This is a genomic window from Escherichia sp. 93.0816, from assembly GCF_013368855.2.
Taxonomy (GTDB): Bacteria; Pseudomonadota; Gammaproteobacteria; order Enterobacterales; family Enterobacteriaceae; genus Escherichia; species Escherichia ruysiae.
The window spans coordinates 115,343-346,028 of record NZ_JABWNC020000002.1 but is presented as its reverse complement, the minus strand read 5'-3'; the positions used below and the strand labels follow the sequence as shown (position 1 = coordinate 346,028).

Annotated in this window: 210 protein-coding genes, 4 tRNA genes, 7 pseudogenes, 1 riboswitch and 1 other annotated feature (2 of these 223 cut by a window edge); of the genes and pseudogenes, 130 read left to right on the top strand and 91 right to left on the bottom strand. The window is 51.0% G+C overall.

The features are described from left to right. The 7 genes in view from rpoN to HEM79_RS04370 are tightly spaced (at most 47 nt apart) and all read right to left on the bottom strand, a layout consistent with a single transcriptional unit that may run on beyond the window. Positions 1-996: the 5' portion of an RNA polymerase factor sigma-54 gene (rpoN, locus tag HEM79_RS04400; RefSeq protein WP_021550129.1), read on the bottom strand. Its footprint begins 438 nt before the window's first position; only the first 996 of its 1,434 coding nucleotides appear in the window; the start codon lies at positions 994-996; its stop codon lies off the left edge, out of view. Between the two features lie 47 nt (positions 997-1,043). Beyond that, on the bottom strand, positions 1,044-1,769 hold the full coding sequence (gene lptB, locus HEM79_RS04395; RefSeq protein ID WP_000224099.1) for an LPS export ABC transporter ATP-binding protein: 726 nt from the start codon (positions 1,767-1,769) through the stop codon (positions 1,044-1,046). A gap of 6 nt (positions 1,770-1,775) precedes the next feature. Further along, on the bottom strand, positions 1,776-2,333 hold the full coding sequence (gene lptA, locus HEM79_RS04390) for a lipopolysaccharide ABC transporter substrate-binding protein LptA (RefSeq protein WP_000669785.1): 558 nt from the start codon (positions 2,331-2,333) through the stop codon (positions 1,776-1,778). Then, positions 2,302-2,877 (bottom strand): LPS export ABC transporter periplasmic protein LptC, encoded by a 576-nt coding sequence (lptC, locus tag HEM79_RS04385; protein WP_000030542.1) that lies wholly within the window; start codon positions 2,875-2,877, stop codon positions 2,302-2,304. Before lptC ends, lptA begins: the two co-directional genes overlap by 32 nt. Further along, positions 2,874-3,440, bottom strand: coding sequence for a 3-deoxy-manno-octulosonate-8-phosphatase KdsC (kdsC, locus tag HEM79_RS04380; protein ID WP_001030165.1), 567 nt, complete (start codon positions 3,438-3,440; stop codon positions 2,874-2,876). The genes lptC and kdsC overlap by 4 nt, the downstream gene beginning before the upstream one ends. Before the next feature lie 20 nt (positions 3,441-3,460). After that, positions 3,461-4,447 carry an arabinose-5-phosphate isomerase KdsD gene (kdsD, locus tag HEM79_RS04375; RefSeq protein ID WP_010346512.1) on the bottom strand — a complete coding sequence of 329 codons (987 nt, stop codon included), beginning with the start codon at positions 4,445-4,447 and terminating at the stop codon, positions 3,461-3,463. A gap of 13 nt (positions 4,448-4,460) precedes the next feature. Then, complete coding sequence (locus tag HEM79_RS04370; RefSeq protein ID WP_000922893.1) at positions 4,461-5,438, bottom strand: calcium/sodium antiporter; 978 nt, start codon at positions 5,436-5,438, stop codon at positions 4,461-4,463. 208 nt (positions 5,439-5,646) lie between these two features. Between HEM79_RS04370 and mlaF the strand changes: the two genes are divergently transcribed. The 7 genes from mlaF (at position 5,647) to murA (ending at position 10,477) form a co-directional block, all read left to right on the top strand. Then, a complete protein-coding gene (mlaF, locus tag HEM79_RS04365) occupies positions 5,647-6,456 on the top strand; it encodes a phospholipid ABC transporter ATP-binding protein MlaF (RefSeq protein WP_000438245.1) in 810 nt (269 codons plus the stop codon). A 7-nt stretch (positions 6,457-6,463) separates the two neighbouring features. Next, positions 6,464-7,246: a lipid asymmetry maintenance ABC transporter permease subunit MlaE gene (gene mlaE, locus HEM79_RS04360; protein ID WP_000925792.1), complete on the top strand. Its 783-nt coding sequence runs from the start codon at positions 6,464-6,466 to the stop codon at positions 7,244-7,246. Positions 7,247-7,250: 4 nt separating this feature from the next. Continuing rightward, a complete protein-coding gene (gene mlaD, locus HEM79_RS04355; RefSeq protein WP_016159478.1) occupies positions 7,251-7,802 on the top strand; it encodes an outer membrane lipid asymmetry maintenance protein MlaD in 552 nt (183 codons plus the stop codon). 18 nt (positions 7,803-7,820) lie between these two features. Continuing rightward, entirely contained in the window at positions 7,821-8,456 is a 636-nt protein-coding gene (gene mlaC / locus HEM79_RS04350) for a phospholipid-binding protein MlaC (protein ID WP_000476484.1), read from the top strand. After that, positions 8,456-8,749: a lipid asymmetry maintenance protein MlaB gene (mlaB, locus tag HEM79_RS04345; RefSeq protein ID WP_000004491.1), complete on the top strand. Its 294-nt coding sequence runs from the start codon at positions 8,456-8,458 to the stop codon at positions 8,747-8,749. The genes mlaC and mlaB overlap by 1 nt, the downstream gene beginning before the upstream one ends. 159 nt (positions 8,750-8,908) lie before the next feature. Continuing rightward, positions 8,909-9,163 (top strand): BolA family iron metabolism protein IbaG, encoded by a 255-nt coding sequence (gene ibaG / locus HEM79_RS04340; protein WP_010346509.1) that lies wholly within the window; start codon positions 8,909-8,911, stop codon positions 9,161-9,163. 54 nt (positions 9,164-9,217) lie between these two features. Next, positions 9,218-10,477, top strand: coding sequence for a UDP-N-acetylglucosamine 1-carboxyvinyltransferase (murA, locus tag HEM79_RS04335; protein ID WP_000357262.1), 1,260 nt, complete (start codon positions 9,218-9,220; stop codon positions 10,475-10,477). 47 nt (positions 10,478-10,524) lie between these two features. Here murA and sfsB read toward each other — a convergent pair whose 3' ends face one another. Then, entirely contained in the window at positions 10,525-10,803 is a 279-nt protein-coding gene (gene sfsB / locus HEM79_RS04330; RefSeq protein WP_000445413.1) for a DNA-binding transcriptional regulator SfsB, read from the bottom strand. 226 nt (positions 10,804-11,029) lie between these two features. Then, complete coding sequence (gene ispB / locus HEM79_RS04325; RefSeq protein WP_176242881.1) at positions 11,030-12,001, bottom strand: octaprenyl diphosphate synthase; 972 nt, start codon at positions 11,999-12,001, stop codon at positions 11,030-11,032. A 258-nt stretch (positions 12,002-12,259) separates the two neighbouring features. Here ispB and rplU point away from each other — a divergent pair, with 258 nt between their 5' ends. From rplU to cgtA, 4 genes are all read left to right on the top strand, one after another. Next, positions 12,260-12,571, top strand: coding sequence for a 50S ribosomal protein L21 (gene rplU, locus HEM79_RS04320; RefSeq protein WP_000271401.1), 312 nt, complete (start codon positions 12,260-12,262; stop codon positions 12,569-12,571). A 20-nt stretch (positions 12,572-12,591) separates the two neighbouring features. Continuing rightward, on the top strand, positions 12,592-12,849 hold the full coding sequence (rpmA, locus tag HEM79_RS04315) for a 50S ribosomal protein L27 (protein WP_000940596.1): 258 nt from the start codon (positions 12,592-12,594) through the stop codon (positions 12,847-12,849). 125 nt (positions 12,850-12,974) lie between these two features. Further along, positions 12,975-13,940, top strand: coding sequence for a DMT family transporter (locus HEM79_RS04310; protein ID WP_000813013.1), 966 nt, complete (start codon positions 12,975-12,977; stop codon positions 13,938-13,940). A 15-nt stretch (positions 13,941-13,955) separates the two neighbouring features. Continuing rightward, entirely contained in the window at positions 13,956-15,128 is a 1,173-nt protein-coding gene (cgtA, locus tag HEM79_RS04305; RefSeq protein WP_000673561.1) for an Obg family GTPase CgtA, read from the top strand. A gap of 184 nt (positions 15,129-15,312) precedes the next feature. Here the strand turns inward: cgtA and dacB are convergent, their stop codons facing one another. Continuing rightward, entirely contained in the window at positions 15,313-16,746 is a 1,434-nt protein-coding gene (gene dacB / locus HEM79_RS04300; protein WP_001212645.1) for a serine-type D-Ala-D-Ala carboxypeptidase, read from the bottom strand. Between the two features lie 246 nt (positions 16,747-16,992). Here dacB and greA point away from each other — a divergent pair, with 246 nt between their 5' ends. Further along, on the top strand, positions 16,993-17,469 hold the full coding sequence (gene greA, locus HEM79_RS04295) for a transcription elongation factor GreA (protein WP_001148001.1): 477 nt from the start codon (positions 16,993-16,995) through the stop codon (positions 17,467-17,469). Positions 17,470-17,624: 155 nt separating this feature from the next. Here greA and yhbY read toward each other — a convergent pair whose 3' ends face one another. After that, positions 17,625-17,918, bottom strand: coding sequence for a ribosome assembly RNA-binding protein YhbY (gene yhbY, locus HEM79_RS04290; RefSeq protein ID WP_001054420.1), 294 nt, complete (start codon positions 17,916-17,918; stop codon positions 17,625-17,627). Between the two features lie 126 nt (positions 17,919-18,044). Here yhbY and rlmE point away from each other — a divergent pair, with 126 nt between their 5' ends. The 8 genes and pseudogenes from rlmE to HEM79_RS23145 all read left to right on the top strand — a co-directional run bounded on the left by rlmE (position 18,045) and on the right by HEM79_RS23145 (position 24,036). Further along, positions 18,045-18,674 carry a 23S rRNA (uridine(2552)-2'-O)-methyltransferase RlmE gene (rlmE, locus tag HEM79_RS04285; protein WP_000145975.1) on the top strand — a complete coding sequence of 210 codons (630 nt, stop codon included), beginning with the start codon at positions 18,045-18,047 and terminating at the stop codon, positions 18,672-18,674. Positions 18,675-18,773: 99 nt separating this feature from the next. After that, positions 18,774-20,708, top strand: coding sequence for an ATP-dependent zinc metalloprotease FtsH (gene ftsH / locus HEM79_RS04280; RefSeq protein ID WP_001107477.1), 1,935 nt, complete (start codon positions 18,774-18,776; stop codon positions 20,706-20,708). Between the two features lie 89 nt (positions 20,709-20,797). Then, a complete protein-coding gene (gene folP, locus HEM79_RS04275) occupies positions 20,798-21,646 on the top strand; it encodes a dihydropteroate synthase (RefSeq protein ID WP_016159474.1) in 849 nt (282 codons plus the stop codon). Then, a complete protein-coding gene (gene glmM, locus HEM79_RS04270; RefSeq protein WP_000071137.1) occupies positions 21,639-22,976 on the top strand; it encodes a phosphoglucosamine mutase in 1,338 nt (445 codons plus the stop codon). Before folP ends, glmM begins: the two co-directional genes overlap by 8 nt. A gap of 227 nt (positions 22,977-23,203) precedes the next feature. Beyond that, positions 23,204-23,536 carry a preprotein translocase subunit SecG gene (gene secG, locus HEM79_RS04265; protein WP_001517162.1) on the top strand — a complete coding sequence of 111 codons (333 nt, stop codon included), beginning with the start codon at positions 23,204-23,206 and terminating at the stop codon, positions 23,534-23,536. Positions 23,537-23,548: 12 nt separating this feature from the next. Further along, positions 23,549-23,635: transfer RNA gene (locus HEM79_RS04260), tRNA-Leu, on the top strand. A gap of 207 nt (positions 23,636-23,842) precedes the next feature. Beyond that, positions 23,843-23,950, top strand: a pseudogene (locus tag HEM79_RS22890) (HNH endonuclease); the annotation flags it as partial. Further along, positions 23,947-24,036: a hypothetical protein gene (locus HEM79_RS23145; protein WP_434059449.1), complete on the top strand. Its 90-nt coding sequence runs from the start codon at positions 23,947-23,949 to the stop codon at positions 24,034-24,036. The pseudogene HEM79_RS22890 and the gene HEM79_RS23145, both read left to right, overlap by 4 nt. 338 nt (positions 24,037-24,374) lie before the next feature. Here HEM79_RS23145 and HEM79_RS23140 read toward each other — a convergent pair. From HEM79_RS23140 to nanC, 3 genes and pseudogenes are all read right to left on the bottom strand, one after another. After that, a pseudogene (locus HEM79_RS23140) lies at positions 24,375-24,719 on the bottom strand (sialate O-acetylesterase); the annotation flags it as partial. 296 nt (positions 24,720-25,015) lie between these two features. Next, positions 25,016-26,122: an N-acetylneuraminate epimerase gene (gene nanM / locus HEM79_RS04250; RefSeq protein WP_176242879.1), complete on the bottom strand. Its 1,107-nt coding sequence runs from the start codon at positions 26,120-26,122 to the stop codon at positions 25,016-25,018. 19 nt (positions 26,123-26,141) lie between these two features. Beyond that, positions 26,142-26,858: an N-acetylneuraminic acid outer membrane channel NanC gene (nanC, locus tag HEM79_RS04245; RefSeq protein ID WP_176242878.1), complete on the bottom strand. Its 717-nt coding sequence runs from the start codon at positions 26,856-26,858 to the stop codon at positions 26,142-26,144. 1,467 nt (positions 26,859-28,325) lie between these two features. On the opposite strand from nanC, the gene fimB reads away from it, so the two are divergent. From fimB to fimH, 9 genes are all read left to right on the top strand, one after another. Beyond that, positions 28,326-28,928, top strand: coding sequence for a type 1 fimbria switch DNA invertase FimB (gene fimB / locus HEM79_RS04240; protein ID WP_000790591.1), 603 nt, complete (start codon positions 28,326-28,328; stop codon positions 28,926-28,928). Positions 28,929-29,406: 478 nt separating this feature from the next. Further along, positions 29,407-30,003 carry a type 1 fimbria switch DNA invertase FimE gene (fimE, locus tag HEM79_RS04235; RefSeq protein ID WP_000044702.1) on the top strand — a complete coding sequence of 199 codons (597 nt, stop codon included), beginning with the start codon at positions 29,407-29,409 and terminating at the stop codon, positions 30,001-30,003. A 479-nt stretch (positions 30,004-30,482) separates the two neighbouring features. Continuing rightward, complete coding sequence (gene fimA / locus HEM79_RS04230; RefSeq protein ID WP_176241867.1) at positions 30,483-31,031, top strand: type 1 fimbrial major subunit FimA; 549 nt, start codon at positions 30,483-30,485, stop codon at positions 31,029-31,031. Between the two features lie 66 nt (positions 31,032-31,097). Continuing rightward, positions 31,098-31,637, top strand: coding sequence for a fimbrial protein (locus HEM79_RS04225; protein WP_176241866.1), 540 nt, complete (start codon positions 31,098-31,100; stop codon positions 31,635-31,637). 36 nt (positions 31,638-31,673) lie between these two features. Further along, positions 31,674-32,399, top strand: a complete 726-nt coding sequence (gene fimC / locus HEM79_RS04220) for a type 1 fimbria chaperone FimC (protein ID WP_176241865.1) — start codon at positions 31,674-31,676, stop codon at positions 32,397-32,399. Positions 32,400-32,465: 66 nt separating this feature from the next. Further along, on the top strand, positions 32,466-35,102 hold the full coding sequence (gene fimD / locus HEM79_RS04215; RefSeq protein WP_176241864.1) for a fimbrial usher FimD: 2,637 nt from the start codon (positions 32,466-32,468) through the stop codon (positions 35,100-35,102). A gap of 9 nt (positions 35,103-35,111) precedes the next feature. Next, the gene (locus HEM79_RS04210) at positions 35,112-35,642 is read left to right on the top strand and encodes a fimbrial protein (RefSeq protein WP_010353036.1); all 531 of its coding nucleotides are present in this window, start codon (positions 35,112-35,114) and stop codon (positions 35,640-35,642) included. 12 nt (positions 35,643-35,654) lie between these two features. Next, the gene (gene fimG / locus HEM79_RS04205; protein ID WP_176241863.1) at positions 35,655-36,158 is read left to right on the top strand and encodes a type 1 fimbria minor subunit FimG; all 504 of its coding nucleotides are present in this window, start codon (positions 35,655-35,657) and stop codon (positions 36,156-36,158) included. 19 nt (positions 36,159-36,177) lie between these two features. Then, positions 36,178-37,080 carry a type 1 fimbria D-mannose specific adhesin FimH gene (gene fimH, locus HEM79_RS04200; protein ID WP_176241862.1) on the top strand — a complete coding sequence of 301 codons (903 nt, stop codon included), beginning with the start codon at positions 36,178-36,180 and terminating at the stop codon, positions 37,078-37,080. Positions 37,081-37,308: 228 nt separating this feature from the next. On the opposite strand, the gene gntP is transcribed toward fimH, so the two are convergent. After that, the gene (gntP, locus tag HEM79_RS04195) at positions 37,309-38,652 is read right to left on the bottom strand and encodes a gluconate permease GntP (RefSeq protein WP_176241861.1); all 1,344 of its coding nucleotides are present in this window, start codon (positions 38,650-38,652) and stop codon (positions 37,309-37,311) included. Between the two features lie 339 nt (positions 38,653-38,991). Between gntP and uxuA the strand changes: the two genes are divergently transcribed. From uxuA to iraD, 4 genes are all read left to right on the top strand, one after another. Then, positions 38,992-40,176, top strand: a complete 1,185-nt coding sequence (gene uxuA, locus HEM79_RS04190) for a mannonate dehydratase (protein WP_176241860.1) — start codon at positions 38,992-38,994, stop codon at positions 40,174-40,176. A gap of 80 nt (positions 40,177-40,256) precedes the next feature. Beyond that, positions 40,257-41,717, top strand: a complete 1,461-nt coding sequence (locus HEM79_RS04185; protein WP_176241859.1) for a fructuronate reductase — start codon at positions 40,257-40,259, stop codon at positions 41,715-41,717. A 269-nt stretch (positions 41,718-41,986) separates the two neighbouring features. Beyond that, positions 41,987-42,760 carry a Uxu operon transcriptional regulator gene (gene uxuR / locus HEM79_RS04180; protein ID WP_176241858.1) on the top strand — a complete coding sequence of 258 codons (774 nt, stop codon included), beginning with the start codon at positions 41,987-41,989 and terminating at the stop codon, positions 42,758-42,760. A gap of 410 nt (positions 42,761-43,170) precedes the next feature. Then, positions 43,171-43,563 carry an anti-adapter protein IraD gene (iraD, locus tag HEM79_RS04175; protein WP_176241857.1) on the top strand — a complete coding sequence of 131 codons (393 nt, stop codon included), beginning with the start codon at positions 43,171-43,173 and terminating at the stop codon, positions 43,561-43,563. Positions 43,564-43,638: 75 nt separating this feature from the next. On the opposite strand, the gene iadA is transcribed toward iraD, so the two are convergent. Then, positions 43,639-44,811 carry a beta-aspartyl-peptidase gene (gene iadA, locus HEM79_RS04170; protein WP_176241856.1) on the bottom strand — a complete coding sequence of 391 codons (1,173 nt, stop codon included), beginning with the start codon at positions 44,809-44,811 and terminating at the stop codon, positions 43,639-43,641. Positions 44,812-44,823: 12 nt separating this feature from the next. Further along, positions 44,824-45,066 (bottom strand): annotated as a pseudogene (locus HEM79_RS04165) (hypothetical protein); the annotation flags it as partial. 133 nt (positions 45,067-45,199) lie between these two features. On the opposite strand from HEM79_RS04165, the gene kptA reads away from it, so the two are divergent. Further along, complete coding sequence (gene kptA / locus HEM79_RS04160; protein WP_016159461.1) at positions 45,200-45,766, top strand: RNA 2'-phosphotransferase; 567 nt, start codon at positions 45,200-45,202, stop codon at positions 45,764-45,766. 39 nt (positions 45,767-45,805) lie between these two features. Here the strand turns inward: kptA and HEM79_RS04155 are convergent, their stop codons facing one another. From HEM79_RS04155 to HEM79_RS04140, 4 genes and pseudogenes are all read right to left on the bottom strand, one after another. Further along, the gene (locus tag HEM79_RS04155; RefSeq protein ID WP_176241855.1) at positions 45,806-46,984 is read right to left on the bottom strand and encodes an MFS transporter; all 1,179 of its coding nucleotides are present in this window, start codon (positions 46,982-46,984) and stop codon (positions 45,806-45,808) included. A 66-nt stretch (positions 46,985-47,050) separates the two neighbouring features. Beyond that, positions 47,051-47,908, bottom strand: coding sequence for an SdiA-regulated domain-containing protein (locus tag HEM79_RS04150; protein ID WP_176241854.1), 858 nt, complete (start codon positions 47,906-47,908; stop codon positions 47,051-47,053). Positions 47,909-48,078: 170 nt separating this feature from the next. After that, positions 48,079-48,255: pseudogene (locus HEM79_RS04145) on the bottom strand (double-cubane-cluster-containing anaerobic reductase); the annotation flags it as partial. An 87-nt stretch (positions 48,256-48,342) separates the two neighbouring features. Further along, positions 48,343-49,623, bottom strand: a complete 1,281-nt coding sequence (locus HEM79_RS04140; RefSeq protein WP_032227046.1) for a DUF445 domain-containing protein — start codon at positions 49,621-49,623, stop codon at positions 48,343-48,345. A gap of 184 nt (positions 49,624-49,807) precedes the next feature. On the opposite strand from HEM79_RS04140, the gene HEM79_RS04135 reads away from it, so the two are divergent. Then, positions 49,808-50,773 (top strand): Rpn family recombination-promoting nuclease/putative transposase, encoded by a 966-nt coding sequence (locus tag HEM79_RS04135; protein ID WP_176241852.1) that lies wholly within the window; start codon positions 49,808-49,810, stop codon positions 50,771-50,773. Positions 50,774-51,018: 245 nt separating this feature from the next. Here the strand turns inward: HEM79_RS04135 and HEM79_RS04130 are convergent, their stop codons facing one another. Continuing rightward, on the bottom strand, positions 51,019-52,431 hold the full coding sequence (locus HEM79_RS04130) for an aminotransferase-like domain-containing protein (RefSeq protein ID WP_000199291.1): 1,413 nt from the start codon (positions 52,429-52,431) through the stop codon (positions 51,019-51,021). Between the two features lie 176 nt (positions 52,432-52,607). On the opposite strand from HEM79_RS04130, the gene HEM79_RS04125 reads away from it, so the two are divergent. From HEM79_RS04125 to HEM79_RS22575, 3 genes and pseudogenes are all read left to right on the top strand, one after another. Further along, positions 52,608-52,772: a DUF1127 domain-containing protein gene (locus tag HEM79_RS04125; protein ID WP_176241851.1), complete on the top strand. Its 165-nt coding sequence runs from the start codon at positions 52,608-52,610 to the stop codon at positions 52,770-52,772. Positions 52,773-52,868: 96 nt separating this feature from the next. After that, positions 52,869-53,522, top strand: a pseudogene (locus HEM79_RS22580) (DUF262 domain-containing protein); the annotation flags it as partial. A 276-nt stretch (positions 53,523-53,798) separates the two neighbouring features. Then, positions 53,799-54,962, top strand: a complete 1,164-nt coding sequence (locus HEM79_RS22575) for a GmrSD restriction endonuclease domain-containing protein (protein WP_286178528.1) — start codon at positions 53,799-53,801, stop codon at positions 54,960-54,962. A gap of 47 nt (positions 54,963-55,009) precedes the next feature. Here HEM79_RS22575 and symE read toward each other — a convergent pair whose 3' ends face one another. The 4 genes from symE to hsdR form a co-directional block, all read right to left on the bottom strand. After that, positions 55,010-55,351 (bottom strand): endoribonuclease SymE, encoded by a 342-nt coding sequence (symE, locus tag HEM79_RS04115; protein ID WP_176241849.1) that lies wholly within the window; start codon positions 55,349-55,351, stop codon positions 55,010-55,012. 227 nt (positions 55,352-55,578) lie between these two features. Beyond that, complete coding sequence (locus HEM79_RS04110; protein WP_176241848.1) at positions 55,579-56,931, bottom strand: restriction endonuclease subunit S; 1,353 nt, start codon at positions 56,929-56,931, stop codon at positions 55,579-55,581. Next, entirely contained in the window at positions 56,928-58,517 is a 1,590-nt protein-coding gene (gene hsdM, locus HEM79_RS04105) for a type I restriction-modification system methyltransferase (RefSeq protein ID WP_176241847.1), read from the bottom strand. Before hsdM ends, HEM79_RS04110 begins: the two co-directional genes overlap by 4 nt. A 76-nt stretch (positions 58,518-58,593) precedes the next feature. Then, on the bottom strand, positions 58,594-62,106 hold the full coding sequence (hsdR, locus tag HEM79_RS04100) for a type I restriction-modification system endonuclease (protein WP_176241846.1): 3,513 nt from the start codon (positions 62,104-62,106) through the stop codon (positions 58,594-58,596). A 262-nt stretch (positions 62,107-62,368) separates the two neighbouring features. Between hsdR and HEM79_RS04095 the strand changes: the two genes are divergently transcribed. Next, positions 62,369-63,103 (top strand): Fic family protein, encoded by a 735-nt coding sequence (locus HEM79_RS04095; RefSeq protein ID WP_176241845.1) that lies wholly within the window; start codon positions 62,369-62,371, stop codon positions 63,101-63,103. Positions 63,104-63,145: 42 nt separating this feature from the next. On the opposite strand, the gene yjiA is transcribed toward HEM79_RS04095, so the two are convergent. The 4 genes and pseudogenes from yjiA to HEM79_RS04075 form a co-directional block, all read right to left on the bottom strand. After that, positions 63,146-64,102, bottom strand: coding sequence for a GTPase (gene yjiA, locus HEM79_RS04090; protein ID WP_021578300.1), 957 nt, complete (start codon positions 64,100-64,102; stop codon positions 63,146-63,148). Between the two features lie 10 nt (positions 64,103-64,112). Next, positions 64,113-64,316: a YbdD/YjiX family protein gene (locus tag HEM79_RS04085; protein WP_000467859.1), complete on the bottom strand. Its 204-nt coding sequence runs from the start codon at positions 64,314-64,316 to the stop codon at positions 64,113-64,115. A 49-nt stretch (positions 64,317-64,365) separates the two neighbouring features. Beyond that, on the bottom strand, positions 64,366-66,516 hold the full coding sequence (gene btsT / locus HEM79_RS04080; protein WP_001309197.1) for a pyruvate/proton symporter BtsT: 2,151 nt from the start codon (positions 66,514-66,516) through the stop codon (positions 64,366-64,368). A 414-nt stretch (positions 66,517-66,930) separates the two neighbouring features. Next, positions 66,931-67,473, bottom strand: a pseudogene (locus HEM79_RS04075) (hypothetical protein). A 227-nt stretch (positions 67,474-67,700) separates the two neighbouring features. On the opposite strand from HEM79_RS04075, the gene tsr reads away from it, so the two are divergent. Continuing rightward, positions 67,701-69,362: a methyl-accepting chemotaxis protein gene (gene tsr, locus HEM79_RS04070; RefSeq protein WP_176241844.1), complete on the top strand. Its 1,662-nt coding sequence runs from the start codon at positions 67,701-67,703 to the stop codon at positions 69,360-69,362. A gap of 49 nt (positions 69,363-69,411) precedes the next feature. Here tsr and HEM79_RS04065 read toward each other — a convergent pair whose 3' ends face one another. Both HEM79_RS04065 and HEM79_RS04060 read right to left on the bottom strand, forming a co-directional pair. Continuing rightward, positions 69,412-70,773: an MFS transporter gene (locus tag HEM79_RS04065; protein WP_176241843.1), complete on the bottom strand. Its 1,362-nt coding sequence runs from the start codon at positions 70,771-70,773 to the stop codon at positions 69,412-69,414. Between the two features lie 218 nt (positions 70,774-70,991). Next, a complete protein-coding gene (locus HEM79_RS04060) occupies positions 70,992-71,906 on the bottom strand; it encodes a GntR family transcriptional regulator (RefSeq protein ID WP_000091592.1) in 915 nt (304 codons plus the stop codon). Positions 71,907-72,044: 138 nt separating this feature from the next. On the opposite strand from HEM79_RS04060, the gene HEM79_RS04055 reads away from it, so the two are divergent. Then, positions 72,045-73,067 carry a zinc-binding alcohol dehydrogenase family protein gene (locus tag HEM79_RS04055; protein ID WP_176241842.1) on the top strand — a complete coding sequence of 341 codons (1,023 nt, stop codon included), beginning with the start codon at positions 72,045-72,047 and terminating at the stop codon, positions 73,065-73,067. A 119-nt stretch (positions 73,068-73,186) separates the two neighbouring features. Here the strand turns inward: HEM79_RS04055 and opgB are convergent, their stop codons facing one another. The 6 genes from opgB to HEM79_RS04025 form a co-directional block, all read right to left on the bottom strand. After that, positions 73,187-75,478 carry a phosphatidylglycerol--membrane-oligosaccharide glycerophosphotransferase gene (gene opgB, locus HEM79_RS04050; RefSeq protein WP_176241841.1) on the bottom strand — a complete coding sequence of 764 codons (2,292 nt, stop codon included), beginning with the start codon at positions 75,476-75,478 and terminating at the stop codon, positions 73,187-73,189. Between the two features lie 254 nt (positions 75,479-75,732). Next, a complete protein-coding gene (gene yjjA / locus HEM79_RS04045; RefSeq protein WP_016231567.1) occupies positions 75,733-76,224 on the bottom strand; it encodes a DUF2501 domain-containing protein YjjA in 492 nt (163 codons plus the stop codon). Positions 76,225-76,272: 48 nt separating this feature from the next. Then, the gene (gene dnaC, locus HEM79_RS04040) at positions 76,273-77,010 is read right to left on the bottom strand and encodes a DNA replication protein DnaC (RefSeq protein ID WP_176241840.1); all 738 of its coding nucleotides are present in this window, start codon (positions 77,008-77,010) and stop codon (positions 76,273-76,275) included. Positions 77,011-77,012: 2 nt separating this feature from the next. Next, on the bottom strand, positions 77,013-77,552 hold the full coding sequence (gene dnaT, locus HEM79_RS04035; RefSeq protein ID WP_176241839.1) for a primosomal protein DnaT: 540 nt from the start codon (positions 77,550-77,552) through the stop codon (positions 77,013-77,015). Between the two features lie 106 nt (positions 77,553-77,658). Beyond that, entirely contained in the window at positions 77,659-78,132 is a 474-nt protein-coding gene (locus HEM79_RS04030) for a threonine/serine exporter (protein WP_000525340.1), read from the bottom strand. Further along, positions 78,123-78,893 (bottom strand): threonine/serine exporter family protein, encoded by a 771-nt coding sequence (locus HEM79_RS04025; protein ID WP_010351504.1) that lies wholly within the window; start codon positions 78,891-78,893, stop codon positions 78,123-78,125. Before HEM79_RS04025 ends, HEM79_RS04030 begins: the two co-directional genes overlap by 10 nt. Before the next feature lie 617 nt (positions 78,894-79,510). Here HEM79_RS04025 and HEM79_RS04020 point away from each other — a divergent pair. Both HEM79_RS04020 and bglJ read left to right on the top strand, forming a co-directional pair. After that, positions 79,511-80,236: a helix-turn-helix domain-containing protein gene (locus HEM79_RS04020; RefSeq protein WP_000936648.1), complete on the top strand. Its 726-nt coding sequence runs from the start codon at positions 79,511-79,513 to the stop codon at positions 80,234-80,236. Continuing rightward, a complete protein-coding gene (gene bglJ, locus HEM79_RS04015; RefSeq protein WP_024257318.1) occupies positions 80,194-80,871 on the top strand; it encodes a DNA-binding transcriptional activator BglJ in 678 nt (225 codons plus the stop codon). Before HEM79_RS04020 ends, bglJ begins: the two co-directional genes overlap by 43 nt. 37 nt (positions 80,872-80,908) lie before the next feature. Here bglJ and fhuF read toward each other — a convergent pair whose 3' ends face one another. Further along, positions 80,909-81,697 carry a siderophore-iron reductase FhuF gene (gene fhuF / locus HEM79_RS04010; protein WP_176241838.1) on the bottom strand — a complete coding sequence of 263 codons (789 nt, stop codon included), beginning with the start codon at positions 81,695-81,697 and terminating at the stop codon, positions 80,909-80,911. Positions 81,698-81,837: 140 nt separating this feature from the next. Here fhuF and HEM79_RS04005 point away from each other — a divergent pair, with 140 nt between their 5' ends. Beyond that, positions 81,838-82,074 carry a DUF1435 domain-containing protein gene (locus tag HEM79_RS04005; RefSeq protein WP_016159439.1) on the top strand — a complete coding sequence of 79 codons (237 nt, stop codon included), beginning with the start codon at positions 81,838-81,840 and terminating at the stop codon, positions 82,072-82,074. A gap of 38 nt (positions 82,075-82,112) precedes the next feature. On the opposite strand, the gene HEM79_RS04000 is transcribed toward HEM79_RS04005, so the two are convergent. The 4 genes from HEM79_RS04000 to rsmC form a co-directional block, all read right to left on the bottom strand. Continuing rightward, positions 82,113-82,199: transfer RNA gene (locus tag HEM79_RS04000), tRNA-Leu, on the bottom strand. Between the two features lie 33 nt (positions 82,200-82,232). Next, positions 82,233-82,319 (bottom strand) — tRNA-Leu (locus tag HEM79_RS03995). A 28-nt stretch (positions 82,320-82,347) separates the two neighbouring features. Further along, positions 82,348-82,434 (bottom strand) — tRNA-Leu (locus HEM79_RS03990). Between the two features lie 300 nt (positions 82,435-82,734). Beyond that, the gene (gene rsmC, locus HEM79_RS03985; protein WP_001272354.1) at positions 82,735-83,766 is read right to left on the bottom strand and encodes a 16S rRNA (guanine(1207)-N(2))-methyltransferase RsmC; all 1,032 of its coding nucleotides are present in this window, start codon (positions 83,764-83,766) and stop codon (positions 82,735-82,737) included. A 102-nt stretch (positions 83,767-83,868) separates the two neighbouring features. Between rsmC and holD the strand changes: the two genes are divergently transcribed. The 8 genes from holD (at position 83,869) to HEM79_RS03945 (ending at position 90,334) form a co-directional block, all read left to right on the top strand. Further along, positions 83,869-84,282, top strand: coding sequence for a DNA polymerase III subunit psi (gene holD, locus HEM79_RS03980; RefSeq protein ID WP_000204035.1), 414 nt, complete (start codon positions 83,869-83,871; stop codon positions 84,280-84,282). Further along, a complete protein-coding gene (gene rimI, locus HEM79_RS03975) occupies positions 84,251-84,697 on the top strand; it encodes a ribosomal protein S18-alanine N-acetyltransferase (RefSeq protein WP_001092448.1) in 447 nt (148 codons plus the stop codon). The genes holD and rimI overlap by 32 nt, the downstream gene beginning before the upstream one ends. Positions 84,698-84,711: 14 nt before the next feature. After that, positions 84,712-85,389 (top strand): pyrimidine 5'-nucleotidase, encoded by a 678-nt coding sequence (gene yjjG, locus HEM79_RS03970; RefSeq protein ID WP_000870712.1) that lies wholly within the window; start codon positions 84,712-84,714, stop codon positions 85,387-85,389. A 90-nt stretch (positions 85,390-85,479) separates the two neighbouring features. Next, a complete protein-coding gene (gene prfC / locus HEM79_RS03965; RefSeq protein ID WP_176241837.1) occupies positions 85,480-87,069 on the top strand; it encodes a peptide chain release factor 3 in 1,590 nt (529 codons plus the stop codon). A gap of 402 nt (positions 87,070-87,471) precedes the next feature. Next, positions 87,472-88,077, top strand: a complete 606-nt coding sequence (gene osmY, locus HEM79_RS03960; protein ID WP_010352664.1) for a molecular chaperone OsmY — start codon at positions 87,472-87,474, stop codon at positions 88,075-88,077. A gap of 115 nt (positions 88,078-88,192) precedes the next feature. Continuing rightward, on the top strand, positions 88,193-88,354 hold the full coding sequence (locus tag HEM79_RS03955) for a DUF1328 domain-containing protein (protein WP_000490275.1): 162 nt from the start codon (positions 88,193-88,195) through the stop codon (positions 88,352-88,354). Between the two features lie 121 nt (positions 88,355-88,475). Beyond that, the gene (locus HEM79_RS03950) at positions 88,476-89,549 is read left to right on the top strand and encodes a patatin-like phospholipase family protein (protein ID WP_176241836.1); all 1,074 of its coding nucleotides are present in this window, start codon (positions 88,476-88,478) and stop codon (positions 89,547-89,549) included. Beyond that, positions 89,546-90,334 (top strand): metal-dependent hydrolase, encoded by a 789-nt coding sequence (locus tag HEM79_RS03945; protein ID WP_176241835.1) that lies wholly within the window; start codon positions 89,546-89,548, stop codon positions 90,332-90,334. Before HEM79_RS03950 ends, HEM79_RS03945 begins: the two co-directional genes overlap by 4 nt. Before the next feature lie 120 nt (positions 90,335-90,454). On the opposite strand, the gene HEM79_RS03940 is transcribed toward HEM79_RS03945, so the two are convergent. Continuing rightward, positions 90,455-91,318: a YjjW family glycine radical enzyme activase gene (locus tag HEM79_RS03940; RefSeq protein WP_176241834.1), complete on the bottom strand. Its 864-nt coding sequence runs from the start codon at positions 91,316-91,318 to the stop codon at positions 90,455-90,457. Continuing rightward, positions 91,290-92,840, bottom strand: coding sequence for a YjjI family glycine radical enzyme (locus HEM79_RS03935; RefSeq protein ID WP_176241833.1), 1,551 nt, complete (start codon positions 92,838-92,840; stop codon positions 91,290-91,292). The genes HEM79_RS03940 and HEM79_RS03935 overlap by 29 nt, the downstream gene beginning before the upstream one ends. Before the next feature lie 257 nt (positions 92,841-93,097). On the opposite strand from HEM79_RS03935, the gene deoC reads away from it, so the two are divergent. The 4 genes from deoC to deoD all read left to right on the top strand — a co-directional run bounded on the left by deoC (position 93,098) and on the right by deoD (position 97,513). Continuing rightward, positions 93,098-93,877, top strand: coding sequence for a deoxyribose-phosphate aldolase (gene deoC / locus HEM79_RS03930; RefSeq protein WP_176241832.1), 780 nt, complete (start codon positions 93,098-93,100; stop codon positions 93,875-93,877). Positions 93,878-94,116: 239 nt separating this feature from the next. Continuing rightward, the gene (gene deoA, locus HEM79_RS03925; protein ID WP_000477829.1) at positions 94,117-95,439 is read left to right on the top strand and encodes a thymidine phosphorylase; all 1,323 of its coding nucleotides are present in this window, start codon (positions 94,117-94,119) and stop codon (positions 95,437-95,439) included. Between the two features lie 51 nt (positions 95,440-95,490). Further along, positions 95,491-96,714, top strand: a complete 1,224-nt coding sequence (gene deoB, locus HEM79_RS03920) for a phosphopentomutase (protein ID WP_000816471.1) — start codon at positions 95,491-95,493, stop codon at positions 96,712-96,714. 79 nt (positions 96,715-96,793) lie between these two features. Next, positions 96,794-97,513 (top strand): purine-nucleoside phosphorylase, encoded by a 720-nt coding sequence (gene deoD / locus HEM79_RS03915; RefSeq protein WP_000224882.1) that lies wholly within the window; start codon positions 96,794-96,796, stop codon positions 97,511-97,513. A gap of 160 nt (positions 97,514-97,673) precedes the next feature. Here the strand turns inward: deoD and HEM79_RS03910 are convergent, their stop codons facing one another. The 3 genes from HEM79_RS03910 to HEM79_RS03900 are packed head-to-tail and all read right to left on the bottom strand — an operon-like array spanning position 97,674 to position 99,657. Beyond that, entirely contained in the window at positions 97,674-97,937 is a 264-nt protein-coding gene (locus tag HEM79_RS03910; protein WP_176241831.1) for a helix-turn-helix domain-containing protein, read from the bottom strand. A 31-nt stretch (positions 97,938-97,968) separates the two neighbouring features. Continuing rightward, the gene (gene lplA / locus HEM79_RS03905; RefSeq protein WP_176241830.1) at positions 97,969-98,985 is read right to left on the bottom strand and encodes a lipoate--protein ligase LplA; all 1,017 of its coding nucleotides are present in this window, start codon (positions 98,983-98,985) and stop codon (positions 97,969-97,971) included. Positions 98,986-99,012: 27 nt separating this feature from the next. Next, a complete protein-coding gene (locus HEM79_RS03900; RefSeq protein WP_176241829.1) occupies positions 99,013-99,657 on the bottom strand; it encodes a YtjB family periplasmic protein in 645 nt (214 codons plus the stop codon). 105 nt (positions 99,658-99,762) lie between these two features. On the opposite strand from HEM79_RS03900, the gene serB reads away from it, so the two are divergent. The 3 genes from serB to nadR are packed head-to-tail and all read left to right on the top strand — an operon-like array spanning position 99,763 to position 103,415. Further along, the gene (gene serB, locus HEM79_RS03895) at positions 99,763-100,731 is read left to right on the top strand and encodes a phosphoserine phosphatase (protein WP_001132955.1); all 969 of its coding nucleotides are present in this window, start codon (positions 99,763-99,765) and stop codon (positions 100,729-100,731) included. A 48-nt stretch (positions 100,732-100,779) separates the two neighbouring features. Further along, a complete protein-coding gene (gene radA / locus HEM79_RS03890) occupies positions 100,780-102,162 on the top strand; it encodes a DNA repair protein RadA (protein WP_001029698.1) in 1,383 nt (460 codons plus the stop codon). A 20-nt stretch (positions 102,163-102,182) separates the two neighbouring features. Next, positions 102,183-103,415 (top strand): multifunctional transcriptional regulator/nicotinamide-nucleotide adenylyltransferase/ribosylnicotinamide kinase NadR, encoded by a 1,233-nt coding sequence (gene nadR / locus HEM79_RS03885; RefSeq protein WP_000093822.1) that lies wholly within the window; start codon positions 102,183-102,185, stop codon positions 103,413-103,415. A 119-nt stretch (positions 103,416-103,534) separates the two neighbouring features. Here nadR and ettA read toward each other — a convergent pair whose 3' ends face one another. Beyond that, on the bottom strand, positions 103,535-105,202 hold the full coding sequence (gene ettA / locus HEM79_RS03880; RefSeq protein ID WP_176241828.1) for an energy-dependent translational throttle protein EttA: 1,668 nt from the start codon (positions 105,200-105,202) through the stop codon (positions 103,535-103,537). A gap of 210 nt (positions 105,203-105,412) precedes the next feature. Between ettA and sltY the strand changes: the two genes are divergently transcribed. Both sltY and trpR read left to right on the top strand, forming a co-directional pair. Further along, positions 105,413-107,350: a murein transglycosylase gene (sltY, locus tag HEM79_RS03875; RefSeq protein WP_016159432.1), complete on the top strand. Its 1,938-nt coding sequence runs from the start codon at positions 105,413-105,415 to the stop codon at positions 107,348-107,350. Between the two features lie 89 nt (positions 107,351-107,439). Further along, positions 107,440-107,766, top strand: a complete 327-nt coding sequence (trpR, locus tag HEM79_RS03870) for a trp operon repressor (protein WP_000068670.1) — start codon at positions 107,440-107,442, stop codon at positions 107,764-107,766. 84 nt (positions 107,767-107,850) lie between these two features. Here trpR and yjjX read toward each other — a convergent pair whose 3' ends face one another. Next, positions 107,851-108,372, bottom strand: coding sequence for an inosine/xanthosine triphosphatase (gene yjjX, locus HEM79_RS03865; protein ID WP_176241827.1), 522 nt, complete (start codon positions 108,370-108,372; stop codon positions 107,851-107,853). Between the two features lie 51 nt (positions 108,373-108,423). Here yjjX and gpmB point away from each other — a divergent pair, with 51 nt between their 5' ends. Continuing rightward, on the top strand, positions 108,424-109,071 hold the full coding sequence (gene gpmB / locus HEM79_RS03860) for a 2,3-diphosphoglycerate-dependent phosphoglycerate mutase GpmB (RefSeq protein WP_000942335.1): 648 nt from the start codon (positions 108,424-108,426) through the stop codon (positions 109,069-109,071). Here gpmB and robA read toward each other — a convergent pair. Further along, complete coding sequence (gene robA, locus HEM79_RS03855; protein WP_000371672.1) at positions 109,068-109,937, bottom strand: MDR efflux pump AcrAB transcriptional activator RobA; 870 nt, start codon at positions 109,935-109,937, stop codon at positions 109,068-109,070. The genes gpmB and robA overlap by 4 nt on opposite strands. 211 nt (positions 109,938-110,148) lie before the next feature. On the opposite strand from robA, the gene creA reads away from it, so the two are divergent. From creA to creD, 4 genes are read left to right on the top strand one after another with little or no spacing between them, the layout of a single operon-like run. Further along, positions 110,149-110,622, top strand: a complete 474-nt coding sequence (creA, locus tag HEM79_RS03850) for a protein CreA (RefSeq protein ID WP_000875485.1) — start codon at positions 110,149-110,151, stop codon at positions 110,620-110,622. A gap of 12 nt (positions 110,623-110,634) precedes the next feature. Continuing rightward, positions 110,635-111,324: a two-component system response regulator CreB gene (gene creB / locus HEM79_RS03845; RefSeq protein ID WP_176241826.1), complete on the top strand. Its 690-nt coding sequence runs from the start codon at positions 110,635-110,637 to the stop codon at positions 111,322-111,324. Next, the gene (creC, locus tag HEM79_RS03840; protein ID WP_176241825.1) at positions 111,324-112,748 is read left to right on the top strand and encodes a two-component system sensor histidine kinase CreC; all 1,425 of its coding nucleotides are present in this window, start codon (positions 111,324-111,326) and stop codon (positions 112,746-112,748) included. The genes creB and creC overlap by 1 nt, the downstream gene beginning before the upstream one ends. Before the next feature lie 57 nt (positions 112,749-112,805). Then, entirely contained in the window at positions 112,806-114,158 is a 1,353-nt protein-coding gene (gene creD / locus HEM79_RS03835) for a cell envelope integrity protein CreD (protein WP_176241824.1), read from the top strand. A gap of 56 nt (positions 114,159-114,214) precedes the next feature. Here creD and arcA read toward each other — a convergent pair whose 3' ends face one another. Continuing rightward, complete coding sequence (arcA, locus tag HEM79_RS03830) at positions 114,215-114,931, bottom strand: two-component system response regulator ArcA (protein ID WP_001194358.1); 717 nt, start codon at positions 114,929-114,931, stop codon at positions 114,215-114,217. A 95-nt stretch (positions 114,932-115,026) separates the two neighbouring features. Between arcA and yjjY the strand changes: the two genes are divergently transcribed. The 7 genes from yjjY (at position 115,027) to HEM79_RS03795 (ending at position 121,833) form a co-directional block, all read left to right on the top strand. Further along, complete coding sequence (yjjY, locus tag HEM79_RS03825; RefSeq protein WP_001303782.1) at positions 115,027-115,167, top strand: YjjY family protein; 141 nt, start codon at positions 115,027-115,029, stop codon at positions 115,165-115,167. Between the two features lie 399 nt (positions 115,168-115,566). Then, positions 115,567-116,253, top strand: coding sequence for a tRNA/rRNA methyltransferase (locus HEM79_RS03820; protein ID WP_176241823.1), 687 nt, complete (start codon positions 115,567-115,569; stop codon positions 116,251-116,253). 213 nt (positions 116,254-116,466) lie between these two features. Continuing rightward, positions 116,467-116,532, top strand: a complete 66-nt coding sequence (thrL, locus tag HEM79_RS03815) for a thr operon leader peptide (RefSeq protein ID WP_001386572.1) — start codon at positions 116,467-116,469, stop codon at positions 116,530-116,532. Continuing rightward, positions 116,468-116,587, top strand: a sequence feature (Thr leader region). Its footprint overlaps the gene before it by 65 nt. Positions 116,588-116,612: 25 nt before the next feature. Then, positions 116,613-119,075, top strand: a complete 2,463-nt coding sequence (gene thrA / locus HEM79_RS03810) for a bifunctional aspartate kinase/homoserine dehydrogenase I (protein ID WP_176241822.1) — start codon at positions 116,613-116,615, stop codon at positions 119,073-119,075. Between the two features lies 1 nt (position 119,076). After that, a complete protein-coding gene (gene thrB / locus HEM79_RS03805; RefSeq protein WP_176241821.1) occupies positions 119,077-120,009 on the top strand; it encodes a homoserine kinase in 933 nt (310 codons plus the stop codon). Further along, positions 120,010-121,296, top strand: coding sequence for a threonine synthase (gene thrC / locus HEM79_RS03800; RefSeq protein WP_176241820.1), 1,287 nt, complete (start codon positions 120,010-120,012; stop codon positions 121,294-121,296). A 213-nt stretch (positions 121,297-121,509) separates the two neighbouring features. After that, positions 121,510-121,833 carry a DUF2502 domain-containing protein gene (locus HEM79_RS03795; RefSeq protein ID WP_176241819.1) on the top strand — a complete coding sequence of 108 codons (324 nt, stop codon included), beginning with the start codon at positions 121,510-121,512 and terminating at the stop codon, positions 121,831-121,833. Between the two features lie 163 nt (positions 121,834-121,996). On the opposite strand, the gene yaaA is transcribed toward HEM79_RS03795, so the two are convergent. Beyond that, the gene (yaaA, locus tag HEM79_RS03790) at positions 121,997-122,773 is read right to left on the bottom strand and encodes a peroxide stress protein YaaA (protein WP_016159424.1); all 777 of its coding nucleotides are present in this window, start codon (positions 122,771-122,773) and stop codon (positions 121,997-121,999) included. Positions 122,774-122,842: 69 nt separating this feature from the next. Beyond that, positions 122,843-124,273: an alanine/glycine:cation symporter family protein gene (locus tag HEM79_RS03785; RefSeq protein WP_176241818.1), complete on the bottom strand. Its 1,431-nt coding sequence runs from the start codon at positions 124,271-124,273 to the stop codon at positions 122,843-122,845. Between the two features lie 279 nt (positions 124,274-124,552). Here HEM79_RS03785 and tal point away from each other — a divergent pair, with 279 nt between their 5' ends. Together tal and mog are read left to right on the top strand one after the other, a co-directional pair. Beyond that, positions 124,553-125,506 carry a transaldolase gene (gene tal, locus HEM79_RS03780; RefSeq protein WP_000130187.1) on the top strand — a complete coding sequence of 318 codons (954 nt, stop codon included), beginning with the start codon at positions 124,553-124,555 and terminating at the stop codon, positions 125,504-125,506. A gap of 114 nt (positions 125,507-125,620) precedes the next feature. After that, entirely contained in the window at positions 125,621-126,208 is a 588-nt protein-coding gene (gene mog / locus HEM79_RS03775; protein WP_001094685.1) for a molybdopterin adenylyltransferase, read from the top strand. Positions 126,209-126,241: 33 nt separating this feature from the next. Here the strand turns inward: mog and satP are convergent, their stop codons facing one another. Continuing rightward, complete coding sequence (gene satP, locus HEM79_RS03770) at positions 126,242-126,808, bottom strand: acetate uptake transporter (protein ID WP_000528538.1); 567 nt, start codon at positions 126,806-126,808, stop codon at positions 126,242-126,244. 49 nt (positions 126,809-126,857) lie between these two features. Here satP and HEM79_RS03765 point away from each other — a divergent pair, with 49 nt between their 5' ends. The 5 genes from HEM79_RS03765 (at position 126,858) to HEM79_RS03745 (ending at position 132,396) form a co-directional block, all read left to right on the top strand. Further along, positions 126,858-128,600, top strand: a complete 1,743-nt coding sequence (locus tag HEM79_RS03765; RefSeq protein WP_172823320.1) for a recombinase family protein — start codon at positions 126,858-126,860, stop codon at positions 128,598-128,600. A gap of 258 nt (positions 128,601-128,858) precedes the next feature. Further along, the gene (locus HEM79_RS03760) at positions 128,859-129,527 is read left to right on the top strand and encodes a hypothetical protein (RefSeq protein ID WP_140159818.1); all 669 of its coding nucleotides are present in this window, start codon (positions 128,859-128,861) and stop codon (positions 129,525-129,527) included. 618 nt (positions 129,528-130,145) lie between these two features. Further along, complete coding sequence (locus HEM79_RS03755) at positions 130,146-130,901, top strand: OB-fold protein (protein WP_089558761.1); 756 nt, start codon at positions 130,146-130,148, stop codon at positions 130,899-130,901. A 72-nt stretch (positions 130,902-130,973) separates the two neighbouring features. Then, entirely contained in the window at positions 130,974-131,564 is a 591-nt protein-coding gene (locus HEM79_RS03750) for a hypothetical protein (protein ID WP_000323889.1), read from the top strand. 271 nt (positions 131,565-131,835) lie between these two features. Continuing rightward, positions 131,836-132,396 carry a recombinase family protein gene (locus HEM79_RS03745; protein ID WP_028132707.1) on the top strand — a complete coding sequence of 187 codons (561 nt, stop codon included), beginning with the start codon at positions 131,836-131,838 and terminating at the stop codon, positions 132,394-132,396. A 460-nt stretch (positions 132,397-132,856) separates the two neighbouring features. Here the strand turns inward: HEM79_RS03745 and HEM79_RS03740 are convergent, their stop codons facing one another. From HEM79_RS03740 to HEM79_RS03720, 5 genes are all read right to left on the bottom strand, one after another. Continuing rightward, on the bottom strand, positions 132,857-133,471 hold the full coding sequence (locus HEM79_RS03740; protein ID WP_059259244.1) for a hypothetical protein: 615 nt from the start codon (positions 133,469-133,471) through the stop codon (positions 132,857-132,859). A gap of 268 nt (positions 133,472-133,739) precedes the next feature. Further along, positions 133,740-133,976 (bottom strand): hypothetical protein, encoded by a 237-nt coding sequence (locus tag HEM79_RS03735; RefSeq protein ID WP_059259245.1) that lies wholly within the window; start codon positions 133,974-133,976, stop codon positions 133,740-133,742. A 307-nt stretch (positions 133,977-134,283) separates the two neighbouring features. After that, a complete protein-coding gene (locus HEM79_RS03730; protein ID WP_059259247.1) occupies positions 134,284-135,027 on the bottom strand; it encodes a YagK/YfjJ domain-containing protein in 744 nt (247 codons plus the stop codon). A 917-nt stretch (positions 135,028-135,944) separates the two neighbouring features. Then, positions 135,945-136,658: an acidic protein MsyB gene (gene msyB / locus HEM79_RS03725; protein ID WP_176241817.1), complete on the bottom strand. Its 714-nt coding sequence runs from the start codon at positions 136,656-136,658 to the stop codon at positions 135,945-135,947. 26 nt (positions 136,659-136,684) lie between these two features. Then, positions 136,685-137,089: a DUF2541 family protein gene (locus HEM79_RS03720; protein ID WP_176241816.1), complete on the bottom strand. Its 405-nt coding sequence runs from the start codon at positions 137,087-137,089 to the stop codon at positions 136,685-136,687. Between the two features lie 375 nt (positions 137,090-137,464). Here HEM79_RS03720 and dnaK point away from each other — a divergent pair, with 375 nt between their 5' ends. Together dnaK and dnaJ are read left to right on the top strand one after the other, a co-directional pair. Beyond that, positions 137,465-139,381 carry a molecular chaperone DnaK gene (dnaK, locus tag HEM79_RS03715; RefSeq protein ID WP_000516135.1) on the top strand — a complete coding sequence of 639 codons (1,917 nt, stop codon included), beginning with the start codon at positions 137,465-137,467 and terminating at the stop codon, positions 139,379-139,381. 88 nt (positions 139,382-139,469) lie between these two features. Next, positions 139,470-140,600, top strand: a complete 1,131-nt coding sequence (gene dnaJ, locus HEM79_RS03710; protein ID WP_001118464.1) for a molecular chaperone DnaJ — start codon at positions 139,470-139,472, stop codon at positions 140,598-140,600. 104 nt (positions 140,601-140,704) lie between these two features. Here the strand turns inward: dnaJ and mokC are convergent, their stop codons facing one another. Further along, on the bottom strand, positions 140,705-140,857 hold the full coding sequence (gene mokC / locus HEM79_RS03705) for a type I toxin-antitoxin system toxin MokC (protein ID WP_000809168.1): 153 nt from the start codon (positions 140,855-140,857) through the stop codon (positions 140,705-140,707). 583 nt (positions 140,858-141,440) lie between these two features. Here mokC and nhaA point away from each other — a divergent pair. Together nhaA and nhaR are read left to right on the top strand one after the other, a co-directional pair. Beyond that, positions 141,441-142,607, top strand: coding sequence for a Na+/H+ antiporter NhaA (gene nhaA / locus HEM79_RS03700; protein ID WP_176241815.1), 1,167 nt, complete (start codon positions 141,441-141,443; stop codon positions 142,605-142,607). Positions 142,608-142,666: 59 nt separating this feature from the next. Then, positions 142,667-143,572 carry a transcriptional activator NhaR gene (nhaR, locus tag HEM79_RS03695; RefSeq protein ID WP_000062880.1) on the top strand — a complete coding sequence of 302 codons (906 nt, stop codon included), beginning with the start codon at positions 142,667-142,669 and terminating at the stop codon, positions 143,570-143,572. A gap of 95 nt (positions 143,573-143,667) precedes the next feature. Here nhaR and rpsT read toward each other — a convergent pair whose 3' ends face one another. Next, complete coding sequence (rpsT, locus tag HEM79_RS03690) at positions 143,668-143,931, bottom strand: 30S ribosomal protein S20 (RefSeq protein ID WP_001274019.1); 264 nt, start codon at positions 143,929-143,931, stop codon at positions 143,668-143,670. Between the two features lie 102 nt (positions 143,932-144,033). On the opposite strand from rpsT, the pseudogene HEM79_RS03685 reads away from it, so the two are divergent. The 11 genes and pseudogenes from HEM79_RS03685 to caiF all read left to right on the top strand — a co-directional run bounded on the left by HEM79_RS03685 (position 144,034) and on the right by caiF (position 157,529). Then, positions 144,034-144,251 (top strand): annotated as a pseudogene (locus HEM79_RS03685) (DUF2575 domain-containing protein). Between the two features lie 7 nt (positions 144,252-144,258). Continuing rightward, the gene (ribF, locus tag HEM79_RS03680; RefSeq protein ID WP_016159418.1) at positions 144,259-145,200 is read left to right on the top strand and encodes a bifunctional riboflavin kinase/FAD synthetase; all 942 of its coding nucleotides are present in this window, start codon (positions 144,259-144,261) and stop codon (positions 145,198-145,200) included. Positions 145,201-145,242: 42 nt separating this feature from the next. Further along, on the top strand, positions 145,243-148,059 hold the full coding sequence (gene ileS, locus HEM79_RS03675; protein ID WP_176241814.1) for an isoleucine--tRNA ligase: 2,817 nt from the start codon (positions 145,243-145,245) through the stop codon (positions 148,057-148,059). Next, positions 148,059-148,553: a signal peptidase II gene (lspA, locus tag HEM79_RS03670; protein WP_000083378.1), complete on the top strand. Its 495-nt coding sequence runs from the start codon at positions 148,059-148,061 to the stop codon at positions 148,551-148,553. The genes ileS and lspA overlap by 1 nt, the downstream gene beginning before the upstream one ends. Positions 148,554-148,659: 106 nt before the next feature. After that, on the top strand, positions 148,660-149,109 hold the full coding sequence (fkpB, locus tag HEM79_RS03665) for an FKBP-type peptidyl-prolyl cis-trans isomerase (protein WP_000004655.1): 450 nt from the start codon (positions 148,660-148,662) through the stop codon (positions 149,107-149,109). A 1-nt stretch (position 149,110) separates the two neighbouring features. Continuing rightward, positions 149,111-150,061, top strand: a complete 951-nt coding sequence (ispH, locus tag HEM79_RS03660; RefSeq protein WP_001166391.1) for a 4-hydroxy-3-methylbut-2-enyl diphosphate reductase — start codon at positions 149,111-149,113, stop codon at positions 150,059-150,061. A gap of 65 nt (positions 150,062-150,126) precedes the next feature. Beyond that, complete coding sequence (gene rihC, locus HEM79_RS03655; protein ID WP_001239106.1) at positions 150,127-151,041, top strand: ribonucleoside hydrolase RihC; 915 nt, start codon at positions 150,127-150,129, stop codon at positions 151,039-151,041. Positions 151,042-151,207: 166 nt separating this feature from the next. Further along, a complete protein-coding gene (dapB, locus tag HEM79_RS03650) occupies positions 151,208-152,029 on the top strand; it encodes a 4-hydroxy-tetrahydrodipicolinate reductase (protein ID WP_176241813.1) in 822 nt (273 codons plus the stop codon). A 456-nt stretch (positions 152,030-152,485) separates the two neighbouring features. Then, positions 152,486-153,634 carry a glutamine-hydrolyzing carbamoyl-phosphate synthase small subunit gene (gene carA, locus HEM79_RS03645; RefSeq protein WP_010356347.1) on the top strand — a complete coding sequence of 383 codons (1,149 nt, stop codon included), beginning with the start codon at positions 152,486-152,488 and terminating at the stop codon, positions 153,632-153,634. A 17-nt stretch (positions 153,635-153,651) separates the two neighbouring features. Continuing rightward, on the top strand, positions 153,652-156,873 hold the full coding sequence (gene carB / locus HEM79_RS03640; protein WP_001126394.1) for a carbamoyl-phosphate synthase large subunit: 3,222 nt from the start codon (positions 153,652-153,654) through the stop codon (positions 156,871-156,873). A gap of 260 nt (positions 156,874-157,133) precedes the next feature. Beyond that, positions 157,134-157,529 (top strand): carnitine metabolism transcriptional regulator CaiF, encoded by a 396-nt coding sequence (gene caiF / locus HEM79_RS03635; protein ID WP_000333116.1) that lies wholly within the window; start codon positions 157,134-157,136, stop codon positions 157,527-157,529. Positions 157,530-157,647: 118 nt separating this feature from the next. Here the strand turns inward: caiF and caiE are convergent, their stop codons facing one another. From caiE to caiT, 6 genes are all read right to left on the bottom strand, one after another. Then, entirely contained in the window at positions 157,648-158,238 is a 591-nt protein-coding gene (caiE, locus tag HEM79_RS03630; RefSeq protein WP_176241812.1) for a carnitine operon protein CaiE, read from the bottom strand. Between the two features lie 5 nt (positions 158,239-158,243). Then, positions 158,244-159,029: a crotonobetainyl-CoA hydratase gene (gene caiD, locus HEM79_RS03625; RefSeq protein ID WP_176241811.1), complete on the bottom strand. Its 786-nt coding sequence runs from the start codon at positions 159,027-159,029 to the stop codon at positions 158,244-158,246. Between the two features lie 109 nt (positions 159,030-159,138). Then, on the bottom strand, positions 159,139-160,692 hold the full coding sequence (caiC, locus tag HEM79_RS03620) for a crotonobetaine/carnitine-CoA ligase (RefSeq protein ID WP_176241869.1): 1,554 nt from the start codon (positions 160,690-160,692) through the stop codon (positions 159,139-159,141). 71 nt (positions 160,693-160,763) lie between these two features. Continuing rightward, positions 160,764-161,981 carry an L-carnitine CoA-transferase gene (gene caiB / locus HEM79_RS03615; protein ID WP_176241810.1) on the bottom strand — a complete coding sequence of 406 codons (1,218 nt, stop codon included), beginning with the start codon at positions 161,979-161,981 and terminating at the stop codon, positions 160,764-160,766. A gap of 70 nt (positions 161,982-162,051) precedes the next feature. Next, the gene (gene caiA, locus HEM79_RS03610; protein ID WP_016159410.1) at positions 162,052-163,194 is read right to left on the bottom strand and encodes a crotonobetainyl-CoA dehydrogenase; all 1,143 of its coding nucleotides are present in this window, start codon (positions 163,192-163,194) and stop codon (positions 162,052-162,054) included. Positions 163,195-163,224: 30 nt separating this feature from the next. Next, positions 163,225-164,739 carry an L-carnitine/gamma-butyrobetaine antiporter gene (caiT, locus tag HEM79_RS03605; RefSeq protein WP_021550169.1) on the bottom strand — a complete coding sequence of 505 codons (1,515 nt, stop codon included), beginning with the start codon at positions 164,737-164,739 and terminating at the stop codon, positions 163,225-163,227. Between the two features lie 472 nt (positions 164,740-165,211). On the opposite strand from caiT, the gene HEM79_RS03600 reads away from it, so the two are divergent. The 9 genes from HEM79_RS03600 to HEM79_RS03560 all read left to right on the top strand — a co-directional run bounded on the left by HEM79_RS03600 (position 165,212) and on the right by HEM79_RS03560 (position 173,316). Beyond that, positions 165,212-165,982 carry an electron transfer flavoprotein FixA gene (locus HEM79_RS03600; RefSeq protein WP_176241809.1) on the top strand — a complete coding sequence of 257 codons (771 nt, stop codon included), beginning with the start codon at positions 165,212-165,214 and terminating at the stop codon, positions 165,980-165,982. A gap of 14 nt (positions 165,983-165,996) precedes the next feature. Next, entirely contained in the window at positions 165,997-166,938 is a 942-nt protein-coding gene (locus HEM79_RS03595; protein WP_176241808.1) for an electron transfer flavoprotein subunit alpha/FixB family protein, read from the top strand. A 50-nt stretch (positions 166,939-166,988) separates the two neighbouring features. After that, positions 166,989-168,275: an FAD-dependent oxidoreductase gene (locus HEM79_RS03590; RefSeq protein WP_176241807.1), complete on the top strand. Its 1,287-nt coding sequence runs from the start codon at positions 166,989-166,991 to the stop codon at positions 168,273-168,275. Continuing rightward, on the top strand, positions 168,272-168,559 hold the full coding sequence (gene fixX / locus HEM79_RS03585; protein WP_000203741.1) for a ferredoxin-like protein FixX: 288 nt from the start codon (positions 168,272-168,274) through the stop codon (positions 168,557-168,559). The genes HEM79_RS03590 and fixX overlap by 4 nt, the downstream gene beginning before the upstream one ends. A 58-nt stretch (positions 168,560-168,617) precedes the next feature. Further along, positions 168,618-169,949 carry an MFS transporter gene (locus HEM79_RS03580; RefSeq protein ID WP_176241806.1) on the top strand — a complete coding sequence of 444 codons (1,332 nt, stop codon included), beginning with the start codon at positions 168,618-168,620 and terminating at the stop codon, positions 169,947-169,949. Between the two features lie 110 nt (positions 169,950-170,059). Then, positions 170,060-170,590 carry a glutathione-regulated potassium-efflux system oxidoreductase KefF gene (gene kefF, locus HEM79_RS03575; protein ID WP_000600739.1) on the top strand — a complete coding sequence of 177 codons (531 nt, stop codon included), beginning with the start codon at positions 170,060-170,062 and terminating at the stop codon, positions 170,588-170,590. Further along, complete coding sequence (kefC, locus tag HEM79_RS03570) at positions 170,583-172,442, top strand: glutathione-regulated potassium-efflux system protein KefC (RefSeq protein WP_176241805.1); 1,860 nt, start codon at positions 170,583-170,585, stop codon at positions 172,440-172,442. The genes kefF and kefC overlap by 8 nt, the downstream gene beginning before the upstream one ends. 194 nt (positions 172,443-172,636) lie before the next feature. Further along, positions 172,637-173,116 carry a type 3 dihydrofolate reductase gene (gene folA / locus HEM79_RS03565; RefSeq protein ID WP_024191058.1) on the top strand — a complete coding sequence of 160 codons (480 nt, stop codon included), beginning with the start codon at positions 172,637-172,639 and terminating at the stop codon, positions 173,114-173,116. 62 nt (positions 173,117-173,178) lie between these two features. Then, positions 173,179-173,316 (top strand): type II toxin-antitoxin system CcdA family antitoxin, encoded by a 138-nt coding sequence (locus HEM79_RS03560; protein ID WP_075210438.1) that lies wholly within the window; start codon positions 173,179-173,181, stop codon positions 173,314-173,316. Between the two features lie 116 nt (positions 173,317-173,432). On the opposite strand, the gene HEM79_RS03555 is transcribed toward HEM79_RS03560, so the two are convergent. From HEM79_RS03555 to lptD, 8 genes are read right to left on the bottom strand one after another with little or no spacing between them, the layout of a single operon-like run. Next, complete coding sequence (locus HEM79_RS03555; protein ID WP_176241804.1) at positions 173,433-173,882, bottom strand: hypothetical protein; 450 nt, start codon at positions 173,880-173,882, stop codon at positions 173,433-173,435. A gap of 35 nt (positions 173,883-173,917) precedes the next feature. Next, complete coding sequence (locus tag HEM79_RS03550; protein ID WP_176241803.1) at positions 173,918-174,517, bottom strand: DUF4291 domain-containing protein; 600 nt, start codon at positions 174,515-174,517, stop codon at positions 173,918-173,920. A gap of 30 nt (positions 174,518-174,547) precedes the next feature. Continuing rightward, positions 174,548-175,396: a bis(5'-nucleosyl)-tetraphosphatase (symmetrical) ApaH gene (apaH, locus tag HEM79_RS03545; protein ID WP_021550177.1), complete on the bottom strand. Its 849-nt coding sequence runs from the start codon at positions 175,394-175,396 to the stop codon at positions 174,548-174,550. A gap of 6 nt (positions 175,397-175,402) precedes the next feature. Then, positions 175,403-175,780 (bottom strand): Co2+/Mg2+ efflux protein ApaG, encoded by a 378-nt coding sequence (gene apaG / locus HEM79_RS03540; RefSeq protein ID WP_000610905.1) that lies wholly within the window; start codon positions 175,778-175,780, stop codon positions 175,403-175,405. A gap of 2 nt (positions 175,781-175,782) precedes the next feature. Then, positions 175,783-176,604: a 16S rRNA (adenine(1518)-N(6)/adenine(1519)-N(6))-dimethyltransferase RsmA gene (gene rsmA, locus HEM79_RS03535; RefSeq protein WP_001042779.1), complete on the bottom strand. Its 822-nt coding sequence runs from the start codon at positions 176,602-176,604 to the stop codon at positions 175,783-175,785. After that, the gene (gene pdxA / locus HEM79_RS03530; RefSeq protein ID WP_176241802.1) at positions 176,601-177,590 is read right to left on the bottom strand and encodes a 4-hydroxythreonine-4-phosphate dehydrogenase PdxA; all 990 of its coding nucleotides are present in this window, start codon (positions 177,588-177,590) and stop codon (positions 176,601-176,603) included. The genes rsmA and pdxA overlap by 4 nt, the downstream gene beginning before the upstream one ends. Next, a complete protein-coding gene (surA, locus tag HEM79_RS03525; protein WP_176241801.1) occupies positions 177,590-178,876 on the bottom strand; it encodes a peptidylprolyl isomerase SurA in 1,287 nt (428 codons plus the stop codon). The genes pdxA and surA overlap by 1 nt, the downstream gene beginning before the upstream one ends. A 52-nt stretch (positions 178,877-178,928) precedes the next feature. Continuing rightward, complete coding sequence (gene lptD, locus HEM79_RS03520) at positions 178,929-181,286, bottom strand: LPS assembly protein LptD (RefSeq protein WP_000746179.1); 2,358 nt, start codon at positions 181,284-181,286, stop codon at positions 178,929-178,931. Positions 181,287-181,540: 254 nt separating this feature from the next. Here lptD and djlA point away from each other — a divergent pair, with 254 nt between their 5' ends. Then, on the top strand, positions 181,541-182,356 hold the full coding sequence (djlA, locus tag HEM79_RS03515; protein ID WP_001200584.1) for a co-chaperone DjlA: 816 nt from the start codon (positions 181,541-181,543) through the stop codon (positions 182,354-182,356). Between the two features lie 111 nt (positions 182,357-182,467). Here djlA and rluA read toward each other — a convergent pair whose 3' ends face one another. The 6 genes from rluA to araB form a co-directional block, all read right to left on the bottom strand. Next, positions 182,468-183,127, bottom strand: a complete 660-nt coding sequence (gene rluA / locus HEM79_RS03510) for a bifunctional tRNA pseudouridine(32) synthase/23S rRNA pseudouridine(746) synthase RluA (protein ID WP_176241800.1) — start codon at positions 183,125-183,127, stop codon at positions 182,468-182,470. Between the two features lie 11 nt (positions 183,128-183,138). Next, positions 183,139-186,045, bottom strand: a complete 2,907-nt coding sequence (rapA, locus tag HEM79_RS03505) for an RNA polymerase-associated protein RapA (RefSeq protein WP_176241799.1) — start codon at positions 186,043-186,045, stop codon at positions 183,139-183,141. A 164-nt stretch (positions 186,046-186,209) separates the two neighbouring features. Further along, positions 186,210-188,561 (bottom strand): DNA polymerase II, encoded by a 2,352-nt coding sequence (polB, locus tag HEM79_RS03500; RefSeq protein ID WP_176241798.1) that lies wholly within the window; start codon positions 188,559-188,561, stop codon positions 186,210-186,212. A gap of 74 nt (positions 188,562-188,635) precedes the next feature. Then, positions 188,636-189,331, bottom strand: coding sequence for an L-ribulose-5-phosphate 4-epimerase (araD, locus tag HEM79_RS03495; protein WP_176241797.1), 696 nt, complete (start codon positions 189,329-189,331; stop codon positions 188,636-188,638). A gap of 114 nt (positions 189,332-189,445) precedes the next feature. After that, the gene (gene araA, locus HEM79_RS03490) at positions 189,446-190,948 is read right to left on the bottom strand and encodes an L-arabinose isomerase (RefSeq protein WP_176241796.1); all 1,503 of its coding nucleotides are present in this window, start codon (positions 190,946-190,948) and stop codon (positions 189,446-189,448) included. Between the two features lie 10 nt (positions 190,949-190,958). Continuing rightward, on the bottom strand, positions 190,959-192,659 hold the full coding sequence (gene araB / locus HEM79_RS03485) for a ribulokinase (RefSeq protein WP_176241795.1): 1,701 nt from the start codon (positions 192,657-192,659) through the stop codon (positions 190,959-190,961). A gap of 338 nt (positions 192,660-192,997) precedes the next feature. Here araB and araC point away from each other — a divergent pair, with 338 nt between their 5' ends. Both araC and HEM79_RS03475 read left to right on the top strand, forming a co-directional pair. After that, on the top strand, positions 192,998-193,876 hold the full coding sequence (gene araC, locus HEM79_RS03480) for an arabinose operon transcriptional regulator AraC (RefSeq protein ID WP_016159393.1): 879 nt from the start codon (positions 192,998-193,000) through the stop codon (positions 193,874-193,876). A gap of 85 nt (positions 193,877-193,961) precedes the next feature. Then, positions 193,962-194,726, top strand: coding sequence for a DedA family protein (locus HEM79_RS03475; protein WP_176241794.1), 765 nt, complete (start codon positions 193,962-193,964; stop codon positions 194,724-194,726). An 81-nt stretch (positions 194,727-194,807) separates the two neighbouring features. Here HEM79_RS03475 and thiQ read toward each other — a convergent pair whose 3' ends face one another. From thiQ to leuL, 9 genes are all read right to left on the bottom strand, one after another. Beyond that, positions 194,808-195,506, bottom strand: coding sequence for a thiamine ABC transporter ATP-binding protein ThiQ (gene thiQ, locus HEM79_RS03470; protein ID WP_176241793.1), 699 nt, complete (start codon positions 195,504-195,506; stop codon positions 194,808-194,810). Next, entirely contained in the window at positions 195,490-197,100 is a 1,611-nt protein-coding gene (thiP, locus tag HEM79_RS03465) for a thiamine/thiamine pyrophosphate ABC transporter permease ThiP (protein WP_176241792.1), read from the bottom strand. Before thiP ends, thiQ begins: the two co-directional genes overlap by 17 nt. After that, a complete protein-coding gene (gene thiB / locus HEM79_RS03460; protein ID WP_176241791.1) occupies positions 197,076-198,059 on the bottom strand; it encodes a thiamine ABC transporter substrate binding subunit in 984 nt (327 codons plus the stop codon). Before thiB ends, thiP begins: the two co-directional genes overlap by 25 nt. Positions 198,060-198,089: 30 nt before the next feature. Continuing rightward, positions 198,090-198,189, bottom strand: a riboswitch (TPP riboswitch). A 33-nt stretch (positions 198,190-198,222) separates the two neighbouring features. Then, a complete protein-coding gene (gene sgrR / locus HEM79_RS03455; RefSeq protein ID WP_176241790.1) occupies positions 198,223-199,878 on the bottom strand; it encodes a DNA-binding transcriptional regulator SgrR in 1,656 nt (551 codons plus the stop codon). 327 nt (positions 199,879-200,205) lie between these two features. Continuing rightward, positions 200,206-200,811 carry a 3-isopropylmalate dehydratase small subunit gene (leuD, locus tag HEM79_RS03450; RefSeq protein WP_176241789.1) on the bottom strand — a complete coding sequence of 202 codons (606 nt, stop codon included), beginning with the start codon at positions 200,809-200,811 and terminating at the stop codon, positions 200,206-200,208. A gap of 10 nt (positions 200,812-200,821) precedes the next feature. Beyond that, positions 200,822-202,222: a 3-isopropylmalate dehydratase large subunit gene (gene leuC, locus HEM79_RS03445; protein ID WP_176241788.1), complete on the bottom strand. Its 1,401-nt coding sequence runs from the start codon at positions 202,220-202,222 to the stop codon at positions 200,822-200,824. A 2-nt stretch (positions 202,223-202,224) separates the two neighbouring features. After that, positions 202,225-203,316: a 3-isopropylmalate dehydrogenase gene (gene leuB, locus HEM79_RS03440; protein ID WP_021550189.1), complete on the bottom strand. Its 1,092-nt coding sequence runs from the start codon at positions 203,314-203,316 to the stop codon at positions 202,225-202,227. Continuing rightward, on the bottom strand, positions 203,316-204,887 hold the full coding sequence (gene leuA / locus HEM79_RS03435; protein ID WP_000082870.1) for a 2-isopropylmalate synthase: 1,572 nt from the start codon (positions 204,885-204,887) through the stop codon (positions 203,316-203,318). The genes leuB and leuA overlap by 1 nt, the downstream gene beginning before the upstream one ends. A 92-nt stretch (positions 204,888-204,979) precedes the next feature. Then, entirely contained in the window at positions 204,980-205,066 is an 87-nt protein-coding gene (leuL, locus tag HEM79_RS03430) for a leu operon leader peptide (protein WP_001300467.1), read from the bottom strand. A 658-nt stretch (positions 205,067-205,724) separates the two neighbouring features. Here leuL and leuO point away from each other — a divergent pair. The 23 genes from leuO to secA form a co-directional block, all read left to right on the top strand. Then, positions 205,725-206,669 carry a transcriptional regulator LeuO gene (leuO, locus tag HEM79_RS03425; protein ID WP_010345415.1) on the top strand — a complete coding sequence of 315 codons (945 nt, stop codon included), beginning with the start codon at positions 205,725-205,727 and terminating at the stop codon, positions 206,667-206,669. A gap of 317 nt (positions 206,670-206,986) precedes the next feature. Continuing rightward, the gene (gene ilvI, locus HEM79_RS03420; RefSeq protein WP_176241787.1) at positions 206,987-208,711 is read left to right on the top strand and encodes an acetolactate synthase 3 large subunit; all 1,725 of its coding nucleotides are present in this window, start codon (positions 206,987-206,989) and stop codon (positions 208,709-208,711) included. A gap of 2 nt (positions 208,712-208,713) precedes the next feature. Then, positions 208,714-209,205 (top strand): acetolactate synthase small subunit, encoded by a 492-nt coding sequence (ilvN, locus tag HEM79_RS03415; RefSeq protein ID WP_010355142.1) that lies wholly within the window; start codon positions 208,714-208,716, stop codon positions 209,203-209,205. An 11-nt stretch (positions 209,206-209,216) separates the two neighbouring features. Beyond that, positions 209,217-209,303: a hypothetical protein gene (locus tag HEM79_RS03410; protein WP_032147791.1), complete on the top strand. Its 87-nt coding sequence runs from the start codon at positions 209,217-209,219 to the stop codon at positions 209,301-209,303. 81 nt (positions 209,304-209,384) lie between these two features. Continuing rightward, a complete protein-coding gene (gene cra / locus HEM79_RS03405) occupies positions 209,385-210,389 on the top strand; it encodes a catabolite repressor/activator (RefSeq protein WP_176241786.1) in 1,005 nt (334 codons plus the stop codon). A 601-nt stretch (positions 210,390-210,990) separates the two neighbouring features. Then, complete coding sequence (gene mraZ, locus HEM79_RS03400; protein ID WP_000488288.1) at positions 210,991-211,449, top strand: division/cell wall cluster transcriptional repressor MraZ; 459 nt, start codon at positions 210,991-210,993, stop codon at positions 211,447-211,449. Between the two features lies 1 nt (position 211,450). Continuing rightward, on the top strand, positions 211,451-212,392 hold the full coding sequence (gene rsmH, locus HEM79_RS03395; RefSeq protein WP_000970479.1) for a 16S rRNA (cytosine(1402)-N(4))-methyltransferase RsmH: 942 nt from the start codon (positions 211,451-211,453) through the stop codon (positions 212,390-212,392). After that, the gene (ftsL, locus tag HEM79_RS03390) at positions 212,389-212,754 is read left to right on the top strand and encodes a cell division protein FtsL (RefSeq protein WP_000625658.1); all 366 of its coding nucleotides are present in this window, start codon (positions 212,389-212,391) and stop codon (positions 212,752-212,754) included. Before rsmH ends, ftsL begins: the two co-directional genes overlap by 4 nt. Positions 212,755-212,769: 15 nt before the next feature. Beyond that, on the top strand, positions 212,770-214,536 hold the full coding sequence (gene ftsI, locus HEM79_RS03385; RefSeq protein WP_000642204.1) for a peptidoglycan glycosyltransferase FtsI: 1,767 nt from the start codon (positions 212,770-212,772) through the stop codon (positions 214,534-214,536). Then, the gene (murE, locus tag HEM79_RS03380; protein WP_016159385.1) at positions 214,523-216,010 is read left to right on the top strand and encodes a UDP-N-acetylmuramoyl-L-alanyl-D-glutamate--2,6-diaminopimelate ligase; all 1,488 of its coding nucleotides are present in this window, start codon (positions 214,523-214,525) and stop codon (positions 216,008-216,010) included. The genes ftsI and murE overlap by 14 nt, the downstream gene beginning before the upstream one ends. Continuing rightward, positions 216,007-217,365, top strand: a complete 1,359-nt coding sequence (gene murF, locus HEM79_RS03375) for a UDP-N-acetylmuramoyl-tripeptide--D-alanyl-D-alanine ligase (protein ID WP_176241785.1) — start codon at positions 216,007-216,009, stop codon at positions 217,363-217,365. Before murE ends, murF begins: the two co-directional genes overlap by 4 nt. Beyond that, positions 217,359-218,441 carry a phospho-N-acetylmuramoyl-pentapeptide-transferase gene (gene mraY, locus HEM79_RS03370; RefSeq protein ID WP_000964122.1) on the top strand — a complete coding sequence of 361 codons (1,083 nt, stop codon included), beginning with the start codon at positions 217,359-217,361 and terminating at the stop codon, positions 218,439-218,441. Before murF ends, mraY begins: the two co-directional genes overlap by 7 nt. Positions 218,442-218,443: 2 nt before the next feature. After that, complete coding sequence (gene murD, locus HEM79_RS03365; RefSeq protein ID WP_000796425.1) at positions 218,444-219,760, top strand: UDP-N-acetylmuramoyl-L-alanine--D-glutamate ligase; 1,317 nt, start codon at positions 218,444-218,446, stop codon at positions 219,758-219,760. Further along, complete coding sequence (ftsW, locus tag HEM79_RS03360; RefSeq protein WP_010345404.1) at positions 219,760-221,004, top strand: cell division protein FtsW; 1,245 nt, start codon at positions 219,760-219,762, stop codon at positions 221,002-221,004. The genes murD and ftsW overlap by 1 nt, the downstream gene beginning before the upstream one ends. After that, a complete protein-coding gene (murG, locus tag HEM79_RS03355) occupies positions 221,001-222,068 on the top strand; it encodes an undecaprenyldiphospho-muramoylpentapeptide beta-N-acetylglucosaminyltransferase (RefSeq protein ID WP_021550195.1) in 1,068 nt (355 codons plus the stop codon). The genes ftsW and murG overlap by 4 nt, the downstream gene beginning before the upstream one ends. Positions 222,069-222,121: 53 nt before the next feature. Then, positions 222,122-223,597, top strand: a complete 1,476-nt coding sequence (gene murC, locus HEM79_RS03350) for a UDP-N-acetylmuramate--L-alanine ligase (protein WP_001096081.1) — start codon at positions 222,122-222,124, stop codon at positions 223,595-223,597. Next, positions 223,590-224,510, top strand: coding sequence for a D-alanine--D-alanine ligase (ddlB, locus tag HEM79_RS03345; protein ID WP_176241784.1), 921 nt, complete (start codon positions 223,590-223,592; stop codon positions 224,508-224,510). Before murC ends, ddlB begins: the two co-directional genes overlap by 8 nt. A gap of 1 nt (position 224,511) precedes the next feature. Continuing rightward, positions 224,512-225,342, top strand: coding sequence for a cell division protein FtsQ (ftsQ, locus tag HEM79_RS03340; RefSeq protein WP_000075731.1), 831 nt, complete (start codon positions 224,512-224,514; stop codon positions 225,340-225,342). Then, on the top strand, positions 225,339-226,601 hold the full coding sequence (gene ftsA / locus HEM79_RS03335) for a cell division protein FtsA (RefSeq protein ID WP_000588474.1): 1,263 nt from the start codon (positions 225,339-225,341) through the stop codon (positions 226,599-226,601). Before ftsQ ends, ftsA begins: the two co-directional genes overlap by 4 nt. Before the next feature lie 60 nt (positions 226,602-226,661). Beyond that, the gene (gene ftsZ / locus HEM79_RS03330; RefSeq protein WP_000462777.1) at positions 226,662-227,813 is read left to right on the top strand and encodes a cell division protein FtsZ; all 1,152 of its coding nucleotides are present in this window, start codon (positions 226,662-226,664) and stop codon (positions 227,811-227,813) included. Positions 227,814-227,913: 100 nt separating this feature from the next. Beyond that, positions 227,914-228,831, top strand: a complete 918-nt coding sequence (gene lpxC / locus HEM79_RS03325; RefSeq protein WP_000595482.1) for a UDP-3-O-acyl-N-acetylglucosamine deacetylase — start codon at positions 227,914-227,916, stop codon at positions 228,829-228,831. A 230-nt stretch (positions 228,832-229,061) separates the two neighbouring features. Next, complete coding sequence (gene secM, locus HEM79_RS03320) at positions 229,062-229,574, top strand: secA translation cis-regulator SecM (protein ID WP_000014328.1); 513 nt, start codon at positions 229,062-229,064, stop codon at positions 229,572-229,574. Between the two features lie 61 nt (positions 229,575-229,635). Next, a protein-coding gene (gene secA, locus HEM79_RS03315; RefSeq protein WP_000905811.1) for a preprotein translocase subunit SecA crosses the window boundary here: on the top strand, positions 229,636-230,686 show its start. It continues 1,655 nt past the right edge of the window; 1,051 of the gene's 2,706 nt are visible here — the first part of the coding sequence; it begins with the start codon at positions 229,636-229,638; its stop codon lies off the right edge, out of view.

The following is a 230,686-nucleotide window of genomic DNA, read 5'->3' as shown; positions in this document are numbered from 1 at the left end:
ACTCTTAATCAACCATTTGGCATCCTGCAGATTGCTGCGGATAAACTGGCTGTCGCCATCGTTACGTGTGTTATTACACATAGAGGCATAGTGCTGGTTGATTTGCAGACGCGGAATACTGTCGCTGTTGAGTTCCACCGTCCAGTGGTCGTTATGCTTACGCACCAACACATCTGGAATGACATATTCCGGCTCGCCGGTCTGGATCGACTGACCGGGGCGTGGATCGAGTGACTGGATCAGATTGACGGCTTCTTTCAGCACATCTTCTTTTAGACGAGTTACGCGCATTAGTGTGCGGAAGTCGTGATTCGCCAGTAGATCGAGATGATCGCTAATGATCAGTCGAGCTTCTTCCAGCCACGGCGTCGTTTTGTCGAATTGGGAGAGTTGGATCAGCAGGCAGTCGCGCAGATCTTTCGCCGCTACACCGACCGGGTCAAACCGTTGGATCCGCTTGAGGACCGCTTCAACTTCATCGATGTCGATCTCTTCATCGCCCATGCTTTCGAGAATATCTTCCAGTGGGACGGTGAGATAACCGGTATCATCAACGGCATCAACGATGGAGGTGGCGATAGCGCGGTCAGTGTCAGAAAACGGTGTCAGTTCGACCTGCCACATCAGATAATCCTGCAAGGTCTGCGTCGTTTCGCCTTGATAGACTGGCAGTTCGTCGTCAATGTAGTCACCGCTGGTGCCGGACGGCGTACCGGCAGTGTAGATGGTGTCCCAACTGGCATCGAGCGGCAGCTCTTCCGGCATCTCTTTTTGTTCGAGCGCGTCAGCGGTGTCCAGAGTTTCGCTGTCTGGCGTTTCGTGAGTGTCGATTTCATCATGAGTGTCGATTTGCTCAAGCAGTGGATTACTCTCCAGCGCCTGCTGCAGCTCCTGTTGAAGTTCCAGCGTGGACAGCTGCAACAGACGAATTGCCTGTTGTAGCTGAGGCGTCATCGCCAGTTGCTGACTAAGCCTGAGTTGCAAACCTTGCTTCATGTTCAGAATCGTACTCTCCTGCTAAAACGTCGCGAGCTTCTACCCTATCAGAGTCTGAAGTCTTCCCCAAGGTATACACGCTTAACATGTTCGTCTTGTAAGATTTCTGTAGGTGTGCCGTGGGCGATCAAATGCCCCTGACTGACGATATAAGCGCGTTCACAAACTGCCAGTGTTTCACGCACGTTATGATCAGTGATCAGCACACCCAGGCCGCTGTCGCGCAGGTGCTCAATGATGCGTTTGATGTCGATAACCGAGATCGGGTCAACCCCGGCAAACGGTTCATCAAGCAGAATAAATTTCGGATTCGCAGCCAGTGCGCGGGCAATTTCTACACGGCGACGTTCACCACCGGAGAGCGATTGCCCCATGCTGTCACGCAGGTGCTCAATGTGAAACTCTTCCATCAGCTCGTTCGCGCGGTCTTCACGTTGTTCAGCAGACAAGTCGTCACGAATTTGCAGTACCGCCATCAGGTTATCGTAAACGCTGAGGCGGCGGAAAATGGAGGCTTCCTGCGGCAGATAGCCGATACCACGGCGCGCGCGCGCGTGTAATGGCAGCAGACTGATATCGTCATCATCAATAATGATGTTGCCTGCATCGCGCGGCACAATGCCAACAACCATGTAGAAAGTGGTGGTCTTACCGGCACCGTTTGGCCCCAGCAGACCAACAATTTCCCCGGAGTTGACGGTCAGACTGACGTCTTCCACCACGCGGCGACCCTTGTAGGCTTTTGCAAGGTTCTTTGCTGTTAATGTTGCCATAACGAATTAATTACCTTTCTTCTGCGCCGGGGTCTGGCCTTTGTTGTTTTTATCCTGCAACTGCGACGGCACCAGAACGGTGGTTACGCGCTTACCTTTATCGCTGAAAGCCTGCATTTTCTGCTCTTTCACCAGATAAGTGATTTTATCGCCCTTTATATTGCTATCGACCTGCTGCAGATAAGCATTACCGGTCAGAACGACAAAATCTTTCGCCAGTTCGTAATGCATCTGGGAAGCGTGGCCTTCGACAGGTTTACCGTTGTCCTGCATTTGATAGAACGTCGCTGGCTTACCGTAGCCATCGATCACTTCTTTGCCCTGCTCGCCGCCCGGGCGGGTAACGACCACTTTATCGGCATTAATTTTGATGGTGCCCTGGGTAACAATGACGTTACCCGTGAAGGTGACCACGTTGCCTTGCATATCAAGAGATTGCTGATCCGACTCAATGTGAATCGGCTGGTCAGTGTCTCCGGTAACGGCAAATGCCGGAATACTGGCGGCCAGAAGTGAGCTGGCAAGCACAAGATTAAGGCTGAGTTTGTTTGTTTTGAATTTCATAGGATGTTCTAACCTTTTCAATCAGCTCGGCGTTCTTGCTGCGTAAGTTGCCGCGCATTTTCAGACCGCTGGAGTTAAATGTTGTTCCGTATAACGTGACGAGGTCTTCAGAGGTAACATCCTGCGTCACCAGATTGATCTGCGCGTTATCCGTCGTGATTCTGCGAAGTTGAGAGTCCGGCACGAGTGCGTTGACTTCAACGTGTCCATATAAATAGAGCATCCGATCATTGGTCAGCTTGGCTTTATCCGCTTTTACGGACCATGTCGGGATTTTATCCTTATCAAACGTAGTAAGTACCGGTTGCGTAAACCACGAAACGGCCTGATCGGAATAATATTCAACGTGTTGAGCAATCAATCGATAGCTTAGCGCCCCTTCTGGGTTATAGACGAGCGTGTCCGTATGCTCGCTTTTATAGGTGGGATCATTGTTGTTGACGACCACCTGGGCGGTATCGTCTTTCTCGGTCATGTTAATACCGATCATCACCAGAACCGCCAGTGATAGCACAATGATAACCCAACGTCTGGCTTTACTCATATCGATTGCCCTTTGGCTTCATCCAGTTTGCCCTGCGCCAGGAGTAATAAGTCGCAAACTTCACGCACTGCGCCACGACCGCCAGCAATGCGAGTCACGTAATCGGCGCGCGGAAGCAACAGCGGATGCGCATCGGCCACGGCTACGCTTAGGCCCACTTTTTCCATTACTGGCCAGTCGATGAGATCATCCCCAACGTAAGCCACGTTTTCCGGGGCGATCGCCAGTTTTTCCAGCAGATCGCTAAAGGCGATAAGTTTATTCGACTGCCCCTGATACAAGTGAGTAATCCCCAATGTGGCACAGCGATCTTCTACCAGTTTAGCCTTTCGCCCGGTAATGATGGCGACTTCAATATCAGAGGTGAGCGCACAACGAATGCCATAACCATCACGAACATTGAACGCTTTAAGTTCTTCGCCGTTGTTGCCCATATAAATCAGGCCATCTGACAGCACGCCATCGACGTCAAGGATCAGCAGACGAATATTTTCTGCTTTTGCCATAACGTCGGCACTGACAGGGCCGTAACAGGTCTCAAGTGACGCACCTGCTTTGTTCATTGTTGTTTATCCTTGAATCTTTACACTACGCCAGCACGCAGTAAATCATGCATATGTAACACACCGAGTAAATGGTCGCCATCGGCAACCATTACGGAGGTGATATGGCGGGACTGCATTAAGTTCAGTGCCTCAACGGCCAGAATGCCAGGGCGTACGCGAATTCCCCCCGGCGTCATCACATCGGCAATACTTAATTGACGGACATCTACGCCCATATCGAAGACACGGCGTAAATCACCGTCGGTAAAGATGCCTTCAATCATCATATTGTCATCGCAAATGACGGTCATACCAAGATTTTTGCGGGTAACTTCCAGTAATGCATCGCGCAGGCTGGCGGTTTTTTTAACATGCGGGATCTCATCACCCGTATGCATAATATCGTTTACGCGCAGCAGAAGTTTACGACCCAGTGCGCCGCCGGGATGTGAGAGCGCAAAATCTTCGGCGGTAAAGCCGCGCGCTTTTAACAGAGCGACGGCGAGCGCATCGCCCATAACCAGCGTGGCAGTGGTGCTGCTGGTCGGTGCCAGCCCCAACGGACAGGCTTCTTTCGCTACTTTAACACACAGATGCACGTCTGCGGCGCGCGCCATGCTGCTCTCCGGGCGACCGGTAATGCAGATTAACGGCACGTGAAGACGCTTAAGCACCGGAATCAATGCATTGATTTCGCTGGATTCACCAGAGTTAGAGATAGCAATTACCACATCCTGCGGGGTGACCATGCCTAAATCACCATGCGCGGCTTCGCCAGGATGGACGAAAAATGACGGAGTACCGGTGCTGGCAAAGGTCGCGGCCATTTTGCGTCCAATGTGTCCCGATTTGCCCATCCCCATAACCACGACTTTGCCTTTACACCAAAACATCTTTTCGCAAGCGAGCGCGAAATTCTGATTGATGTATTGATCAAGCTCCGCCAGGCATTCACGTTCAATCGCCAGGACTTCTTTACCTGCTTGCTGAAAGTCAAAACCCGGTTGCAACTCTACGTGCGACATAATGCGTTTCCAGTTATTCAACGAGTATTGGCGATAACCAGTACAACATCGCCAGCCATACGATAAATCCGCCTGTTAATAATACCCCTACGCCACGGCCCGGTTGCGGGGAGCGTCGCCAGCACAGCAACGCAAAAATAATGCTTACCAACAACATCACGCTGTAGTCACGGCTGTACGCCAGTGGGTTAACCTCCCCTGGCGTAATCAGCGCCGGCAGACCCAGTACGATGACGATATTAAAAATATTCGCGCCAATGATATTACCGATGGCGATGTCGTTTTCACCTTTGCGAACACCAGCTATCGCGGTTGCCAGTTCCGGCAGACTAGTGCCGATAGCGATTGCCGTCAGACCAATAGTTAATTCGCTGATGGCAAAGTAATTCGCCAGTACGGTGGCGTTATCAATCACCATCCGCGTAGCCACTGGCATGATGATCAGCGCAATGCCAAGCCATAAAAATGCGACGGGTAAACCGCCTTCACGCGGTAGCTCTGCAAGCTGCTCTCTGGTCAGGCTATCGGTTCCCTGACGTTCGGCCTGATGTGCAAGTTTAACAATGAACAGCAGCCATAGCACAGCCAGAAAAAGGAGAAAGATACCATCGCTACGACTAAGTTGTCCGTCATAGAGTACGGAACCGGCTACCACGCTGACGAATAACATTAATGGTAACTCGCGGCGCAGAACATCGGAATGGACGGTAAAAGGGCGCACCAGTGCGGTCAGACCGAGGATCAGCAAGATATTGATAATGTTTGAGCCAAGCGCCGTGCCGACGGCTAAATCGCGTTGTTCATGCAGCGACGCGGCAAGCGAAACAATAATTTCTGGAAGTGACGTGCCAATACTGACCACCGTCATGCCAATGATCAGCGGTGGGATGCCAAAAGTGCGGCAAAGAATGGAAGCGGCAAATACCAGACGATCGGCACTGTATACGACCAAAAGTAAACCAACAATTAACAGTGCCGTAGCTAAAAGCATCTAACGTCCTTTCTTCAGGTATACTCGCCGGTCGCTGAAGATTCTCAGAAAGCCGTAACGGATTCTTAATTTTGACTTTATGCGGCTAAAAAGTAAAACAAATGCCAGCTTTAGCTAACCACGGCGGGTAATATTCTGTAAATATGTTGGGTTCAAGGTTAAATTGAGCGCCATGCTTAGAAAATCAACGCAAGACGAAGGGTGAATTATGGAGCAGTCTGTGGCGAATTTAGTCGATATGCGCGATGTCAGTTTTACGCGTGGCAATCGCTGCATCTTCGATAATATTTCCCTGACCGTGCCGCGAGGGAAGATCACGGCAATCATGGGGCCATCGGGCATCGGTAAAACGACGCTACTCCGTCTGATTGGCGGGCAAATCGCACCAGATCACGGTGAGATCCTTTTTGATGGCGAGAATATTCCGGCGATGTCTCGCTCGCGCCTGTACACTGTGCGCAAACGGATGAGCATGTTGTTTCAGTCCGGGGCGTTGTTCACAGATATGAACGTATTTGACAACGTGGCCTATCCACTGCGCGAACATACCCAGCTCCCCGCGCCATTGTTGCATAGCACGGTGATGATGAAGCTGGAAGCTGTAGGGCTGCGTGGAGCGGCGAAACTTATGCCTTCTGAACTTTCCGGCGGGATGGCTCGTCGCGCTGCACTGGCGCGTGCGATTGCCCTGGAGCCGGATCTCATCATGTTTGATGAACCGTTTGTTGGGCAGGATCCGATCACTATGGGCGTACTGGTGAAGCTGATTTCTGAGCTGAACAGCGCGTTGGGCGTGACCTGCGTGGTAGTTTCTCATGATGTGCCGGAAGTCTTAAGTATTGCGGATCACGCCTGGATTCTGGCGGATAAAAAAATTGTCGCTCACGGTAGCGCCCAGGCGTTGCAGGCGAATCCTGATCCGCGCGTACGTCAGTTTCTGGACGGGATAGCTGACGGACCTGTTCCGTTCCGCTATCCTGCCGGCGATTATCACGCTGATCTTTTACCAGGGAGTTAAGCCACTCATGCTGTTAAATGCGCTGGCCTCGCTTGGACATAAAGGGATTAAAACCCTGAGAACGTTCGGGCGGGCCGGGTTAATGTTATTCAATGCGCTGGTAGGCAAACCGGAATTTCGTAAACATGCGCCGCTGCTGGTGCGTCAGCTCTATAATGTCGGCGTCCTGTCGATGCTGATTATTGTGGTTTCTGGCGTGTTCATCGGAATGGTGCTGGGTCTGCAAGGTTATCTGGTTCTGACCACCTATAGTGCGGAAACCAGTCTGGGTATGCTGGTGGCGTTATCGCTGCTGCGTGAACTGGGACCGGTGGTTGCTGCGTTACTGTTTGCCGGGCGTGCCGGTTCGGCGCTAACCGCAGAAATCGGCTTGATGCGCGCCACAGAGCAGCTCTCCAGCATGGAGATGATGGCGGTCGATCCGCTGCGTCGGGTTATTTCTCCGCGTTTCTGGGCTGGGGTTATTTCATTGCCATTGCTGACGATTATTTTCGTCGCCGTGGGGATCTGGGGCGGATCGCTGGTCGGCGTTAGCTGGAAAGGTATTGATAGCGGATTCTTCTGGTCGGCAATGCAAAACGCCGTCGACTGGCGTATGGATCTGGTCAACTGTCTGATTAAGAGCGTGGTGTTCGCCATTACGGTGACGTGGATTTCGTTGTTTAACGGTTACGACGCCATCCCGACTTCTGCCGGGATTAGCCGGGCAACCACTCGCACCGTTGTCCACTCGTCTCTGGCTGTTCTGGGGCTGGATTTTGTGCTGACCGCATTGATGTTTGGGAATTGAGTTCATGCAAACGAAAAAAAATGAAATTTGGGTGGGTATCTTTTTATTAGCAGCACTGCTGGCGGCGCTGTTTGTCTGCCTGAAGGCGGCAAACGTGACGTCCATACGTACTGAACCGACCTACACGCTTTATGCGACGTTCGATAACATTGGCGGCCTGAAAGCGCGCTCTCCGGTCAGCATTGGCGGCGTTGTCGTCGGTCGGGTGGCAGATATTACGCTGGATCCGAAAACCTATCTGCCGCGCGTGACGCTGGAAATTGAACAACGTTATAACCACATTCCTGACACAAGTTCGCTGAGTATTCGTACTTCCGGCCTGCTTGGAGAGCAGTATCTGGCGTTAAACGTCGGTTTTGAAGACCCCGAACTGGGTACTGCTATTCTGAAGGATGGCGATTCGATTCAGGACACCAAGTCTGCGATGGTGCTGGAAGATCTCATTGGTCAGTTCCTTTACGGTAGTAAAGGCGATGACAATAAGAATAGTGGCGATGCGCCAGCTGCTGCGCCAGGTAATAATGAAACCACTGAACCTGTGGGTACAACGAAATAATTTCAGGAGAACCGACGCATGTTTAAACGTTTAATGATGGTCGCTTTGCTGGTGATTGCACCGCTGAGTGCGGCAACTGCGGCAGACCAGACCAATCCGTATAAGTTGATGGACGAGGCGGCGCAGAAAACGTTCGATCGCCTGAAGAATGAGCAACCGCAAATCCGGGCCAACCCGGATTATTTGCGTACTATCGTCGATCAGGAACTGCTGCCGTATGTGCAGGTGAAATACGCTGGTGCACTGGTACTGGGTCAGTACTACAAGAGCGCGACCCCAGCCCAACGTGATGCATACTTTGCCGCTTTCCGTGAGTACCTGAAGCAGGCTTACGGTCAGGCGCTGGCGATGTATCACGGGCAGACTTACCAGATTGCGCCAGAACAGCCGCTGGGTGACAAAACCATTGTGCCTATTCGCGTTACTATTATTGACCCGAATGGTCGCCCGCCGGTACGTCTGGACTTCCAGTGGCGTAAAAACTCCCAGACTGGCAACTGGCAGGCTTACGACATGATTGCTGAAGGCGTCAGCATGATCACCACCAAACAAAACGAGTGGGGGACACTACTGCGTACCAAAGGTATCGACGGCCTGACCGCGCAACTGAAATCAATTTCTCAACAGAAAATCACTCTGGAAGAGAAAAAATAATGAGCGAGTCACTGAGCTGGGTGCAGACGGGCAACACTCTGGTATTAACCGGAGAGTTGGATCAAGACGTACTGCTACCGCTTTGGGAAGTGCGTGAAGAAGCGGTGAAGGGAATTACCTGCATCGATCTTAGCCGCGTGTCCCGCGTCGATACTGGTGGACTGGCGCTGCTGCTCCACCTTATCGATCTGGCGAAAAAGCAGGGCAACAGCGTGACGCTTCAGGGGGTAAACGATAAGGTGTATACCCTGGCAAAGTTGTATAATTTGCCGTCTGATGTCCTGCCTCGTTAAATTTTTTCAGGCTGGATAAGGCGTTAACCGCCTGTCCGGCAAATCCGCCTGCAAGTCGAGCCTTGTTTGATTTATCAGCAAGGCTTTTTGCTTATTTATGCCAGCGCAACTTTGCTCTAAGATGTTTTGCTGGTTTATTAACTGATGAATGAAGATCCCATGGAAAATAATGAAATTCAGAGCGTGCTGATGAACGCTCTCTCCCTCCAGGAAGTCCACGTTTCCGGCGATGGCAGCCACTTTCAGGTTATTGCCGTGGGTGAGATGTTTGACGGCATGAGCCGGGTTAAAAAACAGCAGACGGTTTATGGTCCGCTGATGGAATATATTGCGGATAACCGCATTCATGCTGTGTCGATCAAAGCGTATACCCCTACGGAGTGGGCGCGAGATCGCAAACTGAACGGCTTTTGAGCTATGGGCGATTTGCCGGTAGCGGATATGAATTGTTAACTGAGAACAAACTAAATGGATAAATTTCGTGTTCAGGGGCCAACAAAGCTCCAGGGCGAAGTCACAATTTCCGGCGCTAAAAATGCTGCTCTGCCTATCCTTTTTGCCGCACTACTGGCGGAAGAACCGGTAGAGATCCAGAATGTCCCGAAACTGAAAGACGTTGATACATCAATGAAGCTGCTAAGCCAGCTGGGTGCGAAAGTAGAACGTAATGGTTCTGTGCATATTGACGCCCGCGACGTTAATGTATTCTGCGCACCTTATGATTTGGTCAAAACCATGCGAGCCTCTATCTGGGCGCTGGGGCCGCTGGTGGCACGTTTCGGTCAGGGACAGGTTTCTCTACCTGGTGGTTGTACGATTGGTGCGCGTCCGGTTGATTTGCATATTTCCGGGCTTGAGCAATTAGGCGCGACGATCAAACTGGAAGAAGGTTACGTAAAAGCTTCCGTTGATGGGCGTCTGAAAGGCGCGCATATCGTGATGGATAAAGTCAGCGTCGGCGCAACCGTGACCATCATGTGTGCTGCAACCCTGGCGGAAGGCACCACGATTATTGAAAACGCAGCGCGTGAACCGGAAATTGTCGATACCGCGAACTTCCTGATTACGCTGGGCGCGAAAATTAGCGGTCAGGGCACCGATCGTATCGTCATCGAAGGTGTGGAACGTCTAGGCGGCGGTGTCTATCGCGTGCTGCCGGATCGCATCGAAACCGGCACGTTCCTGGTGGCAGCGGCAATCTCTCGCGGCAAAATTATCTGCCGTAACGCCCAGCCAGATACTCTTGACGCTGTGCTGGCGAAACTGCGTGACGCTGGAGCGGACATTGAAGTAGGTGAGGACTGGATTAGCCTGGATATGCATGGCAAACGTCCGAAGGCTGTTAATGTGCGTACCGCGCCGCATCCGGCGTTCCCAACCGATATGCAAGCTCAGTTCACGCTGTTGAACCTGGTGGCAGAAGGCACCGGATTCATTACCGAAACGGTCTTTGAAAACCGCTTTATGCACGTGCCAGAGCTGAGCCGTATGGGCGCGCAAGCCGAGATTGAAAGCAATACCGTTATTTGTCACGGTGTCGAAAAACTTTCCGGCGCACAGGTCATGGCAACCGATCTGCGTGCATCAGCAAGTCTGGTACTGGCTGGCTGTATTGCGGAAGGGACTACGGTTGTTGATCGTATTTATCACATCGATCGCGGCTACGAACGCATTGAAGACAAATTGCGTGCATTAGGTGCGAATATCGAGCGTGTGAAAGGCGAGTAATCGTCTGAAAGCTGGCAGCCCCGTTCGCGGGGCTACCGCCAGACCACTCATTTTTTCGGTTTAGTGTAGCTGCGCATTAACTGCGTTCTGTCGATAAACTCATGTGTCTGCGGATCATGGTAGCGTGATGGCCATATAACCCATGGGTCAGTACCCAGGGCTTTCGCAATAATCATCTCTCCCTTTGGCCACGGACGCGATAATGCATTTGCCAGCGTCGAGGAACTCAAACCATTTCTGCGAGATTCCGCAGCCATTGACGTTCCCTTCTTGCGCAAACCCGCAATGATGTCAGCGGGATGCCAGTCAATGAAATTACTCTCCATCTTTCCTCACTCCTTAAGTTAGTCGCTTTCATTCAGAACATGTGTTCTGTCGGGCATCACTATACTCCTGATGGCGAATTGCTCTAAAAAGTTCATGTAAATAGTGTGAAGATTCAGAATATATAAAGACAAAAACCTGATTATTCAGATGGTATTGCACTGAATAAGTGTTTTTATGGAACTTACTGGAGTTATCCCGCGCAATGCGCGGGATAAAGGGAAGGAATTAACGATCGCGTTGAACCGCGATGTGTGCAAGGCCGATTAACGCCTCTCGCCACGGGGTATCCGGGAGTATCTGTAACGCTTCGATGGCTTTGTCTGCCTCTTCCTCGGCACGCTGACGCGTCCATTCAAGAGATCCACACGCGTTCATTGCTTCCAGAACCGGTTCCAGAAGATGACGCCCATTGCCTTGCTCAATAGCTGAACGGATCATTTGCGCCTGCTCCGGTGTACCATTATGCATCGCATGTAGCAGCGGCAGCGTCGGTTTACCTTCGTTTAGATCGTCCCCGACGTTTTTACCTAACTGTTCACCATCGGCGCTGTAATCGAGTAAATCGTCGATGAGCTGAAAAGCGGTGCCGAGGTAACGACCATAATCCTGCAGGCCTTTTTCCTCTTCCGGCGTACATCCTGCCAGAATCCCGGAACACTGCGCAGCAGCCTCAAACAGACGTGCAGTTTTGCTGTAGATAACGCGCATGTAGTTTTCTTCGGTGATATCCGGGTCGTTAACGTTCATCAGTTGCAGAACTTCACCTTCTGCGATGACGTTTACGGCTTCTGACATCACTTCCAGCACTTTGAGCGAGCCGAGGCTGGTCATCATCTGGAACGCGCGGGTGTAAATAAAATCGCCTACCAGCACGCTGGCAGCATTGCCAAACGCGGCGTTAGCGGTAGCTTTACCACGGCGCATATCTGATTCATCCACAACGTCGTCGTGTAGCAGAGTCGCTGTGTGGATAAACTCGATCAGGGCGGCAATGGTGACATGCGCATTTCCCTCATAGCCAACAGCTCGTGCAGCCAGTACAGCAATCATCGGACGAATACGTTTACCGCCGCCGCTGATGATGTAATAGCCTAACTGATTGATCAGTTGGACGTCGGAATTAAGCTGCTCAAGGATTGCCGCATTAACACCCGCCATATCTTGCGCGGTTAACTCATTGATTTTTTCTAAATTCATCGCAAAAGCCGGGCTTTTCGCCCCGATTACCTTACTGTGAACAAAGGCAACTTAGGGTTTATGGTTAGGAATATAGGGTGATTGTACTGAAAAAATGGCACAGATAAACGTTACCGTACAAGTTGTGTTTTTTTTCTTCGTGTATTGACTGTAGCACTTGTCAAAGGCGTGCGTTTTGCGTAATATTCGCGCCCTATTGTGAATATTTATAGCGCACTCTGAATCATTGAAAAGGTGTGCGCGGAAGCGGAGTTTTATATGTACGCGGTTTTCCAAAGTGGTGGTAAACAACACCGAGTAAGCGAAGGTCAGACCGTTCGCCTGGAAAAGCTGGACATCGCAACTGGCGAAACTGTTGAGTTCGCAGAAGTTCTGATGATCGCAAACGGTGAAGAAGTCAAAATCGGCGTTCCTTTCGTTGATGGCGGCGTAATCAAAGCTGAAGTTGTTGCTCACGGTCGTGGCGAGAAAGTTAAAATCGTTAAGTTTCGTCGTCGTAAACACTATCGTAAGCAGCAGGGCCATCGTCAGTGGTTCACTGATGTGAAAATTACTGGCATCAGCGCCTAAGACCTGAGGAGAGATTTCAAATGGCACATAAAAAGGCTGGCGGCTCCACACGTAACGGTCGCGATTCAGAAGCTAAACGCCTGGGCGTTAAGCGTTTCGGTGGCGAATCCGTTCTGGCGGGTAGCATCATCGTTCGTCAACGTGGCACCAAATTCCACGCTGGCACTAACGTAGGTTGCGGTCGTGACCACACTCTGTTTGCTAAAGCAGACGGTAAAGTGAAATTCGAAGTTAAAGGCCCGAAAAACCGTAAATTTATCAGCATCGAAGCTGAATAAGTTTTTCGCGTCCCGGTAACGGATGAAAGCCCCGCAACACGTTGCGGGGCTTTTTACATTCGATAGCCGGTAAAATGCGCATCGTGCGGCGTTAATCCGCAAATGCGTTTTGCAGGGATTACGGTATGAAGCAGCAGGCAGGCATTGGCATTCTTTTGGCGCTCACCACAGCAATTTGCTGGGGGGCGTTGCCAATCGCAATGAAGCAGGTGCTGGAGGTGATGGAACCTCCGACAATTGTGTTTTACCGTTTCTTGATGGCGAGTATTGGCCTTGGTGCTATTCTTGCGGTGAAGAAGAAGCTGCCGCCATTACATGTGTTTCGTAGGCCACGCTGGCTGATATTACTGGCGGTGGCGACTGCCGGGCTGTTTGGGAATTTCATCCTGTTCAGCTCATCCTTGCAATATCTGAGTCCGACCGCCTCGCAGGTGATTGGGCAACTCTCGCCAGTTGGCATGATGGTTGCCAGCGTATTTATCCTGAAAGAGAAAATGCGCAGCACCCAGGTTGTGGGGGCATTGATGCTCCTGAGCGGCCTGGTGATGTTCTTTAACACCAGTCTGGTCGAGATATTTACAAAGCTCACCGATTACACCTGGGGAGTTATCTTTGGGGTCGGTGCGGCGACGGTTTGGGTGAGTTATGGCGTGGCGCAAAAGGTTTTATTGCGTCGGCTGGCCTCACCGCAGATCCTGTTTTTACTGTACACTTTATGTACAATTGCGCTCTTCCCTCTGGCAAAGCCTGGAGTGATAGCGCAGCTTAGCCACTGGCAGCTCGCATGTTTAATTTTTTGCGGACTGAATACGTTGGTAGGATATGGCGCCCTGGCGGAAGCGATGGCTCGCTGGCAGGCAGCGCAGGTGAGCGCGATCATCACGCTCACCCCACTGTTTACGCTGTTTTTTTCAGATCTTTTATCACTGGCCTGGCCCGATTTCTTCGCCAGACCGATGTTAAACCTTTTAGGTTATCTCGGTGCGTTTGTCGTGGTTGCGGGCGCGATGTATTCCGCCATTGGTCATCGTATTTGGGGCGGATTACGTAAGCATACAACGGTGGTATCGCAACCCCGCGCAGGCGAATGATTTACGGAGAATAAAATGAAGTTTGTTGATGAAGCATCGATTCTGGTCGTTGCAGGTGATGGCGGTAATGGTTGCGTGAGCTTCCGCCGCGAAAAATATATTCCGAAAGGCGGCCCGGATGGCGGCGACGGTGGTGACGGCGGTGACGTATGGATGGAAGCCGACGAGAACCTGAATACGCTTATCGATTATCGTTTTGAGAAATCTTTCCGCGCCGAGCGTGGTCAGAATGGCGCAAGCCGCGACTGTACCGGTAAGCGTGGTAAAGACGTGACGATTAAAGTGCCTGTAGGTACGCGTGTTATCGATCAGGGCACCGGCGAAACCATGGGCGATATGACCAAACACGGTCAGCGTCTGCTGGTTGCCAAGGGCGGCTGGCACGGTCTGGGCAATACCCGTTTCAAATCGTCCGTTAACCGTACACCACGGCAGAAAACTAACGGTACGCCGGGCGATAAGCGCGAGCTGCTGCTTGAACTAATGCTGCTGGCTGACGTCGGTATGCTGGGGATGCCAAATGCGGGTAAATCGACATTTATTCGTGCTGTCTCGGCGGCTAAACCGAAAGTAGCGGACTATCCGTTTACCACTCTGGTGCCAAGTCTGGGTGTGGTTCGAATGGACAACGAAAAGAGCTTCGTTGTTGCCGATATTCCAGGGCTGATTGAAGGCGCTGCGGAAGGCGCAGGTCTGGGGATTCGCTTCCTGAAGCACCTGGAACGTTGCCGCGTCCTGTTGCACCTTATCGATATCGATCCGATTGACGGCACCGATCCGGTTGAAAACGCGCGTATTATTATCAGCGAGCTGGAAAAATACAGTCAGGATCTGGCGGCGAAACCGCGTTGGTTAGTCTTCAACAAGATCGATCTGCTGGATAAAGCGGAAGCCGAAGAGAAAGCGAAAGCGATCGCTGAGGCGCTGGGCTGGGAAGATAAATATTATCTGATCTCTGCGGCAAGCGGACTGGGCGTTAAAGATCTCTGCTGGGATGTGATGACCTTTATCATTGAAAACCCGGTCGTGCAGGCCGAAGAAGCGAAACAGCCAGAGAAAGTCGAATTCATGTGGGATGATTATCACCGTCAGCAGCTTGAAGAAATTGCTGAAGAGGATGATGAAGACTGGGATGACGACTGGGACGAAGACGACGAAGAAGGCGTTGAGTTCATTTACAAGCGTTAATTACGGATGACAAACGCCAAATAGCCTGATGCGCTACGCTTATCAGGCCTACAAGAGAATTGCAATATATTGAATTTGCACAATTTTGTAGGCCGACTCAGGCGTTAATGCCGCATCCGGCATAAACAAAGCGCACTTTGTCAATAATCTGAAACCCCGACCATGCGCCGGGGTTTCTTTTTGACTAATTGTTCTGATAAATATCTTTATACAAGCGGCTTTCAAATCGCACTAACGGAATACGGCGATTACGCTGATCCGCCGGTTCTACCGCATAGCCAGAAAGATATTGTACGAACGCCATTCGTTGCCCACTCGCCGTGGTGATGAATCCTGCCAGGTTATACACCCCTTGCAACGACCCCGTTTTCGCTGAGACTTTGCCATCCACGCCTGCCTGATGCAGACCTGCACGGTACTGCAAAGAGCCGTCATAGCCCGCCAGCGGCAGCATAGAGATAAAGTTAAGCTCGTTGTCGTGTTGGGCGATATATTGCAGCACCTGCATCATGGTGGCAGGAGCAATCAGGTTATGGCGTGAAAGTCCCGAGCCGTCGGCAATAATCGTGTTGCCAATATCGACACCGGCTTGCTGGCGCAGGATCTGACGCACGGCGTCCGACCCGGCCCGCCATGTTCCAGGCACATTGAAGCGCGCATGGCCTATCATGCGGAAAACCGTATCGGCGATCATGTTGTCTGATTTTTTCAGCATAATCTTAAGCAGATCATGCAAAGGAGCCGATTGTTTACTGGCAACCACCGTTCCAGGTTCGTTAACCTGAGTCTGGCGCAGCAGTGTTCCGCTCCAGGTGATACCTGCCTGTTTTAACTCATCTTTCAGAATTGCACCGGCATAGCTGGCACCATCTTGCACCGCAAAGGCTAACGGGAGCGGCTCGGAACGTTGTGGCAGGCATCCAGTCAGCGTAAAGCGGTTCAGGTCGCCTGGCACGACATCCAGCTCACAGTATTGCGCTTCGGCAGAACCACGGGGGAGGGTGCGTACCTGGCTGAACATCGTAACGGGGTAATAAGATGCCACGCGTATAAAAGCCATATCACCGGGTTTTTGGGCGCTGTAGAGCGAGACGGAGAAGCAATTGCGGTCAACAATGGCAGCGGCGGGAGGGGCGCTAAAGCATTGTGTCATATCATTCCATGGCCAGCCGGGAGCTTTATCATGACTGGCAAAAATGGAGGTATCTATGAGTACATTGCCATCGATTTGTGTGACACCAGATTTTTTCAGAGTCGCGACCATATTGCGAATATCCTGACGTTTTAGCGTAGGATCGGCACCAAATCGCGCCACTAAATCGCCTTTAAGCACTCCGTTTTCCACATTGCCTTTGGTTTCAAGCGTAGTGGTAAAACGAAAATCGGGGCCGAGTTGAATCAACGCCGCCAGCGCAGTGATTACTTTTTGCGTACTGGCGGGCAGCGCCATCTGCTGACTGTGGTAATCAATCGTGGGGGCAGACGCGCCGACTCTTTGCACCATCAGGGCAAGGTTGGCACCAGCAGGAAGCTGAGTAATGTACTCATCAACATTTGCGGCCTGGACACTGAACGCTATACAGCTGGTCAATCCGATGATAAATCTGGAAAATCGCATAATCTCGCGCTAACAACCTGGAATCGAGCCGTCATACTACGGCGCAACGCCCTATAAAGTAAACGATGACCCTTCGGGAACTTCAGGGTAAAATGATCATCAAAATGTGAATTGTAGCTGACCTGGAACCTGTTTCCGGGTTGGTATTTTTTTGCTTCTGGCCTGGTGAGGAGTTATGCCGGGCTGACCGAACAGCCGGGGTGGGTGGAGACTCGCCCCATCAGGAATATTCAAGAGGTATAACAAATGCAAGCTATTCCGATGACCTTACGCGGCGCTGAGAAACTACGCGAAGAGCTGGATTTTCTGAAATCTGTGCGCCGTCCTGAAATCATTGCTGCTATCGCGGAAGCGCGTGAACATGGCGACCTGAAAGAGAATGCTGAATACCACGCAGCGCGTGAGCAGCAGGGTTTCTGCGAAGGCCGTATCAAAGACATCGAAGCCAAGCTGTCGAACGCGCAGGTGATTGATGTCACCAAAATGCCAAACAATGGTCGCGTTATTTTTGGTGCTACCGTAACGGTGTTGAATCTGGATTCTGATGAAGAACAGACTTATCGCATCGTAGGCGATGACGAAGCTGACTTTAAACAAAACCTGATTTCTGTAAACTCGCCTATCGCTCGTGGCCTGATCGGCAAAGAAGAAGATGATGTTGTGGTCATCAAAACGCCAGGCGGCGAAGTGGAATTTGAAGTAATTAAGGTAGAATACCTGTAAGAATTACCCAATACTCAAAATGTTGATGTATTGTAAAGAAAGGAAAAAGGCCGCTATGCGGCCTTTTATCAACGAACAGAGCGTGGCATTTTGCTCTCCTGCCTGCGGAAAATCCCTCGTTTTACACAGAAAATGTGTGTAACTTTAGGATAATCTTAGCGTGGCAGCGAGATTTTACGTTCTTTAGTTGGGCGATAAAGCACCAGCGTTTTACCGATGACCTGTACATTACAGGCGCCGGTTTCGCGCACGATAGCTTCCACGATCAAGGTTTTAGTTTCGCGATCTTCTGTGGCGATTTTCACCTTGATGAGTTCATGGTGCTCTAACGCTTGTTCAATCTCGGCCAGCACCCCTTCGGTCAAACCATTACTGCCAAGCAGAACAACTGGCTTGAGCGGATGTGCCAGACCTTTCAGGTGTTGTTTTTGTTTAGTACTCAGATTCATCGTATTTTTTTGCTTACGTTGGGATTGAAAACGGGTCATTCTACCGCCATCTCCCATATATCACCAAACAGGCGCGTAAAAATTTACGCAATTGGTTACGATGAGTCATCCCAATGGGAAAGTTAAATGACAGGTAAGAAGCGTTCTGCCAGCTCCAGCCGTTGGCTTCAGGAACACTTTAGCGATAAATATGTTCAACAGGCACAGAAAAAGGGGTTACGTTCCCGTGCCTGGTTTAAACTTGATGAAATACAGCAAAGTGACAAACTCTTTAAACCGGGAATGACGGTTGTCGACCTTGGTGCTGCCCCGGGTGGTTGGTCACAATATGTGGTCACCCAAATTGGCGGCAAAGGCCGCATCATCGCTTGCGATCTTTTACCTATGGATCCTATCGTTGGTGTGGACTTTCTTCAGGGCGATTTTCGTGATGAACTGGTGATGAAAGCACTGCTGGAACGCGTAGGCGACAGCAAAGTCCAGGTTGTCATGTCCGATATGGCACCAAACATGAGCGGAACACCGGCGGTGGATATCCCCCGTGCCATGTATCTGGTGGAACTGGCGCTAGAAATGTGTCGTGATGTGTTAGCGCCGGGTGGCAGTTTTGTAGTGAAGGTGTTCCAGGGCGAAGGTTTCGATGAGTATCTAAGGGAAATTCGCTCCCTGTTTACGAAGGTCAAAGTTCGTAAGCCGGACTCTTCTCGTGCACGTTCGCGGGAAGTGTATATTGTAGCGACCGGGCGTAAACCCTAACCGGGAGATTTCAGACGAAAGTTTGAAAGATGCTGGATATAGAGTATCCTGACGCTGTTTTTAACACAGTTGTAATAAGAGGTTAATCCCTTGAGTGACATGGCGAAAAACCTAATACTCTGGCTGGTCATTGCCGTTGTGCTGATGTCAGTATTCCAGAGCTTTGGGCCCAGCGAGTCTAATGGCCGTAAGGTGGATTACTCTACCTTCCTACAAGAGGTCAATAACGACCAGGTTCGTGAAGCGCGTATCAACGGACGTGAAATCAACGTTACCAAGAAAGATAGTAACCGTTATACCACTTACATTCCGGTTCAGGATCCGAAACTACTGGATAACCTGCTGACCAAGAACGTCAAGGTTGTCGGTGAACCGCCTGAAGAGCCAAGCCTGCTGGCTTCTATCTTCATTTCATGGTTCCCGATGCTGTTGCTGATTGGTGTCTGGATCTTCTTCATGCGTCAAATGCAGGGCGGCGGCGGTAAAGGCGCGATGTCGTTCGGTAAGAGCAAAGCGCGCATGTTGACGGAAGATCAGATCAAAACGACCTTTGCTGATGTTGCGGGTTGCGACGAAGCAAAAGAAGAAGTTGCCGAACTGGTTGAGTATCTGCGTGAGCCGAGCCGCTTCCAGAAACTGGGCGGTAAGATCCCGAAAGGCGTCCTGATGGTCGGTCCTCCGGGTACGGGTAAAACGCTGCTGGCGAAAGCTATTGCAGGTGAAGCGAAAGTTCCGTTCTTTACCATCTCCGGTTCTGACTTCGTAGAAATGTTCGTTGGTGTTGGTGCATCTCGTGTGCGTGACATGTTCGAACAGGCGAAGAAAGCGGCACCGTGCATCATCTTCATCGATGAAATCGACGCCGTAGGCCGCCAGCGTGGCGCTGGTCTGGGTGGTGGTCATGATGAACGTGAACAGACTCTGAACCAGATGCTGGTTGAGATGGACGGCTTCGAAGGTAACGAAGGTATCATCGTTATCGCGGCGACTAACCGTCCGGACGTTCTCGACCCGGCACTGCTGCGTCCTGGTCGTTTCGACCGTCAGGTTGTGGTTGGTCTGCCAGATGTGCGTGGGCGTGAGCAAATCCTGAAAGTGCATATGCGTCGCGTACCGTTGGCGCCAGATGTTGATGCGGCAATTATTGCTCGTGGCACACCAGGCTTCTCCGGTGCAGACCTGGCGAACCTGGTGAACGAAGCTGCACTGTTCGCCGCGCGTGGCAATAAACGTGTCGTTTCGATGGTTGAGTTCGAGAAAGCGAAAGACAAAATCATGATGGGTGCGGAACGTCGCTCCATGGTGATGACGGAAGCGCAGAAAGAATCGACTGCTTACCACGAAGCTGGTCATGCGATTATCGGTCGCCTGGTGCCGGAACACGATCCGGTGCACAAAGTAACGATTATCCCGCGCGGTCGCGCGCTGGGTGTGACCTTCTTCCTGCCTGAAGGCGACGCAATCAGCGCCAGCCGACAGAAACTGGAAAGCCAGATTAGTACCCTGTACGGCGGTCGTCTGGCAGAAGAGATCATCTACGGACCAGAACATGTTTCTACCGGTGCGTCGAACGATATTAAAGTTGCGACTAACCTGGCGCGTAACATGGTGACCCAGTGGGGCTTCTCTGAAAAACTCGGTCCGCTGCTGTATGCGGAAGAAGAAGGTGAAGTTTTCCTCGGTCGTAGCGTGGCGAAAGCAAAACATATGTCCGATGAAACCGCGCGTATCATCGACCAGGAAGTGAAGTCACTGATTGAACGTAACTACAATCGTGCGCGTCAATTGTTGAACGACAATCTGGATATCCTTCATGCGATGAAAGATGCACTCATGAAATATGAGACCATCGACGCACCGCAGATTGATGACTTGATGGCTCGTCGCGATGTACGCCCGCCTGCAGGTTGGGATGAGTCGGGAGCATCTAACAATTCTGACAATAATGGCACGCCAAAGGCGCCGCGTCCGGTTGATGAACCACGTACGCCAAATCCGGGTAACACCATGTCAGAGCAGTTAGGCGACAAGTAAGTTCCCGCATCAGATGACTGTATTTGTACCGAAAACCCCGGGGCGTGCTCCGGGGTTTTTTCTTATCAATTCATACCAGGGATAACACCATGAAACTCTTTGCCCAGGGCACTTCACTGGATCTTAGCCATCCTCACGTGATGGGGATCCTCAACGTCACGCCAGATTCTTTTTCTGATGGCGGTACGCATAACTCACTGATTGATGCAGTGAAACATGCGAATCTGATGATTAACGCTGGCGCGACGATTATCGACGTTGGTGGAGAGTCCACTCGTCCAGGTGCAGCGGAAGTGAGTGTTGAAGAAGAGTTGCAACGTGTTATTCCGGTGGTTGAGGCAATTGCGCAACGATTCGAAGTCTGGATCTCTGTGGATACCTCCAAACCGGAAGTTATCCGTGAATCGGCGAAAGTGGGCGCTCACATCATTAACGATATCCGCTCCCTTTCCGAACCTGGCGCTCTGGAAGCGGCTGCGGAAACTGGTTTACCCGTATGCCTGATGCATATGCAGGGAAATCCAAAGACCATGCAGGAAGCCCCGAAGTATGACGATGTCTTTGCCGAAGTTAATCGCTACTTTATTGAGCAAATAGCACGTTGTGAGCAGGCGGGTATCGCAAAAGAGAAATTGTTGCTCGACCCGGGATTCGGTTTCGGTAAAAATCTCCACCATAACTATTCATTATTGGCGCGTCTGGCTGAATTTCACCATTTCAACCTGCCGCTGTTGGTGGGTATGTCACGAAAATCGATGATTGGACAACTGCTGAACGTGGGGCCGTCCGAACGCCTGAGCGGTAGTCTGGCCTGTGCAGTTATTGCTGCGATGCAGGGCGCGCACATCATTCGTGTTCATGACGTCAAAGAAACCGTAGAAGCGATGCGAGTGGTGGAAGCCACTCTGTCTGCAAAGGAAAACAAACGCTATGAGTAATCGTAAATATTTCGGGACCGACGGGATTCGTGGTCGTGTTGGGGATGCGCCGATCACCCCTGATTTTGTGCTTAAACTGGGCTGGGCTGCGGGTAAAGTACTGGCGCGCCACGGCTCCCGTAAGATCATTATTGGTAAAGACACGCGTATTTCTGGCTATATGCTGGAGTCGGCGCTGGAAGCCGGCCTGGCGGCAGCGGGACTTTCCGCGCTTTTTACTGGCCCGATGCCAACACCGGCAGTGGCTTATCTGACGCGTACCTTCCGCGCAGAGGCCGGGATTGTGATTTCCGCATCGCATAACCCGTTCTACGATAACGGCATTAAATTCTTCTCTATCGATGGCACCAAACTACCGGATGCGGTAGAAGAGGCCATCGAAGCGGAAATGGAAAAAGAGATCAGCTGCGTTGATTCGGCAGAACTGGGTAAAGCCAGCCGTATCGTTGATGCTGCGGGTCGCTATATCGAATTTTGCAAAGCCACATTCCCGAACGAACTTAGCCTCAGTGAACTGAAGATTGTGGTGGATTGCGCCAATGGCGCGACTTATCACATCGCGCCGAACGTGCTACGCGAGCTGGGAGCGAACGTAATCGCCATCGGTTGTGAGCCGAACGGCGTAAACATCAATGCCGAAGTGGGGGCAACTGATGTTCGTGCGCTACAGGCACGCGTATTGGCTGAAAAAGCGGATCTCGGCATTGCGTTTGACGGCGACGGCGACCGCGTGATTATGGTTGACCATGAAGGCAATAAAGTCGATGGCGATCAGATCATGTATATCATCGCGCGTGAAGGCCTTCGTCAGGGTCAGCTGCGTGGTGGCGCGGTGGGTACATTGATGAGCAACATGGGGCTGGAACTGGCACTGAAACAGTTAGGCATTCCATTTGCACGTGCGAAAGTGGGCGACCGCTACGTACTGGAAAAAATGCAGGAAAAAGGCTGGCGCATAGGGGCAGAGAACTCCGGTCATGTGATCCTGCTGGATAAAACCACTACCGGTGACGGCATCGTTGCTGGTTTGCAGGTGCTGGCGGCGATGGCGCGTAACCATATGAGCCTGCACGACCTTTGCAGTGGCATGAAAATGTTCCCGCAGATTCTGGTTAACGTGCGTTATACCGCAGGCAGCGGCGATCCGCTGGAGCATGAGTCAGTTAAAGCCGTGACCGCCGAAGTTGAAGCGGCGCTGGGTAGCCGTGGGCGTGTGCTGTTGCGTAAATCCGGCACCGAGCCGTTAATTCGCGTGATGGTCGAAGGTGAAGACGAAGCGCAGGTCACCGAGTTTGCACACCGTATTGCTGATGCGGTAAAAGCGGTTTAATGCGATAACTAACTGGCTAAAAAGGCGGCGATTGTCGCCTTTGTTTTTCTTATGCACATCGATTTTGCTGTTTTTTTCCGCAGTTGATACAATGCAATAAAATTGCCCTTGCGAAGGTCATTCGCTTTGGTTAGTATTCACACCCGCTTCAGTGGGAAAGATTAAATTTTCTCGCTTTATTGGTTGAAGCATTGGTACGCGGCAACTCCGCAAGGAACAGGTTGATTATGTACGAAGCTCTTTTAGTAGTTTTCCTTATTGTAGCAATTGGCCTTGTTGGTCTGATCATGCTGCAGCAAGGTAAAGGCGCTGATATGGGAGCCTCCTTCGGAGCAGGCGCTTCCGCTACGCTGTTTGGTTCAAGTGGTTCTGGTAACTTCATGACCCGTATGACGGCTGTGCTGGCAACGTTGTTCTTCATCATCAGTCTGGTGTTGGGTAACATCAACAGCAACAAAACCAATAAAGGTAGCGAATGGGAAAATCTGAGTGCTCCGGCGAAAACCGAACAAACTCAGCCAGCTGCTCCGGCTAAGCCGACCAGCGATATCCCGAACTAAGATAGTATCTGTGCTGAGGTGGTGGAATTGGTAGACACGCTACCTTGAGGTGGTAGTGCCCTAACGGGCTTGTGGGTTCGAGTCCCATCCTCAGTACCAATATTCCAAAAGAAAGACGCTGAAAAGCGTCTTTTTTTGTATCTGTGACCCGTCCTGAATAGCGTTGAACAATGTTTTCTGCATCATTGTTTTCTACAAGCGTTGCATAGGTTGTGATTGCATAATTATTGTAGATACAGTTTAAGAAGGCGTGAGCCTCTTCACTCTCGAAACAAAGAAGATTACCAACAGAGTGCAGTTAATGGCTTGCTCCCTGTTTGCCCTAACTGTCATTCGATGCGGCACCGACGCAAACCACCGTTTACGCCGGAGGAGTTAAGAGCATTGATGGATGCGCATAACTCAAATTTGTGAGTGCTCACTCTTCACGCCAAAACCGCAAAATAACGTCAGCAAATTTGTCGGAAATAATCCCCCGACGGGCTGCTGAGCTAAAATGACTGCTTCGTAGCGCCGTTGTCCAGTTTTCTGGTGTTCGGTACGCTGAACCGTAATATCCCGTGCTTAAATCATCCGGATCTTCATCAGGCTCGTTCGTCAGCCCTCGTTCGTCTTGTTGCTGGAAGCCGACAAAAATAATATTGGCTAAGACATTCTTTTTATAATTGCCATAAAGAGTTTCGTACGCATGAGGATAATTTTCTTTCCAGTACCAGGTGGTATCGCCGCAGAACCACGGAGCAGCGGAAGTGTTAGTATTCAGAAGCTGAGAACGGTACTGCTGTAAATCTTTCCGAAAGGCTTCAACCATATTATTAAAATATTGAGGGTGTAACGCGTAGTCACTCGTCATTAAGTCAAATTCGCCCTGCATCCAGCATACGCCGAGGAATTTATTCAGCGGATTCTTCGCCAGTGCAGCTCGCGTTCTGTTGACTAAATCCTGATACAGCGGAGTATCCGTTCCCCAACGACATGCATCATGGCTGGCTCCGTGTTGTTCTGAATATGTCCCTTCGCAGCCTGCGGTAAAAGCCGATCCGCCACGGCAACAAGGAACGATAAGAACGCCAGCATTATCAGGAATGAAGGGCAGTAATTTCCGCGCAATATGCAGTGCCTGTCCAACTGTACCGTATTGTGTTTGATGATCCGTTGCCAGAGGATGGTGATAATCCCGCATATCCTGAACATCGTGTGGGCAGTGAGTCAGTGGAATAATGTCATTAAATTGACATGATGGGCCACCGGGATGCGTCTGTGTAAATCTTGCCAGTTGTTTTATTCTGGGGTGAGGCGCATCTTCACTGTCTGGTAAGGGAAGTCCTTCGCCATATGCCATGGCATTAGATTGACCGGCAACGGTAAGAACATAGTAATAATCGGGCGATGTTATCGTGTTCATATATATGCGTAATTGAAATGACAACGGGTGATGAGCCATTGATAGCAGGGCTCCTTTGCTGGAGCCCTGAAAAGTTAGTTTTGCACAGTAACTTTATTATCTTTCACAGAGAGCAACACTGAGTCCGCTACAGCTTTGCCACCCGTAGTTTCACCGCCTATAATCAATAAATTATTATTCCAGGGCAATGATACTCCGTAGGCCCGACCTTGCGACAGTTCGCCAGATTTCTCCCATTTCCCGTTATGCCAAAGATGAATATCGGCGCTATACGATTTTTTCAGACCTTCATGCGCATAGTTCTTACCGTTCTGGTAATTTTCCCGTGAACCTTTGAATCCAGCTCCTCCGGCAAATATAAGAGAGTCATTGCTAATACCTGCAAAACCGCCAGCTACGCCATCCGGTGAGGAGACGGGAGAAAGTTTATTCCATTTTATGCCATTGCCAGTGAAATCAAGCTCAAATACAGCATCAGTTCGCAGCCCTGGTTTTGCTTCGCCATTAATAAGCCAGGTTTTATCACCATTATTTACTACCGCCGCACCAGCCGTACCGTACCAGGGGGATTCGCCAGCGTAACTCCATTGCTGTGTAGAGGGATCAAAAGACAACAGGAACTTATTGAAGAAATAATCTTCTGCTTTTTTGTCAAAATAGTGGGCGTTGATTTTATCTATGGCCGCTGAATCTTTTCCAGCCTCCTTGAGATCTTCAAAATAGCCATTAAATATATTCTGGTTAACGCCGCCAGTAATATAGGCTTTGCCGTTGTGTACAAAGGTCACATGACCTGCCATGCCCATCGGCGCGTGCGACATTAATTTAACCCAGGTATTAGTTTTTGGATTATATTTGTGTACGTCGTTGAATACCTGAGTTAACCCCTCGCTGTTTTTACCAACACCGCCAAATACATACAAATTACCATCAATAAAGGCGGAGGTTGCTTGATCTCTCGCGCCAGCGGGGAATTCCGCCAGGGCTATCCATTTTTTATCTTTGGCTTGTGTATCCAGCTTGTACCATGCTGTACCTGCGCTACCTAAACCAATGTAGACAGTGTCGTTATCAATTGCTCCAGTACCACTTTTAAATGGCACAGGAGTTTCCGGCAATACCGACGCGTTTGCGGCAAATGACGCCATCATGATAGCAAGTGCCGTTATTGTTTTATTCATTGTGACTGTCTCCTGTCTACTACAGTTTAAATGACACACCAATGCGATAACTGTTTTCCGATAAATTATCTCTGCCGTTGTAAACACCCTGACGGTCAAGGTAGTCATATTCTATGTATGGCGTAATATCGGGCGTCATATGGTATTGTAGAATAAATGCATTTTCCGTCGCCCATTTCTTATGGTTTGCATAGCGATAATCGTTTTGTTTGCTGTACAGCGTCGTTTGCCATGCGAAGGTGAAATCACTATTAATATTGTAAGTGACATATCCATCCCAACGATGAACGTTATCACGAGACATATCGCCAGATAAGTCTTGTTGCCGGTAAGCTTTCCAGTCGTAACGATAGCGAATGCCAAAATTGAGATCTTTTGTCGCATCCCAGGATAGTTTTACGTAAGGTCCGTAGCGTGTACCATTGCTGCTAAAATGGGTTAACATTCCAGGGCGCACGGTCCATTGATCATCAAGTTTAATCGCGTAATTAACTTCAACCTGAACATCATTTAATGCGGCATTTTCCTTTTTATTATCATGAATGGTATTCCAGGTATTACTTTCCATGCTTGCCCACCATCCATTTTTCCATCCCTCACTGACTTTGAGTCGAGTTTCATAGGCATGGCTTCCACTACGATATCCACCACGCACATCCAGTGTTGCAGCCTGAGAAATTAATGGTGACGAAAAGCAGAGTAATAATACTCCAGAAAGTATTTTAGCCTTTTTCATAAATTTCACTCATTTGTAGAATACAGAAAGTAATACGAAGTCCGAATAAACAAATAGCATTTATGTTATGTGCTCTTTTTTGCCAGGCTTATAGCGTCATTGGCCACGGATAATTATTTTTTTGTATAAGGTCTCCTGTGAGAAATTGTTTTCCACATAATTTAAGATAAACAGAGATCTGGATTAAATACCTGAGTATTAAATCTATTCTGATGTTTAATTGATTTTAATGTTCGTAAGCTATTTCACTCACTAAATCTATCTTTAGCCAGTGTCATAAAATGGATTGTTTGTTGATCTCATTTTCATACTCCTTTCAGACTGAAGTGCTCTTTCATCACCCGATAAGGGAGGACGCCAGGGATGTTTGTATTAGATTGCGAGAGAGTCGTCTTATTTATCTCTTGTGTGTACCTTTATACCTGTTATACCAGATCAAAAATCACTCAATCCATACAACAAAACCAGATTTGCAATTTGCGTCACAAAATATGTCGATATTTTTCGAAGGTAAAGATGTTATGTAAGGCCAGATGGTCATTGTCGACTGCCTTCGTGAAACAGAAGTTATGTCATTAACTCATTGTTTAATATTTATTTTTAATGGATGTCTGCAGTGCCGGGTTTACAAGCTAACTCCGAAAGCATGGTGAAAATGAGAGTTTATCCGCTATCCGATTGGCGATAATTCTCACCATAAAATATGTTTTTGCGTTCTGAGACTAAGGGCAGCCTGGTATGTAGCAGAGGAGTTCCTGGCTCTGTCCTGGGCTGACTCGTTGATGTTCAGCACACTACAGGATGGGGGCAGTCAGTTATTTGCCGTATCGCCAGTAAAGAGCAGTGAGTAAGGAAAGATTAAGTTGAAGTAACACGCACACTTAATGCGAATGCAGATGAAAAAAGGTGCGAGCGGACTTCCCCCCATTTCTTTGGACAATATATGGCCTGGAAAGGGACGTAACAATCTCATAGTATGAGTTTACAAACCAAAGGATAATAATGGCTAGGGAACTAAGCATTAGCATGATAATAGCCACCTGAAAATTATGGAATTCCATTAAATAGCAATTTTGTGAAAAATGGAGTTGACTAATAATGTTATATGTGAGATGGCCTATTGAACGAATATTAAATTTTGCTGAATTTTTTATGTTGATTTACTTGTTACAGAACATATCACGTGATATATAGATAAGATTAGTTACATTGATGATGAGGGTTATTATTAGATTCGTCTCAGATTGAAAATATATAAAAGACATATCATGCAAGAGCATAGCGTTTGTATGGCAAAGTTATTATAAGTAGCTATCGCCATTCTATTTAAGTTCATTCAAAAGAGCTGGTCCACTTGCGTTAGCCATTAAGCAAACATTCGCTTTTATAAACATAATCAGGATTAAAATGTTGGATTATTGCTAACCCAGCACAGCTAGTGCGCGTCTGTAATTATAAGGGAAAACGATGAAGAATAAGGCTGATAACAAAAAAAGGAACTTCCTTACCCACAGTGAAATAGAGTCACTCCTTAAAGCAGCAAATACCGGGCCTCATGCTGCACGCAATTATTGTCTGACTTTGCTTTGTTTTATTCATGGCTTTCGGGCGAGTGAAATTTGCCGATTGAGAATTTCGGATATTGATCTTAAGGCAAAGTGCATATATATCCATCGATTAAAAAAAGGCTTTTCAACAACGCACCCGCTATTGAACAAAGAAGTTCAGGCTTTAAAAAACTGGTTGAGTACGCGTACTTCTTATCCACATGCTGAGAGCGAGTGGGTATTTTTATCACGCAAGGGGAATCCGCTTTCTCGTCAACAGTTTTACCATATTATCTCGACTTCAGGTGGTAATGCCGGGTTATCACTGGAGATTCATCCGCACATGTTACGCCATTCGTGTGGTTTTGCTTTGGCGAATATGGGAATAGATACACGACTTATCCAGGATTATCTTGGGCATCGTAATATTCGTCACACCGTCTGGTATACCGCCAGCAATGCAGGGCGTTTTTACGGCATCTGGGATAGACCCAGAGGTCGACAGCGCCACGCTGTTTTATAAAGATGGATGAGATGCCAGGGATGGTGTTAAAACCTACATTATTCTTACGATATATCAATAATAATTAACCATTTATTAATTGATGTTATTGTTAGTGTGATTCTTAATTATCATAATAAACATTAGCTTAACTATATCCATACAAAATACAATGGTTTATTTTATTCAAAATAAACAAACAAAAGCATTCATAAATTTACATATCACTTATATTTTTCTCTTTTTGCACTTTTTTTCTTTATTTTTTAAGCAACTGGAGGTTAATCCGGTGCAATCTATTGTTATATTGAATTAAATCAATGAAAATAGATGTTGTCACATCAGTGATATCTTATTTTTGTATGATATTTAATGTAATTGACTGATAACCACATAACTTAGTGTGTGATTATCTTTTTATCTATTGGGCTAATTTTGACCGTTTGAGGTTTCCTATAGGTATTCATTCAAATATATCTCAGTCAGGAGTAATACTATTGTGAGTAAACGTCGTTATCTTACCGGTAAAGAAGTTCAGGCAATGATGCAAGCGGTTTGCTATGGGGCAACGGGAGCCAGAGATTATTGTCTTATTCTGTTGGCATATCGGCATGGGATGCGTATTAGTGAACTACTTGATCTGCATTATCAGGATCTGGACCTTAATGAAGGTCGAATAAATATTCGCCGACTGAAGAACGGATTTTCTACCGTTCACCCGTTACGTTTTGATGAGCGTGAAGCCGTAGAACGCTGGACCCAGGAACGTGCTAACTGGAAAGGTGCTGACCAGACCGACGCCATATTTATTTCCCGTCGTGGAAGCCGACTTTCTCGTCAGCAGGCTTATCGCATCATTCGTGATGCCGGTATTGAAGCTGGAACCGTGACGCAGACTCATCCTCATATGTTAAGACATGCTTGCGGTTATGAACTGGCGGAGCGTGGTGCAGATACCCGTTTAATTCAGGATTATCTGGGGCATCGAAATATTCGCCATACTGTGCGTTATACCGCCAGTAATGCTGCACGTTTTGCCGGATTATGGGAAAGAAATAATCTTATAAACGAAAAATTAAAAAGAGAAGAGGTTTAATATAACTTGTTGATAATAAAATGAAAAAATAAAGAAATACAAGACAATTGGGGCCAAACTGTCCATATCATAAAAAAGTTTCGTATTTTTTCTCAAGCATAAAAATATCAAAAAATGACAAAAACCAACTAACTGTTTGATATGTAAACTATTTATCTTGTAAATTAATTTCACATAACCTCCACTTTACGTAAAGATAACGTTTCTGTGTCTCGAAGCAACTTCCTCATTCTTCTCTCCAAAAACCACCTCACTCAATATAAAAATCTATAAATTAAAGTAATATCAGAATATAAAGCCAACAAATAAACTGAAAAGGTTCGTGCGCGATGCTTTCCTCTATGAGTCAAAATGGCCCCAAATGTTTCATTTTTTGGGGGGAAACTGTGCAGTGTTGGCAGTCAAACTCGTTTTCAAAACAAAGTGTACAGAACGACTGCCCATGTCGATTTATACGTAGATTTAAAAAGGAAAGCAGTATGAAAATTAAAACTCTGGCAATCGTTGTTCTGTCGGCTCTGTCCCTCAGTTCCACTGCGGCTCTGGCCGCTACCACGACGGTAAATGGTGGGACAGTTCACTTTAAAGGGGAAGTTGTTAACGCCGCTTGTGCGGTTGATGCGGGCTCTGTTGATCAAACCGTTCAGTTAGGTCAGGTTCGTACCGCATCGCTGGCACAAGAGGGGGCAACCAGTTCTGCCGTCGGTTTTAACATTCAGCTGAATGACTGCGATACCACTGTTGCAGACAAAGCCGCTGTTGCCTTCCTTGGCACAGCAATTGATGGAAATCATACCAACGTACTGGCTTTGCAGAGTTCAGCTGCGGGCAGCGCAACAAATGTTGGTGTGCAGATCCTGGACAGAACGGGTACTGCGCTGGCGCTGGACGGTGCGACATTTAGCGCACAAACAACCCTGAACAACGGAACCAACATCATTCCGTTCCAGGCACGTTATTTTGCAACCGGTGCTGCAACCCCTGGTGCTGCTAATGCGGATGCGACCTTCAAGGTTCAGTATCAATAATCTACTCAAGTTTTAGGGAAGTCATTATGGGCAAGGATGCCCGCCCCCTGCGCGATAAGAATAACGATGAAAAGGACGAAATTAATTCTAGTAGCGTCGTTACTGCCGATGTTTGCACTGGCCGGAAATAAATGGAACACCACGTTGCCCGGTGGAAATATGCAGTTTCAGGGCGTCATTATTGCGGAAACTTGCCGGATTGAGGCCGGTGATAAACAAATGACGGTCAATATGGGGCAAATCAGTAGTAACCGGTTTCATGCGGTAGGGGAAGATAGCGCACCGGTGCCTTTTGTTATTCATTTACGGGAATGTAGCACGGTGGTGAGTGAACGTGTGGGCGTGGCGTTTCACGGTGTCGCGGATGGTAAAAATCCGAATGTGCTTTCCGTGGGTGAGGGGCCAGGAATTGCAACCAATATTGGTATTGCATTATTTGATGACGAAGGAAACCTCGTACCAATTAACCGACCACCAGCTAACTGGAAACGGCTTTACTCAGGTTCTACTTCGCTACATTTCATTGCCAAATATCGCGCAACCGGGCGTCGGGTGACTGGCGGCATGGCTAATGCCCAGGCCTGGTTCTCCTTAACCTATCAGTAATTGTTAAGCAGATATTGTGATAACAGGAACAGGACAGTGAGTAATAAAAACGTCAATGTAAGGAAATCGCAGGAAATAACATTCTGCTTACTGGCAGGTATCCTGATGATCGTAGCAATGATGGTTGCCGGACGCGCTGAAGCGGGAGTGGCCTTAGGTGCGACTCGCGTAATTTATCCGGCAGGGCAAAAACAAGTGCAACTTGCCGTGACAAATAATGATGAAAATAGCACCTATTTAATTCAATCATGGGTGGAAAATGCCGATGGTGTAAAGGATGGCCGTTTTATCGTGACACCACCTCTGTTTGCGATGAAGGGAAAAAAAGAGAATACCTTACGTATTCTTGATGCCACAAATAACCAATTGCCGCAGGATCGGGAAAGTTTATTCTGGATGAACGTTAAAGCGATTCCGTCAATGGATAAATCAAAAATGACCGAGAATACGCTACAGCTCGCGATTATCAGCCGCATAAAACTGTATTACCGCCCGGCTAAATTAGCGTTACCCCCCGATCAGGCCGCAGAAAAATTAAGATTCCGTCGTGGCGCAAATTCTCTGACGCTGATTAACCCGACACCCTATTACCTGACGGTAACGGAGCTTAATGCCGGAACACGGATTCTTGAAAATGCATTGGTGCCTCCAATGGGCGAAAGCACGGTTAAATTGCCTTCTGATGCCGGAAGCAACATTACTTACCGAACAATAAATGATTATGGCGCACTTACCCCCAAAATGAAGGGCGTAATGGAATAACGCAGGGGAATTTATTCGCCTGAATAAAAAGAATTGACTGCCGGGTGATTTTAAACCGGAGGAATAATGTCATATCTGAATTTAAGATTTTACCAGCGAGACACGCAATGCTTGCATATTCGTAAGCCTCGTCTGGCTGGTTTTTTTGTCCGGCTCTCTGTTGCCTGTGCTTTTGCCGCACAGGCACCTTTTTCATCTGCCGAACTCTATTTTAACCCGCGCTTTTTAGCGGATGATCCTCAGGCTGTTGCCGATTTATCGAGCTTTGAAAATGGACAAGAATTACCGCCGGGGACGTATCGTGTCGATATCTATATGAATAATGGCTATATGGCGACACGTGATGTCACGTTTAATACGGGGGATAGTGAACAAGGTATTGTCCCTTGTCTGACTCGCGCACAACTCGCCAGTATGGGGCTAAATACGGCTTCTGTTTCCGGTATGAATCTGCTGGCGGATGATGCCTGCGTGCCATTAACCTCGATGATCAATGACGCTACTGCGCATTTAGATGTTGGTCAGCAGCGGCTCAACATCACGATCCCTCAGGCATTTATGAATCAGCGCGCGCGTGGTTATATTCCACCAGAGTTGTGGGATTCAGGTATTAATGCCGGATTGCTCAATTATAACTTCAGCGGAAATAGTGTGCAGAATCGGGTTGGGGGTAACAGCCATTATGCATATTTAAATCTACAGAGTGGATTAAATATTGGTGCGTGGCGTTTACGCGACAATACCACCTGGAGTTATAACAGTAGCGGAAATTCATCAGGTAGCAAAAATAAATGGCAACATATTAATACCTGGCTTGAGCGCGACATCATTCCGTTACGTTCCCGACTGACGTTGGGTGATGGTTATACCCAGGGCGATATTTTCGATGGTATTAACTTTCGCGGCGCACAACTAGCCTCAGATGACAATATGTTACCCGATAGCCAAAGAGGATTTGCCCCGGTGATCCACGGTATTGCTCGTGGTACTGCACAGGTAACTATTAAACAGAATGGGTATGACATTTATAATAGTACGGTGCCACCGGGGCCTTTTACCATCAACGATATTTATGCCGCAGGTAATAGTGGTGACTTGCAGGTAACGATTAAAGAGGCTGACGGCAGCACGCAGATCTTTACCGTACCCTATTCGTCAGTCCCGCTTTTGCAACGTGAAGGGCATACACGTTATTCCATTACGGCAGGAGAGTACCGTAGTGGGAATGCGCAACAGGAAAAACCCCGCTTTTTCCAGAGTACATTACTCCACGGCCTCCCGGCTGGCTGGACAATATACGGTGGAACGCAACTGGCGGATCGTTATCGTGCGTTTAATTTCGGTATCGGGAAAAACATGGGGGCACTGGGTGCTCTGTCTGTGGATATGACGCAGGCTAATGCCACACTTCCCGATGAAAGTCAGCATGACGGACAATCGGTGCGTTTTCTCTATAACAAATCGCTCAATGAGTCAGGCACGAATATTCAGTTAGTGGGTTATCGCTATTCGACCAGCGGGTATTTTAATTTCGCTGATACAACATACAGCCGAATGAATGGCTACAACATTGAAACGCAGGATGGTGTTATTCAGGTTAAGCCGAAATTCACCGACTATTACAACCTCGCTTATAACAAACGCGGGAAATTACAACTCACCGTCACTCAACAAGTTGGGCGCACATCAACACTGTATTTGAGTGGTAGCCATCAGACTTATTGGGGAACGAGTAATGTCGATGAACAATTCCAGGCCGGATTAAATACCGCATTCGAGGATATCAACTGGACGCTCAGCTATAGCCTGACGAAAAACGCCTGGCAAAAAGGACGGGATCAGATGTTAGCTCTTAACGTCAATATTCCTTTTAGCCACTGGCTGCGTTCTGACAGTAAATCTCAGTGGCGCCATGTCAGTGCCAGCTACAGCATGTCACACGATCTCAACGGTCGGATGACCAATCTGGCTGGTGTATACGGTACGTTGCTGGAAGACAACAACCTCAGTTATAGCGTGCAAACCGGCTATGCCGGGGGAGGCGATGGAAATAGCGGAGGTACAGGCTACGCCACGCTGAATTATCGCGGTGGTTACGGCAATGCCAATATCGGTTACAGCCATAGCGATGATATTAAGCAGCTCTATTACGGCGTCAGCGGTGGGGTATTGGCTCATGCCAATGGCGTAACGCTGGGGCAGCCGTTAAACGATACGGTTGTGATTATTAAAGCGCCTGGAGCAAAAGATGCAAAAGTCGAAAACCAGACGGGTGTTCGTACCGACTGGCGCGGTTATGCCGTTCTGCCTTATGCCACTGAATATCGGGAAAATAGAGTGGCGCTGGATACCAATACCCTGGCTGATAACGTCGATTTAGATAACGCGGTCGCTAACGTTGTTCCCACCCGTGGGGCAATTGTGCGAGCAGAGTTTAAAGCGCGCGTAGGAATAAAACTGCTCATGACGCTAACCCGCAATAATAAGCCGCTGCCGTTTGGGGCGATGGTCACATCAGAGAGTAGCCAGAGTAGCGGCATTGTTGCGGATAATGGCCAGGTTTACCTCAGCGGGATGCCTTTAGCGGGAAAAGTTCAGGTGAAATGGGGTGAAGGGGAGAATGCTCGCTGTGTCGCCGATTACAAACTGCCACCAGAGAGTCAGCAGCAGTTATTAACTCAGTTATCAGCCGAATGTCGTTAAGGGGGCGTGATGAAAAGCAAACCTTTTTATCTTGTGTGCGCTTTTTTGTGGCTGGTTGCCAGTCACGCCAGGGCCGCAGATAGCACGATTACTATTCGCGGCTATGTCAGGGATAACGGCTGTAGTGTGGCAGCTGAATCAACCAATTTTACCGTTGATCTGATGGAAAACGCGGCGAAGCAATTTAGCAACATTGGGGCGACGACTCCGGTCGTTCCATTTCGTATTTTGCTGTCACCCTGTGGTAATGCCGTTTCTGCCGTAAAAGTTGGGTTTACCGGCGTTGCAGATAGCCACAATGCCAACCTGCTTGCACTTGATAATACGGTGTCAGCGGCCGCAGGGCTGGGAATACAGCTTCTGAATGAGCAACAAAATCAGATCCCCCTTAATGCCCCATCGTCCGCGATTGCGTGGACGACCCTGACGCCGGGTAAACCAAATACGCTGAATTTTTACGCCCGGCTAATGGCGACACAGGTGCCTGTCACTGCGGGGCGTATCAACGCTACTGCAACCTTTACTCTTGAATATCAGTAACTGGAGATGCTCATGAAATGGCGCAAACGTGGGTATTTATTGGCGGCAATGTTGGCGCTCGCAAGCGCGACGGTACGGGCAGCTGATGTCACTATCACCGTGAACGGTAAGGTCGTCGCCAAACCGTGCACGGTTTCCACCACCAATGCCACGGTTGATCTCGGCGATCTTTATTCTTTCAGCCTGATGTCTGCCGGAGCGGCATCGGCCTGGCATGATGTTGCGCTTGAGTTGACTAATTGTCCGGTGGGAACGTCCAGGGTCACCGCCAGCTTCAGCGGGGCAGCCGACAGTACGGGATATTATAAAAACCAGGGAACCGCGCAAAACATCCAGTTAGAGCTACAGGATGGCAGCGGTAACACATTGAACACCGGCGCAACCAAAACTGTTCAGGTGGATGATTTCTCACAATCAGCGCACTTCCCGTTACAGGTCAGAGCATTGACGGTAAATGGCGGAGCCACCCAGGGAACCATTCAGGCAGTGATTAGCATCACCTATACCTACAGCTGAACCCGAAGAGATGATTGTAATGAAACGAGTTATTACCTTGTTTGCTGTACTGCTGATGGGCTGGTCGGTAAATGCCTGGTCATTCGCCTGTAAAACCGCCAATGGCACCGCTATCCCTATTGGCGGTGGCAGCGCCAATGTCTATGTTAACCTTGCGCCCACCGTGAATGTGGGGCAAAACCTGGTCGTGGATCTTTCGACGCAGATTTTTTGCCATAACGATTACCCGGAAACGATTACAGACTATGTCACACTGCAACGAGGCTCGGCTTATGGCGGCGTGTTATCTAATTTTTCCGGAACCGTAAAATATAATGGCAGTAGCTATCCTTTCCCTACCACCAGCGAAACGCCGCGCGTTGTTTATAATTCGAGAACGGATAAGCCCTGGCCGGTGGCGCTTTATCTGACGCCTGTCAGCAGCGCGGGCGGGGTGGCGATTAAGGCTGGCTCATTAATTGCCGTGCTTATTTTGCGTCAGACCAACAACTATAACAGCGATGATTTCCAGTTCGTCTGGAATATTTACGCCAATAATGATGTAGTGGTGCCTACTGGCGGCTGTGATGTTTCCGCTCGTGATGTCACCGTGACTCTGCCGGATTATCCTGGTTCGGTGCCGATTCCTCTTACCGTTTATTGTGCGAAAAGCCAAAACCTGGGGTATTACCTTTCAGGCACAACCGCAGATGCGGGCAACTCGATTTTCACCAATACCGCGTCGTTTTCGCCAGCACAGGGCGTCGGCGTACAGTTGACGCGCAACGGTACGATTATTCCAGCGAATAGCACTGTATCGTTAGGAGCAGTAGGGACTTCGGCGGTAAGTCTGGGATTAACGGCAAATTACGCACGTACTGGAGGGCAGGTGACTGCAGGTAATGTGCAGTCGATTATTGGTGTGACTTTTGTTTATCAATAAAGAAATCACAGGGCTTGCTAATGCGCTACGCTACCTACAAAACCTGCACGTTAGCCCTTTGTAGGCCAGATAAGGCGCCAGTGTCGCATCTGGCATACACAAAGCGCACTTTGCTGGTCTGTTCCCCTCACCCTAACCCTCTCCCCGGAGGGGCGAGGGGACTGTCCGGGCACATTTTTAGACTTTGTCATCAGTCTGAGCCTGCCATTGGCAGGCTCTGGTGTTCTTTTACGCTACCATGCTAATAATCAACACAATAATCAGCCCAACCACGGAGTTGACCAGCTCTAGCAGACCCCAGGTTTTCAATGTGTCTTTTACTGACAGGTCAAAGTAACCTTTGAACAGCCAGAATGAGGCATCATTAATGTGGGTGAGGGTGTTGGAACCCGCAGCCGTCGCCAGCACCAGCAGCGCCGGATTCACGCCAACCAGCTGACCGGTTGCCGGATCAAGGATTGCAGCACTGATAATCCCGGCGGCGGTCATCGCCGAAACCACACCCTGACCGGTCGCCAGACGAATCAGTACGGTGATCAGCCACGCCATGATATACGGCGAAATATTACCATGCGACATCAACATGCCGATGGTGTCGCCAATGTCGGTGTCGATGATGGTCTGCTTCAGCACGCCACCCGCACCGATGATCAGAATCACCATTGCAATACTCTTCACCGCGCTTTCAAAAGCGTTCATCACCCACTGCATGTCATGACCACGCGCGGTGCCAAAGAGTACGAATGCAACCACCATCGCAATAAACATTGCAATCGGCGAGGAACCAATAAAGTTAACCACTTCCCACGCAGGCGTGTCTTTTACCAGCCAGATATTAGCGATGGTGGTGGAGATCATAATGATCGCCGGGATCAGCGGCACCAGAATCGAGATGCCGAAAGAAGGCAGATTGTTCATATCTACCGGTTGATCTGCTTTCAGAAATGACGGTGTCGGTCGCTCAAGATTACCGAGGAACTTTGGCAGGATCAGGCCAGCGCAAATTACGCTTGGGATCGTCACCAGCACGCCATAGATATAAACCATCCCCATATCCGCGCCATAAGCATTTACCAGCGCCACCGGACCCGGCTGCGGCGGGAACAGTGAATGTGCGGTGGTGGCAGCCGCTACTGCCGGAATAGCCAGTTTCAGGAACGGGATTTTAGCTTCGGCGGCAATCACGATCACCAGCGGTGCCAACATGATAAAGGCCACTTCATAGAACATCGCCAGACCGAAAATCAGGCCGATGATAATCACCGATAGCTGTACATAGCGCAGACCGAGACGTGCCAGCAGCGTATGCGCTATCTGGTGAGCAGCGCCGGAGTCGACCATCAATTTACCGATGACCGCACCGAATACCACGATGATAGCCAGTTCCCCCAGCGTGTTGCCGAAGCCCGCTTTCATGGTGTGCAGCAGCGACATCAAATCCATGCCCGCCAGCATCCCAACGGACAGCGCCGCCACTAGCAAAGCCACCATTGAATTGATTTTGAACTTCAAATTCAGTACCAGCATCAGGCCAATGCCGAATACCACCCAGAGAATGTTAAGCACATGCATAACGTTTTACCTTACCTGGTTGAACCGTTGTTATTTTGGGCGACATGTTATGTAAATTGGTCAACCATTGTTGCGATGAATGTCACATCCTCTGATCCATAACCATCGATTACCCTTTGCTGCAATTTGCAGCAACAACCGTGAGAGTGAAATTCTTGTGATGTGGTTAACCAATTTTAGAATCTGGGTTGACATGTCTTACCAAAAGGTAGAACTTATACGCCATCTCATCCGGTGCGACGCCACGGCTGTGGTCTGGTTGTTCATCCGGATACCTAAACAACTCCGGGGTTCCGCGTCTCTTCGCTGTGGAACCCACTATGTGAAAGAGGAAAAATCATGGAACAGACCTGGCGCTGGTACGGCCCAAACGATCCGGTTTCTTTAGCTGATGTCCGTCAGGCGGGCGCAACTGGCGTGGTTACCGCGCTGCACCATATCCCGAACGGCGAAGTATGGTCCGTAGAAGAGATCCTCAAACGCAAGGCTATCGTTGAAGACGCGGGCCTGGTGTGGTCTGTCGTGGAAAGCGTGCCAATTCACGAAGATATCAAAACCCACACTGGCAACTATGAGCAGTGGATCGCTAACTATCAGCAGACTCTGCGCAACCTGGCGCAGTGCGGCATTCGCACCGTGTGCTACAACTTCATGCCGGTGCTCGACTGGACCCGTACTGACCTCGAATACGTACTGCCGGACGGCTCTAAAGCCCTGCGTTTCGACCAGATCGAATTTGCTGCGTTTGAAATGCACATCCTGAAGCGCCCAGGCGCGGAAGCGGATTACACCGAAGAAGAAATTGCTCAGGCAGCAGAACGTTTCGCCAACATGAGCGACGAAGACAAAGCGCGTCTGACCCGTAACATCATTGCTGGTCTGCCGGGTGCGGAAGAAGGTTACACCCTCGACCAGTTCCGTAAGCACCTGGAACTGTACAAAGATATCGACAAAGCCAAACTGCGCGAAAACTTTGCGGTCTTCCTGAAAGCGATTATTCCGGTTGCCGAAGAAGTTGGCGTGCGTATGGCGGTTCACCCGGACGATCCGCCGCGCCCGATCCTCGGTCTGCCGCGTATCGTTTCCACCATTGAAGATATGCAGTGGATGGTTGACACCGTAAACAGCATGGCGAACGGTTTCACCATGTGCACCGGTTCTTACGGCGTGCGTGCTGACAACGATCTGGTTGATATGATCAAGCAGTTTGGTCCGCGCATTTACTTCACCCATCTGCGTTCCACCATGCGTGAAGATAACCCGAAAACCTTCCACGAAGCGGCGCACCTGAACGGTGACGTTGATATGTACGAAGTGGTGAAAGCGATCGTGGAAGAAGAACACCGTCGTAAAGCGGAAGGCAAAGAAGACCTGATCCCGATGCGTCCGGATCACGGTCATCAGATGCTGGACGACCTGAAGAAGAAAACCAACCCAGGTTATTCCGCCATTGGTCGTCTGAAAGGCCTGGCCGAAGTTCGCGGTGTCGAACTGGCGATCCAGCGCGCTTTCTTTAGCCGTTAATACCCACCGGCATGGCTGCGCGCCGTGCCGGTTCCTTCTTCCTTGCCGTCACTCTCTGAAGACGGATTCTGGAGTTTACGATGACTACTATTGTTGACAGCAATCTGCCGGTTGCCCGCCCGTCATGGGATCATTCTCGTCTGGAATCACGCATTGTGCATCTCGGTTGCGGGGCGTTTCACCGCGCGCACCAGGCGCTGTACACCCATCATCTGCTGGAAAGTACCGACAGCGACTGGGGTATCTGCGAAGTTAACCTGATGCCAGGTAACGACCGCGTGCTGATCGAAAACCTGAAAAAACAGCAACTGCTGTACACCGTAGCGGAAAAAGGCGCGGAAAGCACCGAGCTGAAAATTATCGGTTCGATGAAAGAAGCTCTGCATCCGGAAATCGACGGTTGCGAAGGTATTCTCAACGCAATGGCGCGTCCGCAAACAGCGATTGTCTCTCTGACGGTCACGGAAAAAGGTTACTGCGCCGATGCGGCAAGCGGTCAGTTGGATCTCAATAACCCGCTGATCAAGCACGACCTGGAAAATCCGACCGCGCCGAAGTCCGCGATTGGTTACATCGTTGAAGCTCTGCGTCTGCGTCGTGAAAAAGGGCTGAAAGCGTTTACCGTGATGTCCTGCGACAACGTGCGTGAAAACGGTCATGTGGCGAAAGTTGCCGTTCTGGGGCTGGCTCAGGCGCGTGACCCGCAGCTGGCGGCATGGATTGAAGAAAACGTCACCTTCCCATGCACCATGGTTGACCGCATCGTTCCGGCGGCTACTCCTGAAACCTTACAAGAAATTGCTGATCAGCTGGGCGTTTACGATCCGTGCGCCATTGCCTGCGAACCGTTCCGCCAGTGGGTCATTGAAGATAACTTCGTTAATGGTCGCCCGGACTGGGATAAAGTGGGCGCACAGTTCGTTGCGGACGTTGTACCGTTCGAAATGATGAAACTGCGTATGCTCAACGGCAGCCACTCTTTCCTGGCGTACCTCGGTTACCTCGGTGGCTATGAAACCATTGCCGATACCATGACTAATGCGGATTATCGCAAAGCCGCCTTTGCCCTGATGATGCAGGAACAAGCGCCAACGCTGTCGATGCCGGAAGGGACTGATCTGAACGCCTATGCGACACTGCTGATCGAGCGTTTCAGCAACCCGTCTCTGCGTCACCGTACCTGGCAGATTGCGATGGACGGTAGCCAGAAGTTACCGCAGCGTCTGCTGGATCCGGTGCGCCTGCACCTGAAAAACGGCGGTAGCTGGCGTCACCTGGCGCTCGGCGTGGCGGGCTGGATGCGCTACACCCAGGGTGTGGATGAGCAAGGCAACGCCATCGACGTAGTTGATCCGATGCTGGCTGAGTTCCAGAAGATCAACGCGCAATATCAGGGAGCAGAACGCGTAAAAGCCCTGTTGAGCCTGAGCGGTATTTTTGCCGATGATCTGCCGCAGAATGCCGACTTTGTTGGTGCGGTGACGGCGGCATATCAGCAACTGTGCGAGCGCGGCGCGCGCGAATGCGTGGCTGCACTGTAACTGACTGATTCCCCGACAGACTAACTGGTCAATCAAACTAATATTTGGTTGACCAGTTTTCGTTTTTTTGCCCACCTGTACGTGCCAACTTCCAGTGCTAATGGTATAGTTTGTCATTAACGATCAACGTAAGATCGCCCGATGCGCACGCTTATCGAGCCTGGGTATCAATCACAACTTATTGAATACGCACTCTTTGTTGGCCGGATAAGGCGTTCACGTCGCATTCGGCAATAATTTGATTAACCGCACCTAACGGACACAACACCATGAAATCTGCCACCTCTGCGCAAAGACCTTACCAGGAAGTCGGGGCGATGATCCGCGATCTGATCATCAAAACACCGTACAATCCTGGCGAACGACTGCCGCCGGAGCGTGAAATCGCAGAAATGCTCGAAGTCACGCGTACTGTGGTGCGTGAGGCGTTGATCATGCTGGAGATCAAAGGGCTGGTAGAAGTGCGGCGCGGCGCCGGTATTTATGTTCTTGATAGTTCAGGCAGCCAGAACACAGACAACGCAGATGTCAACGTCTGCAATGACGCCGGTCCTTTTGAGCTGCTACAGGCGCGTCAGTTACTGGAAAGTAACATCGCGGAATTTGCCGCTTTGCAGGCCACCCGCGAAGATATCGTCAAAATGCGCCAGGCATTGCAACTGGAAGAGCGTGAGCTGGCTTCCAGCGCGCCGGGCAGCAGCGAAAGCGGTGACATGCAGTTCCATCTCGCCATCGCGGAAGCGACCCATAACAGTATGCTGGTGGAGCTGTTCCGTCAGTCCTGGCAGTGGCGGGAAAACAATCCGATGTGGATCCAGTTGCACAGCCATCTGGATGACAGCTTGTATCGCAAAGAGTGGCTGGGCGATCACAAACAGATCCTCGCCGCGTTAATCAAAAAAGACGCCCGTGCGGCGAAGCTGGCAATGTGGCAGCATCTGGAAAATGTGAAACAGCGCCTGCTGGAGTTTTCCAATGTTGACGATATCTATTTTGACGGCTATCTCTTCGACTCCTGGCCGTTGGATAAAGTTGACGCCTGACCCTTTATTTCTGGTGCAAAGTTGAGCAGCTTTGCACCAGGCCTTTTAGCCACGTAATAACCGATATAATTAATAATAAACGATGAGTAATTTAATAATTACTTATTACATGTCTTTTATAAACATTATATATCTATTTAAATCTGAGTGATTATTCGGAATAATCAAAATATATTGGTTTGTTTCTGTCTGGTTTAGTGACTTTTATCAAATTATATCTTCTTAAATAAAAAGTAAGTGGATCTTCATTTCTGTTCAGGGTCTTATACTTTGCGGGCAAGAATCAAGCCTGTTATCAGGCACGGATGCGATGAGCAAAAAGGAATGACTATGGAAAATGAGCATCAACCCAGTGGTGTCAAGCCGTCAGGGCAAGATATCGATGCCGCTAAACGTCAGGAGTGCGCAAAATGATGCGCCAATTACTTCAGACCGTATTACCTGAAAACACAGGCAGCAATACATCATCGCTGCGTGATTCCGTATGTCGGGATCTCTTTCAACTTTTCAATTCTCCTCACTCACCGCTACCCGCATTACTTATTTCAGGTATGCCAGAGTGGCAAGGGGATAATCAGAGCGACAAACATCTCCAGAGCTGGTATTGCCGCCAGCTGCGTTCCGCTCTTTTATTTCATGAACCACGTATTGCTGCATTGCAGGTGAGTCTGAAAGAAGCATATTGCCACGATCTGACGATCAGCCTGGAGATGATGCTGTACCACGATAATGAACCGCTGACATTTGAGCTGGTCTGGCAGCATGGTGGTTGGTACAGTGCGACGGTGGGGAAAGTCAGCTAAATACCATCTTCTGCGTTTTACTCTGTCAGCCGTCCGAACGGGCATCCTGCGTCCATTCGTGCGGCTGACAACCGCTTATGCAGTTTCAAACGTTCCTTTTACACACGCCTTGCCGTCTTTGACCATCAGTTTGCCGTGAGCGTACACCTGCGCAATGCGCAGTTCCGGTGTCATAACCAGCAAATCCGCGTCATTGCCGGGCTGAATTTCGCCTTTCCCGGTCAGGTTGAGGAAACCGGCGACGCTGCTGGTGAGTGGACGCACGGCATCGCTGATACTGAAACCGTAGTCTTTGACCAGCACCTGTACGGTTTCCAGCAAAGTCTCAAAACCGGCAACGCCGATATGCGTTAAATTCCCCTCGTCGTCAAAGAACGGCTGGCTACCGTTGCCGTCAGAGCTGATGGTGATGCGTGCCAGCGGAATACCCGCCTGAACGGCGCGGGCAATCCCTTCGGCAGGGGCGACCGGTTCGTCAATGCTGCTGGTGATGTCGATGGTCCCGCCTTTCAGGGCGAACTCCAGCGCCTGTTCAAACAAAGGAACGTTGCGGTTAACGTGCGTCGGCAGCAACTTGCTGATTGGCACATCGCAATTTTCCAGGAGATCATAGATAGGCTGTAGCGCCTTTTTGCTGTCGCCCATGTGGAACACGGTGACGCCAGGTTTACCGCCGAGCAAGCCTCCAACGCGGGATTCCGCCGCCATATTGGCCAGATGATAAACATCCGGCGCGGCAGACCGGTGGTCGGAAATGGCACATTTCACGCCAATCACGCGATCGATAATCGCCACGTCTTTTTCCACGGAACCCGTAATGGTGCGGGAAGGCACATGATAAGCACCGGTCAGCATCCAGGCGCTGATGCCTTCTTCATTGAGCGCACGGGTCTTGGCGAGCAGGGATTCCGGGTGGCGAGAGATAGAGTCGGTGCCAAGCAGGCCAACCACCGACGTGACGCCCGCTTCAGTCAGGCGGCTTAACGCCACTTCCGGCGTGCGTGTCGTGGGACCAGCTTCGCCGCCGCCGCCAATCAAATGGACGTGTTGATCAATAAAACCAGGGCAGAGGATCTGCCCGCTGAGATCGACAATCGTGCAGTCCGGTACGATGTCAGAAGGGATATTGCTGGCAACGGCGATAATCTTGCCGTTAGCGACGAGGACATCGCAAACGCCCCGATCTTCCGGCGCATACAAATGCGCTCCCTGCAGCAGGATGAAACCGGCTGCGGAATAATCAATCATGTAAACTCCTTGTTAAACAATAATCTGCATAACCCAGATTGACAGCAATGCGTTAATCGCGCAGACCGTAATGATATGCAGATAGCATTTAGCATTCACTTCGGCTGTCTCCAGGCTGCGACCGACATTTTGCACCGGGTTGGCTATTAAATACATTGCGGGCAGTAAAACGGTGACATCATGGCCGGTTAACGCGCCTGCGGTCGCATGGCTGACAGCAACGCCGATGCGCTGCCACAGCGGCAATCCCCACAACGTTTTTGTATCTGCGTGTTGCTACGTGTGTTTTTTGCAGAGTGGAAAAACAGGATTGAGTTGCAGAAAATTCATAAACCCAGTGACAATGACGTAGCTGAATAAAAACAGGAAATACAGGGAAGAAGACAAAATGGCAAAGTATGGCGAAAAAGAGTTGGCAGATACGAGTAAGTTTTTAAGTTTTGTCCTCCGACATAAACCAGAGGCGATTGGCATCGCGCTGGATCGTGAAGGATGGGCGGATGTCGATAAACTCATACTCTGCGCACAAAAAGTGGGCAAGCGGTTAACCCGTGCCTTACTGGATGTCGTTGTCGCCACTAGCGATAAAAAGCGTTTTAGTTATTCGAATGATGGTAAGTGCATTCGCGCTGTTCAAGGGCATTCGACCTCGCAGGTCGCCATTGCCTTCACCGAAAAAACACCGCCACAATTTCTCTACCACGGTACGGCAAGTCGCTTCCTTGAGGCGATAAAAAGTCAGGGATTGATTGCAGGGGAGCGTCATTACGTGCATCTCTCTGCTGATGAAGCGACAGCTCGCAAAGTAGGAGCCAGACATGGATCGCCGGTTATCTTAACCGTCAAAGCCGAAGAAATGGCGAAACGAGGAATACCTTTCTGGCAAGCGGAAAACGGGGTCTGGCTGACAGCAACTGTTGCGGTTGAGTTTCTTGACTGGCAAGGGAAATACTGAGGCGCTCTTCTCTGGTATGGTGGGGAGAAAAATCCCCCCTTATGAAGTCGCCGTTTGCAGCTTAAATAATTGCACTGTGCTGATGAGCGCGGCAACAAACAGCGCCGCTGCGCCACAAAGCGTGGAGTTGGCGAGTGCCGACGTTCCGTTGCCGAGCATACTGGTCAGTGCCGGGCCGAGAATTTGCCCGATGCCATAAATAAGCGTCACAAAGCCTAACAGGTTGAGATTTCCCGGCACACTAAGCTGGCGGGCGATGGTCATCACCAGCGAGGTCGTACCCATAAAGGTGCCGCCAAAGCCAATACTGCTGATGATGAGTAATAAAGGAGAACTGCTGGCGAGGGTTAATAGCACGCAGATAGCCTGTACCAGCAAATTCGCTGTAAGGCAGGGTAACGCCCCCCAACGTTTTGCTGCCCACAACCAGCCAAAGCAGCCTGGCACAATCGACAAGCCGACCAGAGTCCAGAGATGGGCAGTCAGTAATGGCAAACCGGCATCTTTCGCCATGAGCGGCAGATAAGTGGCAACGATGATATAACCAAAACCCGCCAGACCGTACAGAATAGCCAGCAACCACCAGCTCATGGGTTGTTGAGTAGTTTTTGCTAACGGCGTTGGCGCGATGGTGTGTTTTTTCGAAGGAAGCAAAAGCGCCAGTACAATCAATATAATTCCAGAAAGCGCCCCGGCACCTTGCCATAGCGTTTGCGAGGAGAGGGAAAAATGCAGCCCAGCCAGCACATATTCATTGCCTAGTGCGATACCAACACCAACGCCAGAAAACAGTGCCGCAAGTACAAAAGGATGGCGGGTATGTTGCATGATGAGCGTCGAGCCGAAAATCAACATTCCGGCGCTGGCGATGCCTGCCAGAAAGCGAATCAACAACACCAGAATAAACGACGGCAACCACGCCATCGCGAGGATCAACAATCCGGTTGCCAGGGCGCAAACCAATAAAAACGGGCGCAGACGTGAGGGTAAATGAAATGCGCCGAATGAAAACAACAGGCTTCCAGCCAGATACCCAGCGTAGTTGCCGCTGGCAATCCACGACAGTTCGTTAAATGAAAACTGCCCCTCCGCCAGCATAACTGGCAGCATCGGCGTATAAAGAAAGCGACCTAACCCCATACCTAAGGTCAGAACCAGCATCCCGAAAAGCGCGGTGCTGAAGGAAAAGCGTTCTACGGGATGCGATGACGGGGACATGTTTTACCTTGCTTGTCTTTTTGTTGTTAACAAGTTAATAACAAAAAGGTGAAACATGCCAGTCTGTTAATGTGATGATGTAGGGGTAAAGCGATAAAAACGATTCGGTTCGCCAACGATATAAATATTGCCAGAGGCATCCATCGCAATCCCTTCAGCCTGTTTGATGTTATGTGACAAACCCCGGCTGCCTTTTGTTAGTGACATTTCACCGATAACCTCGCCAGCCAGCGTTACTTCCTGGAGTGCGCGTGATTCATGAGACAGCACCAGAAGCGTATTTTTTTGTTGGTTAAATTCTGCGCCGGACACATCATCTAAAGTAAATTGACGTTGTAGTTCCTGGTCTTTGCTGATGTGCAATTCATTGCTACTTAGTAGCCCGTTAACTTTGTAGACCTCAATCGGATTTTTCTCTTTAAAAAACCAGAAAGTGTGATCCTGGCGAGAATAGGCCAGCCCTTCAAAACCACTATTGGTTGGCGTTTTCTGCAACGGAATTTTTATTTTTTTGAGGATTTTCACTTCTGAATTTTCATTAAGTGAAATCACATAAATGGCATAATCGCGTTCATCACTGATGACGAACTTATTATCACCAATATATTCGATAGTCTCGAGATCTTTCACAAAATCCAGAGGAATGGTGCGGAGCAAATCCCCATTCGTGGTCATTTCAACAATCGCCGCAGGTTTATTGATAGTGCTAAACAGGGTATTACTCTGCGCAGACCAGGTCAGTGAGGAGATATTATTCGTTACACCTGCAATCTCTTTACCATCAATATTAACGTGGTAATTTTGAAACCCTGCGGGATAACTGCTTTTGCGCGCGCAAGATTGCACGAAGAAAACACACATTGCGACAATGGCAAAAAGAATAATAATGCTGATACGTTTACTTAACGAAAACCTTTTTGTCATGGCATTTCCATCCAACAAAATCAATAAGATATCGATAAGTATACGTAGTGATCTTAATGAATCCTTAACGCGGAGTCAGATCGTAATGTGCAATGCATTTCCAGTCGCTGTCTTTCTTCCCATTACTGATGAATGCGGGCAGTCATCGCATTCAGTTCGTTGTGCAATGACAAAGATTGCGCAGGTTCTTGCTCAGCTTCTTCGGTAGTTTCAGCTGAGGTGGAGCAACCGCACCGCAGGCAGTGTGCATCTTCTGCGGCATAAACGTGCAGTAAGTGCCGACCAGCGGAATGACGCACTTTGGAGAACTGCTCGAAAATGGCGGGTAGAACGGTGACAAGTGGCATGATTTTCCTTTCCCGTACACGGGAGACAATGAAAAAGGCCGCATTATTACCATGATTTAAGTGTGCTTTATTTGTTCTCTCTCGCGGTTAAAAATTGCCGAGGGGTAACAAAGTCGGGATTTGCGATAAAAGATACAGTATCAATCCAATACAACCACCAACCAGCGTACCGTTGACGCGGATAAACTGGAGATCTTTGCCGATATTTAACTCGATTTGCCGTGACATATCCCGCGCATCCCAGCTTTTTACCGTATCAGTAATGTGGCGCGTCAGGAATGCCGAAAACTCTGGTGCGACGCGGTGCGCGGCCTGTTCGAGATGACCATTTAATGACGCCCGCAAGGCGTCATCGGCAATTAACGTCTCGCCAAACCATTGACCCGCCCGCGCGATACGCTCCTTCACGCGAGAATCTTCGCTATTGATATCGGCCTTCAACCATTCCCGCAAATCCCCCCACAATTCACCGAGATAGCGGTTAAACGCTTCATCTTCTTTCAGATACGCTTTGATATTGTCGGCGCGAGCCGCCATTTCGGGATCGTTTTTTAGCTTGTCGATCAGCGCAAAGGTGGCGCGATCAAACGCATGGCGGATCTGATGCGCGCGATCGCGGCTGATGTCATCAAGCAAAGAATTAACTGCGTCAGAAACCAGCTCTGCGCTATGTTCACCCAGCCATTCAGTTGGCAAAATTTTCGCTTTCAGCGGATGTTCGCTCTCCAGCCAGCGGACGATCTGTTGGGCGATAAATTTGCGTGATTTATCGCGCTGGAGCAGGGCGATCAGTTGGGCAATCAGCGTATCCAGCAGCACCTGATGACGATCGTTTTTGGTCATGCTCTCCAGCATTAACGCACTGGTGCCGGAAAGATCCACTTTATCAATCGCCCGATGCACCGCGCGCTTAAGCAGACGCTGAATACGCGCATCATCGGTAAGTTCGAGAAAACCACTCATGATCTGCAACAGATGCTGCCCAACGCGGCGGGCGTTTTCCGGCTGACTAAACCAGTTACCGATTAACAACGCCGGTTCATGACGACGAATTAACGCCACCAGGGATTGGGTATCGAGAAATTTTTCCTGTACGAACTGCCCGAGATTTTCGCCAATCCGGTCTTTATTACGCGGGATAATCGCCGTATGGCGAGAAATAATCGGAATCGGCACGCGGCGAAACAGCGCCACCACCGCAAACCAGTCAGCCAGAGCACCGACCATTGCCGCCTCCGCAATCGCCTTCACGCCGCTCACCCAAAAATTGGGGGGTAAAAAAAGCGTAACGATAAAAGTCGCGGCAGCAACGAGCAGTAAAGAGAGCGCCAGCATTTTGGCGCGTCGGAGTTCAATGATTTTATTCATATCGTAAGAATAGAGCCTGACGGCAGGTTCACGCAAAAATCGAGATGCCTTCCAGAAAAATGTATCGCTTGCAGGAGAACAAAAATAGCCTGGAAAGCGCCTCGGGGAATGGGAAATTACCGGATGTGAGCGGAATTAGGAATCGCTAAAGTCGGGCTATCTCTTCAACAGGTGACGGATCGCCATGACAAACTTCACGACCAGCACGCCGCATGACGCATTATTTAAATCTTTTCTCACGCACCCTGACACCGCGCGGGATTTTATGGAGATCCATTTACCAAAAGATTTACGTGAACTGTGCGATCTCGATACCTTAAAACTGGAATCAGCCAGCTTTGTTGATGAAAAACTGCGGGCGCTGCACTCCGATATTTTATGGTCGGTAAAGACCCGCGAAGGCGATGGTTATATCTATGTGGTGATTGAACATCAGAGCCGCGAGGATATTCATATGGCCTTTCGCCTGATGCGATATTCCATGGCGGTGATGCAGCGCCATATAGAGCATGATAAACGCCGACCACTACCGCTGGTCATTCCGATGCTGTTTTATCACGGTAGTCGTAGTCCTTACCCCTGGTCTTTGTGCTGGCTGGACGAATTTGCCGACCCGACTACCGCACGGAAGCTTTATACCGCCGCGTTCCCGCTGGTGGATATCACAGTGGTGCCGGACGACGAGATTGTGCAGCATCGCAGAGTCGCCCTGCTGGAGTTGATCCAAAAGCATATTCGCCAGCGCAATATGATGGGGCTGATTGATCAACTGGTAGCATTACTGGTTACAGAGTGCGCTAATGACAGCCAGATAACCGCGCTGTTAAATTACATTTTACTGGCTGGTGATGAAGCGAGTTTTGAAGAATTTGTCAATGAGCTTGCCAGGCGAATGCCACAACACAGGGAGCGAATCATGACGATTGCAGAGCGAATACATAATGCGGGATGGCTGTTGGGGAGGGAAGAAGGGAGGATTGAAGGTAAAGAAGAAGGTAAAGAAGAAGGGGAACAGCGCCTTCTCCGATTGTTTTTGCAGAATGGTGCAGATCCTGAATGGATACAAAAGATTACCGGACATTCATTAGAGCAAATACAGGCATTAGGTCAGTCTTTGCCTGACAGTTACCGCGATTCAGGGATCGAATAATAATCAGAGACTGATGACAAACGCCAAACTTCCTGATGTGCTACGCTTAACAGGCTTACATAGCCCATGCAATATATTGAATTTGCAATATTTTTATGCCGGATAAGGCGCTAGCGCCACATCCGGCATGAACGAAGCGCACTTTGCCTAAGCCATGCCGGAACGTGGCGATGACCTGGCAGAGACAAAACGAGCCACAGGCTATTCGTCAGAGGAAATTCAGGCGTGTCGTCACGATTCCGTATTTATTCCATTGCCCGATACACTGCCTCGCCAATTTGCTTCAGTGCTTCGCGGTAGGTTTCGCTGAGCGGCAAAGCGCAGTTGATGCGCAGACAGTTTCGGTATTTACCGGAAGCTGAGAAAATCGAACCTGCCGCCACCTGGATTTTCATGCGGCACAATTGCCGCGCGACGCAGACCATATCGACCTGTTCAGGCAATTCTATCCACAGTAAAAATCCGCCTTTCGGGCGCGTAATACAGATTTCGCAGGGAAAATATTCCCGTATCCAGCAGGTATAAAGCGCCATATTGCGCTGATAGTTCTGCCGCATCCGCCGGATATGACGATGATAGTGACCTTCCTGCACAAACGTCGCCGCCGCCATTTGCGTGGACGGTACATTAAAGCTGCTGGTGGCATATTTCATATGCAGCAGTTTATCGTGATAACGCCCCGGCGCGACCCAGCCCACGCGCAGGCCTGGCGCAATGCTTTTACTGAACGAACTGCACAGCAGCACCCGACCATCGCTATCCCATGAATGAATGGTACGCGGGCGCGGATATTCCGTTGCCAGTTCGCCGTAGACATCATCTTCAAAAATCACAATATCATGGCGTTGAGCGAGAGAGAGAACGGCTCGTTTGCGGGCGTCCGGCATAATAAATCCCAGCGGATTATTGCAGTTTGGCACCAGAATGATGCCTTTAATCGGCCACTGTTCCAGCGCCAGCTCCAGTGCTTCAACGCTGATGCCTGTTTCTGGATCGGTTGGGATTTCAATCACGTTCACGCCTATGCCTCGCAGCATCTGCATCGAACCGTAATAACAGGGCGATTCAACCGCGACAATATCGCCCGGTTTACACACCGCCATTAACGCCAGCGACATCGAGTTATGGCAGCCGCTGGTGATAATAATGTCATCGGCGGTGACCACCGAGCCGCTGTCGAGCATCAGGCGGGCAATCTGCTCGCGCAATACCCGCTGACCGGTTAACGAATCATAGCTGAGAACGGTTTGCAGATTATGCTGCACCACCCGGCTAAGCTCCCGCCAGAGCGGTTTCAGGCTGGGCGCCTCGACATCCGGCGTGCTTTTACTGAACGGAATAACAGAACTATCGCTATGCGCTTTCAGCATATCCAGCACCTGATCCCACTGGGTAATTTCCACCGGACGTTGCACCGGACGCGTCATCGGCGGCACTGGCGGCTGGGCTTTGTGTTGCGCGACAAAATAACCCGAACGCGGCTGTGGGGTGATGAGCTTCATCGTTTCCAGCGTCTGATACGCCTGCTGCACGGTGCTGATACTGACGCCGTGCTCCTGACTTAAGCTGCGCACCGACGGCAATTTCTCCCCGTGACGATACAGCCCTTGCTCAATCCGCTCGGCAAGTAGAGTCGCCAGATGTTGATAACGCGTCATGCTGTATTCCTTATTTGGAGCATACAGAGAGAAAAACCGGTACAGATGCTGGCAAAAAACCGGATGCAGATGCTGTTTTAACCTGTCTGTATGTTAAATAAAAGTAATATTTGCATCTGTATTGTGAACTGCCAGAAGGCGGATGATGAAGCCTCTGAAAGATGAGGAGGCAGCAGATGGAATTTCACGAAAACAAAGCCAAAGCGCCGTTTATCGGCTTCGTGCAACTCTGGCAGTCGGTGCGAAGCTGGTGGCTGAAAAAGCAGACCCGGCGTGTGTTACAGCAGATGAGTGATGAGCGGTTGAAGGATATTGGGTTACGCAGGGAGGATGTGGAGTGAGGGGACAGTTCGTCGCGGATAAACAGGATTTCTCTATAACCTCCACAAGGAAGTGTTTATTATTGTGAAATCATCGCTTCACGGAAAGACGTCAGAATGAAAGCAACAGAAGCCCGTTTACTCGATTTTTTAAAACGTTCGCAGCAGTTTGTTATTCCCATTTATCAACGCACCTATTCATGGACAGAGCAACAATGTCGGCAACTTTGGGACGACATCATTCGTGCCGGAAAGCGTGATGATATATCAGCGCATTTTATCGGTTCGGTTGTTTATATAGAGCAGGGGTTGTATCAGGTTTCCGGTATTTCTCCGTTGCTGGTCATTGATGGTCAACAGCGGCTGACGACCGCAATGTTGCTGATTGAGGCTTTATCGCGCCATCTTGGCGAAGAAGAAGTTTTTGATGGCTTTTCGGCAATGAAATTGCGTAATTATTATTTACTCAATCCTTATGAGTCCGGTGAGAAAGGATTTAAATTACTGTTGACCGAGACCGATAAAGACAGTTTGCTGGCATTAATAAAACAAAGACCAATGCCAGAAAACTATTCCCATCGAATAATGGAAAACTTTACTTTCTTTGATGAGCAAATTGCCAAACTCGGTGATGATTTGATCCCCTTATGTCGTGGGTTAGCAAAGTTATTAATTGTCGATGTGGCGCTTAATCGTGGTCAGGATAATCCGCAACTGATTTTTGAAAGTATGAACTCCACCGGTAAGGCGTTAAGTCAGGCCGATCTGGTGCGCAATTTTATTCTGATGGGTCTCGAACCAGAGCATCAAACCCGGTTGTATGAAGATCACTGGCGTCCAATGGAAGTCGCTTTTGGTCAGCAAGGTTACAGCGAATATTTTGACAGTTTTATGCGTCATTATCTGACGGTAAAAACGGGGGAGATCCCTCGGACAGATGAAGTCTATGAGGCATTTAAACTACATGCCCGCAGCCAGAGTGTTGCTGAAAAAGGCGTAGATCGGCTGGTTGAAGATATACACATCTACGCGGAGTATTACTGTGCAATGGCATTGGGTAAGGAAAGTGACAAATCGCTTGCCACGGCTTTTCAGGATTTGCGCGAGTTAAAGGTCGATGTTGCGTATCCTTTCTTACTGGCGCTTTATCATGACTATAAAAATGGCGTTTTGTCTCACGAAGATTTCCTGAGCATAATTCGTTTAATTGAATCTTATGTTTTCCGCCGTGCAGTGTGTGCAATTCCGACGAATTCTTTGAACAAGACGTTTGCCACTTTTTATAAGATCATTAATAAAGAAAAATATCTGGAAAGTATTCAGGTGCATTTTATGAACCTGCCTTCATATCGTCGTTTTCCCAACGATGATGAATTTAAACGGGAATTAAAAGTTCGCGATCTCTATAACTTCCGCAGTCGCAGCTACTGGTTACGACGACTGGAAAACGATAAACGCAGAGAGCGCGTGGAAGAGTTTACGATTGAGCACATTATGCCGCAGAACGAAAACCTGTCGGCTAAATGGCGCGAAGAGCTGGGAAGCGACTGGCAGCGTATTCATAAAGAATTGTTGCATACGTTGGGGAATCTCACTTTAACGCGCTATAACTCCCGCTATAGTGACAGACCTTTCGCGGAAAAACGCGATATTGAAGACGGCTTTAAGCATAGCCCGCTCTATTTGAATATCGGTCTTGGACAGTGCGAAAAATGGGATGAAGCCGCCATTCGCACCCGTGCCGATCGTCTGGCCGATCTCGCGGTTCAGGTCTGGCAAGCGCCTTCTCTTCCTGAAGAGGTTTTAGCTGTTTATCGGGGGCAGCCGGAGAACAAAACCAGTTACAGCCTGAATGATTTTCCTTTCCTTGCTGATGGTTCGCATAGCCGGGTGTTATTCGATCATCTTCGCGATGAAGTTATGCGCCTGGACGCAGGGATCACACAGGAAGTTTTAAAGCTGTATATTGCGTTTAAAGCTGAAACGAATTTTGTTGATGTTGTGCCGCAAAAAAGCCGACTGCGGTTGTCGCTTAATATGCAGTTTCATGAACTGGTCGATCCGAAAGGTATTGCCAAAGATGTGACAAATGTTGGGCGCTGGGGCAATGGCGATGTGGAAATTGGTTTCAGCGACCTCACACAACTTCCTTACATTATGGGATTAATTCGTCAGGCATTTGAAAAACAGATGGAGAGTGCGTTGGTATAACGCGGCGAATAATACCCGGTAGCACTTGGCGCTACCGGGTCAATCTATCAGGCAACTTTCTGTTTACCCGCAATCACCCCAATAAACTCCTGCACCTGCTTTTGTTTACGTGCCGACAGTTTGCACACCTTGCGCAGTGACTGCATCAGTTCGCTCTCTTCGGGGGCGGGTGGTTGGGCGGTGAGGACAATACAGCCGTCCATCACTTTGACATCTACCGCTGTGCCAGTGGCAAAACCGGCGGCCTCCAGCCACTGACCTTTCAGGGTGATGGCGGGAATACGGCGGTAATCCGGGTAGCGGCTCGCATAACCGACGGTGACATGACGGTTATTTGCCGGAGAGACTTCTGGTTCGAATGATTCTGAAATAGAATGCGTGTCAGTCATAACTGCTATTCTCCTGGAATAGTGATTGTGATGAGCGGTGCGGGTGTGTTGGCGCACATCCGCACCGCGCTAAATACCTGGATATATCATCAGCAAATACAGGGAAAGTCCAGCTAAAAATAGAATAAAATGGGCGGCTTCTGGAATGAATTAAATATATTTACGTGAGTTATGATTGGTGTGAAATAATAAAAAGCGCACCGGAAAGGTGCGCCAGAAAATAATGTTCAGGATTTTTTGCGTGAGGCTTTTTTACCCCCGCTGGCTGCGCGTTCAGCTTTGATTTTTTCCAGCAACGCGGCGGCGCTGTTTTCACCGCTGATTAATTCCGGGTTTTCGGCCCGCCACTGGGCGGTAAGTTCACCACGGAACGCTTTTGCCAGGATGGATTGCGTCAGGTTGTTGACGCGGGCTAAGGCGTTGTTGACCTGTTTTTCTATGGTGTCGGCGTAGGCGAAGAGTTGCTCGACGCGGCGAACGATTTCGGCTTGTTCAACCAGTTCCGGGAAAAAAATGTTAATATTTCTGATAGATTTTGCATTTATATTTGGCTGAGTGATAGCAGTAGTGCTTAATCCCATTTGTTGCTGACCAATAGGGGATGTTAATGAAAAATACACATATTTAGCATTAACTTCTTTTATGAATCTAAATCTAATCAAGTAAGCGCTAGGGATAGCAAGGTAATCATCAGTAAATAAAGCCATTACACCAATACTACCAGTGCGTGTAATTAACAAATCATTTTTTTGTACTTTGAATTGTTCAATTTTATCGGTTGGTACGTGAACGCGAGGTGTGCTCTGAGTAATAAATATATTTCCTTTTTCCATATCGGTAGTACGAATCGTAGGTATTCCATTAGATTCAAGCGTATAATCGTTTTTGCTAAATCGGGGCCCATAAAAAGAACTTTCTACAATTTCATCAATGGTAATTATTTTGGGTAGGGATAATCCATTTTTTTTTCGCCATTCTTCGGTTAATTTTCCACTCACTGCATCAGATAGAACCGCCTGACGAAAACGTTTCAGGATTTGTGGGATTTGCTCAAGACGTGCTTTGGTGCTGTCTACCTGCGCCAGCAGCGTATCGAGTTTTTCAGCGATGATTTTTTGCTCGGCAAGTGGCGGGAATTTAAATGGTGCCTGAGAAAATTTGCTCTTGTTCACAATCGCAATCGTAGTAGCTGCTGATTGAGACTCTAACCATGGTTTTAATGTTAAAATTTGGTAATAAACAAATTTTACATTTAGCTTTTCTGTCGGGATTAATGCATTTATTTGTTGATTAGATGCGGATTTTTTAGCGGTAATGCCAACTTTTCCTAAATTTCCAATACACGTTACAACGACTGAATTGGCAGGAAGAGTGGGTACAAGAGATAACCCTTTCTCCGTCAGAGTATCGGCGGTATTCATGATATAGCCACCGAGATCAAGATCGCCTGGTTTAATGAAAGGAATATTGCCTCCAAAATTGGAAGGCTCTTTAGTACTGGGGGTTTTCCCTGTAACTATGTTACCGAGTGCGGATAATTCACACTCAACCCACCCCTCCGGCAATTTCCCCGCACTCATTCCTTCACCTCACCAAACGCTTCTTCCAGCAACTGACGCTGTGCATCCGCCTCATCGCTCGCGCCCAGTTCACGCATCAGCGCATCCAGTTCACCCAGCGCCTGCACCAGTTCGCCCATCGCTTCTGCCGCTAATACATCCGGCTCCGGCAGGTTGTCGGCGTCGATGCTGTCTTTATCTTTCAGCCAGGAGATATCCAGCGAATCGGATTTCGCGGTACGGATCCACTCGCGGCTGAACTTGCGCCAGCGGCTGGTGGCTAGGTGCTGGTCGGTGTTTTTGTTCTCTTCACTGTCGGCAACTTCCGTCTCTTCGGCGTTAAAACTCCATTCACCTTCAGTGCGCGGGCTTAAACCGTGCGGGTCTTCGCCATACACGCCCTCAAACGGCTGCAAATGCTCGTCGGTAAACGGCGTGCGTTTACCAAAGCTCGGCATATTGGTACGCAGGTCGTACACCCACACGTCATCGGTACAGTTCTTATCCTGATTCGGGTTCGCCACCGTCCCTTTGGTAAAGAACAGCACGTTGGTCTTCACGCCCTGCGCGTAAAAAATACCGGTCGGCAGACGCAGAATGGTGTGCAGATGACACTTATCCATCAGGTCACGACGAATGTCGGTGCCTTTGCCGCCTTCAAACAGCACGTTATCCGGCACCACCACCGCCGCACGACCACCGGGGTGCAGCGTTTCGATAATATGCTGCATAAAGCACAACTGTTTATTGCTGGTCGGGTGAACAAAGGTGCGGGTAATGTTGGTGCCTGCGGCGCTGCCAAACGGCGGGTTAGTGGCGACAATATGCGCCTTCGGCAGGTTTTCTCCGTCGCTACCCAGAGTGTTGCCCAGACGGATTGCGCCACCGTGGTCGAGGTTGCCTTCAATATCGTGCAGCAGGCAGTTCATCAGCGCCAGACGACGGGTGCCGGGCACCAGTTCGAGGCCGATAAACGCGCGGTGGATCTGGAAATCCTGCGTGTCGCCATCAAGGTCGTCCAGATCGTTAGTCTGCGACTTAACGTAGCGGTCGGCTTCAATCAAAAAGCCCGCCGTACCTGCCGCCGGGTCCTGCACCACTTCACGCGGCTGCGGTTTCAGCAGATGAATAATGGTTTTAATCAGCGGACGCGGGGTGAAGTACTGGCCCGCGCCAGACTTGGTTTCGTTGGCGTTTTTCTGCAACAGCCCTTCGTACATATCGCCGAAGTCATCGCGCGACTTACCGTGCGCACCGTTGTACCAGTCCAGCGAATCCATATTTGTGACCAGTTCGGTCAACTGTTTCGGCTGGGTAATGGTGGTGTTGACGTTCTGGAACACCGCCTGCACCAGCTTTTGATTGTCGGCGCCCAGATGTACCAGCAGGTTACGGTAGAACTGCAACTGCTCCTGGCCGATGCGGGATTTCAGGTCATCCCAGCGGTAGCCTTCCGGCAGGTACTCCGCTTCCTGCCCGGTCTCTTTACACATTTTCAAAAACAGCAGTGAGGCGAGTTCATTGACGTAGTTTTGATAGGAAACGCCGCCATCGCGCAGGTTGTCGCACAGCTTCCACAGCTTCGCGACCAGATCGTTATTGTTCATTGTGAGTTCCGTAAATTAAGCAGCGGCCCAAATTTATCGGGCCGCAGAAGAAGAAATTGCCGGGAATGATACCGTGTCAGGCGAGCTCGTCCCAGATGTAATCGCTGAATTTGCCCAGCAAGGTATCGAGATTATCGTCAAAGGTTCTTTGCAGCATCGCCTTCCCGCCGCGACGGTGGAAGTTGCCGGTTTTGAAGACATCGTCGTCGAGCACCACTTTCTCTTTCAGCGCCTGCGCTAAACGATCGAGCCAGCTTAATTGCTCGCTGCTCCAGTCGTTTTCGCCCTTAATGCGCGTCAGCGCGTGATCGACTCGTTCCTCAAACGGTTTCAGCGCATCGCCCACCGCAGCGCGGCGAATATGTCCAATCAGCCGGGCAGCGATATCTTCATTGCGCGTCTCTTTCCACGCTTTGCGCAGGGAAGATTCCTCAAAGTGCTGGCGGTCAAACCACTCCTGTAGCTCGACCAGCCCTTTACGGGTGAGATCGCGCGGGCGATTGATCACCGCCTGCAATGCCGGCTGTGCGTTCGGGGAACGTTGCACCAGCGAGTCAAAGGCTTCGAGGAAATCCTGCGGCGTGTCGTAATCACCGTACAGCGATTTTACGCTCACCACTTCATCGTCGATATCGAGGAAGATCGGCGCATCATTCAGGTTGTTGATGTCAGTTTTCAGCTTTTCCAGACGGGCGATAAAGCCAGGCAGTTTGTTAAAGACTTCGGCGCTCCAGTGCGGCCCTTTATCCCGCAGACGCGAGGCGAAGCCGTTAAAGTTCACCCCCGCCGCGTCCTGGCATAGCTCATCCAGACGACGTACCTGTTTATCTATCGTTTCGCTGCGGTCACGATTAAACGTGGCCAGGCCGATGATGCGCTGGAGCTTCGCCACCAGTTGTTCATGGCTGTGCTCGGCAAAACTGCGGCCGTCCGCTTCGGTGATTTTATAAGTTTCTGAATCGGTAATTTCGTTGACCAGCGTTTGCAATTCCACCTTCGGACGCACCACCACCGGACGCATGGTGTCGACGCTCTCCAGCGTGGTGTAGATATCGACACAGTCGAAAATCTTAAAGCTGGTTTTATTCACGTCCGGGCATAAGCGCGTGGCGCGGCCTTTCATCTGCTCGTACAGAATACGGCTGCGTACTTTACGCAGGAACACGATATTACAGATCGACGGAATATCGACGCCGGTTGTCAGCAGGTCGACGGTTACCACGATATTGGGCAGCCGCTCTTTATTGAAGCGGGTGATCATGGTCTGCACTTTGCGCGCGTCTTTATCGGCATCACCAGTGATCTTGATGATCGCGTCGTGCTCCAGTTGCGGATACTTTTTCTTGAACGCGGTACGCAGCTCTTCCACCACCATATCGGCATGGGCATTGGTGACGCAGAAGACCAGCGTTTTTTGCGACCCGGTCGGGTCAAGGTAGTTGGTGAGTTCGTTACAGACGGCGCGGTTAAACGCCGGGATCACCAGGCCACGGTTAAAGTCGGCGACCTCAAAATCCTGATCGTCTTCCAGGGTGTCGTTGATCACTTCCCCCTGCGGGCTGATGCGCTCTACCTGTTCGCCTTTGGAGAGATAAACTCCTTCCTGCGCGTTGCGGGTGATGATCTGAATCGGCGGATCCTGGTCGATCAGAAAACCGTCGATAACTGCGGTACGGTAGGTATAACGGTAAACCGGCTCACCGAAAATCTGCACCGTATGCAGCGCCGGGGTGGCGGTGAGGGCGATTTTTACCGCATCGAAGTGATCGAGAATGCGACGATAGGCAGAAACGTAATCCAGCTGGCTGCGGAACTGCAGCTCTCCTTCGGTCTGCTCTTTATCGAGAATATAGCCGCGATGTGCTTCATCGACGACGATACAGTCGTAACGGGCCACCGGCATCGGTTCATCTGATTGCAGGGTGCGTTTCACCAGCGACTGTACGGTGGCAACGTGAATTTTGGTGCTGTCTTCCGGGAATTTATCCGTCAGCCCTTTAATATCGAAAATGCTGTTGAAGGTGTCGCCGTTAATACGCGTATCTTCAAACGCGCCCAGCGCCTGCTCGCCAAGAGAACGGCGATCGACAAGGAAGAGAATGCGTTTAAAACGCTGGGACTGGATCAGGCGGAACATCATGGCGATTGCCGTACGAGTTTTACCAGTACCCGTCGCCATCGCCAGCAGGATCTCTTGTTGACCCTTGACGATTGCCTTTTCTACCGCGCGGACGGCATCTTCCTGATAATAACGCAGGCCCAGCTCGCTCATGCCAGGGTTATCGGCAAACCACTGATTCTGTTTTTGCGGTTCGCTGCCGAGCATTTCCAGCAGCTCTTCCGGGCGATGCCACTCGGGTAAGGCTTTCGACATATTGCGGGTATCACGCACGTCGCGATACCAGATGCCACTTTTAGTCTTCATCGCTGCGCGGTATTCGCGCCCGTTAGTCGAGTAGCAGAAGGGGATTTTAAACCGTTGTTGGCCGCTGGTGTCCTGCCAGCTGGTTTCATACTCCGGCACCGCTTCATGCACTTCATCCGGTGAGTAATGCTCAAGCAAGGTTTCCCGAAGGAAGCCATTATCGAAACATTTACTGTAGCGATACGACTCATTGAGCTTGGCGGGAACGTCGATATTGTTACGTTTCGCCTCTACCACTGCGATGGGTTTGAGGCCGACAAACAACACATAATCCGCAAAGCCCTGTTTACCCGTTTCATCTATCCCGGTCGGCCATTCGGCAATGGCTTTATTGACGCCGGGTTCCGGGCGCGCGCCTTTGGAGAAGCGCAGGGTTTTGCTATCGGCCTGCCAGCCTGCTTTACGCAGTTGCGCGTCAATCAGGAAGCGACTCTCTTCTTCGCTAAGGTTGAGTGTGCGCTTGATGGCCTGATCGGTAATTTCTTTGTGGTAAGCCTTACGTTCCTGTTCGGTCTGTTTGGCCAGTTCCGCGTTCTTCTCGGCAAGCTGTGCTTCCAGCGCCGCAAGGCGAGCCTGGGTTTGCGCTTCGGTTTCCTGCTGTTTGCCTTCCAGAATGGCGATATAGCCGTTCAGGGCAACCAGCTTCTGCTGTTGCGCTTCGACTTCTGCCTGAGTCTGCGCTTTTTCTCGCACCTGCTGTTCAAGCTGTTGTTTTAGCGTCAGCACTTCCTGGTGATAGAGGTTTTCACCACGTTCCGGCAACACAAACACCGGCACCGGGAAGTCATAATCTTTGGTGACCAGACGGTAGTACCAGACAGCCAGACGGAAGCCGAGCCGCAGGCACATCTGGGCATCGTCGAGATCGTTATGATATTCGTGCACTGCCTGGTTACCAATGCGGCGTAATTTGTGGAATACAGAGAGGATGTTGTCATCAATGAAGGCGATTTTGCCGAGTTCGCGCAGGAGATCGTGTTGATTCTCACAAGGGGGGATGTTGAGTAACAGACCAAGATGTTTCGCTGTGGCTTCGCCAAACATACGCATTTTAATCAGCGTCGTGTTGGGATCATCCGGGTAGTTATTTTCCGCCGCACAGGCGATGGCATAAGTGAAGTCGTTGACGCCCTTCAGGAATTCAAAATTGGATTTATTCATCATTGTTATTAATCCATTGCTGTGTGGGCCTGTCCAAATATTTAAGGCCCATAACATCTTATCTTAGCTTTCTGTACCTTTCCGGGCAATGACCGGAGTCACAGCAACTGACTCATTTCTAACGTGTTCGTCTATTTTGGTAGTGCTATAGTAGTCGCAATAACGACTCGTTTTTCTGGCCGGTGTTTCTTTACGTTTTTTGAAGGTGCTGAAGCTGGATTATTTTGAGTAAAAAACAGTGAACCATGCAATCAAGGATCCTCTAATGACAACCAAACTACTGGACCTGAGCTGGAATGCAAATGCCATCCCGGCGATGCAAATTGTCGGTACGCGCGCGGCATTGTTTACCTTCAAAACGCATATGGCGGGTTTTGTCTGGGATGCCGCGCAACTGGAAAATAACCCTTATACCTTTGTTGAAGTTAAAACGCTGCTCGATGGCGTCACCGTTGGCGGGCACAAGGTCAGTGATACTGAGCAGGTGCTAAACCTGGCGGACAGCGCGAAAAAGTTGATCGAGCTGGTGCAGTCAGGCCGTTTTGATCTCGATAAAAAAACGTTCACGTTATTGCACGGCATTATTGCCCGCAATGAGGCGCCGGAGTGGGGCATTTTTCGCGGCGAAGGTGAAGAGTTGCATTACAATGCGCGCGTTCACCTCGGCGAGTTGGGCACCCATTTTCCTCCTGCTACCGAAGCGGGTGCACCAGAGCTGAACCGCATTTTTGCTGAGGGTTTCGCGCATATTAAAATGCTTCCCCCGTTTGAAGGCGCGCTGGCGATGTTCCTTTTCGGTGCCTACTATCAGTTTTTCTTCGACGGTAACAAGCGCACCAGCCGCCATATGATGAATGGCTGGTTAATGATGCACGGCTATAATCCAATCAGTATACCAGCAGCTAAAGCCCTGGAATTTAACAGCAAAATGGTACGCTTTTATCACAGCAAAGACGCGACGGAGATGATGGCGTTTTTGGTGGAGTGCTATCAGCTCTGAGTAGACGCCGGATGCGGCTGCGCCTTATCCGGCCCATAAACCCTACTTCCTCAACCCCGCAAACGCTGCTCGAATCTCTTCCTCCGGCAGCTGAATCCCGATAAACACCATTGTGCTATGCGGTTTTTCATCGCCCCACGGGCGGTCCCAGTCGGCGCTGTAGAGGCGCTGGACGCCCTGGAACAGCAGGCGGTTAGGTTCACCGTCAATCCACAGCATCCCTTTGTAACGCAGCAGTTTATCCGCCGACTCCAGCAGCAGGTTTTCCATAACGCGGGAAACTTCGCTGATATCTACCGGGTAATCCAGTTCCACCACAATCGACGAAATATCGTTTTGTTTGTCCGCGATAAAGTGGAAACGCGGTTTGGCGCTGACGACGTTCTCTTCCAGCATAAAACCGTTGGTGTTGAACAGCAGCCCCAGGTCGATATCGCCGTGGGTAACGGTGTAGACCGGTGCACGGGCGTTGATGCGCGCCAGGCGTTCACGCAGTTTCTCTGCTTCGCCTGCGACGTCGGTTTTGGTCAGCAGAATACGGTCGGCGTAGCCCACTTGTGACTGGGCGATGGTGAACTGGTTCATCTGCTCATCGGCATGTACAGCATCCACCAGCGCAATCACGCCGTCCAGCAGGTAACGCTGGCATAAAATCTCATGGGAGAAAAAGGTCTGAATAATCGGGCCGGGATCGGCCATGCCGGTGCATTCAATCACCAGACGGTCGAACTGAATATTGCCCTTGTCGAGATTATCCAGCAGGTCGAGTAGCGCGTCTTCCAGCTCGTTGGAGCGTGAACAGCAGATGCAGCCGTTGGTCAGCGTTTTGATCTGCGTGGCGCGGTCGCCAATTAATTGATCGTCAACGGAGACTTCGCCGAATTCGTTTTCAATCACGGCAATCTTGTAGCCGTGTTGTTCGTTAAGAATATGGCGCAGCAGGGTGGTTTTGCCCGCGCCTAAAAAACCGGTGAGTAGGGTAACTGCAATCGGGTTCATGCTCTCTCCATTAACAACAGCGCATACCGCCTTTACCATCGCCGCCGTAGCGCGCGTTCTGGCGTTCGCGGAAGAATTCTTCGTAGCTCATGTACGGCTTGTCGGGATGGTTGGTCTTCATATGCTCGACGTAGTTGTCGTAGTCTGGAATGCCAATCAACATCTTCGCCGCCTGGCCGAGATATTTTTTTGCCTGTCCTAAGTTACCAAACATAGTTCACTCTGATAAGAACAAAGCCCCGCCGAAGCGGGGCTAAACACGGTTAGTGGTGCGAAGAGATCTTCACGCCGCCTTCCGGGATTGGAACGTACGGCGTTTCTTTGTCAGTACGTTTGTCGCTGTTACGCACCTTCAGCCAGGTTTTGAAACCGTAGAAGATGATGCTGTACACCACAATCAGGAACAGAATACTCAGGCCCGCGTTGGTGTAGTTGTTCACAACGATGTGGTTCATGTTGGCAATCTGCTGCGCCGTCAGGTCAGTACCGTTAGCAATCTTCTCTTTGTACTGGCTTGCCATGTAGAAGAAGCCTTCCATCTGCGGGTTGGTGCTGAACAGTTTCAGACCCAGCGCCCAGGTGGTGCAGATAAGCAGCCATACCGCCGGAACAACAGTTACCCAGATGTATTGAGTGCGCTTCATCTTAATCAGCACAACGGTGCCCAGTACCAGCGCCACGGCTGCCAGCATCTGGTTGGAGATACCGAACAGCGGCCACAGGCTCTTAACGCCGCCCAGCGGATCGACCACGCCCTGATACAGCAGGTAGCCCCACAGACCCACACAGCCCGCCGTACCGATGATACCGGCAACCAGAGAGTCGGTTTTTTTCAGGAACGGGATGAAGTTACCCAGCAGGTCTTGCAGCATAAAGCGGCCAGAACGCGTACCGGCATCCAGTGCGGTCAGGATGAACAGTGCTTCAAACAGAATACCGAAGTGATACCAGAAGCCCATGTCAGCCATCGGCAGCACTTTGTGGAACACGTGTGCGATACCTACCGCCAGCGTCGGCGCACCACCGGCACGGTTCAGGACAGAAGGCTCACCAATGTCTTTCGCGGTTTGCAGGATCTGCTCTGGCGAAATCACGAAGCCCCAGGAGCTGACGGTTGCTGCCGCGTGTGCGGTAACGTCTTTCAGCTGCGCCATGATGATCGGCGCGTTCTCGCCACCCATTTCATGCAGGTTAGGCATGGTGATGCCGAGACCCGCAGGTGGGGTGTTCATCGCGAAGTAAAGACCCGGTTCGATGATGGACGCAGCAACCAGCGCCATAATCGCCACGAAGGACTCCATCAGCATTGCGCCGTAGCCAATGAAACGCGCGTCGGTTTCGTTAGCCAGCAGTTTCGGCGTCGTACCGGAAGAGATCAGCGCATGGAAGCCAGATACCGCACCACAGGCGATGGTGATGAACAGGAACGGGAACAGAGCGCCTTTCCACAGCGGGCCAGTACCGTCAATGTACTGGGTCATCGCAGGCATTTTCAGTTCCGGGTTCAGTACCACGATACCCAGCGCCAGGCCGACGATAACGCCGATTTTCAGGAAGGTTGCCAGATAGTCGCGCGGTGCGAGGATCAGCCACACTGGCAGCAGTGCGGAAACAAACGCATAGCCAATCAGCGCGAAGGTAATGGTGGTGTCTTTAAAGGTCAGTGCCGGACCCCAGTACGGATCGTGAGCAATCACGCCACCGAAGTAGATAGAGGCAACCAGCAGTACGATACCAATGACAGAGACTTCACCCACACGCCCCGGACGGATAAAGCGCATGTAGATACCCATAAACAGCGCAATCGGTACGGTTGAGCAAACGGTGAAGACACCCCACGGACTTTCGGCCAGGGCTTTAACCACAATCAGCGCCAGGACGGCAAGGATGATGATCATGATTAAGAAACAGCCAAACAGCGCGATAGTCCCCGGTACTGGTCCCATCTCTTCTTTGATCATCTCACCGAGAGATGCGCCGTTACGGCGAGAGGAGATAAACAGCACCATAAAGTCCTGTACCGCACCGGCCAGCACTACCCCCGCCAGCAGCCACAGCGTGCCAGGCAGGTAGCCCATCTGCGCGGCGAGCACCGGACCAACCAGCGGACCGGCACCGGCGATAGCGGCGAAGTGGTGACCAAACAACACGTAACGGTTGGTCGGAACATAGTTCAGACCGTCGTTGTTAATAACCGCAGGCGTCGCGCGCGTGGGGTCGAGTTTCATCACCTTCTGGGCGATGTACAGACTGTAGTAGCGATACGCCACCAGATACACCGACACAGAGGCGACCACGATCCACAGGGCACTGACGTGCTCCCCCCGACGTAATGCAACTACCGCGAGGCAGAATGCACCGATGATTCCAAGAATCACCCAGGGTATGTGCTTGAATAGTTTTTTCGTATCCATAGTAAAACCTGGCATTTTACTCGTCGTCTTTTGGCTTACTGATGCGGCAGCTACATTCGCTCCCCCAGTCACTTACTTTTGTAAGCTCCCGGGGATTCACTCACTTGCTGCCTTCCTGCAAACCGAAATCCATAGAGTAATTTGTTAATCATAGGCCGAAGCCGTTCTAGGTTTGCGTTGCGTTTGAGGAGGTAAATTGACCGCTATCCTGCAGTGATGTTGCCAGAGTTACGCGCGCGTAAAGTAAGGTAAATAACTGAGTGGTTATATTAGGGACGTAAGCGGTCAGTTTTGCAGTTGAGCGGTATTGGGCGAGGTTTATGAAGGCTATTTATGTGATATTGATCACAACCGAAGCGATTTTTAGCCCTCGGTTGTGTTACTCATATAAAAATTATATTCACGCTATAAATATTAAATAACAATATAGCAATATGGTGTATTATTTATTTCTTTAAGTAAAACGTGTTTTTTACGAGATTTAGTAAGGTAAAATTTCTCATCTAAATAACTATCGATGAGATGATCCAGTCTTTCCTTGTCTATCGTGGGGGTGATGCCCAGGGTTCAGAAACTACGCAAATCAAGTTCAGAACGTTTAATTTTGGCACTTTTCTCTAAGTCTGCGATCATATTTTTAACACAACTAGTCGCGTCTCTGTTTTGTTTTATTTCAAGTGCGATATAGCTATCTTGCGTCCAGCCTTTTTTACGTAATAAGAAATCTGTGCGTAGTGTGGGGCGCACGGGATTTCTGCGCTTATCACAGCAAAGTGTTTGTTCTCGCCACCATTCATGGCCTGTTGAGCAGAGCATATTGGCAAATTCAACCTGAAGCCACACTTCCCAACCAGTGATATTGTTTTGGTCAATAATATTAAGTTTTTGACAAATATCCTCACGTTCAAAAAAGAGATGTAATAGCGTTGAGAGATGATCGAAGTCACGGTTTAACATTTCAGATGTCCTTTCTTAAAAATTTACATATAGAACATATTTCGTTCAAAATAGATACAGTTAGTGTGAAAAAAATAAGAAAGAAAAATGTATCAATGAGTGGTTATTGTATTTTTGAACAAAAATAAAAAAGTGAGGTAAATTTAACCAGTTTCAGGTCGCTACCTATAAAGTTTTCTCATTCCAGGCCGAAAATCCTGCTATCGGTCAACAGGAAAAGAGAAACCATGTTAAAACGTATCAGGATCGTGACCAGCTTACTGCTGGTTTTGGCCGTTTTCGGCCTTTTGCAACTGACATCAGGCAGCCTGTTCTTTAACGCTTTAAAAAAGGACAAAGAAAATCTCTCCGTCTTACAAACCATTCGCCAGCAGCAATCTACGCTAAATGGCAGTTGGGTTGCGTTGTTGCAGACGCGTAACACCCTCAACCGTGCGGGTATCCGCTACATGATGGATCAGAACAATATTGGCAGCGGTTCGACCGTCGCCGAGCTGATGCAGAGTGCCACTATTTCGCTGAAACAAGCGGAAAAAAACTGGGCAGATTACGAAGCATTACCGCGTGACTTGCATCAGAGCACAGCGGCTGCTACGGAGATCAAACGTAATTACGATATCTATCACAATGCACTGGCGGAGCTGATCCAGTTGTTAGGGGCGGGCAAAATCAACGAGTTTTTTGACCAACCTACTCAGGGATATCAGGACGGTTTCGAGAAGCAGTATATGGCGTACATGCAGCAAAACGATCGTCTCTATGACATCGCCGTCACCGATAATAATGCTGCCTTTAACCAGGCAATGTGGGTGCTGGCGGGTGTGCTGATCGTCGTACTGGCGGTCATCTTCGTCGTCTGGTTTGGTATTAAAACGTCGCTGGTAGCGCCGATGAATCGCCTGATCGACAACATTCGTCATATTGCTGGCGGCGATCTGGTGAAACCGATCGAGGTAGACGGCTCTAATGAAGTGGGGCAACTGGCAGAGAGTTTGCGCCATATGCAAAGTGAACTGGTACGTACCGTGGGTGATGTGCGTAATGGTGCTAATGCCATCTATAGCGGAGCCAGCGAAATCGCTACCGGTAATAACGATCTCTCTTCACGCACTGAGCAACAAGCCGCTTCGTTAGAAGAGACGGCAGCCAGCATGGAGCAATTGACTGCGACAGTGAAACAGAATGCCGAGAACGCGCGACAGGCAAGCCATCTGGCGTTAAGTGCTTCCGAAACGGCACAACGTGGCGGTAATGTGGTCGATAGCGTGGTACAAACCATGCGCGATATCTCTACCAGTTCGCAGAAAATCGCCGATATTATCAGCGTCATCGACGGCATTGCTTTCCAGACGAATATTCTGGCCTTGAATGCGGCGGTCGAAGCAGCGCGTGCGGGTGAGCAAGGGCGTGGTTTTGCGGTAGTTGCGGGAGAAGTGCGTAATCTGGCTCAGCGTAGTGCCCAGGCGGCGCGTGAAATTAAAAGTCTGATTGAAGATTCGGTTGGCAAAGTGGATGTCGGATCGACACTCGTCGAAAGCGCCGGGGAAACTATGGCGGAGATTGTCAGCGCCGTGACCCGCGTGACCGATATCATGGGCGAAATTGCCTCCGCTTCAGATGAGCAGAGTCGCGGTATCGATCAGGTTGGTTTAGCGGTTGTTGAGATGGACCGGGTAACGCAACAGAACGCTGCGCTGGTGGAAGAGTCAGCCGCTGCTGCTGCCGCGCTGGAAGAGCAGGCCAGCCGCCTGACTGAAGCTGTGGCTGTATTTCGTATTCAGCAAGAGCAACAGCGTCAGCGCGAAGCGTTGGCGGTAAAAACGGTGGCACCGGTGGTGTCGCGTAAAGCGGTAGTGGCTGATAGCGGGGATAACTGGGAAACGTTTTAATTGCCACAAAAAATGCCCGATAAGCGATGACTTATCGGGCAAGGGGAGATTACTCTTTATGCGGATCGCTAATGGGTTGATGTACCATGAAGATGTACGCCAGCGCGCCTGCTGCGGTGACGCAACCGCAGATGAGCAGCGCCAGACGGAATGAGTGAGTGGTATCGACAATAAAACCGGTAATAATCGGTGCTAATGAGGCGCAGATGAAGCTGGCAAAGTTCTGGATACTGCCCACTGATGCAGTCATGCGAGAAGCTACCGCTACGTGAACCAGTCCCCAGCAGGATGTACTGGCAAAGTGAAGGCAGAACAACGCCATGCCAATCAGCAGAACCGCGCTCATGGGGGTTGTCGCTTGTGGTACTACCAGAGTAAAGGCGGCTGAACTGAACATCCCGGTAATAATACAGAGCTTACGGTTCTTAATCGGCTTCATCCCTCCTTTGACCAGCCAGTCGGTCACATATCCGTTGAGTAGCATCCCGATCCCACCGAACAGGAAAGGTATTGCCGCCATCAAGCCCGTGCTTTTTAAATCCAGGTGATAGGCTGTTTGCAGGTAACCCGGCAACCAGGCAATGTACAGCCATGCCGCATAGTTGATACCACTGAAACCGAGCATCATTCCCCACATTGTGCGGTTACGAAACAGGCTGCGCCATTCGGCAAAAGTGAGTGGGTCGCGGCGGGTATTGACACTACCGGCGTTGAGATAGGTTTGTTCAACGCCGGTCAGCACTACCTGCTCGCGGTTGCGATAGAGCATAAACCAGGCGATGGCGAGAAAAATACCCAGTGAGCCGATGGTTATAAACATCCCACGCCAGCCGATGGCCAGCATTATCGCCGCCAGAATCGGCGGGCTTATGGCAACACCAATGATGGCGGCTGCGTTAAAAAAGCCCATCGGGCGTCCACGTTCTTTGATGTTGAACCAGTCGTTAATCACTTTAACACCGCACGGGTTCATGGGAGCCTCACCGATCCCCATACCAATACGTACCAGCACGAACTGCGTAAAGCTGTGTACCATGCCAGACATTGCCTGGAACAGCGACCAGACTAGCATCCCTAGTCCCAACATCAGACGTGAACCTTTGCGATCCAGCAGTGCGCCTGCGGGCAATTGCGCAATCCCGTAAGAGAGCGAGAACACGGAGAGTAAAGCGCCCATCTCGGTGGCGTTTAACCCCAGCTCTCCACGAATAGTTACATTCGCTACCGACAGCGAACTGCGATCGAGAAAATTTATTACCGCAGCAATAAATAATAACACCATGGCGGTGGTTTGAATGTGTTTAATTCGGGGACTGCGTTGAATTAATCCATTTGGTGGCACGGGGATATCTACCGACGACGATGAGCGAAAGGAAGACTGCGGATCGAGGGTAATATTTTCTTTTTCCACGCCGAACTCCTGTATCTATAATATATTAATTATTTGCGTAATTATGTATTGCGCAGGGTTAATATTAATGGCAGATGAAATCTTTAGGATTTCACTACCGCTCACAAGAAAACATTTATAGTCGACTGGTTGCGAGCATAGGTAAGCCGGAAATTTCGGGTGTTTATATTTTGATAAAACCGTGCACAAACTAATAGTTTGCTGTTTTTAATCTGTATTTAATAAACGTACCGCTTGTTCTTCTTGATGGAACGAATCATCGCTTGTTTAGCTGAATTCAAATGGTTACGTAGTGCAAGCGTTGCATCCACATAGCTGCGGCAAACCAAAGCACTGAGAATAGTCATATGCTCATCTATGGCTATGATATTGCGCTGCCGGCGATCGTTTTCGTCCCATTGATAGTGGAAATGAAAGATGACGGAGATAATATCAATGGATTGATTGAAAAAGATATTGTCAGTGGCTGAAAGCAATAAGGAATGGAACTCTCTGTCCAGTTGCGAGAACGTGTGAAAATTACTGCCGATGTTGTTACGCAGCATTCGGTGGCGTTCGAGCATGGTTTTCACCTGAAACCAGCGCGGATCATTATCAGGCAGAGTGAGAAAACGCTGGATTGAGCGCGTTTCCAACATTTCGCGCAGTTCAAAAAGCTGCTCGGCGTAGGATTGATCGAAATGCTTTATCCTCCACTGACCGCGTTTTTCGCTTTGGGTGAGGTTATAGCACCATAATTTTAAAAGATATTTTCTTGCCGTAATCGAGCTGACACCTGCCGCTCGCGCCAGTTGTAGCTCCGAAAAAGTTTCACCAGGCAATAACTGACGCTGATTTATCATCGTGAAAAAAAACTGCTCAAATACTTTGTCTTGCTCGCTTATCGAAGCTGCGGGACAGGCAAAACCATCGTTGTGATCAGGTTTACGCGTGATGACGTGGTCATTCCCGACCTGCGTCAGGACACCGCATTCGCGTAAGTGGCTGAGAACATGACGCACCGTGGTGCGACTGACGTTGTACATTTCCGCTAGTGAGCTTTGCGATGGGAGTGGGGAAGGGATATGACCACATACCATCTCATCAATAAACTGGTTAACCACATTATGGCGTAAATTTTGTGAGCGACTCATATTTTTCTCCTTGTCGCGCTATTAAAACCCGATTTAAAACATTTTTATGCGTGTATTTTCACAAAATAGATTTTCTATTTCACTGGCATTTTTCATTTTCATTGATATCTAAGACAACAAAAAATGGAGAGCAGAATTATGCCTAAGATAAATACATTAATTTGCCAGAAACCGAAAGAATTAGTCTGGAAACAATATGAAATGCCAATTCCCGGTGGCGATGAAGTATTGATAAAGATTAAGTCTGTCGGAATTTGTGGTACTGATATTCATGCCTGGGGTGGAAATCAACCATTTTTTAGTTATCCACGCGTGTTAGGCCATGAAATATGTGGAGAGATTGTTGAATTAGGTAAAGATATTGCTGATCTCAAAAATGGCCAGCAAGTTGCAGTGATCCCTTATATCGCCTGTCAGAAATGCCCGGCGTGTAAAAGTGGTCGCACCAACTGCTGTGAAAGCATTTCGGTCATAGGGGTGCATCAGGATGGCGGTTTTAGTGAGTATTTAAGCGTGCCAGAGGCGAATATTTTGCCCGCAGACGGCATCGACCCACAGGCGGCAGCGTTGATTGAACCCTTCGCCATTAGTGCTCATGCGGTGCGCCGCGCGGCAGTTGCGCCTGGCGAGCAAGTGCTGGTGGTTGGGGCGGGGCCAATCGGTCTTGGCGCGGCGGCAATTGCTAAAGTTGATGGCGCACAGGTGGTGGTGGTCGATACCAGTCCGGCGCGGCGTGAGCATGTGATAAGGCATCTGGAGCTACCCGTGCTTGATCCGGCAGCAGAAGATTTTGATGACCAACTGCGCGCGCAATTTGGTGGCTCTCTGGCGCAGAAAGTGATCGACGCGACAGGTAATCAACATGCGATGAATAACACTGTTAATCTGATTCGCCACGGTGGCACGGTAGTCTTTGTCGGCCTGTTTAAAGGCGATTTGCAAATCTCTGATCCAGAATTCCACAAAAAAGAGACCACAATAATGGGTAGCCGTAACGCTACGCCGGAAGATTTTGCGAAAGTCTGGCGGCTGATGGCTGAAGGGAAGATCACTGCCGACATGATGTTAACCCATCGCTATCCGTTCGCCACGCTGGCAGAAACCTATGAGCGCGATGTGATTAACAATCGTGAGTTGATTAAGGGCGTGGTTACTTTCTGATAATGAGTGACTGGTAAAGTGGCTATGCAGTGTTGGACACTATTTTTATTTATCAATAATGTTTTGTTGGTCGGATAAGACGTTTACGCGTCTTATCCGACCTGTAAATCCGTCAGTGTTTACCCTTCACGCGCCACCACTTTAATTTCCACCATCCCGATACCGAGTTTACGCGGCGAGTGACCGAGAATATTCCCTTCGTTGGTTGCGACGGGTTCCGGCGGCACAATCACCAGGGTGTCGGCATCGGTTGGGTTCTCGAAATGCAGCGTAGTGGTGGTTACTTCGTTGCCCAGCACGATGGTTTGTTCTTCATTGCCAACGCGTACCGGAATGGGGCGGCTGGCGTTATTACCGTAGGCTTTGGCGGTAATCACCAGATCAAATTTCTTCGGCAGCGGATGCTTGTACTCGATTTTCACTTCATCACCAAGCTGTGCGTTAGACCAGCGTCCCCACGACTCCGGACGGGAAATCCCGCTAAACTGTTTCACCTCTTCCGGCGCACCCGCGACGTTAAAGATGAAACTGTCTGCTTTGTAGCGAATATCGTTATCGACAATCTTCAGTGTATCGACATTGCCTTTGTAGCGTTCCATGTCGATGACCGTGTCCTTAAATGCCGTTTTACCTTTCCATTCTGGCTTATCGACATGCTGCACTGTTTGTTGCCCGCCAAGTTGCCCCTGTGAAACACACCAGTCGGTAGAAAGCGCCAGTTCCGGCGCCCACAACTGCCCCATTTTGTAGCAGCGGTCAACCCAGATGAAATTATCACGTGGGGCGAAATCGGCCAGTTGGAAACGCAGTGGTGCGGAGTATTCACTTTCTGGCAGCGGTTCCACTCGTTTGTCTGAAACCCGCAGCAGCAGCGGCAAACGGAAATGACTACCTGAGAAGGCGATCATGTTTTTATTCTGATTGATGGTAAATTCTTTTATCTCGGTGGGGAATTTCCACAGACGAATGATATCCGGCTTCCACGCCAGTACTTTCTCTTTCATGTTGAGGAACACTTCTGACATTGACTGAGCAGAAAGGCTACTGCGTCCGAGGCCGATAAAATTATCACCACCAAGGATATCCAGTACCGTAGCGCCGTTATCCATCGTGTTGCGCTTCACTGCCAGCGTCTCTTGCTGCGGTTTGTCGCCACGGATGACAAAAAACAGGTTATTGCGATCCTGCTTATTGAGGTATTTCCACGCCGTGTTATTCATCGCTAAATGGTCAGAAGAGACGACGATGACGGTATCTTTAAACCACGGTGACGCTTTGATTTTGTTGATAAACGTCGCGATGTTCTCCTGGCTACAACTTACCGCACTGAATGACTGGTTCGGTTTACCGTCAAAATCATATTTTTTGCGATTACAGGTACGAGAGATAAAACCATCCGGGTGATGGGTATCGACCGTCAGGGTAAACAGTGAGAACCGCTGACCAGAGCGGGAAAGCTCTTCAAACTTTTTCCATGCTTCATCCAGCACGGTATCGTCGTAGAATCCCCAGTCGTTGCGATAATGCGGGTCTGCGACCACGCTTTTCAGCTCTTCCGAGCCGTACAAATGGTCGAAGCCGTGTGATTTCAGGAACACATCTTTACCGGCAAAACGCAGATTAGCGCCCTGAACGAAATAGTTCTGATAACCCGAGTTTTTCAGGATATCGCCCAGACAGATGTTCTGCGGGAAGAAGCTGGAAACAGATGCAGAAGCGTTGCCTTCAAATGGAGCAAAAAGCGGAATACCACACTGGGAAGCCACCATGCCCGCAATCGTGTAGTCCGTTCCCGGCAGCTGCTGCGTGTGGCTGAAATCCAGACTTTCATTTTTCAGCGCGCCCAGTTCAGGCGTGAGATCCGGGAAAGCATCGTTGTCAAAATAGGTGCGTTCGAGGCTTTCTCCGTAGATATAAACCAGGTTGAGTTTCGGGTCAGGAATGGTTTTCGACGGTTCTTTATAATAAGCCGCAAAGTCCGGATCGCCGTCGCGCGACTGGGATTTCACCAGTTCTGTTATCTGACGAAACGCCGGGCTGGCATCGACAGAACCCAGTGCCAGCAAGAGCGCCAAAAGGCTGTAACCAAAATGGTGCGGATGATGACGTCGGCGGCGCAGGATCCAGCCCAGTGCACCGAAAACGACAGCCAGTGCCAGTGCAATGCCAATACCTGGCAGGATATATTTGCTGACGCCTGCACCGGTCAGGCTGTTGGTTAAGGTATAGAGAACCGCGTCGTTAATACCATCGCCAGTAAAATAGTCGCTGGCAAACAGGGTAATATTTAAAACGACAAATAACCCTAACACCGTTAACGTGGCGGCAAACCACCAGGTGTTACGTCCCGCTTTCCATGCGTAGATCAGCACAGAGGCGAGAAACAAGGCAAATGAGAGTAGTTCTGACAACGGGCGATCCTCACTAAACCAGGCTGTGTAGCCGATGTTTAAGATTTTTTGAGAAACACAATGTAATGGCGCTGCCATATTGCTGCAATTCTAGTGTCAAAAAAATGCGATGTTGTTAGGAATTAGTTTATAAACAGACTTTTTTGATCGAGGTTGTTTCCCGCATAGCAGGGGATGAAAGCGTCAGAAGTGGGAAAAAGAGAAGGGGATTGCCGCGCCAGCCGATTAACAGCTAAAACGCGGCGTTATGCGGATCAAGAGATAAAGTTCAGACCTTGCTTTAATACCAGATCGCAGGCTTTGGTTTTCACTTTCTCCGCCAGCGGAGTCGTACCGATGTTATCCAGATTAAGCTGCTGGCCATCTTTGGTTTTCAGCAAACCCTGAATGCCGTCCAGATAGTTGGTGTCTTCTTTCTGCTCTTCGCTGTTCAGACCCAGTTTCTCCAGTACCTGGTTTTTGATGTTTTCCGCATCGGTCACCGAAGCCAGCTTTTGCTTCGCGCAGTATTGCAGAATGCCTGCGGCATTGTTCATGTTATCTGCGCTTAATGCCTGGTTGCCGCTACTAAGCAGGTTAGTTAATGAAGCGAGCGACCAGCCGCCTTCCTGTGTGGTGTTTTGATTGCCTAACTCGCTGGCGGCGCTGGAGAGCGCATCTTTCCAGGAAGCGGCATTCACCCCGGCGGAAATTAATGCGCTGGCGGTAATTGCACAGCACAGAAGGTGTTTAACAGTTTTCATCATCATTACTCAAGGTGGAATTTTGTCGCAGTATAACGCCGGGAATGGGGATTAATACTCTTTACCCGTTACCCGGCTACGATAACTGTCCCAGTTGAAGATCACCCACAGACTGTTACCCAGGCGCATACGATCCATAACACGCTCGCCCAGCAACTTCGTCATTTCCTCCACATTGCTGTTTGTTAGCATTCCGGTTGGTCGCTTGGAAGAAGAGCGACGATCGACGATCTGATTGATGATCACTTTTTCGTATTTAGATTCGGTCTGCACACCGATCTCGTCGATCACCAGTAGATCAACGTTGCTCAGATCGTTGAGCAGTTGTTCTTCACTGGCACCGCTATTTTTGAAGGTATCTTTCATCGCCGACATAATATCGGCAACAGTAATAATCAATACCGATTTGCCGCGCAGCAGTAGTTCGTTGCAGATTGCCGCCGCCAGATGGTTTTTACCGGTGCCCGGCTTGCCAGAAAAGATAAAGCTGGCGATGTTGCCGTCGAACTCTTCGACATATTGACGCGCTTTGCTCAACGCATTCATCTGCCCTTCGCATTCAACACGATAGTTCTCAAAGGAACAGTTCTGATGCAGCGGACGAATGCCGGAGCGGTTAAAGGTGCGCTGCATTTTCATCGCCCGATTCTCGCGCTCCAGAGCGGCGGAGCGGAGCACCCCTTGTTCTTTCTGCCACGCCAGAAGTTCTTCACCCGTTTTGAAGGCGGGTTTGATATGGGCAGGCATCATTTTTTGCAGGCGTTGCATCAGGTCGCCAACGTTTTTCATCGTTACCCTCTGAATCCTGGTGGAATTTGGCTGTCAGGTTCGCTGACCGTGTTCACATCTCGTTTGGCCAGGCCGCCGTTGCTGGCGCGACCAATTTGCAGACTGCGCGCCAGTTTTTGCTGCCACTGTACATGGTGAAAGACTTTACCTTCCGCCTGCCAGTAGGCAATGAATGAGGCCAGTTCTTCGGCGGTAGCTGGCTCTCTTAGTGCCACGCCCCACAACGCGGCCTGGCGAGTAAAGTCGGCATCGGGTCGCCAGTCTGGGTACATGGCAAATTTCCCCATCGGTACGGCAACGGGGGCAGTTTGCGGTTCCTGATAGAGTTGATCGTCCAGAGCGACATCGCTTCCCGGACGTGCCAGCTTTTCTTCCAGCGCCAGCAGTTCAGCAAGACGCGCGGGCGTGATGGCATAAAACGCCGGAGCGTTGTTAGCAAATACGGCAACCATTCCGCCTTCAGCTTTTGCCAGAACGGTCTGGTGATCGTGTACCAGGGCGTCAATACCAACGACGTCCGGGGTCAAAACTCTGGAAGACATACTGTTTCTCAATATGGAACGATGAACGAGAAGGGAGATTACTTTTATAGTAACACACGGATGAAAGGAGGCTGTCTCTCATCCGTGTGCTTTAAGCGAGGCAATTTTATACGCGAGGGCGCTTGCGGTACAACCATAATCCAGGAATGGAAAGGCCGATGGATAATGCTCCAACAATTGATGACGCCGTAAGAAAGTTGGTTAACAGGGTAATCATCAACGGCTCGCTGTAACCTAACTGACTGATTTTTACAGCTGAAATCATTGCTGTATAAGCAGAGATGCCAGGGAACATAGGGATAACGGCCGCCACGGTAAAGACTTTTGGATGCGCCAGATACCAGCGCGACCATTGAATTCCAATGGTGCCGACCAGCATAGAGGCCATAAAGGTTGACCACTCAATATTCAGCCCGGTAGTCATTAAGATCATTCGTGAACCATGACCAATCGCGCCAAGCAGCGCACACCAGCGTAACGCTCGAACCGGAACGTTGAATACCATCGCAAATCCGACCGCAGGAATTGCCGCGAGGATCATATCCTGCACCAACGCTATGAGAAATTCGATCATACCCATCCGCGTAGTCCCCAAATCGTCAGTGCCATCACCACGCCAACGCAGGTAGCCAACGTCAACAGGCTGGCAATTGCCCAGCGTGCCAGCCCGGTATTGATGTGGCCTTTAAACATATCGGCGACGGCATTAATTAACGGAAAGCCCGGCACCAGCAACAGAACGCTGGCCGCCATCGCTATGGTAGGCGTATGACTGAATGTCGGAAGTTGTAAAAGGAGGCCGGAAATCGTGGTGGCGGCAAATGCGGTGAGACAAAAGTTTATCTGCGGGTGAAGATGGCGTTGTGCCAGCAGTTGGCGGATGTACATGGCGATCATGCTGGCAAAGAACGTAATCAGCGCGCCGTCCCAGCCACCGTTATTCAGTTTGCAGAAACAGGCGCAAGAAAGTCCAACCATCAGGGCTACCAGCCAACGCGGATAGCGCAGAGGATGTATTTGACTAAAACGCTTCTCCACACCTTTGCAATCCAGCAATTTATGTTCCGCCAGAATCACAATGTGCTGTACTTCAGTAACCACATGCATATTAATGCCGCGATCCTGATTTTTACGTGTCGAGGTTAAACATTGACCATCTTTAATGGTGGTCAGCACAATTGCGTTGGAAGAGATGGAGCTTTCAACGCAGTCCATACCCAGCGCACGCCCAAGTCGTGAAGAAAGCTCATCCACCAGCGCACTTTCCGCCCCGTGCTGCAAAAGAAATAATCCGCACTGGATACATAGCCGTGTTACGGCTCGCTGTTGCTCAGTTTGCATAACTCGCCCTTTGTCATAGACGTGCTGCGTATTGTTCAAATAATGAGACCCCATTTGTATCATGAAGCGCGGTTGTTTTGGGGTTGGTTAAGATCAAAATTGCGCTGATTAATTCTGGTTATGGCCACAGGAAGCGATCTGCGTCGGAGGTTAAATAAATCCCCTCATGAATATTATCACTGAAATGAATTTATAGTTTTGTTTTTACTTGTTTGGCTAATAGCAGGGGAAATCAATTTTTCGAATCTGGATAAGAAATATCTTTCAGTTTTTATTGCTTTTTTTGTTGCTCTTTCGGACTAAAGGCCTTGTGTTTCGCCTTTGGTCATTATTTTGAATGATATCGTAAACTGATTGGATTTGCGGTTTTTGATTAAGTATTTCTAACAACATAATTTAGATATTTTAAATGTGTCAGAGGTATTTTACCAGGTTATTATTTGATGCTAGCCTCCTGAAACATACAAAGGATTTTTGGTGTGTCAGGGGTAAACTGATATGAAAGTGAATGCTAAGGATAATTTATTCGCTAGATCTATTAATTTGTTGGAGTCATTTGAGGGATGAATATCCTGATTAAACCATCATGATTTATAGAGAGTGGATATGGAGGATATATGTTGCCAGGATGCTGCAAAAATGGAATTGTTATCAGTAAAATACCCGTTATGCAGGCAGGATTAAAAGAGGTCATGAGGACCCATCTACCTGAATATGAAATAACGAGTAGCGCCTCTGCGGAGGAGTTGACCTTATTACAATTACGTCGTGCTGGGTTAGTGGTTGCCGATTTATCCGGCGAAACGGAAGACCCGCGTTCCGTTTGTGAACATTACTATTCATTGATCTCACAATACCGGGAAATACATTGGGTTTTCATGGTTTCGCGTGCCTGGTACTCCCCGGCAGTAGAACTGCTTATGTGCCCAACAGCGACGTTACTGTCCGATGTCGAACCCATTGAGAATCTGGTTAAGACCGTTCGTTCCGGCAATGCGTATGCGGATCGTATCAGCGCCATGCTGACCTCTCCGGCAATGACTGAAACTCAGGATTTTAGCTATCGCACCGTCATTCTGACCCTTTCAGAGCGCAAGGTACTGCGGCTGTTAGGCAAAGGATGGGGCATCAACCAGATAGCTTCATTGCTCAAGAAAAGTAATAAAACTATCAGCGCACAAAAAAACAGTGCGATGCGTCGGCTGGCAATTCACAGCAATGCTGAGATGTATGCATGGATAAATAGCGCGCAGGGTGCAAGAGAACTTAACTTGCCTTCTGTTTATGGAGATGCCGCAGAATGGAACACAACCGAATTAAGAAGAGAAATGTCGCACTTATAGAAAAATGCGTCATGAGCAGTATCGGTATTGAGAGTTTATTCAGAAAGTTTGCGGGTAACCCTTATAAGCTCCACACCTATACCAGCCAGGAGTCGTTTCAGGATGCCATGTCGCGGTTCTCGTTTGCGGCGGTCATTTTTTCTTTTTCTGCCATGAGAAGTGAGCGTAGAGAAGGATTATCTTGCCTGACTGAGCTGGCGATTAAATTTCCGCGTACCCGACGTTTGGTTATTGCAGATGATGATATTGAAGCACGGTTGATCGGTTCATTATCTCCATCACCACTGGACGGAGTATTAAGTAAAGCATCGACGCTGGAAGTTTTTCATCAGGAGTTATTTCTGTCATTAAATGGTGTGCGTCAGGCAACCGATCGGCTGAACAATCAGTGGTACATTAACCAAAGTCGGACGTTAAGCCCAACGGAGAGAGAAATATTGCGTTTTATGTCGCGTGGCTACTCAATGACACAAATTGCCGAGCAGCTTAAACGCAATATCAAAACGATCCGCGCGCATAAATTTAATGTGATGTCGAAACTGGGCGTCAGTTCTGATGCAGGGTTGTTGGAGGCCGCAGATATTCTGTTATGTATGCGGCATTGCGAAACAAGTAACGTGTTGCATCCCTATTAATCCGCATGATGCCGGGTTTACTTCCCCGGCAGTGCTTTCATTTCAGCGTACAATCGCCACATTGCTGCACATCCGGTAGGCGATAACGCTGGCAGCAGGTTCGGCGCACCAGCAGGCCGTCGCGCAGCACCACCGTACGCCAGAGTGGATTATCTTCGCCGCTGGTGAGCGTTTTCTCAAAAAAGAGGGCATGGCGGAGCGATTCAACCGTCGCCTCGCCAAGCAACTGCTTCATTTCTGTCAGATACCAGTTGATCAAATATCCGGTATTACTCCAGATGAGTTTGCCGTTAATCTCTCCAGTCGCTTCTAATGCCTGCACTACCGGGACAAGCGCCTGGCTGATTAACGTTTCCATTCGCTGTTGTGGAGAATGCGTTGTTGCGTTTTTATCTTCACACACATCGACCCAGAAACAGGCGGCGCGTCCGGTTTCGTGAAATTCAACGTGGAAATGCTCCGGGGAAAGGTCTAACGCTCTTTCCTGCGTCAGCAGCGCCAGCATTAATGGCGGCACCATCAGGCCGATATACCATTGCGCCCACAACGAGATCAGCGGCTTGTTCTCGCGGATCATCATCGGTTGGTTGCGGTAGATATGATCGGAATAGACCGCCAGTAGGGAACTTAGCGTATTCGGTGATGACCATTGCGCCAGCGTCATGGCGCGAAGCGGGGCGGGTTCATCCAGACGGATAAACTCCAGCAAATGTTCACGATGTTCGGCGATCGTCGCACGTACGGCTTGTGCAAGCCCAGCATCCTGCGGCTGGAGATGCGTTCGCCAGATAACATCTTCATAGAGCGGTGCGGAACGATAGGCCATAATCGGGATAGTAATCTAAATGATAATGATTGCTAATCCTAGCGATAGGTTTACCCGATAGCAAGGGATTTCTCTGGCTTGCAAATGATAAAAATTATCATATGATATTGGTTATCATTATCAGTTTGAGGGATAAAATCATGTTGCAACGTATGCTGGGCAGTGGCTGGGGAGTGTTGCTGCCGGGATTGCTGATTGCAGGGCTGATGTATGCGGATTTATCGCCGGATCAGTGGCGGATTGTCATTGTGATGGGATTAGTGCTGACGCCGGTGATGCTGTATCACAAACAACTACGGCATTATGTATTGCTACCATCGTGCCTGGCGCTTATTTCTGGCGTCATGCTGATGATAATAAACTGGAATCAGGGATGATAAAGCAGGGAAGAAACAAGAGAGGAAGTAAAGATAATTGGTGCGAGGGGGGGGACTTGAACCCCCACGTCCGTAAGGACACTAACACCTGAAGCTAGCGCGTCTACCAATTCCGCCACCTTCGCACAGTCATCTTACTTTTTTTGATATCGCCTCGTTGGTGCGAGGGGGGGGACTTGAACCCCCACGTCCGTAAGAACACTAACACCTGAAGCTAGCGCGTCTACCAATTCCGCCACCTTCGCCCAGTGCGAGCAATATCAACGTGGTTTTTGGTGCGAGGGGGGGGACTTGAACCCCCACGTCCGTAAGGACACTAACACCTGAAGCTAGCGCGTCTACCAATTCCGCCACCTTCGCATACCATCAATTCTTAAAAAGAATTGCTACCACGGAGGCGCATTCTAGTGGTTTTCAGCTTTTCGTCAATAGTTAATTATCGCCTGATGTGTAATTGCTGGAAAAATGGTCATCAGGAGGCTAACGTGCAGGTTTTGTATGTCGGATAAGGCGTTCACGCCGCATCCGATATGGCATGTGGCAATGGATGCCAGATGCGACGCTGGCGCGTCTTATCTGGCCTACAAAGGGCTAACGAGCAGGTTTGGTAGGTTGGATAAGGCGTTCACGCCGCATCCAACAAGGCTTGCGGCGAGAGACTTAACCTTTCTTCGCCTGGCGAGTCATAATCGCGCGATACACCTTGAAGCGTCCGGTTTGCGCAATGACTTCATGGAAGCCAAATGTCTCATCCAGCACGTCCGGGTAAGGCAGGAAGGCGTTCGCCACAATTCGCAACTCGCCGCCGCTGTTAAGATGACGCACCGCACCGCGAATCAGCGTTTGTGCTGCATCCAGGCTGGTTTGCATCCCATCGTGGAACGGTGGGTTGGAGATGATCATATCAAAACGACCTTTCACCTCGGAAAAGACGTTGCTGGCAAAGACTTCACCTTCAACACCGTTGGCCGCAAGTGTTGCGCGGCTGGCTTCTACCGCTGGCGCAGAGACATCGCACAGAGTGAGACGAATTTTCGGCGAATGGCGCGCAAAGGCAACCGAAAGCACGCCCGCACCGCAGCCGACATCCAGCACTTTGCCTTTTGTGTGCGGGGTTAACGTCGAGAGCAGCAACTGACTGCCGACATCCAGACCGTCGCGGCTAAACACGCCTGGCAGCGTTTTGACCGTCAGGCCATCGACGCTGTATTCGCCCCAGAATTTATCGGCATCAAACACCGGCTGCTTTTCCAGACGACCAAAATAGAGACCGCAGCGACGGGCGCTGTCTACCTTATTCAATGGCGCATAATCTGCCAGCATTTGCTCGGCGCTGCGCACGCCGCTACGGTTTTCGCCCACGACAAAAATGTCAGTCCCCACCGGCAGCAGAGAAAGTAAATTCATCAACTGGAACTGGGCTTCCGGTTTGTTCTTCGGCCAGTAGTAAATCAGCGTATCGCAATCTGCGACATCATCCGCCGTGGCGACCAGACTAAAACGGGCGTTATCACCCATCTGGCGGCTTAAAACCTGCCAGTGGTGGAATTGCTGGGTATGAGCACGACTGGTCGCGGTATCTAAACGCGCGGGCAGGTCATCCTGTAAGTCACCGGCAAACAGAATACGGCTTTGTTCGAAATCATCACTGTGGCGCAGCAAGACTTCACTTGCCGGGGTAAATGCAGACATGGAATGCTCCTCAATTGATACTGGCGGCGATTATAGCCATATGTTGGCGCGGTATCGACGAATTTGCTATATTTGCGCCCCTGACAACAGGAGCGATTCGCTATGACATCCCGACGAGACTGGCAGTTACAGCAACTGGGCATTACCCAGTGGTCGCTGCGTCGCCCTGGCGCGTTGCAGGGAGAGGTAGCCATTGCGATCCCCGCACACGTTCGTCTGGTGATGGTGGCAAACGATCTTCCCGCCCTGACCGATCCTCTGGTGAGCGACGTTCTGCGCGCATTAACCGTCAGCCCTGATCAAGTGCTGCAACTGACGCCAGAAAAGATCGCGATGTTGCCGCAAGGCAGTCGCTGCAATAGCTGGCGGTTGGGCACTGATGAACCGCTATCACTGGAAGGCGCTCAGGTGGCATCACCGGCGCTCACCGAATTACGGGCAAACCCAACGGCACGCGCCGCGTTATGGCAACAAATTTGCACATATGAACACGATTTCTTCCCTCGAAACGACTGATTTACCAGCGGCTTTCCACATTGAACAACGCGCCCACGCCTTTCCGTGGAGTGAAAAAACGTTTGCCAGCAACCAGGGCGAACGCTATCTCAACTTTCAGTTGACGCAAGACGGCAAAATGGCGGCGTTTGCGATTACGCAAGTGGTGCTGGATGAAGCTACATTGTTCAATATTGCGGTCGATCCTGACTATCAGCGCCAGGGACTGGGAAGGGCGCTGCTGGAACATCTGATCGACGAACTGGAAAAACGCGGCGTGGCGACGCTATGGCTGGAAGTCCGCGCTTCTAACGCTGCCGCCATTGCCCTGTACGAAAGTTTAGGCTTTAACGAGGCGACGATTCGCCGCAATTACTACCCCACCACGGACGGTCGCGAAGACGCCATCATCATGGCGTTGCCAATCAGTATGTAAGACAAGGTGGAATAATGAAGTGGGACTGGATTTTCTTTGATGCCGATGAAACGCTGTTTACTTTTGACTCGTTCACCGGCCTGCAGCGGATGTTTCTTGATTACAGCGTCACCTTTACCGCTGAAGATTTTCAGGACTATCAGGCCGTTAACAAGCCACTGTGGGTGGATTATCAAAACGGCGCGATCACTTCATTACAGCTCCAGCACGGGCGTTTTGAGAGCTGGGCCGAACGGCTGAATGTCGAGCCGGGTAAACTCAACGAGGCCTTTATTAATGCGATGGCGGAAATCTGTACGCCGTTGCCGGGGGCGGTTTCTCTGCTTAACGCCATTCGTGGCAACGCTAAAATTGGCATTATCACCAACGGCTTTAGCGCCTTGCAGCAGGTGCGTCTGGAACGCACGGGGCTGCGTGATTATTTCGATTTGCTGGTGATTTCCGAAGAAGTTGGCGTTGCCAAACCGAATAAGAAAATTTTCGATTATGCGCTGGAACAGGCGGGCAATCCTGACCGTTCACGCGTGCTGATGGTTGGCGACACCGCTGAGTCCGATATTCTCGGTGGCATCAACGCCGGGCTTGCGACCTGCTGGCTGAATGCGCACAATCGCGAGCAACCAGAAGGCATCGCGCCCACCTGGACCGTTTCTTCGTTGCACGAACTGGAGCAGCTCCTGTGTAAACACTGATTGCCTCCCCCCCGATGATGGGTAAAATAGCCGCAATTTTTCGTTTTCAACAAGCGCGGCGCGATGCCGCTTACTCAAGAAGAAAGAATTATGACGTTGTCTCCTTATTTGCAAGAGGTGGCGAAGCGCCGCACTTTTGCCATTATTTCTCACCCGGACGCCGGTAAAACTACCATCACCGAGAAGGTGCTGCTGTTCGGACAGGCCATTCAGACCGCCGGTACGGTAAAAGGCCGTGGCTCTAACCAGCACGCTAAGTCGGACTGGATGGAGATGGAAAAACAGCGTGGGATCTCCATTACCACATCTGTGATGCAGTTCCCTTATCACGACTGCCTGGTTAACCTGCTCGACACCCCGGGGCACGAAGACTTCTCGGAAGATACCTACCGTACCCTGACGGCGGTGGACTGCTGCCTGATGGTTATCGACGCCGCAAAAGGTGTTGAAGATCGTACCCGCAAGCTGATGGAAGTTACCCGTCTGCGTGACACGCCGATCCTCACCTTTATGAACAAACTTGACCGTGATATCCGCGACCCGATGGAACTGCTCGATGAAGTTGAGAACGAGCTGAAAATCGGCTGCGCACCGATCACCTGGCCGATTGGCTGCGGCAAGCTGTTTAAAGGCGTTTACCACCTTTATAAAGATGAAACCTATCTCTATCAGAGCGGTAAAGGCCACACCATTCAGGAAGTCCGCATTGTTAAAGGGCTGAATAACCCGGATCTCGATGCTGCGGTTGGTGAAGATCTGGCACAGCAGCTGCGTGACGAACTGGAACTGGTTAAAGGCGCGTCTAACGAGTTCGACAAAGAATTATTCCTTGCGGGCGAAATCACTCCGGTATTCTTCGGTACTGCGCTGGGTAACTTCGGCGTCGATCATATGCTGGATGGCCTGGTAGAGTGGGCGCCTGCGCCGATGCCGCGTCAGACCGATACCCGTACCGTAGAGGCGAGCGAAGATAAATTTACCGGCTTCGTATTTAAAATTCAGGCCAATATGGACCCGAAACACCGCGACCGCGTGGCGTTTATGCGTGTGGTATCCGGTAAATATGAAAAAGGCATGAAGCTGCGCCAGGTGCGTACCGCGAAAGATGTGGTGATCTCCGACGCGCTGACCTTTATGGCGGGTGACCGTTCGCACGTTGAAGAAGCTTATCCGGGCGATATCCTCGGTCTGCACAACCACGGCACTATTCAGATCGGCGACACCTTTACCCAGGGTGAGATGATGAAGTTCACCGGTATTCCGAACTTCGCGCCGGAACTGTTCCGTCGCATCCGCCTGAAAGATCCGCTGAAGCAAAAACAGCTGCTCAAAGGGCTGGTACAGCTTTCCGAAGAGGGCGCAGTGCAGGTGTTCCGTCCCATCTCCAACAACGATTTGATCGTCGGTGCGGTTGGTATACTGCAGTTTGATGTGGTGGTGTCGCGCCTGAAGAGCGAATACAACGTCGAAGCGGTGTATGAGTCAGTCAACGTCACTACCGCCCGCTGGGTAGAATGTGCGGATGCGAAGAAATTCGAAGAGTTCAAGCGTAAGAACGAAAGCCAACTGGCGCTTGATGGTGGCGACAACCTCGCTTTCATCGCCACCAGCATGGTTAACCTGCGCTTAGCGCAAGAGCGTTATCCGGACGTTCAATTCCACCAGACCCGCGAGCATTAATTCTTGCCTCCAGGGCGCGGCAGCCGCTGCGCCCTGTCAATTTCCCTTCCTTATTAGCCGCTTGCGGAATGTTCTTAAAACATTCGCTTTCGCTTATGTTTGCTCGCTTTTTAGCCGATACGGCGAGCGGTTTCAAAATTGTGATCTATATTTAACAAAGCAATGACATTTGTGTCGGCTTTAAATACCGTTATGTACGTAGGTAATAGTATTTAAAACCGTTAACTGTCATTCGATTGATATTAATAACTGATTCAGAAGCTGTAACGGTCGTTATTCATCACCCATCGCTTTTGTGATGGCGACCATTGACTTCTGTCGAGGGTGAAGTCTCTCCCTATTCAGCAATGCAACCTCGTGTTGCCTGGCTCAAATTACGAGCAAACATACAGGAATAAATCGATGACTATGACAAGACTGAAGATTTCGAAAACTCTGCTGGCTGTAATGCTGACCTCTGCTGTCGCGACCGGTTCTGCCTATGCGGAAAACAACGCGCAGACCACCAATGAAAGCGCAGGGCAAAAAGTCGATAGCTCTATGAATAAAGTCGGTAATTTCATGGATGACAGCGCCATCACTGCGAAAGTGAAGGCAGCTCTGGTGGATCATGAAAATATCAAGAGCACTGATATCTCTGTCAAAACCGATCAAAAAGTCGTGACGTTAAGCGGATTTGTTGAAAGCCAGGCACAGGCCGAAGAGGCAGTGAAAGTGGCGAAAGGCGTTGAAGGCGTGACCTCCGTCAGTGACAAACTGCACGTTCGCGACGCTAAAGAAGGCTCTGTGAAGGGCTACGCGGGTGACACCGCCACCACCAGTGAAATCAAAGCCAAACTGCTGGCGGACGACATTGTTCCTTCACGTAAAGTGAAAGTTGAAACCACCGATGGCGTGGTTCAGCTCTCCGGAACCGTAGATTCTCAGGCACAAAGCGACCGTGCTGAAAGTATCGCCAAAGCGGTAGATGGTGTGAAAAGCGTTAAAAATGATCTGAAAACTAAGTAATTCGTCGTAATTCGTCCTCCCGAACTTTGTCGGGAGGCGCGATGTGCACCACACTAAAAATATCGCATTGAGTGAATATCAAGCGGTGACATTAACTATGGTAAAGGAGAGGCTTATGTTTCGTTGGGGCATCATATTTCTGGTTATCGCGTTAATCGCCGCCGCACTTGGGTTTGGTGGTCTGGCCGGTACTGCAGCGGGTGCTGCGAAAATTGTCTTTGTCGTCGGGATTATTCTGTTCCTGGTGAGTTTGTTCATGGGCCGAAAACGACCCTAGATTTCAGACGATTAAGAAAATTTTATCCAAAGCCAGTCCAGCGGACTGGCTTTTGCGGTTTTAGCGAATAATAAATTGCGTTACTTTGTCATTCTTTCACAACAAAAACAGGAAGGCAGAGGTGGGGCAGCGAATACCTGTAACGCTTGGTAATATTGCGCCGTTGTCGCTAAGGCCGTTCCAGCCAGGACGAATTGCGCTGGTGTGCGAAGGCGGCGGGCAGCGTGGAATTTTCACGGCTGGTGTGCTGGATGAGTTTATGCGCGCGCAGTTTAATCCTTTCGATCTCTATTTTGGCACGTCCGCCGGGGCGCAAAATCTTTCGGCCTATATCTGCAACCAGCCTGGTTACGCACGTAAAGTCATCATGCGTTACACCACAAAACGCGAATTTTTCGATCCAGTACGTTTTGTCCGTGGAGGAAATCTTATCGATCTCGACTGGCTGGTGGAGGCGACTGCAAGCCAGATGCCGTTGCAGATGGATACCGCTGCGCGGTTGTTTGATAGCGGCAAATCGTTTTATATGTGTGCCTGCCGCCAGGACGATTACACGCCGAACTACTTTGTGCCGACCAAACAAAACTGGCTGGATTTGATTCGCGCCTCCAGTGCGATTCCCGGTTTTTATCGCACCGGAGTTTCACTTGATGGGATTAACTATTTTGATGGGGGCGTCAGCGATGCGATCCCGGTTAAAGAAGCGGCAAGACAGGGGGCGAAAACGCTGGTGGTGATCCGCACTGTGCCGTCGCAAATGTACTATACGCCGCAGTGGTTTAAACGTATGGAACGTTGGCTGGGTGATAGTAGCCTACAACCGCTGGTCAATCTGGTGCAGCATCATGAAACCAGTTATCGCGCCATCCAACAATTTATTGAGAAACCGCCCGGCAAGTTACGCATTTTCGAAATTTATCCGCCGAAACCGCTGCATAGCATCGCGCTTGGCAGTCGGCTTCCGGCGCTGCGTGAAGATTACAAACTTGGGCGCTTATGCGGGCGCTATTTCCTCGCGACGATCGGCAAAATGTTAAGTGAAAAACCGCCAATTACTCGCCATCTGGTGCCGGTGGCGACGCCGGAATCGATCGTCATCCCGCCAGCGCCAGTCGCCAACGACACGCTGGTTGCCGGGGTGATCGACGCTCCGCAGGCGAACGACCCGACATTTAACAACGAGGATCTGGCTTGATTTGCCGTTTTATCGACACCCACTGCCATTTTGATTTTCCGCCTTTTAGTGGCGATGAAGAGGCCAGCCTGCAACGCGCGGCACAAGCGGGCGTAGGCAAGATCATTGTTCCGGCAACCGAGGCGGCAAACTTTGCCCGCGTGCAGGCGTTAGCGGAAAATTATCAACCGCTGTATGCCGCCTTAGGGTTGCATCCAGGGATGTTGGAAAAACATAGCGATGCGTCGCTGGAGCAGTTACAGCAGGCGCTGGAAACGCGTCCGGCGAAGGTGGTGGCGGTGGGGGAGGTAGGCCTGGATCTCTTTGGCGACGATCCACAATTTGAGAGGCAGCAGTGGTTGCTCGACGAACAACTTAAGCTGGCGAAACGCTACGATCTGCCGGTGATCCTTCATTCACGGCGCACGCATGACAAGCTGGCGATGCATCTTAAACGCCACGATTTGCCGCGTGCTGGCGTGGTTCACGGATTTTCTGGCAGCCTGCAACAGGCCGAACGGTTTGTGCAACTGGGCTACAAAATCGGCGTAGGCGGCACTATCACTTATCCGCGAGCCAGTAAAACCCGCGATGTCATCGCAAAATTACCGCTGGCGTCGTTGCTGCTGGAAACTGATGCCCCGGATATGCCGCTAAATGGTTTTCAGGGTCAGCCTAACCGCCCGGAGCAGGTCGCCCGTGTGTTTGCCGTGCTTTGTGATTTACGCCCGGAACCAGCGGATGAAATTGCCGACGTGTTGCTTAATAACACGTATGCGGTGTTTAACGTGCCCGATGGCTGGTAAGGCCGTCCGTAAGTGAACACTGGTGCTGCTTGTTCCCCTCACCCTCACCCTAACCCTCTCCCCAGAGGGGCGAGGGGACTGATTGTGCTTAATGTTGAGTTTTGCGACATCTCTGGCTTATCACAGATACAGCGCCGGAAATATCAATCGACTAACCCCGTGCTCCTTTAACGCGCCAGCCAACTGCTCAACATCTTTCGGCGTGGCGCTCGGCCAGCTTTGCGCTTCGCCATACACACCGTGGGCATGAAACGCGTTCAGGCGTACCGGAACATCGCCAAGTCCCTTGATAAACGCCGCCAGCTCATCGATGTGTTGCAAATAATCCACCTGATTGGGGATTACCAATAAACGCAGTTCCGCCAGCTTGCCGCGCTCTGCAAGCAAACTGATGCTGCGCTTAATCTGTTGATTATCGCGTCCGGTTAACTGTTGATGACACGCGCTACCCCACGCTTTGAGATCGAGCATTGCGCCGTCGCACACCGGAAGCAATTTTTCCCAGCCGGTTTCGCTCAACATGCCGTTACTGTCCACCAGACAGGTGAGATGGCGCAATTGCGGATTATTTTTGATAGCAGTAAACAGCGCCACCACAAACGGCAGCTGCGTCGTGGCTTCGCCGCCGCTCACCGTTATCCCTTCAATAAACAACACCGCTTTGCGGATATGACTAAGCACCTCGTCCACGCCCATGCTTTGTGCCATCGGCGTGGCATTCTGCGGACACATCTTCAGGCAGGTGTCGCACTGCTCGCAGACTGCAACGTTCCACATTACTTTGCCGTCGGCAATCTGCAACGCCTGATGTGGACACTGCGGCACACATTCCCCGCAATCATTGCAGCGTCCCATCGTCCACGGATTGTGACAATTTTTGCAGCGCAGATTGCAGCCCTGCAAAAACAGAGCCAGACGACTGCCTGGCCCGTCAACGCAGGAGAAGGGGATGATCTTACTGACTAAAGCGCATCTGCTGTTCATGGCTTATCACGCGCGGCTGGCGTTCCAGAATACGAGTGTTACGTGCAGCTTCTTCGCCCAGCCAGGTGGTATTGGTACGTGAACCTTCGGCACGATATTTTTCTAAATCCGACAAACGCACCATATAACCGGTAACGCGAACCAGATCGTTACCGCTGACATTGGCGGTAAATTCACGCATTCCGGCTTTAAAGGCACCGAGGCAAAGCTGTACCAGCGCCTGCGGATTACGTTTGATGGTTTCGTCGAGCGTCAGAATGTCGCTGATTCCAGAGTAATAATAAGCATGATGCGGGGCGACGGTTTGCAGATGGGTGATTGGATCTGGCTCATCGCCATACGGCAATCGCGCCCCCGGCGTGGTGCCGATATCGGAACTGATCCCCGACTGTGCGTGTAGCATGGCGCGTTTTTGCCAGCCATATTTCACTGGCGTGCTGGCGACAAACTCCGCCAGTTGCGCGCTGATGCGATAACCCACTTCATTTGCGGCGGCTTCTTTACCGTAGCGCGCGGCAATCCCTTCTTTCTCGCACAGCAAGTTAACCGCTTCCGCCAGCCCGTACATGCCAAACATCGGCACAAAACGTTCAGGATCAATCAACCCTTCTTTGACCAGGAAGCTATTCTCAAAGAAGTGTGATTGTTGATAGAGAAATTCACATCGCGCATCGATGATGGCGATCTGCTGCTGGCAGTAGTGCGGTAGAGTGCGCGTAAAGAAGTCATCCAGCGATTCACTGCGCTCGGCAATGGCTTTCAGGTTAAGGCGTACCAGCGTACTGCCACCGCCAGCCAGCGGCAGCGAGTTGTAACAGCTTACGATCCCGTAACCCCCTTTTGTGAAAATTTTATCATGTACTGAACCGTTGGCGATGTGCGGTTTGCTACATTCACAAATGTTTTTTGCCACTTCCAGCAGCAGATCATCAGGAGTGATCTCAGGATCGTAGATAAAGGTCAGATTTGGTGAAACCTGCTTCAGCTCTGCATCTGCGCGTAAAATTGCACGGGTGATGGGGGAATCGGACGGGCCGATATTGGCATGCATAAAAGCGTCTGGCAGGGTTCTGTCGAGATAACGCCAGAAACGTTTTATTCGAATATCGATTTCGTCTTGTGTTAGAATTTTAACATACGGTTGCAACAACGCATCCAGTTGCCCCAGGTAGACCGGCATTGAGGTGACTGACGGGACATGGTGATAAAGAATGGTCAGCAGGGAGAGCGCATCATCAAGATCTTTCGCGCCTTCCAGCTCCAGCCATTCAGAACCGTTCGCCAGAAAACGGGCGTAATCGGGTAAGACATAGCGCGGTTTGTACGGCGCATGACCTTCAAACATATCGCAGATTACGCCTTCATCCAGCGCGCGGCGGGCTTCGGCAGGAAGCTGTGGGTAAGGCAGATTGTTTTCTGCTTCCAGCGCCAGAAAATGGCGCTTCTGCTCCGGACTAAGTACCGGACTGGTGACAATTTGCTGGCAACGTTGTTGCAGTGCAATTTCATGAGAAGTGGGCATCTTCTTTTCCTTTTATGCCGAAGGTGATGCGCCATTGTAAGAAGTTTCGTGATGTTCACTTTGATCCTGATGCGTTTGCCACCACTGGCGCATTCATTTGAAAGTGAATTATTTGAACCAGATCGCATTACCGTAATGCAAATTTGTAAGTAGATTTTCTTAATTGTGATGTATATCGAAGTGTGTTGCGGAGTCGATGTTAGAATACTAACAAACTCGCAAGGTGAATTTTATTGGCGACAAGCCAGGAGAATGAAATGACTGATCTGAAAGCAAGCAGCCTGCGTGCACTGAAATTGATGGACCTGACCACTCTGAATGACGACGACACTGACGAGAAAGTGATCGCCCTGTGTCATCAGGCTAAAACTCCGGTCGGCAATACCGCCGCTATCTGTATCTATCCTCGCTTTATCCCGATTGCTCGCAAGACTCTGAAAGAGCAGGGTACCCCGGAAATCCGTATCGCTACGGTAACTAACTTCCCACACGGTAACGACGACATCGACATCGCGCTGACAGAAACCCGTGCGGCAATCGCCTACGGTGCCGATGAAGTTGACGTGGTGTTCCCGTATCGTGCGCTGATGGCGGGTAACGAGCAGGTTGGTTTTGACCTGGTGAAAGCCTGTAAAGAGGCTTGTGCAGCGGCGAACGTGCTGCTGAAAGTGATCATCGAAACCGGTGAACTGAAAGACGAAGCCCTGATCCGCAAAGCGTCTGAAATCTCCATCAAAGCGGGTGCTGACTTCATCAAAACCTCTACCGGTAAAGTCGCGGTGAATGCGACGCCGGAAAGCGCGCGCATCATGATGGAAGTCATCCGCGACATGGGCGTAGAAAAAACCGTTGGTTTCAAACCGGCGGGCGGCGTGCGTACTGCGGAAGATGCGCAGAAATATCTCGCTATTGCAGATGAACTGTTCGGTGCTGACTGGGCAGATGCGCGTCACTATCGCTTTGGCGCTTCCAGCCTGCTGGCAAGCCTGCTGAAAGCTCTGGGCCACGGCGACGGTAAGAGCGCCAGCAGCTACTAAGCTGTCTTTTGCCAGAGGGCGGATGCCGGATGCTACGGGTCGGGTGCCCCTGTAGGCCTGATAAGACGCGTCAGCGTCGCATCAGGCTGTCAGCAGTGATGCCGGATGCGGCGCGAACGCCTTGTCCGGCCTACGGGGCGAGTGCCGTGTAGGCATGATAAGAAGCGGTCAGCATCAGGCAATAACAACATCCGCCATCTGGCAACAACGCCTTCAAACTTATTCCACGGGAGGTTACCTTGTTTCTCGCACAAGAAATTATTCGTAAAAAACGTGATGGTCATGCGCTGAGCGATGAAGAGATTCGTTTCTTTATCAACGGCATTCGCGACAATACTATCTCCGAAGGGCAGATTGCCGCCCTCGCGATGACCATTTTCTTCCACGATATGACAATGCCGGAGCGTGTCTCGCTGACGATGGCGATGCGAGATTCAGGAACCGTTCTCGACTGGAAAAGCCTGCATCTGAATGGCCCGATTGTTGATAAACACTCCACCGGCGGCGTCGGCGATGTGACTTCGTTGATGTTGGGGCCAATGGTCGCTGCCTGTGGTGGTTACATTCCGATGATCTCCGGTCGCGGCCTCGGTCATACTGGCGGTACGCTCGACAAACTGGAATCAATCCCTGGCTTCGATATCTTCCCGGATGACAACCGTTTCCGCGAAATCATTAAAGATGTTGGCGTAGCGATTATCGGTCAGACCAGCTCACTGGCTCCGGCGGATAAACGTTTCTACGCAACCCGCGACATCACCGCAACCGTGGACTCCATCCCACTGATCACTGCTTCTATTCTGGCTAAGAAACTGGCGGAAGGTCTGGATGCGCTGGTGATGGACGTGAAAGTGGGTAGCGGCGCGTTTATGCCGACCTACGAACTCTCTGAAGCCCTCGCCGAAGCGATTGTTGGCGTGGCAAATGGCGCTGGCGTGCGCACCACTGCGCTGCTCACCGACATGAATCAGGTGTTGGCCTCCAGTGCCGGTAACGCGGTTGAAGTGCGTGAAGCGGTGCAGTTCCTGACCGGTGAATACCGTAACCCGCGTCTGTTTGATGTCACGATGGCGCTGTGCGTGGAGATGCTTACCTCCGGCAAACTGGCGAAAGATGACGCCGAAGCGCGCGCGAAATTGCAGGCGGTGCTGGACAACGGTAAAGCGGCAGAAGTCTTCGGTCGTATGGTCGCGGCACAAAAAGGCCCGACTGACTTCGTTGAGAACTACGCGAAGTATCTGCCGACAGCCATGCTGACGAAAGCAGTCTATGCTGATACCGAAGGTTTTGTCAGTGAAATGGATACCCGCGCGCTGGGGATGGCAGTGGTTGCAATGGGCGGCGGTCGCCGTCAGGCATCTGACACCATCGATTACAGCGTCGGCTTCACTGATATGGCGCGTCTGGGCGACCAGGTAGACGGTCAGCGTCCGCTGGCGGTTATCCACGCGAAAGACGAAAACAGCTGGCAGGAAGCGGCGAAAGCGGTGAAAGCGGCAATTAAACTTGCCGATAAAGCCCCAGAAAGCACACCAACTGTCTATCGTCGTATCAGTGAATAATTGTATACTGATCTGATCATTTAAATTTGAAGCACTGAGTACGGAGAACATATGAAACGTGCATTTATTATGGTGCTGGACTCATTCGGCATCGGCGCTACAGAAGATGCAGAACGCTTTGGTGACGTCGGGGCTGACACCCTGGGTCATATCGCAGAAGCTTGCGCCAAAGGCGAAGCTGATAATGGTCGTAAAGGCCCGCTCAATCTGCCAAATCTGACCCGTCTGGGGCTGGCGAAAGCACACGAAGGTTCTACCGGTTTCATTCCGGCAGGAATGGACGGCAACGCTGAAGTTATCGGCGCGTACGCATGGGCGCACGAAATGTCATCCGGTAAAGATACCCCGTCTGGTCACTGGGAAATCGCCGGTGTACCGGTTCTGTTTGAGTGGGGATACTTCTCCGATCACGAAAACAGCTTCCCGCAAGAACTGCTGGATAAACTGGTCGAACGCGCTAATCTGCCGGGTTACCTGGGTAACTGCCACTCTTCCGGTACGGTCATCCTGGATCAACTGGGCGAAGAGCACATGAAAACCGGCAAGCCGATTTTCTATACCTCCGCTGACTCAGTGTTCCAGATTGCCTGCCATGAAGAAACCTTTGGCCTGGATAAACTCTACGAACTGTGCGAAATCGCCCGTGAAGAGCTGACCAACGGCGGCTACAACATCGGTCGTGTTATCGCTCGTCCGTTTATCGGCGACAAAGCCGGTAACTTCCAGCGTACCGGCAACCGTCACGACCTGGCTGTTGAACCGCCAGCACCGACCGTGCTGCAAAAACTGGTTGATGAAAAACACGGCCAGGTGGTTTCTGTCGGTAAAATTGCGGACATCTACGCTAACTGCGGTATCACCAAAAAAGTGAAAGCGACCGGTCTGGACGCGCTGTTTGACGCCACCATTAAAGAGATGAAGGAAGCGGGTGATAACACCATCGTCTTCACCAACTTCGTTGACTTCGACTCTTCCTGGGGACACCGTCGTGACGTCGCAGGTTATGCGGCGGGTCTGGAACTGTTCGACCGCCGTCTGCCGGAGCTGATGTCACTGCTGCGCGATGACGATATCCTGATCCTCACCGCTGACCACGGTTGTGACCCGACCTGGACTGGTACTGACCACACCCGTGAACACATTCCGGTACTGGTGTATGGCCCGAAAGTAAAACCGGGTTCGCTGGGTCACCGTGAAACCTTCGCGGATATCGGTCAGACTCTGGCAAAATATTTTGGTACTTCTGATATGGAATATGGCAAAGCCATGTTCTGATAATGGGTGCGGCTTGATGCCCTCACCCCGGCCCTCTCCCACAGGGAGAGGGTGAAAACATGTTGATAAGGATAAAACAATGGCTACCCCACATATTAATGCAGAAATGGGCGATTTCGCTGACGTAGTTTTGATGCCAGGCGACCCGCTGCGTGCGAAGTATATTGCTGAAACTTTCCTTGAAGATGTCCGTGAAGTGAACAACGTTCGCGGTATGCTGGGCTTCACCGGTACTTACAAAGGCCGCAAAATTTCCGTAATGGGTCACGGTATGGGTATCCCGTCCTGCTCCATCTACACCAAAGAGCTGATCACCGATTTCGGCGTGAAGAAAATCATCCGCGTGGGTTCCTGTGGTGCTGTTCTGCCGCACGTAAAACTGCGTGACGTGGTGATTGGTATGGGTGCCTGCACCGACTCCAAAGTTAACCGCATCCGTTTTAAAGACCATGACTTTGCCGCTATCGCTGACTTTGACATGGTGCGTAACGCGGTAGACGCGGCTAAAGCTCTGGGCGTTGATGCTCGCGTTGGTAACCTGTTCTCCGCTGACCTGTTCTACTCTCCGGACGGCGAAATGTTCGACGTGATGGAAAAATACGGCATCCTCGGCGTGGAAATGGAAGCGGCTGGTATCTACGGCGTAGCAGCAGAATTTGGTGCGAAAGCTCTGGCTATCTGCACCGTATCTGACCACATCCGCACTCACGAGCAGACCACTGCTGAAGAGCGTCAGACCACCTTCAACGACATGATCAAAATCGCACTGGAATCCGTTCTGCTGGGCGATAAAGAGTAATTGTTTTTCGCTGAAAGGCGATTGTTGTGTTCAGCCGGAGCGGGAGACTGCTCCGGCTTTTTAGTATCTATTCATCAATAGCAACTGATTTATAGATTTACTATTATTTTTCATATGGATAGAAAATAAAATCCATTCAAGTATCTATTCACGAATCTATTCATGTATGTTCAGCCGTCATCCAGGAAGGGCATATCAGCAACTCTGGCGGACAACCATAAATTCCTGCCATTTTGCTTTTGATGTTTGAGCTAAGCCGCTCCGTCTTTTCGATCCGTTTTAGAGAATTAATCGAGATACCTAACATTTTACTTACTTCAGCAAGCGATAATTTATGCCTGATACGCACAGCGGCTAGCCAGGAAATACGCTGGCTGAACATTAAGTTGATAATCTCCCGCTCCTGGTTTTCCAGATCGATCATATTTCCTTCCTTGGATATTTTAATCAGCGAGTTACCGTACTGCCCCAGCCATCCACGCCGACAACTCCCGTAGCTCTTTTTCCTGTTCAGGGAAGTCGACCAGCAGAGCTTCGCACTCTTGTTGCAGCATATCTGCGCGGTACAGACAGCTTTGCAGTCGTCTGGCGAGAGCTTCCAGCGGTGCGGGGTTGAGGCTATCGGTAAACACCTGAGCGCGGGTGATATGGCCTTTTTCAACGTCGAAGTGCAGTTCCACGCCGCCCCATGTGAAGCGTTCATCCAGCAGATGCGAAAATGCCGGAGCCTGACCGAAGTTCCACTCCCAGCTACTCTGGCGGGCAAAGGTTTCGGCGAAGTTTGGCAGGTCTGGCGTTTTGTCCGGTGAGATGATTTCCGCTTCCACGCGCTCGCCATAATGAGCGAAAAAAGCCTTGGTTATGGCCTCGCAAATTTGCTCATGGGTAATTCCCGGTATCAATTCGGTCAGATTGGTCACGCGGGAACGTACCGAAGTAATGCCTTTCGCCGCCAGTTTCTTTTTATCCGGATTGAGATAGTTTGCCAGGCGGCTGAGGTCGGCATTGAGCAGCAAGGTGCCGTGGTGGAAGCCGCGATCTTTGGTTTCGCGATAGGCCGAGCCAGAGACTTTGCGGTCGCCTTCGGCGGTTTTCACCACCAGATCGTTGCGCCCGGAGGCTTCGGCGGTGACGCCGAGCGCGTTCAGCGCATTGAGCACAATCGACGTGGAGATGGTTTTATCGTACTCCGGCTTGCCAGCCATAAAGGTAAAGCAGGTATTGCCGAGATCGTGGAACACCGCGCCACCGCCGCTACTGCGCCGCGCCAGTCGGACGTTATCTTCTTCCATCCGCCGGGTATTACACTCTTTCCACGGGTTTTGTGCGCGACCAATCACTACGGTGTCGGCATTGCGCCAGAGAAACAGAACGCGCTGCGTGGCGGGCATCTGGCGAAAAATACATTCCTCAACCGCCAGGTTAAACCACGGGTCGTAAGAGTCAGAAATAAGCAGGCGTAATGTGGACATAACGATTTCCTTTCTTGTAGTAATGGGTCACTCTTTTTTCTCGCTTTCTTCCTCTTCCGGCACCGGTTTGCTGGCGGTTAACAGGAAGGGGGATTGCTGCCAGCGGGTGCGCTTACCCTGCAACAACGTGCGGGTAAGCACCACGCCGATTGCCAGCGAGAGCAGCAACATCAGGCGTAAAATGTTAGTGGTGTTATCCACCTGTTGGGCTTCGGTGGCGAGCGTATGGGTGTCGAGCGTCAGCCGCAGATAGCCGAGCGGACCATTTTTCCCCGCAATCGGTTCGACAATCTGCTGGTTAAAATAGCCGCCCGCTTTTTTACCGTCGAGCGCCAGCCGATCGCGCACTTCGACGCTTTCGCCTGCGCGGGCGATAAGATCGCCTTGCTCGTCATACACGCCCGCGTCGAGGATGCGGCTTTCGTCTGTTAACTGGCTGAGGATCGCCTGAATGCGTTTTTCATCCGGAGAGTCGGTACGCATTAGCGGCGCAACGTTCAGCGTCACCTGACGCGCCAGGGTGCGAGCCAGTTCTTCAAGTTGCGGATTACGCTGTCGCTGGTGGTTTTGACTAAACCATGACGCCCCCTGCATCAGCGCCACTAACAAGGCGAGGCAGAACAGGACAATCACTGCCCGATGCAGCCGGAATTTCAGTTTTGTGCGAGCCATCTTCCACCCTTTGAAAATTTGAGACTTAATGTTGCCAGAAGCAATGGATACAAGGTAGCCTCATGCGTTATTTTCCCTGCTTCGAACGATTTTACAGGAGCCTTAATGCCTAACATTACCTGGTGCGACCTGCCTGAAGATGTCTCTTTATGGCCGGGTCTGCCTCTTTCATTAAGTGGTGATGAAGTGATGCCACTGGATTACCACGCAGGTCGTAGCGGCTGGCTGCTGTATGGTCGTGGGCTGGATAAACAGCGTCTGACCCAATACCAGAGCAAACTGGGTGCGGCGATGGTGATTGTTGCCGCCTGGTGCGTGGAAGATTATCAGGTGATTCGTCTGGCAGGTTCACTCACCGCACGGGCTACACGCCTGGCCCACGAAGCGCAGCTGGATGTCGCGCCGCTGGGGAAAATCCCGCACCTGCGCACGCCGGGTTTGCTGGTGATGGACATGGATTCCACCGCCATCCAGATTGAATGTATTGATGAAATTGCCAAACTGGCCGGAACGGGCGAGATGGTGGCGGAAGTAACCGAACGGGCGATGCGCGGCGAACTCGATTTTACCGCCAGCCTGCGCAGCCGTGTGGCGACGCTGAAAGGCGCTGACGCCAATATTCTGCAACAGGTGCGTGAAAATCTGCCGCTGATGCCAGGCTTAACGCAACTGGTGCTCAAGCTGGAAACGCTGGGCTGGAAAGTGGCGATTGCCTCCGGCGGCTTTACTTTCTTTGCTGAATATCTGCGCGACAAGCTGCGCCTGACCGCCGTGGTAGCCAATGAACTGGAGATCATGGACGGTAAATTTACCGGCAATGTGATCGGCGACATCGTTGACGCGCAGTACAAAGCGAAAACTCTGACCCGCCTCGCGCAGGAGTATGAAATCCCGCTGGCGCAGACCGTGGCGATTGGCGATGGAGCCAATGACCTGCCGATGATCAAAGCGGCAGGGCTGGGGATTGCCTACCATGCCAAGCCAAAAGTGAATGAAAAGGCGGAAGTCACCATCCGTCACGCTGACCTGATGGGGGTATTCTGCATCCTCTCAGGCAGCCTGAATCAGAAGTAATTGCTCGCCCGTCATCCTGCGGGCGGCACAGCATTAACGAGGTACACCGTGGCAAAAGCTCCAAAACGCGCCTTTGTTTGTAATGAATGCGGGGCCGATTATCCGCGCTGGCAGGGGCAGTGCAGTGCCTGTCATGCCTGGAACACCATCACCGAGGTGCGTCTTGCTGCGTCGCCAACAGTGGCGCGTAACGAGCGTCTCAGCGGCTATGCTGGTAGCGCCGGGGTGGCAAAAGTCCAGAAACTCTCCGATATCAGCCTTGAAGAGCTGCCGCGTTTTTCCACCGGATTTAAAGAGTTCGACCGCGTATTAGGCGGCGGGGTAGTGCCGGGAAGCGCCATTCTGATTGGCGGTAACCCAGGTGCGGGGAAATCCACGCTGCTACTGCAAACGCTGTGCAAACTGGCGCAGCAGATGAAAACGCTGTATGTCACTGGCGAAGAGTCGCTGCAACAGGTGGCAATGCGCGCTCATCGTCTCGGCCTGCCGACTGACAATCTCAATATGTTGTCGGAAACCAGCATCGAGCAGATCTGCCTGATTGCCGAAGAAGAGCAACCGAAGCTGATGGTAATTGACTCGATCCAGGTGATGCATATGGCGGATGTTCAGTCATCGCCTGGCAGCGTGGCGCAGGTGCGTGAAACGGCGGCTTATCTGACGCGCTTCGCCAAAACGCGCGGTGTGGCGATTGTCATGGTTGGGCACGTAACCAAAGATGGCTCGCTGGCTGGCCCGAAAGTGCTGGAACACTGTATCGACTGTTCGGTGCTTTTGGATGGCGATGCCGACTCCCGTTTTCGCACCTTACGCAGCCATAAAAACCGCTTCGGCGCGGTGAATGAGCTGGGCGTCTTCGCGATGACTGAACAGGGGCTGCGTGAAGTCAGCAATCCTTCGGCAATCTTTTTAAGCCGTGGCGATGAAGTGACCTCTGGTAGTTCAGTGATGGTGGTGTGGGAAGGAACGCGTCCGTTGCTGGTGGAGATTCAGGCGCTGGTCGATCACTCGATGATGGCGAATCCGCGCCGCGTGGCGGTAGGTCTGGAGCAAAACCGTCTGGCGATCCTGCTGGCTGTCTTGCACCGTCACGGTGGTCTGCAAATGGCCGATCAGGATGTGTTTGTGAACGTGGTCGGCGGCGTGAAGGTGACAGAAACCAGTGCCGATTTAGCGTTACTGCTGGCGATGGTTTCCAGCCTGCGCGACAGACCGCTGCCACAGGATCTGGTGGTGTTTGGTGAAGTCGGGCTGGCAGGGGAGATCCGCCCGGTGCCCAGCGGTCAGGAACGAATCTCTGAAGCGGCGAAACACGGTTTTCGCCGGGCAATTGTTCCGGCAGCCAACGTGCCGAAAAAAGCGCCGGAAGGGATGCAGATTTTTGGCGTTAAAAAACTCTCCGACGCGCTTAGCGTGTTCGACGACTTATAATGAGAGATACGGAGGGAGATATGTCGTCATTTGATTACCTGAAAACCGCTATTAAGCAACAAGGCTGCACGTTACAGCAGGTTGCTGATGCCAGCGGTATGACCAAAGGGTATTTAAGCCAGTTACTGAATGCCAAAATCAAAAGCCCCAGCGCGCAAAAGCTGGAGGCGTTGCACCGTTTTTTGGGGCTTGAGTTTCCCCGTCAGAAGAAAACCATTGGTGTCGTATTCGGTAAGTTCTACCCGCTGCATACCGGACATATCTACCTTATCCAGCGCGCCTGTAGCCAGGTTGACGAGCTGCATATCATTATGGGCTTTGACGATACCCGCGACCGCGCGTTGTTTGAAGACAGCGCCATGTCGCAGCAGCCAACGGTGCCGGATCGTCTGCGCTGGTTATTGCAAACCTTTAAATATCAGAAAAATATCCGTATTCATGCCTTCAACGAAGAGGGCATGGAGCCGTATCCGCACGGCTGGGACGTGTGGAGCAACGGCATCAAAAATTTTATGGCCGAAAAAGGCATTCAGCCGGATCTGATCTACACCTCGGAAGAGACCGACGCACCACAGTACCTGGAGCATCTGGGGATCGAAACGGTGCTTGTCGATCCGAAACGCACCTTTATGAGTATCAGCGGAGCGCAGATCCGTGAAAACCCGTTCCGCTACTGGGAATATATTCCCACCGAAGTGAAACCGTTCTTTGTGCGTACCGTGGCGATCCTCGGCGGCGAGTCGAGCGGTAAATCCACCCTGGTAAACAAACTCGCCAACATCTTCAACACCACCAGTGCGTGGGAGTTTGGTCGCGATTATGTCTTTTCGCACCTCGGTGGCGATGAGATCGCGTTGCAGTATTCCGACTACGATAAAATCGCGCTGGGTCACGCTCAATATATTGATTTTGCGGTGAAATATGCCAATAAAGTGGCGTTTATCGACACTGATTTTGTGACAACTCAGGCGTTCTGCAAAAAGTACGAAGGGCGTGAGCATCCGTTCGTGCAGGCGCTGATCGATGAATACCGTTTTGATCTGGTGATCCTGCTGGAGAACAATACTCCGTGGGTGGCGGATGGTTTACGCAGCCTCGGCAGTTCGGTGGATCGTAAAGAGTTCCAGAATCTGCTGGTGGAGATGCTGGAAGAGAACAATATCGAATTTGTGCGGGTTGAAGAGGACGATTACGACAGCCGTTTCCTGCGCTGCGTGGAGCTGGTGCGGGAGATGATGGGGGAGCAGGGTTAAGACCCAATGCCTGATGCGACGCTGACGCGTCTTATCAGGCCTACTGTTTCGCAACGTATTGAAATCGCTGGGCTTGTAGGCCGGATAAGGCGTTCACGCCGCATCCGGCATTTTACAAATTACTTCGCAATACGCTTGTACTTGATACGCTTCGGCTCCAGCGCATCTGCGCCCAGCGTGCGTTTCTTGTACTCTTCGTACTCGGTAAAGTTACCTTCGAAGAACTCAACTTTACCTTCATCCTGATAATCCAGAATGTGCGTCGCGATACGGTCGAGGAACCAACGGTCGTGCGAGATAACCATCGCGCAGCCCGGGAACTCCAGCAGGGCGTTTTCCAGCGCGCGCAGGGTTTCGATATCCAGGTCGTTGGTCGGTTCGTCGAGCAGCAGCATGTTGCCGCCAACCTGCAGCAGCTTCGCCAGATGCAGACGACCGCGCTCACCGCCGGAAAGTTCGCCAACGCGTTTACCCTGATCAACCCCTTTAAAGTTAAAGCGGCCTACGTAAGCACGGCTTGGCATCTCGGTGTTACCAATCTTCATGATATCCAGCCCGCCGGAAACTTCTTCCCATACGGTTTTGCTGTTATCCATTGAGTCACGGAACTGATCAACTGACGCCAGTTTCACCGTTTCACCTAAAGTGATGGTGCCGCTGTCCGGCTGTTCCTGACCAGAGATCATACGGAACAGGGTCGATTTACCCGCGCCGTTCGGACCGATGATCCCGACGATCGCCCCTTTCGGGAGCGAGAAGCTCAGGTTATCAATCAGCAGGCGATCGCCGTAGGATTTACGCAGGTTGCTGACTTCCAGCACTTTATCGCCCAGACGCGGTCCAGGTGGAATAAACAGTTCGTTGGTTTCGTTACGTTTCTGATATTCGGTGTTGTTCAGCTCTTCAAAGCGCGCCAGACGTGCTTTACCTTTCGACTGACGGCCTTTAGTCCCCTGACGTACCCACTCCAGCTCTTTTTCAATCGACTTACGACGTGCTGCTTCTTGCGAAGCTTCCTGCGCCAGACGCTGATCTTTCTGCTCCAGCCAGGACGAGTAGTTACCTTCCCACGGAATACCTTCGCCACGGTCAAGTTCGAGGATCCAGCCCGCAACGTTATCGAGGAAGTAACGGTCGTGGGTAATCGCCACAACGGTGCCTTCGAAGTCGTGCAGGAAGCGTTCCAGCCACGCTACGGATTCGGCATCCAGGTGGTTAGTTGGTTCGTCGAGCAGCAGCATGTCTGGTTTTTCCAGCAGCAGGCGGCACAATGCCACGCGACGACGCTCACCACCAGAGAGGTTAGCGATTTTCGCCTCCCAGTCTGGCAGACGCAGCGCATCCGCCGCACGCTCCAGTTGCACATTCAGGTTATGACCGTCGTGAGCCTGAATGATCTCTTCCAGACGACCCTGTTCAGCGGCCAGCTTGTCGAAATCGGCATCCGGATCGGCGTATAACGCATACACTTCATCCAGGCGTTTCAGGGCGTTAACCACTTCAGAGACCGCTTCTTCAATGGACTCACGCACGGTGTGTTCCGGGTTCAGCTGCGGTTCCTGCGGCAGATAACCAATCTTGATATCCGGCTGCGGACGCGCTTCACCTTCGATATCTTTATCGATGCCCGCCATAATGCGCAGCAGGGTGGACTTACCGGCGCCGTTCAGACCCAGGACGCCGATTTTTGCCCCAGGGAAGAAACTCAGAGAGATGTTTTTCAAAATATGACGTTTCGGCGGAACAACTTTGCCGACACGATGCATGGTATAAACGAATTGAGCCACGTTGGACTTCGCCTCTATGTTTATCGTGATGATGAGTTTTCAAAGGCGAAGTGTAGCCTGTTTCCTTATCTAATCCCAGCCGGTCGATCACCCTCCCGATAAAAGTAAAAAAGTGTCCATAACGTGGCGCAAACGGCAATGACTGGTTAGCATAAATCTATTAGGCGGCAAGATGCTGCATTGATGTATTTACACTTAGAGGATGCGCTTGTGGAAAAAGCCAAACAAGTTACCTGGCGGCTGTTGGCTGCCGGTGTCTGTCTGCTGACGGTCAGCAGCGTGGCGCGAGCCGACTCACTGGATGAGCAGCGTAGCCGTTACGCGCAAATCAAGCAGGCCTGGGATAATCGACAAATGGATGTGGTCGAACAAATGATGCCATCCCTGAAGGATTATCCACTTTATCCCTACCTGGAATACCGCCAGATCACCGATGATCTGATGAATCAACCAGCGGTCACGGTCACTAACTTTGTTCGCGCTAACCCAACGCTTCCTCCGGCTCGCGCACTACAATCTCGTTTCGTCAATGAGCTGGCGCGGCGTGAAGACTGGCGTGGCTTGTTAGCTTTTAGCCCGGAAAAACCAGGGACTACCGAAGCGCAATGTAATTACTACTATGCGAAATGGAACACCGGGCAGAGCGAAGAAGCCTGGCAGGGGGCGAAAGAGCTGTGGCTAACCGGCAAGAGCCAGCCTAACGCTTGCGATAAGTTGTTTAGCGTCTGGCGCGCGTCCGGTAAGCAAGAGCCACTGGCTTATTTAGAGCGTATCCGCCTGGCGATGAAAGCGGGCAATACCGGATTAGTGACGGTACTCGCAGGTCAGATGCCTGCCGATTATCAAACTATCGCCTCGGCGATTATTTCTCTGGCGAACGATCCCAATACAGTGCTGACCTTCGCGCGTACTACCGGAGCGACTGATTTTACCCGCCAGATGGCAGCGGTGGCGTTTGCCAGCGTGGCGCGCCAGGATGCAGAAAACGCACGACTGATGATCCCGTCGCTTGCCCAGGCGCAGCAGCTTAATGAAGATCAGATTCAGGAGCTACGCGATATCGTCGCCTGGCGTCTGATGGGCAATGACGTCACCGACGAGCAGGCGAAATGGCGCGATGACGCAATTATGCGTTCGCAATCCACGTCGTTAATTGAACGACGCGTGCGGATGGCGCTTGGCACTGGCGACCGTTCTGGCCTGAATACCTGGCTGGCACGCTTGCCAATGGAAGCGAAAGAGAAAGATGAATGGCGCTACTGGCAAGCGGATTTACTGCTGGAACGCGGTCGTGAAGCGGAAGCAAAAGAGATTTTGCATCAACTCATGCAACAGCGTGGTTTCTACCCGATGGTTGCTGCACAGCGGATCGGCGAAGAGTATGAGCTGAAGATTGATAAAGCGCCGCAGAATATCGACAGTGCTCTGACTCAGGGGCCGGAGATGGCGCGCGTGCGCGAGTTGATGTACTGGAATCTCGATAACACCGCGCGTAGCGAGTGGGCCAATCTGGTGAAGAGCAAGTCAAAAACAGAGCAGGCACAGCTGGCGCGGTATGCTTTCAACAACCAATGGTGGGATCTTAGCGTTCAGGCGACGATCGCCGGGAAACTGTGGGATCATCTGGAAGAGCGATTCCCGCTGGCCTACAACGATCTTTTTAAACGCTACACCAGTGGCAAAGATATCCCGCAAAGCTATGCAATGGCGATTGCTCGCCAGGAGAGCGCCTGGAATCCGAAAGTGAAGTCGCCGGTAGGCGCCAGCGGTCTGATGCAGATTATGCCGGGCACAGCGACCCATACGGTGAAAATGTTCTCAATTCCAGGTTACAGCAGCCCAGGACAATTGCTGGATCCGGAAACGAACATCAACATTGGCACCAGTTACCTGCAATATGTTTATCAGCAGTTTGGTAATAACCGCATTTTCTCATCGGCAGCCTATAACGCTGGACCAGGGAGAGTGCGCACATGGCTTGGTAACAGCGCCGGACGTATCGACGCGGTGGCGTTTGTCGAGAGTATCCCGTTCTCCGAGACGCGCGGTTATGTGAAGAACGTGCTGGCTTATGACGCGTATTATCGCTATTTCATGGGCGATAAACCGACGCTTTTGAGCGCCACAGAATGGGGGCGTCGTTACTGAACCGCCCGTTTATGATATGCTATCGTACTCTTTTGCGAGTACAACCGGGGGAGGCATTTTGCTTCCCCCGCTAACAATGGCGACACACTATGGCTCAACAATCACCCTATTCAGCAGCGATGGCAGAACAGCGTCACCAGGAGTGGTTACGTTTTGTTGACCTGCTTAAGAATGCCTACGAAAACGATCTCCATTTACCGCTGTTAAACCTGATGCTGACGCCGGATGAGCGCGAAGCGTTGGGGACTCGCGTGCGTATCGTAGAAGAGTTGTTGCGCGGTGAAATGAGCCAGCGTGAGTTAAAAAACGAACTCGGCGCGGGCATTGCGACCATTACTCGTGGATCGAACAGCCTGAAAGCCGCACCCGTCGAGTTGCGCCAGTGGCTGGAAGAAGTGCTGCTGAAAAGCGATTGATTTTGTAGGCCTGATAAGACGCGTCAGCGTCGCATCAGGCATTGCGCACCGAATGCCGGATGCGGCGTGAACGCCTTATCCGCCCTACAATGGCTGATATACCGCATTATGAAACGGACTTAGCGCCAGGATCACCGCCTGGTGATAGACGCTGGCGCGGGTGAGTTTCCCGGCGGTAAACACGCCGATCGCACCCTCTTTACGGCCAATCTCATCAATGCCGGTATAACGTGACATCACGGGGCCAAGCGCCTCGCCTTCACGCACTTTCTCCAGAATCACCTCAGGTAACGGCAAAGTTGCCGAACGCGCTTCACCGCGCTGGCTCGCGTTTTCAATCACCACCCAACTGAAGGTGCTGTCACCATCAATACCCGCTTCAATCGCTACCCAAAAATCAGCCTCTGGGCGTAAATGACGGGAATTTGCTACCCGATTTCGTGCGCCAGCGCGCGTTTCCTCACTGCCAAAGGGCTGTTCCGGTACGCCGCTCTCGACGGCAACGGACTCAATGTGGCAGGATCCTTCGCCGAAGATCTCGTGAAATGCCTGCAGAATGGCCTGAATTTTAGCGGGATTGGTGGTCGCACAGACAACATGGTGCATAATCAGGATTACTCACAAAATTAACGTTAAAGCAGTATACGGAAAAAAAGCATGTTACAGGTATACCTTGTCCGCCACGGTGAAACCCAGTGGAACGCCGAGCGACGTATTCAGGGCCAGTCTGACAGCCCGCTGACTGCAAAAGGTGAGCAACAGGCAATGCAGGTGGCGAACCGTGCCAAAGAGCTTGGCATTACGCATATTATCAGTAGTGATTTAGGCCGCACCCGGCGTACGGCGGAAATCATCGCCCAGGCTTGTGGTTGTGACATCATCTTTGATTCCCGCTTGCGTGAGTTAAATATGGGCGTGCTGGAGAAAAGACACATTGACTCTTTGACTGAAGAAGAAGAGAACTGGCGTCGTCAGCTCGTCAATGGCACCGTTGACGGGCGTATTCCTGAAGGCGAGTCGATGCAGGAACTTAGCGATCGCGTTAACGCAGCACTGGAATCTTGTCGGGATTTACCACCGGGAAGTCGACCGCTGCTGGTGAGCCACGGTATCGCGCTGGGATGCCTGGTGAGTACCATTCTGGGCTTACCGGCATGGGCAGAACGACGCTTACGTCTGCGTAACTGTTCTATTTCGCGCGTGGATTATCAGGAAAGCCTGTGGCTGGCATCTGGCTGGGTCGTTGAAACTGCAGGGGACATCTCGCATCTGGACGCCCCTGCATTAGACGAGCTACAGCGTTAACGACGTATCGGAATAAGCAGCTCGCAGCGCAGATTAATTGGGCGATCTCCCGCTTTGGCATCTTCTGCCGGGTAGTATCGCTCAATATCCTGGCCTTTACGGCGAGTCAGGTTGAGCATCGGCATACAGGTTCCGTATACCGTCAGAATAAACTCCTGCACGCCGGTTCCCAGACCTTCGTAGGTAAACATCACATAGTCGCCGCCCTGCAACAGCACCGGATGCCCGGTCAGTACATAGCCGTCGGCTTGGTCCCGAGCCAGAGCCGTGGTGTAAAACACTTCTTGCTCGTCGTCTTTATCCTGGCTTGGACGCGTTTCGTTCAAACCGTAAAGCACTGGCGGAATGGTTGGCGAGTTACCGAGAAAATCATGCCAGAACTGGTAGCGCATTTCGTGGCGGAAATCAGAGATTTGCTCCAGCGAGCAGGAGTAGCTCTGGGTAACACCAATCAGCGGCGTATCTTCCAGGGTGACAAATTTGTGCTCTGGCATGGTAAATTCACCCAGACGCAGCGGCGGGCGAATACCAAAGGCGCTCCATTCAGGAGAACGGCGGTAAAGTGCGGGAGTCTGGGCAAACTGCTTCTTGAATGCGCGGGTAAATGTCTGTTGGGAGTCGAAGCGGTATTGCAGCGCGATATCCAGAATCGGACGCGCAGTCAGGCGTAGTGCGACCGCCGATTTCGACAAACGACGAGCACGAATATACGCGCCAATAGCATGGCCAGTGACATCTTTAAACATTCTCTGTAAGTGCCACTTGGAATAACCTGCTTTCGCCGCTACATTGTCGAGCGACAGGGGCTGATCCAGATGACCTTCCAGCCAGATTAAAAGGTCGCGAATAATGCCGGCCTGATCCATAAAATATCCTCATCCTTTCAACAACGAGCACCTGACATCAGGTAATTGGATAATAGCATTTTTTGCTGTTTTAGCATTCAGTGTTTTTTTCTTAGCAGAGTATGTTTTAGGTCTTGACGGAGATAAAAGAATTGAGATTTTGTTCTTAATCAATATGTTATTTATCGTGACGAACTAATTGCTCAGTGTAACTTATAAAAATGGTAACAATATGAAATACAAGCATTTGATCTTGTCCTTAAGCCTGATAATGCTGGGGCCATTGGCTCATGCGGAAGAAATTGGTTCGGTCGACACCGTATTTAAAATGATCGGCCCGGATCACAAAATTGTCGTAGAAGCCTTTGACGATCCCGATGTGAAAAACGTCACCTGTTATGTGAGTCGGGCGAAAACCGGCGGTATTAAAGGAGGATTAGGTCTGGCGGAAGATACTTCCGATGCGGCCATTTCCTGCCAGCAGGTAGGACCGATTGAACTGTCGGATCGCATTAAAAACGGCAAAGCTCAGGGCGAAGTCGTGTTCAAAAAACGGACTTCTCTGGTCTTTAAGTCGTTACAGGTCGTGCGTTTCTATGACGCCAAACGCAACGCGCTCGCTTACCTGGCTTACTCCGACAAAGTTGTCGATGGTTCACCGAAAAATGCCATCAGCGCCGTTCCTGTCATGCCGTGGCGACAATAACAGAGGCGATTTATGCAACGGGAAACGGTCTGGTTAGTGGAAGACGAGCAAGGGATAGCCGACACGCTGGTCTACATGTTGCAGCAGGAAGGTTTTGCCGTCGAGTTCTTTGAACGGGGCTTACCGGCGCTGGATAAAGCGCGCCTGCAGGTTCCTGACGTTATCATTCTCGATGTCGGCCTGCCTGATATTAACGGTTTCGAACTGTGTCGCCAGTTGCTGGCGCTGCATCCTGCGTTGCCCGTGCTGTTTCTGACCGCCCGTAGTGAAGAGGTGGATCGCCTGCTTGGGCTGGAGATTGGCGCTGACGACTACGTGGCTAAACCATTTTCACCCCGCGAAGTGTGCGCCAGAGTGCGCACCTTACTGCGTCGGGTAAAGAAGTTTTCTACGCCGTCTCCCGTCATCCGTATTGGTCATTTTGAACTGAATGAACCTGCGGCGCAGATAAGCTGGTTTGACACGCCATTAACGCTGACGCGGTACGAATTTTTATTGCTGAAGACGTTACTCAAGTCGCCAGGCCGCGTCTGGTCACGCCAGCAATTGATGGATAGCGTCTGGGAAGATGCACAGGACACTTACGATCGCACCGTCGATACTCACATCAAAACGCTGCGCGCCAAACTGCGCGCTATAAATCCCGACCTTTCGCCGATTAATACTCATCGCGGAATGGGATACAGTCTGAGGAGCCTGTAATGCGCATCGGGATGCGCCTGTTGCTGGGCTATTTTTTACTGGTGGCGGTGGCGGCCTGGTTCGTACTGGCAATTTTTGTCAAAGAAGTTAAACCGGGCGTGCGAAGGGCGACGGAAGGGACGCTGATCGACACCGCAACGTTGCTGGCGGAGCTGGCGCGTCCCGATTTGCTCTCTGGTGACCCCGAGCATGGACAACTGGCACAGGCGTTTAACCAGCTACAAAATCGCCCGTTTCGCGCCAATATCGGCGGCATTAACAAAGTGCGCAATGAATACCATGTCTATATGACCGATGCGCAGGGCAAAGTGTTGTTCGATTCGGCAAATAAAGCTGTGGGGCAGGATTATTCCCGCTGGAATGATGTCTGGTTAACGTTGCGTGGTCAGTATGGCGCGCGTAGCACTTTGCAAAATCCTGCCGACCCCGAAAGTTCTGTAATGTATGTTGCCGCGCCGATTATGGACGGCTCGCGGCTAATTGGTGTTTTGAGCGTAGGCAAACCGAACGCAGCGATGGCGCCGGTCATTAAACGCAGTGAGCGGCGAATTTTATGGGCGAGTACCATTTTGTTGGGGATTGCGCTGGTGATTGGCGCGGGAATGGTTTGGTGGATCAACCGCTCTATTGCCCGGCTCACCCGCTATGCTGATTCCGTTACCGACAATAAACCCGTTCCTCTCCCTGAACTCGGCAGTAGCGAGCTGCGTAAGTTAGCGCAGGCGCTGGAAAGTATGCGCGTGAAGCTGGAAGGGAAAAACTATATTGAGCAGTATGTTTACGCATTAACCCATGAGCTAAAAAGCCCACTGGCGGCGATTCGTGGCGCGGCGGAAATTTTACGTGAAGGCCCACCGCCGGAAGTAGTGGCTCGCTTTACCGATAATATTTTGACGCAAAATGCGCGAATGCAGGCACTGGTGGAAACGTTATTACGTCAGGCAAGACTGGAGAATCGCCAGGAAGTGGTTCTTTCTGCGGTTGACGTAGCGGCATTATTTAACCGTATCAGCGAAGCGCGCACCGTGCAGTTGGCAGAAAAAAATATCACTCTGCATGTTATGCCCATTGAGGCTAACGTTGCTGCTGAACCTGCGTTACTGGAGCAGGCGCTGGGGAATTTACTGGATAACGCCATCGATTTCACTCCCGATCATGGCTGCATAACGCTTAGTGCAGTGGCAGAGCAGGAGCAAGTCACGCTTAAGGTGCAGGATACCGGCAGTGGCATTCCTGACTACGCGCTGTCGCGCATTTTTGAACGCTTTTACTCTTTACCACGTGCAAATGGGCAAAAAAGTAGTGGGCTGGGGCTGGCGTTTGTCAGCGAAGTTGCCCGTTTGCTCAATGGCGAAGTCACGCTGCACAACATGCCGGAAGGCGGTGTGCTGGCCTCGCTTCGGCTTCACCGTCACTTCACATAACTTCAAATTCTTCCCACATAGCCTTCATACACTGCCGCCATTGCAAAGGAGAAGACTATGTTGAAATCCCCCCTGTTCTGGAAAATGACCACTTTGTTTGGCGCGGTGTTGCTGTTGTTAATTCCATTAATGTTGATTAGGCAGGTGATTGTCGAACGTGCCGATTACCGTAGCGATGTTGAAGATGCGATTCGTCAAAGCACCAGCGGGCCACAAAAGTTGGTTGGGCCGCTTATCGCTATTCCTGTGACCGAGCTTTATACGGTGCAGGAAGAGGATAAAACTGTGGAGCGGAAACGAAGTTTTATCCGTTTTTGGTTACCTGAGTCATTGATGGTTGATGGCAATCAGAATGTGGAAGAACGCAATATAGGGATTTATTCCGGCCAGGTCTGGCACAGTGATTTAACGCTGAAAGCCGATTTTGACGTTTCGCGTCTTAGCGAACTTAATGCGCCAAATATCACCTTAGGCAAGCCGTTTATCGTGATTAGCGTTGGTGATGCGCGTGGCATTGGCGTGGTGAAAGCGCCTGAACTTAACGGAACTGCGCTGACTATTGAACCCGGCACCGGGTTAAAGCGAGGCGGGCAGGGCGTGCATATCCCTTTACCCGAAGGAGACTGGCTGAAGCAGAACCTGAAGCTGAATATGGCGCTTAATTTAAGCGGTACTGGTGATTTTTCTGTGGTGCCGACGGGACGTAATAGCGAGATGACCTTAACCAGCAACTGGCCGCACCCCAGTTTTTTAGGCGATTTTTTGCCAGCGAAGCGGGAAATAAGTGCATCCGGTTTTCAGGCGCAATGGCAAAGTAGCTGGTTTGCTAATAATCTCGGTGAGCGTTTTGCTTCAGGCAATGATAGCGGCTGGGAAAATTTCCCGGCGTTTAGCGTCGCAGTCACTACGCCAGCCGATCAGTATCAATTAACGGATCGGGCGACCAAGTACGCCATTTTGCTGATCTCGCTAACTTTTATGGCCTTCTTTGTCTTTGAAACATTAACGGCAAAGCGTTTACACCCGATGCAATATTTGCTGGTAGGGCTGTCATTGGTGATGTTTTATTTGCTCTTGTTGGCGCTTTCTGAACATACCGGTTTTACCGTGGCCTGGATAATCGCCAGTCTGATTGGGGCGTTAATGAACGGTATTTACTTGCAGGCAGTATTAAAAGGTTGGCGGAACAGCATGTTGTTTACCTTCGCGCTGTTATTGCTGGATGGCGTGATGTGGGGACTGCTGAATTCTGCCGATAGCGCGCTGTTGTTGGGAACCAGTGTGCTGGTGGTGGCGCTGGCAGGCATGATGTTTGTGACACGTAATATCGACTGGTATGCGTTTTCACTGCCGAAAATGAAAACCAGTAAAGAAGTCACAACGGACGATGAGTTACGCATCTGGAAATAATGTTGAAAATAAAAACGGCGCTAAAAAGCGCCGTTTTTTTGACGGTGGTAAGCCGATTAATCTTCCAGATCACCGCAGAAGCGATAACCTTCACCGTGAATGGTGGCGATGATTTCCGGCGTATCCGGCGTAGATTCGAAATGCTTACGAATACGACGGATTGTCACGTCTACAGTACGGTCGTGCGGCTTCAGCTCACGGCCGGTCATTTTCTTCAGCAGTTCAGCACGAGACTGAATTTTGCCTGGATTTTCACAGAAGTGAAGCATGGCGCGGAACTCGCTGCGCGGCAGTTTGTACTGCTCGCCATCAGGGCCGATCAACGAACGGCTGTTGATGTCCAGTTCCCAACCATTGAACTTGTAGCTTTCAACGCTACGACGTTCTTCGCTGACAGTACCCAGATTCATGGTACGAGACAGCAAGTTGCGTGCACGGATAGTCAGTTCACGCGGGTTGAACGGTTTGGTGATGTAATCGTCTGCACCGATTTCGAGGCCGAGAATTTTATCGACTTCGTTGTCACGGCCAGTCAGGAACATCAACGCAACATTCGCCTGCTCGCGCAGTTCACGCGCTAACAGAAGACCGTTCTTACCCGGCAGATTGATATCCATGATCACCAGGTTGATGTCATATTCAGAGAGGATCTGATGCATTTCCGCGCCATCTGTCGCTTCGAAAACATCATAGCCTTCCGCTTCGAAAATACTTTTCAACGTGTTGCGTGTTACCAACTCGTCTTCAACGATAAGAATGTGCGGGGTCTGCATGTTTGCTACCTAAATTGCCAACTAAATCGAAACAGGAAGTACAAAAGTCCCTGACCTGCCTGATACATGCTGCAAATTAACATGATCGGCGTAACATGACTAAAGTACGTAATTGCGTTCTTGATGCACTTTCCATCAACGTCAACAACATCATTAGCTTGGTCGTGGGTACTTTCCCTCAGGACCCGACAGTGTCAAAAACGGCTGTCATCCTAACCATTTTAACAGCGACATAACAGGCTAAGACGTGCCGGACACCCAATAAAACTACGCTTCGTTGACATATATCAAGTTCAATTGTAGCACGTTAACAGTTTGATGAAATCATCGTATCTAAATGCTAGCTTTCGTCACATTATTTTAATAATCCAACTAGTTGCATCCTACAACTAATAAACGTGGTGAATCCAATTGTCGAGATTTATTTTTTATAAAATTATCCTAAGTAAACAGAAAGATATGTAGCGTTTTTTAACAATTGAACGGTTAGTACAGTCAAGAAATAGTTTAGCTTTTTTTAAGTTAAGTAAAGGGCTTTTTCTGCGACTTGCGTTAATATTTTGTAAATTCTCTCCGCGCAGTAAGTTGACATTCATCACTCTATTCGCGGTTATTTGGTCAAGAAGAGTAGCAACATGCGTTTGACGATTATTCTGGTTGCACCCGCCAGAGCAGAAAATATTGGGGCAGCAGCGCGGGCAATGAAAACGATGGGTTTTAGCGAACTGCGGATTGTCGATAGTCAGGCACACCAGGAGCCAGCCACCCGATGGGTTGCGCATGGTTCCGGTGATATTATTGATAATATTAAAGTTTTTCCGACGCTGGCTGAATCGTTACATGACGTAGATTTCACTGTTGCCACTACAGCGCGTAGTCGGGCGAAATATCATTACTACGCGACCCCGGTGGAACTGGTGCCATTGTTGGAAGAAAAATCGGCGTGGATGAATCACATGGCGCTGGTCTTTGGTCGTGAAGATTCCGGGCTGACCAACGAGGAACTGGCACTGGCTGATATTCTTACTGGTGTGCCAATGGTGGCAGATTACCCTTCGCTCAATCTGGGGCAGGCGGTGATGGTCTATTGCTATCAATTAGCAACATTAATACAACAACCGACGAAAAGTAACGCAACGGCAGACCAACATCAACTGCGCGCTTTACGCGAACGTGCCATGTCGTTGTTAACGACGTTAGCGGTGGCAGATGACACAAAACTGGTCGACTGGTTACAGCAACGTCTGGGGCTTTTAGAGCAACGGGATACCGCAATGTTGCATCGTTTGTTGCATGATATTGAAAAAAATATCACCAAATAAAAAACGCCACGTCATGTGGTTTTTAGGTTTTCATTCTGACTGCAACGGGAAATCTGTCTCTGAGTGGATTAAAAAAAGAGTGCCTGCCAGCAGCTTATGAACTGGTTGCCTTCCGTGAGTAAATTAAAATTTTATTGACTTAGGTCACTAAATACTTTAACCAATATAGGCATAGCGCACAGACAGATAAAAATTACAGAGTACACAACATCCATGAAACGCATCAGCACCACCATTACCACCACCATCACCATTACCACAGGTAACGGTGCGGGCTGACGCGTACAGGAAACACAGAAAAAAGCCCGCACCTGACAGTGCGGGCTTTTTTTTCGACCAAAGATAACGAGGTAACAACCATGCGAGTGTTGAAGTTCGGCGGTACATCAGTGGCAAATGCAGAACGTTTTCTGCGGGTTGCCGATATTCTGGAAAGCAATGCCAGGCAGGGGCAGGTGGCTACAGTCCTCTCTGCTCCCGCCAAAATAACCAACCATCTGGTGGCGATGATTGAAAAAACCATTAGCGGCCAGGATGCTTTGCCTAATATCAGCGATGCCGAACGTATTTTTGCCGAACTTCTGACGGGACTCGCCGCCGCCCAGCCGGGTTTTCCGCTGGCGCAACTGAAAACTTTCGTCGATCAAGAATTTGCCCAAATCAAACATGTTCTGCATGGTATCAGCCTGTTGGGACAGTGCCCGGACAGCATCAACGCTGCGTTGATCTGCCGTGGTGAAAAAATGTCGATCGCCATTATGGCCGGTGTACTGGAAGCGCGCGGTCACAACGTTACCGTTATCGATCCAGTCGAAAAACTGCTGGCAGTCGGTCATTACCTCGAATCTACCGTCGATATTGCTGAATCCACCCGCCGTATTGCGGCAAGCCGCATTCCGGCTGACCACATGGTGCTGATGGCAGGCTTCACCGCCGGTAATGAAAAAGGCGAACTGGTGGTGCTGGGACGTAATGGTTCCGACTACTCCGCTGCGGTACTGGCTGCCTGTTTACGTGCCGATTGTTGCGAAATCTGGACGGACGTCGACGGGGTCTATACCTGCGACCCGCGTCAGGTGCCCGATGCGAGGTTGTTAAAGTCGATGTCCTATCAGGAAGCGATGGAGCTTTCCTATTTCGGCGCTAAAGTTCTTCACCCCCGCACCATTACCCCCATCGCTCAGTTCCAGATCCCTTGCCTGATTAAAAACACCGGAAATCCACAAGCGCCAGGGACGCTCATTGGTGCCAGCCGTGATGAAGATGAATTACCGGTCAAGGGTATTTCCAATCTGAATAACATGGCGATGTTCAGCGTTTCTGGTCCCGGAATGAAAGGGATGGTCGGCATGGCGGCGCGCGTCTTTGCAGCAATGTCACGCGCCCGCATTTCAGTGGTGCTGATTACGCAATCGTCTTCCGAATACAGCATCAGTTTCTGCGTTCCACAAAGCGACTGCGCACGCGCTGAACGGGCAATGCAGGAAGAGTTCTATCTTGAACTGAAAGAAGGCTTACTGGAGCCGCTGGCAGTGACGGAACGGCTGGCTATTATCTCGGTGGTGGGCGATGGTATGCGCACGCTGCGTGGGATCTCGGCGAAATTCTTTGCCGCGCTGGCTCGCGCTAATATCAACATTGTCGCCATTGCCCAAGGGTCTTCTGAACGTTCAATCTCCGTAGTGGTAAATAACGATGATGCGACCACTGGTGTGCGCGTTACCCACCAGATGCTGTTCAATACCGATCAGGTTATCGAAGTGTTTGTGATTGGCGTTGGTGGCGTTGGCGGCGCGCTGCTGGAGCAACTGAAGCGTCAGCAAAGCTGGCTGAAGAACAAACATATTGATTTACGAGTCTGTGGCGTTGCCAATTCGAAGGCGTTGCTGACCAATGTGCATGGTCTTAACCTGGAAAACTGGCAGGAAGAACTGGCGCAAGCTAAAGAGCCGTTCAACCTTGGGCGCTTAATTCGCCTGGTGAAAGAATATCATCTGCTGAACCCGGTCATTGTTGACTGCACCTCCAGCCAGGCGGTAGCGGATCAATATGCCGACTTCCTGCGCGAAGGTTTCCACGTTGTTACGCCAAACAAAAAGGCCAACACCTCATCGATGGATTACTACCACCAGTTGCGTTATGCGGCGGAAAAATCGCGACGTAAATTCCTCTATGACACCAACGTCGGTGCGGGATTACCGGTCATTGAGAATCTGCAAAACCTGCTCAACGCAGGTGATGAGTTGATGAAATTCTCCGGCATTCTTTCTGGTTCGCTTTCTTACATCTTCGGCAAGTTAGACGAAGGCATGAGTTTCTCCGAGGCGACCACGCTGGCGCGCGAAATGGGTTATACCGAACCGGATCCGCGTGATGATCTTTCTGGTATGGATGTGGCGCGCAAACTGTTGATTCTCGCCCGTGAAACCGGACGCGAACTGGAGCTGGCGGATATCGAGATCGAACCTGTGCTGCCCGCAGAGTTTAACGCAGAGGGTGATGTTGCAGCTTTTATGGCGAATCTGTCACAGCTCGACGATCTCTTTGCCGCGCGCGTGGCGAAGGCTCGAGATGAGGGCAAAGTTTTGCGCTATGTTGGCAATATTGATGAAGATGGCGTCTGCCGCGTGAAAATTGCTGAAGTGGATGGCAACGATCCGCTGTTCAAAGTGAAAAATGGCGAAAATGCCCTGGCCTTCTATAGCCACTATTACCAGCCGCTGCCGTTGGTTCTGCGCGGATACGGCGCGGGAAATGACGTTACGGCTGCCGGTGTCTTTGCCGATCTGCTACGCACCCTCTCATGGAAGTTAGGAGTCTGACATGGTTAAAGTTTATGCTCCGGCTTCCAGTGCCAATATGAGCGTCGGGTTTGATGTGCTTGGCGCGGCGGTAACGCCTGTTGATGGTGCATTGCTCGGAGATGTAGTGACTGTTGATGCGGCAGAGACATTCAGTCTCAACAACCTTGGGCGGTTTGCCGACAAGCTACCGTCAGAGCCACGAGAAAATATCGTTTATCAGTGCTGGGAGCGTTTTTGCCAGGAGTTGGGCAAGCAAATTCCAGTGGCGATGACCCTGGAAAAGAATATGCCGATCGGTTCTGGCTTAGGTTCCAGCGCCTGTTCGGTGGTCGCGGCACTGGTAGCAATGAATGAACACTGCGGCAAGCCGCTCAATGATACCCGCTTACTGGCCTTGATGGGCGAGCTGGAAGGGCGTATCTCTGGCAGCATTCATTACGACAACGTGGCACCGTGCTTTCTTGGTGGTATGCAGTTGATGATCGAAGAAAATGGCATCATCAGCCAGCAAGTGCCGGGGTTTGATGAGTGGCTGTGGGTGCTGGCGTATCCGGGGATTAAAGTCTCGACAGCAGAAGCTCGAGCGATATTACCGGCGCAGTATCGCCGCCAGGATTGCATTGCGCACGGGCGACATCTGGCGGGCTTCATTCATGCCTGCTATTCCCGTCAGCCTGAGCTTGCCGCGAAGTTGATGAAAGATGTTATCGCTGAACCCTACCGTGAACGTTTATTGCCAGGTTTCAGGCAGGCGCGGCAGGCGGTTGCGGAAATCGGCGCGGTAGCGAGCGGTATCTCTGGCTCCGGTCCGACCTTGTTCGCTTTGTGTGACAAGCCGGATACCGCCCAGCGCGTTGCCGACTGGTTGGGTAAGAACTACCTGCAAAATCAGGAAGGTTTTGTTCATATTTGCCGGCTGGATACGGCGGGCGCACGAGTACTGGAAAAATAAATGAAACTCTACAATCTGAAAGATCACAACGAGCAGGTCAGCTTTGCGCAAGCCGTAACGCAGGGGTTGGGCAAAAATCAGGGGCTGTTTTTTCCGCACGAGCTGCCGGAATTCGGCCTGACCGAAATTGATGAGATGCTGAAACTGGATTTCGTCACCCGTAGCGCGAAGATCCTTTCGGCGTTTATTGGGGATGAGATCCCGCAGGATGCACTGGAAGAGCGTGTTCGCGCGGCGTTTGCCTTTCCGGCTCCGGTTGCCAAAGTTGAAAGCGATGTCGGTTGTCTGGAACTGTTCCACGGGCCAACGCTGGCATTTAAAGATTTCGGTGGTCGCTTTATGGCGCAAATGCTGACCCATATTGCGGGCGATAAGCCAGTGACCATTCTGACTGCAACCTCCGGCGATACCGGGGCGGCAGTGGCTCACGCTTTCTACGGTTTACCGAATGTAAAAGTGGTTATCCTCTATCCACGCGGCAAAATCAGTCCCCTGCAAGAAAAGCTGTTCTGTACGCTGGGCGGCAATATTGAAACCGTTGCCATCGACGGCGATTTCGATGCCTGTCAGGCTCTGGTGAAGCAGGCGTTTGATGATGAAGAACTGAAAGTGGCGCTGGGGTTAAACTCCGCTAACTCCATTAACATCAGCCGCTTGCTGGCACAAATTTGCTACTACTTTGAAGCTGTGGCGCAGTTGCCGCAGGAAGCGCGCAACCAGCTGGTTGTCTCGGTGCCGAGCGGTAACTTCGGCGATTTGACGGCAGGTCTGCTGGCGAAATCACTCGGTCTGCCGGTGAAGCGTTTTATCGCTGCCACTAACGTGAACGATACAGTGCCGCGTTTCCTGCACGACGGGCAGTGGTCGCCAAAAGCCACCCAGGCGACGTTATCCAATGCTATGGATGTTAGCCAGCCGAATAACTGGCCGCGTGTGGAAGAGTTGTTCCGCCGGAAAGTCTGGCAACTGAAAGAGCTGGGTTATGCAGCGGTGGATGATGAAACCACGCAACAGACGATGCGCGAGTTAAAAGAGCTGGGCTATACCTCAGAACCGCACGCTGCTGTGGCTTACCGTGCGCTGCGTGACCAGTTGAATCCAGGCGAATATGGTCTGTTCCTCGGCACCGCACATCCGGCGAAGTTTAAAGAGAGTGTGGAAGCGATTCTCGGTGAATCGCTGGCGCTGCCAAAAGAGCTGGCAGAACGAGCTGAATTACCACTGCTTTCTCATAATCTGCCCGCCGATTTTGCCGCGTTGCGCAAGCTGATGATGAATCATAAGTAGTATCCATTAATTTCCTGAAAATGGCCGGGCTTGCGTTTATGCAGTTCGGCTTTTTTATGGAGAAAATATGAGAAAAATCGACAGAAAAAAAGGAGAAATTTTCAATAAATGCGGTAACTTAGCTCTTTCAATTGTAGAGAATGACAACGGGGATTCTTTTACCGTAAGCTCCTCATATCGGCCCATAACTGGCAATGATAAAAGGAGTCACCTGTGAAAAAGATGCAACCTATCCTGCTCGCACTTTCCCTGATTCTGGTCGCTCCTATGGCAGCGCAGGCTGGGGAAATAATGCTAGTACCATCAGTGAAATTACAGATTGGCGATCGCGACCACCGTGGTTATTACTGGGATGGCGGTTACTGGCGTGACCGTGACTGGTGGTATCGAAATTATGAATGGCGAGACAATCGCTGGCACCCACACGGATCGCCGCGTCATAATTGGTATAATGATCATCGAAATGATCACCGTGGAGATCATCGACACGATCACGGCGGCGATCATCGTCCAGGTCCGGACAGGCACCATCGGTAAATATAAATGCCGGATGACCTCCGGCATTTGAGACTGATGACAAACGCCAAATTGCCTGATGCGCTACGCTTATCAGGCCTACGTGATCTCTACAATATATTGAATCTACATGTTTTGTAGACCGGATAAGGCGTTTACGCCGCATCCGGCATTTACCACAAACTTAACGCAGTTCGTAGCGTTTAAACACCAGTTCGCCATTGCTGGAACTGGCTTCATCGAAGAAGTAACCTTCACTATTAAAACCAGTCAGTTGCTCTGGTTTGGTCAGGCGATTTTCAATAATAAAACGACTCATCAGGCCACGCGCTTTCTTAGCGTAGAAGCTAATAACCTTAAACTTACCATTCTTCTCATCGAGGAACACCGGCTTGATAATCTCAGCATTCAGTTTCTTCGGTTTCACCGATTTAAAATACTCATCTGACGCCAGGTTAATCACTACCTGATCGCCTTGCGCTTCAAGTGCCTCGTTCAGCTTGTTGGTGATCACATCACCCCAGAATTGGTACAGATCTTTGCCCCGGGCGTTTTCAAGACGGATACCCATCTCCAGACGATATGGCTGCATTAAATCGAGCGGGCGCAGTACGCCATACAAACCGGAAAGCATACGCAAATGCTGCTGGGCAAAAGCGAAATCGTCTTCACTGAAGGTTTCGGCCTGTAAACCGGTGTAGACATCGCCTTTGAACGCCAGAATCGCCTGTCGGGCATTTTCTGGCGTGAAATCTGGCTGCCAGTCATGAAAGCGAGCGGCGTTGATACCCGCCAGTTTGTCGCTGATGCGCATCAGCGTGCTAATCTGCGGGGGCGTCAGCTTCCGCGCTTCGTGAATAAGCTGCTGAGAGTTGTCTAACAGCTCCGGCAACGTATAGCGCGTGGTAGCCAACGGGCTTTGATAATCAAGCGTTTTCGCAGGTGAAATCAGAATCAGCATATCCAGTCCTTGCAGGAAATTTACAGCGACTGTAGCAAAAAAAGCGGATGAATTGATCGATAGTTGTGATTAGTCCCGCGAAACATCATCCCACGTATCAGGCGCGAGTTGCTGGTCGATATCCGGGTAGCGCAGTGGATCAAACACCGGACGCACACCAAGTTTGCGCTGGCGAAGATAATCACTGGCAATGGTATGCACTACCGGAGAGAGCAGCAAAATAGCGGTCAGATTAGTGATAGCCATACACGCCATAATAATATCAGCCAGTTGCCACATCATGGGTAGGCTAAGTAGCGTGCCACCAATCACGGTGGTAAAGATGCAGATACGCAGGCACCAGATCGCTTTGGGGCTGTTCAGGCGTAAAAAGAAAAGGTTATTTTCTGCATAAATGTAATTGGCGACGATGGAGCTGAAGGCAAACAGAATTACCACTATTGTGACAAACTCTGCTCCCCAGGAACCCATTAGTGCTCGCATCGCTTTCTGGAGAAGTTGTATACCCTCCAGCGGCATATAGGTTGTACCGTTTCCGGCCAGTAATATCAGCATGGCGCTCGCCGTGCAGATGACCAGGGTGTCGATGAAAATGCCGATCATCTGGACAATGCCTTGCGCAGCTGGATGCGGCGGCCAGGATGCCGCTGCTGCCGCTGCGTTTGGTGTCGAACCCATTCCCGCCTCATTAGAAAACATACTGCGCTGAAAGCCGTTTGTAACCGCCTGACTCAGGGTGTAGCCCGCCGCGCCGCCTGCCGCTTCCTGCCAGCCAAAGGCGCTTTCAAAAATAGACCAAATGACGTGAGGAAGTTGCTCGATATTCATCGCACAAATGGCCAGACTGGCGAGTACCCAGATTAATGCCATCGCGGGGACAAACCATTGCATCAGTCGGGCTACACCATGAATACCGTGGGTTATCGCCAACAGGGTAAAGACGGCGAGAATGATGCCAGTTACTAATGGTGGAACATCAAACGCAAAATTCATCGCGCGGGCAACGGCGTTTGCCTGAACACCGCTGAAAATCAATCCGTAGGCAATGAGCAAAAAGATAGCGAATAGCACGCCCATCCAGCGCATCCCCAATCCACGCGCCATATACCATGCTGGACCACCGCGAAACTGCCCATTAGCGTCACGTTCTTTATAAAGCTGGGCAAGGGAACATTCTGCAAAAGAGGTCGCCATGCCGATAAACGCGGCAATCCACATCCAGAAGATGGCACCTGGCCCTCCGGCAGTAATGGCCAACGCAACACCTGCGAGGTTACCGCTGCCGACGCGCGCGGCAAGACTGGTGCACAGTGACTGAAAAGAGGTTAAGCCACCCGGTTGGGGATGAACGCTATTTTTGAGACTTTTGCCAAACTGGCGAATATAGCGAAACTGAACGAATCCGGTGCGAAAAGTGAACCAGCAACCTGCACCGAAGAGCAGGTAGATCATCACTGATCCCCATAGAACATTGTTAATAAAAGAGAAAAAATCAGGCATTCGTATCCCTCTTGTCGCCGGCACGCGGTTACATTCCTGTGTAAACGTTACCAATTGATTAAGAATTATATACGATGTGCATTGGTAGATAACGCCTGGGTAGCATACTCGAGTTTTTGTTTAAAAATGGCGAGCGATATCAACGCAGTGTCAGAAAACCTAAACAGTCTCGCCTGGCTATAACCCTCTCGTCTGCGGTTGCGCTGTCGTTGCGTCGTGATATCATCAGGGCAGACCGGTTACATCCCCCTAACAAGCTGTTTAAAGAGAAATACTATCATGACGGACAAATTGACCTCCCTTCGTCAGTACACCACTGTAGTGGCCGACACTGGGGACATCGCGGCAATGAAGCTGTATCAACCGCAGGATGCCACAACCAACCCTTCTCTCATTCTTAATGCAGCGCAGATTCCGGAATACCGCAAGTTGATTGATGATGCTGTCGCATGGGCGAAACAGCAGAGCAACGATCGCGCACAGCAAATCGTGGACGCGACTGACAAACTGGCCGTAAACATTGGTCTGGAAATCCTGAAACTGGTTCCTGGCCGTATCTCCACTGAAGTTGATGCGCGTCTTTCTTATGACACTGAAGCGTCAATTGCGAAAGCAAAACGCCTGATCAAACTTTACAACGATGCGGGTATTAGCAACGATCGTATTCTGATCAAACTGGCGTCTACCTGGCAGGGTATCCGTGCTGCTGAACAGCTGGAAAAAGAAGGTATCAACTGTAACCTGACTCTGCTGTTCTCCTTCGCTCAGGCGCGTGCTTGTGCGGAAGCGGGTGTGTTCCTGATCTCTCCATTCGTTGGTCGTATTCTGGATTGGTACAAAGCGAATACCGATAAGAAAGAGTACGCGCCGGCAGAAGATCCGGGCGTGGTTTCTGTCTCTGAAATCTACCAGTACTACAAAGAGCACGGTTACGAAACTGTGGTTATGGGCGCAAGCTTCCGTAACATCGGCGAAATTCTGGAACTGGCAGGCTGCGACCGTCTGACCATTGCACCGGCACTGCTGAAAGAGCTGGCTGAGAGCGAAGGGGCTATCGAACGTAAACTGTCTTACACCGGCGAAGTGAAAGCGCGTCCGGCGCGCATCACCGAGTCCGAGTTCCTGTGGCAGCACAACCAGGATCCAATGGCAGTAGATAAACTGGCGGAAGGTATCCGTAAGTTTGCTGTTGACCAGGAAAAACTGGAAAAAATGATCGGCGATCTGCTGTAATCATTCTTAGCGTGACCGGGAAGTCGGTCACGCTACCTCTTCTGAAGCCTGTCTGTCACTCCCTTCGCAGTGTATCATTCTGTTTAACGAGACTGTTTAAACGGAAAAATCTTGATGAATACTTTACGTATCGGCTTAGTTTCCATCTCTGATCGCGCGTCCAGCGGCGTTTATCAGGATAAAGGCATCCCTGCACTGGAAGAATGGCTGACATCAGCACTGACAACGCCATTTGAGCTGGAAACCCGCTTAATCCCTGATGAGCAGGCGATCATTGAACAAACCCTGTGTGAGCTGGTGGATGAAATGAGTTGCCATCTGGTACTCACTACGGGAGGGACTGGGCCGGCGCGCCGTGACGTGACGCCTGATGCAACGCTGGCAGTAGCTGACCGCGAGATGCCGGGCTTTGGTGAACAGATGCGCCAGATTAGCCTGCATTTTGTGCCGACGGCGATCCTTTCGCGCCAGGTGGGGGTGATTCGTAAACAGGCACTGATCCTTAACTTACCCGGTCAGCCGAAGTCCATCAAAGAGACGCTGGAAGGGGTGAAGGATGCCGAGGGTAATGTCGTGGTGCACGGTATTTTTGCCAGCGTACCGTACTGCATTCAGTTGCTGGAAGGGCCATACGTTGAAACGGCACCTGAAGTGGTTGCAGCATTCAGACCGAAGAGTGCAAGACGCGAAGTTAGCGAATAAAAAAATCCCCCCAAGCGGGGGGATCTCAAACAATTAGTGGGATTCACCAATTGGCAGAACGGTGCGGCCAAACTGCTCGTTCAGCACTTCACCCATCGCCAGATAGATTGCGCTGGCACCGCAAATCAGGCCAATCCAGCCTGCGAAATGGATGATGGCAGCGTTACCGGCAATGTTACCGATAGCCAGCAGGGCAAACAGTACGGTCAGGCTGAAGAAAACGAATTGCAGAACGCGTGCGCCTTTCAGCGTGCCGAAGAACATAAACAGCGTAAAAACGCCCCACAGACCCAGGTAGACACCAAGGAACTGCGCATTTGGCGCATCGGTCAGACCCAGTTTCGGCATCAGCAGAATCGCAACCAGCGTCAGCCAGAAAGAACCGTAAGAGGTGAATGCGGTTAAACCGAAAGTGTTGCCTTTTTTGTACTCCAGCAGACCGGCAAAAATTTGCGCGATGCCGCCGTAGAAGATGCCCATAGCAAGAATAATACCGTCCAGGGCGAAATAACCCACGTTGTGCAGGTTAAGCAGAATGGTGGTCATGCCGAAGCCCATCAGGCCCAGCGGTGCCGGATTAGCCAACTTAGTGTTGCCCAAGTTTGAAAAGATGATATTCTCAGAATGTCTATTATTCAAAGTGTTAGCCATGAAAAAACTTTATTCCTATATACGTTGGTCTACTGACAAACAAACAGGGAATACATCCCTGGAGCGTCAGACTGAAAAAGCGAAACAATACGCTGCAATTCATGGTTTGGAGTATGTCCAGATCCTTGATGCAGGCGTCTCTGCGTTTCGGGGTAAGAATACTACACAAGGTGCGTTTTCTGGATTTATTAACGCTGTTAAAGCTGGGGTTATTTCATCTGATTCATGGCTGTATGTTGAGAATCTCGACCGCCTAACAAGACAGGACGTCATGACGGCTCTGAATCTATTCACTAGCTTGTTAAAGTTGGGGCTGACAATCGTTACTGGTATGGATGGGAAAATTTATACAGAGGAGAGTATTAGTAACAACGTTAACGATTTAATTATGTCTCTTTTCTTGTTCAGCCGAGCAAATGAAGAGTCACTGACTAAGCAAAAACGTGCTTATGAAACCACATTGAAGCTGATTGAGCGACATAAATCGGGGCTACCTACGAACATAAAAAGTGCTGGCTCAACTCCTTTCTGGATTGATGCAACAGGGCCAAATACTGAAGCAGTAAAGCCACATCCAATATACTTTAAGGCCGCAAAAGAGGCTGTGAGATTGTTGCTTTCGGGGTGGGGTAACTATCGGGTAGCAAATTACCTCAATGAAAATAGCGACATTTACCCGCCGCCGCCGGGTAAAAAGACACGAAATAAAAATAGAGAAGCTCGTTGGACTGTACCGAATATCAAAAAAATGCGATTAAATCGGGCACTGATGGGGGAAAAAGTCTTAACATTGAACAATGTTACTTATCATCTGGAGGATTATTTTCCGCCTGTCTGTACGCCCGCTGAATTTGCACGGCTTCAAGATGTTGCTTGCAACAACAAAATGCCACAAGGTTGTAAGAAAAAAGTTATAACACTGCTTTCTGGTATGGGGATTTTACGTTGTGGTCACTGTGGCGGTGCGATGACTTCATTCAGTAAGCAAGGAAAAATTCGCTACCTGTGTGAGTCGGGTAAGAAAAGAATGTCTTCCTGTAAAGCTTGGAGTGTTTCAGGCGAGTTGGTCGAACGTTGTTTGTTATACCCACTTATCAGTGGATATATGTCGTTAGTAATAGAAGATCAGAATGCGGGAGAGTCGCTTGCAGATCAGATTGATTCGAAACGTAGCGAATTGGAGCTTGTCGAATCCCAGATTGGAAATCTGACAACAGCAATTACAATGGGAGGGAATCTGGAGTCTTTGGTCACCCAGCTCCAGGAACTGGAGTCGCGTAAACGTGGGCTACTGTTGGAACTGGACAAATTGAGTCAACGTGAGCTTTTACAAGGTTCTCGTGAGCAACAAATTGAAAAAATAGTAGATACTGTAGAGATGCTCACCCCGCAATTGCTTGAGGATACAACGCACCCAAATCGATTGAATATTCGTGAAGTTGTGCGAGCAGTGATCAGTAGTGTGACAATCAGTAAAGCGAAAGATAAGACGTTGACTCTTAGATATGAGATTTATGATAGGCAACGCTACCTTTTCGAGGGGCAAATCAAAACTGACAATAATGGTAATAAGCTTTGCGGATATGCAATGTATGTTGAAACTCCGGTTTTCTCAGATAGAGTTCCACCAGAAGTGATAAAGAAGTATCGTGACTCAGGTAAATTGTTAGTACAAAAAATAGATGAAATGTTAATTGGTTTTCCTCGAATAAATCCATCATGCTTCGTTAGTAAGCAGTAGATGCTTGGTAGGGGCGGCGTCCCCTATAGAGTCCCATCACGGCGCTAACTAAATAGTTGCTATTGCATTTTATTTCTTAAGTGATATAGTGAACTTAGGCGCCAGCCTAAGTTTTGGACAGCTTAAAAAAGGCAGTAGTCATTCTTTCTTAAACCTTATTCATAGTGTCAGATCTGGCAAATGGTTAAAGGTAACAAAATGTCCAATGCCAAACCTTAAATGATTGCCAAAAGATCTGATGTGTTGGAGTGGTTTATCATGAATGATGCAATCAAAGCAATTTGCTACAACATTTCCATTAATACATCCTTAAAACGCTCTCATACCCGCGAAGTCATTGCTGCTCTCTTAGGTTATGCCAGCTATGCGGCAATGCTTGAAGAAGACAAGAATCCACCTCGTAAATATAGCCTTGCGGATGCAGAATACATCGTTCTAAATATGCCCTTGGGTATGGAAAGAGCGAAAAAGTTCGGTGTGTCTGATGATAACTTTGGTGTCTTTATCTCAGAGTTAAAGGCCGGCTTGTCTGTGAAAGTATCTGAATCAGTGGATGATTTTTATGATGATCATATTCGGGAAATTCTTGAAGAGGCGATATATCAAGATGCAGCAGAATCCGGGGAAATGGCTGAAAGTAATGCTTATTTTCCTGATTATCCCGACATGGATTATGACCTTGTAACTAGCGGTGATCTTTGGAAGTCGGTTGAAGAATGGTCAATTTCTGATACGGGAACACTTTCAGGCGAGTATGAGCTCGAAGAAGAACAGATGTACAACGGGCATCAGCTTAACGTTCAATGTAAGTTAACGTTTATGAAAGCAGGGCGTGCAGGGCTAGTTTTATTGGATGACATAACAGAGTGCTCTACGTCACGCGATTATTCATGGTTGGACGATGAACCATTGGATATTGATGATTAACACCCTTTAAAGAATCCAGCCAATCGGCTTTATTCGTTGGCTGGTTGCTTTTTGTAGTCATCAATAGTGAAAGTTTTCACACTGGAACAGTGTTTGCTTTTGGTCACATAGTTAATAAGTAAACGCTGTTCTCATATCTACAGAACTTCTTACCGTTCTCCGTTTCGATCAGCCAAATTCTGAGTGGGACGTAATCCGCGAAAAGTTTCACAAGAATTTCGGTCGCCATCTCGTTAAAACGGTTTTTGCCTTGGGCTATTTCTATGTTGCATCCTGTTGTTCACTGTCGGAACAGGGCTACTCAGTTATGGCATAAGGCACCAGCAAATGGTTGTCTTCTACCAAGGACACGAGTTTACAAGTTGCGACTGAATAGTTATACATCCTGCATTGCCGTTAAACGGCAACAACAAACCACAAAACATTAACTTTCCCCCTCTCTGATTGTTCGTTATCTCCTAATGATTGGCTACTTCTCTTCGTTTTCTCTTAGAGGATTTTCAACGACTTAATTGATCAGTTTTACCGATCGGTTTTATAATATTGATCGATCAAAATGATCGATAGTGTTATTTCACATTAATATCAATGTGTTACACATATTCATGGAGGCTAATTTTGAGAAAGTTCTTGGTGTTACCTTTCATGTTCTTTCCGTTCATGTCTTTCGCTGATGGGGGAGCTACTTCAGGCATACAGCCATATCCTGAATATGTGGCGAATTATGTTAAAACGCTAATTACTGAAAGTTGTGAACGGGCGTTGAAAGGTGAGCCTGAAGATGTATTGATAAAGCAGGCAACACAGGGGATGAAGAAGAATACTCCGAGCTACTACTCTGTTTACAATTCAGTAGTTGATGGAGCCAGCGCAGGGGCTGCACTCAAAGTTAAAGGGAGTTTGATTACAAAAGATAAGATTGCTATTGATAGCTGTGGTGGGATTGCCACTTACATCTCAATGCAAAAAGATTTTATAAAAACGGTGGTTGCAGAAATGGTGAATCTGGAACAATCGCAAGCTGCCAATAGTGAATCAAAGAAAGCCGTTTCTGATAATCATATTTATCGAACAACAGCAAAAGCCCTAGCTGAGTTATATGACGCCAATGAAGTCGCCGCCGATAATGAAATTGGTGGGCGTAAAGTAGAAATCACAGGTACAGTCCAGGAAATAGCTAAGAATTTTACAAATGATGTAATCGTTCGGCTGGAAAGTGGCAACCGTTTATTGCCTGTAATGTTAAGCATGGAAGATTCAGAGAAGCCAAAAGCCTCAAAACTGAAGAAAGGGCAGAAGATAGTTGTTACCTGCGAAAAGATGCAGTTGTTCATTGGTGCACCATCAGGTAGTAACTGTACATTCGTACAATAAACACGTATATCGTGATGTAGAACATTTCGGTGTCAGTTATAAGCTAATTTGTAGCATGGCAGGTATCCTTTAATGGCATATAACGAATTGAAAATAAAAAATATTTATTTCTATTTTTATATGGTAGTTCCATTGCTTTGTCCAATAGTTTACTTTCTCACAACGGATGCTCAGATTGCTATAATTGTTTTCTTTGTAACCGCTCTTATCTGTGCAGAACTTGACTTAAAGGAGATAGCTAATGTTCATAGGGCGTCAGTTCCCAAGTTTGTAAATCCTGCTATTAGTGTTCTCTTTTTCCCGCCACTGTATGTTTACAGTAGAGCTCAATTTGCAGGCGTTAAGTCGAGTAACCGATGGGGATGGTTTTTTGTTTACATTGCCATTGCGTTGAGTTGTGTTCCTGTTGTTGGTGCTTTGGCTTACAGCAAAGAGCTTAAAGTAGGTGCGTGTGAACTTACGACTTCAATATTGAAAGATGAAGGAAGTGATGTGAAATGTCTTGTTGTTGAAGATGTTAAAGAAATCACTGATAAGCATTACCGCGCTAAGGCTGTATTATCCAATGGCGTAGATATGCCTATTGTCATTGAAGAGGATGATGATGGGTATATTTACGTCAAGCTAGTCCCCTTGAGCGATCTATTCGATTTATTCGATTAACTACTTTGGGGGAATTACCTGCTTTCCTCCTGAACACTTCATCATGTTATCAACCATAGCGCATGAGCAGCACGGTCTAATATCGGTCACGCTAGCAAGCATCGAGTAGCCCTAAAATTGAAAATATCGGTGAGGGATTCTGTAGTCTCCTTTGAGTAGACGCAATTGATACGTGTCGTTGATGTTGGAACTGAGTATCAAAATTTCTTTGCTTTAACTTATTTGATACTGTATCATTGATGTCATTGATATGAGACTTTTTGAGGGGGCTATGGGAACTTTCGGGTATGTACGAGTAAGCAGCAAAGATCAGAATGAATCACGCCAGATTGAAGCGTTAGAAACACTGGTTGATGAGATTTTGATTGATAAGGCCAGCGGTAAGAATGCAGACAGGCCAGCTTTAAAAGAGTTAATGAGTAAAGTTCGCTCTGGTGACACAGTTCGAGTTAAAAGCGTTGACCGTCTGGCACGTAATACCCGTGACCTTCTGGATATACTGGATGAACTGACTACAAAGGGCGTGAGAGTTGAGTTTATAGATAATCACATGACTTTTGATGATTCCCCCACCAGCAAGTTCATAACCACCATGTTAGGAGCCGTTGGTGAACTGGAGCGTTCTTTCATTCGTCAAAGACAGGCAGAGGGTATCAAGATTGCAAAGGCGAAGGGAGTGTTCAAAGGGCGACAAAAAGATGATGAAATCCGCAAGAAGGTCGCTGAATATTTGGCTAAGGGAACATATACCAACGAAGAGATTTATAAGTTAGTTGGATGTGGGCGAGCTACATTTTTTCGAATCAAGAAGGAATTAAGTAAATCTCTGTAAATTGAAATATATGGCAGATTCTTAAGTGTATTAGCTCAGACTTGATCTGACGGTTTTCACTGGTAGCACACTATCAAATCTGACAGTCTGCTATGAGCGAAAAGCAGACATTTTTATAGCAGGAGAAACTAATACCGGACGGGAGTTTTGTTAGACAGATAAAAAGCCGCTAGTGCGGCTTCGTGATCAGGAACCGGATGGAGGAATCCAGCCATGCTACAAAGCAAGCACCTGCCATTCGGGGTGTTTTGCCTGAATAAACCCTTATCATGCCGAGATCCTTAATATGTGTAGCAATAGTTTGTGTTTTTTTTAGTATATTAATCGCTTCCTGATACCCCCTGACATCCGTTATAAATTTATGAATTAAAAATGTTAAATCTTACTTAGTGGTCATCTAAAATAAGATGATATTATTAACTTACGGAAGCATTTTATAGTATCTATAAAATATCCTTTTCTAGTCTTCGGTGAATTCAGAAAAAGACACATCTGGCGGGTTAGCTAGAGCTTTACCAATGGCTTTCAAGACCGGAATCAGTACATGAATGACATGAGAATCATTCGGAACCCCATAAATAAAATATTGAAACTCATAACGTTTGTCAACAAAGAAGCAATTAATGTCTTTAAAGAATTTCTGCAAATCAGTTGGCGTTTTTATTGAGTGGCTTTCTAGCAAAACCTCTTGCATTACACGCTCTTTTAACTCATCGCTAAGAGCGTTAAAAAGAAAGTGTAAATCGTGTTTCTGATATTCTTTTGGAACCTCTAATCGTGAGTGCCACATAGTAACACGATTTTCTTCCTTATAATCAGCTTGTTCGACTTGGCCATTTTTAACGATGAAATCAAACGGTGCTGAGACCCTTTTGACAAAGAAAGCTTTAAAATAAAGCTCAATTGCAAAAGTTGCGTTGGTGAAAATGACATTCCGCTTAACGTCATGCGTGTCCAGTGGCTCTTTAGCAAGGCTGATTGCAACCTCGCTAAATGCCTTTGCTGTATCTGCAATGTGCTGGGGAGAAACATAGATTGTTGAGTCGAAACCAGGGTTTTCGAATTTTTTAGACATTATACTTTCACTCCATGAGGAAAACTTATCAAAAAAACATCACGATGTTATGTGAGACCTACCAACAAGGATAGTAATATTTACTTTGATTATCTCTAAACTAAGACATCAAGGGATACCCAATGTCCGTTTTTGGCACGGAGCTGCCTGTCAGATTAGGTTTAGATCTGTGCGATAGCTGTGTCAGATCAAATCTGAGCTAATAGATCTAAGTGCAAACGCCCTCTGATGGCTGGGGCATTTGATAAAACTTCAGAAATAACCGGCGTCATTTCTTTTCAAACTTATCTTCCCACTGCTCTTTGTTCTCTTCGTAGTAGTTGTTTAATTCAGTATGCTCCAAGTGTTTGCTGCTATCCATATCTAACTCAGATTTAGCGGTATCAATCAAGCTACAGAGAGATTTTCTGTTATCTTTACTTTCTTTGAAATTATGTTTTTTTAACCAGTAGTCCAATTCATGATCTTGCTCTTTTGAAATGTGCTTACCAATCGGATGTGTCATAACAACTCCATTTTAAAATGTACAAATTGCCATACTATTATTGTGGTTTTGGGTGAGTTTTCAAGAGTAGAGTATTGTTTTTTTATAGGTAATTGATTTGGGAAAGTTGTAAACAATAACTTGAGTTCGAAGGTTGACAAGATTGAGGATTTTCTGATTATGATGAAAATTATGTGCTGTATTTAAAAACTAATCTAAGATAGCGGGGAGAAAGCGTTGTTAAACGCGCTACAAAGGGCCTACAGCGCGTTTTTTTGGTATAGGCAAGGAGAATGTTTTTTTGTTTACGGCCTTAGAGGCTGCTATATTAATTATTTCGCGAGCGAGTTATTCTGTTACGAAGTTGCGAGGTTGAATGCACTCGATCGTATTTTCCTGTTTGATACTTCCCGCGAACTTTAGCCAGATACGATAGCCAATAGATCGGTCCCTCCAGTGTTTCAGGTTGACCGCGCTCAATAACATAATGGTTTGGGTATTCGGCCTTCTTCTTCGCTAAATGCACCAGCGTATGCTCACCACCAGTTAGTTGACACCAGATATCAATGATTGCGCTTCCCACTCCGTATGATCTCCCTCCCAATCGGTTTATTTGCCGATGTGGTAGTGCAATCCAGCAATGGTAATGGTCTTTTTCTACCTCATGTCTCTCACGCACCCAACTGAAAGCGAATTCATTGATTGGGCTTGTTACACCTTCTGGTCTTTTAGTTTTTGACTTGAGACGCTCGCGCAATTTCTTAAATAGCTGTCGTACCCATTTGTTGCTTTCTTCTACGGCAGTACCATCAGGCAGACGCAAATCGAAGCGACTCAAGAAGACTCGACTGTAACTAGATAACATGGCATCAAGTTCCTCTACTATCGGCCTGAGGATATCTAACCGAACACCGGATTTCTCCGTAGTGTTGATTTGGTACGCGTGACCATTATGATAAAACGTATCACCAGCAATGACTGGATACCTACCGTGAGTGTGAGTTATGACTGTGTAAGGCGTGGTTTGTGTGATCTGTGATTGCACTGACTGCGGATGTACTAATTCTAACAATATACCTCCTCTTACTTTACATAAATTTACTCTCATCTGTTAAATACTGATCCATATAACATATAGTTATTACCATTAGACCACCGACAAATGCTGCTACCATGATGACTATAAAGGTGCATGAATAAAGGGTTCGCAGGCAAATAATGGCATCAGTATTTTTTCGTACAAAGTTTACAATTCAAATTATTCCATTATCTATATTATAGTCAAGTGTATCGATATGCAAGGATTTTTTATCCGTTGGTGCTTTTCGGGTTTGCATCCACAATTTTTTGATTTTTGGATGGCGTTAATATGGTTTGGTGTATCAGTTAGCGGTGTTGCAGGTTGGACAATGGTTAGTGCGTTCAGCGGTCAAAAGATACCACCGACAGACACCCAAACGGTCAACGATGAAATCAACCAAACTAAAATCAGCAATGCGGACAAGTTTCTATAGATAGTTGATAAAGGAATATCCGTTAGCTGTGACAGGCCTGAAAGCTGTAACTGGGATCTGAGTTTACGTCAGGTGGTGAAGAAGATTGAGCTTAGAAATAGTCAAGGACAAATCTGTGGTCTTCAAGATGCTGATCATCGTCTTACGTTTTTCTGAGGAAGGCGATGAAAACGCTGGTGGTGTTAAGATAAAACACAAAATGGCATGCGTGTAACATATTGATTATAAATAATATTTGCCATTGATTTTGATAAGAATTAATTCAAGCGAGAATCATTATCACATGCTGTGTTACCTGTTTGTCTAAATGATAATGGGCTTGCCCATAATTCCTCAAAAATCATCATCGAATGAATGGTGAAATAATTTCCCTGAATAACTGTAGTGTTTTCAGGGCGCGGCATAATAATCAGCCAGTGGGGCAGTGTCTATGATCTTTTGAGGGGAAAATGAAAATTTTCCCCTGTGTCAGGTATCAGGGCTGAGTGGCGCTAACCATTCGTCGCAGACAGGCGATTTGTAACACCGCTGGAATTGTCACCCGAAAGGCAGTGCCGCTAACGGCTTTAACCCCATTTAATGCTGTACCCACTGGCCCTCCCAGACCCGCGCCGCGTAGCAGACCATGCCCAAGCACGCTCATCGCAGCGTGGGTACGCAAAATGCGGGTCAGTTGGCTGGAAAGCAGATGCGACACGCCTTTGGCCAGTTGTTTGTCTTTCATCAATAACGGCAGCAGCTCTTCCAGTTCGTTAACCTTTGCGTTGACGGCCTGCAAAAACTCCTTTTTATGCGTCTCGTCCATTTTTTTCCAGGTGTTGCGCAGAAAATGTTCGAGTAACTGTTGCTCAATTGCAAAGGTAGACATCTCTTTATCGGCTTTCAGTTTCAGCCGTTTGGAGACATCGAGTAAAATAGCGCGATACCGTTTGCCGTGTCCGCGCAGTTTGTTAGCGATGCTATCGCCGCCAAAATGTTGTAATTCCCCAGCAATTAGCTGCCAGTTGCGGCGATGCTGTTCGGGATGCCCTTCCATCGATTTAAACAGTTCGTTGCGCATTAATACGCTGGACAGGCGGGTTTTGCCTTTTTCATTATGAGTGAGTAAGCGGGTAAAGTTTGCCAGCTGTTCTTCGCTGCAATGCTGTAGAAAATCTAAGTCTGAATCATGTAGATAGTTGACGTTCATGTCATTGTGGCTTCTGTATTAAAAGGTTAGTCGTCGCCGATAATTTTCAGCGTGGCCATATCCGATGAGTTCACCGTATGACCGGAAAAGGTGATTTTTGACACGCAGCGTTTGTTGTCGTTATCGCTGTTAATGTTGATCCAGCCGGTGGTTTGCCCTTCTTTGATTTCAGCCGGAATGTTCAGGCTTTGGCTGGCGCTACGGGCTGCTTTGAAATAAACCGACGCGGCGCTTAACTGTAAATCGCCATGAGCGGCAGTGAGTTGTATGCGTTTTACAATGCGGCAAACGGGGAGTTTCAACGTCAGATCGTTGGTCTCGTTACGCGGCATGGCAATGACGCCGAGGATTTTATGGTCGTTGGCCTGCGCGGTGCAGCACAGCATCAGGCCGAGCACGAGGCTGGCGGAAATCATAAAAATGGATTTCATGAAGATTCTCTTAGCGGGGAGCAGTCGGGGGAAGAATAGCCACTAGTTTACTGCTGACGAAAAGAAGATTCAGGTGCGTAATCTTTTCTTTTTATTACAATTTTTTGCTGAATAACTTGTGTGAAATTCATTATTTACGTGAATGTTATTGATCCCTTTTTTTCAGTTCTTCCGGCATATCGTGAAATTTCTGCGCAAAAGCACAAAAAATTTTTGCATCTCCCCCTTGATGACGTGGGTTACGACCCCATTTAGTAGTCAACCGCAGTGAGTGAGTCTGCAAAAAAATGAAATTGGGCAGTTGAAACCAGACGTTTCGCCCCTATTACAGACTCACAACCACATGATGACCGAATATATAGTGGAGACGTTTAGATGGGTAAAATAATTGGTATCGACCTGGGTACTACCAACTCTTGTGTAGCGATTATGGATGGCACCACTCCTCGTGTGCTGGAGAACGCCGAAGGCGATCGCACCACGCCTTCTATCATTGCCTATACCCAGGATGGTGAAACTCTGGTTGGTCAGCCGGCTAAACGTCAGGCAGTGACGAACCCGCAAAACACCCTGTTTGCGATTAAACGCCTGATTGGCCGCCGCTTCCAGGACGAAGAAGTACAGCGTGATGTTTCCATCATGCCATTCAAAATTATTGCTGCTGATAACGGCGACGCATGGGTCGAAGTTAAAGGCCAGAAAATGGCACCGCCGCAGATTTCTGCTGAAGTGCTGAAAAAAATGAAGAAAACTGCAGAAGATTACCTGGGCGAACCGGTAACTGAAGCAGTTATTACTGTACCGGCATACTTTAACGATGCTCAGCGTCAGGCAACTAAAGACGCAGGCCGTATCGCTGGTCTGGAAGTAAAACGTATCATCAACGAACCGACCGCTGCTGCACTGGCTTACGGTCTGGACAAAGGTACTGGCAACCGCACTATCGCGGTTTATGACCTGGGTGGTGGTACTTTCGATATTTCCATTATCGAAATCGACGAAGTTGATGGCGAAAAAACCTTCGAAGTTCTGGCAACCAACGGTGATACCCACCTGGGTGGTGAAGACTTCGACAGCCGTCTGATCAACTACCTGGTTGAAGAATTCAAGAAAGATCAGGGCATTGACCTGCGCAACGATCCGCTGGCAATGCAGCGCCTGAAAGAAGCGGCAGAAAAAGCGAAAATCGAACTGTCTTCCGCTCAGCAGACCGACGTTAACCTGCCGTACATCACCGCAGACGCGACCGGTCCGAAACACATGAACATCAAAGTGACTCGTGCAAAACTGGAAAGCCTGGTTGAAGACCTGGTGAACCGTTCCATCGAGCCGCTGAAAGTTGCTCTGCAGGACGCTGGCCTGTCCGTATCTGATATCGACGATGTTATCCTCGTTGGTGGTCAGACTCGTATGCCAATGGTTCAGAAGAAAGTTGCTGAGTTCTTTGGTAAAGAGCCGCGTAAAGACGTTAACCCGGACGAAGCTGTGGCAATCGGTGCTGCCGTTCAGGGTGGTGTACTGACTGGCGACGTGAAAGACGTACTGCTGCTGGACGTTACCCCGCTGTCTCTGGGTATCGAAACCATGGGTGGTGTGATGACGACGCTGATCGCGAAAAACACCACTATCCCGACCAAGCACAGCCAGGTGTTCTCTACCGCTGAAGACAACCAGTCTGCGGTAACCATCCACGTGCTGCAGGGTGAACGTAAACGTGCGGCTGATAACAAATCTCTGGGTCAGTTCAACCTGGATGGTATCAACCCGGCTCCGCGCGGTATGCCGCAGATCGAAGTTACCTTCGATATCGATGCTGACGGTATCCTGCACGTTTCCGCGAAAGACAAAAACAGCGGTAAAGAGCAGAAGATCACCATCAAGGCTTCTTCTGGTCTGAACGAAGATGAAATCCAGAAAATGGTACGCGACGCGGAAGCTAACGCCGAAGCAGACCGTAAGTTTGAAGAGCTGGTACAGACTCGCAACCAGGGCGACCATCTGCTGCACAGTACCCGTAAGCAGGTTGAAGAAGCAGGCGACAAACTGCCGGCTGACGACAAAACTGCTATCGAGTCTGCGCTGACTGCACTGGAAACTGCTCTGAAAGGTGAAGACAAAGCCGCTATCGAAGCGAAAATGCAGGAACTGGCACAGGTTTCCCAGAAACTGATGGAAATCGCCCAGCAGCAACATGCACAGCAGCAGACTGCCGGTGCTGATGCTTCTGCAAACAACGCGAAAGATGACGATGTTGTCGACGCTGAGTTTGAAGAAGTCAAAGACAAAAAATAATCGCCCTATAAACGGGTAATTATACTGACACGGGCGAAGGGGATTTTCCTCTCCGCCCGTGCATTCATCTAGGGGCAAATCAAAAAAAATGGCTAAGCAAGATTATTACGAGATTTTAGGCGTTTCCAAAACAGCGGAAGAGCGTGAAATCAAAAAGGCCTATAAACGCCTGGCCATGAAATATCACCCGGACCGTAACCAGGGTGACAAAGAGGCCGAGGCGAAATTTAAAGAGATCAAGGAAGCTTATGAAGTTCTGACCGACTCGCAAAAACGCGCGGCATATGATCAGTACGGTCATGCGGCGTTTGAGCAAGGCGGCATGGGCGGCGGCGGTTTTGGCGGCGGCGCAGACTTCAGCGATATTTTTGGTGACGTTTTCGGCGATATTTTTGGCGGCGGACGTGGTCGTCAACGTGCGGCGCGTGGTGCTGATTTACGCTATAACATGGAGCTCACCCTCGAAGAAGCTGTACGTGGCGTGACCAAAGAGATCCGCATTCCGACTCTGGAAGAGTGTGACGTTTGCCACGGTAGCGGTGCAAAACCAGGCACGCAGCCGCAGACCTGTCCGACCTGTCATGGTTCTGGTCAGGTGCAGATGCGCCAGGGCTTCTTCGCTGTACAGCAGACCTGTCCGCACTGTCAGGGGCGCGGTACGCTTATCAAAGATCCGTGCAACAAATGCCATGGTCATGGTCGTGTTGAGCGTAGCAAAACGCTGTCCGTTAAAATCCCGGCAGGGGTGGACACTGGAGACCGCATCCGTCTTGCGGGCGAAGGTGAAGCAGGCGAGCATGGCGCACCGGCAGGCGATCTGTACGTTCAGGTTCAGGTTAAACAGCACCCGATTTTCGAGCGTGAAGGCAACAACCTGTATTGCGAAGTACCGATCAACTTCGCAATGGCAGCGTTGGGCGGTGAAATCGAAGTGCCGACCCTTGATGGTCGCGTAAAACTGAAAGTGCCTGGCGAAACCCAGACCGGTAAGTTGTTCCGTATGCGCGGTAAAGGCGTCAAGTCTGTTCGCGGCGGTGCACAGGGCGATTTGCTGTGCCGCGTTGTCGTCGAAACACCGGTAGGTCTGAACGAGAAGCAGAAACAGCTGCTGCAAGAGTTGCAAGAAAGCTTCGGTGGCCCAACCGGCGAGCACAACAGCCCACGCTCGAAGAGTTTCTTTGATGGCGTGAAGAAGTTTTTTGACGACCTGACTCGCTAATTTCCCCAAAGGCCTGCCCGTGGGCAGGCCAGGGTAAAAAATAGGGTGCGTTGAAGATATGCGGGCACTTGTAAAGTGGCGGGGATCGCTCCCCGCCGTTGCTCTTACTCGGATTCGTAAGCCGTGAAAACAGCAACCTCCGTCTGGCCAGTTCGGATGTGAACCTCACAGAGGTCTTTTCTCGTTACCAGCGCCGCCACTACGGCGGTGATACAGATGACGATCAGGGCGACTATCATCGCCTTATGCTGCTTCATTGCTCTCTTCTCCTTGACCTTACGGTCAGTAAGAGGCACTCTACATGGGTCTGCATATAGGGGGCCTCGGGTTGATGGTAAAATATCACTCGGGGCTTTTCTCTATCTGCCATCCAGCTAATGCCTGAGACAGACAGCCTCAAGCACCCGCCGTTATTATACTGCTCTCTTTAATCCATTCTGTTTTATCGATTCTAATCCTGAAGACGCCTCGCATTTTTATGGAGTAATTTTTAAAGGATTCAATTATTTAACGTTGATTTAGCTTTTTATTGCGATTATTGACGATAAATTGGAGATATTTGAAATATCGCCTTAACAAACAGCTCCGGTTTATTGCAAATTAATTATTACTTATTCCGAATAAACCCCTCAGAAATCTTGACATTAAGCTATGATTATCAGGGCTTGAGGTCATCAGCCACCGCTTTCGGGCGCCAAAAACACTCCCTCTGCTGGTGACGCAATCTTCTTTATAGATCGTTAAAAGCGAATTATTCCTACACTATAATCTGATTTTAACGATGATTCGTGCAGAGTAAAATAGTAAAAACGATCTATTCACCTGAAAGAGAAATAAAAAGTGAAACATCTGCATCGATTCTTTAGCAGTGATGCCTCGGGAGGCATTATTCTCATCATTGCCGCTGTTCTGGCGATGATTATGGCCAACAGCGGTGCAACCAGTGGATGGTATCACGACTTTCTTGAGACGCCGGTTCAGCTGCGGGTAGGTTCTCTTGAAATCAATAAAAACATGCTGTTATGGATAAATGACGCGCTAATGGCGATATTTTTCCTGTTAGTTGGTCTGGAAGTTAAACGCGAGCTGATGCAAGGATCGCTGGCCAGTTTACGCCAGGCTGCGTTTCCGGTTATTGCCGCAATCGGCGGGATGATTGTCCCGGCATTGCTCTATTTGGCCTTTAACTACGCCGATCCTATCACTCGTGAAGGGTGGGCAATCCCGGCGGCGACTGATATTGCCTTTGCCCTCGGTGTCCTGGCGTTATTGGGAAGTCGTGTACCGTTAGCACTGAAGATCTTTTTGATGGCGCTGGCTATTATCGACGATCTTGGAGCCATCATTATCATCGCCTTGTTTTACACTAATGACTTGTCGATGGCCTCTCTTGGCGTTGCAGCTGTAGCAATTGCGGTGCTCGCGGTGCTGAACATTTGTGGTGTTCGCCGCACGGGAGTTTATATTCTGGTCGGCGTGGTGTTGTGGACTGCAGTGTTGAAATCAGGCGTCCACGCAACGCTGGCAGGCGTCATTGTCGGTTTCTTTATTCCATTGAAAGAGAAGCATGGTCGTTCTCCAGCGAAGCGCCTGGAGCATGTATTGCATCCGTGGGTGGCTTATCTGATTTTGCCGCTGTTTGCTTTTGCCAATGCCGGCGTTTCTCTGCAAGGCGTGACGCTGGATGGCCTGACCTCCACCCTGCCATTAGGGATTATCGCCGGTTTGCTGATTGGCAAGCCGTTGGGGATTAGTTTGTTCTGCTGGCTGGCGCTGCGTTTGAAACTGGCGCATTTGCCAGAGGGAACCACTTATCAGCAAATTATGGCGGTTGGTATCCTGTGCGGTATCGGTTTCACTATGTCTATCTTTATCGCCAGCCTGGCCTTTGGTAGCGTAGATCCAGAACTGATTAACTGGGCGAAATTGGGCATTCTGGTCGGCTCAATCTCTTCGGCGGTAATTGGATATAGCTGGTTACGCATTCGCTTACGTCCATCAGTTTGACTGGACGATGTTCCGGGGAGCCATAAATGGCTCCCTTTTCATTCTTATCAGGGAGAGAAATGAGCATGTCTCATATCAATTACAACCACTTGTATTACTTCTGGCATGTCTACAAAGAAGGCTCTGTGGTTGGCGCAGCGGAGGCGCTTTATTTAACACCACAAACCATTACCGGACAGATACGGGCGCTGGAAGAGCGCCTGCAAGGGAAATTATTTAAGCGTAAAGGACGCGGTCTGGAACCCAGTGAACTGGGGGAACTGGTCTATCGCTATGCCGATAAAATGTTCACGTTAAGCCAGGAAATGCTGGATATCGTCAACTATCGCAAAGAGTCCAACTTATTGTTTGATGTTGGTGTGGCAGATGCCCTTTCCAAACGCCTGGTCAGCAGTGTTCTGGATGCCGCAGTTGTAGAAGACGAGCAGATCCATCTACGCTGTTTCGAATCGACGCACGAGATGCTGTTAGAGCAGTTGAGTCAGCATAAGCTGGATATGATCATCTCTGACTGTCCGATCGACTCCACCCAACAAGAAGGGCTGTTTTCCATGAAAATTGGCGAGTGTGGCGTCAGTTTCTGGTGCACTAACCCGCTGCCGGAAAAGCCGTTTCCTGCCTGTCTGGAAGAGCGTCGTTTACTTATTCCGGGGCGTCGCTCAATGTTGGGACGCAAGCTATTAAACTGGTTTAACTCTCAGGGCTTAAACGTTGAAATTCTGGGGGAGTTTGATGATGCGGCGTTGATGAAAGCCTTTGGGGCGACGCATAACGCTATTTTCGTTGCACCTTCGCTGTATGCCAATGATTTTTATAATGATAATTCGGTTGTGGAGATAGGGCGAGTTGAGAACGTCATGGAAGAGTACCATGCGATTTTTGCCGAAAGGATGATTCAACACCCTGCGGTACAGCGTATTTGCAATGCCGATTACTCTGCGCTGTTTACGCCAGCCGCGAAATAACCATTCGTACTTTGCAGGCTGCAGTTTTGGCCTGCTGGAGACATAAAAAAACCCGCTTACGCGGGTTTTTTTACAAAGCTGACAACAAAAGGCGATTAAGCCAGTTTGTTGATCTGCGCAGTCAGGTTAGCCTTATGACGTGCAGCTTTGTTTTTGTGGATCAGACCTTTAGCAGCCTGACGGTCCACGATCGGTTGCATTTCGTTAAATGCTTTCAGTGCAGCAGCTTTGTCGCCAGCTTCGATAGCTGCGTATACTTTCTTGATGAAAGTACGCATCATAGAGCGACGGCTTGCGTTGTGCTTACGAGCCTTTTCAGACTGAATGGCGCGCTTCTTAGCTGATTTGATATTAGCCAAGGTCCAACTCCCAAATGTGTTCTATATGGACAATTCAAAGGCCGAGGAATATGCCCTTTTAGCCTTCTTTTGTCAATGGATTTGTGCAAATAAGCGCCGTTAATATGGCGGCGCTCGTTACGTAGTGATGGCGCAGGATTCTACCAGCTTGCGTGGTGTGAATACAGCTTTTCCGCGATAAAATTGCAGCAGGTCGTTAGTTTCTTACCGTGATTTGCGCCATGGCAATGAAAAGCCACTTCTTTCTGATTTCAGTACTCAATCGCCGGTTAACCTTGACCGCTGTACAAGGTATACTCGGACGATTTTCACTGTTTTGAGCCAGACATGAAGCTGATACGCGGCATACATAATCTCAGCCAGGCCCCGCAAGAAGGGTGTGTGCTGACTATTGGTAATTTCGACGGCGTGCATCGCGGTCATCGCGCGCTGTTGCAGGGGTTGCAGGAAGAAGGGCGCAAGCGCAACTTACCTGTGATGGTGATGCTTTTTGAGCCTCAACCGCTGGAACTGTTTGCTACCGATAAAGCCCCGGCACGTCTGACCAGACTACGGGAAAAACTGCGTTATCTCGCAGAGTGCGGTGTGGAATATGTGCTGTGCGTGCGTTTCGACAGGCGTTTTGCGGCGCTGACGGCGCAAAACTTTATCAGCGATCTACTGGTAAAGCATTTGCGGGTAAAATTTCTGGCTGTTGGTGATGATTTCCGCTTTGGCGCTGGTCGTGAAGGTGATTTCTTGTTATTACAGAAAGCTGGCGCGGAATACGGCTTCGACATCACCAGTACGCAAACTTTTTGCGAAGGCGGCGTGCGTATCAGCAGTACCGCTGTGCGTCAGGCATTGGCAGATGACAACCTTGCTCTGGCGGAAAGTTTATTGGGGCACCCGTTTGCCATCTCCGGGCGCGTTGTCCACGGTGATGAGTTAGGGCGCACCATTGGTTTCCCGACGGCGAATGTACCGCTACGCCGTCAGGTCTCCCCGGTGAAAGGGGTTTATGCGGTGGAAGTGCTGGGCCTCGGTGAAAAGCCGTTACCCGGCGTTGCAAACATCGGCACGCGCCCAACGGTTGCAGGTATCCGCCAGCAGCTGGAAGTGCATTTGTTAGATGTTGCAATGGACCTGTACGGTCGCCATATACAAGTAGTGCTGCGTAAAAAAATACGCAGTGAGCAGCGATTTGCGTCGCTGGACGAACTGAAAGCGCAGATTGCGCGTGATGAATTAACCGCCCGCGAATTTTTTGGGCTAACAAAACCGGCTTAAGCCTGTTATGTAATCAAACCGAAATACGGAACCGAGAATCTGATGAGTGACTATAAATCAACCCTGAATTTGCCGGAAACAGGGTTCCCGATGCGTGGCGATCTCGCCAAACGCGAACCGGGAATGCTGGCGCGTTGGACTGATGATGACCTGTACGGCATCATTCGTGCGGCTAAAAAAGGCAAAAAAACCTTCATTCTGCATGATGGCCCTCCATATGCGAATGGCAGCATTCATATTGGTCACTCGGTTAACAAGATTCTGAAAGACATAATCATCAAGTCCAAAGGGCTTTCCGGTTATGACTCGCCGTATGTGCCTGGCTGGGACTGCCACGGTCTGCCGATCGAGCTGAAAGTAGAGCAAGAATACGGTAAGCCGGGTGAGAAATTCACCGCCGCCGAGTTCCGCGCCAAGTGCCGCGAATACGCGGCGACCCAGGTTGACGGTCAACGCAAAGACTTTATTCGTCTGGGCGTGCTGGGCGACTGGTCGCACCCGTACCTGACCATGGACTTCAAAACTGAAGCCAATATCATCCGCGCGCTGGGCAAAATCATCGGCAATGGTCACCTGCACAAAGGCGCGAAGCCAGTTCACTGGTGCGTTGACTGCCGTTCTGCGCTGGCGGAAGCGGAAGTTGAGTATTACGACAAAACCTCTCCGTCCATCGACGTTGCTTTCCAGGCAGTCGATCAGGATGCGCTGAAAGCGAAATTTGGCGTCAGCAACGTTAACGGCCCAATCTCGCTGGTTATCTGGACTACTACGCCGTGGACTCTGCCTGCAAACCGCGCAATCTCCATTGCACCTGATTTCGACTATGCGCTGGTGCAGATCGACGGTCAGGCCGTGATTCTGGCGAAAGATCTGGTTGAAAGCGTAATGCAGCGTATCGGCGTGACCGATTACACCATTCTCGGCACGGTAAAAGGTGCGGAGCTGGAACTGCTGCGCTTTACCCATCCGTTTATGGGCTTTGACGTTCCGGCAATCCTCGGCGATCACGTTACGCTGGATGCCGGTACGGGGGCTGTTCACACCGCGCCTGGCCACGGCCCGGACGACTATGTGATTGGTCAGAAATACGGCCTGGAAACCGCAAACCCGGTTGGCCCGGACGGCACTTATCTGCCGGGCACTTACCCGACGCTGGATGGCGTGAACGTCTTCAAAGCGAACGACATCGTCGTTGCGCTGCTACAGGAAAAAGGCGCACTGCTGCACGTTGAGAAAATGCAGCACAGCTATCCGTGCTGCTGGCGTCACAAAACGCCGATCATCTTCCGCGCGACGCCGCAGTGGTTCGTCAGCATGGATCAGAAAGGTCTGCGTGCGCAGTCACTGAAAGAGATCAAAGGCGTGCAGTGGATCCCGGACTGGGGCCAGGCGCGTATCGAGTCGATGGTTGCTAACCGTCCTGACTGGTGTATCTCTCGTCAGCGTACCTGGGGCGTACCGATGTCACTGTTCGTGCACAAAGACACGGAAGAGCTGCATCCGCGTACCCTCGAACTGATGGAAGAAGTGGCAAAACGCGTTGAAGTTGATGGCATCCAGGCGTGGTGGGATCTCGATGCGAAAGAGATCCTCGGCGATGAAGCTGATCAGTACGTGAAAGTGCCGGACACATTGGATGTATGGTTTGACTCCGGCTCTACCCACTCTTCCGTTGTTGACGTGCGTCCGGAATTTGCCGGTCACGCTGCGGACATGTATCTGGAAGGTTCTGACCAACACCGTGGTTGGTTCATGTCTTCCCTGATGATCTCCACCGCGATGAAGGGCAAAGCGCCGTATCGTCAGGTACTGACTCACGGCTTTACCGTGGATGGTCAGGGTCGCAAGATGTCTAAATCCATCGGCAACACTGTTTCGCCGCAGGATGTGATGAACAAACTTGGCGCGGATATTCTGCGTCTGTGGGTGGCATCAACCGACTACACCGGCGAAATGGCCGTTTCTGACGAGATCCTGAAACGTGCTGCCGACAGCTATCGTCGTATCCGTAACACCGCGCGCTTCCTGCTGGCAAACCTCAATGGTTTCGATCCGACAAAAGATATGGTGAAACCGGAAGAGATGGTGGTACTGGACAGATGGGCTGTAGGTTGTGCGAAAGCGGCTCAGGAAGACATCCTCAAGGCGTACGAAGCATACGATTTCCACGAAGTGGTACAGCGCCTGATGCGCTTCTGCTCCGTTGAGATGGGCTCTTTCTACCTCGACATCATCAAAGACCGTCAGTACACCGCGAAAGCGGATAGCGTGGCGCGTCGTAGCTGCCAGACTGCGCTGTATCACATCGCAGAAGCGCTGGTTCGCTGGATGGCGCCGATCCTCTCCTTCACCGCTGATGAAGTGTGGGGCTACCTGCCGGGCGAGCGTGAAAAATACGTCTTCACCGGTGAGTGGTACGAAGGCCTGTTTGGTCTGGCAGACAGCGAAGCGATGAACGATGCGTTCTGGGACGAGCTGCTGAAAGTGCGTGGCGAAGTGAACAAAGTCATCGAGCAGGCTCGTGCGGATAAGAAAGTCGGCGGTTCTCTGGAAGCGGCAGTGACCCTGTACGCGGAACCCGAACTGGCGGCGAAACTGACCGCGCTGGGTGATGAATTACGATTTGTCCTGTTGACCTCTGGCGCTGCCGTTGCAGACTATAACGACGCACCTGCTGATGCGCAGCAGAGCGAAGTACTCAAAGGGCTGAAAGTCGCGTTGAGTAAAGCCGAAGGTGATAAGTGCCCACGCTGCTGGCACTACACCCAGGATGTCGGCAAGGTGGCGGAACACGCAGAAATCTGCGGCCGCTGTGTCAGCAACGTCGCCGGTGACGGTGAAAAACGTAAGTTTGCCTGATGAGTCAATCGATCTGTTCAACAGGGCTACGCTGGCTGTGGCTGGTGGTAGTCGTGCTGATTATCGATCTGGGCAGCAAATACCTGATCCTCCAGAACTTTGCTCTGGGGGATACGGTTCCGCTGTTCCCGTCGCTTAATCTGCATTATGCGCGTAACTATGGCGCAGCGTTTAGTTTCCTTGCCGATAGCGGCGGCTGGCAGCGTTGGTTCTTTGCCGGTATTGCGATTGGTATTAGTGTGATCCTGACGGTGATGATGTATCGCTCGAAGGCCACGCAGAAGCTAAACAATATCGCTTACGCGCTGATTATTGGCGGCGCACTGGGCAACCTGTTCGACCGTCTGTGGCACGGCTTTGTGGTCGATATGATCGACTTCTACGTCGGCGACTGGCATTTCGCCACCTTCAACCTCGCCGATAGCGCAATCTGTGTCGGTGCGGCATTGATTGTGCTGGAAGGTTTTTTGCCTTCGAAAGCGAAAAAACAATAATAAACCCTGCCGGATGCGATGCTGACGCATCTTATCCGGCCTACCGATTGCTGCGAAATCGTAGGCCGCATCCGGCAAAAATCCTCAAATACAAGAGCAAACCTGCATGTCTGAATCTGTACAGAGCAATAGCGCCGTCCTGGTGCACTTCACGCTAAAACTCGACGATGGCACCACCGCCGAGTCTACCCGCAACAACGGTAAACCGGCGCTGTTCCGCCTGGGTGATGCTTCTCTTTCCGAAGGGCTGGAGCAACATCTGCTGGGGCTGAAAGTGGGCGATAAAACCACCTTCTCGCTGGAGCCAGATGCGGCGTTTGGCGTGCCGTCACCGGACCTGATTCAGTACTTCTCCCGCCGTGAGTTTATGGATGCAGGCGAGCCAGAAATTGGCGCAATTATGCTTTTTACCGCAATGGATGGCAGTGAGATGCCTGGCGTGATCCGCGAAATTAACGGCGACTCCATTACCGTTGATTTCAACCATCCGCTGGCCGGGCAGACCGTTCATTTTGATATTGAAGTGCTGGAAATCGATCCGGCACTGGAGGCGTAACATGCAGATCCTGTTGGCCAACCCGCGTGGTTTTTGTGCCGGGGTAGACCGCGCTATCAGCATTGTTGAAAACGCGCTGGCCATTTACGGCGCACCGATATATGTCCGTCACGAAGTGGTGCATAACCGCTACGTGGTCGATAGCCTGCGCGAGCGTGGGGCTATCTTTATTGAGCAGATCAGCGAAGTGCCGGACGGCGCGATCCTGATTTTCTCTGCGCATGGCGTTTCCCAGGCAGTACGTAACGAAGCGAAAAGCCGTGATTTGACAGTATTCGACGCCACCTGTCCGCTGGTGACCAAAGTGCATATGGAAGTCGCCCGCGCCAGTCGTCGTGGCGAAGAATCTATTCTCATCGGTCACGCCGGGCACCCGGAAGTGGAAGGGACGATGGGTCAGTACAGCAACCCGGAAGGGGGAATGTATCTGGTTGAATCGCCAGATGACGTATGGAAGCTGACGGTCAAAAACGAAGAGAAGCTCTCTTTTATGACCCAGACCACGCTGTCGGTAGATGACACTTCTGATGTTATCGACGCGCTGCGTAAACGCTTCCCGAAAATTGTCGGGCCGCGCAAAGATGATATCTGCTACGCCACTACCAACCGTCAGGAAGCGGTACGCGCCCTGGCAGAGCAGGCGGAAGTGGTGTTGGTGGTCGGTTCGAAAAACTCTTCCAACTCCAACCGTCTGGCGGAGCTGGCACAGCGTATGGGCAAACGTGCGTTTTTAATTGACGATGCGGCAGATATCCAGGAAGAGTGGGTGAAAGAAGCGAAATGCGTCGGTGTGACCGCTGGCGCATCAGCTCCGGATATTCTGGTACAGAACGTAGTCGCACGTTTACAGCAGCTTGGCGGTGGCGAAGCCATCCCGCTGGAAGGCCGTGAAGAAAACATTGTTTTCGAAGTACCGAAAGAGCTGCGTGTCGATATTCGTGAAGTTGATTAAGTCATTAGCAGCCTAAGTTATGCGAAAATGCCGGTCTCGTTACCGGCATTTTTTATGGAGAAAACATGCGCTTGCCGATTTTTTTGGATACCGATCCAGGTATCGACGATGCCGCAGCGATTGCTGCCGCGATCTTTGCCCCACAACTCGATCTCCAACTGATGACGACTGTCGGAGGCAATGTCTCGGTGCATAAAACTACCCGAAATGCGCTGCAATTGCTGCATTTCTGGAATGCGGATATCCCACTCGCCCAGGGGGCGGCAACACCGCTAGTTCGCGCACCGCGTGATGCGTCTTATGTTCATGGCGAATCCGGCATGGAAGGTTATGACTTCGTTGAGCACAATCGGAAACCACTGGAGAAACCGGCGTTTCTGGCGATTCGTGATGCGCTAATGTGCGCGCCAGAACCGATTACGTTGGTGGCGATCGGCCCGTTGACGAATATCGCGCTATTGCTTTCACAGTGCCCGGAATGCAAACCACATATTCGTCGTCTGGTGATCATGGGCGGTTCTGCCGGCCGTGGCAATTTCACGCCAAATGCCGAGTTTAATATTGCTATTGATCCCGAAGCGGCGGCCCAGGTCTTCCAGAGCGGGCTGGAGATTGTGATGTGTGGCCTGGACGTTACCAATCAGGCGATGCTCACTCCCGAATACCTCACCACACTGCCGGAATTGAATCGCACCGGAAAAATGCTTCATGCACTGTTTAGCCACTACCGCAGCGGCAGTATGCAAAGTGGCTTGCGAATGCACGATCTCTGTGCCATCGCGTGGCTGGTGCGCCCGGACTTGTTCACTCTCAAGCCGTGTTTTGTGGCGGTAGAAACGCAGGGTGAATTTACTGCAGGTACGACAGTCGTCGATATTGACGGTCGGCTGGATAAACCGGCAAATGTTCAGGTTGCGCTGGATCTGGATGTGAAAGGTTTCCAGCAGTGGGTGGCGGAGGTGCTGGCGCTGGCGCCGTAACCTGTCACATGTTATCGGCATGCAGTCATTCACTGACTCATGCCTTTCACTGATATCCCTCCCTGTTTATCATTAATTTCTAATTATCAGCGTTTTTGGCTGGCGGCGTAGCGATGCGCTGGTTACTCTGAAAACGGTCTATACAAATTAACAAAAGAGAATAGCTATGCATGATGCAAACATCCGCGTTGCCATCGCGGGAGCCGGGGGGCGTATGGGCCGCCAGTTGATTCAGGCGGCGCTGGCATTAGAAGGCGTGCAGCTGGGCGCGGCGCTGGAACGCGAAGGATCTTCTTTACTGGGTAGCGATGCGGGCGAACTGGCCGGAGCCGGAAAAACAGGCGTTACCGTGCAAAGTAGCCTCGATGCGGTAAAAGATGATTTTGATGTGTTTATCGATTTTACCCGTCCGGAAGGTACGCTGAACCATCTCGCTTTTTGTCGCCAGCATGGCAAAGGGATGGTGATCGGCACTACGGGTTTTGACGAAGCAGGCAAACAGGCGATTCGTAATGCCGCCGAAGATATTGCAATTGTCTTTGCCGCCAACTTTAGCGTCGGTGTCAACGTCATGCTTAAGTTGCTGGAGAAAGCGGCTCAGGTAATGGGTGACTACACTGACATCGAAATTATCGAAGCACATCATCGACATAAAGTCGATGCGCCGTCAGGCACCGCGCTGGCGATGGGGGAAGCGATTGCCCATGCGTTGGATAAAGATCTGAAAGATTGTGCCGTTTACAGCCGCGAAGGGCATACCGGTGAACGCGTTCCCGGAACGATAGGTTTTGCCACCGTCCGCGCCGGAGACATTGTGGGCGAGCATACTGCGATGTTTGCCGATATTGGTGAGCGTCTGGAGATTACCCATAAGGCTTCCAGCCGTATGACTTTTGCCAACGGTGCGGTCAGATCGGCTTTGTGGCTTAATAGAAAGAAAAATGGTCTTTTTGATATGCGAGATGTGCTTAATCTCAACAGTTTATAGTGATAAAATACTGTAGATGATGAAAAAATAACTTATCTAATTTTATGATTTTACAGGTCTTTATTTTTAAGGCCTGTTATTTTTGTTGTTTGGCAATGGTTTTTGATTAATGAGTAAGAAATTAAGTGTTTTGTGGCTGGTAATTGTTGTTTTAATGTAAATTTTGACCGTCTGGTCTACTTTTTGTCTCCGGTTTTTGCATTTACATATTCTTCTCGCTGCGCAAGCGTTTTCCAGACCTTGTTAGGTGGTATTTTTGTCGGTTAGTGCCAGTAAAGCAGGTATGAGGCATAAAATTATATAATAAATCCCGCTGTTGAGTTGACTTTTAGCTCCCATATCTCCAGAATGCCGCCGTTTGCCAGAAATTCGTCGGTAAGCAGATTTGCATTGATTCATCGCATCATTGTGAATTAATATGCAAATAAAGTGAGTGAATATTCTCTGGAGGGTGTTTTGATTAAGTCAGCGCTATTGGTTCTGGAAGACGGAACCCAGTTTCACGGTCGGGCCATAGGGGCAACAGGTTCGGCGGTTGGGGAAGTCGTTTTCAATACTTCAATGACCGGTTATCAAGAAATCCTCACTGATCCTTCCTATTCTCGTCAAATCGTTACTCTTACTTATCCCCATATTGGCAATGTCGGCACTAATGACGCCGATGAAGAATCTTCTCAGGTACATGCTCAAGGTCTGGTGATTCGCGACCTGCCGCTGGTTGCCAGCAACTTCCGTAATACCGAAGACCTCTCTTCCTACCTGAAACGCCATAACATCGTGGCGATTGCCGATATCGATACCCGTAAGCTGACGCGTTTACTGCGTGAGAAAGGCGCACAGAACGGCTGCATCATCGCGGGCGACAACCCGGATGCGGCGCTGGCGTTAGAAAAAGCCCGCGCGTTCCCAGGTCTCAATGGTATGGATCTGGCAAAAGAAGTGACTACCGCAGAAGCCTATAGCTGGACACAAGGGAGCTGGACGCTGACCGGCGGCCTGCCCGAAGCGAAAAAAGAAGACGAGCTGCCGTTCCACGTCGTGGCTTATGATTTTGGTGCCAAGCGCAACATCCTGCGGATGCTGGTGGACAGAGGCTGCCGCCTGACCATCGTTCCGGCGCAAACTTCTGCGGAAGACGTGTTGAAAATGAATCCGGACGGTATCTTCCTCTCCAACGGTCCTGGCGACCCGGCACCGTGCGATTACGCCATTACCGCCATCCAGAAATTCCTCGAAACCGACATCCCGGTATTTGGCATTTGCCTCGGCCATCAGCTGCTGGCGCTGGCAAGTGGTGCGAAGACCATCAAAATGAAATTTGGTCACCACGGCGGCAACCACCCGGTGAAAGATATTGAGAAAAACGTGGTGATGATCACCGCCCAGAACCACGGTTTTGCGGTGGACGAAGCAACATTACCTGCAAACCTGCGTGTTACACATAAATCCCTGTTCGACGGTACGTTACAAGGGATTCATCGCACCGATAAACCGGCGTTCAGCTTCCAGGGACACCCTGAAGCCAGCCCAGGTCCACACGACGCAGCGCCGTTGTTCGACCACTTTATCGAGTTAATTGAGCAGTACCGTAAAACCGCTAAGTAATCAGGAGTAAAAGAGCCATGCCAAAACGTACAGATATAAAAAGTATCCTGATTCTGGGTGCGGGCCCGATTGTTATCGGTCAGGCGTGTGAGTTTGACTACTCTGGCGCGCAAGCATGTAAAGCCCTGCGTGAAGAGGGTTATCGCGTCATTCTGGTGAACTCCAACCCGGCTACCATCATGACCGACCCGGAAATGGCTGATGCGACCTACATCGAGCCGATTCACTGGGAAGTGGTACGCAAGATTATTGAAAAAGAGCGCCCGGATGCAGTGCTGCCAACGATGGGCGGTCAGACGGCGCTGAACTGCGCGCTGGAGCTTGAGCGTCAGGGCGTGCTGGAAGAGTTCGGTGTGACCATGATTGGTGCTACCGCCGACGCGATTGATAAAGCAGAAGACCGCCGCCGTTTCGACGTGGCGATGAAGAAAATCGGCCTCGAAACCGCGCGTTCTGGTATCGCACATACTATGGAAGAGGCGCTGGCGGTTGCCGCTGAAGTTGGCTTCCCGTGCATCATTCGACCTAGCTTTACTATGGGCGGCAGCGGTGGCGGTATCGCCTATAACCGCGAAGAGTTTGAAGAGATTTGCGCCCGTGGTCTGGATCTCTCCCCGACCAAAGAGTTGCTGATTGATGAGTCGCTGATCGGCTGGAAAGAGTACGAGATGGAAGTGGTGCGTGATAAAAACGACAACTGCATCATCGTCTGCTCTATCGAAAACTTCGATGCGATGGGCATCCACACCGGTGACTCCATCACCGTGGCGCCAGCCCAGACGCTGACCGACAAAGAATATCAAATCATGCGTAACGCCTCGATGGCGGTACTGCGTGAAATTGGCGTTGAAACTGGTGGTTCCAACGTTCAGTTTGCGGTTAACCCGAAAAACGGTCGCCTGATTGTTATCGAAATGAACCCGCGTGTGTCGCGTTCTTCGGCGTTGGCATCGAAAGCCACCGGCTTCCCGATTGCTAAAGTGGCGGCGAAACTGGCGGTGGGTTACACCCTCGACGAACTGATGAACGACATCACCGGCGGGCGTACTCCGGCCTCCTTCGAACCGTCCATCGACTACGTGGTCACCAAAATTCCTCGCTTTAACTTCGAGAAATTCGCTGGCGCTAACGACCGTCTGACCACTCAGATGAAATCGGTTGGCGAAGTGATGGCGATTGGTCGCACGCAGCAGGAATCCTTGCAAAAAGCCCTGCGCGGCCTGGAAGTGGGCGCGACTGGCTTCGACCCGAAAGTGAGCCTGGACGACCCGGAAGCCCTGACCAAAATCCGCCGCGAACTGAAAGATGCAGGCGCTGAGCGTATCTGGTACATCGCCGATGCCTTCCGCGCGGGTCTGTCTGTAGACGGCGTTTTCAACCTGACCAACATTGACCGCTGGTTCCTGGTGCAAATTGAAGAACTGGTGCGTCTGGAAGAGAAAGTGGCGGAAGTGGGCATCACTGGCCTGAACGCTGACTTCCTGCGCCAGTTGAAACGCAAAGGCTTTGCCGATGCGCGTCTGGCAAAACTGGCAGGCGTACGCGAAGCGGAAATCCGTAAGCTGCGCGACCAGTATGACCTGCACCCGGTCTACAAGCGCGTGGATACCTGTGCGGCAGAGTTTGCTACCGACACCGCTTACATGTACTCCACTTATGAAGAAGAGTGCGAAGCGAATCCATCTACCGACCGTGAAAAAATCATGGTGCTCGGCGGCGGTCCAAACCGTATCGGTCAGGGTATCGAATTCGACTACTGCTGCGTACACGCCTCGCTGGCGCTGCGTGAAGATGGTTACGAAACCATTATGGTTAACTGTAACCCGGAAACCGTCTCCACCGACTACGACACTTCCGACCGTCTCTACTTCGAGCCGGTAACTCTGGAAGATGTGCTGGAAATCGTGCGTATTGAGAAGCCGAAAGGCGTTATCGTTCAGTATGGCGGTCAGACCCCGCTGAAACTGGCGCGCGCACTGGAAGCCGCTGGCGTACCGGTTATCGGCACCAGCCCGGATGCCATCGACCGCGCGGAAGACCGTGAACGCTTCCAGCACGCGGTTGACCGTTTGAAACTGAAACAACCGGCTAACGCTACCGTTACCGCTATCGAAATGGCGGTTGAGAAGGCGAAAGAGATTGGCTACCCGCTGGTGGTGCGCCCATCTTACGTTCTCGGCGGTCGGGCGATGGAAATCGTCTACGACGAAGCCGACCTGCGCCGCTACTTCCAGACGGCGGTGAGTGTCTCTAATGATGCGCCGGTGCTGTTGGATCACTTCCTTGATGACGCAGTAGAAGTTGACGTGGACGCCATCTGCGACGGCGAAATGGTGCTGATTGGCGGCATCATGGAGCACATCGAGCAGGCGGGCGTGCACTCCGGCGACTCCGCATGTTCGCTGCCGGCGTACACCTTAAGTCAGGAAATTCAGGATGTGATGCGCCAGCAGGTGCAGAAACTGGCCTTCGAATTGCAGGTGCGCGGTCTGATGAACGTGCAGTTTGCAGTGAAAAACAACGAAGTCTACCTGATTGAAGTTAACCCGCGTGCGGCGCGTACCGTTCCGTTCGTCTCCAAAGCCACCGGTGTTCCGCTGGCGAAAGTGGCGGCGCGCGTGATGGCTGGCAAATCGCTGGCTGAGCAGGGCGTAACCAAAGAGGTTATTCCGCCGTACTACTCGGTGAAAGAAGTGGTGCTGCCGTTCAATAAATTCCCTGGCGTTGACCCGCTGTTAGGGCCAGAAATGCGCTCCACCGGGGAAGTGATGGGCGTCGGTCGCACCTTCGCTGAAGCGTTTGCTAAAGCGCAGCTGGGCAGCAACTCCACCATGAAGAAACACGGTCGTGCGCTGCTCTCCGTGCGTGAAGGCGACAAAGAACGCGTGGTTGATCTGGCGGCAAAACTGCTGAAACAGGGCTTCGAGCTGGATGCGACCCACGGCACGGCGATTGTGCTGGGTGAAGCGGGTATTAATCCGCGTCTGGTGAACAAGGTGCATGAAGGTCGTCCGCACATTCAGGATCGTATCAAGAATGGCGAATATACCTACATCATCAACACCACGTCAGGTCGTCGCGCGATTGAAGACTCCCGCGTGATTCGTCGCAGCGCGCTGCAATATAAAGTGCATTACGACACCACCCTGAACGGCGGTTTTGCTACTGCGATGGCACTGAATGCCGATGCGACCGAAAAAGTTATTTCGGTACAGGAAATGCACGCGCAGATCAAATAATAGCGTGTCATGGCAGATATTTTTTATCTGCCAATTTGATCGAATAACTAATACGGTTCTCTGATGAGAACCGTTTTTTTTACCAGTAAGGACAATCTTTCCTGGAAACTCTATTTTTGATGATGTAAGCAGGATTTAGCTCACACTTATTGACAGGGAAGTTGCATACTATCGATATATCCACAATTTTAATATGGCCTTGTTTGATTGCTTCAAAACGAGTCATAGCCAGACTTTTAATTTGTGAAACTGGAGTTCGTATGTGTGAAGGATATGTTGAAAAACCACTCTATTTGTTAATCGCCGAATGGATGATGGCTGAAAATCGCTGGGTGATAGCAAGAGAGATCTCTATTCATTTCGATATTGAACACAGCAAGGCGATTAATACCCTGACTTATATTCTGTCGGAAGTCGCAGAAATAAGCTGCGAAGTTAAGATGATCCCTAATAAGCTGGAAGGGCGGGGATGTCAGTGTCAGCGACTGGTTAAAGTGGTCGATATCGATGAGCAAATTTACGCGCGCCTGCGCAATAACAGCCGGGAAAAATTAGTCGGCGTAAGAAAGACGCCGCGTATTCCTGCCGTTCCGCTCACGGAACTTAACCGCGAGCAGAAGTGGCAGATGATGTTGTCGAAGAGTATGCGTCGTTAATTTAATTTCGTTGATACCGCGCAGCCTGGTTGCCGGATGCGATGCTGGCGCATCTTATCCGGTCTACGGTTGCTTTCCAGCCAGGTCGGATAAGGCGTTTACGCCGCATCCGACGATGTTACCGTTTCGGCGTCACATCCGTCGTCCCCTGCAAACGGGGACGATTTTCCTCCATTTGCCTCAACGGTTGCGTTTCATGTAACGCTGCATGACAGCGCCCGACAAGATCCTGATACTCTTTAGTGTTCAATTGCTTCCAGTGCAACTCGTCATCGCTGACGCTGCGCACCGCACGGGCTGGCGTGCCCATCAACAACTGGCGTTTCTCGCTGCAAAAGCCTGCTTTGACAAAGCTCATGGCGGCAACAATGCTCTCATCGCCAATGACCGCGCCATCCATGATCACGCTGTTCATCCCGACCAATGCATCATGACCGATCACACAGCCATGCAGGATAGCGCCATGACCGATATGACCGTTTTCCCCGACAATGGTGTCAGTATCGCTGTAGCCGTGCATGATGCAGCCATCCTGAATATTGGCTCCCGCTTGCACAATCAGTCGTCCGTAATCACCACGCAGTGAGGCGAGTGGGCCGATGTAGACACCGGCTCCCACAATCACATCGCCAATCAAGACTGCACTGGGATGGACAAACGCCGTCGGGTGAACCACCGGAATTAACCCCTCAAAGGCGTAATAGCTCACGGTTGTTAACGTCCTTTCCACACCGGATCGCGCTTCTCGGCAAACGCCAGCGGCCCTTCAATGGCATCCTCCGAATGCAGAACCGACGGATAGTGTTTCAACACGCCGCTGCGAATATAGCGATATGCCTCTTCTACTGGCATTTCGCTGGTGGTGCGGTAGATCTCTTTCAGTGCCGCAATCGCCAGCGGGGCGCTGTTAACCAGCTGCTGCGCCAGTTCGCGGGCGTTATCCATCAGTTCGACCTGGCTAACCACGCGGTTGACTACCCCCCAACGCTGCGCCTCTTCTGCGCCCATTCTTCTGCCAGTCATTACCATTTCATTGACGATGGCTGGTGGCAGGATCTTCGGCAGACGCAGCACGCCGCCGCTGTCCGGGACAATACCCAGTTTGGCTTCCGGCAGGGCGAAGCTGGCGTTATCGGCACAAACAATAAAATCTGCCGCCAGCGCCAGTTCAAAGCCGCCGCCAAAGGCGTAGCCGTTCACGGCTGCGATAACCGGTTTATCGAGATTGAAAATTTCGGTTAACCCAGCAAATCCGCCTGGCCCGAAATCAGCATCCGGCGCTTCGCCTTCTGCTGCCGCTTTTAAATCCCAGCCAGCAGAGAAGAATTTCTCTCCGGCTCCGGTAATAATAGCGACGCGCAATTGCGGATCGTCACGGAAATTAAGAAATACTTCGCCCATCTCAAAGCTGGTTTTTGCATCAATAGCATTTGCTTTTGGACGATCAAGGGTAATTTCCAGAATTGATCCATTGCGGGTCAGATGTAATGATTCACTCATTCCTTTTCTCCATTTTTATTTTTTTCAGGGACGACAACATCCCTGCAAAGAATGCATTTATTTTTAGAACGTGATTATTAGCTGGCAGGATAATTCCCTGCCATTATGTTTATTTCAGATTCTTTCTGATTATTTTCCCCGAGCAATTACGCGGCAGATCTTTTCTGATCTCCAGATAAGATGGCACTTTAAATTTCGCCATATTTTGTTCGCAGAAGCGGAAAAATTCCTCTTCGCTCAATGTTTCACCTTCATTCAGTACCACGAACGCTTTAATGGCTTCATCGCGAATAGAATCTTTAATACCAACAACCACGATATCCTGAATTTTCGGATGGGCGGAGATAATATTTTCCAGCTCCACGCAGGAGACATTTTCTCCGCCGCGTTTGATCATGTTGCAGCGACGATCGACGAAATAAAAAAAGCCCTCTTCGTCGCGGTATCCGGTATCGCCAGTATGCAGCCAGCCATCGGCTTCCAGGACTCTGGCGGTCGCTTGCGGGTTGAGAAAGTACTCTTTGAAGATGGTTTTCCCCGGTTCGCCTTTAATGCAGATTTCGCCGATCTCTCCCGCAGGGAGCGGACGATTGTGATCGTCGCGGATTTCCGCTTCGTAGCAAAATCCCGCTCGACCAATCGACGGCCAGCGCCGTTTATCACCAGGACGGTCGCCGATAATGCCGACGATGGTTTCCGTCATCCCATAAGACGTCAGCAAGCGAACGCCGAAGCGTTCACAAAAAGCGTCTTTTTCCTGCTCCGACAAGTTGAGATAAAACATCACTTCCCGCAGGCAGTGTTGTCGATCGTTCGCAGAAGGCGGTTGCACCATCAAGGTGCGGATCATCATCGGAATACATTCGGTGACGGTGGCACGATACTTCTGTACCTGTCCCCAGAAGGCGCGGGCGCTGTATTTCTCGACCAGCACAAAGGTGGCTCCGGCAGAAAACGCCGCCATCGCCGCAGTACACTGGCAGTCGATATGAAACGCAGGCATCACCGTCAGGTAGACGTCATCGTCACGCAGGGCGCACTGCCAGGCGGAGTAATATCCGGCGAAGCGCAGATTGTAATGGGTAATCACCACCCCTTTCGGTCGGGAAGTGGTGCCGGAGGTAAAGAGAATTTCCGCCGTATCGTCGGTCGATAGCGGCGGCGCATAGCACAAGGTGGCAGGTTGTTGATCTTTCAGTTGAGTAAACGAACTGACGCCATCATCAGCGGGAAGCGCCACATCGGTCAGGCAAATGTGCCGCAGCTGCGTGGCATCTTCCTGCTGAATCTGTTGATACATAGGATAAAATTGCGCACTGGTCACCAGCAGGCACGCCTGGCTGTTTTGCAGGATCCACGCACTCTCTTCGCGTAGCAGGCGGGCGTTAATCGGCACCATAATCGCGCCAATTTTTGCCAGCCCGAACCAGCAAAAGATAAATTCCGGGCAGTTGTCCAGATGCAGCGCGACCTTGTCGCCTTTGCGGATCCCCAGCGTATAAAACAGGTTTGCCGTGCGGTTAATCTCCTGATTTAACTGAAGATAACTGTACCGGTTAACGACTCCGCCGCTGGACTCACAAATCAGCGCCGTTTTATGGCCGTAAACGTCCGCCAGATCGTCCCACATTTGACGTAGATGTTGTCCGCCAATGATATCCATTGCACCTCTATCCATTTTGTTCGTTTGTTATTGGCGGGCGCTAGTCAGTCAAGCCGACTGGCGCCACGCGTTTAGTCCTCAACTTTGGCCAGACCTTTGCTGACCAACTCCTGAATGTCGTTTTCGCTGTAGCCGATGGTTTTCAAAATGGCAGCCGTGTCCATGCCGTGCGATGGCATTCCGCGCCAGATTTGACCGGGATTATTTTTGAATTTCGGCATCACGTTCGGCCCTTTGCAGGTGCGGCCATCCATCGTTTGCCACTGAGTGATCGATTCACGGGCGACGTACTGTGGATTGCTTTCCAGTTCCGGTACGGTCAGTACTTTGGCACAGGCGATATTCAGTTCAGCAAAGCGTTCTTTTACTTCCGCGATGGTATGTGTCGCCAGCCAGGCATCGAGTTTCTCTTCAACCAGTGGGCCATATGGGCATTCGATACGGTGGATAAGCTGAGTGCCTTCCGGGATTTCTGGCGTGCCAAGCAGATGTGCGAGGCCAATATCTTTAAAGCACTCTTCAATTTGAGTAATGCCCACCAGTTCCATAACGATGTAGCCATCAGCGCATTTGTACAGACCGCAACCGGCGTAGTAGGGATCTTTACCTTTGGTCATGCGCGGGCACATTTCGCCGCCGTTGAAGTAATCCATCATGAAGTACTGACCCATGCGCAGCATCACTTCATACATGGCGATGTCGATACTTTCGCCTTTACCGGTTTCACGCACTTTGTGCAGTGCCGCCAGCGCCGCCGTGGTGGCGGTCAGGCCGGAGAAGTAATCGGCGGTATACGGGAAAGCAGGCATTGGCTGGTCAACATCACCGTTCTGAATCAGGTAACCACTGAAGGCCTGGGCGATGGTGTTATAGGCCGGAAGGTTGGTGTACTCCTCGGTGCCGTACTGACCAAAACCGGACAGGTGAGCGATAACCAGTTTCGGGTTGTGCTGCCACAGTACTTCATCGGTAATGCCACGACGGGCAAAGGCAGGGCCTTTACTGGCTTCGATGAAGATATCGGTGGTTTCCATTAATTTCAGAAACGCTTCGCGGCCTTCATCTTTGAAAATATTTAACGACAGCGCGTGCAAATTGCGGCGGGAGAGCTGCGGGTAGTTCGGTTGAACGCGAATGGTGTCGGCCCAGGCGACGTTCTCGATCCAGATAACTTCCGCCCCCCATTCTGCGAACATTTGCCCGGCGAATGGCCCGGCGATTTCGATACCGGAGAAGACAACGCGCAATCCGGCCAACGGCCCGAATTTCGGCATGGGTAGATGATCCATTATTAGCTCCTGAAAAATTTTGTTATGCCTGATAAGACGCAACATGCGCCCTATCAGGCAGCGCATTGACTTAGCGGTATTGCTTCAGCACCGCGCGACCCAGCGTCAGGATCTGCATTTCGTCAGATCCCCCGGAGACGCGGTCTACACGCAGGTCACGCCAGAAGCGGCTGATGCGGTGGTTGCCCGCAATCCCGACACCGCCCAGCACCTGCATTGCGCTATCCACCACTTCAAATGCCGCATTGGCGCAGAAGTATTTGCACATTGCCGCATCGCCAGAGGTGATGGTGCCGTTGTCTGCTTTCCACGCTGCTTCATACAGCATGTTTTTCATGGAGTTTAATTTGATCGCCATATGGGCGAATTTTTCCTGAATCAACTGGAAACGACCAATAGCCTCGCCAAACTGCACACGCTGGTTGGCGTAGCGCGCCGCATCTTCAAAGGCGCACATTGCCGTACCGTAGTTGGTCAGGGCTACCAGGAAACGTTCGTGGTCGAACTCTTCTTTGACGCGGTTAAAGCCGTTACCTTCCCGACCGAACATGTCTTTCTCGTCCAGTTCTACATCGTCAAAGGTGATTTCACAGCAGCTATCCATACGCAGACCGAGCTTCTCAAGTTTGGTCACTTTGATGCCCGGTTTGCTCATATCAACAAACCATTCGGTGTAGACAGGTTTGTCCGGAGAAGCACCGTCGCGCGCCATCACCACGATGTACGGGGTGTAGGCGCTGCTGGTAATAAAACACTTACTACCATTAAGATAAATCTTACCATCTCTACGGGTATAAGTCGTTTTCAGGCTACCCACGTCGGAGCCAGCGCCCGGTTCAGTAATCGCCGAGTTCCACATCTGCTTACCGGTGCCACGGAACGCCATAATCTTGTCGATCTGCTCTTGTGTGCCTTCGCGCAGGAAGGTGTTAAACCCGCCCGGCAACTGGTACAGCACGTAGGTTGGCGCCCCCAGACGCCCCAGTTCCATCCACACAGCGGCAAGCGTGACGAATCCCGCGTCCAGACCACCGTGCTCTTCCGGGATTAGCAGGCTGTCGATACCCATATCCGCCAGTGCTTTGACAAAACGTTCCGGGTAGACGCTGTCACGGTCACACTCGGCAAAATAGGCCTCCCAGTTTTCGCTGGCCATCAGTTCACGGATACCGGCGACAAACAGTTCCTGCTCATCATTTAAATTAAAATCCATCTTTCAACCTCTTGATATTTTGGGGGTTAATTAATCTTTCCAGTTCTGTTTCGCGTCTTTAATAAAGGAGAGCGTCACCATAATGTTGACGAAGAACAGCGGGCATCCTCCGGCGATAATGGCGGTTTGAATCGGTTTCAGGCCGCCGAGCGCCAACAGAACGATGCCGATAATGCCAACCAGAATTGACCAGCCGATACGTACCAGCAGTGGCGGTTCTTCGCCGTCGCGTACTTCGCGGCAGGTGGACATCGCCAGGGTATAAGAGCAGGCGTTAACCAGCGTAACGGTGGCAATAAAGCAGAGAATGAAGAAGCCCCACATGGTGGCGGTGCTGAGTGGCAGAGCGGCCCAGGTTTCGATGATGGCGCGCGCCACACCGTACTGTTCGATCAGGTTCGGAATGTTGATGATGTTTTTATCCATCAACAGCAGAGTGTTACTGCCAAGCACGGTCCACAGGATCCAGGTGGACGCTGTTAGTCCCAGCACCATGCCGAAGCACAGTTCACGCACGGTACGACCACGGGAGATACGGGCGAGGAAGATACTCATCTGGATAGCGTAAATCACCCACCATGCCCAGTAGAACACGGTCCAGCCCTGTGGGAAGCCGCCTTTGGCGATAGGGTCGGTATAGAACAACATGCGCGGCAGATACATCAGCAACATCCCCACCGAGTCGGTGAAGTAGTTCATGATGAAGCTGGCGCCGCTGACGATAAACACCCAACCCAGCATCAGGAAGCTCAGGTAGCTACGCACATCACTGGCGATACGTACCCCTTTTTGCAGGCCGCAGGCGACGCAAATGGCGTTGAGGATAATCCAGCAGGTAATGATGATAGCGTCCAGTTGCAGGGTATGCGGAATGCCAAACAACCACTGCATACACTCGGTCACCAGCGGTGTGGCAAGGCCGAGACTGGTGCCCATCGCGAAGATCAAGGCGACGAGATAGAAGTTATCGACAATAGTACCGAACAGCCCTTTGGCGTGTTTTTCACCTACCAGCGGCACCAGGGTGGAGCTGGGGCGAATCACTTCCATTTTGCGGACAAAGAAGAAGTAAGCGAAGGCGACGGAGAGGAAGCTGTAAGTGGCCCACGGCAACGGCCCCCAGTGGAACAAGCTGTAGGCCAGTCCCAATTCTTTCGCGCCAGTAGAGTTTGGCGCTAAAGCAAATGGTGGCGTGGAGATGTAGTAGTAGATCTCAATCGACCCCCAGAACAGTACGGCGGCAGACGTACAGGAGGCGAACATCATAAAGATCCAACTGGCGGTACTAAATTCCGGTGGCTCGTTACCTAAACGTTTTTTGGCATACGGGCCAAACACCAGCCAGAACCAGCCGAAAAGCATCACCACCATATACCATTCAAATGCCCATCCCCATACATTGGTGACGTAACTGAATACGGCATTAATAACGACATTCGCCGCATCCAGATCTCTGACTGTAAGCCAGCAAAGTATGCCAACGATTATTAACGGCGGAAAGAATACCTTCGGTTCTATTCCCGTTTTTCTCTTTTCATCTTTCATGAGTTAATTCCACTGTGAAAACGAATATTTATTTTGCGTTCCCGTTTGTTTTATTTTTGTTAACATTTAATATAATTATTATTAACCTCGTGAACGCGTTGATGGCTAACTCATAATGGGTATTCAGTTGGCCGTATTCTGTGATGATAGTCACGTTTTATTATCGGGTGAAAACAGAGTGTTTTGATGTAAATATTCCTTGTTAATCAATTTGTTATGTTTGATTGTGAGTAAAAAAATAGCATCTGACTTTCAATATTGGTGATCCATAAAACAATATTGAAAATTTCTTTTTGCTACGCCATGTTTTCAATATTGGTGAGGAACTTAACAATATTGAAAGTTGGATTTATCTGCGTGTGACATTTTCAATATTGGTGATTAAAGTTTTATTCCGGAATTAAATGGCGTGATATCTGTAATTAACACCACCGATATGAACGACGTTTCCTTCATGATTTCTGGAGATGCAATGAAGATTATTACTTGCTATAAGTGCGTGCCTGATGAACAGGATATTGCGATCAATAATGCTGATGGTTCATTAGACTTCAGTAAAGCCGATGCCAAAATAAGCCAATACGATCTGAACGCTATTGAAGCGGCTTGCCAGTTAAAACAGCAGGCGGCAGAGGCGCAGGTGACGGCCTTAAGTGTGGGCGGTAAAGCCCTGACCAACGCCAAAGGGCGTAAAGATGTGTTGTCGCGCGGCCCGGATGAACTGATTGTAGTGATTGATGATCAGTTCGAGCAGGCACTGCCGCAACAAACTGCGACCGCACTGGCTGCGGCTGCCCAGAAAGCAGGCTTTGATCTGATCCTCTGCGGCGATGGTTCTTCTGACCTTTATGCCCAGCAGGTTGGTTTGCTGGTGGGCGAAATCCTCAATATTCCGGCCGTTAACGGCGTCAGCAAAATTATCTCCCTGACGGCAGATACCCTCACCGTTGAGCGCGAACTGGAAGATGAAACAGAAACGTTAAGCATTCCGCTGCCTGCGGTTGTTGCTGTTTCCACTGATATCAACGCCCCACAAATTCCTTCGATGAAAGCCATTCTCGGCGCGGCGAAAAAGCCAGTCCAGGTATGGTCGGCGGCGGATATCGGTTTTAACGCAGAGGCAGCCTGGTCAGAACAACAGGTTGCCGCGCCGAAACAGCGCGAGCGTCAGCGCATCGTGATTGAAGGCGACGGCGAAGAACAGATCGCCGCATTTGCTGAAAATCTTCGCAAAGTCATTTAATTACAGGGGATGCTATGAACACGTTTTCTCAAGTCTGGGTATTCAGCGATACCCCTTCTCGTCTGCCGGAACTGATGAACGGTGCGCAGACTTTAGCTAATCAAATCAATACCTTTGTCCTGAGAGATGCCGACGGCGCACAGGCAATCCAGCTCGGCGCTAATCATGTCTGGAAATTAAGCGGCAAACCGGACGATCGGATGATCGAAGATTACGCCGGTGTCATGGCTGACACTATTCGCCAGCACGGTGCCGACGGCCTGGTGCTGCTGCCAAACACCCGTCGCGGCAAATTACTGGCGGCGAAACTGGGTTACCGCCTTAAAGCGGCGGTTTCTAACGATGCCAGCGCCGTCAGTGTGCAGGACGGTAAAGCGGCAGTGAAACACATGGTTTACGGCGGTCTGGCGATTGGCGAAGAACGTATTGCCTCGCCGTATGCGGTACTGACCATCAGCAGCGGCACGTTCGATGCGGCTCAGCCGGACGCGTCACGTACAGGTGAAACGCACACCGTGGAGTGGCAGGCTCCGGCTGTGGCGATTACCCGCACGGCAATCCAGGCGCGCCAGAGCAACAGCGTCGATCTCGACAAAGCCCGCCTGGTGGTCAGCGTCGGTCGCGGTATTGGCAGCAAAGAGAACATTGCGCTGGCAGAACAACTTTGCCAGGCGATAGGTGCGGAGCTGGCCTGTTCTCGTCCGGTGGCAGAAAACGAAAAATGGATGGAGCACGAACGCTATGTCGGTATCTCCAACCTGATGCTGAAACCTGAACTGTACCTGGCGGTGGGGATCTCCGGGCAGATCCAGCACATGGTTGGCGCTAATGCGTCGCAAACCATTTTTGCCATCAACAAAGATAAAAATGCGCCGATCTTCCAGTACGCGGATTACGGCATTGTTGGCGACGCCGTGAAGATCCTTCCGGCACTGACCGCAGCTTTAGCGCGTTGATCCACTCAGGCAGGGCTGTATTTCGGCTCTGCCGCTGACAGGGAGTTCTTATGTCCGAAGATATCTTTGATGCCATCATCGTCGGTGCAGGGCTTGCCGGTTCGGTTGCCGCGCTGGTGCTCGCCCGCGAAGGGGCACAAGTGTTAGTTATCGAGCGTGGCAATTCAGCAGGTGCCAAGAACGTCACCGGCGGGCGTCTCTATGCCCACAGTCTGGAACACATTATTCCTGGTTTCGCCGACTCCGCCCCCGTAGAACGCCTGATCACCCATGAAAAACTCGCGTTTATGACGGAAAAGTCAGCGATGACCATGGACTACTGCAATGGCGACGAAACCTCGCCATCCCAGCGTTCTTACTCCGTTTTGCGCAGTAAATTTGATGCCTGGCTGATGGAGCAGGCTGAAGAAGCGGGCGCGCAGTTAATTACCGGGATCCGCGTCGATAACCTCGTACAGCGCGATGGCAAAGTTGTCGGCGTAGAAGCCGATGGCGATGTGATTGAAGCAAAAACGGTGATCCTTGCTGACGGGGTGAACTCCATCCTTGCCGAAAAGCTGGGAATGGCGAAACGCGTCAAACCGACGGATGTGGCGGTTGGCGTGAAGGAATTGATCGAGTTGCCGAAGTCGGTTCTCGAAGACCGTTTTCAGTTGCAGGGTAATCAGGGTGCGGCCTGCCTGTTTGCGGGTTCCCCCACCGATGGCCTGATGGGCGGCGGCTTCCTTTATACCAATGAAAACACCCTGTCGCTGGGGCTGGTTTGTGGTCTGCATCATCTGCATGACGCGAAAAGGTCGGTGCCGCAAATGCTGGAAGATTTCAAACAGCATCCGGCAGTTGCACCGCTGATCGCGGGCGGCAAGCTGGTGGAATATTCTGCTCACGTCGTGCCGGAAGCAGGCATCAACATGCTGCCTGAACTGGTCGGTGACGGCGTATTGATTGCTGGTGATGCCGCCGGAATGTGTATGAACCTCGGTTTTACTATTCGCGGAATGGATCTGGCGATTGCCGCCGGGGAAGCAGCAGCAAAAACCGTGCTTTCAGCGATGAAAAGCGACGATTTCGGTAAGCAAAAACTGGCGGAATATCGTCAGCATCTGGAGAGTGGCCCGCTGCGCGATATGCGCATGTACCAGAAACTACCGGCGTTCCTTGATAACCCACGCATGTTTAGCGGCTACCCGGAACTGGCGGTGGGCGTGGCGCGTGACCTGTTCACCATTGACGGCAGCGCGCCGGAACTGATGCGCAAGAAAATCCTCCGCCACGGTAAGAAAGTGGGCTTCATCAATCTAATCAAGGATGGCATGAAAGGAGTGACCGTTTTATGACTTCTCCCGTCAATGTGGACGTCAAACTGGGCGTCAATAAATTCAATGTCGATGAAGAGCATCCGCACATTGTTGTGAAGGCCGATGCTGATAAACAGGCGCTGGAGCTGCTGGTGAAAGCGTGCCCCGCAGGTCTGTACAAGAAGCAGGATGACGGCAGTGTGCGCTTCGATTACGCCGGATGTCTGGAGTGCGGCACCTGTCGCATTCTGGGGCTGGGGTCGGCGCTGGAACAGTGGGAATACCCGCGCGGCACCTTTGGTGTGGAGTTCCGTTACGGCTGATGTTGGTTTGATACGTAACGCCGTACTGACTCTCATTGCAAAAAAACAGGAATAACCCATGCAACCGTCCAGAAACTTTGACGATATCAAATTCTCCTCTATTCACCGCCGCATTTTGCTGTGGGGAAGCGGTGGTCCGTTTCTGGATGGTTATGTACTGGTAATGATTGGCGTGGCGCTGGAGCAACTGACTCCGGCGCTGAAACTCGATGCCGACTGGATTGGTTTGCTGGGCGCGGGAACGCTCGCCGGGCTGTTTGTCGGTACATCGCTGTTTGGCTATATCTCCGATAAAGTCGGACGGCGCAAAATGTTCCTCATTGATATCATCGCCATCGGCGTGATATCGGTGGCGACGATGTTTGTCTCATCCCCCGTCGAACTGCTGGTGATGCGGGTACTCATCGGCATTGTCATCGGAGCGGATTATCCCATCGCTACCTCAATGATCACCGAGTTCTCCAGCACCCGTCAGCGGGCGTTTTCCATCAGCTTTATCGCCGCCATGTGGTATGTCGGTGCGACCTGTGCCGATCTGGTCGGCTACTGGCTTTATGATGTGGAAGGCGGCTGGCGCTGGATGCTGGGTAGCGCGGCGATCCCCTGTTTGTTGATTTTGATTGGTCGATTCGAACTGCCTGAATCTCCCCGCTGGTTGTTACGCAAAGGGCGAGTGAAAGAGTGCGAAGAGATGATGATCAAACTGTTTGGCGAACCGGTGGCTTTCGATGAAGAGCTGCCGCAGCAAACCCGTTTTCGCGATCTGTTTAACCGTCGCCATTTTCCGTTTGTCCTGTTTGTTGCTGCCATCTGGACTTGCCAGGTGATCCCAATGTTCGCCATTTACACCTTTGGTCCGCAAATCGTTGGTTTGTTGGGATTGGGTGTTGGCAAAAACGCGGCACTGGGGAACGTGGTGATTAGCCTGTTCTTTATGCTCGGCTGTATTCCGCCGATGCTGTGGTTAAACACTGCCGGACGGCGTCCATTGTTGATTGGCAGCTTTGCCATGATGACGCTGGCGCTGGCGGTTTTGGGGCTGATCCCGGATATGGGGATCTGGCTGGTGGTGATGGCGTTCGCGGTGTATGCCTTTTTCTCCGGTGGGCCGGGTAATTTGCAGTGGCTCTATCCTAATGAACTCTTCCCGACGGATATCCGCGCTTCTGCCGTGGGGGTGATTATGTCCTTAAGCCGGATTGGCACCATTGTTTCAACCTGGGCGCTGCCGATCTTTATCAATAATTACGGTATCAGTAACACGATGCTGATGGGGGCGGGGATCTCGCTGTTTGGCTTGTTGATTTCCGTAGCGTTTGCCCCGGAAACCCGTGGGATGTCACTGGCGCAGACCAGCAATATGACGATCCGCAGGCAGCGAATGGGGTAATTTGTTCAGATTTCTCTCTTTTCTGAATCAATATTATTGACTATAAGCCGCGTGAATATGTGACTACACTTTGTGGGAAAACAAAGGCGTAAACACGCGGGCTAATAACTATGATCCTCATAATTTATGCGCATCCGTATCCGCATCATTCCCATGCGAATAAACGGATGCTTGAACAGGCAAGGACGCTGGAAGGCGTCGAAATTCGATCTCTTTATCAACTCTATCCTGACTTCAATATCGATATTGCCGCCGAGCAGGAGGCGCTGTCTCGCGCCGATCTGATCGTCTGGCAGCACCCGATGCAGTGGTACAGCATTCCACCGCTCCTTAAACTTTGGATCGATAAAGTCCTCTCGCACGGCTGGGCTTACGGTCACGGCGGTACGGCGCTGCATGGCAAACATTTGCTGTGGGCGGTGACGACCGGCGGCGGGGAAAGCCATTTTGAGATTGGCGATCATCCGGGCTTTGATGTGCTGTCGCAGCCGCTACAGGCGACGGCGATCTACTGTGGGCTGAACTGGCTGCCGCCGTTTGCCATGCACTGCACCTTTATTTGTGACGACGAAACCCTCGAAGGGCAGGCGCGCCACTATAAGCAACGTCTGCTGGAATGGCAGGAGGCACATCATGGATAGTCATACGCTGATTCAGGCGCTGATCTACCTCGGATCGGCGGCGCTGATTGTACCCATTGCAGTACGTCTTGGTCTGGGTTCGGTACTTGGCTACCTGATCGCAGGCTGCATTATTGGCCCATGGGGGCTGCGGCTGGTGACCGATGCCGAATCTATCCTGCACTTTGCTGAAATCGGCGTGGTGCTGATGCTGTTTATCATTGGCCTCGAACTCGACCCACAAAGGCTGTGGAAGCTGCGTGCGGCGGTGTTCGGTGGTGGCGCATTGCAGATGGTGATTTGCGGTGGCCTGCTGGGGCTATTCTGCATGTTACTTGGGCTGCGCTGGCAGGTAGCGGAACTGATCGGCATGACGCTGGCGCTCTCCTCTACGGCGATAGCCATGCAGGCGATGAATGAACGTAATCTGATGGTGACGCAAATGGGACGCAGCGCCTTTGCGGTGCTGCTGTTTCAGGATATTGCCGCAATCCCGCTGGTAGCGATGATCCCGCTACTGGCGGCGAGCAGTGCCTCGACGACGATGGGCGCATTTGCTCTCTCGGCATTAAAAGTGGCGGGCGCACTGGTGCTGGTGGTACTGCTGGGGCGCTATGTCACGCGTCCGGCGCTGCGTTTTGTTGCCCGCTCTGGCTTGCGGGAAGTGTTTAGTGCCGTGGCGTTATTCCTCGTGTTTGGCTTTGGTTTGCTGCTGGAAGAGGTTGGCTTGTCGATGGCGATGGGCGCGTTTCTGGCGGGCGTACTGCTGGCAAGCTCGGAATACCGTCATGCGCTGGAAAGCGATATCGAACCGTTCAAAGGTTTACTGCTGGGGCTGTTTTTCATTGGCGTTGGCATGTCGATAGACTTTGGCACGCTGCTTGAAAATCCGTTGCGCATTGTCATTTTGCTGCTTGGTTTCCTCATCATCAAAATCGCCATGCTGTGGCTGATTGCCCGGCCGTTACAGGTGCCGAATAAACAGCGTCGCTGGTTTGCGGTGCTGTTAGGGCAGGGCAGTGAGTTTGCCTTTGTGGTGTTTGGTGCGGCGCAGATGGCAAATGTGCTGGAGCCGGAGTGGGCGAAATCGCTGACCCTGGCGGTGGCGCTGTCGATGGCGGCAACGCCGATTCTGCTGGTGATCCTCAATCGCCTTGAGCAATCTTCTACTGAAGAAGCGCGTGAAGCCGATGAGATTGACGAAGAACAGCCACGGGTTATTGTTGCCGGATTTGGACGTTTTGGGCAGATCACCGGACGTTTACTGCTCTCCAGTGGGGTAAAAATGGTGGTGCTCGATCACGATCCTGATCATATCGAAACGTTGCGCAAATTCGGCATGAAAGTGTTTTACGGCGATGCCACGCGGATGGATTTACTGGAATCAGCCGGAGCGGCAAAAGCGGAAGTGCTGATTAACGCTATTGATGATCCGCAAACTAACCTGCAACTGACGGAGATGGTGAAAGAACATTTCCCGCATTTGCAGATTATTGCCCGCGCCCGCGATGTCGATCACTACATTCGTTTGCGTCAGGCAGGCGTTGAAAATCCGGAGCGTGAAACCTTTGAAGGGGCGCTGAAAATCGGGCGTCTGGCGCTGGAAAGTTTAGGTCTTGGGCCATATGAAGCGCGAGAACGCGCCGATGTGTTCCGCCGCTTTAACATTCAGATGGTGGAAGAGATGGCAATGGGCGAAAACGACACCAAAGCCCGTGCGGCGGTCTATAAACGTACCAGCGCGATGTTAAGCGAGATCATTACCGAAGACCGTGAACATTTGTCGTTAATTCAACGGCATGGCTGGCAGGGAACCGAGGAAGGGAAACATACCGGCAACATGGCGGATGAGCCAGAAACTAAGCCATCGTAATCAGAAAGTGTGATGTAGCACACGCTTTACAACTAACTATTTGTTTTTGCGCAACTGTAATGAGGCGAGTCCAGGGGCATAGCGTGGACTCGCCAGCAGAATATAAAATTTTCCTCAACATCATCCTCACGCCAGTCGACGAAGGTTTACGCTTTACGTATAGTGGCGACAATTTTTTTTATCGGGAAATCTCAATGATCAGTCTGATTGCGGCGTTAGCGGTAGATCGCGTTATCGGCATGGAAAACGCCATGCCGTGGAACCTGCCTGCCGATCTCGCCTGGTTTAAACGTAACACCTTAAATAAGCCCGTGATTATGGGGCGCCATACCTGGGAATCCATTGGTCGCCCGCTGCCTGGGCGCAAGAATATTATCCTCAGCAGCAAGCCAGGTACGGACGATCGCGTAACGTGGGTTAAATCGGTGGATGAAGCCATCGCCGCGTGTGGTGACGTACCGGAGATTATGGTGATTGGCGGTGGACGCGTATACGAGCAGTTCCTGCCGAAAGCACAGAAGCTGTATCTGACGCATATCGACGCTGAAGTGGAAGGCGACACTCATTTCCCGGATTACGAGCCGGATGACTGGGAATCGGTATTCAGCGAATTCCACGACGCCGATGCGCAGAACTCTCACAGCTATTGCTTTGAGATTCTGGAGCGGCGGTAAGTTTTTGCTATGACTACAAATTGAACGATAAGACGTCTGATTTTACCAGTGAGCGCGATTTTGTGAGTCGCGCTCATTGCGTAGGTCTAAACCCTCAAGCCACTCTACAGTGGACTGAAGTAAACGAGGATGCCATCTCGGCATTAAATGAACTTGCAGAAGAAACAGGATGTTTCTCTGATGAGTACCGGAAGTTTTAAGTTTTTAAACTCTGCTATTTCTGTACAGAAGTCAGAATGTTGAGTATCTGCTAAATACTTTCTTTTTGGTCTGTCGTCTGGCGATGTATTTTAGATTGTTACACATCACATCGTAGTTAGATAACATCAGCAAAGTGTTTTTTGAATAATCGAATCCAGGTTTGGTCATCAAAAACATCACCGATGATGTCAGGGATTTCAATTATTTGAAGATCGTCAGGACTGGAAAGTAGCAGTTCAAGCAATTCTTTAGCGGGTAACTGCTGGGTGTAGGGAATAGTTTCTGGCGGATAAAGCTGCTTAAGTTGCTGCCAGATATCAATGAGTTGGGTCGTTTTACTTTCTGTTATCCATACATCTTCAGCCATCCTGGTTATGTTTATTATTGACTGCTGAGAGACAGACCAGAAGAAGCCATAATCGACAGCAACGTTGATGCATTCACAAAGAAAAGCGATTCGCCTGCGATGCCAGATCCGCTGCTTAGCAAACGGTGGTTCATCTGCTTCGTCAATCATTTCCAGAATGATTTCTCTGGTATTAAGCCCGTTGTTGATTTGTCGCACTTAGATATTTTCCGCTTTATAGGCGCTTATTTGTCTCAGGAATTTTTCATTCCCAAAGCCTTTCTCGCAACTGCACTAACAGGATAAATTTTTTCTGGCGGCAGGAAGGATTTTGCCTGTGTCGTTTTACCGTTTATTAGAAGGTTATGACACTTTCGCACTAGTGGAGTCAGATCATCAATGGCAACCATGGCGTCTTCGTTAAATTGACTGATTAAGTTACGAGAAATACCAACCTGTAATGACCGGTGTTCCAGTTTTTTGCCATTTATGCTGCGTTCTGGATCCCACTGAACATACACATTTGCTTGCGCAAATAACGCTTCCCATATTCCCACACGTGGATAGACATGTACTTCCGGGGTTGTTAACACCGCTTGTTCCAGGAGAGCATCAAAGAAGGTGCGTTTGATTCGGATAGCGAGAATGCGTTGCTGATCTTTTTTCAGCCCCCAGTTGCTACGCTCCATCATCCACATAAAAGAGGGTTTAATCCAGGTCATGCGGTTGAATGAAAAAGGTACGCCAAATCGCCCGTCACGTATGGCGACGTCAGCGATTACATCATTGTAAGCCTGATAAACCGTGATGGTGTGCTGATTGTAATCAGCACGTATTTCAAAATAGTCAGCCATTATTCCTCCCTGAATGGTAACGGTATTGTATTAAGACGCTGCCGCCTCTCCCTCACCCAAATCCTTATGCCGGTTAGACGGCTGGACGAAATACTGCTTATCTTCCCAGCGCAGGCAGGTTAATGTCCCGCCCCAGCAGCATCCTGTATCCAGCGCGTAAATGCCTTCTGGCGTGCCTTTTCCTTCCAGCGATGCCCAGTGACCAAACACAATGCTGTACTCTTCGCTAACTGGCCCTGGAATGGTAAACCACGGTTTCAACGGTGCTGGCGCGTCTTCCGGCGACTCTTTGCTGTACATATCCAGTTGACCGTTCGGGAAGCAAAAACGCATACGGGTAAAAGCGTTGGTGATAAAGCGCAGTCGCGCCAGACCACGTAACTCTGGCGTCCAGTTGTTTGGCATGTCGCCGTACATGGCGTCGAGGAAGAAAGGATAGGAGTCACTCGACAATACTGCTTCTACGTCGTGAGCACACTCTTTGGCTGTCTCTAAGTCCCACTGCGGCGTGATCCCCGCGTGAGCCATCACCAGTTTTTTCTCTTCGTCGATTTGCAGCAGAGGCTGGCGACGCAGCCAGTTAAGCAGCTCGTCGGCGTCCGGCGCTTCCAGCAGCGGTGTCAGGCGATCTTTGGGTTTATTACGGCTGATCCCGGCGAATACCGCCAGCAGATGCAGATCGTGATTACCCAGAACCAGACGCACGCTGTCGCCTAAGGATTTTACATAGCGCAGAACATCAAGCGAACCAGGCCCACGCGCGACCAGGTCGCCCGTCAGCCAGAGGGTATCTTTCCCAGGGGTAAATTCCACTTTATGCAGCAATGCGATCAGTTCATCGTAACAACCATGAACGTCGCCAATAAGGTATGTCGCCATATTATTTTAATGAATGAGTATTGGAACGGAGAGTCGGAATACAGGAATGTCGATGCTGAATGGAACGCCATTTTCATCGATCATTTCGTAGTGACCCTGCATGGTGCCCATCGGTGTTTCAATAATCGCACCGCTGGTGTACTGGTACTCTTCGCCAGGGGCGATATGCGGCTGAACGCCCACCACACCTTCGCCCTGGACTTCGGTTTCACGGCCATTGCCGTTGGTGATCAGCCAGTAACGCCCCAACAACTGCACTGGCGCTCGCCCCAGGTTGCGTATGGTTACGGTATAAGAAAAAACGTAACGTTCATTATCAGGTGAAGATTGCGCTTCAATGTAAACACTTTGAACCTGAATACACACTCGGGGCGAATTGATCATCGTTAACTCTCCTGCAAAGACGCGTTCTCCGCCAGATAGTTCGCCATCTGGCAATATTGCGCGACAGAGATATTTTCCGCTCGCATCGCCGGGTCGATGCCCATTCCCGTTAACACCTCAACGCTAAACAGGTTGCCGAGGCTGTTACGAATGGTTTTACGACGCTGGTTAAAGGCTTCGGTGGTGATACGGCTTAACACGCGAACATCTTTAACCGGGTAAGGCATCGTTGCATGAGGAACCAGGCGCACGACGGCGGAATCCACTTTTGGTGGTGGTGTAAAGGCTGATGGCGGTACTTCCAGCACCGGGATCACGTTGCAATAATATTGCGCCATGACGCTTAATCGACCATACGCTTTGCTGTTCGGTCCTGCAACCAGACGATTCACCACCTCTTTTTGCAACATAAAGTGCATGTCGGCAATGGCATCAGTATAGCTAAACAGATGGAACATCAACGGCGTGGAGATGTTATACGGCAGGTTACCGAAAACGCGTAGCGGCTGACCCATTTTCTCGGCCAGCTCACCGAAGTTAAAGGTCATCGCATCCTGCTGATAAATCGTCAGTTTCGGGCCTAAGAACGGATGCGTTTGCAGACGTGCCGCTAGATCGCGGTCAAGTTCGATGACCGTCAGTTGATCCAGACGTTCGCCGACCGGCTCGGTCAACGCTGCCAGACCGGGGCCGATTTCGACCATCGCCTGACCCTTCTGCGGGTTAATGGCAGAAACAATGCTGTCGATCACGAACTGATCGTTGAGAAAGTTTTGCCCGAAGCGTTTACGGGCTAAGTGGCCCTGGTGGACTCGTTTATTCATTGGGTATTAACAATCATTTTGATGGCGAGATTAAGCGCCGTAATAAAACTGCCGACATCGGCTTTACCACGTCCCGCCAGTTCCAGCGCGGTGCCGTGGTCAACCGATGTGCGAATAAAGGGCAGGCCCAGCGTAATGTTCACACCGCGCCCGAAGCCCTGGTATTTTAGCACGGGAAGCCCCTGATCGTGGTACATCGCCAGCACCGCGTCGGCGTTGTCGAGATATTTAGGCTGAAACAGGGTATCGGCAGGCAAAGGCCCGTTGAGTTTCATCCCCTGCGCCCGCAGCTCGTCGAGCACCGGAATGATGGTGTCTATCTCTTCCGTGCCCATATGACCGCCTTCGCCCGCGTGCGGATTCAGTCCACAGACCAGAATGCGCGGCTCAGCAATACCAAATTTGGTCCGCAAATCGTGATGCAAAATAGAAATGACTTCATGCAGCAGTGGTGGGGTGATGGCGTCAGCGATATCACGTAGCGGTAAATGCGTCGTTGCCAGCGCCACGCGAAGTTCTTCGGTTGCCAGCATCATCACGACTTTTTTTGCCTGCGAGCGTTCTTCGAAAAACTCGGTATGACCGGTAAACGGAATACCAGCGTCGTTAATGACGCCTTTATGCACGGGGCCGGTAATCAGTGCGGCAAATTCACCGTTCAGACAGCCATCACACGCTCGCGCCAGCGTCTCTACCACGTAATGCCCATTTTCAACCGTTAATTGCCCCGCAGTCACAGGTGCACGTAGCGCGACAGGAAGTAGCGTTAATGTGCCCGCAGTTTGCGGTTGTGCAGGGGAGTCTGGGGAATAAGGGCGGAGAGTAAGCGGCAAACCGAGCATCGCTGCCCGGTCGGTAAGGAGAGTGGCATCGGCACAAACAACCAGTTCGACCGGCCACTCACGCTGTGCAAGCTGGACAACTAAGTCCGGGCCAATCCCGGCGGGTTCGCCGGGAGTGATCACAACACGTTGGGTTTTAACCATTAGTTGCTCAGGATTTTAACGTAGGCGCTGGCGCGTTGTTCCTGCATCCAGCTTGCTGCTTCTTCCGAGAACTTACGGTTCATCAGCATACGATAAGCACGATCTTTCTGCGCAGCGTCGGTTTTATCAACATTACGGGTATCCAGCAGTTCGATTAAATGCCAGCCGAATGAAGAGTGAACCGGTGCACTCATTTGACCTTTATTCAGGCGGGTCAACGCGTCACGGAAGGCCGGATCGAAAATATCTGGCGTTGCCCAGCCAAGATCGCCGCCCTGGTTGGCAGAGCCAGGATCCTGAGAGAACTCTTTCGCCGCAGCGGCAAAAGTTGTTTTACCACTCTTGATGTCCGCTGCAATTTGCTCCAGTTTCACGCGGGCCTGTTCGTCAGTCATGATCGGCGACGGTTTCAGCAGAATATGGCGAGCATGAACTTCGGTTACCGAAATATTTTTGCTTTCGCCGCGCAGGTCGTTAACTTTCAGAATATGGAAGCCAACGCCAGAACGAATCGGACCAACAATATCGCCTTTCTTCGCCGTGCTTAACGCCTGGGCGAAAATTCCCGGCAGTTCCTGAATACGACCCCAGCCCATCTGACCGCCGTTCAGCGCCTGCTGATCGGCGGAGTGAGCGATCGCCAGTTTACCGAAATCAGCGCCGTTACGAGCCTGATCGACAATGGCACGCGCCTGCGTTTCCGCTTCGTTTACCTGCTCAGAAGACGGGTTTTCCGGCAGCGGGATCAGGATGTGGCTTAAGTTCAGCTCAGTGCTGGCATCGTTTTGATTACCGACTTGTTGCGCCAGAGCTTCAACTTCCTGCGGCAGGATGGTGATGCGACGACGCACTTCGTTGTTACGCACTTCAGAGATAATCATCTCTTTGCGGATCTGGTTACGATAGGTGTTGTAGTTCAGACCATCGTAGGCCAGACGGCTGCGCATCTGATCCAGCGTCATATTGTTCTGTTTGGCAATATTGGCAATCGCCTGATCGAGCTGCTCATCGGAGATTTTCACTCCCATTTTCTGCCCCATCTGCAAGAGGATTTGATCCATGATCAAACGCTCCATGATTTGGTGGCGCAGCGTCGCGTCATCAGGAAGTTGCTGCCTTGCCTGGGCGGCATTCATTTTTACCGACTGCATTAATCCATCAACGTCGCTTTCCAGCACGACGCCGTTATTGACGACGGCTGCGACTTTATCGACTACCTGGGGGGCAGCGAAACTGGTATTCGCGATAATCGCGATACCGAGAAGCAGCGTTTTCCAGTTCTTCATACTTTTTCCATTTCAATTAACCGCACTGCGGATTACGTGGTAAATCAACAAATCACAAAGAGTTTTGATACGGCAGAATGTTCGAACGCAGCATCTCTTGCGTACCGAGACCGTAGTTAGAGCTCAGGCCGCGAAGTTCGATGTTAAAGCCGATTGCGTTGTCATATACCGCATGTTGTTTATCGTTATCCCAACCGTTCAGCTTCCGCTCGTAACCGACGCGAATCGCATAGCAGCAGGAGCTGTATTGCACGCCTAACATAGAGTCGGCTTGCTTGTTCGCATTGGTGTCGTAGTAGTAAGCCCCGACAATTGACCAACGATCGGCGATTGGCCAGCTGGCGACTGCGCCTACCTGCGAAATACCGTTTTTAAATTGTTCATATGTGGAATAATAATTAGGCAGTGTCGCCTGTATATATTCCGGGCTGGCATAGCGATAGTTCAGCTGTACCAGACGGTCTTCATCACGACGGTATTCAATACTGGTGTTACTGGTGGCTACGTTATCCAGACGAGTATCGTACTGAATGCCGCCACGTAATCCCCAGCGTTCGGAGATGCGCCAATAGGTATCGCCTGCCCATACCAGTGAGCCCGTTTTGTCGTCATTCTCCCATGTTATGTTGTCATCGCCGGTGCGAGACTCCGTGAAATAGTAGATTTGACCAACGGAAATATTAAAACGTTCAACGGCTGCATCATCATATACGCGAGTTGTGATACCGGTCGTCACTTGGTTTGCGGAAGCAACACGGTCAAGACCGCCATAACTCCGGTCCCGGAACAGGCCTGAGTAGTCGGATTGCAACAGTGCGGAGTCATAGTTATAGATTTTGCTCTGATCGCGATACGGCACATACAGGTATTGAGCGCGCGGCTCCAGCGTCTGGGTGTAACCCGGCGCCAGCATTTCCATATCACGTTCGAAGACCATTTTGCCGTCAACTTTAAATTGCGGCATTACGCGGTTAACAGAATCTGCCAACTTATTGTTTTGTGGGTTGCTGTTATACCAGTCGAGATTGGTCTGCTGATAATGGGTAGCCAGTAGCTTCGCTTCGGTATTGATACTGCCCCAGGTGTTAGATAACGGCAGATTGATCGTCGGCTCCAGATGAACGCGAGTAGCCTCTGGCATATTGCTGTTTGTATTAACAAAATGCACTGCCTGACCATAAACTCGGGTATCAAAAGGGCCGAGATCGTTATGGTAGTAGTTGACGTCTAACTGCGGTTCAGCGGCATAGCTGTTGCCACTGGTATCATCAAAAACCTGGAATTGTTTATGCGAAAGCGTAGCGTCAAAGTTCTGCACCGCATAGCCAACGCTGAATTTTTGCGTTGCGTAACCATCGGTACTGGAACCATATTTATTATCAAAATCGTTGAAATAGGTCGGATCGCTGACTTTGGTGTAGTCGATGTTAAAGCGCCAAACCTGGTCCATCACTCCGGAGTGTTGCCAGTAGAACAACCAACGGCGTGAATTGCTATCTTCTGGATGTTCATCTTCATAGACTTTATCCGAAGGCAGATAATCCAGTTCCATCAAGCCTGCGCCTGCCTGGGTGAGATAACGGAATTCGTTCTCCCACATGATGTTGCCACGACGATGCATATAATGCGGCGTGATGGTGGCATCCATATTTGGCGCGATGTTCCAGTAATATGGCAGGTAGAACTCAAAGTAGTTGGTGGTGGTGTATTTGGCGTTCGGGATCAAGAAACCAGAACGGCGTTTATCACCCACCGGCAACTGCAAATACGGGCTGTAAAAGATCGGAACCGGACCCACCTTAAAGCGGGCGTTCCAGATCTCCGCAACTTGTTCTTCGCGGTCATGAATAATTTCGCTACCTACCACGCTCCAGGTATCAGAACCTGGCAAACAGGAAGTAAAGCTACCGTTATCCAGAATGGTGTAGCGGTTTTCGCCACGTTGTTTCATCAGGTCCGCTTTACCACGGCCCTGGCGACCCACCATCTGATAATCACCTTCCCAGACGTTGGTATCTTTGGTGTTCAGATTCGCCCAGCCTTTCGGCCCTTTGAGGATCACCTGGTTATCGTCGTAATGGACATTACCGAGCGCATCAACAGTACGTATCGGCTCCGGTTGTCCTGGTGCCTCTTTTTGATGGAGCTGCACTTCGTCGGCCTGCAGACGGCTGTTACCCTGCATGATATCTACGCTGCCAGTAAACACGGCGTCATCGGGGTAATTCCCCTTTGCGTGGTCAGCATTAATCGTCACGGGTAAGTCGTTAGTATCGCCCTGTACCAGAGGACGGTCATAGCTTGGCACGCCCAACATACACTGTGAGGCGAGGTCGGCTGCCAGTCCCTGTTGACTATAAAGGGCGGTGGCAATCATGGTGGCCAGGAGAGTGGGGATACGTTTTTTCATACGTTGATTTTATTGTTCCATCATCGGTAACGTTGCGCGTGACAAACGGTCAGAGACTAACGTACTCGTCATCTCTACGCTAGTGTTAATCCTGTCCGAATAGCGTCAGTGGTGTTAGGCACGGCATTGAATGACAGGTATGATAATGCAAATTATAGGCGATGTCCCACAATTGACCGCAGCCGGAAAACGGTAAAAGCACCTTTATATTGTGGGAGATAGCCCTGATATCCGTGTGTCGATTTGGGGAATATATGCAGTATTGGGGAAAAATCATTGGCGTGGCCGTGGCCTTACTGATGGGCGGCGGCTTTTGGGGCGTTGTATTAGGTCTGTTAATCGGCCATATGTTTGACAAAGCCCGCAGCCGCAAAATGGCGTGGTTCGCCAACCAGCGCGAGCGTCAGGCGCTGTTTTTTGCCACCACTTTTGAAGTAATGGGGCATTTAACCAAATCCAAAGGACGTGTTACTGAGGCTGATATTCATATTGCCACATTGCTCATGGATCGGATGAATTTACACGGTGCTTCCCGTACTGCGGCGCAAAATGCATTCCGGGTGGGAAAATCAGACAATTACCCGCTGCGCGAAAAGATGCGTCAGTTTCGCAGTGTCTGCTTTGGTCGTTTTGACTTAATTCGTATGTTTCTGGAGATCCAGATTCAGGCCGCATTTGCCGATGGTTCACTGCATCCAAACGAACGGGCGGTGTTGTATGTGATTGCTGAAGAGTTGGGGATCTCCCGCGCCCAGTTTGACCAGTTTCTGCGCATGATGCAGGGCGGAGCGCAATTTGGCGGCGGTTATCAGCAGCAGTCTGGCGGTGGTAACTGGCAGCAAGCGCAGCGTGGCCCGACGCTGGAGGATGCCTGTAACGTGCTGGGCGTGAAGCCGACGGATGATGCAACCACCATTAAACGTGCCTACCGTAAGCTGATGAGCGAACACCATCCCGATAAGCTGGTAGCGAAAGGTTTACCGCCAGAGATGATGGAGATGGCGAAGCAAAAAGCGCAGGAAATTCAGCAGGCGTATGAGCTGATAAAGCAGCAGAAAGGATTTAAATAAGTTTCAAATTGTAGGCCTGACAAGACGCGGGCGCGTCGCATCCGGCGGCACAAATTGCCGGATGCGGCGTGAACGCCTTATCCGGCCAACCGATCTGCGCCAGCGTTACTATTAAAAATCCGCAGGCGCCTTAAACGTCATACTATTGCCATATGCCGGATGGGTAATCGTCAACATCTCTGCATGTAGCAGCAAACGCGGTGCCATCGCCCTGGCTTCTGGTGAAGCATAAAAACGATCGCCGAGAATCGGATGACCCAGCGCCAGCATATGCACACGTAGCTGATGCGAACGTCCGGTAATCGGCTTTAACACCACTCTTGCCGTGTTATCCGCCGCATAATCCACCACTTCATATTCTGTCTGCGCAGGCTTACCCGTTTCGTAACAGACTTTCTGTTTCGGGCGGTTTGGCCAGTCGCAAATCAACGGCAGATCCACCAGACCTTCCGCAGGGGATGGATGCCCCCAGACGCGAGCCACATACTGCTTTTTCGGCTCGCGCTCGCGGAACTGGCGTTTTAATTCCCGTTCCGCCGCTTTGGTCAGCGCCACTACAATCACGCCGCTGGTGGCCATATCCAGACGATGCACCGATTCTGCCTGCGGATAATCACGCTGAATGCGCGTCATCACGCTGTCTTTGTGCTCTTCCAGACGCCCCGGCACAGACAACAAACCGCTCGGCTTGTTGACCACCATAATGTGGTCATCCTGATACAGGATAACCAGCCAGGGTTCCTGCGGTGGATTGTAGTTTTCCATCCCCATTTTTGGCTCCGTTACTGATGCGTCACAACGATTAAACGCAGGGCATCCAGACGCCAGCCTGCCTGATCCAGGCTTTCCATCACCTGCTGACGGTTGCTCTCAATGGCGGTCAGTTCGTCGTCACGAATGTTCGGGTTCACCGCGCGCAGTGCTTCCAGACGCGACAGTTCCGCAGACAGTTTTTCGTCAGCTTCGTTACGCGCCGCATCGATCAGTGCACGGGCAGACTTCTCAATCTGCGCTTCACCCAGTTGCAGGATAGCGTGAACTTCTTGCTGTACGGCGTTAACCAGCTTGCTACCGGTGTGGCGATTCACTGCGTTAAGCTGACGGTTAAAGGTTTCAAACTCTACCTGTGCCGCCAGGTTGTTGCCGTTTTTATCCAACAGCATACGTACCGGCGTCGGCGGCAGGAAGCGGTTAAGCTGCAACTGCTTCGGCGCTTGTGCTTCAACCACGTAAATCAGCTCCACCAATAGCGTACCTACCGGCAACGCTTTATTTTTCAACAGTGAAATCGTGCTGCTACCGGTATCGCCAGAAAGGATCAGATCCAGCCCGTTGCGGATCAGCGGATGTTCCCAGGTAATAAACTGCGCATCTTCACGCGCCAGCGCCACTTCACGATCAAAGGTGATGGTGATGCCATCTTCCGACAGACCAGGGAAGTCCGGCACCAGCATGTGATCGGACGGTGTCAGCACGATCATGTTGTCGCCGCGATCGTCCTGATTGATACCAATAATATCGAACAGATTCATGGCGAAGGCGATCAGGTTGGTATCGTCATCCTGCTCTTCAATGCTTTCTGCCAGTGCCTGGGCTTTTTCGCCACCGTTGGAGTGGATCTCCAGCAGGCGGTCACGACCCTGCTCCAGTTGTGCTTTCAGGGCTTCGTGTTGCTCGCGGCAGTTTTTGATCAGATCGTCAAAGCCTTCGGTTTGATCGGGTGAAGCCAGGTAGTTAATCAGATCGTTATACACGCTGTCGTAAATAGTGCGTCCGGTCGGGCAGGTGTGCTCGAAGGCATCCAGACCTTCGTGATACCAGCGCACCAGCACTGACTGAGCGGTTTTCTCCAGATAAGGTACGTGGATCTGAATATCGTGCGCCTGACCGATACGATCCAGACGACCAATACGCTGTTCCAGCAGGTCTGGGTTGAACGGCAGATCGAACATTACCATGTGGCTGGCGAACTGGAAGTTACGCCCTTCAGAACCGATTTCCGAGCACAGCAGCACCTGTGCGCCGGTGTCTTCTTCGGCGAACCATGCGGCTGCGCGGTCACGTTCGATAATCGACATGCCTTCGTGGAACACCGCTGCGCGAATACCTTCACGCTCGCGCAGCACCTGCTCCAGTTGCAGCGCGGTGGCGGCTTTAGCGCAGATCACCAGCACTTTCTGTGAGCGATGGCTGGTCAGATAGCCCATCAGCCACTCAACGCGCGGGTCGAAGTTCCACCAGGTGGCGTTATCGCCTTCAAATTCCTGATAAATACGCTCCGGGTAGAGCATATCGCGTGCGCGGTCTTCCGCACTTTTACGTGCGCCCATAATGCCAGACACTTTAATAGCCGTCTGATACTGCGTCGGCAGCGGCAGCTTAATGGTGTGCAGCTCGCGTTTCGGGAAGCCTTTTACGCCGTTACGGGTGTTACGGAACAGCACGCGGCTGGTACCGTGGCGATCCATCAGCATCGAAACCAGCTCCTGACGGGCGCTCTGGGCATCTTCGCTGTCGCTGTTTGCTGCCTGCAACAGCGGCTCGATATCCTGTTCGCCGATCATCTCACCGAGCATGTTCAGTTCGTCATTGCTCAGTTTATTACCTGCCAGCAGCATGGCAACGGCGTCCGCAACCGGACGATAATTTTTCTGCTCTTCAACGAATTGCGCGAAATCGTGGAAACGGTTCGGGTCCAGCAGACGCAGACGGGCGAAGTGGCTTTCCATCCCCAGTTGTTCCGGGGTCGCAGTCAGCAGCAGAACGCCAGGCACATGCTCTGCCAGTTGTTCAATGGCCTGATATTCACGGCTTGGCGCATCTTCGCTCCACACCAGGTGGTGCGCTTCATCGACGACCAGCAGGTCCCACTCAGCTTCACAGAGATGTTCCAGACGCTGTTTGCTGCGGCGGGCAAAATCCAGCGAGCAAATCACCAGCTGTTCGGTGTCGAACGGGTTGTAGGCATCGTGCTGGGCTTCGGCGTAACGCTCATCATCAAACAGGGCAAAGCGCAGGTTGAAACGGCGCAGCATTTCTACCAGCCACTGATGCTGTAAAGTTTCCGGGACGATAATCAATACGCGTTCTGCAGCGCCAGAGAGCAACTGCTGATGCAGGATCATCCCGGCTTCAATGGTTTTCCCTAAACCTACTTCGTCAGCCAGCAGGACGCGCGGCGCGTGGCGGCGGCCAACATCATGAGCGATGTTGAGCTGGTGCGGGATCAGGCTGGTACGCTGACCGCGCAGGCCGCTGTACGGCATACGGAACTGTTCGCTGGAATACTTACGTGCGCGATAACGCAGCGCAAAGCGATCCATACGGTCGATCTGCCCGGCAAACAGGCGGTCTTGCGGTTTGCTGAACACCAGTTTGCTATCAAGGAAAACTTCACGCAGGGCCACGCCGGCTTCTTCAGTATCCAGGCGAGTACCGATATAGGTCAGCAAGCCATTTTCTTCTTTTACTTCTTCGACTTGCATCTGCCAGCCGTCGTGGCTGGTAATGGTATCACCAGGGTTGAACATCACGCGGGTCACGGGGGAATCACTGCGTGCGTACAGACGGTTTTCACCAGTAGATGGGAAAAGCAGAGTGACAGTTCGCGCATCCACCGCGACAACGGTTCCAAGTCCCAATTCGCTTTCTGTATCGCTGATCCAGCGTTGACCAAGTGTAAAAGGCATATGTGTTCGGCTCTATATCTTTAATTGCAGGCAATAACTACCCGCTACCGGGCTTATGTGGTAGTGGCGTTATTCAGGTCCAGGAATGGAAAGGGCGCTATGGTACTGGATGGCAAAGGATTCGTCACGCATCAAAATGGTATCTGGCGAACTCTTTTTTTTGCTCAAAATAGCCCAAGTTGCCCGGTCATAAGTGTAGCAAAATTATCCTCAATAAAGGGGAGTATTCCTTCCGCCACCGGTTGAAGCTGGCGGGTCAGATAGTGTTCGTAATCCAGCGGTGAACGTTGATAGTCCAGCGGCTCCGGGCCGTTAGTAGTCCAGACATATTTAATGGTGCCTCGGTTCTGATATTGCAAGGGGCGTCCGCGCTTTTGGTTTTCCTCATCGGCAAGGCGAGCGGCGCGTACATGAGGCGGCACATTACGCTGATATTCGCTCAGTGGGCGGCGAAGGCGTTTACGGTAAACCAGCCGCGCATCCAGTTCACCTGCCATCAGTTTGTCGATGGTCTCGCGGATATAATCCTGATATGGCTCGTTGCGAAAGATGCGCAAATACAGCTCCTGCTGAAACTGCTGAGCCAGTGGCGTCCAGTCGGTACGCACGGTTTCCAGCCCTTTAAACACCATCCGCTGCTTGTCGCCCTCCTGAATCAGCCCGGCATAACGCTTTTTACTGCCGGTATCGGCTCCGCGAATAGTTGGCATCAGAAAACGGCAGAAATGAGTTTCATACTCCAGTTCCAGCGCACTGGTCAGCCGTTGTTTTTGCAGCGTTTCCGCCCACCAGGCGTTAACGTGCTGCACCAGTGCACGACCGATTTTCGCCGCCTCTTCTTCGCAATGTGCGCCTTTCAGCCAGACAAACGTTGAATCGGTATCGCCATAGATCACGTCATAGCCTTGCGCTTCAATTAACGCTTTGGTTTGTCGCATGATCTGATGACCACGCATGGTGATCGACGACGCCAGGCGCGGATCGAAGAATCGGCAGGCGGTCGTACCAAGCACGCCATAAAAGGCATTCATGATGATTTTCAGTGCCTGCGACAGCGGCTTATTGCCCTGACGTTTGGCTTCATCGCGTCCATGCCAGATGTTAGTTACGATCTCTGGCAGGCAATGTTTTTCCCGCGAGAACCAGGCTTCGAGAAAACCTTCGGTACTGTGCTCTGGATCGGGCTGCGCCATGCCTTCCACCAGCCCGACGGGATCAATCAGAAAAGTGCGGATGATTGATGGGTACAGGCTTTTGTAGTCCAGCACCAGCACCGAATCATACAGCCCTGGTCGCGAATCCATCACGTAGCCGCCAGGGCTGGCGTGCGGTGGAACTTCGCCGAGATTGGGCGCGACATATCCGGCGCGATGCATTCGCGGGAAATAGAGATGACCAAACGCCGCCACCGAGCCCCCGTGGCGGTCTACCGGCAGGCCGTTAACCGTCGCTCGTTCGAGCAAAAACGGCATGATTTCAGTTTTGTGGAAGATCTGCGTCACCAGTTCGCAATCTTTCAGGTTATAAGTCGCCAGTGCGGGTTTATCTTCGGCGAAACGGCGGTCAATTTCGTCCATCCGATCCCACGGGTTATCGATAGATTTTCCTTCGCCTAACAGCTCCTGGGCGACGGTTTCCAGCGAGAATGAAGAGAAATTCCAGAACGCGGATTTCAGCGCCTCGATACCGTCGATAATTAGCCGGCCTTTGGCCTGGGCAAAAAAAACACCGTTTTTAAAACCGTGCTCGCGCCACTCCAGCTCGCTGTTATCGCGCCCCAGACGCAGCGGAATGCGGTAACGCTCGGCATGTTTTTGCAGCATTCGCAGATCAAACTGCACCACGTTCCAGCCGATGATCACATCAGGATCGTAGTTGGTAAACCAGGCGTTGAGTTTTTCCAGTAGCTGTGGGCGACTGGCGACGTATTCCAGTTCAAAATCGAGCGCGGAGGCGTCGCCATTCTCTGGCCCCAGCATATAAACGATGCGCTGCCCGCAACCTTCCAGGCCGATACAGTACAGCTCGCCGTGACGGGTGGTTTCAATATCTATAGAGACCCACTTGAGCGGCGGGCGGTAGTCGGGATGCGGTTTCAGACGTGCATTAACGATAGCGCCATCACGCAAATCACCTTCGACCCACACCGGAGCGGTAATAAACCGCTCCATCAGATAGCGTTCAGGCGGGCGCACATCGGCCTCGTAAACGGTAACGCCACTTTCACGCAGGCGCTTTTCGTAATTCATCAACTGGCGATGGGCGCGACAGTAAAGGCCATACACCGGCTGGCGGTGAAAATCCTTTAAAGCCAGCGGCGTCAGGCGAAAGCCTTGCTCACCACGTAAAATTTGCTGAGCGCGGGGAATGTGATCGGCAGGAATAAACGCCACGGACTCTTGCGGCGCAAGCGTAACCTGCAACGGCCCGTTGTCCGTCGCTAACCAAAAGGAAACTTCGGTTCCTTGCGGGGTATCCCGCCAGTGTCGGGTTAAGATAAAACCTGCCTGCGCCACGCTGAAAATCCAATAAAAAACCAGGCTTGAGTATAGCCTGGTTTTGGTTGACTGGCTGTGGTTTTATACAGTCATTACTGGCCGTAATAGGCTTTTGCGCCATGCTTACGCAGATAGTGCTTATCCAGCAACGTTTGTTGCATATCCGGTAACTGCGGCGCTAACTGGCGGCAGAAAATCCCCATATAAGCGACTTCTTCCAGCACGATGGCGTTGTGCACCGCATCTTCGGCATTTTTACCCCACGCAAATGGACCGTGAGAATGCACCAGCACGCCTGGCATTTGCGCCGCGTCGATCCCCTGTTTTTTGAAAGTTTCAACGATGACGTTACCGGTTTCCCACTCATATTCACCGTTGATTTCCGCATCGGTCATTTTACGCGTACAGGGAATGGTGCCGTAGAAATAGTCGGCGTGGGTGGTGCCGGTTGCCGGAATCGACTGACCTGCCTGCGCCCAGATAGTGGCATGGCGGGAGTGCGTATGCACAATGCCACCAATGGACGGGAATGCCTGATAGAGCAACCGGTGAGTTGGCGTGTCGGAGGAGGGCTTTTTCGTCCCTTCAACCACTTCACCGGTTTCGATGCTGACCACGACAATATCGTCGGCGGTCATGGTGCTGTAATCGACGCCGGAAGGTTTGATCACAAAGACGCCGCGCTCGCGATCAACGGCGCTGACGTTGCCCCAGGTCAGCGTGACCAGGTTGTGTTTTGGCAGCGCCAGGTTGGCTTCTAATACCTGGCGTTTGAGATCTTCTAACATGTTGACTCCTTCGTGCCGGATGCGCTTTGCTTATCCGGCCTACAAAATCGCAGCGTGTAGGCCTGATAAGACGCGTCAGCGTCGCATCAGGCGTTACATACCTGATGCGGCTACTTAGCGACGAAATCCGTAATACACTTCGTTCCAGCGCAGCGCGTCTTTAAACGCTGGCAGGCGGGTGTCGTTATCAATCACCGTGATTTCAATGTCGTGCATCTCGGCGAACTGGCGCATATCGTTGAGGTTCAGCGCATGGCTGAAGACGGTATGGTGCGCGCCACCAGCGAGGATCCACGCTTCGGAAGCAGTTGGCAGATCCGGTTGCGCTTTCCACAGCGCATTCGCCACCGGCAGTTTCGGCAGGGTGTGCGGGGTTTTCACCGTGTCGATGCAGTTAACCAGCAGACGGTAACGATCGCCGAGATCAATCAGGCTGGCGACAATGGCCGGACCGGTTTGAGTGTTGAAGATCAGGCGGGCAGGATCGTCCTTACCACCAATACCGAGATGCTGAACGTCGAGGATCGGTTTCTCTTCTACGGCAATCGACGGGCAGACTTCCAGCATATGGGAGCCGAGCACCAGGTCATTACCTTTCTCGAAGTGATAGGTGTAATCCTCCATAAAGGAGGTGCCGCCCTGCAGACCGGTTGACATCACCTTCATGATGCGAAGCAGGGCGGCTGTTTTCCAGTCGCCTTCGCCCGCAAAGCCGTAGCCCTGCTGCATCAGACGCTGTACGGCCAGACCAGGAAGCTGTTTCAGGCCGTGCAAATCTTCAAAGGTGGTGGTGAACGCGTGGAAGCCACCTTGTTCCAGGAAACGCTTCATCCCCAGCTCAATACGCGCCGCTTCCAGCACGTTCTGCCGTTTTTCGCCGTGGATTTGTGTGGCAGGCGTCATGATGTAGCTGCTTTCATACTCATCGACCAGCGCGTTAACATCGCCATCGCTGATGGAGTTCACCACCTGCACCAGATCGCCAACCGCCCAGGTATTGACGGAGAAACCGAACTTGATCTGCGCGGCAACTTTATCGCCGTCAGTGACCGCCACTTCACGCATGTTGTCGCCAAAACGGCAGACTTTCAGATGACGGGTATCCTGTTTAGATACCGCCTGGCGCATCCAGGAGCCGATACGCTCATGCGCTTGTTTATCCTGCCAGTGACCGGTAACGACGGCATGTTGCTGACGCATACGCGCGCCGATGAAGCCGAACTCGCGGCCGCCGTGCGCGGTCTGGTTCAGGTTCATAAAGTCCATGTCGATGCTGTCCCACGGCAGCGCCGCGTTGAACTGGGTGTGGAATTGCAGCAACGGTTTGTTGAGCATGGTCAGGCCGTTGATCCACATTTTTGCCGGGGAGAAAGTGTGCAACCACACCACCAGACCGGCGCAACGATCGTCGTAATTGGCGTCGCGGCAAATAGCAGTGATTTCATCCGGCGTGGTGCCCAGCGGTTTCAGCACCAGTTTGCAGGGCACTTTCGCTTCTGTATTTAGCGCCTTAACGACGTGCTCGGCATGTTGGGTGACCTGACGCAGGGTTTCCGGGCCATACAGATGCTGGCTACCAATGACAAACCACACTTCATAATTATCAAAAATCGTCATTTTCGTGTCCTTATAGAGTCGGAACGGCCTGGGCAGCCTGTGCCGGGGCGGAAGTTGGAAGATAGTGTTGTTCGGCGCTCATCGCCCATTGCTGATAGCGGCGATAAAGCTGTTCAAAGCGTTGTGCCTGTTCGCTGCGCGGTTGCAGGGTTTTCTCTACCGCACTGGCCATTTTTTGCTGTGCTGATGGGATGTCTGCGTGCACTTTTGCGGCGACGGCAGCGAAAATTGCCGCACCGAGCGCACAGCACTGGTCAGAGGCAACAATTTGCAGCGGGCGATTCAGCACGTCGCAGCAGGCCTGCATAATGACCTGGTTTTTCCGCGCGATGCCGCCCAGCGCCATCACGTTATTGACGGCGATTCCCTGATCGGTGAAGCACTCCATGATTGCGCGTGCGCCAAAGGCGGTGGCGGCAATCAAACCGCCGAACAGCAGCGGAGCGTCGGTAGCGAGGTTCAGATCGGTAATCACCCCTTTCAGGCGTTGGTTAGCGTTCGGTGTGCGGCGGCCGTTAAACCAGTCGAGCACCACCGGCAGGTGATCCAGAGACGGATTTTTGGCCCATGCTTCGGTCAGCGCCGGAAGCAGTTGTTTCTGGCTGGCGTTGATTTGCTCTTTCAGTTCCGGATGCTGGGCGGCAAGCTGTTCCAGCGGCCAGCCGAGTACGCGACCAAACCAGGCGTAGATATCACCAAATGCCGACTGGCCTGCTTCCAGACCGATAAATCCAGGCACCACGCTGCCATCAACCTGACCGCAAATGCCTTTCACCGCACGCTCGCCAACGCTCTGTTTGTCGGCAATCAGAATGTCGCAGGTGGAAGTGCCGATAACTTTTACCAGCGCGTTAGGCTGTGCGCCCGCGCCGACCGCGCCCATATGGCAGTCAAACGCGCCGCCGGAAATCACTACGCTTTCAGGCAAACCGAGACGCTGCGCCCATTCCGGGCATAAGGTGCCCACCGGAATATCGGCAGTCCAGGTGTCAGTGAACAATGGGGAAGGTAAATGACGGTTGAGGATCGGATCCAGCTCATCAAAGAAACTGGCTGGTGGCAGGCCGCCCCAGCTTTCATGCCACAGTGATTTATGCCCGGCGCTGCAACGTCCGCGACGGATATCCTGCGGGCGCGTGGTGCCGGAAAGTAGGGCAGGGACCCAGTCGCACAGCTCAATCCACGATGCGGCAGATTGCGCAACGGCGCTGTCCTGACGGGTAACGTGGAGAATTTTCGCCCAGAACCATTCGCTGGAATAAATACCGCCAATATAGCGAGAATAGTCAACTTTGCCCGGTGCATGACACAGGCGAGTGATCTCTTCTGCTTCTTCAACCGCTGTGTGGTCTTTCCACAATACGAACATCGCGTTCGGATTTTCGGCAAACTCCGGGCGCAGCGCCAGCACGTTGCCGTCGGCGTCGATTGGCGCAGGGGTGGAGCCGGTGCTGTCCACGCCAATACCGACCACTTCAGCCCGTTGTTCGGCGCTAAGCTCTGCCAGTACGGTTTTCAGCGCCGCTTCCATTGACTCAATGTAGTCACGCGGATGATGACGGAACTGGTTATTCGGGCCGTCACAATATTGCCCTTTTTGCCAGCGGGGATACCACTCTACGCTGGTGGCGATCTCTTCACCGGTGGCGCATTCCACCGCCAAAGCTCGCACAGAATCACTGCCAAAATCGAGGCCAATTGCAATCGCCATCGTTTCACTCCATCCAAAAAAACGGGTATGGAGAAACAGTAGAGAGTTGCGATAAAAACAGTCAGGCAGTATTCGCTAATCTTATGGATAAAAATGCTATTGCATAGCAAAGTGTGACGCCGTGCAAATAATCAATGTGGACTTTTCTGCCGCGATTATAGACACTTTTGTTACGCGTTTTTGTCATGGCTTTCGTCCCTCCTTGTTACAAAATGCTTTTCACAAGCGGGGTTGTCGGTTGGATTAGTGAAGATAGCCCACCAGAGACGCAATGCTGATGATGTTTAATGCAATATGGACAATTGGTTTCTTCTCTGATTGGCGGGAGTATGAAAAGTATGGCTGAAGCGCAAAATGATCCCCTGCTGCCGGGTTACTCGTTTAACGCCCATCTGGTGGCGGGTTTAACGCCGATTGAGGCCAACGGTTATCTCGATTTTTTTATCGACCGACCGCTGGGAATGAAAGGTTATATTCTCAACCTCACCATTCGTGGACAGGGGGTGGTGAAAAATCAGGGACGAGAATTTGTCTGCCGGCCGGGCGATATTTTGCTGTTCCCGCCGGGAGAAATTCATCACTACGGCCGTCATCCGGAGGCTCGTGAATGGTATCACCAGTGGGTTTACTTTCGTCCGCGCGCCTACTGGCACGAATGGCTTAACTGGCCGTCGATATTTGCCAATACCGGTTTCTTTCGCCCGGATGAAGCGCACCAGCCGCATTTCAGCGACTTGTTCGGGCAAATCATTAATGCCGGGCAAGGGGAAGGGCGCTATTCGGAGTTGCTGGCGATAAATCTTCTTGAGCAATTGTTACTGCGGCGCATGGAAGCAATAAATGAGTCGCTCCATCCGCCGATGGATAATCGGGTACGCGAGGCTTGTCAGTACATTAGCGATCACCTGGCGGACAGCAATTTTGATATCGCCAGCGTCGCGCAGCATGTTTGCCTGTCGCCGTCGCGTCTGTCGCATTTGTTCCGCCAGCAGTTAGGGATTAGCGTCTTAAGCTGGCGCGAGGATCAACGCATTAGTCAGGCGAAGCTGCTTTTGAGCACCACCCGGATGCCTATCGCCACTGTCGGGCGCAATGTTGGCTTTGATGATCAGCTCTATTTCTCGCGGGTATTTAAAAAATGTACAGGGGCGAGTCCGAGTGAGTTCCGTGCCGGTTGTGAAGAAAAAGTGAATGATGTAGCTGTCAGGTTGTCATAACTGGTAACGAATCAGACAATTGATGGCTTGACGGAGTGGCAATGGGTTTGCAGAATCCCTGCTTCGTCCCTTTGACAGGCACATTATGCAAGCATTGCTGGAACACTTTATTACCCAATCCACCGTGTACTCATTGATGGCGGTGTTATTGGTGGCTTTTCTGGAGTCGCTGGCGCTGGTCGGGTTGATTCTACCCGGTACGGTGCTGATGGCGGGGCTGGGGGTGCTGATTGGCAGTGGCGAGTTAAGTTTCTGGCACGCCTGGCTGGCAGGGATTATTGGCTGCCTGATGGGCGACTGGATCTCCTTCTGGCTGGGCTGGCGTTTTAAAAAGCCGTTGCATCGCTGGTCATTTCTGAAGAAAAACAAAGCACTACTCGACAAAACCGAACATGCGCTGCATCAGCACAGCATGTTCACCATTCTGGTCGGTCGTTTTGTCGGCCCGACGCGTCCGCTGGTGCCAATGGTGGCGGGGATGCTGGATCTGCCGGTGGCGAAATTTATCACGCCAAATATTATCGGCTGTTTGTTGTGGCCGCCGTTTTACTTCCTGCCGGGGATTCTGGCGGGCGCGGCGATTGATATTCCTGCCGGGATGCAGAGCGGTGAGTTTAAGTGGCTGTTGCTGGCGACGGCGGTGTTTTTGTGGGTTGGCGGCTGGCTGTGTTGGCGGTTATGGCGCAGCGGTAAAGCAACTGACCGTTTAAGTCATTATTTGTCGCGTGGTCATTTGTTGTGGCTGACACCGTTGATATCTGCCATTGGCGTGGTGGCGCTGGTGGTGTTAATTCGCCATCCGTTGATGCCGGTGTATATCGATATTTTGCGGAAAGTGGTTGGGGTTTAGGGGATAGTTCGCACCGGCACTGGTTTGTTCCCCTCACCCTAACCCTCTCCCCAGACGGGCGAGGGGACTGTCCGTGCGCTTTTAACCTGTAATTCCCAACAGCGCCGAAGCACTCGCCTTACCGCTCAACAACTCATCAGTCTTACCCTGCCAGGCGATGCGCCCGTCGGCGACCACCACCGAGCGCGTGGCGATCCGCGCCGCATCTTCCACACTGTGCGATACCATCAACAGCGTCATTTTTTGTTGCTGGCAGCTCGTGCTCACCAGCGTCAACATCTCCTGACGTAACGCCGGATCGAGCGCGGAGAACGGTTCATCAAGCAATAAAATCGGCTGTTCGCGTACCAGACAACGCGCTAACGCCACGCGCTGCCGTTGACCGCCGGAAAGCTCACCTGGTAACCGTGCCATTAAATTATCAATCCCCATTTGACGGGCGATAGCGTGCATTTTCTCCTGCTGTACCGCGTTCAGCTTCAATCCCGGATTCAACCCCAGCCCGATGTTCTGCGCGACCGTCAGGTGACTGAACAGGTTGTTCTCCTGAAACAGCATCGACACCGGACGGCGTGACGGCGGCGTCGTGGCGTGATCAACGCCGTTGATAGTCAGCGAACCACTGGCTGGCGTCAGAAAGCCGGCGATCAAATTCAGCAGGGTACTTTTACCCGCGCCGCTTGGCCCGAGGATCGCCACCTGCTCGCCGCGTTCCACCGTTAGGCTAAAACGCATCGGTAAATGGTGGTAAAGCCAGGTGATATCAGTCAGTTTTAACATTTCGCCCCGGTAGTTTTTCAATCACGGTAAACAGCATAAAACAGAGCAGCAGCAGAATTAACGCGGTGACCGCGCCGTCCTGGCTGCGGTATGAGCCAATTTGCTGGTAGAGATAAAACGGCAGGGTGCGGAAATCATCGTTACCGAACAACGCCACCACGCCAAAATCACCAATCGACAGTACGCAGGCAAAGGCCAGCGCCTGCGCCAGCGGACGTTTCAGGGCGCGCAGTTCCACCACTTTTAAGTGCGACCAGCCTTCAATGCCCAGCGACTGACACAACATGCTGTAGCGGGCGGTAATATCGCGCATCGGGTTTTCCAGCACCTTCAGCGCGTAAGGGATGGCCATTAACGCATTGGTGAAAATCACAATGCCGTCAGCAGATTGCGGCAGGCCAGTAGTGTTGTTGAGCAGCAAAAAGAAACCCGTTGCCAGCACAATACCCGGCATGGCGAGGATTAGCATTCCGCTCATCTCCAGCGCCTGACCCGCCAGTATTTTTTGCCGCGCCTGCAGTTCGCGACTGCTCCATAACAGCATCATGGTCAGCACTACACACAATACACCTGCCGCCAGCGCAATACGCAACGAGGTCCACAGCGCCTGCCACAGCATCGGTTGTGCCAGCACTTCCGGCAACTGGCGATTTACCCCATCGACGATCACCGCCAGTAACGGTGGCAGCAACAGCAGCAGCGCCAGCACAATTAACACAGTGTCGCAAATGCGGCTATGCAGACGATCGTCCGGGTCGCGCCAGCCTTGCAGCAGCGTGGTGCCGGGCGCAATGGCCTTACTTAGTCGTTGACTCAGCAGCACCAGCCCAAGGCAACACACCATCTGGATCAGCGCCAGCATCGCCGCGCGGGCAGGATCGTAGTCGTAACTCAGCGCCTGATAAATAGCCAGCTCGATAGTGGTCGCCTGCGGACCGCCGCCCAGCGATAGCACGGTGGCGAAGCTGGCGAAACAGAGCATAAAGATAAGCGCGGCAACCGGCGGGATTTGTCGCCGTAACCACGGCCATTCGACGAAACGAAAGAAATGCCAGCCGCGCATCCCAAGCTGTGCGGCAAGTTGACGTTGTTCGCCGGGAATGTTTTCCAGTGCCTGAAGTAATAAACGGCTAGCCATCGGCAGATTAAAAAACACATGGGCCAGCAAAATGCCTTGCAGGCCGTAGGGCGAAAAGGTCCACTCCAGACCGAGCGATTGGCTGAGTGCTGCCAGCCAGCCCTGGCGACCATAGACGCTAAGAATACCAAAAACGGCGACCAGCACCGGAAGGATCAAGGTCATTGCGCACAGACGCAGCAGCGCCAGTCGCCCAGGAAAGCGCCTGCGATAGAGGGCGCGGGCAAGGAATATCGCGGGCACGACAGAAAGCAGCGCCGAGAGAAACGCCTGCCAGAAGGAGAAGCGCACTACATGCCACAGGTAGCTGTCCTGCCAGACTGCCACCCAGTCACCCTGCGGTGCGTTCCACCACAGGGCGAGAAACGCCGCCAGTGCAACCGCCACCACAAGCGTAGCGGCGCTTACGCCTGGAATTAACCAGCCGGGAATTAACGGCTGACGGCGCGTTGCCATTCGCTAATCCATGCCTGACGTTGTGCCGCCACTTCGGCTGGCGTGAACTCCAGCGTGTTTGCCGGTTTGGTCAATTGTTCAAATCCGGCAGGCAGCGTGACGTTTGCCACCGGATACATCCAGTTGCCGGTTGGGATCGCATTCTGGAAAGCCGGAGAAACCATAAACTGGAGGAATTTTCGCGCCAGCTCCGGCTGCTTGCTGGCAGCGGTGCGGGCGGCAACTTCCACTTGCAGATAGTGACCTTCGCTAAAGTTCGCGGCGGCGTAGTTATCTTTCTTCTCTTCGAGAATGTGATAAGCCGGAGAGGTGGTGTAACTCAGTACCAGATCGCTTTCGCCTTTTAAAAACAGGCCATAGGCTTCGCTCCAGCCTTTGGTGACCGTGACGGTTTTCTTCGCCAGCTTCTGCCAGGCCTGCGGGGCGTCATTGCCGTAGACTTTTTGCATCCACAACAGCAGACCCAGCCCCGGTGTACTGGTGCGCGGATCTTCATAAATCACCCGCCAGTTTTGATCGCTTTCAACCAGCTCTTTCAGGCTTTGCGGCGGATTTTTCAGTTTGTTCTTGTCATAAACGAAGGCGAAGTAGCCGTAATCAAATGGTACGAAAGTGTCATTATTCCAGCCGCCGGGAACATTAACAGCATCCGCTGCCACACCGCTTTTGGCAAACAACCCGGTTTTGCTGGCGGCGTCTAACAGGTTGTTATCCAGCCCCAGCACCACATCGGCTTTACTGTTTTTGCCTTCCATCCGCAGACGGTTGAGTAGTGAGACGCCATCTTCCAGCGCCACCAGTTTCAGTTCGCAATTACAGTCGGCTTCAAAGGCTTTTTTGACCACCGGACCAGGCCCCCAGTCGGCGGCAAAGGAGTCGTAGGTATAAACAGTCAGAACGGGTTTAGCGAAAACGGGCGCTGCGCACAGCAACAGCAGGGGAAGACATTTTTTTAACACTTTGCACCTCAAAAAAGAGTGGCAAAGGACTTGAGAAGGAGCCTCAAATCCCTTCGCCGGCGTTATCCGGATCAGGTTCGACGGGTATTTTCTCAGCGCACGCGTCTGCGTGGCACCCCGTTGAGAACGGCGTTAGTGTAGTGATTTTGTTATCAACCAGCAATCATGGATCCGGTGGCGCAAACCACGCTGATTTAAAATCGAACCAGCCGAGGGTATTCATGCGCAGGCCGCGCATACTGCGTTGCCCCTGAATAATCAGCCAGTGATGGATCAGCGGCACCATTGCTTTGCTGGCGACCAGTTGCTGGCACCAGTTCGCCAGATTCATCTCGCCATTGCGCCAGCGGGCGGCGTCGGTTTGCCAGTCGATCGGAATACAGTGTTGTAGCAGCGGCACCTCGCACAAGTGCGCGAACAGCGAAAAATCCAGCGGTAGCGTAAAGTTGGCGCTGTTAAGCCAGATGTCGCTTTCGATCTCACCTTCGTGCCACTGATCGTAGCTGATCTCTTTGATTTCCAGCGTGACATGATGACTTGCCAGAATTTGCTGCATGATCCTGGCAATTACCCGATGTTCAATATGATCCTGGTAAAAGGTCAGGGTGAGATGTTCCAGCCCGGCGGGTTTTTCGCAATGCGTGGGGCGGGCATGGTGCCAACGGGGGAGCATTCCATAAGCCGGGAACCACAGTTGCTGGTACTGTTCCTCGGCGAAATAAACCAGATTGGTCGGCGAAAGCACATAGCTTACCCAGTCTCTGACTTGCTGATTCGCCCCGCGATGGGTGCGGCTGTCGAACAGTAAATAATAGCAACCTTCCTCCAGGCGGCTTTCAATCTCTTTTTCCTCGCCCTGCGGCCCTTTCAGCATCAGCCCTCCGGCTGGCTCGTCGGCAATTTCCGGCAAGACCCAGACGTTAACCTCGTCGATTAGCGCCCGATAACCGAAGAAGTCATCGAATGCCTGAATTTTCAGTTGATTGGCGCTGTTACGCATTACCGCATACGGACCGGTGCCGATCGGATGGCTGGCAAAGTTGCTGAGGTTTTCCCATTCGCGCGGCAGGATCATCGCCGGAACTTGCCCCAGCAGTAACGGCAACCAGCGATCTGGCTGTGTGAGATGGATATCCAGCGTCCAGAGCGTCGGCGATACAATTTCAGCAATATGCGAATAGAGCGGCAGCGTATTGATCCGTTTCAACGAGGCGATCACGTCGTCCATTTCCAGTTCACGCCCATGATGAAAATGAACTCCCGGACGTAAAAAGAAACGCCAGTGAAGCGGGGAAATTTGTTGCCAGTGGTGGGCGATGTCCGCTTCCAGTTCCCCATTTTCCTCATTTATGCGGGTTAATGCGCTGAAGATTTGCCGGGCGATATGCGTTTCGGAACGGCGTAATGCGCTGCCAGGCAGCAGGTTACGCAACGGACGATAGTAGAGGACGCGCAGGATGTGCCGCCCCTGACGGAAGCTACGCCCCAGATGAGAAACCAGCATTTGCCGCACAGCGGTTTTATCACCAACGAGTTGCACCAGTTGGTCGATACGATCCTGTTCCAGTAAGTCCTCTGCCCGCTGTTGTTGTAGCGCCAGCCCGGTATAGAGAAACGTTAAACGCGAGCGTTTGCCGCGCCCGACTTCCGCTTCCCACGTCAGCCAGCCGCGATCCTGCATGGTGTTGAGCAGGGTGCGCATATGACGGCGGGAGCAGCTCAATAACTCCGCCAATTCGTTCAGCGTTGTCTCCTGCGATTTACCCTCGCAGCATTGCCACAGGCGGATGAACTGTTGTTGCAGACGAGCAGATGGCATAAAAGGGGAACTCCTGCGCAAAAGTCAGCAATTTTATTTTCCCTATATTAAGTCAATAATTCTTAACGATGAAGCAATGAGGTATCCCATGCGTCAGTTTTATCGGCACTATTTTATCGTGACAGAGAAGATGTGCTGGCTTCGCGGGTTAAGCGTTCTACAACGTTTAGTCATGCCTGAAGAACGGATACCGTGGGAGGGGAGTTACTTTGACTACTGATTTGCAGACATCATGTGTGACTGAGTATTGGTGTTAATCGCCACGCCAGCAGTGAATACCTGCTGGCTTTTTTCTTTTTGGCGATTGAGTGCTGGACGGAGTACAAACTAACGCATAAACGCCGGTTGCTTCTCTTCATAAGACGCGATGGCGTCGCCGTGCTGCAGTGTCAGACCGATGCTGTCCAGACCATTCATCATGCAGTGGCGGCGGAAGGCATCAATAGCAAAGCGATAAGTTTTATCACCCGCTTTCACTTCTTGAGCTTCCAGATCCACATCGAAATGAATCCCCGGATTGGCTTGCACCAGCGCAAATAGCTCGTCCACTTCCGCATCGCTTAATTTCACCGGCAGCAACTGGTTATTAAAGCTGTTGCCGTAAAATATATCGGCGAAACTCGGCGCAATCACCACTTTAAAACCGTAGTCAGTCAACGCCCACGGCGCGTGCTCACGCGAGGAACCGCAGCCGAAGTTTTCCCGCGCCAGTAAAATGGAAGCCCCTTGATATTGCGGGAAGTTCAGCACGAAATCTGGATTTGGCTGTTGGCCTTTTTCATCGAGAAAACGCCAGTCGTTAAACAGATGCGCGCCAAAACCAGTGCGCGTCACTTTCTGCAAAAACTGTTTCGGGATAATTGCATCTGTGTCGACATTGGCGGCATCCAGCGGAACCACCAGGCCTGTGTGTTTGATAAATTTCTCTGCCATGGTGTGCTCCTTATTTAATGTTGCGGATATCGGCAAAATGACCAGTAACAGCAGCAGCGGCTGCCATTGCCGGGCTGACCAGATGCGTACGCCCGCCGCGCCCCTGGCGGCCTTCAAAGTTACGGTTGCTGGTGGAGGCACAACGCTCGCCCGGGTTCAGACGGTCATTGTTCATCGCCAGACACATTGAGCAGCCAGGCAAGCGCCATTCAAAACCGGCTTCAATAAAGATTTTGTCCAGACCTTCTGCTTCTGCCTGGGCTTTTACTGGACCAGAACCGGGAACCACCAGCGCCTGTACGCCAGGCGCGACTTTCCGGCCTTTGGCGATTTCCGCTGCCGCGCGTAAATCTTCAATGCGCGAGTTGGTACAAGAACCGATAAACACTTTGTCGATAGCGACTTCAGTCAGCGGAATACCCGGTTTCAGTCCCATATAGGCCAGTGCTTTTTCTGCCGACGCGCGTTCAACCGGATCGGCAAATGAAGCGGGATCAGGGATATTCTCGTTAACGGAGATCACCTGTCCTGGGTTAGTTCCCCAGGTCACCTGCGGGGCGATCTCTTCTGCATGTAAAGTAACAACGGTATCGAAAGTTGCACCTTCGTCGGTTTGCAGGGTTTTCCAGTAGGCAACGGCGTCGTCGAAATCTTTGCCTTTCGGCGCATGAAGACGGCCTTTGACATAGTTAAAGGTGGTTTCGTCTGGTGCAACCAGACCGGCTTTCGCGCCCATTTCGATTGCCATATTGCACAGAGTCATGCGGCCTTCCATGCTTAAATCACGGATTGCTTCGCCGCAAAACTCCACCACATGCCCGGTGCCGCCTGCGCTGCCAGTTTTACCGATGATCGCCAGCACGATATCTTTCGCGGTAATGCCAGGCGCAGCTTTGCCCTGGACTTCAATTTTCATGGTCTTTGCGCGTCCCTGTTTCAGGGTTTGCGTTGCCAGCACGTGTTCAACTTCGGAAGTGCCGATACCAAAGGCCAGTGCGCCAAACGCGCCGTGAGTGGCGGTATGTGAGTCACCGCAAACAATGGTCATTCCTGGTAACGTCACGCCCTGTTCTGGTCCCATCACGTGGACGATCCCTTGATACGGGTGATTCAGGTCATACAGCTCGACGCCAAATTCTTTGCAGTTTTTGATCAGCTCCTGCATCTGGATGCGCGCCATTTCTCCGCAGGCATTAATGTTTTTGGTCTGGGTAGAGACGTTGTGATCCATGGTGGCGAAGGTTTTACCCGGCTGACGCACCGGGCGACCGTGGGCGCGCAGGCCATCAAACGCCTGCGGTGAGGTCACTTCATGCACCAGGTGGCGGTCGATATATAACAGCGGGGTTTCGTTTTCGGCTTCGTAGACTACGTGAGCGTCGAATAATTTTTCGTATAACGTCTTAGCCATGATTACACCCCTTCAGCCACATAGCGGGCAATGATATCGCCCATTTCATCGGTACTAACGGCGGCAGCGCCACGGGCTAAATCTCCGGTGCGAATGCCTTCTTCTAATGCGCGGTTAATTGCGCGTTCAATAGCGGAAGCCGCATCATCGGCATCCAGGCTGTAGCGCAGCAGCAGCGCCAGTGACAGAATTTGCGCAATCGGGTTGGCGATATTTTTGCCTGCGATATCTGGTGCCGAGCCGCCCGCCGGTTCATACAGTCCAAAACCTTGCTCGTTCAGGCTGGCGGAAGGCAACATGCCCATCGAACCGGTGATCATTGCGCATTCATCAGAAAGAATGTCGCCAAACAGGTTGGAGCACAGCAGAACGTCAAACTGCGATGGATCTTTAATCAGCTGCATGGTGGCGTTGTCGATGTACATATGCGCCAGTTCGACATCCGGATATTCAATGGCGATCTCGTTAACGATCTCCCGCCATAAAATAGAAGATTGCAGCACGTTGGCTTTGTCGATTGAGGTGACTTTGTGGCGACGCTTGCGGGCAGATTCAAACGCGATGCGAGCGATACGTTCGATCTCAAAACGGTGATACACCTCGGTATCAAACGCTTTTTCATATTGTCCGTTGCCTTCGCGGCCTTTGGGCTGACCGAAATAGATGCCGCCAGTCAGTTCGCGCACACACAGGATGTCGAAGCCGTTGGCGGCAATGTCAGCACGCAGCGGGCAGAACGCTTCCAGCCCCTGATACAGTTTTGCCGGACGCAGGTTGCTGAATAATTTGAAGTGCTTACGCAAAGGCAACAGCGCGCCGCGTTCTGGCTGCTGGTCTGGCGGTAAATGTTCCCACTTCGGGCCACCAACTGAGCCAAACAGCACAGCATCGGCTTGCTCACAACCTTCAACCGTCGCAGGTGGCAGCGGCTGCCCGTGGTTATCAATGGCTGCGCCGCCTACATCGTAATGGCTGGTGGTGATGCGCATCGCAAAGCGGTTACGCACGGCGTCCAGCACTTTCAGCGCCTGGGTCATCACTTCCGGCCCGATCCCATCTCCGGGCAATACGGCAATATGGTAATTCTTCGACATCACACGGTTTCCTTGTTGTTTTCGTTGTGTTGAGCTTTGCGTTGCAACTCTTTTTCGACTTCTGCGGCGCGCCAGATATTGTTCAGCACGTGTACCATCGCTTTGGCGGAGGACTCGACAATATCGGTAGCCAGGCCGACGCCGTGGAAGCGGCGACCGTTGTAGTTGGCAACAATATCCACCTGACCCAGCGCATCTTTACCGTGGCCTTTGGCGGTCAGGCTGTATTTCACCAGTTCGACGTTATAGTCAGTGATGCGGTTAATTGCCTGGTAGACGGCATCGACCGGACCGTTACCATTGGCGGCTTCCGCTTTTACTTCCTCGCCACAGACCAGTTTGACGGCAGCGGTGGCGATATCGTTAGAACCAGACTGCACGCTGAAGTAATCCAGACGGAAATGCTCCGGTTCTTCTTGCTGTTTACCGATGAAGGCCAGCGCCTCCAGGTCGTAATCAAACACCTGACCTTTCTTATCTGCCAGCTTCAGAAACGCGTCGTACAGGTTGTCTAAATTATATTCACTTTCTTTATATCCCATCTCATCCATGCGGTGTTTCACCGCCGCACGACCGGAACGAGAGGTCAAATTCAACTGGATTTGGTTCAGACCAATAGATTCTGGTGTCATGATTTCGTAATTTTCGCGATTTTTCAGCACGCCATCCTGGTGAATGCCGGAGGAGTGCGCGAACGCACCGCTGCCGACAATGGCTTTGTTTGCCGGAATCGGCATATTACAAATCTGGCTAACTAACTGGCTGGTGCGCCATATTTCCTGGTGATTAATGGCGGTGTGGACGTTGAGGATATCCTTACGTACCTTGATCGCCATGATCACTTCTTCCAGCGAACAGTTACCGGCACGCTCGCCGATCCCGTTCATCGCGCCTTCTACCTGCCGCGCGCCGGCATGTACCGCCGCCAGTGAGTTGCCGACCGCCAGACCCAAATCATCGTGGGTATGTACGGAAATAATGGCTTTATCGATGTTGGGTACACGTTCATACAGGCCGCTGATGATTCCGGCGAACTCAAACGGCATGGTGTAGCCCACGGTATCCGGAATGTTGATGGTGGTGGCACCGGCGTTAATCGCCGCTTCGACCACTCGCGCCAGGTCGGCAATCGGTGTGCGTCCGGCATCTTCGCAAGAAAATTCAACATCATCGGTGTAATTGCGTGCGCGTTTCACCATATAGATGGCGCGTTCGATCACCTCATCCAGCGTGCTGCGCAGCTTGGTGGCGATGTGCATTGGGGAGGTGGCAATAAAGGTATGAATACGGAAGGCTTCGGCGACTTTCAGAGATTCGGCCGCTACGTCGATATCTTTTTCCACGCAGCGGGCTAACGCACATACGCGGCTGTTTTTAACCTGGCGGGCGATGGTTTGCACTGATTCAAAATCGCCCGGCGAAGAGACGGGAAAACCGACTTCCATCACGTCGACCCCCATACGCTCAAGACCCAGCGCAATTTGCAGTTTTTCTTTCACACTCAAGCTTGCCTGTAACGCCTGTTCACCGTCGCGCAATGTGGTATCGAAAATAATGACTTGCTGGCTCATGGTTTGGGTCCTTGTCTCTTTTAGAGCGCCTCGCTTCGGGCATAAAAAAACCCGCGCAATGGCGCGGGTTTTTTGTTTGACTGCGTGCTGGCTTAATGCTGAATGCCGCTCACTCGTCTACCGCGCAAAGAAGATGCGTTTAGTAGTAGTAGACCGATAAAGCGAACGATGTGAGTCATTAAATCAGCTCCAGATGAATGCGATATGCTTTTAGAGTTACTGGATACAAAAACGGATGTCAACCCTGACGCAACAAAAACGTCCCGCCAGCATGAGTTCTGCATGAGTTGAATTAGCTAATTGTGCTGCGCGGGTTTAAACAGTCGATATTAATTTCTGCTTAACCACCCATTCCTTTCATTGGTGGACATACTTCAGAATAATTTATGGCATTTAATCAATGAGGTAAGAAGGAGGGAAATTTATTCTTTACCCTATCTATCCTGATGATTTGTATTGAATTATATTTTGAGTGAATGTTTTGATATTGATTTTATGAATATTATTGATCGATTAATGTTAAGAATTAATGCATCAAATATATAAATTAATTATTAAATGCGCACGATTAATCCATTTTTTGGATGATTGAGTATTCGCGGAAGTTATGATTAGATTGTTTTCGCAACAAAAACATTATGGATTATTATGCTGTGGTGAATGACTCTTCGCACGGCAATGGATTCTGTTTTTATCAGAACCCGTATCTTTATGTTTTCCTAATTTTACGCATTTTTCTTTTTCTTATTTTATATGCATGGTAAATCATATTTTTCAGGATTATTTCTCTGCATTCCAATAAGGGAAAGGGAGTTAAGTGTGACAGTGGAGTTAACTATGTCAGAGGTAAAAACAGATCATCCAGAAATTGCGGAGTTAAGCAAGCCACAGCTACGCATGGTCGATCTAAACTTATTAACCGTTTTCGATGCCGTGATGCAGGAGCAGAACATTACCCGTGCCGCGCATGTTCTGGGTATGTCGCAACCAGCGGTCAGTAACGCTGTTGCACGCCTGAAGGTGATGTTTAATGACGAACTGTTTGTTCGTTATGGGCGTGGTATCCAACCGACTGCCCGCGCTTTTCAACTTTTTGGCTCTGTGCGTCAGGCGCTGCAATTAGTGCAAAACGAATTACCAGGTTCAGGTTTTGAGCCGGCCAGCAGCGAACGTGTATTCCATCTTTGCGTTTGCAGCCCGCTAGATAGCATTCTGACCTCGCAGATTTATAATCACATTGAGCAAATCGCGCCAAATATTCATGTGATATTCAAGTCTTCATTAAACCAGAACACCGAACATCAGCTACGTTATCAGGAAACGGAGTTCGTTATTAGTTATGAAGACTTCCATCGTCCTGAATTTACCAGCGTGCCATTATTTAAAGATGAAATGGTACTGGTAGCCAGCAAGAACCATCCGACTATTAAAGGGCCATTACTGAAACATGACGTTTATAACGAACAACATGCGGCGGTTTCGCTTGATCGTTTCGCGTCATTTAGTCAACCGTGGTATGACACGGTAGATAAGCAAGCCAGTATCGCGTATCAGGGCATGGCAATGATGAGCGTTCTTAGCGTGGTGTCGCAAACTCATCTGGTTGCTATTGCGCCGCGTTGGCTGGCTGAAGAGTTCGCTGAATCCTTAGAGTTACAGGTATTACCGCTGCCGTTAAAACAAAATAGCAGAACCTGTTATCTCTCCTGGCATGAAGCTGCCGGGCGCGATAAAGGCCATCAATGGATGGAAGAGCAATTAGTCTCAATTTGTAAACGTTAAACAAAGGCAGAATAAATCAGGCGCGTAATTCTGGTTTATTCTGCATTTTTTATTAAATCTAGAATTTTATTCTGAATGTATGTTTGCCCTGATTTTAGAAATAATAAAAAAATAGAGAAATTGCTGTAACTGGTCGGATTTAACCGATTTATTATCAATTCTGTCCGCCATTCTGGATTATTTTATCGTTTATTTTCTCCTTTCCTCCTGTTTATTCTTATTTCTTCACGCTTGTGACTCTGCTTGTCAATTGCTTAAGCAAGATCGGACGGTTAATGTGTTTTACACATTTTTTCCGCCAAACAGTGAGGCAAGCCATGGAGATGTTGTCTGGAGCCGAGATGGTCGTCCGATCGCTTATCGATCAGGGCGTTAAGCAAGTATTCGGTTATCCCGGAGGCGCGGTCCTTGATATTTACGATGCATTGCATACCGTGGGCGGTATTGATCACGTATTAGTTCGTCATGAGCAGGCAGCGGTGCATATGGCCGATGGCCTGGCGCGCGCGACCGGAGAAGTGGGCGTTGTGCTAGTGACGTCGGGGCCAGGGGCTACTAACGCAATTACCGGTATCGCCACCGCGTATATGGACTCTATTCCGCTGGTTATCCTTTCCGGGCAGGTCGCAACCTCGCTGATAGGTTACGATGCCTTTCAGGAGTGTGACATGGTGGGAATTTCCCGACCGGTGGTTAAACACAGTTTTCTGGTTAAGCAAACGGAAGACATTCCGCAGGTGCTGAAAAAGGCTTTCTGGCTGGCAGCAAGTGGTCGCCCTGGGCCGGTAGTAGTTGATTTACCGAAAGATATTCTTAATCCGGCGAACAAATTACCTTACGTCTGGCCGGAATCGGTCAGTATGCGCTCGTATAACCCGACAACGTTGGGTCATAAAGGGCAGATTAAACGCGCACTACAAACGCTGGCTGCGGCGAAAAAACCGGTCGTTTACGTGGGCGGTGGCGCGGTGACAGCGGGTTGCCATCAACAACTCAAACAGATTATTGAGCAACTTAATCTTCCTGTCGTCTCATCATTAATGGGATTAGGCGCGTTTCCGGCAACGCATCGTCAGGCGCTGGGAATGTTGGGAATGCACGGCACTTACGAAGCCAATATGACAATGCATAATGCCGATGTCATTTTTGCGGTTGGTGTACGCTTTGACGATCGCACTACTAACAATCTGGCAAAGTACTGCCCGAATGCGACGGTGTTACATATTGATATTGATCCAACCTCTATCTCAAAAACCGTGACCGCCGACATCCCGATCGTTGGCGATGCGCGGCTGGTGTTGGATCAAATGCTGGAGTTGCTGGCACAAGAAACGTCTTCGCAACCACTGGATGAGATCCGCGACTGGTGGCAGAAAATTGAACAATGGCGCGCTCGCCAGTGCCTGAAATACGACACTCAGAGCGAAAAGATTAAACCGCAGGCGGTGATAGAGACGCTCTGGCGACTGACGAAGGGGGACGCTTACGTTACGTCCGACGTCGGGCAGCACCAGATGTTCGCCGCACTTTATTATCCTTTCGACAAACCGCGTCGCTGGATCAACTCCGGTGGCCTCGGCACCATGGGGTTTGGTTTACCTGCGGCGCTGGGCGTCAAAATGGCGCTGCCGGAAGAAACAGTGGTCTGTGTTACTGGCGACGGCAGTATTCAGATGAACATTCAGGAACTGTCTACTGCCTTGCAATACGAGCTTCCGGTGCTGGTGGTGAATCTTAATAACCGCTATCTGGGGATGGTGAAACAGTGGCAGGACATGATCTATTCCGGCCGTCATTCACAATCTTATATGCAATCTCTGCCAGATTTCGTCCGCCTGGCAGAAGCCTATGGTCATGTTGGTATCCAGATTTCGCGCCCGGATGAGCTGGAAAGTAAACTTGGCGAGGCGCTGGAACAGGTACGAAATAATCGCCTGGTATTTGTTGATGTCACCGTCGATGGCAGTGAGCACGTTTATCCGATGCAGATTCGCGGGGGCGGAATGGATGAAATGTGGTTAAGCAAAACGGAGAGAACCTGATTATGCGCCGGATATTATCAGTATTACTCGAAAATGAATCAGGCGCGTTATCCCGCGTGATCGGCCTTTTTGCCCAGCGTGGCTATAACATTGAAAGCCTGACCGTTGCGCCTACCGACGATCCGACATTATCGCGCATGACTATCCAGACCGTGGGCGATGAAAAAGTGCTTGAGCAGATCGAAAAACAATTACACAAGCTGGTCGATGTGTTGCGCGTGAGCGAGCTGGGGCAGGGCGCGCACGTTGAGCGGGAGATTATGCTGGTGAAAATTCAGGCCAGCGGCTATGGACGTGACGAAGTGAAACGCAATACGGAAATATTTCGTGGGCAAATCATTGATGTCACGCCTTCGCTTTATACCGTTCAACTGGCAGGCACCAGCGATAAACTCGACGCATTTTTAGCATCGATTCGCGATGTGGCGAAAATTGTTGAAGTTGCCCGCTCTGGCGTCGTCGGTCTTTCGCGCGGCGATAAAATAATGCGTTGAGAATGATCTCAATGCGCAATTTGCAGCCCAATAAGCCACGTTGGGCTTTTTTTGCGAATTTAGTAGGAACCTGGAATAAAAGCAGTTGCCGCAGTTAATTTTCTGCGCTTAGATGTTAATGAATTTAATCCATACCAGTACAATGGTTATGGTTTTTACATTTTACGCAAGGGGCAATTGTGAAACTGGATGAAATCGCTCGGCTGGCGGGAGTGTCGCGGACCACTGCAAGCTATGTTATTAACGGCAAAGCGAAGCAATACCGTGTGAGCGACAAAACCGTTGAGAAAGTCATGGCAGTGGTACGTGAGCACAATTACCACCCGAATGCCGTGGCGGCTGGGCTTCGTGCTGGACGCACACGTTCTATTGGTCTTGTTATCCCCGATCTTGAGAACACAAGTTATACCCGCATTGCTAACTATCTTGAACGCCAGGCGCGTCAACGCGGTTATCAGCTACTCATTGCTTGTTCCGAAGATCAGCCAGACAACGAAATGCGTTGTATTGAGCATCTTTTACAACGTCAGGTCGATGCCATCATTGTTTCGACTTCGCTGCCGCTAGAGCATCCTTTCTATCAACGCTGGGCTAATGACCCGTTCCCGATTGTCGCGCTGGATCGCGCCCTCGATCGTGAACATTTCACCAGCGTGGTTGGTGCCGACCAGGATGATGCTGAAATGTTGGCGGAAGAGTTACGTAAGTTTCCGGCCGAAACGGTACTTTATCTTGGCGCGCTGCCGGAGCTTTCTGTCAGCTTCCTGCGTGAGCAGGGTTTCCGTACTGCCTGGAAAGATGATCCGCGCGAAGTGCATTTCCTGTATGCCAATAGCTATGAGCGGGAAGCTGCTGCCCAGTTATTCGAAAAATGGCTGGAAACGCATCCGATGCCGCAGGCGCTGTTCACTACCTCTTTTGCATTGTTGCAGGGAGTGATGGATGTCACGCTGCGTCGCGATGGTAAACTGCCTTCCGATCTGGCGATTGCCACCTTTGGCGATAACGAATTGCTCGACTTCTTACAATGTCCTGTGCTGGCAGTGGCTCAGCGTCATCGGGATGTCGCTGAGCGCGTGTTGGAGATTGTCCTGGCGAGTCTGGATGAGCCGCGTAAGCCAAAACCAGGCTTAACGCGCATCAAACGAAATCTCTATCGTCGCGGCGTCCTCAGCCGTAGCTAAACGTTAAACAAAAAATGATGCGCCGGTTGATTGCGGCTGGCGCATTGAGTACGTAATTGGACATCAATATCCTTTATGTAAATAAGACTATTCCTGACTATTATCCATAAGACCTTCTAAATATCTCACCAATTAACTTCATCCGATGTGCTTAATGATAATTAAGTCGTAACGATGGATTGCGATTGCATTATTTTGTTACATGCAAATCGGCAATTGCCGATTAAACAAACACTTTTCTAATCTTTTACGCAAAGTCGCTGGCGTCAGGCATGGCGCGTGCGCAACAGGGACTGTTATCCGGGGGCGATATGTCCTAAAATGCCGCTCGCGTCGCAAACTGACACTTTATATTTTCATTAAGGAAAAAGAAGTCGTTTTTAAAACGGTAATGATGAGTGGGATTTTTTCTTACAACTATTCATAACGTTAATTTGCTTCGTTCGTTGGGCGATTTTTAAACAATGCAGATATTAGTCGTAAACATCGGGTTTTTTGCTTCGGTAAGGAATGTTCCTGGCTTGACAAGCTTTTCCTCCGCTCCGTAAACTCCTTTTAGTGGGAATTTGTGGGATAAAGTGGTAATTGGGGGAAGACTGGCATGTTCCGGGGAGCAACGTTAGTCAATCTCGACAGTAAAGGGCGCTTATCGGTGCCCACCCGTTATCGGGAAGAGCTGCTCGGGAACGCTGCCGGTCAAATGGTGTGTACCATTGACATTCATCACCCATGTCTGCTGCTTTACCCCCTTCCTGAATGGGAAATTATCGAGCAAAAATTATCGCGTCTGTCGAGCATGAACCCGGTTGAGCGCCGTGTGCAGCGCCTTCTGTTAGGTCATGCCAGCGAATGTCAGATGGATGGCGCAGGTCGATTGTTAATCGCGCCAGTACTGCGGCAACATGCCGGGCTGACAAAAGAAGTGATGTTGGTTGGACAGTTCAATAAGTTTGAGCTGTGGGATGAAACAACCTGGCATCAACAAGTCAGGGAAGATATCGACGCAGAACAGTTGGCTACCGAAAACTTATCGGAGCGGCTGCAGGACTTGTCTCTATAAAATGATGGAAAACTATAAACATACTACGGTGCTGCTGGATGAAGCCGTAAATGGCCTCAATATCCGTCCTGACGGTATCTACATTGATGGAACTTTTGGTCGCGGTGGTCACTCACGTCTGATCCTCTCGCAGCTTGGCGAAGAGGGACGTTTGCTGGCGATCGATCGCGACCCGCAGGCTATTGCCGTTGCGAAGACTATTGATGATCCGCGCTTCTCCATCATACATGGACCTTTCTCCGCGCTGGGCGAATACGTCGCCGAGCGTGATCTTATCGGCAAGATTGATGGCATTCTCCTCGATCTTGGCGTCTCTTCACCACAACTCGATGATGCTGAACGCGGTTTTTCCTTTATGCGCGATGGCCCGCTGGACATGCGTATGGATCCGACGCGCGGTCAATCCGCTGCTGAATGGCTACAAACTGCCGAAGAAGCCGATATCGCCTGGGTATTAAAAACGTATGGCGAGGAGCGTTTCGCTAAACGCATTGCGCGCGCCATTGTCGAGCGTAACCGCGAACAGCCGATGACCCGCACCAAAGAACTGGCGGAAGTCGTTGCTGCCGCAACGCCGGTGAAGGACAAATTCAAACATCCCGCGACCCGTACCTTCCAGGCGGTGCGCATCTGGGTAAACAGTGAACTGGAGGAGATAGAGCAGGCGCTAAAAAGCTCGCTCAACGTGCTGGCGCCAGGTGGGCGGCTGTCGATCATCAGTTTTCATTCGCTGGAAGACCGTATTGTGAAACGCTTTATGCGTGAAAACAGTCGTGGTCCGCAAGTTCCGGCAGGATTACCGATGACTGAAGAGCAGCTCAAAAAACTGGGTGGCCGTCAGTTGCGAGCACTAGGCAAGTTGATGCCGGGCGAAGAAGAGGTGGCAGAGAACCCTCGTGCCCGTAGTTCAGTTCTGCGTATTGCAGAGAGGACGAACGCATGATCAGCAGAGTGACAGAAGCTCTAAGCAAAGTTAAAGGATCGATGGGAAGCCACGAGCGCCATGCTTTGCCTGGCGTCATCGGTGACGATCTTTTGCGATTTGGGAAGCTGCCACTCTGCCTGTTCATTTGCATTATTTTGACGGCGGTGACTGTGGTGACCACAGCACACCATACCCGTTTGCTGACCGCTCAGCGCGAACAACTGGTGCTGGAGCGAGACGCTTTAGACATTGAATGGCGCAACCTGATTCTTGAAGAGAATGCGCTCGGCGACCATAGCCGGGTGGAAAGGATCGCCACGGAGAAGCTGCAAATGCAGCATGTCGATCCATCACAAGAAAATATCGTAGTGCAAAAATAAGGATAAACGCGACGCATGAAAGCAGCGGCGAAAACGCAGAAACCAAAACGTCAGGAAGAACATGCCAACTTTATCAGTTGGCGTTTTGCGTTGTTATGCGGCTGTATTTTACTGGCGCTGGCTTTTCTGCTCGGGCGCGTAGCGTGGTTACAGGTTATCTCCCCGGATATGCTGGTTAAAGAGGGCGACATGCGCTCTCTTCGCGTTCAACAAGTATCCACCTCACGCGGCATGATTACTGACCGCTCTGGTCGCCCATTAGCAGTGAGTGTGCCGGTAAAAGCGATCTGGGCTGACCCAAAAGAAGTGCATGACGCTGGCGGTATCAGCGTCGGTGACCGCTGGAAGGCGCTGGCTAACGCGCTTAACATTCCACTGGATCAGCTCTCAGCCCGCATTAACGCCAACCCGAAAGGACGCTTTATTTATCTGGCGCGTCAGGTAAACCCTGACATGGCGGACTACATCAAAAAACTGAAACTACCGGGGATTCATCTGCGTGAAGAGTCCCGCCGTTATTATCCGTCTGGCGAAGTGACCGCTCACCTCATCGGCTTTACCAACGTCGATAGCCAGGGGATTGAGGGCGTCGAGAAGAGTTTCGATAAATGGCTTACCGGGCAGCCGGGTGAACGTATTGTGCGTAAAGACCGCTACGGTCGCGTAATTGAAGATATTTCTTCTACCGACAGCCAGGCGGCGCACAACCTTGCACTGAGTATTGATGAACGCCTGCAGGCGCTGGTTTATCGCGAACTGAACAACGCGGTGGCCTTTAACAAGGCTGAATCTGGTAGCGCCGTGCTGGTGGATGTCAACACCGGTGAAGTGCTGGCGATGGCTAACAGCCCATCATACAACCCAAATAATCTGAGCGGCACGCCTAAAGAGGCAATGCGTAACCGTACCATCACCGACGTGTTTGAACCGGGCTCAACGGTTAAACCGATGGTGGTGATGACCGCGTTGCAGCGTGGCGTGGTGCGGGAAAACTCAGTACTGAATACCGTTCCTTATCGAATTAACGGCCACGAAATCAAAGACGTGGCGCGCTACAGCGAATTAACCCTGACCGGGGTATTACAGAAGTCGAGTAACGTCGGTGTTTCCAAGCTGGCGTTAGCGATGCCGTCCTCAGCGTTAGTAGATACTTACTCACGTTTTGGACTGGGAAAAGCGACCAATTTGGGGTTGGTCGGAGAACGCAGTGGCTTATATCCTCAAAAACAACGGTGGTCTGACATAGAGAGGGCCACCTTCTCTTTCGGCTACGGGCTAATGGTAACACCGTTACAGTTAGCGCGAGTCTACGCAACTATCGGCAGCTACGGCATTTATCGCCCACTGTCGATTACCAAAGTTGATCCCCCGGTTCCCGGTGAACGTGTCTTCCCGGAATCCATTGTCCGCACCGTGGTGCATATGATGGAAAGCGTGGCGCTACCGGGCGGCGGTGGCGTGAAGGCGGCGATTAAAGGCTATCGTATCGCTATTAAAACCGGTACTGCGAAAAAGGTCGGGCCGGACGGTCGCTACATCAATAAATATATTGCTTATACCGCAGGCGTTGCGCCTGCGAGTCAGCCGCGCTTCGCGCTGGTTGTTGTTATCAACGATCCGCAGGCGGGTAAATACTACGGCGGCGCCGTTTCCGCGCCGGTCTTTGGTGCCATCATGGGCGGCGTATTGCGCACCATGAACATCGAGCCGGATGCGTTGACAACGGGTGATAAAAATGAATTTGTGATTAATCAAGGCGAGGGGACAGGTGGCAGATCGTAATTTGCGCGACCTTCTTGCTCCGTGGGTGCCAGACGCACCTTCGCGAGCACTGCGAGAGATGACACTCGACAGCCGTGTGGCTGCGGCGGGCGATCTCTTTGTAGCTGTAGTAGGTCATCAGGCGGACGGGCGTCGATATATCCCGCAGGCGATAGCGCAAGGTGTGGCTGCCATTATTGCAGAGGCGAAAGATGAGGCGACCGACGGTGAAATCCGTGAAATGCACGGCGTACCGGTCATCTATCTCAGCCAGCTCAATGAGCGTTTATCTGCACTGGCGGGCCGCTTTTACCATGAACCCTCTGACAATTTACGTCTCGTGGGCGTAACGGGCACCAACGGCAAAACCACGACTACCCAGCTTCTGGCGCAGTGGAGCCAACTGCTTGGCGAAACCAGCGCGGTAATGGGCACTGTTGGTAACGGCCTGCTGGGGAAAGTGATCCCGACAGAAAATACCACCGGTTCGGCAGTCGATGTTCAGCATGAGCTGGCGGGGCTGGTGGATCAGGGCGCGACTTTTTGCGCAATGGAAGTTTCCTCCCACGGGCTGGTACAGCACCGTGTGGCGGCATTGAAATTTGCGGCGTCGGTCTTTACCAACTTAAGCCGCGATCACCTTGATTATCATGGTGATATGGAAAACTACGAAGCCGCGAAATGGCTGCTTTATTCTGAGCATCATTGCGGTCAGGCGATTATTAACGCCGACGATGAAGTGGGTCGCCGCTGGCTGGCAAAACTACCAGACGCGGTTGCGGTGTCGATGGAAGACAATATCAATCCGAACTGTCACGGTCGTTGGCTGAAAGTGACCGATGTGAACTATCACGACAGCGGTGCGACTATCCGCTTCACCTCAAGCTGGGGCGATGGCGAAATAGAAAGCCGCCTGATGGGCGCTTTTAACGTCAGCAACCTGATGCTGGCGCTGGCGACACTGCTGGCGCTGGGTTATCCGCTGGCCGATCTGCTAAAAACCGCCGCACGTCTGCAACCGGTTTGCGGACGTATGGAAGTGTTCACTGCGCCAGGTAAACCGACGGTGGTGGTGGATTACGCTCACACGCCAGATGCACTGGAAAAAGCCTTACAGGCGGCGCGTCTGCACTGTGCGGGCAAGCTGTGGTGCGTCTTCGGCTGCGGCGGCGATCGTGATAAAGGCAAGCGTCCACTGATGGGCGCAATTGCCGAAGAGTTTGCTGACGTGGCGGTGGTGACGGACGATAACCCGCGTACCGAAGAACCGCGCGCCATCATCAACGATATTCTGGCGGGAATGTTAGACGCCGGACATGCCAAAGTGATGGAAGGCCGCGCTGAAGCGGTGACTTGCGCCGTTATGCAGGCTAAAGAGAATGATGTGGTGCTGGTCGCGGGCAAAGGCCATGAAGATTACCAGATTGTTGGCAACCAGCGTCTGGACTACTCCGATCGTGTCACGGTGGCGCGTCTGCTGGGGGTGATCGCATGATTAGCGTAACTCTTAGCCAACTGGCGAACATTCTCAACGGTGAACTGCAAGGGGCAGATATCACCCTTGATGCCGTAACGACTGACACCCGTAAACTGACGCCGGGTTGCTTGTTTGTCGCCCTGAAAGGCGAACGTTTCGATGCCCATGATTTTGCCGACCAGGCGAAAGCTGGCGGCGCGGGCGCGCTGCTGGTTAGCCGTCCACTGGATATCGAGCTGCCACAGTTAATCGTCAAGGATACGCGTCTGGCGTTTGGTGAACTGGCTGCATGGGTTCGCCAGCAAGTTCCTGCTCGTGTGGTTGCCCTGACCGGTTCCTCCGGTAAAACCTCTGTGAAAGAGATGACGGCGGCGATTTTAAGCCAGTGCGGCAACACGCTTTATACGGCTGGCAACCTCAACAATGACATCGGCGTGCCGATGACGCTGCTGCGCTTAACGCCAGAATACGACTACGCAGTCATTGAACTTGGTGCGAACCATCAGGGCGAAATTGCCTGGACAGTTAGCCTGACCCGCCCGGAAGCCGCGCTGGTCAACAACCTGGCGGCGGCGCATCTGGAAGGCTTCGGTTCTTTGGCGGGCGTGGCAAAAGCGAAAGGCGAAATATTTACCGGCCTGCCGGAAAACGGTATCGCCATTATGAATGCCGACAACAACGACTGGTTGAACTGGCAAAGCGTGATTGGCAATCGCAAAGTGTGGCGTTTCTCACCCAATGCCGCCAACAGTGATTTTACCGCCACCAATATTCATGTGACCTCGCACGGTACTGAATTTACGCTGCAAACTCCAACGGGTAGCGTCGATGTCCTGCTGCCGCTGCCGGGGCGTCACAATATTGCGAATGCATTGGCTGCTGCGGCGCTCTCCATGTCCGTGGGCGCAACGCTTGATGCCATCAAAGCGGGGCTGGCAAATCTACAGGCTGTTCCTGGCCGTTTGTTCCCCATTCAACTGGCGGAAAACCAGTTGCTGCTCGACGACTCCTACAACGCTAACGTCGGCTCCATGACCGCCGCTGTTCAGGTTCTGGCTGAGATGCCGGGCTACCGTGTACTGGTCGTTGGCGATATGGCGGAACTGGGCGCTGAAAGCGAAGCTTGCCATGTACAGGTGGGCGAAGCGGCAAAAGCTGCTGGTATTGACCGCGTGTTAAGCGTGGGAAAACAAAGTCATGCTATTAGTACCGCCAGCGGTGTGGGCGAACATTTTGCTGATAAATCCGCGTTAATTACGCGTCTTAAATCACTGATTGCTGAGCAACAGGTAATTACGATTTTAGTTAAGGGTTCACGTAGTGCTGCCATGGAAGAGGTAGTACGCGCTTTACAGGAGAATGGGACATGTTAGTTTGGCTGGCCGAACATTTGGTCAAATATTATTCCGGCTTTAACGTCTTTTCCTATCTGACGTTTCGCGCCATCGTCAGCCTGCTGACCGCGCTGTTCATCTCATTGTGGATGGGGCCGCGCATGATTGCTCATCTGCAAAAACTCTCCTTTGGTCAGGTAGTGCGTAACGATGGCCCGGAATCGCACTTCAGCAAGCGCGGTACGCCGACCATGGGCGGGATTATGATCCTGACAGCGATTGTGATCTCCGTACTGCTGTGGGCTTACCCGTCTAACCCGTATGTCTGGTGCGTACTGGTAGTGCTGGTCGGTTACGGCATCATTGGCTTCGTTGATGACTATCGCAAAGTCGTGCGCAAGGACACCAAAGGGTTGATCGCACGTTGGAAGTATTTCTGGATGTCGGTCATTGCGCTGGGTGTTGCTTTCGCTTTGTATCTTGCCGGGAAAGACACGCCAGCAACGCAACTGGTTGTACCGTTCTTTAAAGATGTGATGCCGCAGTTAGGTTTGTTCTACATCCTGCTGGCCTACTTCGTTATTGTCGGCACCGGTAACGCGGTAAATCTGACCGATGGTCTTGATGGCCTGGCGATTATGCCGACCGTATTTGTCGCTGGTGGTTTTGCGCTGGTGGCGTGGGCGACCGGCAACATGAACTTTGCCAGCTATTTACACATACCGTATCTGCGACATGCAGGGGAACTGGTCATTGTCTGCACCGCGATAGTCGGGGCAGGGCTGGGCTTCCTGTGGTTTAACACCTATCCGGCACAGGTCTTTATGGGCGATGTTGGCTCGCTGGCGTTAGGCGGCGCGTTGGGCATTATCGCCGTACTGCTGCGCCAGGAATTCCTGCTGGTGATTATGGGCGGCGTGTTTGTCGTCGAAACCCTGTCGGTTATTTTGCAAGTCGGCTCCTTTAAACTGCGCGGGCAACGTATTTTCCGCATGGCGCCGATTCATCACCACTATGAACTGAAAGGCTGGCCGGAACCGCGCGTCATTGTGCGTTTCTGGATTATTTCGCTGATGCTGGTCCTGATTGGTCTGGCAACGCTGAAGGTACGTTAATCATGGCTGATTACCTGGGTAAAAATGTCGTCATTATCGGCCTGGGCCTCACCGGGCTTTCTTGCGTGGACTTTTTCCTTGCTCGCGGCGTGACGCCGCGCGTAATGGATACGCGTATGACACCGCCTGGCCTGGATAAATTACCCGAAGCGGTGGAGCGCCATACTGGCGGTCTCAATGATGAATGGCTGATGGCGGCAGATCTGATTGTCGCCAGCCCCGGTATTGCGCTGGCGCATCCTTCCTTAAGCGCCGCTGCCGATGCCGGAATTGAAATTGTTGGCGATATCGAGCTGTTCTGCCGCGAAGCACAAGCGCCTGTCGTGGCGATCACCGGTTCTAACGGCAAAAGCACTGTCACCACCTTAGTGGGGGAAATGGCGAAAGCAGCAGGCGTTAACGTTGGCGTGGGTGGCAACATTGGCCTGCCAGCATTGATGCTGCTGGATGCTGAGTGCGAGCTGTATGTGCTGGAACTGTCAAGCTTCCAGCTGGAAACGACATCCAGCTTACAGGCGGTGGCGGCGACGATTCTGAACGTGACTGAAGATCATATGGATCGCTATCCATTTGGTTTACAGCAGTATCGTGCGGCAAAACTGCGTATTTACGAAAACGCAAAAGTTTGCGTGGTTAATGCCGATGATGCCTTAACGATGCCGATTCGCGGTGCGGATGAACGTTGCGTCAGCTTCGGCGTCAATATGGGTGACTATCACCTGAACCATCAGCAGGGTGAAACCTGGCTGCGGGTGAAAGGCGAGAAAGTGTTGAACGTGAAAGAGATGAAACTTTCCGGGCAGCATAACTACACCAATGCGCTGGCTGCACTGGCGCTGGCTGATGCCGCAGGTTTACCGCGTGCCAGCAGCCTGAAAGCGTTAACCACGTTTACCGGTCTGCCGCATCGCTTTGAAGTGGTGCTGGAGCATAACGGTGTGCGCTGGATTAACGATTCGAAAGCGACCAACGTCGGCAGTACCGAAGCGGCGCTGAATGGCCTGCACGTAGACGGCACGCTGCATTTGTTGCTGGGCGGCGATGGTAAATCGGCAGACTTCAGCCCACTGGCGCGCTATCTGAATGGCGATAACGTGCGTCTGTATTGTTTCGGTCGTGATGGCGCACAGTTGGCGGCGTTACGCCCGGAAGTGGCAGAGCAAACCGAAACTATGGAACAGGCGATGCGCTTGCTGGCTCCGCGTGTTCAGCCGGGAGATATGGTTCTGCTCTCCCCGGCCTGTGCCAGCCTTGATCAGTTCAAGAACTTTGAACAACGAGGCAATGAGTTTGCCCGTCTGGCGAAGGAGTTAGGTTGATGCGTTTATCTCTCCCTCGCCTGAAAATGCCGCGCCTGCCGGGATTCAGTATCCTGGTCTGGATCTCCACGGCGCTAAAGGGCTGGGTGATGGGCTCGCGGGAAAAAGATACCGACAGCCTGATCATGTACGATCGCACCTTGCTGTGGCTGACCTTCGGCCTCGCGGCGATTGGCTTTATCATGGTGACCTCGGCGTCAATGCCCATAGGGCAACGCTTAACCAACGATCCGTTCTTCTTCGCGAAGCGTGATGGCGTCTATCTGATCCTGGCGTTCATTCTGGCGATCATTACGCTGCGTCTGCCGATGGAGTTCTGGCAACGCTACAGTGCTACGATGCTGCTCGGATCAATCATCCTGTTGATGATCGTGCTGGTGGTGGGTAGCTCGGTTAAAGGGGCATCGCGTTGGATCGATCTTGGCTTGCTGCGTATCCAGCCAGCCGAACTGACCAAGCTGTCGCTGTTTTGCTATATCGCCAACTATCTGGTGCGCAAAGGCGATGAAGTGCGTAACAACCTGCGCGGCTTCCTGAAACCGATGGGCGTGATTCTGGTGTTGGCCGTGTTGCTGCTGGCACAGCCTGACCTTGGTACGGTGGTGGTGTTGTTTGTGACTACGCTGGCGATGCTGTTCCTGGCTGGGGCGAAATTGTGGCAGTTCATCGCCATTATTGGCATGGGGATTTCAGCGGTTGTGCTGCTGATCCTCGCCGAGCCGTACCGTATTCGTCGTGTTACCGCATTCTGGAACCCGTGGGAAGATCCCTTCGGCAGTGGCTATCAGCTGACGCAATCGTTGATGGCGTTTGGTCGCGGTGAACTGTGGGGGCAAGGTTTAGGTAACTCGGTACAAAAACTGGAGTATCTGCCGGAAGCGCACACTGACTTTATTTTCGCCATTATCGGCGAAGAACTGGGGTATATCGGTGTGGTGCTGGCGCTTTTAATGGTATTCTTCGTCGCTTTTCGCGCGATGTCGATTGGTCGTAAAGCGTTAGAAATTGACCATCGTTTTTCCGGTTTTCTCGCCTGTTCAATTGGCATCTGGTTTAGTTTCCAGGCGCTGGTTAACGTAGGTGCAGCGGCGGGGATGTTACCGACCAAAGGTTTGACATTGCCGCTCATCAGTTACGGTGGTTCGAGCTTACTGATTATGTCGACAGCCATCATGATGCTGTTGCGTATTGATTATGAAACGCGTCTGGAGAAAGCGCAGGCGTTTGTACGAGGTTCACGATGAGTGGTCAAGGGAAGCGATTAATGGTGATGGCAGGCGGTACTGGCGGACATGTGTTCCCGGGGCTTGCGGTTGCGCATCATTTAATGACCCAGGGGTGGCAAGTTCGCTGGCTGGGTACTGCCGATCGTATGGAAGCGGACTTAGTGCCGAAGCACGGTATCGAGATCGATTTTATTCGTATCTCTGGTTTGCGCGGCAAGGGTATTAAAGCGTTACTTGCAGCTCCGTTGCGTATCTTTAACGCCTGGCGTCAGGCGCGGGCGATTATGAAAGCGTATAAACCTGATGTGGTGCTCGGTATGGGCGGCTACGTTTCAGGCCCAGGAGGTCTGGCAGCGTGGTCGTTAGGCATTCCTGTTGTACTTCATGAACAAAACGGTATTGCGGGCTTAACCAATAAATGGCTGGCGAAGATTGCGACCAAAGTGATGCAGGCGTTTCCAGGCGCTTTCCCTGATGCGGAAGTGGTGGGTAATCCTGTTCGTACCGATGTGCTGGCGCTGCCGTTGCCGCAGCAACGTCTGGCTGGACGTGAAGGTCCGGTTCGTGTGTTGGTAGTGGGTGGTTCTCAGGGCGCACGCATTCTTAACCAGACAATGCCGCAGGTTGCAGCAAAGCTGGGCGATTCAGTCACTATCTGGCATCAGAGTGGCAAAGGTTCGCAACAATCCGTTGAACAGGCGTATGCCGAAGCGGGGCAACCGCAGCATAAAGTGACGGAATTTATTGATGATATGGCAGCGGCGTATGCGTGGGCGGATGTCGTCGTTTGCCGCTCCGGTGCGTTGACGGTGAGTGAAATCGCTGCGGCGGGGTTACCAGCATTGTTTGTGCCGTTTCAGCATAAAGACCGCCAGCAATACTGGAATGCGTTACCGCTGGAAAAAGCGGGCGCAGCCAAAATTATCGAGCAGCCACAGCTTACCGTGGATGCTGTCGCCAACACCCTGGCCGGGTGGTCGCGAGAAACCTTATTAACCATGGCAGAACGCGCCCGTGCTGCATCCATCCCGGATGCCACCGAGCGAGTGGCAAATGAAGTGAGCCAGGCTGCCCGGGCGTAATTGTGGCGATGCCTTTTGCATCGCATGAATTTGAGAAGTTAATGGCGTAAAGAATGAATACACAACAATTGGCAAAACTGCGTTACATCGTGCCCGAAATGCGTCGCGTTCGGCACATTCACTTTGTCGGCATCGGTGGTGCCGGTATGGGCGGTATTGCCGAAGTTCTGGCCAATGAAGGGTATCAGATCAGTGGTTCAGATTTAGCGCCAAATCCGGTCACGCAGCAGTTAATGAATCTGGGGGCGACGATTTACTTCAACCATCGCCCGGAAAACGTGCGCGACGCCAGCGTGGTCGTTGTTTCCAGTGCAATTTCTGCCGACAACCCTGAGATTGTTGCCGCTCATGAAGCGCGTATCCCGGTGATCCGTCGCGCGGAAATGCTGGCTGAGTTAATGCGTTTTCGTCATGGCATCGCCATTGCCGGAACGCATGGCAAAACGACAACCACCGCGATGGTTTCCAGCATCTATGCGGAAGCGGGTCTCGATCCAACTTTCGTTAACGGTGGGCTGGTAAAAGCGGCTGGCGTTCATGCGCGCTTAGGTCATGGTCGCTATTTGATTGCCGAAGCAGATGAGAGCGATGCATCGTTCCTGCATCTGCAACCCATGGTGGCGATTGTCACCAATATCGAAGCCGACCATATGGATACCTACCAGGGCGACTTTGAGAATTTAAAACAGACCTTTATTAATTTTCTGCACAACCTGCCGTTTTACGGTCGTGCGGTAATGTGTGTTGACGATCCGGTGATCCGCGAATTGTTACCGCGCGTGGGGCGTCAGATCACGACTTACGGCTTCAGCGAAGATGCCGATGTGCGTGTAGAAGATTATCAGCAGATTGGCCCGCAGGGGCATTTTACGTTGCTGCGCCAGGACAAAGAGCCGATGCGCGTTACCCTGAACGCGCCTGGTCGTCATAATGCGCTGAACGCGGCGGCTGCGGTTGCGGTTGCTACGGAAGAGGGGATTGACGACGATGCTATTCTGCGTGCGCTGGAGAGCTTCCAGGGAACCGGTCGTCGCTTCGATTTTCTCGGTGAATTCCCGCTGGAGCCGGTCAACGGTAAAAGCGGTACAGCAATGCTGGTTGATGACTACGGTCACCATCCGACCGAAGTGGACGCCACCATAAAGGCGGCTCGTGCAGGCTGGCCGGATAAAAACCTGGTAATGCTGTTTCAGCCGCACCGTTTTACCCGTACTCGCGACCTGTATGACGATTTCGCCAATGTACTGACTCAGGTTGATACCCTGTTGATGCTGGAAGTTTATCCGGCAGGTGAAGCACCGATTCCGGGAGCGGATAGCCGTTCGCTGTGCCGCACGATTCGTGGACGTGGGAAAATTGATCCTATTCTGGTGCCAGATCCGGCGCAGGTAGCCGAGATGTTAGCACCAGTATTAACCGGTAACGACCTGATTCTCGTGCAGGGTGCGGGTAATATTGGAAAAATTGCCCGTTCTTTAGCTGAAATCAAACTGAAGCCGCAAACTCCGGAGGAAGAACAACATGACTGATAAAATCGCGGTTCTGTTGGGCGGAACCTCCGCAGAGCGGGAAGTTTCTCTGAATTCTGGCGCTGCTGTGTTAGCCGGGCTGCGCGAAGGCGGCGTCGATGCACATCCTGTTGACCCGAAAGAAGTTGACGTGACGCAACTGAAATCGATGGGATTTCAGAAAGTATTTATCGCTCTGCACGGGCGCGGCGGTGAAGACGGCACATTGCAGGGGATGCTTGAGCTGATGGGACTGCCTTATACCGGCAGCGGAGTGATGGCATCTGCGCTTTCAATGGATAAACTACGCAGCAAACTGCTGTGGCAAGGTGCCGGTTTACCGGTCGCTCCGTGGGTGGCGTTAACCCGCGCAGAGTTTGAAAAAGGCCTTAGCGATAAGCAGTTAGCAGAAATTTCTGCCTTAGGTTTGCCGCTTATCGTTAAGCCGAGCCGCGAAGGTTCCAGCGTGGGAATGTCAAAAGTAGTAGCAGAAAATGCTCTACAAGATGCATTAAGATTGGCATTTCAGCACGATGAAGAAGTATTGATTGAAAAATGGTTAAGTGGGCCGGAGTTCACGGTTGCGATACTCGGTGAAGAAATTTTACCGTCAATACGTATTCAACCCGCCGGAACCTTCTATGATTATGAGGCGAAGTATCTCTCTGATGAGACACAGTATTTCTGCCCCGCAGGTTTAGAAGCGGCACAAGAGGCCAATTTGCAGGCATTAGTGCTGAAAGCATGGACGACTTTAGGTTGCAAAGGATGGGGGCGTATTGATGTCATGCTGGACAGCGATGGACAGTTTTATCTGCTGGAAGCCAATACCTCTCCGGGTATGACCAGCCACAGTCTGGTGCCGATGGCGGCACGTCAGGCAGGCTTAAGCTTCTCGCAGTTGGTAGTACGAATTCTGGAACTGGCGGACTAATATGTCGCAGGCTGCTCTGAACACGCGAAACAGTGAAGAAGAAATTTCTTCTCACCGCAATAATGGAACGCGTCTGGCGGGGATACTTTTCCTGCTGACGGTTTTAACGACTGTGTTGGTGAGCGGCTGGGTCGTGTTGGGCTGGATGGAAGATGCGCAACGCCTGCCGCTCTCAAAGCTGGTGTTGACCGGTGAACGCCATTACACGCGTAATGACGATATCCGGCAGTCGATCCTGGCATTGGGTGAGCCGGGTACTTTTATGACTCAGGATGTCAACATCATCCAGACGCAAATTGAACAACGCCTGCCGTGGATTAAGCAGGTGAGCGTCAGAAAGCAGTGGCCTGATGAATTGAAGATTCATCTGGTTGAATATGTGCCGATTGCGCGGTGGAATGATCAACATATGGTAGACGCCGAAGGAAACACCTTCAGCGTGCCGCCAGATCGCACCAGCAAGCAGGTGCTCCCGATGTTGTATGGCCCGGAAGGCAGCGCCAATGAAGTGTTGCAGGGTTATCGCGAAATGGGGCAAATGCTGGCAAAGGACAGATTTACTCTGAAGGAAGCGGCAATGACCGCGCGGCGTTCCTGGCAGTTGACGCTGAATAACGATATTAAGCTCAACCTTGGCCGGGGCGATACGATGAAACGTTTGGCTCGCTTTGTAGAACTTTATCCGGTTTTACAGCAGCAGGCGCAAACCGATGGCAAACGGATTAGCTACGTTGATTTGCGTTATGACTCTGGAGCGGCAGTAGGCTGGGCGCCCTTGCCGCCGGAGGAATCTACTCAGCAACAAAATCAGGCACAGGCAGAACAACAATGATCAAGGCGACGGACAGAAAACTGGTAGTAGGACTGGAGATCGGCACCGCGAAGGTTGCCGCTTTAGTAGGGGAAGTTCTGCCCGACGGTATGGTCAATATCATTGGTGTGGGCAGCTGCCCGTCACGTGGTATGGATAAAGGCGGGGTTAACGACCTCGAATCTGTGGTCAAATGCGTACAACGCGCTATTGACCAGGCAGAATTGATGGCTGATTGCCAGATCTCTTCGGTATATCTGGCTCTTTCTGGTAAGCACATCAGCTGCCAGAATGAAATTGGTATGGTGCCCATTTCTGAAGAAGAAGTGACGCAAGAAGATGTGGAAAACGTCGTCCATACTGCGAAATCGGTGCGTGTGCGTGATGAGCATCGTGTGCTGCATGTGATCCCGCAAGAGTATGCCATTGACTATCAGGAAGGGATCAAAAATCCGGTAGGACTTTCGGGCGTGCGAATGCAGGCAAAAGTGCACCTGATCACATGTCACAACGATATGGCGAAAAACATCGTCAAAGCGGTTGAACGTTGTGGGCTGAAAGTTGACCAACTGATATTTGCCGGACTGGCATCAAGTTATTCGGTATTGACGGAAGACGAACGTGAATTGGGAGTCTGCGTCGTCGATATCGGTGGTGGTACAATGGATATCGCCGTTTATACCGGTGGGGCATTGCGCCACACCAAGGTAATTCCTTATGCTGGCAATGTGGTGACCAGCGACATTGCCTATGCCTTTGGCACGCCGCCAAGCGACGCCGAAGCGATTAAAGTTCGCCATGGCTGCGCGTTGGGTTCCATCGTCGGTAAAGATGAGAGCGTGGAAGTGCCGAGCGTAGGTGGGCGACCACCGCGTAGTCTGCAACGTCAGACGCTGGCGGAGGTGATTGAGCCACGGTATACCGAGTTGCTCAACCTGGTCAACGAAGAGATATTGCAGCTGCAGGAAAAGCTTCGCCAACAAGGCGTGAAACATCACCTGGCGGCGGGCATTGTATTAACCGGTGGCGCGGCGCAGATCGAAGGACTTGCCGCCTGCGCTCAGCGCGTGTTTCATACGCAGGTGCGTATTGGCGCGCCGCTGAATATCACCGGTTTAACTGATTATGCTCAGGAGCCGTATTACTCGACGGCTGTGGGATTGCTTCACTACGGGAAAGAGTCACATCTTAACGGTGAAGCGGAAGTAGAAAAACGTGTTACAGCATCAGTTGGCTCGTGGATCAAGCGACTCAATAGTTGGCTGCGAAAAGAGTTTTAATTTTTATGAGGTCGACGGTGATTACGGCCTCAGGCGACAGGCACATATCGGAGAGAAACTATGTTTGAACCAATGGAACTTACCAACGACGCGGTGATTAAAGTCATCGGCGTCGGCGGCGGCGGCGGTAATGCTGTTGAGCACATGGTGCGTGAGCGCATTGAAGGTGTTGAATTTTTCGCGGTAAATACCGATGCACAGGCGCTGCGTAAAACGGCGGTTGGGCAGACGATTCAGATCGGTAGTGGTATCACCAAAGGACTGGGAGCTGGCGCTAATCCAGAAGTTGGCCGTAATGCGGCTGATGAGGATCGCGATGCACTGCGTGCGGCGCTGGAAGGTGCAGACATGGTATTTATTGCAGCAGGTATGGGGGGGGGTACTGGTACAGGTGCTGCGCCGGTCGTTGCTGAAGTGGCAAAAGATTTGGGTATCCTGACCGTTGCCGTCGTGACTAAGCCTTTCAACTTTGAAGGCAAGAAGCGTATGGCCTTCGCGGAGCAGGGGATCACTGAATTGTCCAAGCATGTGGACTCATTGATCACCATCCCGAACGACAAACTGCTGAAAGTGCTGGGGCGCGGTATCTCCCTGCTTGATGCGTTTGGCGCCGCGAACGATGTGCTGAAAGGCGCAGTTCAGGGTATCGCCGAACTGATTACCCGTCCGGGTCTGATGAACGTGGACTTTGCAGACGTACGTACCGTGATGTCTGAAATGGGCTACGCAATGATGGGTTCTGGCGTGGCGAGCGGTGAAGATCGTGCGGAAGAAGCGGCTGAAATGGCTATCTCTTCTCCGCTGCTGGAAGATATCGACCTGTCTGGTGCGCGCGGCGTGCTGGTTAACATCACGGCGGGATTCGACCTGCGTCTGGATGAGTTCGAAACCGTAGGTAACACCATCCGTGCATTTGCTTCGGATAACGCAACCGTGGTTATCGGTACTTCTCTTGACCCGGATATGAACGACGAACTGCGTGTAACCGTGGTTGCAACAGGTATCGGCATGGACAAACGTCCTGAAATCACTCTGGTGACCAATAAACAAGTTCAGCAGCCGGTGATGGATCGTTACCAGCAGCATGGTATGGCACCGCTGACGCAAGAGCAGAAACCGGTAGCTAAAGTGGTGAACGACAATACGCCGCAAACCGCGAAAGAGCCGGATTATCTGGATATCCCTGCTTTCCTGCGTAAGCAAGCTGACTAAGATTAAGCTGGAATTTGGGTTACCAGGCTCTTTGTGCTAAACTGGCCTGCCGAATGTATAGTACACTTCGGTTGGATAGGTAATTTGGCGAGATAATACGATGATCAAACAAAGGACACTTAAACGTATCGTTCAGGCGACGGGTGTCGGTTTACATACCGGCAAGAAAGTCACTCTGACGTTACGCCCTGCGCCGGCCAACACCGGGGTCATCTATCGTCGCACCGACTTGAATCCACCGGTAGATTTTCCGGCCGATGCCAAATCTGTGCGTGATACCATGCTCTGTACGTGTCTGGTCAACGAGCATGATGTACGGATTTCAACCGTTGAGCACCTGAATGCTGCGCTCGCGGGCTTAGGCATCGATAACATCGTTATCGAAGTTAACGCACCGGAAATCCCGATCATGGACGGTAGTGCCGCTCCGTTTGTTTACCTGCTGCTTGATGCTGGTATCGACGAGCTGAACTGCGCCAAGAAATTTGTTCGCATCAAAGAGACTGTTCGTGTCGAAGATGGCGATAAGTGGGCTGAATTTAAGCCGTACAATGGTTTTTCGCTGGATTTCACCATCGATTTCAACCATCCGGCTATCGATTCCAGCAATCAACGTTATGCGATGAACTTCTCTGCTGATGCGTTTATGCGCCAGATCAGCCGTGCGCGTACGTTCGGTTTCATGCGTGATATCGAATACCTGCAGTCTCGTGGTTTGTGCCTGGGCGGCAGTTTCGATTGTGCCATCGTTGTTGACGATTATCGCGTACTGAACGAAGACGGTCTGCGTTTTGAAGACGAATTTGTGCGTCACAAAATGCTCGACGCGATCGGTGACTTGTTCATGTGCGGTCACAACATTATTGGTGCATTTACCGCTTATAAATCCGGTCATGCACTGAATAACAAATTGTTGCAGGCTGTCCTGGCAAAACAGGAAGCCTGGGAATATGTGACCTTCCAGGACGACGCAGAACTGCCGTTGGCCTTCAAAGCGCCTTCAGCAGTACTGGCATAACGACATTTATACTGTCGTATAAAATTCGACTGGCAAATCTGGCACTCTCTCCGGCCAGGTGAACCAGTCGTTTTTTTTTGAATTTTATAAGAGCGATAAGAAACGGTGCGAACGCTGTTTTCTTAAGCACTTTTACGCACAACTCATCTTCATTCCTGCTGTGGACTTCAGGCTTTAATGATAAGATTTGTGCGCTAAATACGTTTGAATACGATCGGGATGGCAATAACGTGAGTGGAATACTGACGCGCTGGCGACAGTTTGGTAAACGCTACTTCTGGCCGCATCTCTTATTAGGGATGGTCGCGGCGAGTTTAGGTTTGCCTGCGCTCAGCAATGCCGCCGAGCCGAACGCGCCTGCAAAAGCGACAACTCGCAACCACGAGCCTTCCGCCAAAGTTAACTTTAGTCAGTTGGCATTGCTGGAAGCGAACACGCGTCGCCCGAACTCAAACTATTCCGTTGATTACTGGCATCAGCACGCAATTCGCACGGTAATCCGTCATCTTTCCTTTGCAATGGCGCCGCAAACGCTGCCTGTTGCCGAAGAATCTTTGCCTCTTCAGGCGCAACATCTTGCTTTACTGGATACGCTCAGCGCGCTGCTGACTCAGGAAGGCACGCCGTCTGAAAATGATTATCGCATTGATTATGCGCATTTTACCCCGCAAACAACATTCAGCACGCCCGTCTGGATAAGCCTGGCGCAAGGCATCCGTGCAGGCCCTCAACGCTTCAGCTAACAACAATAAACCTTTACTTCATTTTATTAACTCCGCAACGCGGGGCGTTTGAGATTTTATTATGCTAATCAAATTATTAACTAAAGTTTTCGGTAGTCGTAACGATCGTACCCTGCGCCGGATGCGCAAAGTCGTCAATGTCATCAATGCCATGGAACCGGAGATGGAAAAACTCTCCGACGAAGAGTTGAAGGGAAAAACCGCAGAGTTTCGCGCGCGCCTGGAAAAAGGCGAAGTGCTGGAAAATCTGATCCCGGAAGCCTTCGCAGTCGTGCGTGAAGCAAGTAAGCGCGTCTTTGGTATGCGTCACTTCGATGTACAGTTGCTCGGCGGTATGGTTCTTAATGAACGTTGCATCGCGGAAATGCGTACTGGTGAAGGTAAAACCCTGACCGCAACGCTGCCTGCTTACCTGAACGCATTAACCGGTAAAGGTGTGCACGTTGTTACCGTCAACGACTATCTGGCGCAACGTGACGCTGAAAACAACCGTCCGCTGTTTGAATTCCTCGGCCTGACCGTCGGTGTCAACCTGCCGGGAATGCCTGCGCCGGCAAAGCGTGAAGCCTATGCGGCTGACATCACTTACGGTACGAACAACGAATACGGCTTCGACTATCTGCGCGACAACATGGCGTTCAGCCCTGAAGAACGAGTACAGCGTAAACTGCACTATGCGCTGGTGGACGAAGTGGACTCCATCCTGATCGATGAAGCACGTACGCCGTTGATCATTTCCGGCCCGGCTGAAGACAGCTCGGAAATGTATAAGCGAGTGAACAAAATCATTCCGCACCTGATCCGTCAGGAAAAAGAAGACTCAGAAACCTTCCAGGGCGAAGGCCACTTCTCGGTTGATGAAAAATCTCGCCAGGTGAACCTGACCGAACGTGGTCTGGTGCTTATTGAAGAACTGCTGGTGAAAGAAGGCATCATGGCGGAAGGTGAGTCGCTGTACTCTCCGGCCAACATCATGCTGATGCACCACGTAACGGCGGCGCTGCGCGCACATGCGCTGTTTACTCGCGACGTCGATTACATCGTTAAAGATGGCGAAGTTATCATCGTTGACGAACACACCGGTCGTACCATGCAGGGGCGTCGCTGGTCCG

What these genes read in the sequence shown, in the direction of transcription:
- lptB (WP_000224099.1), bottom strand. Translation starts at nt 1,769, where the DNA reads ATGGCAACATTAACAGCAAAGAACCTTGCAAAAGCCTACAAGGGTCGC.
- lptA (WP_000669785.1), bottom strand. Translation starts at nt 2,333, where the DNA reads ATGAAATTCAAAACAAACAAACTCAGCCTTAATCTTGTGCTTGCCAGC.
- lptC (WP_000030542.1), bottom strand. Translation starts at nt 2,877, where the DNA reads ATGAGTAAAGCCAGACGTTGGGTTATCATTGTGCTATCACTGGCGGTT.
- kdsC (WP_001030165.1), bottom strand. Translation starts at nt 3,440, where the DNA reads ATGAACAAAGCAGGTGCGTCACTTGAGACCTGTTACGGCCCTGTCAGT.
- kdsD (WP_010346512.1), bottom strand. Translation starts at nt 4,447, where the DNA reads ATGTCGCACGTAGAGTTGCAACCGGGTTTTGACTTTCAGCAAGCAGGT.
- HEM79_RS04370 (WP_000922893.1), bottom strand. Translation starts at nt 5,438, where the DNA reads ATGCTTTTAGCTACGGCACTGTTAATTGTTGGTTTACTTTTGGTCGTA.
- mlaF (WP_000438245.1), top strand. Translation starts at nt 5,647, where the DNA reads ATGGAGCAGTCTGTGGCGAATTTAGTCGATATGCGCGATGTCAGTTTT.
- mlaE (WP_000925792.1), top strand. Translation starts at nt 6,464, where the DNA reads ATGCTGTTAAATGCGCTGGCCTCGCTTGGACATAAAGGGATTAAAACC.
- mlaD (WP_016159478.1), top strand. Translation starts at nt 7,251, where the DNA reads ATGCAAACGAAAAAAAATGAAATTTGGGTGGGTATCTTTTTATTAGCA.
- mlaC (WP_000476484.1), top strand. Translation starts at nt 7,821, where the DNA reads ATGTTTAAACGTTTAATGATGGTCGCTTTGCTGGTGATTGCACCGCTG.
- mlaB (WP_000004491.1), top strand. Translation starts at nt 8,456, where the DNA reads ATGAGCGAGTCACTGAGCTGGGTGCAGACGGGCAACACTCTGGTATTA.
- ibaG (WP_010346509.1), top strand. Translation starts at nt 8,909, where the DNA reads ATGGAAAATAATGAAATTCAGAGCGTGCTGATGAACGCTCTCTCCCTC.
- murA (WP_000357262.1), top strand. Translation starts at nt 9,218, where the DNA reads ATGGATAAATTTCGTGTTCAGGGGCCAACAAAGCTCCAGGGCGAAGTC.
- sfsB (WP_000445413.1), bottom strand. Translation starts at nt 10,803, where the DNA reads ATGGAGAGTAATTTCATTGACTGGCATCCCGCTGACATCATTGCGGGT.
- ispB (WP_176242881.1), bottom strand. Translation starts at nt 12,001, where the DNA reads ATGAATTTAGAAAAAATCAATGAGTTAACCGCGCAAGATATGGCGGGT.
- rplU (WP_000271401.1), top strand. Translation starts at nt 12,260, where the DNA reads ATGTACGCGGTTTTCCAAAGTGGTGGTAAACAACACCGAGTAAGCGAA.
- rpmA (WP_000940596.1), top strand. Translation starts at nt 12,592, where the DNA reads ATGGCACATAAAAAGGCTGGCGGCTCCACACGTAACGGTCGCGATTCA.
- HEM79_RS04310 (WP_000813013.1), top strand. Translation starts at nt 12,975, where the DNA reads ATGAAGCAGCAGGCAGGCATTGGCATTCTTTTGGCGCTCACCACAGCA.
- cgtA (WP_000673561.1), top strand. Translation starts at nt 13,956, where the DNA reads ATGAAGTTTGTTGATGAAGCATCGATTCTGGTCGTTGCAGGTGATGGC.
- dacB (WP_001212645.1), bottom strand. Translation starts at nt 16,746, where the DNA reads ATGCGATTTTCCAGATTTATCATCGGATTGACCAGCTGTATAGCGTTC.
- greA (WP_001148001.1), top strand. Translation starts at nt 16,993, where the DNA reads ATGCAAGCTATTCCGATGACCTTACGCGGCGCTGAGAAACTACGCGAA.
- yhbY (WP_001054420.1), bottom strand. Translation starts at nt 17,918, where the DNA reads ATGAATCTGAGTACTAAACAAAAACAACACCTGAAAGGTCTGGCACAT.
- rlmE (WP_000145975.1), top strand. Translation starts at nt 18,045, where the DNA reads ATGACAGGTAAGAAGCGTTCTGCCAGCTCCAGCCGTTGGCTTCAGGAA.
- ftsH (WP_001107477.1), top strand. Translation starts at nt 18,774, where the DNA reads ATGGCGAAAAACCTAATACTCTGGCTGGTCATTGCCGTTGTGCTGATG.
- folP (WP_016159474.1), top strand. Translation starts at nt 20,798, where the DNA reads ATGAAACTCTTTGCCCAGGGCACTTCACTGGATCTTAGCCATCCTCAC.
- glmM (WP_000071137.1), top strand. Translation starts at nt 21,639, where the DNA reads ATGAGTAATCGTAAATATTTCGGGACCGACGGGATTCGTGGTCGTGTT.
- secG (WP_001517162.1), top strand. Translation starts at nt 23,204, where the DNA reads ATGTACGAAGCTCTTTTAGTAGTTTTCCTTATTGTAGCAATTGGCCTT.
- nanM (WP_176242879.1), bottom strand. Translation starts at nt 26,122, where the DNA reads ATGAATAAAACAATAACGGCACTTGCTATCATGATGGCGTCATTTGCC.
- nanC (WP_176242878.1), bottom strand. Translation starts at nt 26,858, where the DNA reads ATGAAAAAGGCTAAAATACTTTCTGGAGTATTATTACTCTGCTTTTCG.
- fimB (WP_000790591.1), top strand. Translation starts at nt 28,326, where the DNA reads ATGAAGAATAAGGCTGATAACAAAAAAAGGAACTTCCTTACCCACAGT.
- fimA (WP_176241867.1), top strand. Translation starts at nt 30,483, where the DNA reads ATGAAAATTAAAACTCTGGCAATCGTTGTTCTGTCGGCTCTGTCCCTC.
- HEM79_RS04225 (WP_176241866.1), top strand. Translation starts at nt 31,098, where the DNA reads ATGAAAAGGACGAAATTAATTCTAGTAGCGTCGTTACTGCCGATGTTT.
- fimD (WP_176241864.1), top strand. Translation starts at nt 32,466, where the DNA reads ATGTCATATCTGAATTTAAGATTTTACCAGCGAGACACGCAATGCTTG.
- HEM79_RS04210 (WP_010353036.1), top strand. Translation starts at nt 35,112, where the DNA reads ATGAAAAGCAAACCTTTTTATCTTGTGTGCGCTTTTTTGTGGCTGGTT.
- fimG (WP_176241863.1), top strand. Translation starts at nt 35,655, where the DNA reads ATGAAATGGCGCAAACGTGGGTATTTATTGGCGGCAATGTTGGCGCTC.
- fimH (WP_176241862.1), top strand. Translation starts at nt 36,178, where the DNA reads ATGAAACGAGTTATTACCTTGTTTGCTGTACTGCTGATGGGCTGGTCG.
- gntP (WP_176241861.1), bottom strand. Translation starts at nt 38,652, where the DNA reads ATGCATGTGCTTAACATTCTCTGGGTGGTATTCGGCATTGGCCTGATG.
- uxuA (WP_176241860.1), top strand. Translation starts at nt 38,992, where the DNA reads ATGGAACAGACCTGGCGCTGGTACGGCCCAAACGATCCGGTTTCTTTA.
- HEM79_RS04185 (WP_176241859.1), top strand. Translation starts at nt 40,257, where the DNA reads ATGACTACTATTGTTGACAGCAATCTGCCGGTTGCCCGCCCGTCATGG.
- uxuR (WP_176241858.1), top strand. Translation starts at nt 41,987, where the DNA reads ATGAAATCTGCCACCTCTGCGCAAAGACCTTACCAGGAAGTCGGGGCG.
- iraD (WP_176241857.1), top strand. Translation starts at nt 43,171, where the DNA reads ATGATGCGCCAATTACTTCAGACCGTATTACCTGAAAACACAGGCAGC.
- iadA (WP_176241856.1), bottom strand. Translation starts at nt 44,811, where the DNA reads ATGATTGATTATTCCGCAGCCGGTTTCATCCTGCTGCAGGGAGCGCAT.
- kptA (WP_016159461.1), top strand. Translation starts at nt 45,200, where the DNA reads ATGGCAAAGTATGGCGAAAAAGAGTTGGCAGATACGAGTAAGTTTTTA.
- HEM79_RS04155 (WP_176241855.1), bottom strand. Translation starts at nt 46,984, where the DNA reads ATGTCCCCGTCATCGCATCCCGTAGAACGCTTTTCCTTCAGCACCGCG.
- HEM79_RS04150 (WP_176241854.1), bottom strand. Translation starts at nt 47,908, where the DNA reads ATGACAAAAAGGTTTTCGTTAAGTAAACGTATCAGCATTATTATTCTT.
- HEM79_RS04140 (WP_032227046.1), bottom strand. Translation starts at nt 49,623, where the DNA reads ATGAATAAAATCATTGAACTCCGACGCGCCAAAATGCTGGCGCTCTCT.
- HEM79_RS04135 (WP_176241852.1), top strand. Translation starts at nt 49,808, where the DNA reads ATGACAAACTTCACGACCAGCACGCCGCATGACGCATTATTTAAATCT.
- HEM79_RS04130 (WP_000199291.1), bottom strand. Translation starts at nt 52,431, where the DNA reads ATGACGCGTTATCAACATCTGGCGACTCTACTTGCCGAGCGGATTGAG.
- HEM79_RS04125 (WP_176241851.1), top strand. Translation starts at nt 52,608, where the DNA reads ATGGAATTTCACGAAAACAAAGCCAAAGCGCCGTTTATCGGCTTCGTG.
- HEM79_RS22575 (WP_286178528.1), top strand. Translation starts at nt 53,799, where the DNA reads ATGGCATTGGGTAAGGAAAGTGACAAATCGCTTGCCACGGCTTTTCAG.
- symE (WP_176241849.1), bottom strand. Translation starts at nt 55,351, where the DNA reads ATGACTGACACGCATTCTATTTCAGAATCATTCGAACCAGAAGTCTCT.
- HEM79_RS04110 (WP_176241848.1), bottom strand. Translation starts at nt 56,931, where the DNA reads ATGAGTGCGGGGAAATTGCCGGAGGGGTGGGTTGAGTGTGAATTATCC.
- hsdM (WP_176241847.1), bottom strand. Translation starts at nt 58,517, where the DNA reads ATGAACAATAACGATCTGGTCGCGAAGCTGTGGAAGCTGTGCGACAAC.
- hsdR (WP_176241846.1), bottom strand. Translation starts at nt 62,106, where the DNA reads ATGATGAATAAATCCAATTTTGAATTCCTGAAGGGCGTCAACGACTTC.
- HEM79_RS04095 (WP_176241845.1), top strand. Translation starts at nt 62,369, where the DNA reads ATGACAACCAAACTACTGGACCTGAGCTGGAATGCAAATGCCATCCCG.
- yjiA (WP_021578300.1), bottom strand. Translation starts at nt 64,102, where the DNA reads ATGAACCCGATTGCAGTTACCCTACTCACCGGTTTTTTAGGCGCGGGC.
- HEM79_RS04085 (WP_000467859.1), bottom strand. Translation starts at nt 64,316, where the DNA reads ATGTTTGGTAACTTAGGACAGGCAAAAAAATATCTCGGCCAGGCGGCG.
- btsT (WP_001309197.1), bottom strand. Translation starts at nt 66,516, where the DNA reads ATGGATACGAAAAAACTATTCAAGCACATACCCTGGGTGATTCTTGGA.
- tsr (WP_176241844.1), top strand. Translation starts at nt 67,701, where the DNA reads ATGTTAAAACGTATCAGGATCGTGACCAGCTTACTGCTGGTTTTGGCC.
- HEM79_RS04060 (WP_000091592.1), bottom strand. Translation starts at nt 71,906, where the DNA reads ATGAGTCGCTCACAAAATTTACGCCATAATGTGGTTAACCAGTTTATT.
- HEM79_RS04055 (WP_176241842.1), top strand. Translation starts at nt 72,045, where the DNA reads ATGCCTAAGATAAATACATTAATTTGCCAGAAACCGAAAGAATTAGTC.
- yjjA (WP_016231567.1), bottom strand. Translation starts at nt 76,224, where the DNA reads ATGATGAAAACTGTTAAACACCTTCTGTGCTGTGCAATTACCGCCAGC.
- dnaC (WP_176241840.1), bottom strand. Translation starts at nt 77,010, where the DNA reads ATGAAAAACGTTGGCGACCTGATGCAACGCCTGCAAAAAATGATGCCT.
- dnaT (WP_176241839.1), bottom strand. Translation starts at nt 77,552, where the DNA reads ATGTCTTCCAGAGTTTTGACCCCGGACGTCGTTGGTATTGACGCCCTG.
- HEM79_RS04030 (WP_000525340.1), bottom strand. Translation starts at nt 78,132, where the DNA reads ATGGGTATGATCGAATTTCTCATAGCGTTGGTGCAGGATATGATCCTC.
- HEM79_RS04025 (WP_010351504.1), bottom strand. Translation starts at nt 78,893, where the DNA reads ATGCAAACTGAGCAACAGCGAGCCGTAACACGGCTATGTATCCAGTGC.
- HEM79_RS04020 (WP_000936648.1), top strand. Translation starts at nt 79,511, where the DNA reads ATGTTGCCAGGATGCTGCAAAAATGGAATTGTTATCAGTAAAATACCC.
- bglJ (WP_024257318.1), top strand. Translation starts at nt 80,194, where the DNA reads ATGGAACACAACCGAATTAAGAAGAGAAATGTCGCACTTATAGAAAAA.
- fhuF (WP_176241838.1), bottom strand. Translation starts at nt 81,697, where the DNA reads ATGGCCTATCGTTCCGCACCGCTCTATGAAGATGTTATCTGGCGAACG.
- HEM79_RS04005 (WP_016159439.1), top strand. Translation starts at nt 81,838, where the DNA reads ATGTTGCAACGTATGCTGGGCAGTGGCTGGGGAGTGTTGCTGCCGGGA.
- rsmC (WP_001272354.1), bottom strand. Translation starts at nt 83,766, where the DNA reads ATGTCTGCATTTACCCCGGCAAGTGAAGTCTTGCTGCGCCACAGTGAT.
- holD (WP_000204035.1), top strand. Translation starts at nt 83,869, where the DNA reads ATGACATCCCGACGAGACTGGCAGTTACAGCAACTGGGCATTACCCAG.
- rimI (WP_001092448.1), top strand. Translation starts at nt 84,251, where the DNA reads ATGAACACGATTTCTTCCCTCGAAACGACTGATTTACCAGCGGCTTTC.
- yjjG (WP_000870712.1), top strand. Translation starts at nt 84,712, where the DNA reads ATGAAGTGGGACTGGATTTTCTTTGATGCCGATGAAACGCTGTTTACT.
- prfC (WP_176241837.1), top strand. Translation starts at nt 85,480, where the DNA reads ATGACGTTGTCTCCTTATTTGCAAGAGGTGGCGAAGCGCCGCACTTTT.
- osmY (WP_010352664.1), top strand. Translation starts at nt 87,472, where the DNA reads ATGACTATGACAAGACTGAAGATTTCGAAAACTCTGCTGGCTGTAATG.
- HEM79_RS03955 (WP_000490275.1), top strand. Translation starts at nt 88,193, where the DNA reads ATGTTTCGTTGGGGCATCATATTTCTGGTTATCGCGTTAATCGCCGCC.
- HEM79_RS03940 (WP_176241834.1), bottom strand. Translation starts at nt 91,318, where the DNA reads ATGAACAGCAGATGCGCTTTAGTCAGTAAGATCATCCCCTTCTCCTGC.
- HEM79_RS03935 (WP_176241833.1), bottom strand. Translation starts at nt 92,840, where the DNA reads ATGCCCACTTCTCATGAAATTGCACTGCAACAACGTTGCCAGCAAATT.
- deoC (WP_176241832.1), top strand. Translation starts at nt 93,098, where the DNA reads ATGACTGATCTGAAAGCAAGCAGCCTGCGTGCACTGAAATTGATGGAC.
- deoB (WP_000816471.1), top strand. Translation starts at nt 95,491, where the DNA reads ATGAAACGTGCATTTATTATGGTGCTGGACTCATTCGGCATCGGCGCT.
- deoD (WP_000224882.1), top strand. Translation starts at nt 96,794, where the DNA reads ATGGCTACCCCACATATTAATGCAGAAATGGGCGATTTCGCTGACGTA.
- HEM79_RS03910 (WP_176241831.1), bottom strand. Translation starts at nt 97,937, where the DNA reads ATGATCGATCTGGAAAACCAGGAGCGGGAGATTATCAACTTAATGTTC.
- lplA (WP_176241830.1), bottom strand. Translation starts at nt 98,985, where the DNA reads ATGTCCACATTACGCCTGCTTATTTCTGACTCTTACGACCCGTGGTTT.
- HEM79_RS03900 (WP_176241829.1), bottom strand. Translation starts at nt 99,657, where the DNA reads ATGGCTCGCACAAAACTGAAATTCCGGCTGCATCGGGCAGTGATTGTC.
- serB (WP_001132955.1), top strand. Translation starts at nt 99,763, where the DNA reads ATGCCTAACATTACCTGGTGCGACCTGCCTGAAGATGTCTCTTTATGG.
- nadR (WP_000093822.1), top strand. Translation starts at nt 102,183, where the DNA reads ATGTCGTCATTTGATTACCTGAAAACCGCTATTAAGCAACAAGGCTGC.
- trpR (WP_000068670.1), top strand. Translation starts at nt 107,440, where the DNA reads ATGGCTCAACAATCACCCTATTCAGCAGCGATGGCAGAACAGCGTCAC.
- yjjX (WP_176241827.1), bottom strand. Translation starts at nt 108,372, where the DNA reads ATGCACCATGTTGTCTGTGCGACCACCAATCCCGCTAAAATTCAGGCC.
- gpmB (WP_000942335.1), top strand. Translation starts at nt 108,424, where the DNA reads ATGTTACAGGTATACCTTGTCCGCCACGGTGAAACCCAGTGGAACGCC.
- robA (WP_000371672.1), bottom strand. Translation starts at nt 109,937, where the DNA reads ATGGATCAGGCCGGCATTATTCGCGACCTTTTAATCTGGCTGGAAGGT.
- creA (WP_000875485.1), top strand. Translation starts at nt 110,149, where the DNA reads ATGAAATACAAGCATTTGATCTTGTCCTTAAGCCTGATAATGCTGGGG.
- creB (WP_176241826.1), top strand. Translation starts at nt 110,635, where the DNA reads ATGCAACGGGAAACGGTCTGGTTAGTGGAAGACGAGCAAGGGATAGCC.
- creC (WP_176241825.1), top strand. Translation starts at nt 111,324, where the DNA reads ATGCGCATCGGGATGCGCCTGTTGCTGGGCTATTTTTTACTGGTGGCG.
- creD (WP_176241824.1), top strand. Translation starts at nt 112,806, where the DNA reads ATGTTGAAATCCCCCCTGTTCTGGAAAATGACCACTTTGTTTGGCGCG.
- arcA (WP_001194358.1), bottom strand. Translation starts at nt 114,931, where the DNA reads ATGCAGACCCCGCACATTCTTATCGTTGAAGACGAGTTGGTAACACGC.
- yjjY (WP_001303782.1), top strand. Translation starts at nt 115,027, where the DNA reads ATGACTAAAGTACGTAATTGCGTTCTTGATGCACTTTCCATCAACGTC.
- HEM79_RS03820 (WP_176241823.1), top strand. Translation starts at nt 115,567, where the DNA reads ATGCGTTTGACGATTATTCTGGTTGCACCCGCCAGAGCAGAAAATATT.
- thrA (WP_176241822.1), top strand. Translation starts at nt 116,613, where the DNA reads ATGCGAGTGTTGAAGTTCGGCGGTACATCAGTGGCAAATGCAGAACGT.
- thrB (WP_176241821.1), top strand. Translation starts at nt 119,077, where the DNA reads ATGGTTAAAGTTTATGCTCCGGCTTCCAGTGCCAATATGAGCGTCGGG.
- thrC (WP_176241820.1), top strand. Translation starts at nt 120,010, where the DNA reads ATGAAACTCTACAATCTGAAAGATCACAACGAGCAGGTCAGCTTTGCG.
- yaaA (WP_016159424.1), bottom strand. Translation starts at nt 122,773, where the DNA reads ATGCTGATTCTGATTTCACCTGCGAAAACGCTTGATTATCAAAGCCCG.
- HEM79_RS03785 (WP_176241818.1), bottom strand. Translation starts at nt 124,273, where the DNA reads ATGCCTGATTTTTTCTCTTTTATTAACAATGTTCTATGGGGATCAGTG.
- tal (WP_000130187.1), top strand. Translation starts at nt 124,553, where the DNA reads ATGACGGACAAATTGACCTCCCTTCGTCAGTACACCACTGTAGTGGCC.
- mog (WP_001094685.1), top strand. Translation starts at nt 125,621, where the DNA reads ATGAATACTTTACGTATCGGCTTAGTTTCCATCTCTGATCGCGCGTCC.
- HEM79_RS03765 (WP_172823320.1), top strand. Translation starts at nt 126,858, where the DNA reads ATGAAAAAACTTTATTCCTATATACGTTGGTCTACTGACAAACAAACA.
- HEM79_RS03760 (WP_140159818.1), top strand. Translation starts at nt 128,859, where the DNA reads ATGAATGATGCAATCAAAGCAATTTGCTACAACATTTCCATTAATACA.
- HEM79_RS03750 (WP_000323889.1), top strand. Translation starts at nt 130,974, where the DNA reads ATGGCATATAACGAATTGAAAATAAAAAATATTTATTTCTATTTTTAT.
- HEM79_RS03745 (WP_028132707.1), top strand. Translation starts at nt 131,836, where the DNA reads ATGGGAACTTTCGGGTATGTACGAGTAAGCAGCAAAGATCAGAATGAA.
- HEM79_RS03740 (WP_059259244.1), bottom strand. Translation starts at nt 133,471, where the DNA reads ATGTCTAAAAAATTCGAAAACCCTGGTTTCGACTCAACAATCTATGTT.
- HEM79_RS03735 (WP_059259245.1), bottom strand. Translation starts at nt 133,976, where the DNA reads ATGACACATCCGATTGGTAAGCACATTTCAAAAGAGCAAGATCATGAA.
- msyB (WP_176241817.1), bottom strand. Translation starts at nt 136,658, where the DNA reads ATGAACGTCAACTATCTACATGATTCAGACTTAGATTTTCTACAGCAT.
- HEM79_RS03720 (WP_176241816.1), bottom strand. Translation starts at nt 137,089, where the DNA reads ATGAAATCCATTTTTATGATTTCCGCCAGCCTCGTGCTCGGCCTGATG.
- dnaK (WP_000516135.1), top strand. Translation starts at nt 137,465, where the DNA reads ATGGGTAAAATAATTGGTATCGACCTGGGTACTACCAACTCTTGTGTA.
- dnaJ (WP_001118464.1), top strand. Translation starts at nt 139,470, where the DNA reads ATGGCTAAGCAAGATTATTACGAGATTTTAGGCGTTTCCAAAACAGCG.
- mokC (WP_000809168.1), bottom strand. Translation starts at nt 140,857, where the DNA reads ATGAAGCAGCATAAGGCGATGATAGTCGCCCTGATCGTCATCTGTATC.
- nhaR (WP_000062880.1), top strand. Translation starts at nt 142,667, where the DNA reads ATGAGCATGTCTCATATCAATTACAACCACTTGTATTACTTCTGGCAT.
- ribF (WP_016159418.1), top strand. Translation starts at nt 144,259, where the DNA reads ATGAAGCTGATACGCGGCATACATAATCTCAGCCAGGCCCCGCAAGAA.
- ileS (WP_176241814.1), top strand. Translation starts at nt 145,243, where the DNA reads ATGAGTGACTATAAATCAACCCTGAATTTGCCGGAAACAGGGTTCCCG.
- lspA (WP_000083378.1), top strand. Translation starts at nt 148,059, where the DNA reads ATGAGTCAATCGATCTGTTCAACAGGGCTACGCTGGCTGTGGCTGGTG.
- fkpB (WP_000004655.1), top strand. Translation starts at nt 148,660, where the DNA reads ATGTCTGAATCTGTACAGAGCAATAGCGCCGTCCTGGTGCACTTCACG.
- ispH (WP_001166391.1), top strand. Translation starts at nt 149,111, where the DNA reads ATGCAGATCCTGTTGGCCAACCCGCGTGGTTTTTGTGCCGGGGTAGAC.
- rihC (WP_001239106.1), top strand. Translation starts at nt 150,127, where the DNA reads ATGCGCTTGCCGATTTTTTTGGATACCGATCCAGGTATCGACGATGCC.
- dapB (WP_176241813.1), top strand. Translation starts at nt 151,208, where the DNA reads ATGCATGATGCAAACATCCGCGTTGCCATCGCGGGAGCCGGGGGGCGT.
- carB (WP_001126394.1), top strand. Translation starts at nt 153,652, where the DNA reads ATGCCAAAACGTACAGATATAAAAAGTATCCTGATTCTGGGTGCGGGC.
- caiF (WP_000333116.1), top strand. Translation starts at nt 157,134, where the DNA reads ATGTGTGAAGGATATGTTGAAAAACCACTCTATTTGTTAATCGCCGAA.
- caiD (WP_176241811.1), bottom strand. Translation starts at nt 159,029, where the DNA reads ATGAGTGAATCATTACATCTGACCCGCAATGGATCAATTCTGGAAATT.
- caiC (WP_176241869.1), bottom strand. Translation starts at nt 160,692, where the DNA reads ATGGATATCATTGGCGGACAACATCTACGTCAAATGTGGGACGATCTG.
- caiB (WP_176241810.1), bottom strand. Translation starts at nt 161,981, where the DNA reads ATGGATCATCTACCCATGCCGAAATTCGGGCCGTTGGCCGGATTGCGC.
- caiA (WP_016159410.1), bottom strand. Translation starts at nt 163,194, where the DNA reads ATGGATTTTAATTTAAATGATGAGCAGGAACTGTTTGTCGCCGGTATC.
- caiT (WP_021550169.1), bottom strand. Translation starts at nt 164,739, where the DNA reads ATGAAAGATGAAAAGAGAAAAACGGGAATAGAACCGAAGGTATTCTTT.
- HEM79_RS03600 (WP_176241809.1), top strand. Translation starts at nt 165,212, where the DNA reads ATGAAGATTATTACTTGCTATAAGTGCGTGCCTGATGAACAGGATATT.
- HEM79_RS03595 (WP_176241808.1), top strand. Translation starts at nt 165,997, where the DNA reads ATGAACACGTTTTCTCAAGTCTGGGTATTCAGCGATACCCCTTCTCGT.
- HEM79_RS03590 (WP_176241807.1), top strand. Translation starts at nt 166,989, where the DNA reads ATGTCCGAAGATATCTTTGATGCCATCATCGTCGGTGCAGGGCTTGCC.
- fixX (WP_000203741.1), top strand. Translation starts at nt 168,272, where the DNA reads ATGACTTCTCCCGTCAATGTGGACGTCAAACTGGGCGTCAATAAATTC.
- HEM79_RS03580 (WP_176241806.1), top strand. Translation starts at nt 168,618, where the DNA reads ATGCAACCGTCCAGAAACTTTGACGATATCAAATTCTCCTCTATTCAC.
- kefF (WP_000600739.1), top strand. Translation starts at nt 170,060, where the DNA reads ATGATCCTCATAATTTATGCGCATCCGTATCCGCATCATTCCCATGCG.
- kefC (WP_176241805.1), top strand. Translation starts at nt 170,583, where the DNA reads ATGGATAGTCATACGCTGATTCAGGCGCTGATCTACCTCGGATCGGCG.
- folA (WP_024191058.1), top strand. Translation starts at nt 172,637, where the DNA reads ATGATCAGTCTGATTGCGGCGTTAGCGGTAGATCGCGTTATCGGCATG.
- HEM79_RS03550 (WP_176241803.1), bottom strand. Translation starts at nt 174,517, where the DNA reads ATGGCTGACTATTTTGAAATACGTGCTGATTACAATCAGCACACCATC.
- apaH (WP_021550177.1), bottom strand. Translation starts at nt 175,396, where the DNA reads ATGGCGACATACCTTATTGGCGACGTTCATGGTTGTTACGATGAACTG.
- apaG (WP_000610905.1), bottom strand. Translation starts at nt 175,780, where the DNA reads ATGATCAATTCGCCCCGAGTGTGTATTCAGGTTCAAAGTGTTTACATT.
- rsmA (WP_001042779.1), bottom strand. Translation starts at nt 176,604, where the DNA reads ATGAATAAACGAGTCCACCAGGGCCACTTAGCCCGTAAACGCTTCGGG.
- pdxA (WP_176241802.1), bottom strand. Translation starts at nt 177,590, where the DNA reads ATGGTTAAAACCCAACGTGTTGTGATCACTCCCGGCGAACCCGCCGGG.
- surA (WP_176241801.1), bottom strand. Translation starts at nt 178,876, where the DNA reads ATGAAGAACTGGAAAACGCTGCTTCTCGGTATCGCGATTATCGCGAAT.
- lptD (WP_000746179.1), bottom strand. Translation starts at nt 181,286, where the DNA reads ATGAAAAAACGTATCCCCACTCTCCTGGCCACCATGATTGCCACCGCC.
- djlA (WP_001200584.1), top strand. Translation starts at nt 181,541, where the DNA reads ATGCAGTATTGGGGAAAAATCATTGGCGTGGCCGTGGCCTTACTGATG.
- rluA (WP_176241800.1), bottom strand. Translation starts at nt 183,127, where the DNA reads ATGGGGATGGAAAACTACAATCCACCGCAGGAACCCTGGCTGGTTATC.
- rapA (WP_176241799.1), bottom strand. Translation starts at nt 186,045, where the DNA reads ATGCCTTTTACACTTGGTCAACGCTGGATCAGCGATACAGAAAGCGAA.
- araD (WP_176241797.1), bottom strand. Translation starts at nt 189,331, where the DNA reads ATGTTAGAAGATCTCAAACGCCAGGTATTAGAAGCCAACCTGGCGCTG.
- araA (WP_176241796.1), bottom strand. Translation starts at nt 190,948, where the DNA reads ATGACGATTTTTGATAATTATGAAGTGTGGTTTGTCATTGGTAGCCAG.
- araB (WP_176241795.1), bottom strand. Translation starts at nt 192,659, where the DNA reads ATGGCGATTGCAATTGGCCTCGATTTTGGCAGTGATTCTGTGCGAGCT.
- araC (WP_016159393.1), top strand. Translation starts at nt 192,998, where the DNA reads ATGGCTGAAGCGCAAAATGATCCCCTGCTGCCGGGTTACTCGTTTAAC.
- HEM79_RS03475 (WP_176241794.1), top strand. Translation starts at nt 193,962, where the DNA reads ATGCAAGCATTGCTGGAACACTTTATTACCCAATCCACCGTGTACTCA.
- thiQ (WP_176241793.1), bottom strand. Translation starts at nt 195,506, where the DNA reads ATGTTAAAACTGACTGATATCACCTGGCTTTACCACCATTTACCGATG.
- thiP (WP_176241792.1), bottom strand. Translation starts at nt 197,100, where the DNA reads ATGGCAACGCGCCGTCAGCCGTTAATTCCCGGCTGGTTAATTCCAGGC.
- sgrR (WP_176241790.1), bottom strand. Translation starts at nt 199,878, where the DNA reads ATGCCATCTGCTCGTCTGCAACAACAGTTCATCCGCCTGTGGCAATGC.
- leuD (WP_176241789.1), bottom strand. Translation starts at nt 200,811, where the DNA reads ATGGCAGAGAAATTTATCAAACACACAGGCCTGGTGGTTCCGCTGGAT.
- leuC (WP_176241788.1), bottom strand. Translation starts at nt 202,222, where the DNA reads ATGGCTAAGACGTTATACGAAAAATTATTCGACGCTCACGTAGTCTAC.
- leuB (WP_021550189.1), bottom strand. Translation starts at nt 203,316, where the DNA reads ATGTCGAAGAATTACCATATTGCCGTATTGCCCGGAGATGGGATCGGG.
- leuA (WP_000082870.1), bottom strand. Translation starts at nt 204,887, where the DNA reads ATGAGCCAGCAAGTCATTATTTTCGATACCACATTGCGCGACGGTGAA.
- leuL (WP_001300467.1), bottom strand. Translation starts at nt 205,066, where the DNA reads ATGACTCACATCGTTCGCTTTATCGGTCTACTACTACTAAACGCATCT.
- leuO (WP_010345415.1), top strand. Translation starts at nt 205,725, where the DNA reads ATGTCAGAGGTAAAAACAGATCATCCAGAAATTGCGGAGTTAAGCAAG.
- ilvI (WP_176241787.1), top strand. Translation starts at nt 206,987, where the DNA reads ATGGAGATGTTGTCTGGAGCCGAGATGGTCGTCCGATCGCTTATCGAT.
- ilvN (WP_010355142.1), top strand. Translation starts at nt 208,714, where the DNA reads ATGCGCCGGATATTATCAGTATTACTCGAAAATGAATCAGGCGCGTTA.
- HEM79_RS03410 (WP_032147791.1), top strand. Translation starts at nt 209,217, where the DNA reads ATGCGCAATTTGCAGCCCAATAAGCCACGTTGGGCTTTTTTTGCGAAT.
- mraZ (WP_000488288.1), top strand. Translation starts at nt 210,991, where the DNA reads ATGTTCCGGGGAGCAACGTTAGTCAATCTCGACAGTAAAGGGCGCTTA.
- rsmH (WP_000970479.1), top strand. Translation starts at nt 211,451, where the DNA reads ATGATGGAAAACTATAAACATACTACGGTGCTGCTGGATGAAGCCGTA.
- ftsL (WP_000625658.1), top strand. Translation starts at nt 212,389, where the DNA reads ATGATCAGCAGAGTGACAGAAGCTCTAAGCAAAGTTAAAGGATCGATG.
- ftsI (WP_000642204.1), top strand. Translation starts at nt 212,770, where the DNA reads ATGAAAGCAGCGGCGAAAACGCAGAAACCAAAACGTCAGGAAGAACAT.
- murF (WP_176241785.1), top strand. Translation starts at nt 216,007, where the DNA reads ATGATTAGCGTAACTCTTAGCCAACTGGCGAACATTCTCAACGGTGAA.
- mraY (WP_000964122.1), top strand. Translation starts at nt 217,359, where the DNA reads ATGTTAGTTTGGCTGGCCGAACATTTGGTCAAATATTATTCCGGCTTT.
- murD (WP_000796425.1), top strand. Translation starts at nt 218,444, where the DNA reads ATGGCTGATTACCTGGGTAAAAATGTCGTCATTATCGGCCTGGGCCTC.
- ftsW (WP_010345404.1), top strand. Translation starts at nt 219,760, where the DNA reads ATGCGTTTATCTCTCCCTCGCCTGAAAATGCCGCGCCTGCCGGGATTC.
- murG (WP_021550195.1), top strand. Translation starts at nt 221,001, where the DNA reads ATGAGTGGTCAAGGGAAGCGATTAATGGTGATGGCAGGCGGTACTGGC.
- murC (WP_001096081.1), top strand. Translation starts at nt 222,122, where the DNA reads ATGAATACACAACAATTGGCAAAACTGCGTTACATCGTGCCCGAAATG.
- ddlB (WP_176241784.1), top strand. Translation starts at nt 223,590, where the DNA reads ATGACTGATAAAATCGCGGTTCTGTTGGGCGGAACCTCCGCAGAGCGG.
- ftsQ (WP_000075731.1), top strand. Translation starts at nt 224,512, where the DNA reads ATGTCGCAGGCTGCTCTGAACACGCGAAACAGTGAAGAAGAAATTTCT.
- ftsA (WP_000588474.1), top strand. Translation starts at nt 225,339, where the DNA reads ATGATCAAGGCGACGGACAGAAAACTGGTAGTAGGACTGGAGATCGGC.
- ftsZ (WP_000462777.1), top strand. Translation starts at nt 226,662, where the DNA reads ATGTTTGAACCAATGGAACTTACCAACGACGCGGTGATTAAAGTCATC.
- lpxC (WP_000595482.1), top strand. Translation starts at nt 227,914, where the DNA reads ATGATCAAACAAAGGACACTTAAACGTATCGTTCAGGCGACGGGTGTC.